Annotated in this window: 204 protein-coding genes, 1 other RNA gene and 2 pseudogenes (2 of these 207 cut by a window edge); 114 read left to right on the plus strand and 93 right to left on the minus strand. The window is 69.3% G+C overall.

Features of this window, described 5'->3' with window-relative positions; all coding sequences use genetic code 11:
• Nucleotides 1–542 carry the 5' portion of a formate dehydrogenase accessory sulfurtransferase FdhD gene (fdhD, locus tag KLK06_RS01645; protein ID WP_214633449.1) on the minus strand. Its footprint begins 310 nt before the window's first position, so the window shows 542 of its 852 coding nt (coding positions 1–542); it begins with the start codon at nucleotides 540–542; the stop codon falls past the left edge of the window.
• The gene (locus KLK06_RS01650; RefSeq protein WP_214633450.1) at nucleotides 539–2743 is read right to left on the minus strand and encodes an FdhF/YdeP family oxidoreductase; all 2205 of its coding nucleotides are present in this window, start codon (nucleotides 2741–2743) and stop codon (nucleotides 539–541) included. Before KLK06_RS01650 ends, fdhD begins: the two co-directional genes overlap by 4 nt.
• Nucleotides 2744–2803: 60 nt before the next feature.
• Between KLK06_RS01650 and KLK06_RS01655 the strand changes: the two genes are divergently transcribed.
• From KLK06_RS01655 to KLK06_RS01695, 9 genes are all read left to right on the plus strand, one after another.
• Nucleotides 2804–3625 carry a biotin--[acetyl-CoA-carboxylase] ligase gene (locus KLK06_RS01655; protein ID WP_214633451.1) on the plus strand — a complete coding sequence of 274 codons (822 nt, stop codon included), beginning with the start codon at nucleotides 2804–2806 and terminating at the stop codon, nucleotides 3623–3625.
• Between the two features lie 32 nt (nucleotides 3626–3657).
• Nucleotides 3658–4170, plus strand: coding sequence for a PH domain-containing protein (locus KLK06_RS01660; RefSeq protein WP_214633452.1), 513 nt, complete (start codon nucleotides 3658–3660; stop codon nucleotides 4168–4170).
• Nucleotides 4167–5132, plus strand: coding sequence for an adenylate/guanylate cyclase domain-containing protein (locus KLK06_RS01665; protein ID WP_308168054.1), 966 nt, complete (start codon nucleotides 4167–4169; stop codon nucleotides 5130–5132). Before KLK06_RS01660 ends, KLK06_RS01665 begins: the two co-directional genes overlap by 4 nt.
• Nucleotides 5133–5147: 15 nt before the next feature.
• The gene (locus KLK06_RS01670) at nucleotides 5148–6233 is read left to right on the plus strand and encodes an S-(hydroxymethyl)mycothiol dehydrogenase (protein WP_214633453.1); all 1086 of its coding nucleotides are present in this window, start codon (nucleotides 5148–5150) and stop codon (nucleotides 6231–6233) included.
• Complete coding sequence (locus tag KLK06_RS01675; RefSeq protein WP_214633454.1) at nucleotides 6233–6853, plus strand: MBL fold metallo-hydrolase; 621 nt, start codon at nucleotides 6233–6235, stop codon at nucleotides 6851–6853. Before KLK06_RS01670 ends, KLK06_RS01675 begins: the two co-directional genes overlap by 1 nt.
• A gap of 96 nt (nucleotides 6854–6949) precedes the next feature.
• Entirely contained in the window at nucleotides 6950–7126 is a 177-nt protein-coding gene (locus KLK06_RS01680) for a bacterioferritin-associated ferredoxin (RefSeq protein ID WP_214633455.1), read from the plus strand.
• 16 nt (nucleotides 7127–7142) lie between these two features.
• Nucleotides 7143–7625: a bacterioferritin gene (gene bfr / locus KLK06_RS01685; RefSeq protein ID WP_214633456.1), complete on the plus strand. Its 483-nt coding sequence runs from the start codon at nucleotides 7143–7145 to the stop codon at nucleotides 7623–7625.
• A gap of 247 nt (nucleotides 7626–7872) precedes the next feature.
• Nucleotides 7873–8541, plus strand: a complete 669-nt coding sequence (locus KLK06_RS01690; protein WP_043620820.1) for a response regulator transcription factor — start codon at nucleotides 7873–7875, stop codon at nucleotides 8539–8541.
• Nucleotides 8542–8543: 2 nt separating this feature from the next.
• Nucleotides 8544–9821, plus strand: coding sequence for an ATP-binding protein (locus KLK06_RS01695; RefSeq protein WP_214633457.1), 1278 nt, complete (start codon nucleotides 8544–8546; stop codon nucleotides 9819–9821).
• Here KLK06_RS01695 and KLK06_RS01700 read toward each other — a convergent pair.
• On the minus strand, nucleotides 9805–10281 hold the full coding sequence (locus tag KLK06_RS01700) for a GtrA family protein (RefSeq protein WP_214633458.1): 477 nt from the start codon (nucleotides 10279–10281) through the stop codon (nucleotides 9805–9807). The genes KLK06_RS01695 and KLK06_RS01700 overlap by 17 nt on opposite strands.
• A gap of 249 nt (nucleotides 10282–10530) precedes the next feature.
• Between KLK06_RS01700 and KLK06_RS01705 the strand changes: the two genes are divergently transcribed.
• The 3 genes from KLK06_RS01705 to purE are packed head-to-tail and all read left to right on the plus strand — an operon-like array spanning nucleotide 10531 to nucleotide 13105.
• The gene (locus tag KLK06_RS01705) at nucleotides 10531–11385 is read left to right on the plus strand and encodes a hypothetical protein (RefSeq protein ID WP_214633459.1); all 855 of its coding nucleotides are present in this window, start codon (nucleotides 10531–10533) and stop codon (nucleotides 11383–11385) included.
• A gap of 24 nt (nucleotides 11386–11409) precedes the next feature.
• Nucleotides 11410–12567, plus strand: coding sequence for a 5-(carboxyamino)imidazole ribonucleotide synthase (locus KLK06_RS01710; protein WP_214633460.1), 1158 nt, complete (start codon nucleotides 11410–11412; stop codon nucleotides 12565–12567).
• A gap of 55 nt (nucleotides 12568–12622) precedes the next feature.
• The gene (gene purE, locus KLK06_RS01715; RefSeq protein ID WP_214633913.1) at nucleotides 12623–13105 is read left to right on the plus strand and encodes a 5-(carboxyamino)imidazole ribonucleotide mutase; all 483 of its coding nucleotides are present in this window, start codon (nucleotides 12623–12625) and stop codon (nucleotides 13103–13105) included.
• Nucleotides 13106–13110: 5 nt separating this feature from the next.
• On the opposite strand, the gene KLK06_RS01720 is transcribed toward purE, so the two are convergent.
• Nucleotides 13111–13632, minus strand: a complete 522-nt coding sequence (locus KLK06_RS01720) for an HAD domain-containing protein (RefSeq protein WP_308168055.1) — start codon at nucleotides 13630–13632, stop codon at nucleotides 13111–13113.
• Nucleotides 13633–13671: 39 nt separating this feature from the next.
• Complete coding sequence (locus KLK06_RS01725) at nucleotides 13672–14985, minus strand: UDP-glucose/GDP-mannose dehydrogenase family protein (RefSeq protein WP_214633462.1); 1314 nt, start codon at nucleotides 14983–14985, stop codon at nucleotides 13672–13674.
• Nucleotides 14986–15109: 124 nt separating this feature from the next.
• On the opposite strand from KLK06_RS01725, the gene KLK06_RS01730 reads away from it, so the two are divergent.
• Complete coding sequence (locus tag KLK06_RS01730; protein ID WP_214633463.1) at nucleotides 15110–16273, plus strand: acyl-CoA dehydrogenase family protein; 1164 nt, start codon at nucleotides 15110–15112, stop codon at nucleotides 16271–16273.
• A 161-nt stretch (nucleotides 16274–16434) separates the two neighbouring features.
• Here KLK06_RS01730 and KLK06_RS01735 read toward each other — a convergent pair whose 3' ends face one another.
• Both KLK06_RS01735 and KLK06_RS01740 read right to left on the minus strand, forming a co-directional pair.
• Nucleotides 16435–17319, minus strand: a complete 885-nt coding sequence (locus KLK06_RS01735) for a hypothetical protein (protein WP_214633464.1) — start codon at nucleotides 17317–17319, stop codon at nucleotides 16435–16437.
• A 129-nt stretch (nucleotides 17320–17448) separates the two neighbouring features.
• Nucleotides 17449–18597 (minus strand): NAD(P)/FAD-dependent oxidoreductase, encoded by a 1149-nt coding sequence (locus tag KLK06_RS01740; RefSeq protein WP_214633465.1) that lies wholly within the window; start codon nucleotides 18595–18597, stop codon nucleotides 17449–17451.
• A gap of 248 nt (nucleotides 18598–18845) precedes the next feature.
• On the opposite strand from KLK06_RS01740, the gene KLK06_RS01745 reads away from it, so the two are divergent.
• Nucleotides 18846–20324: an ATP-binding protein gene (locus tag KLK06_RS01745; RefSeq protein ID WP_214633466.1), complete on the plus strand. Its 1479-nt coding sequence runs from the start codon at nucleotides 18846–18848 to the stop codon at nucleotides 20322–20324.
• A gap of 18 nt (nucleotides 20325–20342) precedes the next feature.
• Here KLK06_RS01745 and KLK06_RS01750 read toward each other — a convergent pair whose 3' ends face one another.
• Complete coding sequence (locus KLK06_RS01750) at nucleotides 20343–21092, minus strand: hypothetical protein (RefSeq protein WP_214633467.1); 750 nt, start codon at nucleotides 21090–21092, stop codon at nucleotides 20343–20345.
• 129 nt (nucleotides 21093–21221) lie between these two features.
• Here KLK06_RS01750 and KLK06_RS01755 point away from each other — a divergent pair, with 129 nt between their 5' ends.
• A complete protein-coding gene (locus KLK06_RS01755; protein WP_214633468.1) occupies nucleotides 21222–22082 on the plus strand; it encodes a hypothetical protein in 861 nt (286 codons plus the stop codon).
• 11 nt (nucleotides 22083–22093) lie between these two features.
• Here KLK06_RS01755 and KLK06_RS01760 read toward each other — a convergent pair whose 3' ends face one another.
• The 4 genes from KLK06_RS01760 to KLK06_RS01775 all read right to left on the minus strand — a co-directional run bounded on the left by KLK06_RS01760 (nucleotide 22094) and on the right by KLK06_RS01775 (nucleotide 25730).
• The gene (locus KLK06_RS01760) at nucleotides 22094–22933 is read right to left on the minus strand and encodes an LLM class flavin-dependent oxidoreductase (protein ID WP_250904739.1); all 840 of its coding nucleotides are present in this window, start codon (nucleotides 22931–22933) and stop codon (nucleotides 22094–22096) included.
• Between the two features lie 19 nt (nucleotides 22934–22952).
• Nucleotides 22953–23783, minus strand: a complete 831-nt coding sequence (locus KLK06_RS01765) for a GNAT family N-acetyltransferase (RefSeq protein WP_214633469.1) — start codon at nucleotides 23781–23783, stop codon at nucleotides 22953–22955.
• A gap of 122 nt (nucleotides 23784–23905) precedes the next feature.
• Entirely contained in the window at nucleotides 23906–24253 is a 348-nt protein-coding gene (locus tag KLK06_RS01770; protein WP_214633915.1) for an STAS domain-containing protein, read from the minus strand.
• A gap of 34 nt (nucleotides 24254–24287) precedes the next feature.
• Entirely contained in the window at nucleotides 24288–25730 is a 1443-nt protein-coding gene (locus tag KLK06_RS01775) for an LCP family protein (RefSeq protein ID WP_214633470.1), read from the minus strand.
• A 69-nt stretch (nucleotides 25731–25799) separates the two neighbouring features.
• On the opposite strand from KLK06_RS01775, the gene KLK06_RS01780 reads away from it, so the two are divergent.
• Nucleotides 25800–26816 carry a glycosyltransferase family 2 protein gene (locus KLK06_RS01780; RefSeq protein WP_214633471.1) on the plus strand — a complete coding sequence of 339 codons (1017 nt, stop codon included), beginning with the start codon at nucleotides 25800–25802 and terminating at the stop codon, nucleotides 26814–26816.
• 21 nt (nucleotides 26817–26837) lie between these two features.
• Here KLK06_RS01780 and KLK06_RS01785 read toward each other — a convergent pair whose 3' ends face one another.
• A complete protein-coding gene (locus tag KLK06_RS01785) occupies nucleotides 26838–28160 on the minus strand; it encodes a bifunctional cytidylyltransferase/SDR family oxidoreductase (protein ID WP_214633472.1) in 1323 nt (440 codons plus the stop codon).
• 95 nt (nucleotides 28161–28255) lie between these two features.
• Between KLK06_RS01785 and KLK06_RS01790 the strand changes: the two genes are divergently transcribed.
• From KLK06_RS01790 to KLK06_RS01820, 7 genes are all read left to right on the plus strand, one after another.
• Entirely contained in the window at nucleotides 28256–29731 is a 1476-nt protein-coding gene (locus KLK06_RS01790; protein WP_308168056.1) for a CDP-alcohol phosphatidyltransferase family protein, read from the plus strand.
• Entirely contained in the window at nucleotides 29728–30351 is a 624-nt protein-coding gene (locus tag KLK06_RS01795) for a DUF5941 domain-containing protein (RefSeq protein WP_214633473.1), read from the plus strand. The genes KLK06_RS01790 and KLK06_RS01795 overlap by 4 nt, the downstream gene beginning before the upstream one ends.
• A 90-nt stretch (nucleotides 30352–30441) precedes the next feature.
• On the plus strand, nucleotides 30442–31173 hold the full coding sequence (locus KLK06_RS01800) for a sugar phosphate nucleotidyltransferase (protein ID WP_214633474.1): 732 nt from the start codon (nucleotides 30442–30444) through the stop codon (nucleotides 31171–31173).
• 28 nt (nucleotides 31174–31201) lie between these two features.
• Nucleotides 31202–32242, plus strand: coding sequence for an iron-containing alcohol dehydrogenase family protein (locus tag KLK06_RS01805; protein ID WP_214633917.1), 1041 nt, complete (start codon nucleotides 31202–31204; stop codon nucleotides 32240–32242).
• Nucleotides 32220–32987, plus strand: a complete 768-nt coding sequence (locus KLK06_RS01810) for a CDP-alcohol phosphatidyltransferase family protein (RefSeq protein ID WP_214633475.1) — start codon at nucleotides 32220–32222, stop codon at nucleotides 32985–32987. Before KLK06_RS01805 ends, KLK06_RS01810 begins: the two co-directional genes overlap by 23 nt.
• Nucleotides 32988–33174: 187 nt before the next feature.
• Nucleotides 33175–34059: a glycosyltransferase family 2 protein gene (locus KLK06_RS01815; protein WP_214633918.1), complete on the plus strand. Its 885-nt coding sequence runs from the start codon at nucleotides 33175–33177 to the stop codon at nucleotides 34057–34059.
• 42 nt (nucleotides 34060–34101) lie between these two features.
• Entirely contained in the window at nucleotides 34102–34893 is a 792-nt protein-coding gene (locus tag KLK06_RS01820) for an ABC transporter ATP-binding protein (RefSeq protein WP_214633476.1), read from the plus strand.
• On the opposite strand, the gene KLK06_RS01825 is transcribed toward KLK06_RS01820, so the two are convergent.
• Complete coding sequence (locus tag KLK06_RS01825) at nucleotides 34890–35603, minus strand: acetoacetate decarboxylase family protein (RefSeq protein ID WP_214633477.1); 714 nt, start codon at nucleotides 35601–35603, stop codon at nucleotides 34890–34892. The two genes, KLK06_RS01820 and KLK06_RS01825, sit on opposite strands and share 4 nt — an antisense overlap.
• A gap of 104 nt (nucleotides 35604–35707) precedes the next feature.
• Between KLK06_RS01825 and KLK06_RS01830 the strand changes: the two genes are divergently transcribed.
• Together KLK06_RS01830 and KLK06_RS01835 are read left to right on the plus strand one after the other, a co-directional pair.
• Nucleotides 35708–36154: an RNA polymerase sigma factor gene (locus tag KLK06_RS01830; RefSeq protein ID WP_284734873.1), complete on the plus strand. Its 447-nt coding sequence runs from the start codon at nucleotides 35708–35710 to the stop codon at nucleotides 36152–36154.
• Entirely contained in the window at nucleotides 36147–37094 is a 948-nt protein-coding gene (locus KLK06_RS01835; RefSeq protein ID WP_214633479.1) for a hypothetical protein, read from the plus strand. Before KLK06_RS01830 ends, KLK06_RS01835 begins: the two co-directional genes overlap by 8 nt.
• Here the strand turns inward: KLK06_RS01835 and KLK06_RS01840 are convergent.
• From KLK06_RS01840 to KLK06_RS01855, 4 genes are all read right to left on the minus strand, one after another.
• Nucleotides 37091–38056 (minus strand): glycosyltransferase, encoded by a 966-nt coding sequence (locus KLK06_RS01840; protein ID WP_214633480.1) that lies wholly within the window; start codon nucleotides 38054–38056, stop codon nucleotides 37091–37093. The two genes, KLK06_RS01835 and KLK06_RS01840, sit on opposite strands and share 4 nt — an antisense overlap.
• 57 nt (nucleotides 38057–38113) lie before the next feature.
• A complete protein-coding gene (locus tag KLK06_RS01845; protein ID WP_214633481.1) occupies nucleotides 38114–39331 on the minus strand; it encodes an acyltransferase family protein in 1218 nt (405 codons plus the stop codon).
• Nucleotides 39332–39506: 175 nt separating this feature from the next.
• The gene (locus KLK06_RS01850) at nucleotides 39507–41144 is read right to left on the minus strand and encodes an LCP family protein (protein WP_214633482.1); all 1638 of its coding nucleotides are present in this window, start codon (nucleotides 41142–41144) and stop codon (nucleotides 39507–39509) included.
• Nucleotides 41145–41316: 172 nt separating this feature from the next.
• Entirely contained in the window at nucleotides 41317–42771 is a 1455-nt protein-coding gene (locus tag KLK06_RS01855; RefSeq protein WP_308168057.1) for a hypothetical protein, read from the minus strand.
• A 234-nt stretch (nucleotides 42772–43005) separates the two neighbouring features.
• On the opposite strand from KLK06_RS01855, the gene KLK06_RS01860 reads away from it, so the two are divergent.
• The 3 genes from KLK06_RS01860 to KLK06_RS01870 all read left to right on the plus strand — a co-directional run bounded on the left by KLK06_RS01860 (nucleotide 43006) and on the right by KLK06_RS01870 (nucleotide 47091).
• The gene (locus KLK06_RS01860) at nucleotides 43006–45039 is read left to right on the plus strand and encodes a glycosyltransferase family 39 protein (RefSeq protein ID WP_214633483.1); all 2034 of its coding nucleotides are present in this window, start codon (nucleotides 43006–43008) and stop codon (nucleotides 45037–45039) included.
• Between the two features lie 95 nt (nucleotides 45040–45134).
• Nucleotides 45135–46028 carry a glycosyltransferase family 2 protein gene (locus KLK06_RS01865; protein WP_308168058.1) on the plus strand — a complete coding sequence of 298 codons (894 nt, stop codon included), beginning with the start codon at nucleotides 45135–45137 and terminating at the stop codon, nucleotides 46026–46028.
• A gap of 1 nt (nucleotide 46029) precedes the next feature.
• Nucleotides 46030–47091 carry a glycosyltransferase family 4 protein gene (locus KLK06_RS01870; protein WP_214633485.1) on the plus strand — a complete coding sequence of 354 codons (1062 nt, stop codon included), beginning with the start codon at nucleotides 46030–46032 and terminating at the stop codon, nucleotides 47089–47091.
• Here the strand turns inward: KLK06_RS01870 and KLK06_RS01875 are convergent.
• Genes KLK06_RS01875 through KLK06_RS01885 form a run of 3 tightly spaced genes read right to left on the minus strand, consistent with a single transcriptional unit; the run spans nucleotide 46992 to nucleotide 50144 of the window.
• Nucleotides 46992–47951, minus strand: a complete 960-nt coding sequence (locus KLK06_RS01875) for a lysylphosphatidylglycerol synthase transmembrane domain-containing protein (RefSeq protein ID WP_214633486.1) — start codon at nucleotides 47949–47951, stop codon at nucleotides 46992–46994. The two genes, KLK06_RS01870 and KLK06_RS01875, sit on opposite strands and share 100 nt — an antisense overlap.
• Before the next feature lie 9 nt (nucleotides 47952–47960).
• Nucleotides 47961–49031 carry a hypothetical protein gene (locus KLK06_RS01880; RefSeq protein WP_214633487.1) on the minus strand — a complete coding sequence of 357 codons (1071 nt, stop codon included), beginning with the start codon at nucleotides 49029–49031 and terminating at the stop codon, nucleotides 47961–47963.
• A 36-nt stretch (nucleotides 49032–49067) separates the two neighbouring features.
• Nucleotides 49068–50144: an SPFH domain-containing protein gene (locus KLK06_RS01885; protein WP_214633488.1), complete on the minus strand. Its 1077-nt coding sequence runs from the start codon at nucleotides 50142–50144 to the stop codon at nucleotides 49068–49070.
• 95 nt (nucleotides 50145–50239) lie between these two features.
• Here KLK06_RS01885 and KLK06_RS01890 point away from each other — a divergent pair, with 95 nt between their 5' ends.
• From KLK06_RS01890 to KLK06_RS01920, 7 genes are all read left to right on the plus strand, one after another.
• Nucleotides 50240–51067: a class I SAM-dependent methyltransferase gene (locus tag KLK06_RS01890; protein ID WP_214633489.1), complete on the plus strand. Its 828-nt coding sequence runs from the start codon at nucleotides 50240–50242 to the stop codon at nucleotides 51065–51067.
• Entirely contained in the window at nucleotides 51064–51963 is a 900-nt protein-coding gene (locus KLK06_RS01895) for a lysylphosphatidylglycerol synthase transmembrane domain-containing protein (RefSeq protein ID WP_308168059.1), read from the plus strand. The genes KLK06_RS01890 and KLK06_RS01895 overlap by 4 nt, the downstream gene beginning before the upstream one ends.
• 144 nt (nucleotides 51964–52107) lie before the next feature.
• Nucleotides 52108–53175 carry a glycosyltransferase family 1 protein gene (locus KLK06_RS01900; RefSeq protein WP_250904740.1) on the plus strand — a complete coding sequence of 356 codons (1068 nt, stop codon included), beginning with the start codon at nucleotides 52108–52110 and terminating at the stop codon, nucleotides 53173–53175.
• A 20-nt stretch (nucleotides 53176–53195) separates the two neighbouring features.
• A complete protein-coding gene (locus KLK06_RS01905; RefSeq protein WP_214633922.1) occupies nucleotides 53196–54287 on the plus strand; it encodes an NDP-sugar synthase in 1092 nt (363 codons plus the stop codon).
• Nucleotides 54288–54585: 298 nt separating this feature from the next.
• Nucleotides 54586–55518, plus strand: coding sequence for a DNA-3-methyladenine glycosylase (locus KLK06_RS01910; protein ID WP_214633923.1), 933 nt, complete (start codon nucleotides 54586–54588; stop codon nucleotides 55516–55518).
• Nucleotides 55519–55528: 10 nt separating this feature from the next.
• A complete protein-coding gene (locus KLK06_RS01915) occupies nucleotides 55529–58234 on the plus strand; it encodes a bifunctional FO biosynthesis protein CofGH (RefSeq protein WP_214633490.1) in 2706 nt (901 codons plus the stop codon).
• 80 nt (nucleotides 58235–58314) lie between these two features.
• A complete protein-coding gene (locus KLK06_RS01920; RefSeq protein ID WP_308168060.1) occupies nucleotides 58315–60060 on the plus strand; it encodes a substrate-binding and VWA domain-containing protein in 1746 nt (581 codons plus the stop codon).
• 55 nt (nucleotides 60061–60115) lie between these two features.
• On the opposite strand, the gene KLK06_RS01925 is transcribed toward KLK06_RS01920, so the two are convergent.
• The 3 genes from KLK06_RS01925 to cofD form a co-directional block, all read right to left on the minus strand.
• A complete protein-coding gene (locus KLK06_RS01925; RefSeq protein WP_214633491.1) occupies nucleotides 60116–60847 on the minus strand; it encodes a lytic polysaccharide monooxygenase in 732 nt (243 codons plus the stop codon).
• Between the two features lie 78 nt (nucleotides 60848–60925).
• The gene (locus tag KLK06_RS01930; RefSeq protein WP_214633492.1) at nucleotides 60926–62299 is read right to left on the minus strand and encodes a coenzyme F420-0:L-glutamate ligase; all 1374 of its coding nucleotides are present in this window, start codon (nucleotides 62297–62299) and stop codon (nucleotides 60926–60928) included.
• Nucleotides 62296–63234, minus strand: coding sequence for a 2-phospho-L-lactate transferase (cofD, locus tag KLK06_RS01935; protein WP_214633493.1), 939 nt, complete (start codon nucleotides 63232–63234; stop codon nucleotides 62296–62298). Before cofD ends, KLK06_RS01930 begins: the two co-directional genes overlap by 4 nt.
• 193 nt (nucleotides 63235–63427) lie before the next feature.
• Here cofD and KLK06_RS01940 point away from each other — a divergent pair, with 193 nt between their 5' ends.
• The 4 genes and pseudogenes from KLK06_RS01940 to KLK06_RS62925 all read left to right on the plus strand — a co-directional run bounded on the left by KLK06_RS01940 (nucleotide 63428) and on the right by KLK06_RS62925 (nucleotide 67828).
• A complete protein-coding gene (locus KLK06_RS01940; protein WP_214633494.1) occupies nucleotides 63428–65485 on the plus strand; it encodes a hypothetical protein in 2058 nt (685 codons plus the stop codon).
• 322 nt (nucleotides 65486–65807) lie between these two features.
• Nucleotides 65808–66068, plus strand: coding sequence for a WhiB family transcriptional regulator (locus KLK06_RS01945; RefSeq protein WP_214633495.1), 261 nt, complete (start codon nucleotides 65808–65810; stop codon nucleotides 66066–66068).
• Nucleotides 66069–66162: 94 nt separating this feature from the next.
• Nucleotides 66163–66822 (plus strand): annotated as a pseudogene (locus tag KLK06_RS62920) (glycosyltransferase family 2 protein); the annotation flags it as partial.
• 433 nt (nucleotides 66823–67255) lie between these two features.
• Nucleotides 67256–67828 (plus strand): DUF5719 family protein, encoded by a 573-nt coding sequence (locus tag KLK06_RS62925; RefSeq protein WP_374197095.1) that lies wholly within the window; start codon nucleotides 67256–67258, stop codon nucleotides 67826–67828.
• Here the strand turns inward: KLK06_RS62925 and KLK06_RS01955 are convergent.
• The 3 genes from KLK06_RS01955 to KLK06_RS01965 form a co-directional block, all read right to left on the minus strand.
• Nucleotides 67788–68963, minus strand: a complete 1176-nt coding sequence (locus KLK06_RS01955) for a methyltransferase domain-containing protein (RefSeq protein WP_308168061.1) — start codon at nucleotides 68961–68963, stop codon at nucleotides 67788–67790. The two genes, KLK06_RS62925 and KLK06_RS01955, sit on opposite strands and share 41 nt — an antisense overlap.
• Entirely contained in the window at nucleotides 68963–69112 is a 150-nt protein-coding gene (locus tag KLK06_RS01960) for a hypothetical protein (protein WP_214633497.1), read from the minus strand. The genes KLK06_RS01955 and KLK06_RS01960 overlap by 1 nt, the downstream gene beginning before the upstream one ends.
• Nucleotides 69113–69219: 107 nt before the next feature.
• The gene (locus tag KLK06_RS01965) at nucleotides 69220–69612 is read right to left on the minus strand and encodes a metallopeptidase family protein (RefSeq protein WP_214633498.1); all 393 of its coding nucleotides are present in this window, start codon (nucleotides 69610–69612) and stop codon (nucleotides 69220–69222) included.
• 183 nt (nucleotides 69613–69795) lie between these two features.
• Here KLK06_RS01965 and KLK06_RS01970 point away from each other — a divergent pair, with 183 nt between their 5' ends.
• Genes KLK06_RS01970 through KLK06_RS01990 form a run of 5 tightly spaced genes read left to right on the plus strand, consistent with a single transcriptional unit; the run spans nucleotide 69796 to nucleotide 73812 of the window.
• Nucleotides 69796–70164, plus strand: a complete 369-nt coding sequence (locus tag KLK06_RS01970; protein WP_214633499.1) for a DUF3499 domain-containing protein — start codon at nucleotides 69796–69798, stop codon at nucleotides 70162–70164.
• Nucleotides 70165–70217: 53 nt separating this feature from the next.
• On the plus strand, nucleotides 70218–71567 hold the full coding sequence (locus tag KLK06_RS01975) for a phosphomannomutase/phosphoglucomutase (protein ID WP_214633500.1): 1350 nt from the start codon (nucleotides 70218–70220) through the stop codon (nucleotides 71565–71567).
• The gene (locus tag KLK06_RS01980; protein WP_214633501.1) at nucleotides 71564–71731 is read left to right on the plus strand and encodes a Trm112 family protein; all 168 of its coding nucleotides are present in this window, start codon (nucleotides 71564–71566) and stop codon (nucleotides 71729–71731) included. The genes KLK06_RS01975 and KLK06_RS01980 overlap by 4 nt, the downstream gene beginning before the upstream one ends.
• The gene (locus KLK06_RS01985) at nucleotides 71728–72834 is read left to right on the plus strand and encodes an SIS domain-containing protein (protein WP_214633502.1); all 1107 of its coding nucleotides are present in this window, start codon (nucleotides 71728–71730) and stop codon (nucleotides 72832–72834) included. Before KLK06_RS01980 ends, KLK06_RS01985 begins: the two co-directional genes overlap by 4 nt.
• Nucleotides 72835–72885: 51 nt before the next feature.
• Complete coding sequence (locus KLK06_RS01990; protein ID WP_214633503.1) at nucleotides 72886–73812, plus strand: cation diffusion facilitator family transporter; 927 nt, start codon at nucleotides 72886–72888, stop codon at nucleotides 73810–73812.
• A 47-nt stretch (nucleotides 73813–73859) separates the two neighbouring features.
• Here KLK06_RS01990 and KLK06_RS01995 read toward each other — a convergent pair whose 3' ends face one another.
• Entirely contained in the window at nucleotides 73860–75584 is a 1725-nt protein-coding gene (locus KLK06_RS01995; RefSeq protein WP_214633504.1) for a phosphatidylglycerol lysyltransferase domain-containing protein, read from the minus strand.
• 125 nt (nucleotides 75585–75709) lie between these two features.
• On the opposite strand from KLK06_RS01995, the gene KLK06_RS02000 reads away from it, so the two are divergent.
• On the plus strand, nucleotides 75710–76795 hold the full coding sequence (locus KLK06_RS02000) for an esterase family protein (protein WP_214633505.1): 1086 nt from the start codon (nucleotides 75710–75712) through the stop codon (nucleotides 76793–76795).
• Between the two features lie 12 nt (nucleotides 76796–76807).
• On the opposite strand, the gene KLK06_RS02005 is transcribed toward KLK06_RS02000, so the two are convergent.
• The 3 genes from KLK06_RS02005 to KLK06_RS02015 all read right to left on the minus strand — a co-directional run bounded on the left by KLK06_RS02005 (nucleotide 76808) and on the right by KLK06_RS02015 (nucleotide 78511).
• On the minus strand, nucleotides 76808–77605 hold the full coding sequence (locus KLK06_RS02005) for an SAM-dependent methyltransferase (protein WP_308168062.1): 798 nt from the start codon (nucleotides 77603–77605) through the stop codon (nucleotides 76808–76810).
• 79 nt (nucleotides 77606–77684) lie between these two features.
• Nucleotides 77685–78140, minus strand: coding sequence for a GerMN domain-containing protein (locus KLK06_RS02010; RefSeq protein WP_214633507.1), 456 nt, complete (start codon nucleotides 78138–78140; stop codon nucleotides 77685–77687).
• An 11-nt stretch (nucleotides 78141–78151) separates the two neighbouring features.
• Nucleotides 78152–78511 carry a MerR family DNA-binding transcriptional regulator gene (locus tag KLK06_RS02015; protein WP_214633508.1) on the minus strand — a complete coding sequence of 120 codons (360 nt, stop codon included), beginning with the start codon at nucleotides 78509–78511 and terminating at the stop codon, nucleotides 78152–78154.
• Between the two features lie 102 nt (nucleotides 78512–78613).
• On the opposite strand from KLK06_RS02015, the gene ahcY reads away from it, so the two are divergent.
• A complete protein-coding gene (ahcY, locus tag KLK06_RS02020) occupies nucleotides 78614–80041 on the plus strand; it encodes an adenosylhomocysteinase (RefSeq protein WP_214633509.1) in 1428 nt (475 codons plus the stop codon).
• Between the two features lie 162 nt (nucleotides 80042–80203).
• Nucleotides 80204–81439 carry an adenosylhomocysteinase gene (locus tag KLK06_RS02025; protein ID WP_214633510.1) on the plus strand — a complete coding sequence of 412 codons (1236 nt, stop codon included), beginning with the start codon at nucleotides 80204–80206 and terminating at the stop codon, nucleotides 81437–81439.
• On the opposite strand, the gene KLK06_RS02030 is transcribed toward KLK06_RS02025, so the two are convergent.
• Nucleotides 81436–82068 carry a DUF305 domain-containing protein gene (locus tag KLK06_RS02030; RefSeq protein WP_214633511.1) on the minus strand — a complete coding sequence of 211 codons (633 nt, stop codon included), beginning with the start codon at nucleotides 82066–82068 and terminating at the stop codon, nucleotides 81436–81438. The genes KLK06_RS02025 and KLK06_RS02030 overlap by 4 nt on opposite strands.
• A 174-nt stretch (nucleotides 82069–82242) precedes the next feature.
• Between KLK06_RS02030 and KLK06_RS02035 the strand changes: the two genes are divergently transcribed.
• Nucleotides 82243–83634 (plus strand): LVIVD repeat-containing protein, encoded by a 1392-nt coding sequence (locus tag KLK06_RS02035; RefSeq protein ID WP_214633512.1) that lies wholly within the window; start codon nucleotides 82243–82245, stop codon nucleotides 83632–83634.
• A 60-nt stretch (nucleotides 83635–83694) separates the two neighbouring features.
• On the opposite strand, the gene KLK06_RS02040 is transcribed toward KLK06_RS02035, so the two are convergent.
• Nucleotides 83695–84828, minus strand: coding sequence for an aminotransferase class V-fold PLP-dependent enzyme (locus tag KLK06_RS02040; protein WP_214633513.1), 1134 nt, complete (start codon nucleotides 84826–84828; stop codon nucleotides 83695–83697).
• A 73-nt stretch (nucleotides 84829–84901) separates the two neighbouring features.
• Here KLK06_RS02040 and KLK06_RS02045 point away from each other — a divergent pair, with 73 nt between their 5' ends.
• Nucleotides 84902–85438, plus strand: a complete 537-nt coding sequence (locus KLK06_RS02045) for a helix-turn-helix domain-containing protein (RefSeq protein WP_214633514.1) — start codon at nucleotides 84902–84904, stop codon at nucleotides 85436–85438.
• 53 nt (nucleotides 85439–85491) lie between these two features.
• Nucleotides 85492–86862, plus strand: a complete 1371-nt coding sequence (locus KLK06_RS02050; RefSeq protein WP_308168063.1) for a hypothetical protein — start codon at nucleotides 85492–85494, stop codon at nucleotides 86860–86862.
• On the opposite strand, the gene KLK06_RS02055 is transcribed toward KLK06_RS02050, so the two are convergent.
• The gene (locus KLK06_RS02055; protein ID WP_214633516.1) at nucleotides 86856–87779 is read right to left on the minus strand and encodes an RDD family protein; all 924 of its coding nucleotides are present in this window, start codon (nucleotides 87777–87779) and stop codon (nucleotides 86856–86858) included. The genes KLK06_RS02050 and KLK06_RS02055 overlap by 7 nt on opposite strands.
• Before the next feature lie 51 nt (nucleotides 87780–87830).
• On the opposite strand from KLK06_RS02055, the gene KLK06_RS02060 reads away from it, so the two are divergent.
• Nucleotides 87831–88823 carry a stage II sporulation protein M gene (locus tag KLK06_RS02060; protein WP_214633517.1) on the plus strand — a complete coding sequence of 331 codons (993 nt, stop codon included), beginning with the start codon at nucleotides 87831–87833 and terminating at the stop codon, nucleotides 88821–88823.
• Nucleotides 88824–88842: 19 nt separating this feature from the next.
• Here the strand turns inward: KLK06_RS02060 and KLK06_RS02065 are convergent, their stop codons facing one another.
• From KLK06_RS02065 to KLK06_RS02085, 5 genes are read right to left on the minus strand one after another with little or no spacing between them, the layout of a single operon-like run.
• Entirely contained in the window at nucleotides 88843–90216 is a 1374-nt protein-coding gene (locus KLK06_RS02065) for a DUF58 domain-containing protein (protein WP_214633518.1), read from the minus strand.
• Nucleotides 90216–91193 carry a MoxR family ATPase gene (locus KLK06_RS02070; protein WP_214633519.1) on the minus strand — a complete coding sequence of 326 codons (978 nt, stop codon included), beginning with the start codon at nucleotides 91191–91193 and terminating at the stop codon, nucleotides 90216–90218. The genes KLK06_RS02065 and KLK06_RS02070 overlap by 1 nt, the downstream gene beginning before the upstream one ends.
• Entirely contained in the window at nucleotides 91183–92370 is a 1188-nt protein-coding gene (locus KLK06_RS02075) for a DUF4350 domain-containing protein (protein WP_214633520.1), read from the minus strand. Before KLK06_RS02075 ends, KLK06_RS02070 begins: the two co-directional genes overlap by 11 nt.
• Nucleotides 92367–93017, minus strand: coding sequence for a DUF4129 domain-containing protein (locus KLK06_RS02080; RefSeq protein WP_308168064.1), 651 nt, complete (start codon nucleotides 93015–93017; stop codon nucleotides 92367–92369). The genes KLK06_RS02075 and KLK06_RS02080 overlap by 4 nt, the downstream gene beginning before the upstream one ends.
• Nucleotides 93014–94054, minus strand: a complete 1041-nt coding sequence (locus KLK06_RS02085; protein ID WP_250904744.1) for a glycerophosphoryl diester phosphodiesterase membrane domain-containing protein — start codon at nucleotides 94052–94054, stop codon at nucleotides 93014–93016. Before KLK06_RS02085 ends, KLK06_RS02080 begins: the two co-directional genes overlap by 4 nt.
• A 449-nt stretch (nucleotides 94055–94503) precedes the next feature.
• Here KLK06_RS02085 and mtrA point away from each other — a divergent pair, with 449 nt between their 5' ends.
• From mtrA to KLK06_RS02115, 6 genes are all read left to right on the plus strand, one after another.
• A complete protein-coding gene (mtrA, locus tag KLK06_RS02090; RefSeq protein ID WP_043620615.1) occupies nucleotides 94504–95181 on the plus strand; it encodes an MtrAB system response regulator MtrA in 678 nt (225 codons plus the stop codon).
• A gap of 18 nt (nucleotides 95182–95199) precedes the next feature.
• Nucleotides 95200–96948, plus strand: a complete 1749-nt coding sequence (mtrB, locus tag KLK06_RS02095) for an MtrAB system histidine kinase MtrB (protein WP_214633522.1) — start codon at nucleotides 95200–95202, stop codon at nucleotides 96946–96948.
• Nucleotides 96935–98731 (plus strand): LpqB family beta-propeller domain-containing protein, encoded by a 1797-nt coding sequence (locus KLK06_RS02100; RefSeq protein ID WP_214633523.1) that lies wholly within the window; start codon nucleotides 96935–96937, stop codon nucleotides 98729–98731. Before mtrB ends, KLK06_RS02100 begins: the two co-directional genes overlap by 14 nt.
• Before the next feature lie 91 nt (nucleotides 98732–98822).
• Complete coding sequence (locus KLK06_RS02105; RefSeq protein ID WP_250904745.1) at nucleotides 98823–99497, plus strand: ComF family protein; 675 nt, start codon at nucleotides 98823–98825, stop codon at nucleotides 99495–99497.
• Nucleotides 99498–100126: 629 nt separating this feature from the next.
• On the plus strand, nucleotides 100127–100786 hold the full coding sequence (hpf, locus tag KLK06_RS02110; RefSeq protein WP_214633524.1) for a ribosome hibernation-promoting factor, HPF/YfiA family: 660 nt from the start codon (nucleotides 100127–100129) through the stop codon (nucleotides 100784–100786).
• A gap of 170 nt (nucleotides 100787–100956) precedes the next feature.
• Nucleotides 100957–101655: a response regulator transcription factor gene (locus KLK06_RS02115; protein WP_214633525.1), complete on the plus strand. Its 699-nt coding sequence runs from the start codon at nucleotides 100957–100959 to the stop codon at nucleotides 101653–101655.
• A 363-nt stretch (nucleotides 101656–102018) separates the two neighbouring features.
• Here KLK06_RS02115 and KLK06_RS02120 read toward each other — a convergent pair whose 3' ends face one another.
• The gene (locus KLK06_RS02120; protein WP_214633526.1) at nucleotides 102019–103200 is read right to left on the minus strand and encodes a winged helix-turn-helix domain-containing protein; all 1182 of its coding nucleotides are present in this window, start codon (nucleotides 103198–103200) and stop codon (nucleotides 102019–102021) included.
• A gap of 194 nt (nucleotides 103201–103394) precedes the next feature.
• The gene (locus KLK06_RS02125) at nucleotides 103395–103655 is read right to left on the minus strand and encodes an HGxxPAAW family protein (RefSeq protein WP_214633527.1); all 261 of its coding nucleotides are present in this window, start codon (nucleotides 103653–103655) and stop codon (nucleotides 103395–103397) included.
• A gap of 223 nt (nucleotides 103656–103878) precedes the next feature.
• Here KLK06_RS02125 and secA point away from each other — a divergent pair, with 223 nt between their 5' ends.
• A complete protein-coding gene (secA, locus tag KLK06_RS02130) occupies nucleotides 103879–106671 on the plus strand; it encodes a preprotein translocase subunit SecA (RefSeq protein ID WP_214633528.1) in 2793 nt (930 codons plus the stop codon).
• A 100-nt stretch (nucleotides 106672–106771) separates the two neighbouring features.
• Here secA and KLK06_RS02135 read toward each other — a convergent pair whose 3' ends face one another.
• The 3 genes from KLK06_RS02135 to KLK06_RS02145 form a co-directional block, all read right to left on the minus strand.
• Complete coding sequence (locus KLK06_RS02135; RefSeq protein WP_308168065.1) at nucleotides 106772–107134, minus strand: Rv3235 family protein; 363 nt, start codon at nucleotides 107132–107134, stop codon at nucleotides 106772–106774.
• 381 nt (nucleotides 107135–107515) lie between these two features.
• Nucleotides 107516–108826: a PTS transporter subunit EIIC gene (locus KLK06_RS02140; RefSeq protein ID WP_308168066.1), complete on the minus strand. Its 1311-nt coding sequence runs from the start codon at nucleotides 108824–108826 to the stop codon at nucleotides 107516–107518.
• A 24-nt stretch (nucleotides 108827–108850) separates the two neighbouring features.
• Complete coding sequence (locus KLK06_RS02145) at nucleotides 108851–109591, minus strand: GntR family transcriptional regulator (protein ID WP_214633529.1); 741 nt, start codon at nucleotides 109589–109591, stop codon at nucleotides 108851–108853.
• 116 nt (nucleotides 109592–109707) lie between these two features.
• Here KLK06_RS02145 and KLK06_RS02150 point away from each other — a divergent pair, with 116 nt between their 5' ends.
• The 6 genes and pseudogenes from KLK06_RS02150 to nagZ all read left to right on the plus strand — a co-directional run bounded on the left by KLK06_RS02150 (nucleotide 109708) and on the right by nagZ (nucleotide 114875).
• Nucleotides 109708–110742 (plus strand): SIS domain-containing protein, encoded by a 1035-nt coding sequence (locus KLK06_RS02150; protein ID WP_374197096.1) that lies wholly within the window; start codon nucleotides 109708–109710, stop codon nucleotides 110740–110742.
• 31 nt (nucleotides 110743–110773) lie between these two features.
• Nucleotides 110774–111013 (plus strand): annotated as a pseudogene (locus KLK06_RS02155) (glucose PTS transporter subunit EIIB); the annotation flags it as partial.
• A gap of 11 nt (nucleotides 111014–111024) precedes the next feature.
• The gene (locus tag KLK06_RS02160) at nucleotides 111025–111471 is read left to right on the plus strand and encodes a PTS glucose transporter subunit IIA (RefSeq protein WP_214633532.1); all 447 of its coding nucleotides are present in this window, start codon (nucleotides 111025–111027) and stop codon (nucleotides 111469–111471) included.
• A gap of 55 nt (nucleotides 111472–111526) precedes the next feature.
• Nucleotides 111527–111787, plus strand: a complete 261-nt coding sequence (locus tag KLK06_RS02165) for an HPr family phosphocarrier protein (RefSeq protein WP_214633533.1) — start codon at nucleotides 111527–111529, stop codon at nucleotides 111785–111787.
• Entirely contained in the window at nucleotides 111784–113496 is a 1713-nt protein-coding gene (gene ptsP / locus KLK06_RS02170; RefSeq protein ID WP_214633534.1) for a phosphoenolpyruvate--protein phosphotransferase, read from the plus strand. The genes KLK06_RS02165 and ptsP overlap by 4 nt, the downstream gene beginning before the upstream one ends.
• A gap of 71 nt (nucleotides 113497–113567) precedes the next feature.
• Nucleotides 113568–114875, plus strand: a complete 1308-nt coding sequence (gene nagZ, locus KLK06_RS02175) for a beta-N-acetylhexosaminidase (protein WP_214633535.1) — start codon at nucleotides 113568–113570, stop codon at nucleotides 114873–114875.
• Here nagZ and atpB read toward each other — a convergent pair.
• Nucleotides 114872–115663, minus strand: a complete 792-nt coding sequence (gene atpB, locus KLK06_RS02180; protein ID WP_214633536.1) for a F0F1 ATP synthase subunit A — start codon at nucleotides 115661–115663, stop codon at nucleotides 114872–114874. The genes nagZ and atpB overlap by 4 nt on opposite strands.
• Before the next feature lie 139 nt (nucleotides 115664–115802).
• Between atpB and KLK06_RS02185 the strand changes: the two genes are divergently transcribed.
• The 5 genes from KLK06_RS02185 to KLK06_RS02205 all read left to right on the plus strand — a co-directional run bounded on the left by KLK06_RS02185 (nucleotide 115803) and on the right by KLK06_RS02205 (nucleotide 119069).
• Nucleotides 115803–116447 (plus strand): HAD family phosphatase, encoded by a 645-nt coding sequence (locus KLK06_RS02185; RefSeq protein WP_250904747.1) that lies wholly within the window; start codon nucleotides 115803–115805, stop codon nucleotides 116445–116447.
• Nucleotides 116448–116480: 33 nt separating this feature from the next.
• Nucleotides 116481–116987, plus strand: coding sequence for a hypothetical protein (locus KLK06_RS02190; protein WP_214633538.1), 507 nt, complete (start codon nucleotides 116481–116483; stop codon nucleotides 116985–116987).
• A gap of 105 nt (nucleotides 116988–117092) precedes the next feature.
• Entirely contained in the window at nucleotides 117093–117545 is a 453-nt protein-coding gene (locus KLK06_RS02195) for a DUF2690 domain-containing protein (RefSeq protein WP_214633539.1), read from the plus strand.
• A 102-nt stretch (nucleotides 117546–117647) separates the two neighbouring features.
• Complete coding sequence (locus KLK06_RS02200; protein ID WP_214633540.1) at nucleotides 117648–118274, plus strand: HAD family hydrolase; 627 nt, start codon at nucleotides 117648–117650, stop codon at nucleotides 118272–118274.
• A 30-nt stretch (nucleotides 118275–118304) separates the two neighbouring features.
• A complete protein-coding gene (locus KLK06_RS02205) occupies nucleotides 118305–119069 on the plus strand; it encodes an HAD hydrolase-like protein (protein WP_214633541.1) in 765 nt (254 codons plus the stop codon).
• Nucleotides 119070–119111: 42 nt separating this feature from the next.
• Here the strand turns inward: KLK06_RS02205 and KLK06_RS02210 are convergent, their stop codons facing one another.
• Nucleotides 119112–120671 (minus strand): penicillin-binding transpeptidase domain-containing protein, encoded by a 1560-nt coding sequence (locus KLK06_RS02210; RefSeq protein WP_214633542.1) that lies wholly within the window; start codon nucleotides 120669–120671, stop codon nucleotides 119112–119114.
• 114 nt (nucleotides 120672–120785) lie between these two features.
• On the opposite strand from KLK06_RS02210, the gene KLK06_RS02215 reads away from it, so the two are divergent.
• Genes KLK06_RS02215 through KLK06_RS02225 form a run of 3 tightly spaced genes read left to right on the plus strand, consistent with a single transcriptional unit; the run spans nucleotide 120786 to nucleotide 124577 of the window.
• Entirely contained in the window at nucleotides 120786–121703 is a 918-nt protein-coding gene (locus tag KLK06_RS02215; RefSeq protein WP_214633543.1) for a LysR family transcriptional regulator, read from the plus strand.
• Nucleotides 121700–122557: a serine hydrolase gene (locus KLK06_RS02220; RefSeq protein ID WP_214633544.1), complete on the plus strand. Its 858-nt coding sequence runs from the start codon at nucleotides 121700–121702 to the stop codon at nucleotides 122555–122557. Before KLK06_RS02215 ends, KLK06_RS02220 begins: the two co-directional genes overlap by 4 nt.
• 58 nt (nucleotides 122558–122615) lie before the next feature.
• The gene (locus KLK06_RS02225) at nucleotides 122616–124577 is read left to right on the plus strand and encodes an acetoacetate--CoA ligase (RefSeq protein ID WP_214633545.1); all 1962 of its coding nucleotides are present in this window, start codon (nucleotides 122616–122618) and stop codon (nucleotides 124575–124577) included.
• Between the two features lie 14 nt (nucleotides 124578–124591).
• Here KLK06_RS02225 and KLK06_RS02230 read toward each other — a convergent pair whose 3' ends face one another.
• Both KLK06_RS02230 and KLK06_RS02235 read right to left on the minus strand, forming a co-directional pair.
• Nucleotides 124592–125155: an NADPH-dependent FMN reductase gene (locus KLK06_RS02230; RefSeq protein WP_214633546.1), complete on the minus strand. Its 564-nt coding sequence runs from the start codon at nucleotides 125153–125155 to the stop codon at nucleotides 124592–124594.
• The gene (locus KLK06_RS02235) at nucleotides 125155–126066 is read right to left on the minus strand and encodes an NADP-dependent oxidoreductase (protein ID WP_214633547.1); all 912 of its coding nucleotides are present in this window, start codon (nucleotides 126064–126066) and stop codon (nucleotides 125155–125157) included. The genes KLK06_RS02230 and KLK06_RS02235 overlap by 1 nt, the downstream gene beginning before the upstream one ends.
• 90 nt (nucleotides 126067–126156) lie before the next feature.
• Between KLK06_RS02235 and KLK06_RS02240 the strand changes: the two genes are divergently transcribed.
• A complete protein-coding gene (locus KLK06_RS02240) occupies nucleotides 126157–127116 on the plus strand; it encodes an AraC family transcriptional regulator (RefSeq protein ID WP_214633548.1) in 960 nt (319 codons plus the stop codon).
• On the opposite strand, the gene KLK06_RS02245 is transcribed toward KLK06_RS02240, so the two are convergent.
• The 6 genes from KLK06_RS02245 to KLK06_RS02270 form a co-directional block, all read right to left on the minus strand.
• Entirely contained in the window at nucleotides 127113–127742 is a 630-nt protein-coding gene (locus tag KLK06_RS02245) for a GNAT family N-acetyltransferase (protein WP_214633549.1), read from the minus strand. The two genes, KLK06_RS02240 and KLK06_RS02245, sit on opposite strands and share 4 nt — an antisense overlap.
• 42 nt (nucleotides 127743–127784) lie before the next feature.
• Complete coding sequence (locus KLK06_RS02250) at nucleotides 127785–129221, minus strand: FAD-binding oxidoreductase (protein WP_214633550.1); 1437 nt, start codon at nucleotides 129219–129221, stop codon at nucleotides 127785–127787.
• Between the two features lie 130 nt (nucleotides 129222–129351).
• Complete coding sequence (locus KLK06_RS02255) at nucleotides 129352–130851, minus strand: ferredoxin (RefSeq protein WP_308168069.1); 1500 nt, start codon at nucleotides 130849–130851, stop codon at nucleotides 129352–129354.
• Between the two features lie 31 nt (nucleotides 130852–130882).
• On the minus strand, nucleotides 130883–131662 hold the full coding sequence (locus KLK06_RS02260) for a hypothetical protein (RefSeq protein ID WP_214633551.1): 780 nt from the start codon (nucleotides 131660–131662) through the stop codon (nucleotides 130883–130885).
• A 54-nt stretch (nucleotides 131663–131716) separates the two neighbouring features.
• The gene (locus KLK06_RS02265) at nucleotides 131717–133141 is read right to left on the minus strand and encodes a DUF1996 domain-containing protein (RefSeq protein WP_214633552.1); all 1425 of its coding nucleotides are present in this window, start codon (nucleotides 133139–133141) and stop codon (nucleotides 131717–131719) included.
• A complete protein-coding gene (locus KLK06_RS02270) occupies nucleotides 133141–133782 on the minus strand; it encodes a DUF4142 domain-containing protein (protein WP_214633553.1) in 642 nt (213 codons plus the stop codon). The genes KLK06_RS02265 and KLK06_RS02270 overlap by 1 nt, the downstream gene beginning before the upstream one ends.
• A 109-nt stretch (nucleotides 133783–133891) precedes the next feature.
• On the opposite strand from KLK06_RS02270, the gene KLK06_RS02275 reads away from it, so the two are divergent.
• The 4 genes from KLK06_RS02275 (at nucleotide 133892) to KLK06_RS02290 (ending at nucleotide 140442) form a co-directional block, all read left to right on the plus strand.
• Nucleotides 133892–134446 (plus strand): sigma-70 family RNA polymerase sigma factor, encoded by a 555-nt coding sequence (locus KLK06_RS02275; RefSeq protein ID WP_250904748.1) that lies wholly within the window; start codon nucleotides 133892–133894, stop codon nucleotides 134444–134446.
• 11 nt (nucleotides 134447–134457) lie between these two features.
• On the plus strand, nucleotides 134458–134643 hold the full coding sequence (locus KLK06_RS02280) for a zf-HC2 domain-containing protein (protein ID WP_308168070.1): 186 nt from the start codon (nucleotides 134458–134460) through the stop codon (nucleotides 134641–134643).
• Between the two features lie 85 nt (nucleotides 134644–134728).
• A complete protein-coding gene (locus KLK06_RS62155) occupies nucleotides 134729–135532 on the plus strand; it encodes a tryptophan 2,3-dioxygenase (protein ID WP_214633555.1) in 804 nt (267 codons plus the stop codon).
• 38 nt (nucleotides 135533–135570) lie between these two features.
• Entirely contained in the window at nucleotides 135571–140442 is a 4872-nt protein-coding gene (locus tag KLK06_RS02290) for an NAD-glutamate dehydrogenase (protein WP_214633556.1), read from the plus strand.
• Nucleotides 140443–140766: 324 nt separating this feature from the next.
• Here the strand turns inward: KLK06_RS02290 and KLK06_RS02295 are convergent, their stop codons facing one another.
• The gene (locus KLK06_RS02295) at nucleotides 140767–141591 is read right to left on the minus strand and encodes an SDR family oxidoreductase (RefSeq protein WP_214633557.1); all 825 of its coding nucleotides are present in this window, start codon (nucleotides 141589–141591) and stop codon (nucleotides 140767–140769) included.
• Between the two features lie 98 nt (nucleotides 141592–141689).
• Here KLK06_RS02295 and KLK06_RS02300 point away from each other — a divergent pair, with 98 nt between their 5' ends.
• Nucleotides 141690–142493, plus strand: a complete 804-nt coding sequence (locus tag KLK06_RS02300) for a helix-turn-helix transcriptional regulator (RefSeq protein WP_214633558.1) — start codon at nucleotides 141690–141692, stop codon at nucleotides 142491–142493.
• Nucleotides 142494–142905: 412 nt separating this feature from the next.
• On the opposite strand, the gene KLK06_RS02305 is transcribed toward KLK06_RS02300, so the two are convergent.
• Nucleotides 142906–143922 carry a hypothetical protein gene (locus KLK06_RS02305; RefSeq protein WP_214633559.1) on the minus strand — a complete coding sequence of 339 codons (1017 nt, stop codon included), beginning with the start codon at nucleotides 143920–143922 and terminating at the stop codon, nucleotides 142906–142908.
• A gap of 47 nt (nucleotides 143923–143969) precedes the next feature.
• Between KLK06_RS02305 and prfB the strand changes: the two genes are divergently transcribed.
• Nucleotides 143970–145085 (plus strand): peptide chain release factor 2, encoded by a 1116-nt coding sequence (gene prfB, locus KLK06_RS02310; RefSeq protein ID WP_214633560.1) that lies wholly within the window; start codon nucleotides 143970–143972, stop codon nucleotides 145083–145085.
• Here the strand turns inward: prfB and KLK06_RS02315 are convergent.
• Nucleotides 145071–145262: a hypothetical protein gene (locus tag KLK06_RS02315; RefSeq protein WP_214633561.1), complete on the minus strand. Its 192-nt coding sequence runs from the start codon at nucleotides 145260–145262 to the stop codon at nucleotides 145071–145073. The genes prfB and KLK06_RS02315 overlap by 15 nt on opposite strands.
• 203 nt (nucleotides 145263–145465) lie before the next feature.
• Between KLK06_RS02315 and ftsE the strand changes: the two genes are divergently transcribed.
• The 5 genes from ftsE (at nucleotide 145466) to ssrA (ending at nucleotide 150090) form a co-directional block, all read left to right on the plus strand.
• Nucleotides 145466–146155, plus strand: a complete 690-nt coding sequence (ftsE, locus tag KLK06_RS02320; RefSeq protein WP_049564761.1) for a cell division ATP-binding protein FtsE — start codon at nucleotides 145466–145468, stop codon at nucleotides 146153–146155.
• A gap of 19 nt (nucleotides 146156–146174) precedes the next feature.
• Nucleotides 146175–147080, plus strand: coding sequence for a permease-like cell division protein FtsX (ftsX, locus tag KLK06_RS02325; protein WP_214633562.1), 906 nt, complete (start codon nucleotides 146175–146177; stop codon nucleotides 147078–147080).
• Nucleotides 147081–147103: 23 nt separating this feature from the next.
• On the plus strand, nucleotides 147104–147571 hold the full coding sequence (smpB, locus tag KLK06_RS02330; RefSeq protein ID WP_214633563.1) for an SsrA-binding protein SmpB: 468 nt from the start codon (nucleotides 147104–147106) through the stop codon (nucleotides 147569–147571).
• The gene (locus KLK06_RS02335) at nucleotides 147568–149427 is read left to right on the plus strand and encodes a penicillin-binding transpeptidase domain-containing protein (protein ID WP_214633564.1); all 1860 of its coding nucleotides are present in this window, start codon (nucleotides 147568–147570) and stop codon (nucleotides 149425–149427) included. Before smpB ends, KLK06_RS02335 begins: the two co-directional genes overlap by 4 nt.
• Before the next feature lie 279 nt (nucleotides 149428–149706).
• Nucleotides 149707–150090, plus strand: a transfer-messenger RNA (tmRNA) gene (ssrA, locus tag KLK06_RS02340).
• Between the two features lie 477 nt (nucleotides 150091–150567).
• On the opposite strand, the gene KLK06_RS02345 is transcribed toward ssrA, so the two are convergent.
• The 14 genes from KLK06_RS02345 to KLK06_RS02415 all read right to left on the minus strand — a co-directional run bounded on the left by KLK06_RS02345 (nucleotide 150568) and on the right by KLK06_RS02415 (nucleotide 165413).
• Nucleotides 150568–152559, minus strand: coding sequence for an FHA domain-containing protein (locus KLK06_RS02345; RefSeq protein WP_214633565.1), 1992 nt, complete (start codon nucleotides 152557–152559; stop codon nucleotides 150568–150570).
• Nucleotides 152560–153372: 813 nt separating this feature from the next.
• Nucleotides 153373–153567 carry a hypothetical protein gene (locus tag KLK06_RS02355; RefSeq protein ID WP_214633567.1) on the minus strand — a complete coding sequence of 65 codons (195 nt, stop codon included), beginning with the start codon at nucleotides 153565–153567 and terminating at the stop codon, nucleotides 153373–153375.
• A 518-nt stretch (nucleotides 153568–154085) separates the two neighbouring features.
• Nucleotides 154086–154661, minus strand: coding sequence for a TOPRIM nucleotidyl transferase/hydrolase domain-containing protein (locus tag KLK06_RS02360; protein ID WP_214633568.1), 576 nt, complete (start codon nucleotides 154659–154661; stop codon nucleotides 154086–154088).
• Nucleotides 154662–154830: 169 nt separating this feature from the next.
• Nucleotides 154831–155208, minus strand: coding sequence for a PIN domain nuclease (locus tag KLK06_RS02365; protein WP_250904749.1), 378 nt, complete (start codon nucleotides 155206–155208; stop codon nucleotides 154831–154833).
• A gap of 32 nt (nucleotides 155209–155240) precedes the next feature.
• Entirely contained in the window at nucleotides 155241–155459 is a 219-nt protein-coding gene (locus KLK06_RS02370) for a type II toxin-antitoxin system VapB family antitoxin (RefSeq protein WP_250904750.1), read from the minus strand.
• Between the two features lie 249 nt (nucleotides 155460–155708).
• Nucleotides 155709–157280, minus strand: a complete 1572-nt coding sequence (locus KLK06_RS02375; protein WP_214633570.1) for an aldehyde dehydrogenase family protein — start codon at nucleotides 157278–157280, stop codon at nucleotides 155709–155711.
• On the minus strand, nucleotides 157277–158269 hold the full coding sequence (locus KLK06_RS02380) for an ABC transporter ATP-binding protein (RefSeq protein WP_214633571.1): 993 nt from the start codon (nucleotides 158267–158269) through the stop codon (nucleotides 157277–157279). Before KLK06_RS02380 ends, KLK06_RS02375 begins: the two co-directional genes overlap by 4 nt.
• Nucleotides 158266–159258: an ABC transporter ATP-binding protein gene (locus KLK06_RS02385; RefSeq protein WP_214633572.1), complete on the minus strand. Its 993-nt coding sequence runs from the start codon at nucleotides 159256–159258 to the stop codon at nucleotides 158266–158268. The genes KLK06_RS02380 and KLK06_RS02385 overlap by 4 nt, the downstream gene beginning before the upstream one ends.
• Before the next feature lie 24 nt (nucleotides 159259–159282).
• On the minus strand, nucleotides 159283–159978 hold the full coding sequence (locus KLK06_RS59470) for a GntR family transcriptional regulator (RefSeq protein WP_214633573.1): 696 nt from the start codon (nucleotides 159976–159978) through the stop codon (nucleotides 159283–159285).
• A 37-nt stretch (nucleotides 159979–160015) separates the two neighbouring features.
• A complete protein-coding gene (locus KLK06_RS02395; protein ID WP_214633574.1) occupies nucleotides 160016–160909 on the minus strand; it encodes an ABC transporter permease in 894 nt (297 codons plus the stop codon).
• Nucleotides 160896–161831, minus strand: a complete 936-nt coding sequence (locus KLK06_RS02400; protein WP_214633575.1) for an ABC transporter permease — start codon at nucleotides 161829–161831, stop codon at nucleotides 160896–160898. The genes KLK06_RS02395 and KLK06_RS02400 overlap by 14 nt, the downstream gene beginning before the upstream one ends.
• Before the next feature lie 51 nt (nucleotides 161832–161882).
• A complete protein-coding gene (locus KLK06_RS02405) occupies nucleotides 161883–163160 on the minus strand; it encodes an FAD-binding oxidoreductase (RefSeq protein WP_214633576.1) in 1278 nt (425 codons plus the stop codon).
• A 20-nt stretch (nucleotides 163161–163180) separates the two neighbouring features.
• Nucleotides 163181–163855 (minus strand): haloacid dehalogenase type II, encoded by a 675-nt coding sequence (locus KLK06_RS02410; protein ID WP_214633577.1) that lies wholly within the window; start codon nucleotides 163853–163855, stop codon nucleotides 163181–163183.
• A gap of 13 nt (nucleotides 163856–163868) precedes the next feature.
• Entirely contained in the window at nucleotides 163869–165413 is a 1545-nt protein-coding gene (locus KLK06_RS02415; RefSeq protein WP_214633578.1) for an ABC transporter substrate-binding protein, read from the minus strand.
• A gap of 430 nt (nucleotides 165414–165843) precedes the next feature.
• On the opposite strand from KLK06_RS02415, the gene KLK06_RS02420 reads away from it, so the two are divergent.
• The 7 genes from KLK06_RS02420 to KLK06_RS02450 all read left to right on the plus strand — a co-directional run bounded on the left by KLK06_RS02420 (nucleotide 165844) and on the right by KLK06_RS02450 (nucleotide 172539).
• Nucleotides 165844–166983 carry a cation diffusion facilitator family transporter gene (locus KLK06_RS02420; RefSeq protein ID WP_214633579.1) on the plus strand — a complete coding sequence of 380 codons (1140 nt, stop codon included), beginning with the start codon at nucleotides 165844–165846 and terminating at the stop codon, nucleotides 166981–166983.
• 45 nt (nucleotides 166984–167028) lie between these two features.
• Complete coding sequence (locus tag KLK06_RS02425; RefSeq protein WP_214633580.1) at nucleotides 167029–167610, plus strand: GNAT family N-acetyltransferase; 582 nt, start codon at nucleotides 167029–167031, stop codon at nucleotides 167608–167610.
• A complete protein-coding gene (locus KLK06_RS02430) occupies nucleotides 167607–168005 on the plus strand; it encodes a hypothetical protein (protein WP_214633581.1) in 399 nt (132 codons plus the stop codon). The genes KLK06_RS02425 and KLK06_RS02430 overlap by 4 nt, the downstream gene beginning before the upstream one ends.
• A gap of 100 nt (nucleotides 168006–168105) precedes the next feature.
• Nucleotides 168106–169296 (plus strand): aspartate aminotransferase family protein, encoded by a 1191-nt coding sequence (locus KLK06_RS02435; protein WP_214633582.1) that lies wholly within the window; start codon nucleotides 168106–168108, stop codon nucleotides 169294–169296.
• Nucleotides 169293–170459, plus strand: a complete 1167-nt coding sequence (gene solA, locus KLK06_RS02440) for an N-methyl-L-tryptophan oxidase (protein WP_214633583.1) — start codon at nucleotides 169293–169295, stop codon at nucleotides 170457–170459. Before KLK06_RS02435 ends, solA begins: the two co-directional genes overlap by 4 nt.
• Before the next feature lie 52 nt (nucleotides 170460–170511).
• On the plus strand, nucleotides 170512–171231 hold the full coding sequence (locus KLK06_RS02445; RefSeq protein ID WP_214633584.1) for a GntR family transcriptional regulator: 720 nt from the start codon (nucleotides 170512–170514) through the stop codon (nucleotides 171229–171231).
• A 162-nt stretch (nucleotides 171232–171393) separates the two neighbouring features.
• Nucleotides 171394–172539: an epoxide hydrolase family protein gene (locus KLK06_RS02450; protein ID WP_250904752.1), complete on the plus strand. Its 1146-nt coding sequence runs from the start codon at nucleotides 171394–171396 to the stop codon at nucleotides 172537–172539.
• 58 nt (nucleotides 172540–172597) lie between these two features.
• Here the strand turns inward: KLK06_RS02450 and KLK06_RS02455 are convergent, their stop codons facing one another.
• From KLK06_RS02455 to KLK06_RS02475, 5 genes are all read right to left on the minus strand, one after another.
• Nucleotides 172598–173185, minus strand: a complete 588-nt coding sequence (locus KLK06_RS02455; RefSeq protein WP_214633586.1) for a TetR/AcrR family transcriptional regulator — start codon at nucleotides 173183–173185, stop codon at nucleotides 172598–172600.
• Between the two features lie 81 nt (nucleotides 173186–173266).
• Complete coding sequence (locus tag KLK06_RS02460; RefSeq protein ID WP_214633587.1) at nucleotides 173267–174457, minus strand: serine hydrolase domain-containing protein; 1191 nt, start codon at nucleotides 174455–174457, stop codon at nucleotides 173267–173269.
• Between the two features lie 717 nt (nucleotides 174458–175174).
• Nucleotides 175175–175414: an alpha/beta hydrolase gene (locus KLK06_RS02465; protein WP_214633588.1), complete on the minus strand. Its 240-nt coding sequence runs from the start codon at nucleotides 175412–175414 to the stop codon at nucleotides 175175–175177.
• On the minus strand, nucleotides 175411–175671 hold the full coding sequence (locus KLK06_RS02470; RefSeq protein WP_214633589.1) for a hypothetical protein: 261 nt from the start codon (nucleotides 175669–175671) through the stop codon (nucleotides 175411–175413). The genes KLK06_RS02465 and KLK06_RS02470 overlap by 4 nt, the downstream gene beginning before the upstream one ends.
• Nucleotides 175672–175839: 168 nt before the next feature.
• Nucleotides 175840–176643: an FHA domain-containing protein gene (locus tag KLK06_RS02475; RefSeq protein WP_214633590.1), complete on the minus strand. Its 804-nt coding sequence runs from the start codon at nucleotides 176641–176643 to the stop codon at nucleotides 175840–175842.
• A 149-nt stretch (nucleotides 176644–176792) separates the two neighbouring features.
• On the opposite strand from KLK06_RS02475, the gene KLK06_RS02480 reads away from it, so the two are divergent.
• On the plus strand, nucleotides 176793–178733 hold the full coding sequence (locus KLK06_RS02480) for a serine/threonine-protein kinase (RefSeq protein WP_214633591.1): 1941 nt from the start codon (nucleotides 176793–176795) through the stop codon (nucleotides 178731–178733).
• 1 nt (nucleotide 178734) lies between these two features.
• Here the strand turns inward: KLK06_RS02480 and KLK06_RS02485 are convergent, their stop codons facing one another.
• Entirely contained in the window at nucleotides 178735–179838 is a 1104-nt protein-coding gene (locus tag KLK06_RS02485) for an aminotransferase class V-fold PLP-dependent enzyme (protein ID WP_214633592.1), read from the minus strand.
• Nucleotides 179835–180245, minus strand: coding sequence for a RidA family protein (locus tag KLK06_RS02490; protein WP_214633593.1), 411 nt, complete (start codon nucleotides 180243–180245; stop codon nucleotides 179835–179837). The genes KLK06_RS02485 and KLK06_RS02490 overlap by 4 nt, the downstream gene beginning before the upstream one ends.
• 169 nt (nucleotides 180246–180414) lie before the next feature.
• Here KLK06_RS02490 and KLK06_RS02495 point away from each other — a divergent pair, with 169 nt between their 5' ends.
• Nucleotides 180415–181215, plus strand: coding sequence for an IclR family transcriptional regulator (locus tag KLK06_RS02495; protein ID WP_214633594.1), 801 nt, complete (start codon nucleotides 180415–180417; stop codon nucleotides 181213–181215).
• Between the two features lie 45 nt (nucleotides 181216–181260).
• Nucleotides 181261–182298 carry an NADP-dependent oxidoreductase gene (locus KLK06_RS02500; RefSeq protein ID WP_250904754.1) on the plus strand — a complete coding sequence of 346 codons (1038 nt, stop codon included), beginning with the start codon at nucleotides 181261–181263 and terminating at the stop codon, nucleotides 182296–182298.
• Nucleotides 182299–182319: 21 nt separating this feature from the next.
• Here KLK06_RS02500 and KLK06_RS02505 read toward each other — a convergent pair whose 3' ends face one another.
• Nucleotides 182320–182781 carry a carboxymuconolactone decarboxylase family protein gene (locus KLK06_RS02505; protein WP_214633596.1) on the minus strand — a complete coding sequence of 154 codons (462 nt, stop codon included), beginning with the start codon at nucleotides 182779–182781 and terminating at the stop codon, nucleotides 182320–182322.
• Nucleotides 182782–182896: 115 nt separating this feature from the next.
• Between KLK06_RS02505 and KLK06_RS02510 the strand changes: the two genes are divergently transcribed.
• Entirely contained in the window at nucleotides 182897–185764 is a 2868-nt protein-coding gene (locus KLK06_RS02510; RefSeq protein WP_214633597.1) for a tetratricopeptide repeat protein, read from the plus strand.
• A gap of 48 nt (nucleotides 185765–185812) precedes the next feature.
• Entirely contained in the window at nucleotides 185813–186478 is a 666-nt protein-coding gene (locus KLK06_RS02515; protein ID WP_214633598.1) for a hypothetical protein, read from the plus strand.
• 5 nt (nucleotides 186479–186483) lie between these two features.
• On the opposite strand, the gene KLK06_RS02520 is transcribed toward KLK06_RS02515, so the two are convergent.
• Both KLK06_RS02520 and KLK06_RS62160 read right to left on the minus strand, forming a co-directional pair.
• Nucleotides 186484–187374: a transporter substrate-binding domain-containing protein gene (locus tag KLK06_RS02520; protein WP_214633599.1), complete on the minus strand. Its 891-nt coding sequence runs from the start codon at nucleotides 187372–187374 to the stop codon at nucleotides 186484–186486.
• A gap of 20 nt (nucleotides 187375–187394) precedes the next feature.
• A complete protein-coding gene (locus tag KLK06_RS62160; RefSeq protein WP_214633600.1) occupies nucleotides 187395–188741 on the minus strand; it encodes a hypothetical protein in 1347 nt (448 codons plus the stop codon).
• 768 nt (nucleotides 188742–189509) lie between these two features.
• Between KLK06_RS62160 and KLK06_RS02530 the strand changes: the two genes are divergently transcribed.
• On the plus strand, nucleotides 189510–189707 hold the full coding sequence (locus KLK06_RS02530; RefSeq protein WP_214633601.1) for a hypothetical protein: 198 nt from the start codon (nucleotides 189510–189512) through the stop codon (nucleotides 189705–189707).
• Nucleotides 189708–189712: 5 nt separating this feature from the next.
• Here the strand turns inward: KLK06_RS02530 and KLK06_RS02535 are convergent, their stop codons facing one another.
• Both KLK06_RS02535 and KLK06_RS02540 read right to left on the minus strand, forming a co-directional pair.
• Nucleotides 189713–190537 (minus strand): phytanoyl-CoA dioxygenase family protein, encoded by an 825-nt coding sequence (locus KLK06_RS02535; RefSeq protein WP_214633602.1) that lies wholly within the window; start codon nucleotides 190535–190537, stop codon nucleotides 189713–189715.
• A gap of 1 nt (nucleotide 190538) precedes the next feature.
• The gene (locus KLK06_RS02540) at nucleotides 190539–191867 is read right to left on the minus strand and encodes a 3-phosphoshikimate 1-carboxyvinyltransferase (protein ID WP_214633603.1); all 1329 of its coding nucleotides are present in this window, start codon (nucleotides 191865–191867) and stop codon (nucleotides 190539–190541) included.
• A gap of 410 nt (nucleotides 191868–192277) precedes the next feature.
• Between KLK06_RS02540 and KLK06_RS02545 the strand changes: the two genes are divergently transcribed.
• A complete protein-coding gene (locus KLK06_RS02545; protein ID WP_214633604.1) occupies nucleotides 192278–193117 on the plus strand; it encodes a glutamate ABC transporter substrate-binding protein in 840 nt (279 codons plus the stop codon).
• Nucleotides 193118–193123: 6 nt separating this feature from the next.
• Entirely contained in the window at nucleotides 193124–194674 is a 1551-nt protein-coding gene (locus KLK06_RS62165) for an amino acid ABC transporter permease (RefSeq protein ID WP_308168071.1), read from the plus strand.
• A 55-nt stretch (nucleotides 194675–194729) separates the two neighbouring features.
• On the opposite strand, the gene KLK06_RS02560 is transcribed toward KLK06_RS62165, so the two are convergent.
• Nucleotides 194730–195341, minus strand: coding sequence for a DUF6069 family protein (locus tag KLK06_RS02560; protein WP_250904756.1), 612 nt, complete (start codon nucleotides 195339–195341; stop codon nucleotides 194730–194732).
• Nucleotides 195342–195538: 197 nt separating this feature from the next.
• Nucleotides 195539–196714, minus strand: a complete 1176-nt coding sequence (locus tag KLK06_RS02565; protein ID WP_214633606.1) for an SGNH/GDSL hydrolase family protein — start codon at nucleotides 196712–196714, stop codon at nucleotides 195539–195541.
• A gap of 227 nt (nucleotides 196715–196941) precedes the next feature.
• On the opposite strand from KLK06_RS02565, the gene KLK06_RS02570 reads away from it, so the two are divergent.
• From KLK06_RS02570 to KLK06_RS02580, 3 genes are all read left to right on the plus strand, one after another.
• Nucleotides 196942–197664, plus strand: a complete 723-nt coding sequence (locus KLK06_RS02570) for a trypsin-like peptidase domain-containing protein (RefSeq protein ID WP_214633607.1) — start codon at nucleotides 196942–196944, stop codon at nucleotides 197662–197664.
• A 94-nt stretch (nucleotides 197665–197758) separates the two neighbouring features.
• Complete coding sequence (locus KLK06_RS02575; protein ID WP_214633934.1) at nucleotides 197759–198490, plus strand: ABC transporter ATP-binding protein; 732 nt, start codon at nucleotides 197759–197761, stop codon at nucleotides 198488–198490.
• Complete coding sequence (locus KLK06_RS02580) at nucleotides 198484–200916, plus strand: ABC transporter permease (RefSeq protein ID WP_214633608.1); 2433 nt, start codon at nucleotides 198484–198486, stop codon at nucleotides 200914–200916. The genes KLK06_RS02575 and KLK06_RS02580 overlap by 7 nt, the downstream gene beginning before the upstream one ends.
• Here the strand turns inward: KLK06_RS02580 and KLK06_RS02585 are convergent.
• The 3 genes from KLK06_RS02585 to KLK06_RS02595 form a co-directional block, all read right to left on the minus strand.
• On the minus strand, nucleotides 200902–203577 hold the full coding sequence (locus tag KLK06_RS02585; RefSeq protein WP_214633609.1) for a LuxR family transcriptional regulator: 2676 nt from the start codon (nucleotides 203575–203577) through the stop codon (nucleotides 200902–200904). The two genes, KLK06_RS02580 and KLK06_RS02585, sit on opposite strands and share 15 nt — an antisense overlap.
• 26 nt (nucleotides 203578–203603) lie before the next feature.
• Nucleotides 203604–204407, minus strand: a complete 804-nt coding sequence (locus KLK06_RS02590; protein ID WP_214633610.1) for an N-acetylmuramoyl-L-alanine amidase — start codon at nucleotides 204405–204407, stop codon at nucleotides 203604–203606.
• Between the two features lie 87 nt (nucleotides 204408–204494).
• Nucleotides 204495–204872: a VOC family protein gene (locus KLK06_RS02595; protein WP_214633611.1), complete on the minus strand. Its 378-nt coding sequence runs from the start codon at nucleotides 204870–204872 to the stop codon at nucleotides 204495–204497.
• Nucleotides 204873–204969: 97 nt separating this feature from the next.
• On the opposite strand from KLK06_RS02595, the gene KLK06_RS02600 reads away from it, so the two are divergent.
• Nucleotides 204970–206742 (plus strand): MOSC and FAD-binding oxidoreductase domain-containing protein, encoded by a 1773-nt coding sequence (locus tag KLK06_RS02600; protein WP_214633612.1) that lies wholly within the window; start codon nucleotides 204970–204972, stop codon nucleotides 206740–206742.
• Here the strand turns inward: KLK06_RS02600 and KLK06_RS02605 are convergent, their stop codons facing one another.
• Nucleotides 206743–207822, minus strand: a complete 1080-nt coding sequence (locus tag KLK06_RS02605) for an aldo/keto reductase (protein WP_308168072.1) — start codon at nucleotides 207820–207822, stop codon at nucleotides 206743–206745. It abuts the gene before it with no gap.
• A gap of 154 nt (nucleotides 207823–207976) precedes the next feature.
• Between KLK06_RS02605 and KLK06_RS02610 the strand changes: the two genes are divergently transcribed.
• The 4 genes from KLK06_RS02610 (at nucleotide 207977) to KLK06_RS02625 (ending at nucleotide 214264) form a co-directional block, all read left to right on the plus strand.
• Nucleotides 207977–208831: a helix-turn-helix transcriptional regulator gene (locus tag KLK06_RS02610; protein WP_308168073.1), complete on the plus strand. Its 855-nt coding sequence runs from the start codon at nucleotides 207977–207979 to the stop codon at nucleotides 208829–208831.
• A gap of 70 nt (nucleotides 208832–208901) precedes the next feature.
• Entirely contained in the window at nucleotides 208902–211898 is a 2997-nt protein-coding gene (locus KLK06_RS02615; RefSeq protein ID WP_214633614.1) for an AfsR/SARP family transcriptional regulator, read from the plus strand.
• A gap of 87 nt (nucleotides 211899–211985) precedes the next feature.
• On the plus strand, nucleotides 211986–212657 hold the full coding sequence (locus KLK06_RS02620) for a M15 family metallopeptidase (protein WP_214633615.1): 672 nt from the start codon (nucleotides 211986–211988) through the stop codon (nucleotides 212655–212657).
• 107 nt (nucleotides 212658–212764) lie between these two features.
• A complete protein-coding gene (locus tag KLK06_RS02625; RefSeq protein ID WP_214633616.1) occupies nucleotides 212765–214264 on the plus strand; it encodes a CHAP domain-containing protein in 1500 nt (499 codons plus the stop codon).
• 136 nt (nucleotides 214265–214400) lie between these two features.
• On the opposite strand, the gene KLK06_RS02630 is transcribed toward KLK06_RS02625, so the two are convergent.
• Nucleotides 214401–215003: a TetR/AcrR family transcriptional regulator gene (locus tag KLK06_RS02630; RefSeq protein WP_214633617.1), complete on the minus strand. Its 603-nt coding sequence runs from the start codon at nucleotides 215001–215003 to the stop codon at nucleotides 214401–214403.
• Between the two features lie 79 nt (nucleotides 215004–215082).
• Between KLK06_RS02630 and KLK06_RS02635 the strand changes: the two genes are divergently transcribed.
• The gene (locus KLK06_RS02635) at nucleotides 215083–215835 is read left to right on the plus strand and encodes an SDR family oxidoreductase (protein ID WP_214633618.1); all 753 of its coding nucleotides are present in this window, start codon (nucleotides 215083–215085) and stop codon (nucleotides 215833–215835) included.
• Between the two features lie 207 nt (nucleotides 215836–216042).
• Here the strand turns inward: KLK06_RS02635 and KLK06_RS02640 are convergent, their stop codons facing one another.
• The gene (locus KLK06_RS02640; RefSeq protein WP_214633619.1) at nucleotides 216043–217506 is read right to left on the minus strand and encodes an alpha/beta hydrolase; all 1464 of its coding nucleotides are present in this window, start codon (nucleotides 217504–217506) and stop codon (nucleotides 216043–216045) included.
• Between the two features lie 146 nt (nucleotides 217507–217652).
• Between KLK06_RS02640 and KLK06_RS02645 the strand changes: the two genes are divergently transcribed.
• Nucleotides 217653–219713 carry a histidine kinase gene (locus KLK06_RS02645; RefSeq protein WP_214633620.1) on the plus strand — a complete coding sequence of 687 codons (2061 nt, stop codon included), beginning with the start codon at nucleotides 217653–217655 and terminating at the stop codon, nucleotides 219711–219713.
• Here the strand turns inward: KLK06_RS02645 and KLK06_RS02650 are convergent.
• A complete protein-coding gene (locus KLK06_RS02650; RefSeq protein WP_214633621.1) occupies nucleotides 219710–220318 on the minus strand; it encodes a DNA-binding response regulator in 609 nt (202 codons plus the stop codon). The two genes, KLK06_RS02645 and KLK06_RS02650, sit on opposite strands and share 4 nt — an antisense overlap.
• A 98-nt stretch (nucleotides 220319–220416) precedes the next feature.
• On the opposite strand from KLK06_RS02650, the gene KLK06_RS02655 reads away from it, so the two are divergent.
• From KLK06_RS02655 to KLK06_RS02665, 3 genes are read left to right on the plus strand one after another with little or no spacing between them, the layout of a single operon-like run.
• Nucleotides 220417–221151 carry an ABC transporter ATP-binding protein gene (locus tag KLK06_RS02655; protein ID WP_214633622.1) on the plus strand — a complete coding sequence of 245 codons (735 nt, stop codon included), beginning with the start codon at nucleotides 220417–220419 and terminating at the stop codon, nucleotides 221149–221151.
• Nucleotides 221139–223604 (plus strand): FtsX-like permease family protein, encoded by a 2466-nt coding sequence (locus tag KLK06_RS02660; RefSeq protein WP_308168074.1) that lies wholly within the window; start codon nucleotides 221139–221141, stop codon nucleotides 223602–223604. Before KLK06_RS02655 ends, KLK06_RS02660 begins: the two co-directional genes overlap by 13 nt.
• A 22-nt stretch (nucleotides 223605–223626) precedes the next feature.
• Nucleotides 223627–224376: a DUF2071 domain-containing protein gene (locus KLK06_RS02665; RefSeq protein WP_214633623.1), complete on the plus strand. Its 750-nt coding sequence runs from the start codon at nucleotides 223627–223629 to the stop codon at nucleotides 224374–224376.
• 46 nt (nucleotides 224377–224422) lie between these two features.
• Here KLK06_RS02665 and fusA read toward each other — a convergent pair whose 3' ends face one another.
• The gene (gene fusA / locus KLK06_RS02670; protein ID WP_308168075.1) at nucleotides 224423–226456 is read right to left on the minus strand and encodes an elongation factor G; all 2034 of its coding nucleotides are present in this window, start codon (nucleotides 226454–226456) and stop codon (nucleotides 224423–224425) included.
• Between the two features lie 399 nt (nucleotides 226457–226855).
• On the opposite strand from fusA, the gene KLK06_RS02675 reads away from it, so the two are divergent.
• Together KLK06_RS02675 and KLK06_RS02680 are read left to right on the plus strand one after the other, a co-directional pair.
• Nucleotides 226856–227386 (plus strand): CAP family protein, encoded by a 531-nt coding sequence (locus KLK06_RS02675; RefSeq protein ID WP_214633624.1) that lies wholly within the window; start codon nucleotides 226856–226858, stop codon nucleotides 227384–227386.
• A 108-nt stretch (nucleotides 227387–227494) separates the two neighbouring features.
• A protein-coding gene (locus KLK06_RS02680; protein ID WP_214633625.1) for a serine/threonine-protein kinase crosses the window boundary here: on the plus strand, nucleotides 227495–228923 show its 5' portion. Its footprint extends 266 nt past the window's final position; 1429 of the gene's 1695 nt are visible here — the first part of the coding sequence; its start codon is at nucleotides 227495–227497; the stop codon falls past the right edge of the window.

Below are 228923 nucleotides of genomic sequence, written 5' to 3' on the forward strand. Positions count from 1 at the left end.
CGGAACAGCCCGGCCGCGTGCAGGCCGCCGGTCTTGCCGAAGACGCCCTGGCCGGCGCGGAGCGCGTCCGGCAGGCCGTAAAGGATCTCGGGGGTGAGTTCGAGGGTGCCTCGGGGGAGTGGCGCGCAGCGGTCGTGCAGGTCGTCGAGGCTGGCCGAGCCGCAGACGCCGCAGGCGCTGGAGGTGAGGAAGTGGCGGTCCAGCGTGGGCAGGTCGGGGATCGGGCCGCGCAGGCGTACGGTGACGGTGTTGTAGCGGGCCTCGGGCGGGAGGTCCTCGTCGGTGCAGTAGGCGATGGCCGCGATGCCGCCGGGCCGGACCAGTCCCTCGCCGTGCAGGAACCCGGCCGCCAGCTCGAAGTCGTGCCCGGGGGTGCGCATGGTGATGGCGACGGTCTTGCGGGTCCCGTCCAGCGCGGTGAGGCGGATCTCCAGGGGTTCCTCGGTGGCGAGGTCGTCGCGCCGGTCGCGGACCGTGGAGCCGGACAGCTCGCGGACGCGGATGCGGGTGGTGGGACCCACGCGGGTCAGCCGGTCGCTCATAGCCGCCGCACGGTGACGAGTGCGTTGTAGTCGGGGATCCTGGCCTGGGGCGAGCGCCGGGTCTCGTCGAGCAGGACGTTCCCCTCCGGCCAGTGGATCTGCAGGTTGCCCGGCATCAGCGGCGCCCGCAGGACCTTGCCCTGGTACGACCGCCCGCCCGAACTCAGCTCGACCGCGGTGCCGTCGGGCAGGCCGAGGCGGTCGGCGTCGTAGGGGCTCATCAGCACGGCCTCGCGCATCGCGCCGTTGAAGCCGTCGCGCCGCTCGTGGACCATGCTGTTGAACTGCTTGCCGCGCCGGGTGGCCACCATGAACGTGCCGTCGGGGCGCTCCAGCGCGGGCGGCTCGACGGCGGAGAACACGCCGCGCCCGTCGGGGGTGTTGAAGCGGCCGTCGGCGAACAGGTGGCGTCCGCCGTACTGGACGTTGTCCCCGAACCCCTTGAGTCCGGAAATGCCCTTGTAGAACGGCACCGCCTGCTCGATCTCCTCGCGGATCCGCGAGGTCCCGGTGAAGCGAACTTTTGCCGAAATTTCGGGTTTTGTTGCGGCGGCCAGCTCGCCGAAGATCTTCCACTCCGGCCAGGCCTCGCCGATCCGCGGCCCCTCGATCTCGGGCGAGAAGATGATCCGGCGCTCGGTGGACGTCTCGGTCACCCCGCCGGTCATCTCGTAGCGGGTCTGCGCGGGCAGCAGCAGCACGTCGCCCTCGGACGGCACCAGCATCTGCGAGGACAGCACGATGTCGATGTGCACGCGGAGCTTGAGCCGGGCCAGCGCCTCCCGGCAGTAGCCGGGGTCGGGCAGCACCTCCAGGAAGTTGCCGCCCGAGGAGATGAGCGCGTCGAGGTCGCCCGAGTGGGCCGCGTCGATCATGTCGGTCGCGGTCAGGCCGGGCGCCGTCGGCACCTCAAATCCCCAAATATCAGTAAATTTCGCGGCATTCTCTGGCGTGATCGGTAGACCGCCGGGCAGGCCGGTCGCGTACGCGCCCATCTCGGCCCCGCCCTGTACCCCGCTGTGCCCCCGGATCGGCATCAGCCCGCAGTTGTCGCGGCCCAGGAAGCCGCGCGCCAGGGCCAGGTTCACGATCGACCGGACGTTGTCCTCGCCGAAGGCGTGCTGCGTGATGCCCATCGACCAGACCAGCACCGCCGACTTCGCCTCGCCGAGCAGCCTGGCCAGCCGGAGCATCTCGTCGCGGGTCGCCCCCGACAGCGCCTCCAGCTCCTCCCACGTCTGGTCCGCCAGCGCCCGCCGGACCTCCTCGAAGCCGGAGGTCCGCTGGTCGACGAACGCCTTGTCCACCCAGTCGTTCTCGATCAGGTGCTTGAACACGCCGTTGAGGAAGCCGATGTCGCCGCCCACGTTCACGCCGAAGAACTCATCGGTGATCTTCGTCCCGAACACCGCGGACTCGGCGTTCGACGGCACCCAGTAGCGGTCCATGCCGGGCTCGCGGTAGGCGTTGATCATGGCCACGCGGGTGCCGGCCTTCTTGGCGTGGTAGAGGTACTTCATCGCCACGGGCTGGTTGTTGGAGGGGTTCGACCCGATGAAGACGATCAGGTCGGAGCCGATCCAGTCGGTGTAGGAGCAGGTGGTGGCCGCTGCGCCGATCGTCTGCTTGAGCGCGACGGTCGAGGGCGAGTGGCAGATGCGCGCCGCGTTGTCCACGCTGTTCGTGCCCAGCGCCCGCACGGCCTTCTGGGCCGCGTAGTAGTTCTCGTTCGGCATGCCGCGGCTGGTCAGGTAGGCGCCGAAGCGCGCGTCGCGCAGCCCGTCGGCGGCCACCTTCAGCGCCTGGTCCCACGAGACCCGGCTGAAGCCCGGCTCGCCCGCCCGCCGCAGCATCGGGTAGGGCAGCCGCCCCAGCTCCCGCAGCTCGGCGCTCTTCCGGCCGGCCAGCCCGGAGACGTCGCCCAGCAGCGACACGTCGAGTGCCGGCATCGTGTTCAGCGGCAGCAGCCGCAGCCGGATGTTGCACAGGTGGATCTCGTCCATCGTCCAGTCGCGCATGCCCCGCGTGCCCAGCGCGCACCCGTCGCACGTGCCCTGGTTGAGTATCCGCCAGGCGTAACGCCTGTTGCCCTTGACCGATCGAAATGCCTTCAGCAGCTCCAAGTAGTTGTTCGGCTTGCGTAGGCCGATGCCGAACGGCCGCCACGAGGCCCAGTTGCGCGGGTCCAGACGTCTGCTCATCTCCCCATCTTCCCCGCGGGCGGCGTCAGAGGACAGCGGAGGTTCGGCGAAGATGGAGGAATGCCCGACTCTCGCTACTCCGACCTCGACCGTCCGCCCCTGTCCGAGGCGGCGCTCAACCGCGCCCTCGTCCGGCCCGGCAGCCTGTGGACCGGCGTACGCGTGGTCGAGAGCACCGGATCGACCAACGCCGACCTCGCCCAAGCCGCGAAAGAGGGCGCGGAGGAAGGCCGGGTCCTGGTGGCCGAGTCGCAGCTCGCCGGCCGGGGCAGGCTGAGCCGCACCTGGACCGCGCCGCCGCGCTCCGGCCTGACCGTCTCCGTCCTGCTCAGGCCCGAGGTGCCCATCGTCAGGCAGGGGTGGCTGGCGCTGCTGTTCGGCGTGGCGGCGGCATCGGCCGTCCGCAGGCTGGCGGAGGTGGACGTACGGCTCAAATGGCCGAACGACCTGCTGATCGGCGAGCACAAGCTGGCCGGGATCCTGGCCGAGCGGGCCGAGGACGCCGTCGTCATCGGGATGGGCCTGAACGTGTCGCTCAAGCCGGAGGAACTCCCTGTGGAGACGGCGACCTCGCTGGCCATCGAGCAGGCGGCGTGCGTGGACCGGGACCCGCTGCTCAGAGCCGTGCTCAGGGAGGTCGAGAGGCACTACCGCGACTGGTCCGAGGCGGGCGGCGACGCCGACGCGTGCGGGCTGCGCGCCGCCTACCAGGCCTCCAGCGCGACGATCGGGCGGCAGGTCAGGGTCGAGCTGCCCGGCGAGCGCGTGCTGGTCGGCCAGGCGACCGGCATCGATCAGGCCGGACACCTCCAGATGATCGCGGACGGCAAGACGCACGCGCTGAGCGCGGGTGACGTCGTCCATGTCCGCGCGTCCTCGTAGCCGCGAACGCGCGGAGGTGGCACCATTTGCCCATGACCCTCCCTGACCACCACTTGACGCAGGGTGAACGGCGCATCAGGTCGTTCCACCCGCACTGGAAGCGGCTCGTGGTGCCCTTCATCGCGCTCGTGCTGATCGTCGCCGCCTCGGGCGCGGCGCTCTTCTTCATCCCCAGCACGTTCGAGTACGCCAACTACGCCAGGATCGCCGTCGGAGTCGTCGCCGTGCTCCTGCTGACGATCTGGTCGTTCGTGCCCTACCTGCAGTGGAAGAACACCGGCTACGTGCTCACCACCCACCGCTTCACGATCAGCACGGGTGTGCTCAACAAGTCGACGGACGAGATCCCGATGGCCAAGGTCAACACGGTCAGCTCCGACCAGACCTTCTTCGAGCGCATCCTCGGCTGCGGCACGCTCACCGTCGAGTCGGCGGGCGACCGGGGGCAGATCGCCCTGCGCGACATCCCCCACCTCCAGGACGTCAGGACCGACCTGTTCCGCCTGCTGGAGGACGCCTCCGACGGAGATATCGACGGCCATTGAACAGACTCACCGCTGAGGAGATCGACCGGCTGCTCGTCGGCATGCCCGCCCGCCACACCAAGGCGGGGGTGTCGGCGGAGGCGGGCGTCTCGCCGGAGCTGGCGGAGCGCATCTGGCGGGCGCTGGGCTTCGCCTCGCTCGCCGACGACGCGGTCGCCTTCTCCGACGGTGACGTCGACGCGCTGCGGCGGGTGAGCCGGATGCTCGACAGCGGCCTGCTCGACGAGCAGACCGTCATCCGGATGGCCCGCGCGCTCGGCCAGACCACGGCCAAGCTGGCCCAGTGGCAGGCCGAGATCATGATCGGCGCGATGCTGCCGCCGGACGAGCGGCCTTCCGACGACGACCTGGCCCGGGTGCTCGACACGGCCCGGCTGCTGCTGCCCGACTTCGAGCAGGTGCTGATCCACGTCTGGCGGGCCCAGCTGGCCGCCGCGGGCACCCGGCTGCTGTCCGTCGCCGCCCTCGACGAGGAGAACATCCCCGCCCGCGTGTCGATCGCGGTGGGTTTCGCGGACCTCGTCTCGTTCACCCGGCGGGCCCGCGAGCTCGACGAGCGGGAGCTGGCCGCGTTGGTCGAGGGGTTCGAGGCGCGGGCCTCCGACGTGGTGGCCGCGCACGGCGGCCGGCTGGTCAAGACGCTCGGCGACGAGGTGCTGTTCACCGCCCACACCCCGGCGGAGGCGGCGGCGATCGCGCTCGACCTGGTGGAGGCGGCCGACCTGCGCATCGGCCTGGCCTACGGGCCGGTGCTGCCCATCATGGGCGACGTCTACGGCACCACCGTCAACCTGGCCGCCCGGCTCACCGCCATCGCCCGGCCCGGCACGATCCTCGTCGACGCCGAACTGGCCGAGGGACTCAACGGCAGACCGGGGTTCGAGGTACGCCGGATCCGGCGCCGACCGGCCCGGGGACTCGGGATGGTGCAGCCCTACGCCTTGCGGCGATCATCCTCCTGACCCAAGATGGCTGCCATGCCGTACGAAGTGCAGGGTGTCATCGCCCGAGGTAAGGGCCAGGAAGTATCGGTCGAGACGGTGATCGTCCCCGACCCGGGACCGGGTGAGGCGGTGGTGGCGGTCAGGGCCTGCGGGGTCTGCCATACCGACTTGCACTACCGGGAGGGCGGCATCAACGACGACTTCCCGTTCCTGCTCGGGCACGAGGCCGCTGGTGTGGTCGAGGCGGTGGGTGAGGGTGTCACCGGGGTCGAGCCCGGCGACTACGTGATCCTCAACTGGCGGGCCGTGTGCGGCCAGTGCCGTGCCTGCCTGCGCGGGCGCCCGTGGTACTGCTTCAACACCCACAACGCCACGCAGAAGATGACGCTGGCCGACGGCACCGAGCTGTCGCCCGCGCTGGGCATCGGCGCGTTCCTGGGCAAGACGCTGGTCGCCGCGGGGCAGTGCACCAAGGTCTCCGCCGACGCGCCCGCCGAGGTGGCCGGGCTGCTCGGCTGTGGCGTCATGGCCGGGCTCGGCGCCGCGCTCAACACGGGCAACGTCACCAGGGGCGACTCGGTCGCCGTCATCGGCTGCGGCGGCGTCGGTGACGCCGCGATCCTCGGCGCGTCGATCGCCGGCGCCACGAAGATCATCGCGGTCGACGTGGACGACCGCAAGCTCGAATGGGCCCGCGGCTTCGGCGCCACCGACACGGTCAACTCGCGGGCGAACGACCCCGTCGAGGCGATCCGCGACCTCACCGGCGGCTTCGGCGCCGACGTGGTCATCGAGGCCGTCGGCCGCCCCGAGACGTACAAGCAGGCCTTCTATGCTCGTGACCTGGCCGGCACCGTTGTGCTCGTCGGCGTGCCGACGCCCGAGATGCGGCTGGAGCTGCCGCTGCTCGACGTGTTCGGGCGCGGCGGGTCGCTGAAGTCCTCCTGGTACGGCGACTGCCTGCCGTCGCGCGACTTCCCCATGCTGATCGACCTGTTCCGGCAGGGGCGGCTCCCGCTCGAGAAGTTCGTGTCGGAGACCATCGGGCTCGACGGGGTCGAGGAGGCGTTCGCCAAGATGCACCGCGGCGAGGTCCTGCGCTCGGTGGTGGTCCTCTAATGATCGACAGGGTCATCACCTCGGGGACGTTCTCGCTCGACGGCGGCACCTGGGACGTCGACAACAACGTCTGGCTGGTCGGCGACGCCCGCGAGGTGGTCGTCATCGACGCGGCGCACGACGCGCGCGCCATCACCGACCGCGTCGGCGAGCGTACGGTCAAGGCCATCGTCTGCACGCACGCGCACAACGACCACATCAACGCCGCCGGGGAGCTCGCCGAGCTGACCGGGGCGCCGATCCGGCTGCACCCCGCCGACCAGGTCCTCTGGGACCAGGTGTACGGCCAGGCGGTCCCATACCAACCGCTGGCCGACGGCGAGAAGATCGAGGTCGGCGGGATCGTGCTGGAGGTGCTCCACACTCCGGGCCACGCGCCGGGCGCGGTCTGCCTGCACGCGCCCGACCGTGGCGTGCTGTTCAGCGGCGACACGCTGTTCAAGGGCGGCCCCGGCGCGACCGGGCGGTCCTTCTCGTCGTTCGACACGATCATCGACTCGATCACCCGGCGGCTGCTGACGCTGCCCGGCGAGACGGTCGTACACACCGGCCACGGTGACTCGACGTCGATCGGGGCCGAGGCGCCGCACCTGGAGGAGTGGATCGCCCGGGGACAGTGATCTGTGTCCGACCTAACATAGGCAAGCCTTACCGAAGTGAGCTATTTTAGGTGTGCCTAACCTTGGCTCCCTTCGTCGCGAAAGGCTTGTCCCCGCATGTACGTATGTGTGTGTCGTGCTGTGACCGAGAACGAGGTCCACGACTGCATCGCCGCGGGTGCCAGGAGCGCCAAGCAGATCCGCGACACCACGGGTGCCGGGGGAGACTGCGCGACTTGTGTCAGAAAGATATGTGCGATCCTGAAGAGGTCTGAGGAACTCACGACCGCATAGCACGAGGGGCCCGTTCATGCAGGGCGACATCCAGATCATCGAGCTGCTCAACGAACAGCTCACCGCGGAGCTGACCGCGATCAACCAATATTTTCTGCACGCCAAGATGCAGCAGAACTGGGGCTACACCAAACTCGCCGAGCACACCCGCGCCGAATCGATCGACGAGATGCGCCACGCCGAGCGCCTCACCGATCGCATCCTCTTCCTTGAGGGCCTGCCCAACTACCAGCGCCTCGGCACGCTGCACATCGGGCAGACGGTCGAGGAGCAGCTACGGGCCGACCTGGAGGTGGAGGTGTCCGTCGTGGCCCGGCTGCGGCCGGGCATCAAGCTCATGCGGGAGAAGGGCGACGTGACCTCCGCACGGATCTTCGAGGACATCCTCGAGGACGAGGAGCACCACATCGACTACCTGGAGACCGAGCTGGCGCTCATGCGGAGCCTGGGCGAGCAGCTCTATCTCGCCCGCTACGCCGAGCCGCCCTCCGAGGACTGAGCCCCGGATCCGACGCGCCCGCCGCTACTCCCGGCGGGCGCGCGCCTTTCCGCGACACGCCGGACGGCACAGAAGGTTTTGCGATTCCGGAAGATCAGCGATCGCATTTGTCCCCTGCGAATGCGGTACTTTAAGCGGGATCAACCGACATTTATCTGAGTTTGCCCAGGTCAATGGATAGGTCAACGACGAGTCAAACCGCGCGCTGTGACCGGGAAACGATCGCCTAAGGTCCTACGATCGCTTCATGACCTGCGTACTTCTCGCCGAGGATGACACCTCGATTTCCGAGCCACTCGCGCGTGCGTTGCGCCGTGAGGGCTATCAGGTTGAGGTGAGCCCCGACGGCCCGCAGGCCCTGGAAAGGGCCCTGTCGGGTGGCATCGACCTCATCGTTCTTGACCTCGGCCTGCCAGAAATGGACGGGCTGGAGGTTGCGCGCCGGATCCGCGCCGAAGGGCACGGCACTCCGGTCCTGATACTTACCGCTCGGGTCGACGAAGTCGACACGGTCGTCGGCCTCGATGCCGGCGCCGACGACTACGTCACCAAGCCGTTCCGGCTGGCCGAGCTGCTCGCCAGGGTGCGGGCGCTGCTGCGCCGGGGCACCTCAGAGACACCGGTGGTGCAAGGCGTCCGCATCGACGCCGACTCCCGCCGTGCCTGGATGGGAGAGAAAGAGCTGCACCTTACGACCAAGGAGTTCGACCTGCTCCGCGTACTCGTCCGCGACGCGGGCAAGGTCGTCACCCGCGAGCAGATCATGCGCGAGGTGTGGGACACCAACTGGTGGGGTTCCACCAAGACCCTCGACATGCACATTTCCTGGCTGCGCCGCAAGCTGGGCGACGACGCGGCAAAGCCTCGCTACATCACCACCGTCCGAGGAGTCGGCTTCCGCTTCGAACGCGAGTAGGGATGCGCCGCCGCCTGCTCACATCCACCCTGGTCGTCGCGGTCATCGCGGTGCTGCTGCTGGGGGTCCCCCTGGGCATCGTGGTCAGCCGCCTGATCGTCGACGAGGCGGCCCAGGAGCTCAGGGCGGAGGCGACGCGCCTGGTGGGGGAAGTCGAGTATGCCCGCATCCAGGACACGCCTCTCGATCCTCAGCAACTCAAGCAGAAGTACCCCGACCGCTACATCCAGATCTATGAGCGTGCCACCCAGCCCAAGGCGACCATCGTCGGCGTTCCGCCGCCGTCCGGTCACCAGATGACCGAGGACGCCCAGTCCGAGAATGGGATCTACGTCCGGGTGAGCCGCGACAGGGACCAGGTCGAGCAGGACGTGCGAGCACGCCTGCTGCTGATCGTGGCCCTGGCCGTCGCGGCTCTGGCGGTGGCGGTCGGCCTTGCCATCGTGCAGTCGCGCCGTTTGACGCTGCCCCTGCAGGACCTGGCGAAGATCGCCGACCGGCTCGGCTCCGGCGACGCCCGGCCCAGCAAGCATCGCTACGGCATTCCGGAGCTCGACCGGGTGGCTCAGGTGCTCGACCGCAGCGCCACCCGCATCTCCGACCTGCTCACTCGCGAACGCGAGTTCGCCACCGACGCCTCCCACCAGCTACGCACCCCGCTGACCGGCCTCACCATGCGCCTGGAGGAGATCGTCGCGGCCAGCGAACACCCGGAGGTCGTCCGCGAGGAGGGCGAGGCGGCCATCGTGCAGGCCGAGCGGCTCACCGCCGTGATCGACGAGCTGCTGGCCGCGGCCCGCCGTCAGCGCCACGCCCAGGCCAAGCCGGTCGGGATCGACGAGGTCCTGGTCCAGCAGGTCACCGAGTGGGAGCCGGTCTTCCGCGGCGAGGGCCGCTCGCTGCTGCTCGAAGGCTCGCGCGGGCTCAGGGCGCTGGCCACCACCGGTGGCTTCGGCCAGGTCATCGCCTCGCTGCTGGAGAACTCCCTGCGGCACGGCGGCGGCACCGTCACCGTCACCACGACCAGTGGCGACAACTACGTGGTGACCGAGGTGTCCGACGAGGGTCCCGGCATCGCCGACGACATCGCACCCAAGGTCTTCGAACGCAACGTGAGCGGAGCCGGCGGCACCGGCCTGGGGCTGACCCTGGCCCGCGCGCTGGCCGCCGCCGACGGGGGCCGGCTGGAGCTGGTACGCCGGCGTCCGGCGACGTTCGCCATCTTCCTGCGGCACGCTGAGGACAACGACCGGACCCGCGTGGTCAGCGGTCCTGCTTGACCCCGGGCAACTCCGTGGGGATGGGGTCGGTGGCCTCCAGGAACACCCACTTCTTGTACGACCAGTAGCGGAACAGCGTGCCGAGGCCGACGCCCACGATGTTCGCGATGTTGATGCTGAGCAGGTCGTGCAGGTGCAGGGTGTATTTGGTGAAGCCGATGGTCAGGAGCCCGAACAACAGGGCGATGCCGTTGAGCAGGAAGAACAGGAAATATTCGCGGCCCAGGCCGCTCTGCTCGCGGTGCCGGAAGGTCCAGAAGCGGTTGCCCAGGTAGGCGAAGGTCGCAGAGATGACCGTGGCCAGCACCTTGGATGTCAGCGGGCCCATGCCGAAGACACCCAAGAAGAGGTTGAGCATGCCGAAATCGATCACAAAGGCGATGAGGCCGATGATGCCGAACTTGGCCATCTCGTGCACGAGCGCCGAGAATCGCTGGTAGAGCCCCTTGGCGAAGTCCACGTCTGCTACTCGGCCCTTTCGGTCGCGGCGCAAATCAGGTCATGACCACTTCAGCGTACCGGCCGTCAGGCCGATAGTGGGCCACCGCCCGTGACCTCTCACCCCTATCAACAACCCTACAAATATCGTGTTATGCCCGACAATGCGGATAGAGGACGTTACGCTGCGGTGGCAGATCGCCGGTGCGTGCCGGCGATGGGCTCAGACGGACCGCCGTCAGCAGACGGCCACGACCCTCGGGGTTCTCCTGTGCCGCTTCGACTGCTCGTACTCCTCGCCGGCCTGTCCGTCGTGGCGGCCGGTTGCGGCACCGCGGGCGTCGCCACGGTGGCGCCACCCGAGGATCCGACCTCCGCTCCGGCGGCCGCCCACAGCGTCGACACGGCGACGGCCGAACAGGTGTTCAAGCTGCTTGGCGGGCTTGACCAGGCATGGAAGCGGCGGGACTGCGCCGCCGTCGCCGACCTGACCACGTGGGTGGAGAAGACGCTGGGCGGTCGTGCCTGTAAGGCGACCCGGAACGGCCGCCCAGCCCTCTACAGCGATCCCACCTTCTTCCTGCCCGGCGAGGGCGACTGGTTCGCCGCCCTGGCGAGCAAGCCGTCGCCCGCGTACTTCGTGTTCCTGCGCGAGGGCGGGCGCTGGCGGCTCGGCGCGGGGCCCATCCCCGCGCGCGGGGCGGCGCCGGAGACGCCGACCACCATCACCCCCGACGCCGGGCTGGTCGGCCAGGCCCGGGTGGTCGCTCAGCGTCACCTCACCTACCTCACCGACCCGGCCGGCGTGGCGGGCGTGCGCTTCCCGCCAGGGGACCCGGTACGCGGCCTGCGGGACGAGCTCACCGGGCTGCCCGAGCAGGTACGGCCGGACCGGCTCGACGTCGACGTGGAGCTGCCCGAACAGCCCATGATGGCGCTCGTCCTGTCGGCCGACACCATGCTCGCCTTCGACGCCCTGCGCGTCGTCTACCGGCAACGCCCGAAGGCGGGCAAGGCATCTCTGGCGCATCCGCTGAAGAAGGACGCCGAGATCGTCGTGCTGGCCACCGTGATCAGTGCGGCGAAGGGTCTGACCACGGTTGGCGTGCGGCGCGGACCCGCCTGAGCGCGTTGGGTAAGCTCACCTGCCGTGAGTGCAAACAGTCCCATCGGGCCGGTCGTCGGCATGGTCGGCGCGGGCCAGTTGGCCAGGATGACGCAGCAGTCCGCCATCGCGCTCGGCGTCGAGCTGCGGGTGCTGGCCAACACACCTGACGAGAGCGCCGCCAGGGTCATCGTCGACACGCGGCTCGGCGACTACCGGGAGCTGGCCGACCTGCGCGAGTTCGCCAGTGGCTGTCACGCGATCACGTTCGACCACGAGCACGTGCCGACCGAGCACATCAGGGCGCTGGCCGCCGACGGGTTCGCGGTGCATCCGGGGGCCGACGCGCTGGTGCACGCCCAGGACAAGGCCGTCATGCGCGAGCGGCTGACCTCGTTCGGCGCGCCGTGTCCCGCGTGGGCCCGTGTGTCGGACATTTCAGGCGTTGAGGAGGTGTCGGCGTTCGCCGCCGAGCACGGGTGGCCGGTCGTGCTGAAGGCGATCAGGGGCGGCTACGACGGCCGCGGGGTGTGGGTCTGCCGGACCCCCTCGGAGGTCGCGGAGGCGCTGAAGAGCGGCGTGCCGCTGATGGTCGAGGCGTTCGTGCCGTTCGAGCGGGAGCTGGCCGTACTCGTCGCCCGCTCGCCCCACGGCCAGGGCGTCAGCTACCCGGTCGTGGAGACCGTGCAGCAGGACGGGATCTGTGTCGAGGTGCTCGCGCCCGCCCCCGGACTCGACCCGGAGGAGGCCGCCGAGGCCCAGCGCGTCGCGCTGCAGATCGCGCACGAGCTCGGCGTGACCGGGCTGCTCGCCGTGGAGATGTTCCAGACGAGCGGCGGGCTGGTGGTCAACGAGCTGGCCATGCGGCCGCACAACAGCGGCCACTGGACGATCGACGGCTCGCGTACGTCGCAGTTCGAGCAGCACCTGCGGGCCGTGCTCGACCTGCCGCTCGGCTCGCCGTCGATGAGCGCGCCCGTCGTCGTCATGGCCAACCTGCTCGGCGGCGACGACCCTGACCTGTTCAAGCGGTACGAGCACGTCATGGCCCACGATCCCGGCATCAAGCTGCACTTCTACGGCAAAGAGGTCCGGCCCGGCCGCAAGATCGGCCACGTGACCGCCGTCGGCGACGACCTCGACACCGTACGCGCCCGCGCCCGGCACGCCGCCGTCTACCTGACCACTGGGGAGTACACGTGAAGGTCCTGAATTCCGTGCGGCGGGCCGGGGAGTCGGCGTGACGATCGGCATCGTGATGGGCAGCGACTCCGACTGGCCGGTGATGAAGGCCGCGGCGGAGGCGGTGGCGGAGTTCGGCGTCCCGTTCGAGGCCGACGTGGTCTCCGCGCACCGGATGCCGACCGAGATGATCGAGTACGGCCGGAATGCCGCGTCCCGCGGCGTCAAGGTCATCATCGCCGGAGCCGGGGGCGCGGCCCACCTGCCGGGGATGCTGGCCTCGGTGACACCCCTGCCGGTGATCGGGGTGCCGGTGCCTCTGAAGTACCTGGACGGCATGGACTCGCTGTTGTCGATCGTCCAGATGCCGGCCGGGGTGCCCGTGGCCACGGTGGCCGTCGGCGGGGCGCGCAACGCCGGGCTGCTGGCGGTACGCATTCTGGGCGTTTCCGACCCTGAGCTGCGGGGGCGCATGGAGGAGTTCCAGGGCGAGCTGAAGGAACAGGCGTACGCCAAGGGCGAACGCCTGCGCGCCGAAGCGGCCAACCTGCGCGGCTAGAAGATCTACGTACTGAGGAACCACTCGGTCAGCGCGACGTAGTCGGCGTCGCCGAGGCCCCGGCCGGGATGGACGCGATGCAGCAGGGCACGCCCTCGGTGGTGCGCGGATACCCAGGCTCGATCAATGTCAGTGATCTCATCATCGACCCAGGCGAACGCGCGGCCCGCTGCCCAGCCGACGAGAGCGCGGGTCTTCGCGTGCAACCCATCCCGCTCGTCCTGTTCGTCGGGGCCGGATGGCTCCGGCCAGACCACCACGGGCAGTCGCGGCAGACCGATCCACGGCGCGACGCACTCGTTCGCGTCGTCCATCCATGACGTGGCCCAGACCAGCTCGCACGGCAGGGCCGTCAACCGGGGCCCGTGCGCGGGATCGATCCTGGCCAGGAGTGGATTCGAGCCGGCCCCTCGTGGTTCGCGACCCGTCTGATAGGTCGGGTACCCGGCCGGTGGCGCCGCGCCGAAGGGAATGAGCGGTCCATCGACGTCGAGGAAGAGCAGGGGGCGCGGTACGGGATGGGTCACAGCCGCACGATAACGACCCATCCCGACGGACGCGGGTTTTCAGGGGCGGCCCAGCGCGCGGTAGTGCCAGCCTGCGGAGCGCCAGGTTTCGGTGTTCAGGGCGTTGCGGCCGTCGACGATGCGGCGGGCCGCGACCACCTTGCCGAGCTCCTCCGGGTCCAGGTCGACGAACTCCGGCCATTCCGTCAGCAGCAGCACCACATGTGCCCCCGTGACGGCCTCAAGCGCCGACTCGCCGTAGTGCAGCTCGGGGTGCGCCTTTCGGGCGTTACCCAGGGCGATCGGGTCGTACACGGTCACCTGGCCGCCCTGGGCGCCGATGGTGGCCGCCACGTCGAGTGCGGGGGAGTCGCGGATGTCGTCGGAGTTCGGCTTGAAGGCGGCGCCGAGCACGCCGACCGTACAGCCGTGGAACGAACCGCCCGCCAGCTCGCGGGCCAGGTCGACCATGCGGGCCCGGCGGCGCATGTTGATCGCGTCGACCTCGCGCAGGAACGTCAGCGCCTGGTCGGCCCCCAGCTCGCCCGCGCGCGCCATGAACGCGCGGATGTCCTTGGGCAGGCAGCCGCCGCCGAACCCGAGCCCGGCGTTGAGGAACCGGCCGCCGATGCGGTCGTCGTACGACAGCGCCTTCGACAACTGCGTGACGTCGGCGTGAGCGGCCTCGCAGACCTCGGCCATCGCGTTGATGAAGGAGATCTTGGTGGCGAGGAACGCGTTGGCGGCCGTCTTGACCAGCTCGGACGTCGCGAAGTCGGTGACCACCATCGGGATGTCCCCGAGCGGCTGGTACACCTCGCGCAGCACCTTCTCCGCCCGCTCCGAACGCACGCCGATCACGATGCGGTCCGGCTTGAGCGTGTCCTCTACGGCGTAGCCTTCGCGCAGGAACTCGGGGTTCCAGGCGAGCTCGACCTCGACGCCGGCCGGGGCGAGCCGGGCCAGCAGGTCGGCGAGCCGCTCCGCGGTGCCCACCGGCACCGTCGACTTGCCGACCACCAGGCACTCGCGGTCGAGGTGCGGAGCCAGCGACTCGATGGCGCTGTCCATGTAGGAGACGTCGGCGGCGTACTCGCCGCGCTTCTGCGGCGTGCCCACGCAGACGAAGTGCACGTCGCCGAAGGCCGCCGCCTCCTCGTACGACGTGGTGAAGCGAAGGCGGCCCGAGTCGAGTCCGCGGCGTAGCACCGGTTCGAGCCCCGGTTCGTGGATCGGGAGCTCACCGCTGTTGAGCCGGCGAACTTTGTCGGCGTCTATATCGAGGCCCAGGACGTCGAATCCGAGATCCGCCATGCAGGACGCATGCGTGATGCCCAGGTATCCGGTCCCGATCACCGTGAGGCGATATGGCACGAGAGAGCTCCTTTCGAGTGCCAGGCATGCTACCGGCCTTCGCTACCTCGTTCTGTGCCACCTGGGCATTACCGCAAACTGTACCGACTGGTAACAAGATGGTCGGACGTCCTAGTATTCGCCCATGGACTTCCCTCTCTACGCGCCCGCCGAAGAGCACGACATGCTCCGGGAGACGATTCGGGCCCTCGCCGACGAGAAGATCGCCCCGCGCGCCGCGGAGACGGACGAGACCGAGGAGTTTCCTTGGGACGTCTACAAGGCGCTTGTGGCCGCTGACCTGCACGCCGTTCATGTGCCGGAGGAGTACGGGGGCGCCGGGGCCGACGCGCTGGCCACCGTGATCGTGATCGAGGAGGTGGCCCGCGCCTGCGCGTCGTCCTCGCTCATCCCGGCGGTGAACAAGCTCGGCACGGTGCCCCTGCTGCTGTCGGCGTCGGCCGACCTCAAGGCTCGCTATCTGGCGCCGGTGGCCCGTGGGGACGCGATGTTCTCGTACGCGCTCTCGGAGGGTGAGGCCGGCTCGGACGCCGCGGCCATGCGGACCCGGGCCGTGCTGGACGGTGACGATTACGTGCTCAACGGCACGAAAATGTGGATCACCAACGCGGGTGTGTCGGAGTACTACACGCTGATGGCGGTAACGGACCCCTCGGCCGGCCCTCGCGGCATCTCCGCTTTTGTCGTGGAAAAGTCCGACGAAGGCGTCTCTTTCGGGCCGAAGGAGCGGAAGCTCGGGATCAAGGGCTCGCCCACCCGCCAGGTGATCCTGGAGAACGTCCGCATCCCTGCCTCCCGCATGATCGGCGACCCGGGCACCGGCTTCAAGACCGCCCTGGCGACGCTCGACCACACCCGCATCACCATCGCCGCCCAGGCCCTCGGCATCGCTCAGGGAGCGCTGGACTACGCCATCGGGTACGTCAAGGAGCGGAAGCAGTTCGGACGGCCGATCGCGGACTTCCAGGGGCTGCAGTTCATGGTCGCGGACATGGCGATGAAGCTGGAGGCCGCTCGGCAACTGACGTACCACGCGGCGGCCAAGTCGGAACTGGCCATGCACGGGCAGCCGCAGAAGGACCTCACGTTCCTGTCCAGCGCCGCCAAGTGCGCCGCGTCGGACGCGGCGATGGAGATCACCACGGATGCGGTGCAGTTGCTGGGCGGGTACGGGTACACGCGGGACTTCCCGGTGGAGCGGATGATGCGCGACGCCAAGATCACCCAGATCTACGAGGGCACCAACCAGATCCAGCGCATGGTGATGGCCCGGCAACTCCTCAAGTAGCTGGTTGACGTGCGGAAACCTGGAACGTGAGGGCGCGCTGCCGGGTTTCGCGCGATGCCCGAGCCCCGTGGAACGGGCCGCGTTCCGTCGGTGTTCCGTGATCTGTGCGGACGACTCAGAGGCATGATCGCGTCTCATAGCCGTGGCTGGAACATGCCACATCAGCTCCAGCGGGCGGCCGGCTGATCTTTCTCCTCGGGGGCGAGGGCTCGGTGCACCCGTACCGCCAGCACGATCAGGACGACGGGAAGGAGCGTGTACAGCGCCCACGTGAGCGTGATCGGATTGGTCGCCTCTTCCGAGGACTCCGCGCACCCGAGTGCGGGCATCCAGTTCATCATCATGTCCCTGACCACCAGGGGCACCACTGTCAGCCAGCCCACCACCCGGCCCAGCGGCCGGTGGCCCGTGCGGGCCAGCAGTGCCCACAGCCCGAAGCCCACCGCGACCACGATCGGCTGCGGGATCAGGATCAGAACGGCCGTCGCCGGGCCGTACAGGATCTCCCCCATTCCGCCGACACAGTCGCCGTCCATGATCATGATCGAGTACTCGATCGACCCGTCGGCGAGGGCCGTCAGGAACATCGTCTGGGGAATGCTCACCAGCACCAGGGCGATGCCCCACATGACCAGCGGCCACCGCCAGCGCAGCGGAAGAAGCTCACGCGGCTCCTCCCGGTGGACGGTCCGGTCGAGCGCCAGCAGTAGCGCCGCTGCGGCAAGGCAGGCGATGGCGAGCAGCAGCAGGTCGTTGTCGTCCCAGGGCAGGAACTGCGGCGCCCCGGCGTTGATGTCGGCCGGTCCGCCACTGGCGTTCTGGATCGCGAGATAACGCTGGATCTCCTCCTCGCTCGGCTTACCGAGCCCGGTGATTGGCGGCATGGCGGCGGCCACGGCGAGCAGGGCAAGTAGCGCGGCACCCAGCCGCGAAGCCCACCGCCGGTGGCGCAGCAGTACGACGGGCACGATCAGGAGCGCGGCGACGATCGTACCGATGACGACGTTCGCGGCTTTGGGCACGATAACGGCGGGAGCCAGCGGCATCAGGATCGCCAGAGTGCATAAGGCAGGCGCGGAGGATTTCGAGGACACCAGCGACGCGTCTATCGCTCGTTACGCGATCATGTCAAGCCAGGCCCTCAGATATTCGTCGGAGGCGAGTCGGCGGCCGACTCAGCGCTCCACGGGTGCGCCGGCGCCGGAGAAGAAGTCGACCACGGCGCGTGGCGAGTCCGGGGCGAAGCACATGTCCAGCCCTTGGGCGGACATTTCAGCCGCGGCTGCGGCGCGCGGGAACATGGCCGTCTCGTACTGGGCCAGCGCGGCCTCCACGTCGTCCCCGTGCGCGACGATGGCCAGCGCCAGCTCGGTTCCGTCGAGCAGGGCGAGGTTGGCTCCCTCGCCGGCGAACGGCGACATCACATGCGCGGCGTCGCCGACCAGGGTCACGCCGGGGATGCGGGGCCAGGAGTGGCCGGTCGGCAGGGTGTAGATGAGTCGCGGGGTGATCGTGTCATCGCATTTGCGGATGAGGTCGGTCAGCTCGGGGCTCCAGTCGGCGAACTCCTTGAGCAGGGCCTCACGGGCGGCGGCCGTGTCGGTCCAGTCGACGCCGCGGGTGGTCGCCCAGTCCTGCGGCACCCGTAGCGAGGCGCCCAGGTGGATGTCGGTGCCGCCGTGGCCCATCAGGGCCTTGTTGTCGGACAGGGCGAACATGCTGCCGGGACCCACGAGGGCGGCCAGGTCAGGGTGGCGTGCCTCGACGTCGGACAGATGCAGCTCCAGGTAGGAGATTCCGCCGTATTGCGGGGTGGCCGCCGAGACCAGGGGACGCACCTTGGACCAGGTGCCGTCCGCGCCGACCAGCAGGTCCACGGTGGTGCTGCCGCCGTCGGCGAAGGTCAGCTCATGTCGGCCGTCGTCGAGGGTGCGTGCCGTGGTGACCTTGTGGTTCCAGACGATGCGGCCGGGGTCGAGGGACTTGATGAGCAGGTTGCGCAGTGCGGTCCGGTCGATCTCGGGGCGGCCGCCGTAGCCGCCCTCGGGCTCGTGATGAATGAAGACCGTGCCCGCCTTGTCCAGGACGCGCATGGTCTCGCCCTGTGGCTGGGTGAGCCGGTGAAACTGCTCGTAGAGGCCGGCCTCGCGCAGCGCGTACTGCCCGGACTCCTCGTGCATGTCGAGGACGCCGCCCTGCCTGCGGGCATCGGGGGAAGCCTCGCCTTCGTACACGGTGGACTCGATGCCGTGCATCTGCAGTACGCGCGCCAGGACCAGGCCGCTGAGGCCGGCGCCGACGATGGCGATGGAACGTGAGGACATGGTGGGCTCCTATGCGCTACGCGCCCGGCGCGGAGAAGTTGGCTGCCACCTCGACCGCCGAGACGCTGTGCGGTGGCCAGGGAGTCTGAACGCGATCGTTCGAGTTCATGGCCATCAAGCTATCACGAACATGTTCGTTACGAGGGCGTTCGTGGCGAGGATGTTCGTTCCTGCGCGTCGGCGGCGTTCGGGCGATATGCAGAAGTACACTTCCGGGAAGTGCACTTCTGTAAGTTTGGGGAGACTCGGTGATCGGAAAGCCAGAGCGGGTCTTCGGCCGGGAGAGAGAGTGGCAAGGTCTCGTCCGGTTCGTGTCCGGCGGAGATAAGGCCACGCCGTTGGCCGGTGCTGCCCTCGGCGTGGTCAGCGGGCGTCGGCGGCAGGGGAAAAGCTTCCTGCTGCAAGCCTTGGCCGAGGCGACGGGAGGGATGTATTTCGCCGCAACCGAGGCGACCGAAGCCGAATCCCTCCGGTTGTTCGCCGATGCGCTGGTGCGCCACACCTGCGAGATCCCCGATACGCCCTTCCGGGATTGGAATGACGCGATCGCTCACCTGTTCCAGAGCTTCCGTGGCCGGCCGGTGCCGGTGGTCATCGATGAGTTCCCGTTCCTGTCCAGGACCTCACCGGCGCTGCCGTCGATCATTCAGCGGGAACTCGGTCCGGGAGGCAGCGGGCGGGACAGTGCGGCGCGATTGGTGCTCTGCGGGTCGGCGATGTCCGTGATGGGCGGCTTGCTGGCGGGGCAGGCGCCGTTGCGTGGAAGAGCGGGGCTCGAACTCGTCATTCATCCCTTTCGCTATCGGGACGCGGCGGAGTTCTGGGGAATCTCGGACCCGCGGTTGGCCGTGCTCGTACACGCGATTCTGGGCGGGACGCCGGCTTACCGGTACGAGTTCACTCAGGGAGACGTGCCGGCGGACCTGGTGGATTTCGATGACTGGGTCCTCCGGACGATTCTCAATCCGCAGACGCCGCTCTTCCGCGAAGCGAGATACCTGCTGGCGGAGGAACCGGATATCCGCGACCCCGCTCTGTATCACTCGGTACTGGCCGCCATCGCCGGCGGCAACACCACGAACGGAGGGATCGCCAATTACGTCGGACGCAGGGCCGATCAGATCACTCACCCTCTGAACGTCCTGCAGGACTGTGCGTTGGTCGCGCGCGAGCCCGACCTGTTCAGGTCTGGGCGGTCCCGCTATCGCATCGTGGAGCCGCTGATCACGTTCTATGAGGCCATCATGCGGCGGCGCTGGTCGGAGCTGGAGATACACCGGGCGGAGAATGTGTGGGGATCCGTGCGGCAGACATTCCTCGCCCAGGTCGTGGGTCCCCACTTCGAATCCCTGTGCCGGGACTTCGCGCTGGACACGGGGGAAACGCTGTATGGCGGTTTTCCGGCTGAGGTCGGGTCGGGAGTGGTGGGCGATCCCGCGAAACGGACCCAGATCGAGGTCGACGTGGCGGTTCTCGCCGCGCAAGAGCCTGGGCGGCCCCGGCGAATCCTGTCGCTCGGTGAGGTCAAATGGGGTGAGGTAATGAGCCATCATCACCTGGAACGCCTGGCCAGGGCTCGTACGCTGCTGGATCAGAAGGGTTATGACACTTGTGACACGGTTCTGGCCTGTTACGGGGGATGTGGTTTCACGGAGGACTTGACGGCGTACGCCGATGGCGACTCCCGGACCATGCTCGTCGGGCTGGAGCGCCTGTACCAGGCCTGATCCCCTGCGTCGCACTGCCTACCTGGCGATGATTCGTACGTCCCCGGTGTTGCTCTTCGCCACGATGGTCCGGTCGCTCTTCGTGCTCTTGATCTCCGACCGTTCGGCTCCGTCCCTGCTCCGCACCGTGACCTGGTAAGCGCCGGCGGGTACGGTCGCCGTCACCCGGCCGTCCTTGGACAGGAGATCCAGGCTGGACGGGGGTGCGGCGAAGGACAGGTTGATGGCTCCGGTGTTGGAGCGGACGCGGACCGTGGGGGATTTGAGGCGTTCGCCGGTGATGGTGGCGTCGTCGCTCAGGAGGCGCAGCTTGCCGGAGGTGTCGTACGCCTTGATGGAGCCGCCGTTCGCGACGTCCACGTCCTGGGTGAGGCTCTGGAGGATGATGCCGTCGTCCTCGCCGTCTACCGCGAGGTGGATCCCCGGTGGGACCTTGATGTGGTAGCGGGCGCCGCAGTCGCCGAAGACCACGGTGCAGTTGGCGCTCAGGCGGAGGGTGCCGTCCCTCAGGGACCAGGATGCGTTGCCGTCTTGGGCCGCCTTGCCGCGGAGCCAGCGTTCTACCTGCACGGTTGTGCCGGTGCCGGGCATGATGCGGAGGCCGCCCAGGGAGGATTTGATGGTGAGCCGGGGGCCGGTGTACGGGAAGGACTGGGCCGCGTGTACCTCTTTGGCGTCCAGTTCCACCGCGCATCCGGTGAGTCCGGTCAGCCCCGCCAGCGCTAAGGCGGTCAGGGGTGCCGTGGTTGTTGCCGTGATTCGCCTCATGTGGCGATCGTGGCCCGGCGCCGGGGTGTCGCCATCGGCCGTTCGACTGATTGGGCATCCGCCGTTCGGCTGCCTTCAAGGGCTACACGCGTTGACTATGCTTCGTTAAACGGTGTATCGTCCGTCGCCATGATCAGGAGATCCACTCTGGCTTTCGTGGGGTTCATCCTCGTCGCGGGCTGCGCCTCCTCCCCGGCGGGGGCCCCGGTCGTCGTGAGCGGCACCAAGGCGGACAACCCCCGGCGCATCCAGACCCTCGTGGCGGACTGCATGAAGCAGCGCGGCTTCAAGTACGTGGCCTGGGTTCCGAAGGTGGCAAGCCCCGACGATGCTGAGCAGGCATATCTGGGCGACTACGAGGCGATGAAGAAGGAGCGCTCGCAGGAGGGGTTCGGGGTCTTCGTCAACTTCGTCCACCCCGAGCAAAGAGAGAAGCGTGCCATCTGGCGCGAGACGGACAGCCCCAACTTCACCATCAAGAACCAGCTGTCGCCCACCCAGCGGACCGCCTACGGCAAGGCGCTGACCGCGTGCAGATCGCAGGCGCTCAAGCAGGTCACCGGCAAGGTCGTCACGTCCGACGAGGACTGGGCCAAGCAGGAGAACGAGATGATCGCCCAGAGGCTCGACCGCGACCTCAACGCCGACCCGAAGCTCGTCGAGCTGGCCACGGCCATGGGTGACTGCCTCAAGGGCAAGGGACACCAGGTGACCTCCGCCAGGCCGGTGGACATGAGCCGGCGCGGCGGGCAGGAGTTCGAGGCCCAGAAGAAGCAGATCGCTCTGAACGATGACATTCCCGATACAGAGCTGCCCGACGGGCAGTACTACGAGCCGCGTATCCCGGTGGACACCGCCAAGCAGTACCTGAACAGGGAGATCAAGGCGGCGGTCGACGACCTGGAGTGTGGCAAGGACTTCTACGCCGCCTATCTGCCCAGGAGCGAGGAGATCGTGCGCCAGGTGGAGGGGGAGTTCGGCAAGAGCTGACGGCGAAAGCCTTACAAGGCCGCCAAGAGCTTCGTCACATGTGGCAGCGGTTCCGCGCCGACAGGTCGTACCGCCACCGTCTGCGCGCCCGCCGCCCACAGCTCCCGTACCCGCTCGGCGGCCTCCTCGGCCGAGCCCGTCGCCATGACGACCTCCTCGGGCCGCACCTTGAGGAACTTGGCGTGTTCCACGGCGATGTCCCAGGTCGCCTCGCGGGCGTCGGCGCCGATGTACAGGTGGATGAACGCCACCACTTCATGGTCGGCCGGCGTTCCGATGTGGCCCAGGAGCGCGGGGAAACGCGCGGCGCCGAAGCCTTCCGGAAGGATCGTGCCCTGGGCCACCCGGCCCGACAGGGCGAGGGAACGGGGGTTGAGGACGCCCGCCAGCACGGGAGGCGGCTCGGCGGGCGGGTGGACCAGGGAGACACCGTCCAGGTGTACGTAGCGTCCGTGCAGGGTCACCGTCTCGCCGCGGAGCAGGCCGCGGACAGAGGTGATCGTCTCTTCCAGGAGCGCCAGCGGCGACGGGACCGCGGCCCCTATCTGGCGCATCCAGTCCTGGACGCCGTGGCCGATGCCGGCCGCGAGGCGGCCCGGGTGGAGGCGGGCCAGGTTGGCCAGCTCCATGGCCAGGAGCATCGGGTTGCGCAGGGGAGCGGGGGTGATGCCGAGGCCCACCCGCAGGCGGGAGGTGACCGCCAGGGCCGTGGCGGCCGAGGAGATGGCGCCCGTCCAGCCCAGGTCCTCCACCACCCACAGGTCGTCCACCGCCGTGCCGTCGAGCTCCCTGGCGAAGGGGACCAGCTGCTCGGGCTGCAGGTCGCGGTCGAACATGACGCCAAGCCTCATGATGCCCTCCAAAAAAGCCTCAAACGGCCCTCCAGTAATAGCGGAAAAGCCGCCCGACCTCCGAGTAGCCCGCCCGCAGGAACGCGTTCGCCGTGGGCGCGTTGCCCACGTCCGTGGCCGCCACGATCCGTTCGAGCCCCGTCTCGGCCAGCGTCGCGGTGCCCCTGGCCAGCAGGTCGTTGACGTAGCCGTGGCCCCGGTGCTCGGGCACCACGCCGATGTACGCGATGGAATGATCATCCGGCGCCACCAGCCCCACGGGCGAATCGCCCAGGTAGCCGACGACGAACCAGTCAGGCTTCCCCTTGCGGTTGATCAGGTCGTCGTACATCCACCGCGCCTCGTGCTCGGCACCGGCCGTGGCCACCTCCACCTGCGTGTCGTAGTCGAGCGACCCCTCTGAGATGCGTACCAGCACATCGAGTACGGAGTCGGCGTCGAGGCCGCGGGCGGGGCGGTAGGTCAGCCGGCCTGGATCGACCGGGACGTCGCTTCCGGCCCGCCATTCGAGCATGAGCCGCTCGACCTCCATCGCGAACCCGGCGCCGAGCAGGGCCTGGTGTTCGACGGCTCGGTCGATGACCGGGGTGAGGCCGGGTTTGAGGGAGATGTCGTGGATTATCTTGTCCAGGCCCATCTCTGCCAGGCCTCGGCGCAGCAGGCCGGCGGCGAGGGCGGGGTCGGGGCCGGGCTCGAACTGCCAGGTGATCACCGGATCCGCGCCCCGGAAGGGCGCCCAGAACGCGAGCCGGGCCTGGCCTTCGGTGAAACACCACTCCGGCCGCGTCCTGCCTTCTTCGAAGGCGCCGGCGAGCTGGGATCGAGCAGGTTCGGGGAACTGATCGAACAACGTGAAATGCCTCCGCGGACGAACGAGCGGGCTCTCCCTACGAGACTGCCGTAAGACGTGCCACGAATGTTTTGGGCAATGCCATGGACATCGTTTAGCACAACTCCGGCGATTACTCGATCTCAGGCCGCCGCCCCGAGCGCCGTCCGCGCGTCCAGCAGTGACGAACTCGTCTCGAAGTGCCGGTCGAGGTTCGTGATCGTCAGCAGATGGCTGATCATGCCGGGCGCGAGGACCAGGATGAACCTGCCGTGCGCGTGCTGCACGTGGTTGAGGGTGGACACCAGCACACCCAGCCCCACGGAGTCGCAGAAGGGCACGTCGGTGAGGTCCAGCACGAGTTTCGGCGGATCAACGGAGGCCAGCACCTGATCGAGTGCGGCTTGGAGGCGTGGAGCACCTGCTACGTCAAGGTCTCCGACGGCGTGCAATACGGTAAGGGGTTCCTCTCGCCACGACCTGACCACCATGGCTGTCACGTGCCCGAAGGGCAGAGAGATATGCCTATTTCTTACATATGTTCTGGGTCGCGGTTTTAGTTGTGGGGGACACGGTGGGCTGAGCGCTTGGCGTGGTCGCGGTCTTCACTTTACTGATCTTCGGCTGGTCGCTGCCGACGATGACCTCGATGCCGTCGGCGTCGGTCTGGCGGAGCTCGGCCCCGGGAATGGCGGCGGCGACCGTGCGCGCCGAGTCTTCGCGGCCGGGACCGTAACGGACGACCGTCTTCTTGAAGTCCTTCTGCTTGGTGTTGCCCGGCGTGCCGGGCACGTGGAACCCGGCGGCGACCAGCGCCGTCTTGGTGCGGGCGCCGAGACCCGTGATGAGCGTGCCGTTGGTCACCTTGAGCGAGATCCGCTCCGGCGGGATGGTCGGCTTGGCGGAGGCCGAAGTGGACGAGCTGGGCTTGGGGCTCGGCTTGGCCAGGTCCTCGTCGGCCTTGATCTTGGCGAACATGTCGCGGGCCGCCTGCTTGTCCCAGAGCACCGCGGACTCGCCGGTCGGCGCCTTGAAGTCGACGTTGGACAGCGGCACGTCGGCGAACTTCACGTTGTCCAGCGAGACGTCCCTGAGCTGGGTGGCCAGGCCGATCAGGTCGTCGTCGGGATCGACCTTGATCGTGCTGAGCGTGGAGTTGACGAACGAGGTGAGCCGGGCCGGGTTCGCCAGCGTGTCGGCGCTGAGCGCGCGGTTCAGCAGCGCCGAGATGACCTGCTGCTGCCGGCCGATCCGGTCGAGGTCGGAGCGGGCGGTGGCCCGGGTGCGGGCGTAGCCGAGCGCCTGGGCGCCCCTCAGCTCGTGGGTGCCGGCGGTGAGGTTGAGCCCGGACTTGGGGTCGTTGATCGGCACGGGCGTGCAGACGGTGACGCCGCCGAGGGAGTCGACGACGTTGATGAAGCCGAGGACGTTGACCTCGATGTAGCGGTTGATCTGCAGCCCGGTGGCCTGCTCGACGGTCTGGCGGGCGAGCTTGGGGCCGCCGAACTGGTACGCTGAGTTGATCTTGTGATCGCCCTTGCCGGGGATGGTCAGCCAGGTGTCACGGGGCAGGCTCACGACCGTGACCTTGGTGTGGTCCTCCGACAGGTGGATCACCATCATGGTGTCGGTGCGCTGGCCGGCCTCGCGGCCCAGCTTGAGCTCGTTCTGCTGCTTGCGGGTGAGGTCGTCGCGCTTGTCGACGCCGACGAGCAGGATGTTCATGGCGCCGCGGGGGGCCGTTTCGGTGACGCCCGCGTCGATCGTGCCGATCCGCTGCGGCGCCGCCCACACCACGCCGGTGCCGGCCAGGACGCCCACGGACAGCACTCCCGAGAGGATCAGGTGCCGGCGCCGGCGCTTGGCGCTCTTGAGCGGCCTGCGCGTGCGCCCGTCCACGAGCCTGACGCCGCCGTACGCGTCCCCGCCCACGTGCACCCCAGCGTCCTCCCCGCCCGGGTCGCGCATGCCCTGCTCCCCTCGTGCCACCGCGGGATTGCCGTCTTCCCCTGCTCGTACAGTAGCGTGAGCCCCGCCATGAAGCAGTTCCCCGACTCGCCGCACGCGCCAGCGGAGACGCACGGCTGGCCGCCCATCTCCGTCGTCATGCCGGTCCTCAACGAGGAGCGGCATCTACGCGAGGCCGTAGACATGGTCCTCGCCCAGAGCTACCCAGGTGAGATCGAAGTCGTTCTCGCCGTGGGGCCCTCACATGACCGTACCCAAGAGGTCGCCGACGCCATAGCGGCGGCCGACCGACGCGTGACCGTGGTGCCCAACCCCACGGGCCGCACGCCCAACGCGCTCAACGCCGCCATCGCCGCCTCCCGCAACGGCATCATCGCCAGGGTCGACGGGCACGCCATGCTGCCCTCCGACTACCTGCGCGTCGCCGTGGAGACGCTGAGGGAGACGGGCGCCGACAACGTCGGCGGCGTCATGGCGGCCGAGGGCATCACGCCGTTCGAGAAGGCCGTCGCATGCGCGATGACCTCCAAGATCGGCGTGGGCGCGGCCGCCTTCCACGTGGGCGGCACGGCGGGTCCCGCCGACACCGTCTACCTGGGGGTGTTCAGGCGCGCGGCGCTCGAGCGGGTCGGCGGTTATGACGAGCACTTCCAGCGGGCCCAGGACTGGGAGATGAACCACCGGATCCGCCAGACCGGCGGACTGGTCTGGTTCCAGCCGCGCATGCGGGTCTCCTATCGCCCGCGTCCCAACGTGAAGGCGCTGGCCAGACAGTACTTCCACTACGGGCGCTGGCGCCGGGTGGTCTCGCGCACCCACGAGGGCACGATCAACCTGCGCTACCTGGCGCCGCCCGCCGCGGTGCTGGCGATCCTGCTGGGCCTGGTCGTCTCACCGTTCTTCCCGCTCACGCTGATCGTGCCCGGCGGCTACGCCCTCGCGATCGTGGCCGGGTCGGCGCTGACGGGCAGCGGACTGCCGGCATCGGCCAAGACCAGGCTGCCGATCGTGTACGCCGCCATGCACATGTCCTGGGGCTGGGGGTTCCTCACGAGCCCCCGCAGACTCGCTCGACCGGCGCGCTGAGCCTGACCATCGCGCGGCGGGTCAAGCCCCGTCCGCGCGTACGTCTATCACCTGCCCGGTCAGGTCGGAGACGAGGACGTCGAGTGCGGTCCGAGCGATCGCACTCGGCGAGAGCGGGCCGAGCTTGACGCAGTTGACCCGGATGCCGTCGTCGGCCCACTCGTCGGCCAGCGCCCGCGTGAGGTCGACGACGGCGGCCTCCGTCGAGGAGCCGAGGCTGTGGCCGGCCCGGCCCCCGGTGCAGAGCAGCAGGCGGCCCGCGCTCTCGCGCAGGTGCGGGTAGGCGGCGCGGGCCACGTTGACCGGGCCCAGGTAGTCGAGGCCCACGGTCTCGGCGATGGTCTCGTGGGTGACCTCGGCGAGCCTGCCCGTGTGCGGCGCGCCCGGGGTGTTGACCACGAAGTCGATCCGGCCCACCTGCGCCAGCGCCTTGACCACCGAGTCGTAGTCCTCCACCCGCACCCCGTTCTGGGCGCGCGAGAAGGAGTGCACGCGGGCGCCGTGGCCGGCGGCGAGCTCGACGACGTCGGCGCCGATGCCCTGGCCGCCGTCGAAGACCACCAGGGTCCGGCCGTCGAGTGCCTCGCGGTAGTCCCGCGCGTCCGGGCGGGGCGCGCCGGCGCCGGCGAGCTGGAGGAGCTTGTCGGCGATGTACACGTCGACCGGGTGCGTGATCTTCATGTTCTGCTCGCTGCCCGGCACGATGTAGATCGGGACGTCGGGCAGGTAGCGCAGCAGCACGCCACAGTCGTCGGTGGCCGGCCGCTGATCGAAGTCGGGGTCGGCGAAGGCCAGCTCGTACGCCTCGCGGATCAGCGACAGGCGGAAGCACTGCGGTGTCTGGGCCCGCCGCAGCCATGATCTGTCGGGAATGTCGTGGATGATGTCGCCACCTGGTCCGGGAGCGGCCACCAGGATGGTGTCAGAGCTCGGGATCGCCACCTCCACGGCCGAATACGTCCGCAGAGCCCTGACACACTCCGTGATGATCCGGGGCTCCAGGAGGGGCCGTACAGCGTCGTGCAGGAGCACGTTGCACTCCTGCGGGCCCAGCGCCTTGAGCGCGCGCCACGTGCTCTCCGTACGGCTCGCGCCGCCCTCGACGATCTGGCTGACCTTGTCGAAACCGCCCTTCTCCACGATCTCCCCGACCGTGTCGGCGAAGCCCGGGGCCATCAGCACCACGATCTCGTCGATCTCGGGTGAGCCGTTGAACAGGGCGAGCGTGTGCTCCAAAATCGTCCTGCCGGCGATCTTGATGAGCTGCTTCGGCGTGTCGAGCCCGATACGCCGGCCCACACCGCCTGCCAGGACGACTCCTACGGAGCGCAGCCGAGATTCCATACGGCGAGGGTAACGGTCCGGTTCCGTGATATCGCGTTGCCCTGTCGCTACGCTGTGTCCACGCTCTCCCTCGCGAACGGGAGGAGTCCTGTGCTGTGACCGACTCAGTGAAGCCTGTTTCATTCACCCGCGAGAGCACGACCTCGGTGGTGCTGCTCGCCACGACACCGGCCTGCAGGCTCTCCTGCGCCGACGGCACGCTGCTCGACCGGCTCAACGGCCAGCTCGCCGAGCTTTCCGTCCTCGATGTCCAGGTGGTGTCCCCGAGTGACGGGCTCGGCGGGCTCAGCGCCGACCTGCGCGGCATCGCCAAGATCGCGCGCGTCGCGCCGGGCGCGGTGGTCGTGCTGCCCGCCGACCTCGTCGCCCACACCGACGCGCTCGCGCTGCTCCTGGAGCATCCCGCGCGCGACACGAGCGCCCTGGTCTCCTACGACGCCACCGCCACGCCGATGCGCCCGCCCGTGCGGGTCGAGAGCGGCAAGGTCGTCGCGGCCGGCAGCTCATTCCACCTCGTCCCCGAGGCCAACGCCACCTTCCGCGGCGTGCTCCAGGCGCGTGAGGCCGACCTGACCGCGCTGGCCGACGTCGCCGAGGAGCTGGCCGAGCTCGCCGAGATGGGCAAGCTGGGCCCCGTCACCACCGTCGAGGCGGTCGATCTGCTGCTGGTGGGCCTGGTCAGGTCGGGCGTGGCGGTACGCGCCGCCTCGATCGGGCCGCTCCACTGCGACCGGGTGACCGGCCAGGTCTCGGCCGACAACGCGCTGGGCAGGCTCGCCGACGTCGACGAGTCCCGGGTACGCCTGGACACCGCGGTCAAGTCGAGCGACGGCTTCTTCAGCACCTACTTCGTCTCGTCCTGGACGCGCTATCTCATACGGCCCGCGGCCGCGCTGAAGCTCACGCCCAACGCCGTCACCGGCATCTCGATCGGCCTGGCCGTGCTGTCGTCGATCTGGTTCGCGGCGGGCAACCGCCCGGCGCAGCTCGCCGGGGCCGTGCTGCTCTACCTGTCGTTCTGCCTCGACTGTCTCGACGGCCAACTGGCCCGCTACACCCGCATGTTCTCGCCGCTCGGCGCCTGGATCGACTCCATGGCCGACCGGCTGAAGGAGTACGTCGTCTACGTGGGACTGGCCTTCGGCTACGCCGCGGGGCTGCCCTTGAGCGAGGGCGGGCCCGACGGCATCTGGTATCTAGCCGTCGCCGCGATGATCCTCCAGGTGGTACGACATTCGATCAACTACGCCTTCGGGGCCGCGGCGAAGGACGCGGGCCGTGTCGGCGTCCCGGGAGGCAAACCGGTGATTCCGCTCCACGAGTCGGCCGACGGCGGGCGCTACGGCGTACCCCCGCAGGGGGTGCTCCGCCTGGCGCGGCGCATGGAGCGCGAAAAGGTCCTGTGGTGGCTGAAGAAGATGATCGTGTTGCCGATTGGGGAGCGAATGGCGCTGATCGCGATCACCGCCGGCGTCTACAACGCCCGGGTCACGTTCATCGCGTTGCTCGGCTGGGGCGGGGTGGCGGCCCTCTACCTGCTCGTCGGCCGGATCGCGAGGTCGGCGCGATGAACTCTGTCCACATGACGCCCGTGCCGAGCAGCACCGTCGTGGCCTATCGCGACGACGGGCCGCTGTCGCGCGGCATGGGAGCGCTCGTGTCGGGGCAGCTCCCGCCGCTGCCCCCGCTGATCGCCGGGGCGTTCGTGATCGGCGTGCTGCTGCTGATCGGCGTGGCCGGGTCCGAGGGGCTGGCGGTCTTCGCGCCCGCCGTGACGCTGCTGCTGGCCGGGCCGGGCAGCTCCCATCCGCATGACGGCCGGTTCGACTGGCTGGTGCCGCCGGTGCTGCGGTTGATCGAGTACACCTTCATCGCAGCCTGCGGGTTCGCCCACGACGTGCCGCCGGTGCTGATCTTCGCACTGCTCGGCGCGCTGGCCTTCCACCACTACGACCTGATCTACCGGCTGCGTCAGCGCGTCTATCCGCCGCCGTGGCTGAGCACGTTCGGGCTGGGCTGGGACGGGCGGATGATCGTGGTCTCGCTGGCGGCGCTCGTGGGCTTCGTCACCGGCGGATTCGTGCTGCTCGCCCTGTATCTGTGGGTCCTGTTCGGGTGGGAGAGCCTCACCTGCTGGCTCGCCACGGCTCCCTCCAGGGTGGCCGCGGCCGAGACGGAAACGCGAGACTAACGGCCGATTACCCGGGGAGGGCCCAAAGGCAACTAACCTTTGGGTCCTAAGTAGTCATGCCCGACTGAATGCCCGACTGAGGAGTGGACGTTGCTGGGAATGGTGCTGGCCGCTGGAGCCGGACGACGCCTGCGACCGTACACCGACACGCTGCCGAAGGCACTGGTGCCGGTCGACGGTGAGACCACGATCATGGACATCTCCCTGCGCAACCTCGCCGAGGTGGACCTGCGCGAGGTCGTGGTCGTCGTCGGTTACGCGGCGCAGGCCGTACATGAGCGAAAGGACGCGCTGGAGAAGCGGCACGGCGTCAAGCTCACTCTCGTGCACAACGACAAGGCCGAGGAGTGGAACAACGCCTACTCCCTGTGGTGCGCGCGCGACTACTTCGCGCAGGGCGCGCTGCTCGTCAACGGCGACACCGTGCACCCCGTCTCGATCGAGAAGACGCTGCTGTCGGCCCCCGAGACCAGCGACATCCTGCTCGCGGTCGACAACGTGAAGCGGCTGGCCGACGAGGAGATGAAGGTCACCCTCGACGGCGACGACCTGAAGCGGATCACCAAGCTGATGGACCCGGCCACCGCCTACGGCGAGTACATCGGCGCCACGCTCATCCGCCCCGGCGCCGCCGAGCGCCTGGCCGACGCGCTGCGGGCCACCTTTGAGCGCGATCCGCAGCTCTACTACGAGGATGGCTACCAGGAGATGGTCGAGCGCGGCGAGCGCATCCACGTCGCGCCTATCGGGGAGGTCGACTGGGTCGAGGTGGACAACCACGACGACCTGGCCAAGGCTCGCACCATAGCCGTTCGTTACTGAGGAGGCGGGTATGCCGCTTCTAGCGCGGATGCTGCCCGCGCCGCTGGCCATCATGGTCAGGCGCGGCGCGGTCGCGGAGCTCGGCGCGCTGCTGGCCGACACCCGGGTGGCGACCTCCGGCCGGGTGGCCGTGGCCGTGGGCCCAGGGCAGGGCGACCACATCGAGGGCCTGATCGCGCCCACGCTCGATGAGGCCGAGGTGTTCAGGGTGTCCGACGGCTCGGTCGACGCGGCCGTCTCGCTCGGCGCCGACCTGCGTAAGGGCGCCTATGAGGTGGTCGTCGGCGTCGGCGGCGGCCGGACCATCGACGCGACCAAGTACGCCGCCTCGCTGGCGGGCATTCCGATGGTCGCCGTGGCCACGAACCTCTCCCACGACGGCATCTGCTCGCCCACGGCCTCGCTGGTGTACGACGGCGGCAAGGGCACGTTCGGCGTGCCGATGCCGCTGGCGGTCCTGGTCGACCTCGACTTCGTGCACAGCGCACCGGAGTCGCTGGTCCGGTCGGGAGTCGGCGACGTGGTCAGCAACCTGTCGGCCATCGAGGACTGGCAGCTCGGCAACATGGAGCGCGGCGAGCCCATCGACGGGCTGGCCTGCTCGATGGCCCGCATCGCGGCCGAGGCGCTGATCGGCCGGGTCGACTCGATCGAGTCGGATGCCTTCCTCACCATTCTGGCGGAAGCGCTGATCATGTCCGGCATGTCGATGGTGATTGCCGGCTCGTCTCGGCCCGCGAGCGGTGGAGACCATGAGATCCTTCATGCCGTGGATCAGCTCTTCCCCGGCACCTCCAATCACGGCGAGCTCGCCGGGATCGGTGCCGCCTTCTGCTTCTTCCTCAGGGAGGACGCCGCCCGGCTCAAGCAGGTCACCGACTGCCTGCGACAGCACCAGTTGCCCGTCGTCCCGGCCGACATCGGCTTGACCAGCGAGCAGTTCTCCGAGGCCGTCACGCTGGCGCCGGCCACCCGTCCCGGCCGTTACACGATCCTGGAGCACCTGCGCATGCCGGAGTCCGAGGTCCGCGATCGGGTGGGGGACTATGTCCGGGCCTTCGGTAGCTGAGCTCCGGCGGGTCGCCCAGCCCGCCGGACACCTGGAGCGCAGGAACGGCGAGCACTGGGCGGGCGTGCTCTACATGCGCAGGCTGTCCATCTACGTCACCTGGTTGATGACCAAGACGTCCGTCACGCCCAACCAGCTCACCTGGGTCATGACGGTGGCGGGGATCCTGGCCGGAGTCGTGCTGGCCCTGCCGGGGCTGTGGGCCGCGGTGGCCGCCGCCCTGCTCGTCCAGGTCTACCTGCTGCTGGACTGCTCCGACGGCGAGCTGGCCCGCTGGACCGGGCAGACGTCGCTGGTCGGCGTCTACCTGGACCGCGTCGGCGCCTACTTCACCGAGGCCGCGGTGCTCGTCGGGCTGGGCTGGCGCGCATCGGCCGTCCTGCCTGACTGGTACACCGTGCTGGGCGTCGCCGCCGCGCTCGGCGCGATCCTCATCAAGGCCGAGACCGACCTCGTGGATGTGGCCAGGGCCAAGGGGGGCCTGCCCAATGCCACCGAGGCGTCCGTGGGGCAGTTCCGATCCGGGCTGCTGGGGCTGGCCAGGCGGGTGGTGGGGGCGACGCAATTCCACCGGATCATGCAGCCGATCGAGCTGTCGCTGCTCACGGTCGTGACCGCCGTCATCGACGCCGTCACCGGCGATCTGATGGCCACGCGCGTGCTCCTGGTCGTCTGCTTCGCGTCCGCCGCGCTGCAGACCGTCCTTCATCTGGTCAGCATCCTGGCATCGAGGCGGCTTGCGTGAACGCACATCGGAACCGGCGGAGCCTCCCGATCGTCGTATTGATCGGACGTCCGCCGTTCGGTGGGGGTTCACGTACGGTTCCGATACTCTTAGCTCCACCAATATCAGGAAATATGCATACCAGCAGACTCGGTGATCATGAAAGAATGCTCCGCCCGTGTTCTCGACGCGTCAGGACGATGACCCGTTGAAGATCTCGTGCGTCATCCTCACCATGGGCAACCGGGTCGCGGAGCTGACCCGGGCGGTCGAGTCCGCGCTCAACCAGATCGACGGCGACGTCGAAGTGGTGATCGTCGGCAACGGTGCCGACGTGCCCGAGGTGTCGGCGACGCCACCCGTGGGCTCGTCCGCGACCGTGAAGACGGTCCGGCTCGAACGCAACACCGGCATCCCGGCCGGCCGCAATCGCGGCGTCGAGGAATGCTCCGGTGATGTCGTGCTGTTCCTCGACGACGACGGCTGGTACGCCAACCAGAAGGTCGTGTCCCACGTACGCGACCGCTTCGCCACCGAGCCCGACCTCGCGGTCATCTCCTTCCGGGTGATGGACCCCGACGGCGGCATCGGCCAGCGGCGCCACGTGCCCCGCCTGCGCGCGGGCGACCCGGAACGCTCCTCACCCGTCACCACCTTTCTCGGCGGCGCCTCGGCGATCCGCCGCTCGGCCTTCCTCCAGGTGGGCGGCCTGCCGGAGCGGTTCTTCTACGCTCACGAGGAGACCGACCTGGCCTGGCGGCTGCTGGGCGAGGGCTACCGGATCGAGTACGACGCCGAGACGGTCATGTACCACCCGCAGGTCCCGCCGACGCGGCACGCCGAGTTCTACCGGCTGAACGCCCGCAACCGGGTGTGGCTGGCGCGGCGCAACCTGCCGTGGCCGCTGGCGGCCCTCTATCTGCTCGACTGGGTGGTGCTGACGCTCATCCGGGAGCGCCGGTCCGGGGTGGCGATCAAGGCGTGGTTCACCGGCTTCTTCGAAGGACTGCGGACACCGGCCGGCGAGCGCCGCCCGATGGCCTGGCGCACCGCCTGGCGCATGGTGAAACTGGGCCGTCCGCCCATCGTGTGAGCCAGTCCTCAGACATCTGATGAATCTTGATAGCCTGCCCCGATGGATCCTGTTACCGGTGGGGCTGTGCTCCGTGCTGTCGAGGTCGATGTCGTACGTGACGGGACTTCCCTGCTGCGGTCGATCTCTCTGACCGTCGGGCCGGGGGAGCACTGGGCGCTGCTGGGTCCCAACGGGGCCGGGAAGAGCACGCTGCTGGACCTCCTCGGGGCTGTGAAGCACCCCACGCGCGGGATCGTCGAGGTTCTGGGCCATCGGCTCGGCCGGGTGGATATGCGAGAGCTCCGCTCGTTTCTGGGCCACGTCAATCCGCGGCACTCCTTGGAGTCCGGCCTCCGGGTCCGGGAACTGGTGCTGACCGGGGCCACCAACACCATCGAGCTCGTCCCTCGCTGGGTGCCCACCGCGGAGCAGGAGGAGCAGGCCCTGCGGCTGATCGGGGTGATGGGGATGGCCCGCAAGGCCGAGGCGCGGTGGCCCCACCTGTCCCAGGGAGAGCGGGGACGGGCGCTGATCGCGCGGGCCCTCATGCCGCGGCCCCGGCTGCTGTTGCTCGACGAGCCCGCCACCGGGCTGGACCTGGCCGCCCGGGAGCAGTTGCTCGGCAGCCTGGACGTGCTGCGCGGGGAGCATCCCGCGCTGGCCACCGTACTGGTGACCCATCATCTGGAAGAGCTGCCCGCCAGCACCACTCACGCGCTGCTGTTGCGGGAGGGCGAGTGCATGGCGTCGGGTCCGGTGGATGAGGTGCTGACCACCGACCTGGTGAGCAAGTGCTTCGACCACCCGGTGCGGATCAGCCGCGTCGACGGACGGTGGAGCGCTCGGGCCTAGATGGCCGCCGCGTCGCCGAAGGTCATGGCGGCGCGGGCGACCGTGGTGGTGAGTATGGGGCGCTTCGGCAGGCCCAGTTCGCTCAGTTCCTTGGCTATCGGGTGGTTGCCCAGGCGGATCAGCGCGCCGCCGGGCCGTACGCGGACGCCATGGGTCTCCACCGACCACGGGACGCGGCGCGTCACGCCCTCCCGGTGGGTGAAGGCGTCCAGCGGGACCAGCGCGCCAGCGCCCGGCGCGGGCATGCCCGGTTTGAGCAGCAGGTCGAGCACCAGCCGCCCGTCCTTGCGCAGGACACAGCGCTTGTACGGCGAGTCGAGCCGCAGGTCGATGTCGGCCAGCTCCTTCGGAAAGCCCCAGATGCGGCGGCCCGCCTCCAAGGTGAACCCCTGATTGACCGGCAGCCAGTGGATGAACACTCCGGCCCGCCGCAGATCGCCCAGCCCGACCGACTGCGTCACACCCGGCGGGCGCACCAGGAACGCCACACCGAACTCGTGGTAGGCGTCCAGATCACCTTCGCGGTAGTCGACGAACACCAGCACGCAGATCGCCTTGCCGGGGAACACCTCGGCCGCGTCCAGTCCCGAGTAGGCGATCACCGCCCTGGCGGCGTCGGCCCGGACGGGATACATGACGCTGCAGACCGTGGCGTCTCTCACCTGGACGGGCATGCTCACCGTGCGGCCCTGGATCAGATGCGAAGACATGAGACCAGTACATCAACCGGGAAGCCGTGTGACCATTCCTGCCCGGATCCCGTCTGGTCTGTTGTGACATTCGTAAGAACGCGGAGGGCATCATCATCGAGGAGCTGTACCGCGAGCACTGGGCGCTCGTGTGCGGGTTCCTGTTACGCCGCACCCGCGACCCCCATCTCGCCGAGGACCTGGCCCAGGAGACGTTCGTCAAGGCCACCAGGGCGCTGCTCGGCTGGCGCGGCGAGAACGCGGCCGCGTGGCTGCTCTCCATCGCCCGCAACGTTCTGGTCGACCACGTCCGGCGCCACCGCCGTGAGCTGGCCCTGCCCGACCCCGACGAGCTCGGCGTGCCCGCGATGCACGTCGAGTCGCTGGCCGTGCGCGACGCCCTGGACCGGCTGCCCGAGCAGCACCGCAGGCTGCTCGCCCTGGTCTACTTCGAGGGTTTCTCACTGGTCGAGGTGGCCGCGATGACCGGCAAGAAGCACGCCACGATCAAGACCGCTGTGTGGCGGGCCAGAGCCGCCTTCGCCGACATCTATGGAGTCCTCCATGACTGAAGACGACCTGCTGCCCATGCCGGACTTCGACCCCAAAGCGACCCGCCGGGCCGTCCGGCGGGGTCTCACCCGCACCGTGATCATCGTGCTGGCGGTGCTGGTCGTCCTCGTCCTGGTGGCGACGGTCGGCTCCAGCCTGATCCAGCAGCGCGGTGATCGGGAACGGCGCATGACGGACGTGCTCGGCACCGCCTTCAAGATCTACAACCCCGCCTACGACATCGGCGTCATGGACTCGGGTATCACCACGCCGCTGTCGATGTCGTTCACCGTGAACGTCAGCCCGATGCGGGCCACCGGGGGCTACGTCGGTGGTTACGGTGGCGTGGAACATGTCATCACCCAGGACTTCTTCGGTCACGTGGGCAGGTTGCCGCTGGGTAGCGGCGCCAACACCACGCTGAGCACGGCGCTCGCCAACGTGAGCACCGGCAACCAGCCCAAGCAGGACAGCCGCAAGGTCCTGGCCAGGCTGCCCGTGAGACTCAACGCGCTTTCCGTGATCGAGTTCGTCAAGCCGCTCACCGCCGAGGAGCTCGCCGCCTTCACCGCCCGATACAAGACCCACGCCGACAAGGTGGTGTACGAGCGGCGCCCCAGGTCGATCCCCATCACGTGGGGTCGGATGACGACGTGGGACCCTAGGCCCGAAACGGACGACACCACTAAGATCATCACCGCGATCGGGCCCGATGAGGCGATCAAGCTGGACCTCGCGGACTTCCGCCGCTGGGTGGGCATCCTCAAGGACTACGACGACGACAACCTGCATGACTTCGACCTGAGCCTGGCCCGCCTGCGCAAGGCCGCGAACGACGGTCTGGCCTACGCCTACGTGGACTCGGGGACCAAGATCGGCGAGTTGCGGAAGATCATCGAAGACCCGCTGGTCCAGACGGTCCGCGTGGCGGACGTCACCTACGACCTCGAACGGCCCTAGACGGCCAGGGAATGGGCGGGCACCCGGACCCCCGCCCACCTCTCCATCCTGGCCACGAACTCCGCCGCGTGGTCGGGCCAGTGGTGACGCAGCCGGGCCTCCGCGTGGCCGCGCGCCCCCAGGGCGACCCGCCGCGCGGGGTCCTCCTTGAGATCGAGTACGGCGTTCACCAGCGCGTCCACGTCGAGCGGCACCACGACCCCGCACCCGACCCGCTCCGCCACCGAGCCGTGCGGTGTGGTGATCACCGGGAGCCCCCGGCCCATGTAGTCGAGGATCTTGGTCGGCGTCCTCGGGCCGGTCTCCGCCGACAGGGCCAGGCCGGCCAGGGCGCCCTCGGCCATGCGGAGGGCGTGGCGGTTCGGGACGTACCCGAACCAGTCGAGCAGCCCGACCCGCTGCGCGTCCCGCAGCAGCGGCCGGACCTCACGGTCGGCGGCGCCGAGCAGGTCCATCCGGATGCCGTGCGGGACGAGCCGCTCGGCCAGCCCGATGAGCTCGGAGACGCCGCGCTCGAGGGAGAGCCGCCCGATGTGCACCACCCTGGTGTCGCCGGGCGGGGGCGGCGTCGCCGACACCAGGGTGGCTTCCGGCACCACGGCGGAGGTGACCACGTGGTGACGCCGCTCGGCCCGGGACAACTGCCTGGCGGTGACCTGCTCCCGTACGTCCCAGACGATCGGCGGGTGGTGGAAGGGCAGGGTGTGCAGCAGGCGGTGGTCGTGCAGCACCAGCAGGTCGGCGCCCTTCAGGCCGCGCTTGAGCGCGGCCCGCGCCCGGCCGTAGCCGGCGTTGCGTGGCACGTCGATCGCGGCGACGCCCATCGCGGGCGTGACGTTGTAGTAGGTGAAGGGCGCGACGTAGGTCACCTCGTGGCCCGCGTCGAGCAGCGCCCGGATCTGCCGATGCATGATCCGGGCGTCCTCGGGATGGTGGACGGTGGTGGCTACGCATACACGCATGCGGTCGATGCTGCGCCGCTACCCGGTCAATGGCGTAAATGCTGGGGGAATTGCCGCTTAACTTCCTGACGGGCGACGGTAGAGCCAAGTCAGCCGAGGTTCGAGCACCCACTTGAACACCGTGCGCGTCTCGGGCAGGCACAGCACGATCGCCAGGGCGAAACAGCTCGCACTGATCGCCAGCACCCCGAGCGGGCCGTGCAGCCAGGGCAGCTCCAGCCACCCCTGGTCCTTGGCGATGAGGACGGGGATGCCGTGGAGCAGGTAGCAGTAGAGGGTGCGGGTGCCGAGATCCGTGAACCAGGTCTCGCGCCTGGGCACCAGCGCCAGGACGGCGTACGACATGGCCAGCCCGCAGATCAGCAGCCCGGCGCGTACGCCGAGGCCCATCCACCAGGACAGATCTAAGTCCTGGAAGCTGTGCTTGTAGTAGAAGGGCTTCAGCGGCGCCTTGGGCGCGATGAAGATCGACACCGCGGCGGCGCCGAGCACCACGACCACCGAGACGATCTTGATCCACCGGCGGTCGAGCAGCTCGAAGTGCTCAGGCTGCATCACGAGCCCGATGACGAAGAACGGCATCAGACCGAAGAAGCGGTCCATGCTGAAGTCACCGGAGATCTGCGAGAACCCGGCGAACAGGTAGATCGCGATCGCCACCGGGATCGGGTGTTTCATCCGCTTCCACACGGGTGTGGACAGCCGCCAGAACAGCAGCGCCAGGAGGTACCAGTTGATCCACGCGGGATCGATGATCGTGAGGCTCCACTTTTGGCCCAGGCCGAGCCGGACGAGCGCGTAGCCGACCTCCACGATCACGTACGGCACGACGAACGTGTCGACCAGCTTGTTCGTCTTGGCGTTGGAGTTCCAGAAGTTTCTGGACAGATAGCCGCTGACGAGCACGAACAGCGGCATGTGGAAGGTGTAGATGAAGATGTAGAGCGACCTGGCCGAGTCGGTGGACAGCGTCGGCACCAGCGAGTGGCCGACGATCACGAACGCGATCAGGACGAACTTGACGTTGTCCAGATACGGGTCGCGCTTGCGCTTGGGGGCCTCGGGCTGGGGCTCGGGGGCCGGCTCCGGCTGCTCCTGATCCGACTCCTGGTCCGTCTTGGACGGGCCGACGCCGTGCGGATCCGTCTTCTCACTCCAGAAAGCCTCCTCCGGCAGCGGCCATTGAGCTCCTGTGCTCGCGGGGCCGGTGGCCTCGTCGGCGTCACCCGGGTCGGGGGGCGTCGTGACCGGTGGGGAGTGCTTGGTGTCAGACACTACGGAGTCGCTCAGCTTCACTCGGGGTCGGGGGAACGCGACAGGCAGCACGCATGCACACGTCCTTGACGAGTGAGACGAGCCGCGTCGCCGACCCGCTACACATTAGCCCGGCCACGAGGCTCCTGTCTCACGTGCAGTGCGAGAACCCCCGGTTACACAGGGAACTCGGAGGTCAGGTGCAGACGTTCTTCTGCTTGTCCGCCGAGATCGTGCTGTTGGTGACGCTGTCGGGCAGCTTGGTGACCTTGACCGACTTGAAGTCCTCGCCGATGATCAGCTGGATCACGGGCGGCTTCGCCGTCGCCGGGGTCGTCGAGGGCACCGGCACCGGGGAGGTGTAGGGCTGGGTGGTCGTCGGCTTGAGCTTGCCCGCCGTCGGAGCCGGCTTGGGCTGCATCGCCTTGATCAGCACGTCGCTGTACGCGGCGCCGTCGGCGGCGTTCTTGGCGTAGCGGACCTGGGTGGCCGCCTGGCTCTTGCCGTCGGCGGCCAGATAGTTGCCCACGCCCGTGACCTTGAAGCCCTCCTTGCTCAGCAGGTCGGCGACCTCCTTGGCCTTGCCCGTCGTCGTCGTGCCGTTGAGCACCTGGACCTGGACCTGCTCCGGCTTTACGTTGATCTTGGGCGTCGAGGCGGCGGTCGACGCCGACGCCGCGGGCTCGGGCAGGTCGACGTCGCTCTTGATCGCGTTGAACAGCTCGTTGGCGTCGGGCTGCCGCCAGATCACCCGGTTCTTGTCATCCGGGTCGGGCTGCCACGGGATCGTGGTGAACTTGACCCCGCCCGCCGTCATCTTCTGCGCGCTCGTGGCGATCTCGATGAGCTGGCTGGTGTCGTTGGCCAGGTCCGGGTCCATCGTCACCGACTTGGCGGTGGCCTTGATGAAGTCCCTGAGCTTCCCGACGTCGGTGAGCAGCTGGCTGCTGGTGGCCTTCTGCACGACCTTGCTCAGGAAGATCTGCTGGCGCTTGATCCGCTGGATGTCGCTGCCGTCACCGTAGTGGCGCAGCCGGACGTAGCCCAGCGCCTGCTCGCCGTTCAGCACGCTCTTGCCCGCGGGCAGCTTCAGGTGGGAGTTCTTGTCGTCCACGCCGTTGGCGAGGCAGATCTCGATGCCGTCGAGCGCGTCGACGATGTTCTTGAAACCGCTGAAGTCGACCTCGACGAAGTGGTCGACGCGGATGCCGGTGAGGGTCTCCAGCGTGGACATCGTGCAGGCGACGCCGCCCGAGCTGTACGCCGAGTTGATCATGTCGCGGCGCGGCGGCATCTCCTGCTTGGTGGTCTCGTTCTTGCACTTGGGGATCTGCACCATCGAGTCGCGCGGGAAGCTGATGAGCCGCGCCTGGTCCCGGTTGGGCGAGATGTGCATCAGGATGATCGTGTCGGTGCGCTTGCCGCCCGCGTCGGCCTTCCTGGCGTCCGCCTGGCCGTACTTCGCGTTGCCCTTGCCCGCGCGGGTGTCGGAGCCGACCAGCAGCACGTTGAGCGCGCCGGTCTCAGGCGGCCGGGGGTTGATGATGTCCTTGTCGACGGGTCTCTGGTTGATGTTGCTGAAGGCGTCGCGGTAGAGCGTGTAGCCGGTCAGCGCGCCGGCGACCATGAGCGAGGTGGTCGCGATGCTGATCCAGGCCAGCACGCGCATCTTGTTGCCACCACCGCCACCGCCGCCGCGATGGCCGCGGGGCGGCAGGTCTTCGGGGGGCGGGGGAGGAGGAGAGGATGCCGCCGCCCGGCGCGACATCCGGCTGCCGGGCTGTGTCGAGGCGACCCTGCGGTCCTGCACGGACACGCTCCACTGGTCACTCATGCGCCCCCTCGCCTAGTCCGGTTGGCTCGGTCATTCTGCGCCACGAGACTAGGTCACGGACGGCGTACCCGCAGCCATGACGAAGAGAATCGACCGTGACCCGGACGTGATGTTACCGCGCAAAAGCATACTCAGAACTGGACATTTAGCGGAATATTCATCGTCAAAGTCTTTACGCAGTGCGGGGGTCGGAACGGGTGGCCAGAGCCGCCGCCAGGCAGGCCAGGGGTACGGCCGGCAGGACGTACCGGTAGTCGAACTCGGCCACGGCCGGCGGTATGACCAGCAGGAGCACCGCCGTTGACCAGGGCAGCAACCACGGGGGCGGCTCGTTGGTCAGGCTCGCGAGCCGTCGCCCGCCGGACCGCCACCGCCTGATCGCCAGGGCGGGCGGGACGAGCAGGACGGCCAGCAGCACGGTGCCCGGCAGACGCCCGACACTCTGGTAGGCGCGCATCCAGCCGGCGTACGGCTCGACGACCTCGGTGCCGATCGGTCCCCGCTCGTAGCGCTTGCCCAGGTCGACGCCGAGCTGCGCGGCCCACCGGCCCGGAGGCCGCGGCGAGACGGCGGGGAACTCGTAGTAGTCGTAGATCTCGTGGTCGGGGTAGACCGGACGGCCCCAGACGAACGAACGCCCCAGCTCAGACAGCACGGAGGCCGCGTAGTCGAGCGGCTGCTCACGAATGGCCAGCGAGGCGAACCGGCCCGCCAGATCGTCGGTCTCCTCGGTGAACGTGATGTCGGGCAGCGCGACGAGCGGTGAGTCCTTGGCCCAGATGTACTCCTGCGAGGGCGGACGCCGATCGGGCGGCCGGGGGTCGCAGAGCACCTTGAGATCCGGTGGGGGCTCCATCTTCGCGCAGTCGGCGAACGACATCGTGCGGGCGTAGAGGAACACGCCGTTCGCCCCGACGATCCCGACGCGGTGATAGGTGGCGTAGAACCAGCCCCCGTACGCGATGACCGGCGCCAGCGCGGCCACCACCACGATCCCGGCGAGCCCCACCCGCCTGCGCAGCAGGAACCAGGCCGCCACGACCACGATCAGCGGCTGGCCGACGGTCCTGGTGAGCGTGGCGGCGGCCAGCAGCAGCCCGACGGCGATCACCACGGGCCGGTCGGCCAGGGTGAGCGCGATCGCGGCGACGACCAGGAACATGAAGAGCGCGTCGGAGACGAGCAGGTGCTCCAGCTCGATCTGGTAGGCGTCCAGCAGCACCGGCACCGTGGCCAGCGTCGCCACCCACCGGGGCGCCCGGCGCGCGCACCGGTAGACCAGCACGCCGGTGGCCAGGCCGAGCAGGTGCTGCGCGGCGGTGATCGCGCCGAAGGAGTGGAACGGTTCGAGCGCCTTCATGAAGGCCGAGTAGCCGGCCGGGCGCACCAGGTCGGGGCGGGGGTGGAAGACGGTGACGACGTAGGTGAAGGAGTCGGGGAACCACAGGGCCGGGCGGTAGCCGAGCATCGTGACGACCCGCAGCGCCGCGCCCAGGGTCAGGACCGCCAGGAACCAGCCGTGCCGCCGCGCCAGTGAGGCCGCCGCCCGGGCGGGCCCGGGCCTGGGCTCGGGCTCGCCGACGAGCGTCGTCTCCTCCACCCGGACGTCCTCCCGCTTCCCCCGCACGTCGCGTACGCTACCCGCGTTTCGCGCGATCCCGCGTAACCGCCCATCCGGGGCGCGCTGAGGCCTTTGGGGTCTTCGCGTTGTGCGGGCTGGGGCCCTCGTGTGTGGGGGCTGGGGCCCGTGGGATCACTGCGCTGCCCGCGCGGAGGGCACTTGGGATCGTCTCGTCGTCCGGCCCGAGGGCGTTGTGGGATCGTCGCGGCGTCCGTCGGTTGGATACGCTCGCGATCACCGATGGGAATCGCGTGGCTGGACGGGACGCGCAGGCCGTCGGCGGGCCGGGTGCTCGCCGTGGTCTCGGTGCTGCCTGCCCTGGTCGTGGCGGGCTGGCTGCTCGCCGCGCTGCCCCTGCTGCTGGCCGGCTGGTACCGACCGGTGCCCGCGCTGGTGCTCGGGGCGGTGGTCATCGGGGCGCTCTGCTGGTTCGCCCTCCGTCGGCCGCTCAAGGCCGTGGAAGGGACAGGTCAGGCGACCGCGCGGCAGGTCGGCGCGGTCGTCGCCGTCGCGGTCGGGTCCGGTGTGTTCAACGCGATCATGCACAGCGAGCAGCTGATCGTCAGGCGGGACCCCGCCACGTACGCGCAGTACGCCATCTGGCTGGCCGGACACGGCTCGCTGCCGATCCCCGCGCAGGCGGAGGCGTTCGGCGGGGCTGACCCGGCGCTCATGTTCGAGAGCGTCGGGTTCTACGACGTCGACGGGTCGGTGGTGCCGCAGTTCATGCCGGGACCGCCGCTGCTGTTCGCCGCGGGTGACTGGCTCGGCGGGCTGCTGCTGACACCCGCTGTGCTGGGGGCGCTGGCCGTGCTCACACTGGCGGGGGTGGTGGGCCGGCTCGTCGGCGGGCGCTGGGCGCCGGTGGCGGCGCTGGCCTTCGCGGTGAGCCTGCCGATCCTCTACACCTCACGGACCACCTTCAGCGAGATTCCCTCTCTGATCCTGCTGTTCGGCGGCCTGGCTCTGGTCCACGACGCCCTCTCCCGCGGGAGCATCCAGCGAAGAGGGGGGGCGCTGGCCGGGCTGGTGTTCGGGCTGGCCGTGCTGGTCAGGATCGATGGGCTGCGTGATGTGCTGCCGGTCCTGGCGTTCGCCGGGACGCTGATCGCCTGGCGGCGCCTCGGCAGGCCCCAGGGGGCGCTCGGGCCGCCGCTCCTGCTCGGGCTCGCGGTCGGTGCCGGGTTGGGGCTGCTGGCGGCGTACGTGCTTGCGCGGCCGTATCTGTCCTATCTGTCCAGGTCGGTCAATCCGCTGCTGCTCATCTGCGCCGCCGTTCTCGTCCTCACCATGGCCGGTACGCTCGCCGCGCCCCGGCTGGCCCGGATCCGGTTGCCCAGGTGGCTTCCGGACGTGGGGGCGGTGCTGGTCGTGCTGGTCATGGTCGGCCTGGCCGTGCGGCCGTGGCTGCAGACCGTGCGACGGGTGGCCACGACGGAGGAAGACAAGCTCACCGCCGCGTTCATCGAACAGTCGCAGAAGATCGACCGCCTGCCCGTCGACGGCACCCGGCTCTACTCGGAGCTGTCCCTGCACTGGGTGAGCTGGTACGTCGGCGTCCCCGTGATCGTCCTCGCCACGATCGCGGCGGCGGTGCTGGTGCGCGGGCTGCTCAGGAACGGTTCCCCGGCCGAGTGGCTGCTGCCGCTGGCCGTCATCGGCTGGACCACGGTCACCACGCTGCTGCGCCCGGAGATCACCCCCGACCAGCCGTGGGCGGCCCGCCGCCTGGTCCCGGTGGTGATCCCGGGGCTGATCCTGCTGGCGGTGTGGGGGCTGGAGTGGGTGCGCGGCCGGGCCATCCTGCGCGGGTACGGCCGATGGATCGCCGCCGCGGGCACCGTGCTCATCCTGGTGCCACCGGTCATCACGTCGATCGGGACCGCGTTCACCCAGGTGGAGCGGGGCGAGCGGGCGGCGGTCGAGGCGATGTGCGCGAAGATCCCGCCGAACGCCTCGGTGCTGATCGTCGAGCGGGTGACGGGTAACCGGTTCACCCAGCTCGTCCGCGGCATGTGCGGCCGACCGGCGGCGCAGGTCCGCGCGGTGACGGGGGATACGGCCGATGAAGCCGACGTGCGCCGGATGATCGCTCGCGTCCGCGCCACCGGCCGCGTCCCGGTCGTGCTGGCGGCCGAGGCGGCCCAGGTGGCCGCTTACGGCCCGAAGACGCAGGTCATGGCCCTGGTGACCCCGCAGGACGAGCGGGCTCTCGTCGACGCGCCGAACGGCACCTGGACGCTCCGGATCGACGTGTGGATGGCCGTGGGCTGACCTCGTCGCCGGTGTCAGGTGGACTCGGCTCCCGGCTGGGCAGAGTACCCTCGACGCACGTGAGCACGCCTGAGACCCCCCAGAGTGGAAACGCCGTGGAAGAAGCGCCATACGTCACGATCGTCTTGCCCTGCTACAACGAGCAGGACCACGTCATCGACGAGGTCGAGCGCATCACCAAGGCGATGGACTCCAGCGGCTATACCTATGAGCTGGTGGCGGTCGACGACTGTTCCACCGACGAGACGCTGGCCAGGCTGCAGGAGGCCGCGCCGCGGTTCGAGCAGCTGCGGATCCGCGCGTTCCACCGCAACGGCGGGGCGGGCACCGTGCGCCGCATCGGCACGCAGGAGGCCAAGGGCGAGATCGTCGTCTGGACCGACGCCGACATGACCTACCCCAACGAGCGCATCCCCGAGCTGGTCCAGCTCCTGGAGAAGGACACGACGGTCGACATGGTCGTCGGCGCCCGTACGTCCGAGGAGGGCTCGCACAAGCTGCTGCGCGTCCCGGCCAAGTGGGTGATCCGCAAGGTGGCCGAGCAGCTCGCCGGGCAGAAGATCCCCGACCTCAACTCCGGGCTGCGCGCCTTCCGCAAGACGGTGGCCAAGCCCTACCTGCGGCTGCTGCCGCCCGGGTTCTCCTGCGTCACGACGATCACGCTGTCGTTCCTGTCGAACCAGCACGACGTCCACTACCTGCCGATCGACTACGCCAAGCGGGCGGGCAAGTCGAAGTTCAGCTTCGTCTCCGACGCCTACCGCTACATCCTGCAGGTGCTGCGGATGATCATGTACTTCAACCCGCTCAAGGTGCTCATGCCGCCCGCGCTGTGGCTGGTGGCGATCGGGTTCGTCAAGGGGATCTGGGACATGATCCAGCACCCGTTCTACTTCCCGGCCAACACCGTCATGATCTTCCTGTCGGGGCTGCTCATCGGGTCCGTGGCACTGCTGGCCGACCTGATCGTGCGCTCGCGGGGCGAATAGCGTGCGCATCGCCATCGTCGGCCCCACCTACCCGTACAAAGGGGGCGGGGCGCAGCACACCACCGAGCTGGCGCACCGGCTGACGGCGCTCGGCCACGACGTGGTGATCGAGTCGTGGCGGGCCCAATACCCGGCGTTCCTCTACCCGGGCCAGCAGACGATCTCCGCACCCGAGGGCACCCCCTACCCCAAGACGCTGCGCAGGCTCGACTGGCGCAGCCCCGGCGGCTGGGTGGCCTGCGGACGCCGGCTGCGCTCGGCCGACCTGGTGATCCTGGCCGTCCTGAGCCCGGTGCAGGTCCCGGCCTATCTCGGCATCCTGTACGGCCTGGGCAGGAAGGCCAAGGCCGTCGCCCTGTGCCACAACGTGCTGCCGCATGAGCGCAAGCCGTACGACAGGCCGCTGATGAAGGCGCTGCTCAACCGGGTCGACGCGGTGCTGACCCACTCCGACGAGCAGGCGGCGCTGGCGGCCTCCCTGAGTGACCGGCCGGTGAGTGTGGCCGGGCTGCCGCCGCACCTGCCGTCCACGACCGGGGAGCGATCCGCCGAGGTGCACGAGCGGCTGCTGTTCTTCGGCATGGTCCGGCCGTACAAGGGGCTCGACCTGCTGCTGCGCGCCCTGCCGGAGGGGGTCGGGCTGACCGTGGCGGGTGAGTTCTGGGGCGGGCTCGACGGCACCCGCGCGTTGATCGGCGAGCTGGGCATCGCGGACCGGGTGGAGCTGCGGCCCGGATACGTGGCCGCCGAGGACGTGCCGAAGCTGTTCGCCGCCGCCGACGCGCTCGTCCTGCCGTACCGTACCGCGACCGCCAGTCAGAACGTCTGGCTGGCGCACGAGCACGGCGTGCCGGTGATCGCGACCCGCGTCGGCGCGCTCGCCGACCACGTGACCGACGGCGTCGACGGGCTGCTGATCGAGCCGGACGACGTCGAGGCGCTCAACCGGGCCATCACCCGGTTCTACGCGCCGGGCGAGCCCGAACGGTTGCGGTCGGGCGTCAAGGCGGTCGATCCGGAGCCGTTCTGGTCGGCGTACTCAGCGGTGCTCCTCGACGCCTGACGGCCCAGCAGGAACGCGATGCCCGCGGCGACGGCGTCACCCAGGGTGAACGCCAGCCGCGACACCACCGCGACCGCGTAGGACGGGCCGGTGCCGATCAGCGGCGAGAGCACGAGGATCATGGCGCCCTCACGCACCCCGACCCCGGCGGGCACGACGAACGTCAGCAGCCCGGTGGCCCAGGCGAACGCGTAGGCCCCGGTCGCGACCACGTAGAGGTCCCATCTGCCGGACAGCAGCCAGGTGTGCAGGCCGTAGATGAACCAGCCGAGCGCGGTCCAGCCCACCGCGACCAGCACGGTACGGCCGGGCAGCACGCTTTCGAGCGGCTCCTTGCGCGCCAGGCGCAGGGCCAGGTTGAGGCCCCAGGTGAGCACCTTGGGATGCAGGCACACGATGATCACGGGGACGAGCAGCAGCAGGTACCACGCCTGGCGCACGGCCTGCTGCGTCGCCAGCGTCGCGGCGGCGATCGAGAGCGCGACCCCCAGGTTGATCACCAGCGACAGCGAGATGCAGGCGAACGTCCGGCGCGGCGGGCTGCCGTGGTCACGGCCGAGCTCCATCATCGCCGCGTACGCCCAGACCGAGCCGGGGATGTACTTGCCGAGCTGACCCACGAACATGATCCGCCCGGTCACCCGCAGCGGCAGCGGCGACCCGAGCCCGGCCAGCACCTTCCGCCAGGCGAGCAGCATGCAGAACTGCCCGGCCAGCACCGCGGCGAACGCCCCGAGCACCGCCCACGGCGACAGCGCGGTCACGGCCGCGGTGGTCTCGTCCCAGTTTCTGGCCAGTCCGTACCCGAGAAAACCGAGCGCGACCAGCGCGAGGACGACGCGCAGCAGGCGACGGAGCATTGGCCAAGGTTAACCGTGGTTGACCGCGTATATCCAGACGACAGCGGTGACCACCGCGAGAACGGCCAGCACCGCGAGCACGATCTTGACGGTGCTGTAGGGCCGGTCGCCCTGCACCTCGCCGTTGATCCCGTTGATGAGCACCTGGTACGTCTTGCCGCCGAACAGGTAGCAGCCGATCCACACCGGCAGCAGCATCAGCTTGAACGTGACGTCGGAGTAGGACGTGTTGACCGAGTGCACGCGCTGCTCGTCGCCGCCGATGTCGTCGCGGCAGTCGCCCTCGATGATCTTCGCCATGCGGCTCTTGGCCTGCTCCAGGCCGCTCTGCGGCTCGGTGTCGTAGCGCAGGCTGTGGTGCCCGGCGACATAGCCCGGCTGGTACGGGACGGCGCTCTTCAGCGGCCACGGTTCGAGCTCGTCGAGCCGCTCCTTGCCGACCTGGCCGGTGGCGCTGACCAGCACGTCGTCGAAGGCGCGCGACACCCTGCCGCCGGCGGGGTACCAGCGGGTCCTGCGGACCTGGCGGGTCTTGGTCTGGCCGTTCTCGGTGTAGGTCTCGGTCACCCAGTAGTGCTCGCCGCGCTGGCCGGTGTAGTCGGAGACCGTTCCGGCGTCGAACGTCCAGTGGGGGAGGTAGGTGCTCTTCATCGACTCCGCCTCGGAGACCTTCTTGAGGCGGTTCGGGGCGAACCAGCGGGTCTTCACCCAGCCGCGGAGGTGATGCCGGGCGCCCTGGCGGTCGAGGGCGAACGGGAGCACCGCCTCCGGGGCGATCTGCGAGTCGGCCGTGGTGTCGGCGATCAGGGCGGTGCCGCAGAACTGGCAGAGCTTGGAGATCGCGTCGCTCTCGGTGCGGGCGTGGCAGCCCGGGCAGGCGAACTGGTTCGGGGCCGTCGACCGTACGCGCGGCTTGGCCAGGAAGGCGTCGTAGGAGTGCTCGCGGACGGCGCGGGCGGGGGCGGCGATGGGCTGCTCGTGGCCGCAGTACGGGCAGCGCAGGACGGTGGTGCCCGGCGCGAAGGCCACGCTCGCGCCGCAGCCCGCGCACGGCTGCGTGGTCTGGGTGGGGGTGCTCAAGGGATGCTTTCCTCTAGGACGGGGGGCGGGCGCTGCTCAGGACGGGGGCAGCGGGGGCGGGGTGCTGCTCAGGAGGGACGCCAGCTCGGGAACGTCACCGGCGGGGGCCCACTGGGCCATCCCGGCCTTCCAGACCAGCGAGGCGGGCGTGAGCCCGGCTCCGGCGAGTGCCGCCGGGTCGAACGGGCCGCGCCGCTCGCCGTCCACACCCAGGAACCACTGCTGCTGGGGCAGGGGCGGCGGCCCCTGCTGCGCGGGCCGCTGGGCCTGCTCCGGCTTGAGTGCGGCGGCCATCTGCTGACCCGCGGCGATGCCCATGCCGAGGCCCATCCCCTCGCTGACCCCGCCCGAGTTCTCCAGCGCGTTGGCCGCCTGGAACTTCGCGTACTGCCCCAGATCGCCCAGGATCCCCATCTGCGAGCGCTTGTCCAGCGCCTCCTCCACCTCGGGAGGCAGCGAGATGTTCTCGAAGGTGAAGTTCGGCACCGAGATGCCCACTCCGGCCAGATCCGCCGTGAGCACCTCGGCCAGTTGCCGGCCCATCGCGTGCTGGTTGGCCGCCATGTCCAGCACCGGCATGTTCGCGGTGCCCAGGGCGTGGGCCAGCCTGCCGACGATCATCTGGCGGAGGTAGCCCTCCACCTCCTCGGTGCGGAACTGTGCGTCGGTCCCGGCCAGCTCCACCAGCAGCTTGCGCCCGTCGATCACCCGGGCCGAGTAGGACCCGAACGCGCGCAGCCGCACCGGACCGAACTCGGGGTCGCGCACCATGACGGGGTTCTGCGTGCCCCACTTGAAGTCGGTGAACTGCCGGGTGCTGACGAAGTACACCTCGGCCTTGAACGGCGAGTGGAAGCCGTACTTCCAGCCCTTCAGCGTCGACAGGATCGGCAGGTTGCGCGTCTCCAACGTGTACGTGCCGGGCGGGAACGCGTCGGCGATCTGGCCCTCGTTGACGAACACCGCCACCTGCGACTCGCGCACCACGAGCCGGGCGCCCATCTTGATCTCGTTCTCGTGCCGCGGGAAGCGCCAGACGATCGTGTCCCGGCTGTCGTCCAGCCATTCGACGATGTCAATGAACTCGCCCCGGATCTTATCGAAGAGCGCCATTTCTTCCCCGTCTTCCGCTATCTCACAGGCGGGCCACCGTACCAAAGTCGTTTCGACCGGTCAGCGCCTCCCACACGCGGGTACTGTTGGGCGGCGTGGGTAAGGAACGGGTCGCACAGCTGGAGTACTCCGAGTTCCAGTCGGCGATGCTCGACGAGAAGAAGCGCCGGCGCAAGGCCGCGAAGATCATCGCGGTGGTGGAGCACTTCCACGGCCCGCTCGGCGGGCTGACCGTCGGCGATGTCGGCTGCTCGGCCGGGTTCATCGCCGACGAGCTGGCCGGCGCGGGGGCCAAGCACACGCTGGGCATCGACATCGACGTCCCGGGGCTGCGCAAGGCGGCCGACCGGTTCGGCGAGCGGGTGGCGTTCGTCTGTGGTGACGGCACCGCGTTGCCGTTCCCCGACGGCTCGGTCGACGTGCTGGTGTTCAACCACATCTACGAGCATGTGGTCGACCCCGACGCCGTGGTGGCCGAGATGCACCGTGTGCTGTCCGATGACGGGGTGCTCTACCTGGGGCTGGGCAATCGGCTCGGCATCATCGAGCCGCACTACAAGCTGCCGTTCCTGTCGTACCTGCCGCCCGCGCTCGCCGACCGCTACGTGCGCGCCTCCGGGCGCGCCGACCACTACTACGAGCGCTTCCGCACCCGGCGCGGGCTGCGCAGGATGCTGCGGGCCTTCCACGTGTGGGACTACACCTTCCCGGTGCTGGCGACGCCGACCCGGTTCGCCGGGTCCGAGCTGTTCCCGGGCGCGCTCGGGCGCCTGGTGCAGGCCGTGCTGGCGCGCACACCGCGCGCGGTGCTGCGGCTGCTCCTGCCGATCGTGCCCACGTACCTGTGGGTGGCGACGAAGACGCCCCGGCGCCCGGCCGGCGCCGGCCTTCCGCAGCCGCCCGAGCGGGTTCGCCCCCTGTGAGCACCATCAAACCCGGTACGTCAGGCAAGGCGCCCGGCGTGCGGAAGGTCGTGCGGTTCGGGTTCCTGCTGGTCGCCCTCGGGTTCGGTGTGTGGGCCGTGGCGTCGCAGTGGGACGCCGTGGTCGCCGGGTTTGCCCGGCTGAGCTGGCCGCTGCTGGCCGCCTCTCTGGTCGGCGTCGTGGGCGCGCTGCTGGGCGCCATGATGACCTGGCGCACCCTGCTGGCCGACCTGGGCTCGCCGCTGCCCCTCCGCCCCGCCGCCAAGGTGTTCTTCGTCGGCCAGCTCGGCAAGTACATCCCCGGCGCGGTCTGGCCGGTGCTCGCCCAGATGGAGATGGGCCGCGACCTCGGCGTGCCACGCCCGCGCAGCGCGGCGGCGTTCTTCCTGACGATGCCCATCCAACTGGCCACCGGCCTGCTCGTCACACTGGTCACGCTCGGCTGGGACCGGTTCGGCTGGCTGCTGCTCCTCGTCCCCGTGCTGCTGGTGCTGCTGGAGCCCAAGGTGATCAACGGGCTGATCGGGTTCGGTCTGCGCCGGCTCAAGCGCGAGCCGCTCGAACACCCGCTCACCCGGCGCGGCATGCTCACCGCGCTCGGCTGGGCCCTGGCCGGCTGGATCTGCTACGGCCTGCACCTGTACTTCATCGTGCCGCAGGCCGGCCTGCTCTTCGCCATCGGCGCCTTCGCGCTGTCGTGGTGCCTGGGCATCATGTCGGTCATCGTGCCCGCCGGGGCCGGTGTTCGGGAAGTGGTCATCGTGGGCGTGCTGTCCCCGGTGATGCCCTCGGGTCAGGCCATCGCCGTGGCTCTTTCATCGCGAATCGTCATCGTCATCGGTGATCTGATCTGCGCGGGTATCGCGGGAATCGCGGCTCGGCGCGACTCGGTGTGATTTAGACCACGATTTGGGGGACGCTGGTCATAAGCTGAACCTAGAGGGGGACGACAGATCCCACGTTGATCTTGAGGGGAGAAGATCTTCGTAATGCCTCGAGTGCTCGTCGATGCCGCGGCGGTCCCCGCAGACCGTGGTGCGTTGATCAGATATGTGGACGGGCTCGTCGCCGGGCTCGACCGGGCCGGCGCCGACATCGCCGTGGTCTGCCAGCGGGCCGATGCCGACCGTTATGGGCGGCTTGCGCCCTCGGCGCGGATCATGCCGGGTCCTGTCGCCATCACCAACCGGGCCGCGAGGCTCGCCTGGGAGCAGACCGGAGTGCCGCTGCTCGCCCGCCAGGCGGGGGCGCAGGTCATCCACGCCCCCTACTACTCGATGCCGATCCGCTCCGGCCTGCCCACAGTGGTGACCGTGCACGACGTCACCTGGTTCACCGAGCCCGACCAGCACAGCGCGGTCCGGGCGTCGTTCTTCCGGTCCGCCACCCGCACCTCCGTGCGTCACGCCACCCGCGTGATCGTGCCGTCCAAGGCGACCAGGGACGAGCTGATCCGGGTGCTCGCCGCCGATCCGACCCGCATCGACGTCGCCTACCACGGCGTCGACCAGCAGCTCTTCCACCCGCCGGACGAGATCGAGATGCTCCGCGCGGCCACCAGGTGCGGCCTGCACGGCCAGTCGTACGTGGCCTTCCTGGGCGCGCTCGACCCGCGCAAGAACGTTCCCAACCTCATCCGCGGCTTCGCCATGGCCGTCAAGAGCCTGGACAAGCCGCCCGCGCTGGTGCTCGGTGGCGGGATCCACGAGGATGACGTCGACGCCGCCTGCCGGGAGGTCGAGGCCACGGTCAAGGTGGTGCGGCCGGGTTACCTGCGCGTTCCGGACCTGCCGGGGTTCCTCGGCGGGGCGGCCGTGGTGGCGTTCCCGTCGCGCGGCGAGGGGTTCGGGCTGCCCGTGCTGGAGGCGATGGCCTGCGGCGCGCCGGTGCTCACCACTCACCGCACCTCGCTGCCCGAGGTGGGCGGCGACGCCGTCGCCTACACCGAGCCCGACGTCGACAGCATCGCCCGCGAGCTGGGCCGGCTGCTCGCCTCTCCCGAACGGCGGCGGCAGCTCCGCGAGGCCGGTCTGGCCCGGGCCCGCGAATTCACTTGGGAGGCGTCCGTGGAGGCGCATCTCAGTTCCTATCAACGCGCAATTGAATAGTCAGATAACCTCACCGAGTGATGGAGAGCTCTTTGCCGGACCTCGAGGCGATCCTCCTGGTCGGGGGGCAGGGCACGCGCCTGCGTCCGCTGACACTGGGCACGCCCAAGCCGCTGTTGCCCACCGCCGGAGTGCCGTTCCTGGCACACCAGCTGGCCCGGGCCCGATCGTTCGGGGTTCGCCGGATCGTCTTCGCGACCTCGTACAAAGCATCGATGTTCGAGCCGGTCTTCGGCGACGGGTCGTCGTTCGGGCTCTCGATCGAGTACATGACGGAGGAGACGCCACTCGGCACCGGCGGGGCGATCCGCAATGCCGCCGAGGCGCTCAGCTCGGGTCCCGACGCCCCCGTGCTCATCCTCAACGGCGACATCCTGTCCGGTCACGACATAGGTGACCAGATACGCACTCACCTGCGGCGATCTGCCGCTGTAACGCTCCATTTGACAGAGGTCGACGACCCGACCCGGTTCGGCTGCGTGCCCACCGACGACGACGGGCGGGTGACGGCCTTCCTGGAGAAGACGCCCAACCCGGTGACCAACCGCATCAACGCGGGCTGCTACGTGTTCACCCGCTCGGTCATCGACCAGATTCCCCGGGGCGAGGTGGTGTCGGTCGAGCGGCAGACCTTCCCGGGGCTCATCGAGTCGGGCGAGCTCGTGCTGGGCTACGCCGACCGCACCTACTGGCTCGACGTCGGCACGCCCGCCGCCTTCGTCCGCGGCTCGCGCGACCTGGTGCTCGGCCTGCTCGCCTCGCCGGCCCTGCCCGGCCCGACGGGCGAATACCTGGTGCTCGACGGCGCGGTGGTCTCACCGGAGGCCAAGGTGCAGGGCGGCTCCACGGTGGGCGCGCGGGCCGTGGTCGAGGCGGGGGCCTCGGTGGTGGGCAGCGTGCTGAGCGACGACTGCGTGATCCACTCGGGCGCGACCGTCACGGACTCGGTGGTGGGCCGGGGGGCGCGGGTGTGCGCGGGCGCGGTGGTGTGCGACGCCGTGATCGGTGACGGCGCGGTGGTGGGCGAGGGCAACGAGCTCCAGGCGGGGGTGCGGATCTGGCCGGGCATCGAGCTTCCTGAGCGCGCGGTCCGCTATTCGAGCGACGTCTGATTTCTGGCGGAAAATCCCTTTTTTCCTGTACGGCAAGCGGTGGACACCCGCCGCCCGCCGTACAGGGCTGGGGCCTCCAGGAATACGGCCGCTGAGCCCGCACATGGCCGGGCGCCGATACGCGCGCCCGTGACAGGGGGGCCACCGGCGCCCCGAGGCGTATCGGGACGGCACCTCATGACGGCCCCCCGGCACCCGGAGGTGGCGGCCCCCGGCGCCCCGAGGCAGAGCCGGGCGGTACCTCACGACGGGGGCCCCGGCACCCCGAGGTGGATTCGGGCGGCAGACTGGTCGGGTGATGGAGCGTTGGTGGGTGCCCGAGCAGGCGCTGGATGTGGGCCTCGTGCTGGGGCCCCATCGGCGTGGCACTGGTGATCCCACTTGGCGTGCCGCGCACGACGGCGCCGTCTGGCGTACCTCCCGTACCCCCGATGGGCCCGGCACGCTGCGGGTGGGCGTGCGGGCGGGCAGTGTGCACGGACAGGCTTGGGGGCCGGGTGCCGAGTGGCTCCTTGAGGGGCTGCCCGCTCTGCTCGGGGCCGAGGACGACGCGTCGGGGTTCAGCGTCCGGCACGCCGTGCTGGAGGACGTGGCCAGGAAGCACGCGGGGCTGCGCATCGGCAGGACCGGCCGGGTCATGGAGGCGCTGGTGCCTGCCGTGCTCGAACAGAAGGTCGTCGGGCGGGAGGCCTGGCGGGCCTGGCGGTGGCTGCTGAACCGCTATGGGGAGCCTGCTCCGGGACCCGCGCCCGAGGGGATGCGGGTCGTGCCCGAGGCGAGTGTGTGGCGGGAGGTGCCGTCCTGGCACTGGCATCGGGCCGGCGCCGAGGCCGTACGCGCCAGGACCATCGCCACCGCCGCCTGGCACGCCGACAAGCTGGAGGCCGCCGCCACCAGTGAGGAGCTCGACCGGCTGCTGCGGGCCCTGCCGGGGGTCGGGGTGTGGACGTCGGCGGAGGTGCGGCAGCGGGCCTTCGGCGATCCCGACGCCGTGAGCGTGGGCGACTTCCACCTGGCCAAGCTGGTGGGCTACGCGCTGACCGGCGAGAAGACCGACGATCCGGGCATGATGCGGCTACTGGAGCCGTACAAAGGGCACCGCCACCGGGCGACGGTCCTGATCTGGCTCACCGGGCTGCGCCCGCCCGCGCGCGGTCCGCGAATGCCGGTCCGCGACTACCGGGGCCTTCTGACCTGCCCTAGGTGCGGGCCGCGAACTCAGCCCACGTAGTGTGCCCGTTATGAGTCTCGTCAGTGATTCCGCACTTCGCCGTGCTCTCGCCCGGGCCCGCGACGGCAAGACCCTCGACGTCACCGAGGCGGCCGTGCTGCTCCACGCCCGCGATGAACACCTTGACACGCTGCTCGAACACGCCTCGCGGGTCCGGGATGCCGGATTGACGGCGATCGGCCGGGAGGGCGTCATCACCTACAGCAGGAAGGTGTTCATCCCGCTGACCAGGCTCTGCCGGGACCGTTGTGGTTACTGCACGTTCGCGACCGCGCCGAACAAGCTGCCCGCGCCGTTCCTGAGCCCCGACGAGGTGCTGGAGATCGCCGCGCAGGGGGCGGCGCTGGGGTGCAAGGAGGCGCTGTTCACGCTGGGGGACCGGCCCGAGGACCGCTGGCACCAGGCCCGCGAGTGGCTTGACGCGCACGGCTACGACGACACGCTGTCGTACGTGCGCGCGATGTCGATCAGGGTGCTGGAGGAGACCGGGCTGCTCCCGCACCTGAACCCCGGCGTGCTGAGCTGGCGCGACCTGCAGCGGCTCAAGCCGGTCGCGCCGTCGATGGGCATGATGCTGGAGACGACCTCGCGGCGGCTGTTCGAGGAGAAGGGGGAGGCCCACTACGGCTCCCCAGACAAGGACCCGGCCGTACGCCTGCGCGTGCTGGAGGACGCGGGCCGCTCGAACGTGCCGTTCACCACCGGGATCCTGATCGGCATCGGCGAGACCATCGAGGACCGGGCCGAGTCGATCTTCGCGATCCGGCGGGTGGCGCGCGAGTACGGCGGTGTCCAGGAGGTCATCGTGCAGAACTTCCGCGCCAAGCCCGACACCGCCATGCGCGGCCTGCCCGACGCCGACCTGCAGGAACTGGCCGCCACGATCGCGGTCGCCCGGCTCGTACTGGGGCCCCGGGTGCGGCTGCAGGCTCCGCCGAACCTGGTCGACGCCGAGTACGAGCTGATGATCCGGGCCGGGATCGACGACTGGGGCGGGGTGTCGCCGCTGACGCCCGACCACGTCAACCCGGAACGGCCATGGCCGCAGATCGACGACCTGGCGGCGCGGACCCGGGAGGCGGGGTTCGTGCTGCGGGAGCGGCTGACGATTTATCCGGAATATGTGTTGGCGGGGGAGCCTTGGCTGGATCCTCGGCTGTTCGGGCACGTGGCGGCATTGGCGGATCCGGTCACCGGGCTGGCTCGGGAGGATGCTGTTCTCCAGGGGCGGCCGTGGCAGGAGCCGGATGGGGGATTCACCTCGGCTGGGCGGACCGATCTGCACGTCGCCGTGGACAGGGAGGGGCGCACCAACGATCGGCGGGACGACTTCGACAACGTCTACGGCGACTGGGACGCACTGCGCGAACGCCTGGACCCCGCCGCACGCATGGCGCCGCCCTCCGCCGACCACCTCCTCGCCGCACCGGCGCCGGGAGAGCGGGCCGTAACGGAGCAGGGAGACTCGGGCGTACCCGATCCCGGGCAGGGAGAGCACGCCGTACCCGGTCGGGGGGCGGGGGCCGTGCGGACGGCTGGGGGACACACGCCCTCTGAAGTGCGGGCGGCGTTGCGGCGGGCGGAGGCGGATCCGGCGGGGTTGAGTGAGGCCGAGGCCGTGGCGTTGCTGTCGGCCGACGGCGGGGCGCTCGACGAGCTGGCCCGCATCGCCGACGACCTGCGCGGGCAGGCGGTCGGCGACGAGGTGACGTACGTCGTCAACAGGAACATCAACTTCACCAACGTCTGCTACACCGGCTGCCGCTTCTGCGCGTTCGCCCAGCGCAGGACCGATGCCGACGCCTACACGCTGAGCCTCGACCAGGTGGCCGACCGCGCCGAGGAGGCGTGGCGGGCCGGGGCGACCGAGGTGTGCATGCAGGGCGGCATCCACCCCGACCTTCCGGGCACCGCGTACTTCGACCTCGCCAAGGCGGTCAAGGCCAGGACGCCGGGGATGCATGTGCACGCGTTCTCCCCGATGGAGGTCATCAACGGCGCCAGCCGGACGAACCTTTCCATCGAGGACTGGCTGCACGCGGCCAAGGAGGCGGGGGTCGACTCGCTGCCGGGCACGGCGGCGGAGATCCTCGACGACGACGTCCGCTGGGTGCTCACCAAGGGCAAGCTGCCCACCAGGGAGTGGATCGACGTCGTCACCACCGCGCACCGGGTGGGCATCCCGACCACGTCCACGATGATGTACGGCCACGTGGACACCCACGTGCACTGGGTCAGGCACATCAAGCTGATCAGGCGGCTGCAGGAGGAGAGCGGCGGGTTCTCGGAGTTCGTGCTGCTGCCGTTCGTGCACACCAGCTCGCCGATCTACCTGGCGGGCGTCGCCCGGCCGGGGCCGACCGCGCAGGAGAACCGGGCCGTGCACGCGCTGGCCAGGATCCTGCTGCACGGCGCCATCGCGAACATCCAGTGCTCCTGGGTCAAGCTCCAGGACGACCTGTGCCACCAGGTGCTCCAGGGCGGGGTGAACGACCTCGGCGGCACGCTGATGGAGGAGACCATCAGCCGCATGGCCGGGTCGGAGAACGGCTCGTACAAGACGATCAGCGAGCTGCGCGCGATGGTCGAGATCACCGGCCGGCCGGTCAGGCAGCGGACGACGGATTACGGCCGCCCGGACGGCGAGCGGCTGGCCGCGTCGGCGGCCAGCGACGGTGTCTGCCAGAGCGTCAGACGGGTGCTGCCGATGGCTTAGATATAACAAGTTCTACTGACTCTTGCGCCGGCCGTGGGAGGCGCTGGGAGAATCGGCAGTCCCCTGGAGAGAGGTGCACCGTGCGGCTGGGTCGACACCGCGCAGCGCTGCCCGCCGAGCAGCGTCGCAGGAAGGCACTGCAACGCGGCCTGCTGGCGGGGGCGGCGGCGCTGGCCATCGTCACCGCCACCGTGGTCGTCCTCTTCGGCGGAGGTGGCGCGCTGTGTACGACACGAGAGCCTGTTCTGGTCAGCGTGGCCGCCGCGGTGGACGTGGCTCCGGCGGCCATGGAGGCGGCCGGACGGTTCAACGACGAGAAAAACACGGTCGGCGGCCGGTGCGTGCTCGTCCAGGTCACCGAGCAGCCCCCGGCCACCGTGCTGCGCACGCTGATCGGCGATCGGGCGGGGGTGCTGCGCGAGCGGCCCGACGGCTGGATCGCCGACTCCTCCGCCTGGATCCGGCTGGCCCGCAAGCAGGGCGCGAGCGCGTTACCGGCGGGTGAGAGCGTGGTGGCGACGTCGCCGCTGGTGTTCGCCACGCGGTCCTCGCTGGCGCAGCGCTTCTCCGTCGGCAAGACCGAGATGAACTGGCGGATGGTGTTCCCCTCGACCGTGCGGGGACGGCTCACGCCCAACGCGAACGAGCCCGACATCGTGCGGGTCCCCGACCCGTCGCTGGCCGGCGCGGGCATCGCCACGGTCGCCGCCGCCAGGGACGTCGTGGGCAACGGGCCCGAGGCCGACAAGGCGCTGACCGCGTTCGTCCGCTGGGCGCAGGCGGGCTCGGCGCCCGACTACCGCTCGATGCTGGCCGCCGTGGACGACCACACGTTCTGGAAGCGGCCGGTGGTCATCGTGCCCGAGCAGTCGGTGTGGACGCACAACCTGCAGCCGTCGGCCGACCCGGTCGTCGCGCTGCGTCCGCGTGAGGGCACGATCAACCTCGACTACCCGTACGTCGTCACCGCCACCGACCCCACGGTGGCCGAGGCCTCGACGCTCTTCGCCGACTGGCTGCGCGGCTCCGAGGCCCAGGATCTCGTACGGCGGGCCGGGTTCCACTCGGGCGACGGCGCGCTGGGCCCGGTCTCGCCGGGGCCGGAGATCCCGACGGGCGCCCCGAAGACCAGGCCCTCGGTGTCGCCCGAGGACATCGACGAGGCCCTGCAGGCGTGGAGCAGGCTGGCGCCGCCGACGAACATCCTGGTGCTGGCCGACACCTCCAAGCACATGGCTGAGAAGCTGAAGGGCACCACCCGGCTGGGCGTCGCGCTGGCCGCGGCCAAGATCGGGCTGCGCCTCTTCCCCGACTCCACGCACATGGGGCTGTGGGAGTTCGCCGACGGGCTCGGGCAGGCCAAGGGCTACCAGCCGCGCGTCGGGCTCGGGCCGATCAACCGCCCCGAGACCGGCCAACTGGTCCGGAGGAGCGTACTCGACGAGCTCACCACCACGATCACCGCGCACCCCGACCGCGACAGCTCGCTCTATGACGCGATACTCGGCGGCTTCCACGAGGTCGCCGGCCATTATCGCGAGGAGATGAACAACACGCTCCTGGTGATCACCGCGGGCAAAGACGACGGCCGCGGCACCCGGCTGCCGCAGCTCCTCGACAAGCTCCACGCGGAGTGGAACCCCAACAAGCCCATTCAGATCGTCATCATCGCCTTCGGCAGCGTGGACCGGGTCAGCCTGTCCGGCATCACGGCCGCCACGAACGGCTCCCTGCACGTCGCCCAGCAGCCCGACGAGATCATCGACGTCTTCCTCGCCGCGCTGGCCCGCCGCCTGTGCCACCCCACCTGCAAGCCGAGCACGTGATGAGGGGGCGCCGGGATCTCCCGGCGCCCCCTCGCTCGCACGTGCCCTCAACGGGCTAGACGCGCTGCCAGAGCGCGGGCACGTTCGGCGGCTCCCAGCCGGGGAGCGAGGTGTGCGCCTGGATGCACTTGTACGACAGCCCGGCGTAGGTGACCTGCGCGCCTATCGCGTACGCGACATACGGCGCCCAGGTGCCGGCGGGCACGGTCGGGGTCGGGGTCGGTGTGGGCGTCGGGGTGGGCGTCGGCGTCGGCGTGGGGGTCGGGGTCCCGCTTCCGCCGCCGAAGCTCAGGTCGACGCAGGCGTAGAAGGCGTTGGGCGTGTCGGCGACGTTCCAGATCGCCAGGACCTTCTGCCGACCGGTGTAGCCGGAGAAGTTCACGGTGTGGGAGAGCGTCGCCGGTGGCTGGGCGCCTCCCTGGCTGAACGAGGCGACCCGGGTGTTGCCGATGTAGTACTCCCAGGTGGTGGTGGCGTGCCTGGCGGTGAGCGTCCAGTTGAAGGTCACCGTGTTGCCGACCGACGTGACGGGCCAGGGCTTGCTCTCGTCGCTGAGCTGGGCGAACCGGGCGACGTTGCCGTGGCAGTTACGCAGCCCCTTCGGCCCTTCCACGCTCTGCGGCTCGTAGATGATCTCGCCGCAGTCGGGCACCTTGCCCTGCGCGCAGAACGCCTGGCGGCTGGGCGGCGAGTTGATGTAGCCGTGCGCCAGGGCCGGCTCGGCGACGTAGACCGTGGCGGCGATCGAGATCACCGCCACGGTGAGTAACGTGAGCATCCTTCGCATGGATTGGCTCCTTTACATGGGGGGATGCTTCGAATGTAAAGGAAACTTTATTAACGGTAAATGGTCATTGACTGCCTGTCAGCGCGTGAGGATGAAGTCCTGCGGATCGCGGGGCGGGCGGTCACGGGGCGGGGCCGCGGCGTGGCCCACCGCGACGCAGCCCATCGGGTCCCACGACTCCGGCAGGTCGAGCACCTCGCGCACCACCGGGCGGCAGAACATCGTGGACGACACCCACGCCGAGCCGAGTCCCTCCACGGCCAACTGGATGAGGAAGTTCTCGACGCCCGCGCCCGTCGCCACGATGAACATCTCGCGCTCGGAGGCGTTGCGCCGGTCGTCACGGTAGGTGTGGGAGCCCTCCATCACCAGGCACGGCACGACCAGATAGGGGGCGTTGCGCAGCACGTCGCCGCGCCTGACCCGCTTGGTGATCGACTGCTCGGTGAACCCGTCGGCCCGCAGGTCGGCGATCCAGGCGTCGCGCATGGCGTCGAGCAGCTTCACCTTCGTCTCCGCCGACTCGACGAGCACGAATCGCCAGGGGGTCGTGTGGTGCGGCGCCGGGGCGGCGATGCCCGCCGCCACCGCCCGCCGTACCGCGTCGGAGTCCACGGGGTCGGCGGAGAACTCCCTGATCGTACGGCGGGCGAACACCACGTCCCGCGAGCCGAAGCGGAACAGGTCCTCGTCGGCCGGGCGGACCAGCGCCCGTACCCCCGGCCCGTCCTCCTCGGTCACCAGGTGGGACAGGCCGCGTACGACGGCCACGGGCACGCCCGCGAGCTTGCCCTTGACCAGCTCGGCGGCGGCGGCGATCTCGTCGATCAGCGCGGTCACGGTGGCGTTGAGCGGGTTGCCGTGGGTGTCGGTGCCGCCGCGCAGGTCTTCGAGCGGGGTCACGCCGGCGGCGCCGATGGCCACGTCGGTCAGGCCGTGGCGCCACGGGCGGCCGAACGTGTCGGAGACGATCACACCCACCCGCGCGCGGGCCGCCAGAGCCGCCCTGATGCGGCGGGCGGAGGCGTCGGAGTCCTCGGGGAGCAGCAGGACCGTGCCCGGGGCGGTGTTGGAGGCGTCGACCCCGGCGGCGGCCATGACGAAGCCGTGGCGGGTCTGCGAGATGACGGTGTCGCCGCGCCTGGCCACGACGCGCTCGGTCTCGTCGGCGATGGCGGCCGCGCGGTCGGGGGCCTGCCGGACGCGGCCCTCGGCCTTGCTCACGATCTTGGAGGTGATGACGAGGATGTCGCCGTCGCGCAGGTCGGCACCGCCGAGAAGGGCCGCGATGTCGTCACCGGGCCGCACCTCACCGATCCCCGGGACCCCGAACACCTCGACCCGCCCGGGCAACTGGCTCGCCGCGTCCGCCGGGTCGACCGGGTCCGCCGGGTCCGCCGGGTCCGCCGGGTCCGCCGGGTCTGTGGGGTCGGTCGGGCCGGTAAGGGTCATCGGGCGAGCTCCAGGGCCAGGTCGAGGGCGGCGCGGGCGATGTCGGCCGCCGCGTCGGCGTCATGCATGATCAGCGGCCGGGCCGTCACCCTGACTCCGTCGAGGGCGACGCCGGAGTCCTCCTCAGCGACCAGCCAGCCGTCGATCAGCTCCGTGCCGTACAGGTCGAGCACCGCCTGGGCGCTCGTCTCGACGCCGATCGCGGTGAGGCAGGCGTCGGCCATGCCGCGCACCGGCGCCCCGCCGATGATGGGAGAGACGCCCACCACGGTCTTGGCCAGCAGCGCGTCGCGGATGCCCGGCACCTGCAGGATCGTGCCGATGCTCACCACCGGGTTGGACGGCGGCAGGATCACCACGTCGGCCTCCGCTATGGCCTCCAGCACGCCGGGGGCGGGCTTGGCGGTCTCGACCCCGACCAGCCCGATCGACTCGGCGGGGATGGAGGCGCGCAGTCGTACCCACCACTCCTGGAAGTGGATCGCCCGCCGCCCGCGCTCGTCGGAGATGACCACGTGCGTCTCGCAGCGGTCGTCGCTCATCGGCAGCAGTCGCACGCCCGGCTGCCAGCGCGCGCACAGCGCCTCGGTGATCTGGGAGAGCGGGTAGCCGGCCTCCAGCATCTGGGACCGGACGATGTGCGTGGCGAAGTCGCGGTCGCCCAGCCCGAACCACTGCGGCTCGACCCCGTAGGCCGCCAGCTCCTCCTTGACGGCGTGGGACTCCTTGGCGCGGCCCCAACCCTGCTCCTCGTCGATGCCGCCGCCCAGGGTGTACATGACGGTGTCGAGGTCGGGGCAGACGCGCAGGCCGAACAGGGTGATGTCGTCACCCGTGTTGCCGATGACGGTGATCTGGGCGTCGGGGGCCGTCGCCCGCAGGCCACGCAGGAAGCGGGCGCCGCCGATGCCGCCGGCGAGGGTCACGATGTGCATGCGGACCAGTCTTGCACCGGCCTCCGACACGCCTGTCTCGGGAGCCAGCTTTACAACGCTTCGGTCTCCGAAAAACCCTGCAAATAGGGCCTAACTGGGACGTCTAGCACGTAAATGGTTGCTCGGACCCCCGCCGTCAAAGGCGGCGATGTGGCACACTCCCTTCGGGCTAAAGGGTCCGATGGGGGTACTTGTGAGCAAACTTGACGTCACCCGGCTGAGGGAGCCGGCCGCCTGGCTCATGCTCGCCGGTGGCGGGCTGAACATCCTCGTGGCCATCGGCAAGGTGCTCGTCAGCTCCTCGGGCTCGCTGTCCGCCGACCTCGCCCTCTCCTTCGCCGACCGCGCCTTCAGCAACTTCGGGAACTTCACCAGCCCCGTCACGACGGCGCTGCTCCTCGGCTCGGTGCTGCTGCTCGCCAAGGTCGGCCCACCGTCGCCCCAGGCCAAGCCGGTCGCGTTCGGCGCGGCGGCCATGCTCGGCATCGCCACCCTGTTCGGCGCGATCACGTTGGTGCTCGGGCTCTTCGCGGGCAACGGTGCGCGGTTGACGGCGGAGTTCGTGCTCAGGGGGGTGCCGGTGCTCGCCCTGACGGGCATCGCGCTGGTCTACCTGCTCCCCCTGGTCCTCCCCGACCGTCCCGCCGTCCAGCCGCCCCAGCAGGGGTACGGCCAGCAGTTCCCCAACGCCCCCTACGGCCAGCAACCCCCCATCCAGCAGCCGTACGGCGAGCAGCCGCCTTTCACTGGCGGCCCGGCGGAGCAGCAGGGCTACGGCCAGCAGCCGCCGAGTTACGGCGGCCAGCCTGAGCAGCCCGGTTATGCCCAGCAGCCGCCGAGCTACGGCGGTCCGGCGGAGCAGGTCGGGTACGGCCAGCAGCCGCCCAGCGTCGGCGGTCAGCCGGACGGCCAGGGTGGTCCGGCCGGGCAGCCGGGTTACGGTCAGCAGCCGCCGAGCTATGGCGGCCAGCCTGAGCAGGTCGGTTACGGCCAGCAGCCGCCGAGCTTCGGTGGTCAGCCGGATGGCCAGGGTGGTCCGGCCGGGCAGCCGGGCTATGGTCAGCAGCCGCCGAGTTATGGTGGCGCGCCCGAGCAGCCCGGCTATGTTCAGCAGCCGCCGAGCTATGGCGGCCAGCCTGAGCAGCCCCCCTATGTCCAGCAGCCGGCCTCGACGCCCCAGCCGGCCGCCGCCGCGTTCCCCGCCGCGGCCGACCAGAATCACGGCCAGCCAGACCAGGGCTTCCCCCAGCCCCAGCCCGGCTTCGGCCAGACGGATCCGAGCTTCCCCCAGCCGAAGCCCGAGTACCAGCCCGCCCCCTACGTCCCCGCGGACAGCCAGCCGAACGCATTCGGGCAGCCGTACAACACACCGGACAACCAGGCGGTCCCGTACATCACGGCGGACAGCCAGTCCAACGCGTACGCCCCGGCCGAAAGTCAGGCGAACACGTACCAGTCCATCGACAGCCAGCCCAACGCGTACGCCCCGGCAGCGAACCCACCGAACACCTACACCCCCGCGGACAGCCTGCCCAACACGTACGCCCCGGCCGACAGCCAGGCGAACGCGTACCAGACCGTCGACAGCCAGCCCAACCCCTTCGCACCCATCGACAAGCCGAACCCGTGGGCGCCCGCCGACCAGCCCCCGCCCCTGCCCGCGTCGCAGCCGCAGCCCCAGTTCGGCCAGCAGCCCTACGTTCCCAACGCCTTCGACCAGCAGAGCCAGCCGCAGGGCCAGCCCTTCACCGGCTTCTCGGGCCAGGAGTACGCCACCCCGGCCGCCTACCAGGAGCCAGACCCCCCGGTGGACCCGCGTTCCCAGCAACTCCTGGACGCTTACCAGCAGGCCGAGACGTACCAGCACTCGAACGGCGGCGCGCCCGACCTCCGCGTCCCCGACTATGCGAGCCAGCAGCAGGCCAGGCCGTACGACGACCCCTTCGGGCACCCGCAGCTCCAGCAGCCGGGCTACCCGCCGCAACCCCCCGCCCACCAGGCCCCGCCGCCCGCCCACCAGGCCCAGTACGAGCCCCAGCCGGTTCAGTACGAGCCGCAGCCGGCTCAGTACGAGCCGCAGCCCTACCAGCCGCACCACCAGGCGCCGGGATGGAACGAGCCCCCGACGGAGTCGACGGTCCGGCTTGACCAGTCGATGTTCCGGGGCGACGCGCTGGGCGATGCGCCCGGGCAGGGAGACGACCCGATCGACCCCACGGCCATATACGCCCCTAACGAGCCACGCAGGTAAGAGTCCGTTAAAGCACGGCTAGAGAGAAGGTGGGCCACGGGCGGGTGTCTTTCCTGCCCTGGTACGGTTCGGACCGCTGACAGACATTCCAACACACCAGGCCAGAGCCACGGATCGAGGGCGTAGGCCAGGGTGCGAACATCACATGCCATGCACACCGGGGCGAGATCTGGTCTTTCCCCGGATACCGGCATGCCGCTTGACGCCACGTACGGCACACGCGTGTAATTACAACCATGTTGTTACGCCTTCCTGTGGGTGGGTAGTAAGGAAGGCGTTCCATGGGGGGCTCCATTGCGGGCGGGCGGCAGGGAGGTGTGCAGTGACCGATCTGGTCATCGCACAAGATGAGCTTGACGCTGAAGAACTCGGCTGGCAGGAGCGTGCGTTGTGCGCTCAGACGGATCCGGAGGCGTTCTTCCCGGAGAAAGGCGGCTCCACCCGAGAGGCCAAGAAGGTCTGCCGATCGTGCGAAGTACGTGCGGAGTGCCTTGAGTACGCACTCGAACACGATGAGCGGTTCGGCATCTGGGGTGGGCTGTCCGAGCGGGAGCGCAGAAGGATCAAGCGAGAGGCCGTTTAGGGATATAAAGAGAAGGGGTCACGCGGTCTGCCGTGTGACCCTTTTTCGCATGTATGGTGGGCGCGCCTGATCCACTCCTCAGGAGTCACGCCCGATGCGCCGTCACTTCGTCACCGCGATCGTCGTCGCCCACGACGGCGGGCGCTGGCTCGGGGAGACCCTGCAGGCGGTGCTGGGCCAGAGCCGCAGACCGGACCGTCTGGTCGGCGCCGACAACGGCAGCAGGGACGGCTCGGCCGACGTGCTGGTCAAGGCGCTCGGCTCCGGCAACGTGCTGAAACTGCCCCGCTCCACCGGGTTCGGCGAGGCGGTCGCCGAGGTGCTCGGCAAGTTACCCGACGGCGGCCAGGACGAGTGGATCTGGCTGCTCCACGACGACTGCGCCCCCGATCGCCGCGCGCTCGAAATGCTGCTGCACGAGGCCCAGCACAGCCCCAAAGCGGCGGTACTCGGCCCGAAGCTCCGCGACTGGCTGGACCGCAGACGGCTGCTCGAGGTCGGCGTGACCGTCGACCGCACCGGGCGCAGGGACACCGGCCTGGAGCCCCGGGAGTTCGACCAGGGACAGCACGACGGCACCCGCGAGGCGCTGTCGGTCTCCACGGCGGGCATGCTGATCCGCCGCGAGGTGTGGGACGAGGTCGGCGGCCTGGACCCGTTCTTCCCCCTCTTCCGCGACGACCTCGACCTCTGCTGGCGGGTGCGTAACGCCGGGCACCGGGTGCTGGTCGTCACCACGGCGGTCGCCTGGCACGCCGAGGCGGCGACCCGCAGGCGGCGGCCCATCACGGTCAGCGGCGACCATCCGCGCAGGCTCGACCGGCGTAACGCGATCTTCGTCGTCATGGCGAACCTGCCGTTCCGCGCGCTGCTGGGGGCGCTGATCCGGAACGTCTTCGGCTCGTTCCTCCGCACGCTGCTCTATGCCGTCGGCAAGCAGCCCGCCAACGCGCTGGACGAGATGGTCGCGTTCGGCTCGATCCTGATCCACCCGATCCGGCTGCTCAAGGCCCGCCGCGTCCGCCGCCATGGTCGCAAAAAGGGATATATCAGGATTAAGCGGTTGCTGACGCCGCGAGGCGCGGCCTACCGGCGGCTGGTCGACATGGTCCAGAGCTTCCTCGCCGGAGAGGGACCCGTCGGCTCGGAAGCTGCTGGTCGCCGCCCCGGGCGACGCCGACGCGACCGTGGCCATCCAGGCGGTGACCGAGGACGCCGCGTACGCGATGAAGGGCCGCGAGTCCATCGACGTCCCCGCCGGCAGCGTGGGCGCGCTCGACGTGACCACCGGCATCGGCGGGGAGGCGGCGGCGCTCGTGCTGACGTCGCCGACGCCCGTCGTGGCCGGCGTCGTCGTCACGGGCACGGGCGACAAACCGGATGTGGCGTTCACAGCCGGGACCCCGCCGCTCGACCTGGGCAGTGCGGTGGCGGCCAACGGCGCGGGGTCCCGGCTGGTGCTCACGGCGCCGGGGGCGGCGGGCCGGGTCAGCGTGCAGATCGTGCCGGACCGCGGCCCTGCCGGGCAGCCGTTCGTGGTGGACGTGCCCGCCGGGCGGACCAGGAACGTGCCGCTCAAGGGCAAGGGGGAGTTCGGGGTGGTGGTCACTCCGGTATCGGGGGAGGTGTACGGGGGGCGGGTGACGGAGGAGCGGCTGAAGAGCGGACTGCTGATCACCGAGCAACCGTTGGCACCCGCCCGGACCTGGACTCTGCTCCCTAAGCTGACGGACACATCGACCGTTGTGGTTCCCCGATAGGAGTGCCGTCCAGGCATATCTGCTGGCCTTCAGGAGTGACCTTCATGCCGAACCGGTCGCGGTCGGGCTCGCCCCAGCTCACCCAGCGGAAATAGGCGTCGGTGACCTCGTCCCACAGGGGCCGGTCGCCGACCTGGTAGACCTCGTACTCCTCGGTGTTCGGCCGCCACTCGGCCACGGCCCAGGAGTACGCGCTTGAGGGGTCGGACACCCACATCCGGTACATCTCCCCGTCCTCGTCCGGTTCCGCGCTGCCGTTCGAGGTCAGGCCGGTCAGCGTCGAGATGGCGAGGTCCGCCCCGGGCGGAGCGTAGGCGATCGTGCGGGGGTCGATGCGCGTGGTGAAGTGGTGCTTGTCCTCCGGGCCGCGCGCCGGGCGGTCCAGGACGGGACGCTGGGAGCGCATCATCATGTACGAGGCGAAGCCGGGGAAGAAGCCGTATGCGGTGCCGTCCGGCGCGACGACGAGCCGCAGGGCGTGGTTGTGGCCGAACCCGGGGCAGTAGGGCAGCACGATCTCCCCACCAGGGCGGCACTGCTCCACCCAGGCGTATGGCACCGTGCGGATGCCACAGGTGACGTGAACCCGATCGAACGGTGCCCGCTCCGGGCAGCCGACCGCGCCGTCGCCGACGATCAGGTGCGGGTGCACGCCGGCCTCACTCAGGTTCTTGGCGGCCTGCTCCGCCACCACAGGATCGATGTCGATCGAGGTCACGTTCTCCTCGCCGACGAGATGGGACAGCAGAGCGGCGGTCCAGCCGGTGCCCGTGCCGATCTCCAGCACCCGGCGGCCTGGCACTGTGTCCAGGAGGTGGAGCAGGTAGGCGACGGTGCTCGGCGCTGAGGCCGAGGAGGAGTAGCCGCCTTCTATGGCTCTGAGGTCGGTGGCTCCATCGTCAAGCTGGGTGACGATGGAGTGAGGCGAGTAGACCGCCTCCCACCAGGCGTCCGGGTCGGCGTCGCGGTCGATGATGTACGCGCTGCCGGGGGTAGTCGGTACAGGGAGCCCGACCGTAGGGATGAACAGGTGACGGGGCACCGCGCGGATCGCCTCTTTGGCGCGTGGTCCGATGTCGTCGAACTCGTCGAGGTGCTCGATCAGGCGCTCGATCCCCTGCGCCGTGTCGTCCACTACTTCTTGCCGCCCTTCTTCGGGTCGGCGCTGTGCGAGCCTTTGGGGGTGTGGTTGTGGTCCTCATTGGATCCGGATCCCCGGGCCGCGGCGGATTTCGGATCGAGGTCCTCGTCCTTCGGGCTGTCGGGCTTCTCGTGCCTGCCCATGGATGCTCTCCTTCGCATCGAATGAACACTCACGGTAACTGTATGGCTACTCTCTGCAACCAGGCAAGCGAGTGCCAAACTTTCGCCCGACAGGCCGATCTTCATGGTCAGCGGCGGTCGTCGTAGCCCGGATCGACGGTCTCCGGTGACAGCCCGAGGAGCGTGGCCACCTGCTCGACCACCGTGTCGTGCACCAGCGCCCCCAGCGTGTCGCGGTCGCGGGCGCGGGCCTCGAGCGGTCGCCGGTAGACGACGACCGCGGCCGGGTCCTGGCCGCGCGCGACGTCGGCGCGTCCGAACGGGATCGGCTCGGAGCCGGTGCTGGGCCCGTCGCCGAGCTCACTCAGCGGCGGCACCTCCTCGACCGCGAACTCCACCGCCGCCAGTTGCTTGCCCCACTGCGGCCGGAGCCGGTCGACCGCGTCGAGCACCAGGTCGTCGAATCGTTCGCTGCGCGATCTGGCGATCGGCACGTGGGAAGGGGCGAGGGGGCCGCGCATGCCGCGACCGTGCCGGTCACGCCGTCTGGGGCCACGCCGTTGGTTCACACGGCAAGTGTACGGGGAGGAGGCTTCAGGGCATGTGGGGAGAAAGCCTGCGACAGGTGTCCGAATTGTGGCGACACGCTCGTTAAGAGCGCTCAGATAGTGGCGCCTCGCACTCTTACCAGATACGGTCCCTCCGTGAGCCCCGTCCGCCGCTGTTCCCGCACCGCTTGCAGCCAGCCTGCAGTCTTCACGCTCACGTACGTATACGCCGACTCGACCGCAGTTCTGGGCCCTCTGGCGACGTACGCCGAGCCACACTGTTACGACCTGTGCGCCGAACACGCCGAGCGGCTGACCGCTCCCCGCGGCTGGGAGGTGGTGCGGTTGCCCACGGACGGCACGTCACCCAGCTCAGACGACCTCGAGGCGCTCGCCAACGCCGTCAGGGAGGCCGCCAGGCCCGCGCCGTCCGGCGGGGGCGAACCGGTCGGCCAAGGGGTCGAAGTCGGGCGCAGGGGGCACCTGCGCGTTCTGCGGTCCGCCCAGCAACATCGCGACCGGTAGGCTCGTTCGTACACGTGACGACCTACGTGACGACCTAAGGGCGGAGCTGGAGAGTGGGCGACCTCGCCAAGATCTTCAAGGCGTACGACGTTCGCGGCGTAGTGCCTGACGAGCTGGACGAGCAGACCGCCGAGGCCGTGGGGGCGGCCTTCGTCGAGGTGACCGGGGCCCGGTCGGCCGTGGTCGCGCATGACATGCGGGAGTCCTCCGTGCCGCTGTCCGCCGCGTTCGTGCGCGGCGCGCGCTCGCGCGGCGCCGACGTGGTGCACGCCGGGCTGGGCTCCACCGATCTGCTCTACTACGCCAGCGGCAGCCTCGGGCTGCCCGGCGTGATGTTCACCGCCAGCCACAACCCGGCCCGCTACAACGGCATGAAGATGTGCCGCGCGGGCGCGGTGCCGATCGGCGGCGACAGCGGTCTCGCCGAGATCCGTGACCGCGCGGCCGAGCTGGTCGGCAGCACGGCCCCGCCGACCGGGTCGCTGATCGAGAAGGACCTGCTGCAGGGCTACGCCGACCACCTGCGCGCGCTGGTCGACCTGTCGGGCATCCGGCCGTTGAAGGTCGTCGCCGACGCGGGCAACGGCATGGGCGGTCACACCGTCCCCCCTGTCTTCGCCGGCCTCCCGATCGAGCTGGTCCCGCTCTACTTCGAGCTCGACGGCTCCTTCCCCAACCACGAGGCCAACCCGCTGGAGCCCGCCAACCTGCGCGATCTGCAGCGCGTCGTCCGCGAGACGGGCGCCGACATCGGGCTGGCCTTCGACGGCGACGCCGACCGGTGCTGGGTGATCGACGAGCGCGGCGAGTCCGTCTCGCCGTCGGCCGTCACCGCGCTGGTGGCCGTACGCGAGCTGGGGAAATATCCGGGCGCGACGATCATCCACAACCTGATCACGTCGGCCGGAGTGCCGGAGATCGTCCGCGAGCACGGCGGCGAGCCGGTGCGCACCCGCGTCGGCCACTCGTTCATCAAGGCCGAGATGGCCCGCACCGGCGCGGTGTTCGGCGGCGAGCACTCGGCCCACTACTACTTCCGCGATTTCTGGTTCGCCGACTCCGGCATGCTCGCCGCGATGCACGTGCTGGCCGCCCTCGGCGAGCAGGACGGCCCGCTGTCGGAGCTGATCGGCGCCTACGCGCGCTACCACGCCTCGGGCGAGATCAACAGCACGGTCGATGACCAGGACGCGGCCCTGCGCCGCGTACACCAGGAGTTCGGCTCCAGGGGCACCGTCGACGAGCTCGACGGCCTCACCGTGACCGGCCCCGACTGGTGGTTCAACCTGCGCGCCTCCAACACCGAGCCGTTGCTGCGGCTCAACGCCGAGGCGGCTGACGAGAGCAAGATGACGGCGATACGGGACGAGGTCCTCGCCATGGTTAGAGGGGTGTCAGTGTGAAGATCGACGACTGGCTGCTGGAGATCCTGGCCTGCCCGGCGTGCAAGTCACCGCTGCGCGCGGAGAGCGAGACCGAGGAGCTGGTCTGTACGGGTTGTGGCCTGATCTACCCGGTCAGGGATGACATTCCCGTCCTGCTCGTCGACGAGGCCAGGAAGCCGTGACCTGGGAGCCCGAGCGGCTCGATGACCAGGAGCATCTCACTGTGGGTGATCCGGGCGGCATGCTGGTCGCGGTGGCGGCCTCGGCCGCCCAGGTACGCATCGCGCACCGGGCCGCGGTCGAGGCGGGCGTCGACCGGCTGACCTCTCGGATCCGGCCGCGCGCGATCGTGGTCGTGGGCATGGGGGCCTCCGCCATCGCGGGCGACGTTCTCGCCGCGGTCTGCGGCAACGGCGCCCCGCTGCCCATCGTGACCCTGCGCTCCCACCAACTGCCCGGCTGGGTGGGCGCCACCGATCTGGTCATCGCGGTGTCGTGCTCGGGCCATACCGAGGAGACGCTGTCGGCGGCCCTGGAGGCCGTACGCCGCGGCTGCTCGCTGATCGCGGTCGGCAGTGCCGGCTCGCCCCTGGAGTCGATCGCCAGGCAGGCCTCCGCCGTCTACGTGACGGTGCCCGTGACCGGGCAGTCCCGCGCCAACGTCTGGCTGCTGACGATCCCGCTGATCGTGTCCGCCGCGGCGCTCGGCCTGATCAAGGCCGACGAGGAGCTGTACGAGCGGGTGGCCGCGACGCTGGAGGACATCGCGCACCGGTGCCGGCCCTCCAGTGAGTCGTTCGTCAACCCGGGCAAGACACTGGCCATGGAGCTGGCCGAGAGCCTGCCGATGATCTGGGGCTCGTCCTCCGTCACCGCGGCCGCCGGCTACCGGCTGGCCTGCCAGCTCAACGCGAACGCCAAATACCCGGCGATCTTCGGCGAGCTGCCCGAGGTCGGCCACAACCAGGTGGCCGCCTTCGACGGGCCGCTGGCCAAGCGCGACATCTTCGCCGACGACGCCGGCCCCACTCTCAGGCTGGTGATGCTGCGCGACGTCGAAGAGGACCCGCGGGTGTCACGTCGCCGCGAGGCGTCCGTACGGCTGGCGCACGACCGCGACGTACCCGTCACCGAGCTGTCCGCCGAGGGCTCGCACCCGCTGGAGCGAGTCGCCTCGCTGATCGGTCTGGGCGACTATGCGACTACCTATCTGGCCCTCGGGTATGGCGTCGATCCGACCCCTGTGTCGGCGATCACGGAGCTTAAGGCCAGAATTTCGCAATAGGATCCCTTTTCGGGCCTTTGACTGCATGATCATGATGAGTGGAGTTTTCCGGTGAGCGCGAGTGGCGGTAACAAGGCGATCATTGCGGCGTTGACCGCCAATCTGGCGATCGCCGTGTCGAAGTTCGTGGCCGCCTTCTTCACCGGGTCGTCCTCGATGCTCGCCGAAGGCATCCACTCCGTCGCCGACTCGGGCAACCAGTTGCTGCTGCTGATCGGCGGCAAGCGGGCGCAGCGGGAGAGGGACAAGGCGCATCCGTTCGGCTACGGGCGCGAGCGCTATTTCTACGCGTTCGTGGTGGCCGTGGTGCTGTTCACGATCGGCGCGGCGTTCTCGCTGTACGAGGGCGTCACCAAGATCGTGACTCCGCACGACGTCGAGTCGCCGATCTGGGCGTTCGCGGTGCTGATCTTCGCGATCATCGCGGAGGGGTTCTCGTTCCGCACGGCGATTCTGGAGTCGAACCCGCTACGCGGCAAACAGTCGTGGGTCACGTTCATCCGCCGGTCCAAGTCGCCCGAACTTCCGGTCATCCTGCTGGAAGACCTCGGCGCGCTGCTCGGCCTGATCTTCGCGCTGTTCGGCGTGACGATGGCGGTCATCACGGGCGACGGCGTGTGGGACGGCATCGGCACGCTGATGATCGGCCTGCTGCTGGCCGTGATCGCGGTCGTGCTGGCCATCGAGACCAAGTCGCTGCTGGTGGGTGAGGGTGCCTCGCCCGAGATGGAGCAGCAGATCCGGAAGGCGCTGGAGAGCACGCCGGAGGTCGACCGGGTGATCCACATGCGTACGATGCACCTCGGGCCGGAGGAGCTGCTGGTGGCGGCCAAGATCGCGGTCTCGCACGACGACTCGGCCTCCGAGGTCGCCAAGGGCATCGACGAGGCCGAGCGGCGGATCCGCGAGGCTGTACCGATCGCGCGGGTCATCTACCTGGAGCCGGACCTGGACCGCTCGCACACGCCGACCGCCTGAGGGCCCTCTCCCGCAGGACGATCACCGGGCGCGCTCCTACGAAACTCTTACGAGACGAGGTGGGCCGCGTCGCGCCGGATGAGGCGGAAGGCGCGGCGACCGGGGGTGGACAGACCGAGCTTGATGAACGCCTCGGCCTGCAACGCCGACACCCCGATCCGCGGCAGATCACGGGCATTGGGGTAGACCACGAACCGCGGCTCCCAGATCGGCCGGAACTTGGCGTTGAACCGGTACAGCGACTCGATCTGGAACCAGTGCGACAGGAACACCAGCAGCCCGCGCCACGCCCGCAGCACCGGCCCGGCGCCGAGCCGCTCGCCCCTGGCCAGCACCGCCCGGAACATCGCGAAGTTCAGTGAGACCTGCTCGACCCCCATCGCGGGCGCGGCCTGGAGGGTCTTGACGATCAGCAGCTCGTTCAGCCCCGGCTCGGCGTCGCGGTCCCTGCGCATCAGGTCGAGTGAGATGCCGTGCGGCCCCCACGGCACGAAGTGCAGCACGGCCCTGATCTCGCCCTCCTTGTGCGCGGTGGCCACCACGCACTCGGCGTCGGCGGGGTCGCCGAAGCGGCCGAGCGCCATGGAGAAGCCGCGTTCGGTCTCGGTGCCACGCCAGGAGACGGCGGCCTGCTTGATCAGTTCCTTCTCGGTCTCGGTCAGGTCGGCGACCCGCCGTACCCGGCAGGTGTAGCCAGCGCGCTCGACCCTGTTGGCCATCTGGCGGACGTTGCGCATGGCCCGGCCCTCCAGCGTGAAGCCGGCGACCTCGACCACCGCCTCGTCGCCGAGCTCCAGCGCCGACATCCCGGTCCTGCGGGTCCACACCTCGCCGCCGGTCTCGCCGCAGCCGATGACGGCGGGCACCCAGGCGTGCAGCCTGGCCTCGGTCATGAACCCGTCGATGGCCGCCGGCCATGCTTCGGGGTCGCCGATCGGGTCGCCGCTCGCCAGCATGACGCCCGAGACGACCCGGTAGGCGATCGCGGCCTTGCCCGAGGGGGAGAAGAGCACGCTCTTGTCGCGGCGGAGCGCGAAGTAGCCGAGTGAGTCGCGCTGTCCGTGCCGGTCGAGCAGCTCGCGCAGCCGCCGCTCGTCTTCGGCGGTGAGCTCGGAGATCGGGCGTTCCGGGCGCAGCAGGAGGTACAGGGTGGTGACCACGGTCAGTGTGCCGAGCGCGAGCAGCGAGAAGTAGACCAGGTCCGAGATGCGCTCGACGGAGTACGAGACCGGCCCCTCGACGCCGACGAGGCCGAGCACCACGTGCTCCAGCCGGTCGAGCACGCTCGGGTGGCCGATGGTGGTCATCGGGTGGGTGCTGACCAGCAGGAAGCCGAGGACGAGGTCGAGGGTGCCGAGGCCGAGCAGGTTCCACAGCGCCCGCCAGCGGGTGCGGGGGTCGGACAGGGCGGTGAACTCGCGCTTGTTCAGCAGCAGCGCCACGCACACGGTCAGACTCAGCCCCGCCGTGAACAGGTGACGCAGATGGATGACCTCCACGGCGGCGCTCACCGGCAGCAGCACCACCATCGCCCGCCAGGCCCGCGCCTTCCTGCGGCGCAGGCCGTGCGCCAGCATCACCAGCAGGATGCCGACGACCAGCGACGACGCCCGCGCGACCGTGGTGACGATGCCAGGCAGCAGGTCGGACCACTGGCCCATCCTCGTGTGACCGAACCCCGGCGCCACCACCTTGATGATGTCGAGCAGGCCGATCATCAGTGACGCGTAGCCTGTGACGGCCGGCACCCACGGGCGCGCGATCCTCTTCACAGTCAAATATTAAACGCCGCCCTCTATAACGCCCGCGTTAGGTCGCGGGGGTCCGTGTGGGGTCCGCGCGGCGTGCGTTAACCCGCTTCTTACGCCTCGCGGAGTATCCCTATCGTGGAGGCGAGATGGAACTGACCTCGGTAAAACTGCAACTCCTGGTGGCCGGGCTCGCGGTGGCGGCGCTGGTCGCGACCGTCTGGCTGTGGCCGCGGCTGAGCGGCCGCCGCTGGCCGGCCGTCCTGGGCAGGGTGGGCGTGCTCGTGGGCGACCAGGTGCTCATGCTGGCGGCGCTCGGCCTGATCGGTAACTCGTACTTCGGCTTCTACAGCTCGTGGCCCGACCTGCTCGGCACCGACACGGCCACGGCGCCCATCACGGTCGCGGGCGTCGGCGCGGGCATCCGGGTGCTGACCACGCACGCCGTACGAGGCGGCCGGATCGAGCAGGTGATCATGCCGGGGCGGACCACGCACCTCAGCGAGGAGGCGTACATCTTCCTGCCTTCGGCCTACTTCACGGACAAACACCAGCGCTTCCCCGCGATCCTGTCGCTGACCGGCTATCCGGGCGACCCGCGCAACCTCATGACCCGGCTCGACCTGCCGGGCCGGATGGCCAAAGCGATCGCCGAACACCAGGTCGAGCCGACGATCCTGGTGATGATGCGGCCCAGCGTGGTGCTGCCGCGCGACACCGAGTGCGTCGACGTGCCGCGCGGGCCGCAGTCGCAGGCGTACTTCGCCACTGACGTGCGGCAGGACATGATCGACTCGTACCGGGTGGGGAGCGGCCGGGAGTACTGGGGATTGCTGGGCGGCTCGACCGGTGGCTACTGCGCGCTGAAGATCGCCATGAGTCATCCGGACAGGTTCTCGGCCGCCGTGTCGCTCTCGGGCTACTACAAGACGATCATCGACGGCACCACCGGAGACCTGTTCGCCGGGGACAAGACGGTCGAGCAGCGCAACGACCTCATGTGGCGGCTGGCGGGCCTGCCCGCGCCGCAGGTCAACGTGCTGGTCACCAGCAGTAGGAAGGGAGAGGGCAACTACCAGTCGACGCAGCGGTTCCTGGCCGCGGTGAAGCCGCCGATGCAGGCGTCGTCGCTGATCCTGCCCAGCGGTGGGCACAACTTCAACACCTGGAACAGGGAGCTGCCACAGGCCCTGCCCTGGCTCGCCCAGCAGCTTCACGCGCCCGCCGCCGTGTAGCGTCCGGGGAGTTCAGAGCTTCCGGCCGACGACGCCGTAGCCGCCCGCGAAGACCTTCTTCGGCACGCCGCCCTCGGGACGCCACTGGTGGCCGACGACCAGCCCCGGCTCGACGAACGCGTAGCCGTCGAAGAAGCGCGCGATCTCGGGCCCGCTGCGGTGGGTCATCCCGGTCGGGGTGTCGCGGTAGATCTCGGCCATGGCCGCCATCGCCTCGGGCTCGAAGTCCGCGGTCGTGTGGGAGAGCGCCAGGTAGCTGCCGGGGCAGACGGCGGCGGAGTAGGCCTTGACCGCGCTCCACGGGTCGAGCTCGTTCCGGATGTGCATGAGCGTGCCGATGATGATCACGGCTATCGGCTTGCTGAAGTCGAGTGTGTCGAGCACGCTCCGATCGCCGAGGACCGTCTCGGGCTCCAGCAGGTCTGCCTCGATGTAGGTGGTGCGCCCCTCCTCGGAGCCACGTAACAAGGCTCGGGCGTGATTCATGACGATCGGGTCGTTGTCCACATAGACGATGCGGGCGGCGGGGTTCACCGACTGCGCCACCTCGTGCGTGTTGCCCTGCGTGGGGATGCCGGTGCCGATGTCGAGGAACTGGCTGATGCCCGCTTCGGCCAGGTGGCGCACTACCCGGCCGAGGAAGGCGCGGTTCTCCCTGACCGCCTCGATCATCCCCGGCTCGGTCTTCAGGACCATCTCGGCCACCGCCCGGTCGGCCTCGAAGTTGTCCTTGCCACCCAGCCAGTAGTCGTAGACCCGGGCTGGGTGGGCCACGGACGTGTCGATGCGGTGCTCGATCTCTTTGGTCACCCGAACCTCCACAGAAGCCGCTTTTGCCGGTGATCGTAGCCCGCAGTCGATCATCTGTCCGCTGGAGCGGGTGGCCGGTTCACTCGTGGCCCGTCAGGCAGGACGTGCCCGCGTCCGTCTCGTCGAACAGGCAGCGGCCGTCCTTGTTGAGCGAGATCACCTTCTTGACGGACCTGAACTGCTTCAACGTGGCGGAGATCGTGCGCAGGGCCCGCGCGTCGCTGCCGACCCCGCCGCCCCACACCGTCCGGCAGAAGCGCAGCGTGGCGGTGCCGTCCTTGATCTTCAGCTTGAAGTCGGCGCCGCAGTCGGACGGGCCGCGGAGCCGTCCGGTCAGCTCGGAGTGCAGGCCCTTCCTGCGCTCCGCCTTGGTCGGGCCCGCGATCAGTTGCCCGATCGCGAACCTGGCGACACCCCGATCGGGAGCCTTCCTGGTAACCGCGACCACCTTGCCGGGAATGCCGTCTCCCTTGGAGAAGTACACCTTCACCTCGCCGCCCATCTGCACCGGGGACAGGGCGAGTACGGTGGCCATCAGCAGCTCCATCATGACCATTTAGACGTATGGCCAGGGGCAGAGGTTCGAAGCAGCCGCAGCGCTTTCTCCTTCTCGAAGTCCAGGGCCCGGCGCGGCGCCTGGATGCGGCCGATCCGGACGCCGAGATCGCGTACGGCGACCGCCACGGCGGGGTCGCTGAGCACGCGCAACGCGAACGCCAGCTCGGCGGGCGAGATGTCGAACCGCTTCTCCAGCTCGATCCCCTGAGCCACGGCCGCGAGCTCGTCCGCGCCGAACCGCCGGTGCGCGCCCTGCTCCCGGACGGGCGGCAGGAGGCCCAGAGCCTCCCGGTATCGGAGCATTCGAGGGGACATGCCGAGCCGCCTGGCCGCTTCAGTGATGCGCATTCTTACATTCTTACGTCAGTTTTCGGGTGGTCGAGATGCGACCTTGCTCCAACGGCGCCTAAACTCGTGCGCGACAACTCCGTGACGCGAGGGGAAAACCCGATGGACTTCAAGGTCGCCGACCTTTCACTTGCCGACTTCGGCCGCAAGGAGATCCGGCTCGCCGAGCATGAGATGCCCGGCCTCATGGCGATCCGCCGTGAATACGCAAGTGCGCGACCCCTGTCCGGTGCCCGGATCATGGGCTCCCTGCACATGACGATCCAGACCGCCGTCCTCATCGAGACGCTGGTCGCGCTCGGCGCCGAGGTCCGCTGGGTCAGCTGCAACATCTTCTCCACCCAGGACCACGCCGCCGCCGCGGTCGTCGTCGGCCCCCAGGGCACCGTCGACGACCCCAAGGGCGTCCCGGTCTTCGCCTGGAAGGGCGAGACGCTGGAGGAGTACTGGTGGTGCACCGAGCAGGCGCTCACCTGGCCCGGCGGCGTGACCCCCAACATGATCCTCGACGACGGCGGCGACGCCACGATGCTCGTCCACAAGGGCGCCGAGTACGAGAAGGCCGGGGCCGTCCCGTCCGCCACGGATGACGACCCGGAGGAGTGGCACGTCGTCATCGACCTGCTCCGCCGTACGGTCGGCGACGACAAGCGGTGGACCGCGATCGCCGACAGCATCAAGGGCGTGACCGAGGAGACCACGACCGGCGTGCACCGCCTGTACGAGATGCACAAGACCGGTTCGCTGCGGTTCCCGGCGATCAACGTCAACGACTCGGTGACCAAGTCGAAGTTCGACAACAAGTACGGCTGCCGCCACTCGGTGATCGACGGCCTCAACCGCGCCACCGACGTGCTGATCGGCGGCAAGGTGGCCGTGGTCTGCGGCTACGGCGACGTCGGCAAGGGTTGTGCGGACGCGCTGCGCGGCCAGGGCGCCCGCGTCATCGTGACCGAGATCGACCCGATCTGCGCGCTCCAGGCGGCCATGGACGGCTTCCAGGTCACGACGCTGGACGAGGTCGTCGGCCAGGCCGACATCTTCGTCACCGCGACGGGCAACTTCGACATCATCACCGCCGCGCACATGGCGAAGATGAAGCACCAGGCGATCGTCTCCAACATCGGGCACTTCGACAACGAGATCGACATGGCCGGCCTGGCCAAGCTGCCCGGCGTCGAGAAGCGCAACATCAAGCCGCAGGTGGACGAGTGGGTGTTCGCCGACGGCCACTCGATCATCGTCCTGGCCGAGGGCCGGCTGATGAACCTGGGCTGCGCCACCGGCCACCCGAGCTTCGTGATGTCCAACTCGTTCACGAACCAGGTGATCGCGCAGATCGAGCTGTACGCGAAGACGGACGAATACCCGATCGGCGTCTACGTGCTGCCCAAGCACCTGGACGAGAAGGTCGCCCGCCTGCACCTCGACGCGCTGGGCGTGAAGCTCACCGAGCTGACCAAGGTCCAGGCCGAGTACATCGGCGTCCCCGTCGAGGGCCCGTTCAAGTCCGACCACTATCGGTACTGATTTCTAGAAATACTGATTTTTCTTTACGGCAGAGCACGGTGGACGCCAACCCCGCACCGGGGTTGGCGTCTGTCCAGGGGAACGCTCCTCCGGTGATGCGGGGCTGGGCGCCGTTACGTGCGTCTTCTTGGCCGTCTTCTTCGGGGAAATGTGGGGTGGGGCGTGGATCTTTCCGAGAGTGGAGAGCGGCATATCAGTTGGGCCGCTCGGTCCATGCCTGTTCTGACTGCTATTGGGGAGCGGTTCGCTGTATCCCGGCCGCTTGATGGGCTGAAGATCGCTGCTTGTCTGCATGTCACCGCTGAGACCGCTGTGCTCATGGGGGCGTTGAAGGCTGGTGGAGCCGAGATCGCTCTTGCCGCTTCCAATCCCTTGTCCACCCAGGATGACGTCGCCCAGGCGTTGCGTGACTACGGGATCGCCGTCCATGCGCGGGCCGGGGTGGATCGGGCGACCTATTACCGGCACATTCATCAGGCGCTTGATCTGGGGCCTGATCTGGTGCTGGATGACGGGTGCGATCTGGTCAACATCCTGCACACCGAGCGGACCGATCTTCTGGACGGGGTCTCCGGGGGTTGTGAGGAGACCACTACCGGGATCATCCGGTTGCGGCAGATGGCCGCCGAGAGCGCGTTGCGGTTTCCGGTCGTGGCCGTGAACGACACCCGGACCAAGCGGATGTTCGACAACCGCTATGGGACCGGGCAGTCCACGCTCGACGGCATCATGCGGGCCACCAACACCATGCTGGCCGGGCGGACGGTCGTGGTGGCCGGGTTCGGCTACTGCGGCCGGGGGGTCGCCGAGCGGGCCAAGGGGCTGGGGGCGCGGGTGGTCGTCACCGAGATCGACGCCGTCAAGGCGCTCGACGCCACGCTTCAGGGCTATGAGGTGCGGCCCATGGCGGAGGCCGTCATCACCGGAGATCTGTTCATCACCGTCACCGGGAATCGGGACGTCATCCGGGCTGAGCATCTGGCCGCCATGAAGGACGGCGCCATTCTCGCCAACGCCGGGCACTTCGATATCGAGATCGATGTGCGGGCGCTCGACGAGCTGGCCGAGGAGATCCATCACGGCGTGCGGCCCAATACCGATGAGTACGTGCTGGCGGACGGGCGGCGGCTGCTGCTGCTCGCCGAAGGGCGGCTGGTCAATCTGACCGCCGCCGAGGGGCATCCGGCCGCGGTGATGGACATGTCGTTCTCGGCCCAGGCGCTGGCCGTCGCCTGGCTGGCCGAGGAGCGGGCGCGGCTGGTGCCGGGCGTCTACGACGTGCCCGAGGAGATCGATCAGGAGGTGGCCAGGCTCAAGCTGGCCGCCGCCGGGATCGGGATCGACACGCTCACCGGCGAGCAGGAGGACTACCTGCACTCCTGGCGCGTCGGCTCCTAGAGCAGCTGCCCCATGCGGCGGATCTCCGCCGCCTGGCTCACCGAGATGTCCTCGGCGATCTCCTGGACGCGCAGGTGCGAGCCCTGAGTGATGACCTCGGTCGACATGGTGATCGCGCCCTGGTGATGGGCGGTCATCAGCTCGATGAACAGGCGGTCGAACGCCGCCCCCTTGGCCGCTTGCAGGCTCGCCAGCTGCTCCGGCGTGGCCATGCCCGGCATGCCCTCGTGGCCGGCGTGGTGGTCGGGCACCTGCTGGCCCTGGGCTTTCAGCCAGTCCGTCATCATGGCGATCTCCGGGCCCTGCACCTGGTTGATCCTCGACGCCAGGCGCTTGACGCCGTCGTTCGACGCCCGTGAGCCCGCCAGCAGGCTCATGTCGAGGGCCTGACGGTGGTGGACGATCATGTTCTGCATGTAGCGGATGTCGGCCGCGTTGGCCTTCTGGGGCGGCACGGCGGTGGCGGCCTCGCTCGGGTTCAGCGTCCTGGCCTCCTCGCCGGGCCGTCCGGGAGCGATGACGGGCGCCGTACCGTCGGCGGTCGGGGCCGGTGGCGCCGCCGAGGTGCCCCCCGAGCAGCCGGTGACGAGCAGGAACGCGCAGGTGCCGACGGTTAGTGCGTTGCGCACCTGTCCTCCTTGACCGCGGGGAGTCGCGACGTCGCACTATAGACGCCCCATCAACCCCCGGGAAATAGGGCAAGTCAGCAAATTTCTTGACACAGTGCTCGCTAGGCAGGGCTGACAGTCCGGGTCAGAATTTTGTCATTTATGTGTGCCTTATGACCCGGAAGGAGCCCGAGGGTGCTGACCCTTCGCAAGACCCTGTTCGCGGCCGGAGCCGCTGTGGCGTTAGGACTGACGACGATGCCGGCCTTGGCCGCCGACATTCCGCCGCCCGACACCGTGGTGACCAGCCCGAACGTGACCCATGTACTGAACATCCCCAAGCCGGCGCCCATAGCCGCCACCATCAACACCGACATCGCCTTCCAGGGCGACTACGCCTACGTGGGCAACTATGGCGGCTTCTCGATCTACGACATCCGGAACCCGAAGAAGGCCACGCCGGTCAGTTCGGTCGTCTGTCCCGGAAGCCAGATGGATGTCACCGTCTACGGCAACCTGCTCTTCACCGCCGTCGACTCCTCGCGCAGCGACGACTCCTGCAACAGCACGGCCCTGTCGGCGGACCACAAGGAGGCCTGGGAAGGCATCCGGATCTTCGACATCAGTGACAAGGCCGCGCCCAAGTACATCAAGTCCGTCGAGACCAACTGCGGCTCGCACACCTTGACGCTGGTGCCGGGCAAGGGCTGGGACAAGAAGAAGAACGTCTACATCTACGTCCAGTCGTACAACCCGAACGCGACCTTCCCCGACTGCCTGCCGCCGCACGACAAGATCTCGATCGTCAAGGTCCCGCTCAAGGACCCGACCGCCGCGGCCGTCGCGGCCACCCCGGTCGTCTTCCCCGACGGGGGCAACGAGACCCAGCCCGGTCTGCTCATCCCGACCAGCGGCTGCCACGACATCACCGTGTACGCGGAGAAGGACATCGCGGCCGGCGCCTGCATGGGTGACGGCGTGCTGTTCGACATCTCCGACCGGCTGAACCCGAAGATCACGGCCAGGACCACCGACCCGAACTTCGCGTTCTGGCACTCGGCGACGTTCAGCAACGACGCCAGGAAGGTCATCTTCACCGACGAGCTCGGCGGCGGCGGCGCGGCCACCTGCAACGAGGCCACCGGGCCGAACCGCGGCGCGGACGCGATCTACGACATCTCGCACGGCCAGCTCGTGTTCAAGAGCTACTTCAAGATCCCGCGCTACCAGGCCGACAGCGAGAACTGCGTGGCGCACAACGGCTCGCTGATCCCGGTCAAGGGCAAGGACATCATGGTCCAGGCCTGGTACATGGGCGGAGTCTCGATCTGGGACTTCACCAACTCGGCCGCGCCCAGGGAGATCGGCTACTTCGAGCGCGGCCCCCGCGCCGACAACAGCGGCGGCGGTGTGTGGTCCGCGTACTACTACAACGGCTACATCTACGCCTCCGACTTCCACCAGGGCCTGGAGGTCATCAAGATCAACGACCGGCTCACCAACGGCGCCGACCGCGTACACGCCGACCAGTTGAACGTCCAGACCCAGCAGTCCTACCGCGAGTGGGGCTGGGGCCACGACGACTGACCCGTCCATCCGGTACGGCGGCGCCCACCCGGCTCCGCCGTACCGGCGAGAGCAGGAGTCTCAGGACTTTCTGCAGAGGCTGATGGCGTCCGCGACCGCCGCCACGTCGGAGCGGTCGTTGTAGTAGTGGAAGGACATGCGCAGCAGGCGGCCGCGCGGCGCGGTCACGATGCGCCGCGCGGCCAGCCGTGCCGCCAGCGCGTCGGGGTCGTCGTCCACGATCGCCACCTGCGGCCCGCGCGCCCCGGCCGGGCTCGCCACCCGCTCGCCCGCCGCCGCCAGCCGTTCGGCCAGCTCCTCGACCAGCTCCGACACATGATCCTGTACGGCCTGCGGGTCCACCCGCTCGATGAGGTCGAACCCGGCGTTGGCCGCGTAGGCCGACGGCACGGGCGGCGTGCCGGTCTCGAAGCGCCGCGCGTCGCCGGGGAAGTCCAGCAGCCGGGTGTCGAACGCGAACGGGTCCACCCGGCCGAACCAGCCGGTGAGCTCCGGGTCGCGCTGATGCTCCAGACCGTCGCGTACGTACAGGAACGCGATGCCCGGCAGGCCGAGCAGGTACTTCAGCGAGCCGGAGGTCAGGTAGTCGCAGCCGAGCTCGCGCACGTCGACCGGGATGACCCCGGTGCCCTGATAGGCGTCCACGAACACCCGCGCGCCGTGCTCGTGCGCCAGCCGTACGACGTCCAGGACGGGCAGGCGGGCGCCGTTGCGGTAGGTGATCAGCGGCACCGACACCAGGTTGACGCGCTCGTCCACGACCCGCTCGTACGCTCCGGCCTCGACGTTCTCGCCCGTGTCCGCGGCCACCCGCACCTGGGCGCCGCGTCCGGCCTGGGCCAGCCAGACGTGCGCGATCGACGGGAACTCCAGGTCGTTGGTCACGATGCCGGGCCGGCGTGACCAGTCCAGCGACGAGGCGACCTGGAAGGCGGCCTCAGACGCGCACGAGAGCACCGCGACCTCGCCGGGGGCGGCCTTGATGAGCCGGGCGAACCGCTCGCGCGCCCACTCGACCTCGGCCATCCACACGTCCCAGGGCGCGCCCTTGTCCCGGAGCGAATAGCCGATCTCTTGCAGCGAGTACGCCAGCCGGGCGGACAGGGCACCCTGGCTGCAGCTCGCCAGGTGCACGGTGTCGGCCAGCGAGGGGAACTCCGCCCGGAATTGGGCGGCGTTCAACATGCGTAACATTTCGGGCCGCCTATCAGCCGCTTTCATTGAATTCAATAAACCTTCAATCACGTTACATCGATAGGATCGCCGGATGATTGGCACCAGAATTCGCGAGCTCCGGTCCGAACGTGGTCTGACCGTGGCACAGCTCGCGACGGCCGCGGGGGTGGCGTCGGGGTTGATCAGCCAGGTCGAGCGCGATCTGGCCGATCCCAGCCTGGAGGCGCTACGGAAGATCGCCAAGGCGTTGGATCTGCCGCTGTTCAGCCTGTTCCAGGAGCCGGATCCGGCGCTCGTGGCGGTGATCCGCGCCGACAACCGGGTGCGGGTCAAGTCGCCGTCCGACGGGATCACCTACGCGCGCGTGTCGCCGGGACGCGGGCGGCTGGAGGTCCTGGAGGGCCACCTGCTGCCCGGTGGCTCGTCGGCCGCCGAGCCGTGGTCGCATCCGTCGGAGGAGTGCGTACTGGTGCTGCGGGGGCGGCTCGTCGTCGAGGTCTCGGGCTTCGACCACGAACTGGAGGAGGGCGACAGCTGCTACTTCGACTCTTCGCTGCCGCACCGCTACCTGAATCCGGGCGAGGAACCCACCGATTTCATCATTGCCGCTACGCCTCCTAGTTACTGATTTTTCCTGTCATAGTGAGGCGCCTCATGCCCATTCAACTCAGGAGGTCCTTCGTGGTGTCCAGATTCGGCCGCGCCCTGATCCTGGCGGGAGCGGCGGCGCTGGTGCTGCCGGTGCTCCCGGTGCTCCCGGCCAACGCGTCGGGCGACGTCAAGACCAGCGCCAACGTCAAGCTCGTCGGCGGCGTCCCGAAGCAGGGGCCGTTCAAGTCCGGCGACGCCTACGACACCGACCTGGCCTTCCAGGGTGACTACGCCTACCAGGGCAACTACCACGGCTTCACGATCTACGACATCAAGAACCCGGCCAAGCCGGCGGTCGTCAGCCGGGTCACCTGCCCCGCCGCCCAGAACGACGTCTCGGTGCAGGGCAACCTGCTCTTCCTGTCGGTGGACGAGTCGCTCACCAGCGACTCCTGCAAGGCCGAAGCCGAGACGCCCAGCGTGAAGTCGGCGTGGGAGGGCATCCGGATCTTCGACATCAGCGACAAGAAGCGGCCCAAGTACATCAAGTCCATCGCGACCGCCTGTGGCTCGCACACGCACACGCTCGTACCGGCGAAGAAGCGGGCGGGCAAGAAGAGCAAGGCCGTCTACCTGTACGTCTCGTCGTACGGGCCCAGCAAGTCGTACCCCGACTGCAAGCCGCCGCACGACCGGATCTCGATCATCAAGGTGCCGCTCGGCAAGCCCACCTCGGCCAAGGTCGTCTCGCGCCCGGTGCTGTTCTCCGACGGCGGCAACGAGAAGCAGGAGAACCTGCTCGCTCCCACCACGGGCTGCCACGACATCACCGTGTTCCCGGACAAGGACCTGGCCGCGGGCGCCTGCATGGGCGACGGCGTGCTGATGGACATCTCCGACAGGGAGCACCCGAAGGTCACGACCAGGGTCACCGACGAGAACTTCGCGTTCTGGCACTCGGCGACGTTCAACAACACCGGCACCAAGGTCGTCTTCACCGACGAGCTGGGCGGGGGCGTCATGGCCGCCTGTAACGCGGCGACCGGTCCCCAGCGGGGCGCGGACGCGGTCTACGACATCGCGGACGGTCAGCTCACGTTCAAGAGCTACTACAAGATCCCGCGCAACCAGGGCCCGGACGAGAACTGCGTGGCGCACAACGGCTCGCTGATCCCGGTCAAGGGCCGCGACATCATGGTCCAGGCGTGGTACCAGGGCGGAGTGTCCATCTGGGACTTCACCGACTCCTCGGCGCCCGCGGAGATCGGCTACTTCGACCGCGGCCCGCTCACGCCGCAGAACCTCGGCGGCTCCTGGTCGGCCTACTACTACAACGGCCACATCTACAGCAGCGACATCCAGCGGGGCCTGGACGTGCTGACCATCACCGACCAGCGGACCGACCCGGCCGCCACGAAGCGGCTGAAGGTCCTCAACACCCAGACCCAGTACGCCTACTGAGGCGGCGCGAACCCACCCGGAGTCGCCTGCGGCGGCGACTCCGGCACGCTCGGCGCCGGCGGCTGGTAAGACGGCTGCCCACCCGGCTGGTACGGCATCGGCGGCGGCGGGTACGGGGCCTGCTGCTGGAACGGCGGCCCGGGCTGGGCGTAGGCCGGTGGCGTCATGCCGTTGCGCTGGGCCAGCCGTACCTGGTCGCGCCTGCGGCGCTCGGCCAGGACGGCGCTCAGGTAGGCGTGCGCCGGCACCCCGGACGGCGCGGCGGGCGAGACGAACGCCGCCACCTGCGCCGCGATGCGCATCCCCATCTCATGCTGGATCTGCGGAGACAGGTCGCGCCAGCGGGAGAGGTACTGTCTGGCGGCCATCGCCACCTCCTCGGGCAGTTGCGAGAGCTCCAGCGTCGCCGCCCAGGCGGCCAGTTGCGGCGGCATCACGATCAGGTGCCCCGCGGACCGCGGCACGCGCTCGGCGATCACGATCGTGCCCGCGAAGATGTCGCCCAGCCGCTTGCCCCGCTGCGAGACCAGCGAGGAGATCAGCGCCGGCGCCCCCGAGAACATCCAGAACTCCACCAGCCCGGCCAGCCCGCGGAACAGCGCCTGCCGGAACCGTTCCGGGCTCCCGTCGTCACTGACCACCCGCAACCCGAGCGCCAGCTTGCCCAGGCTCCGCCCCCTGCTCAAGGTCTCGAAGATCACCGGATAGCCCACGATCACCAGCACGACCAGCACGATCGACACGGCGGCGAACAACGCCACGTCGGTGACCAGGAAGAACGCTTCCAATGCCACGTACGCGGCGATCAGGACGATCATCTGGATCGCCATGTCGATGATGAGCGCCACGGCACGGGACGGCATCTGAGCCACCCGTACCTCGACGACGACGGCGTCACCGGTCACAACCTCTGACATACGTGGAGCCTAACGGCAATGGCCCGATGGATGACCGGCCACAATGGTCCGGTGGACATCGATGCGTTCGTCACCGCACACCGCCCGGTTTGGGACAGACTGGAGCACCTGGTCAAACACCGCTCGTCGCTGACCGGGCCCGAGGTCGACGAGCTGGTCGACCTCTACCAGCGGGTGTCCACGCATCTGTCGATCGTCCGCTCGTCCTCCGCCGACGCGATGCTGACCGGCCGGCTGTCCGCGCTGGTGGCCAGGGCGCGCTCGGCGGTGACGGGGGCGCACACGCCCGCCTGGCGGGAGCTGGTCAGGTTCGTCACCGTGTCGTTCCCGGTGGTCGCCTACCGGGCCCGGTGGTGGTGGCTGGCAACGTCGCTGGCGTTCATCGCCGTCTCGTGGGTGCTCGGCGTGTGGGTGGCGAGCAACCCGCAGGTGCAGACCTCGATCGCCTCGCCCGACCAGATCACCCAGCTCGTCGAGCACGACTTCGCCGACTACTACTCCGAGAACCCGGCCGCCTCCTTCGCCAGCCAGGTGTGGATCAACAACGCGTGGGTCTCGGCGCAGGTCATCATCTACGCGATCTTCCTGGGGCTGCCGATCCCCCTGGTGCTCTGGTCGAACGCGGCCAACCTCGGCGTCTCCGCCGGGCTGATGGCCTCGCGTGACAAGCTCGACATCTTCTTCGGGCTGATCATGCCGCACGGCCTGCTGGAGCTGACCGCCGTCTTCCTGGCGGCGTCCGTCGGCATGCGGCTGGGGTGGACGGTCATCGACCCCGGGCCGCGCAAGCGCGTCGAGGCGCTGGCGGAACAGGGCAGGGCGGTGGTCAGCGTGGCGCTGGGGCTGGTCGGGGTGCTGTTCGTGTCGGGGCTCATCGAGGCGTTCGTCACGCCGTCCGGGCTGCCGACCCCGGTGCGGGTGGGCATCGGGGTGCTCGCCGAAGGGGCCTTCCTCGCGTACGTGATCGTCTTCGGCAGACGGGCACTGAGCCAGAACGAGACGGGCGACCTCGAACGCGCCCCGGACGTGGCCCCGAGCGCCTGAACCCGCCGAGCGCCCGAAGCTACAGGCGGCCAGCGGCCTTCAGCGCCAGGTACGCGTCGGCCAGGGCCGGGGCGATGTCCTCCGGTGACGCGTCCACCACTTCGACGCCGTGGCGGCGCAGCCGGGCGGTGATGCGCCTGCGCCCCAGCTCCGTGTGCTCGGCCGCCGCCGCGTCGTACACCTGCTCGGCCGTGCCCTTCTGGGCCGCCATGGCCGCCACGCGCGGATCGGAGACCGCCGCGACCAGCACCAGGTGGCGCGAGGAGAGCTGCGGCAGCACCGGCATCAGCCCCTCGTCGAGCGCGGCCGAGTTGAGGTCGGTGAGCAGCACGACCAGGCAGCGCCGCTTGGCCCGGGACAGGACCGCCGCGACCATGCCCTGCGAGTCGGCCTCGATCAGCTCCGCCTCGATCGGCGCCATGGCGTTGACCAGCGACGACAGCAGCTCGGTACGCGAGGCCCCGGCCACCCAGGCGCGTACGGCCCGGTCGTAGGCGAGGAAGTCCACCTGGTCGCCCGCCCTGGCGGCGAGCGCGGCGAGCAGCAGGGCGGCGTCCATCGACCAGTCGAGCCGCGGCCAGCCGGGCACCGGGCGGGGATCAGGGCGGACCAGCAGCCCGCCGCCGCCCGCCGCGGCGCCGGCCATCGGCATCGGGGCGTCGCCCACCCGGCCCGCGGAGGTGCGGCCGGTGTCGAGCACGATCAGCACCCGCCGGTCCCGCTCGGGACGCCAGGTGCGGACGACCACGTCGTGGCGCCGCGCGGTGGCCCGCCAGTCGATCGAGCGCACGTCGTCGCCCACCACGTACTCGCGCAACGAGTCGAACTCGGTGCCCTGCCCGCGTACCAGGGCCGGATGCTGGCCGTCGAGCTCACGCAGCCTGGCCAGCCGGGAGGGCAGGTGCTTGCGCGACAGGAACGGCGGCAGCACGCGCACCGACCACGGCGCCAGGTGGGTGCCCTGGCGGGCGGCCAGGCCGAGCGGCCCGAGCGAGCGGACGGTGAGCGCCACGGACTCGCGGTCGCCGCGCCTGGTCGGGGTGAGCGTCACGACGAGCTTGCGGCGCTCGCCCGCGGGCACGTTGAGCGGCTGGGAACGCGGTGACGCGCCCGCGGAGGGCGGCCAGGCGTCCCGCAGCAGGCCGCGTATCCGCCGGCTCCCCGGGTTCTCCACCACCAGCTCGACCGTGGCCTGGCCGCCGAGGCGGACCAGCCGGTCGCCCGAGCGGTGGAAGCGGAGCGGGCGGACCGCGCCCGCGAACACCAGGTCCACGATGATCGCGGCGGCCAGCAGCAGGCAGACGCCCGCCACCGCGGGCCCCGGATCGGGCGCCAGCAGCACGACCACGACGCCGAGCGCCGCCACCAGCCCGGCGCGTCCCGTCAGAGCCATCAGCGCGGGACCGGGACCGAGGCCAGGATGCCGTCGAGCAGGCCGTCGGAGGTAGCGCCCTCCAGCTCGGCCTCGGGCCTGAGCTGGATCCGGTGCCGCAGCGCGGGCCTGGCCAGCGCCTTGACGTCGTCGGGCGTGACGTAGGCGCGGCCCGACAGCCACGCCCAGGCTCGCGCGGCGGCCAGCAGCGCGGTCGCGCCACGCGGCGAGACGCCGAGCTGGAGCGACGGGGAGTTCCTGGTGGCCCGCGCCACGTCCACGATGTAGCCGAGCACCTCGGATCCCACGTGCACCTTCGACACCGCCTCGCGGCCCGCCTCCAGGTCCTGGGCGGTGGCGACGGGCTTGATCTCGGACAGGTCGCGCGGGTCGAAGCCGTGCGCGTGCCGTTCGAGGACCATGATCTCCTGGTCGCGTGGCGGCAGCGGCACGGTCAGCTTGAGCTGGAACCGGTCGAGCTGCGCCTCCGGCAGTTGGTAGGTGCCCTCGTACTCGATCGGGTTCTGCGTCGCGCACACCACGAACGGGTCAGGCAGCTTACGCGCGTCGCCCTCGACGCTGACCTGCCGCTCCTCCATCGCCTCCAGCAGCGCGGCCTGCGTCTTCGGCGGGGTCCGGTTGATCTCGTCGGCGAGCAGCAGGTTGGTGAAGACCGGCCCCTCCCGAAACTCGAACCGCGCCGTCTTCGCGTCATAGATCAGTGAGCCCGTCACGTCGCCCGGCATCAGGTCGGGCGTGAACTGCACCCGCTTGAAGTCCAGCGAGAGCGCGGCGGACAGCGTGCGGACCATGAGCGTCTTGGCCACGCCCGGCACGCCTTCGAGCAGCACGTGCCCCCTGCACAGCAGCGCGATGACCAGTCCGGTCACCACGGCGTCCTGGCCCACCACGGCCTTGGACACCTCGGCGCGCAGCGCGCTGAGCGCGTTCCTGGCCGAGTCACCGCCGGGCACCTGGGCGGTCGCCTCAATGTTCACTTACGGTCCTCTCGATGAAGTCCAAGTAGCCTGCCAGGGCGACGAGCCCGGCGTCGTCGGCGGGGGCTGGGCCGTACAACGCGGCGCCGACCTCCTGCGCGTCCTGACCGGTCCGTACGGCGACGGCGGCCACCAGCTCGTGCCGCCCCGAGCCGGAGCCGAGGCCGAGCCGGGGCGTGAGCCGGTCGATCGTGCCGGCCCTGAGCGAGTCGGCCGCCCTGCCCCTGGCCCGCCTGGCCCGGTAGAGCCGCCCGCGCCCCTCGACCGTCTCCGCGGCCCGCACCACGACGGGCAGCCGCTCGATCACGACCGGCCCCAGCCTCCTGCCCCGCCAGAAGGCCACCAGCAGCACCGTGATGACCGTCATCAGCACGGCCCAGGGGATGCTCGCGGGCATGAGGTCGTACATCGACTGGCCGGCCTCGCCCGGCAGCTCGCCCACGGGCGGTGTCTCCGGCGCCACCAGCCAGGTCACGGCCTTGGCCGAACCCAGCAGGTTCAGGGCGAGCGCGGCGTTGCCGTCCTCGCTCAGGCGCTGGTTGGTCATGAACTCGGCGCTGCCCAGGACCGTGGTGGTGCCGCCCGCGTTGGGGTAGCTGACCAGCGTCCATCCGTCGCTCCACGGGTAGCAGCCGGTGGAGCCGGCCGGTCCGGTGAACGCGGAGTCGCCGATGAACGCGCTGCCCGCGGCCTTGGCGGCGGGCAGTGAGCAGTCGGGCTCACGCGAGCGCTCGCGCGCGGCCCCCCGCACCGGCCGCACTGCGGGGGCCAGCTCGTCGAGGGTGAAGAGGTTGTCGGCGATCACCCGGTCGCCCTGGATCCCGGCCAGGGCGCGCGGGTCGACGTAGGAGGCGTCGGTGATCAGCAGCAGCCGGTCTCCCGGCGCGGCACCGGTGGCCTTCGCCACGGCCGCCTCCGCCGAGTCGACCCGGTCTACGGTGACACCGCGGTCGCGCAGCAGCTCGGCCAGCGCCATCGAGCCCGCCAGCGAGGCGTCGGCGGGATCCAGGTGGCGTGGCGGACGGGTGTCCGGTTTGAGCAGCACGCTGAACACCGCGGCGAGCACGATGAGCGCGCCGAGCAGGACGATCAGCCGGCTCGCCCGCCAGGTGGAGCGCACGGTGGGGGAGGTGGAGCGGGACTCGCCGGTCTCCCGTGGCCGCATGTCGAGGCTCATGAGGCCCTCCCGAGTGGGGGCCCGGCCAGCGGGACCGGTCTGGCCTGGCGGAGCCGATCGTCGAGACCGCTCATGGCGTCGTACGCCTCCCGGGTGCCGGGCACGGCGCCGTAGGTGACGTCGTCGAACGAGCGGGCGGCGGCGGTCAGCTCGTCGGCGAAGCCGGGCAGCGCCTGGCCCGCCTCGGCGGCCAGCTCGTCGGCCGTACGCCCCGGCATCCCGTCGACCAGGGCCCGCTCCTCCAGGTCGCGGGCGATGGCGCGCAGCCGCTCCTGGATCGCCTCGGTCCAGTCGCCCCCGGCGGCCAGCCGCTCGGCCGCCTGGCGGTGCTCGGCGGCGGTCAGCGTCCGCTCGCCGAACAGGCCGTCCGGCGCCGCCGCGTTCCTGCGCGAGGTCTTGCGGAGCCGCCACACGACCAGCGCGATCACCCCGCTGATGATCAGTACGATCACGATGGCGGAGATGATGCCACCGGTCGTGCCGCTGCCCGTGGCCGCGTCCATGAGGTCGCCGACGAACTGCCTGAAGCGCCGGACCGCCTGGTCCAGCAGCGCTTCCTTCTCGTAGCCCGGCTTGAGGAGCTCGTCCGCGGCTCTGCGCGCGGCCTCCTCCCTGTCGATCGGGGTCACGGCGTCGATCGGGGTCACGGCCTGGCGGAGTTGGACGGATGCCAGAGCTCGTCGGCCGAGGCGTGCACCCAGCCCTGACGCTGCTGCTCGATCGCCGCCGTCTGCAGCGCCAGGTCGAACGCCTCACTGCGCATCCGCCGGTCGGCGTAGAGGAGCCCCGCGACACCCGCCTCGAACGGGTAGGTGATCAACGCGCCGAGCGTGCCGCCGACGGCGAGCAGCACGGCCGCCAGCACGGCGGTGCCGGGCGATTGGCCGAGCAGGCCGACGAGGGACCCGGCGATGGTGAACGGGATCTCCAGAATGCTCGCGACGAGCCCCACCAGCAGTGAGGTGAGCAGCAGGATGCCGAGCACCCGCCAGAAGTCGCCGGTCACCAGATTCCAGGAGCGCCGCAGCGCCTGGATGGGACCCTTGCCCTCCAGCACCACGGCCGGCGCCGCGAGCGCGAAGCGGGTCCTGAAGTACAGCACATAGCCGATGTACAGGAGGAGCAGCAGCATGGAGATCACGAACACGCCGCCCGCCGCGGCGGGTGAGCCGTCGCCCGTGCCGGTCGCGATGACCGCGACGATGAGCAGGGCGATGACGGCCAGCGGGACCAGCATGATGACGGCCATCAGCCCCACCACGCCGAACAGCGCCGGGACGCGGCCCTTGGTCAGCTGCCACGCCTCTCCGGCGGAGATCTTGCCGCCGAACACGGCGCGGCCGAGTATCCGCATCAGCACGCCGGTCAGCACGGTCACCACGACGAAGCTGACCGCGATGGAGACGAGCGCGCCGCCGTACTGGGCGATGAACCCGCCGTACATCCCGGTCAGGTCGGCCGACTCGGCGGCGGCCGGATCGTTGAGCAGGTCGCGCATGGAGTCGAAGGCGAACACCTGCCCGATCGCGATCGGGAGGGCGCCGAGGAGGGCGGCGACCGCCGAGAGGCCCAGCACCGCCTTGGGGTTCGACCGGACCAGTTTGATCGTTCCGTCGAGGATGTCGCCCAGCCCCAGCGGCCGTAGCGGTATGATCCCGGGGCGCAGTGCGGGTGGATGCGGCATGTAGCCGTATCCAGGCGGCGGTTGCTGATAGGGCGCCTGCGGGCCGGGGCCCTGTGGAGGCTGTTGCTGTTCGAAGCCGGGGGCGGTCCACGGCGAGGTCTGCGGGGCACCGTAGGGAGGGGGCTGATCTGAAGCCCAGCCTGGTGGCGTCTCGGGCGAGGGACCGTGACCGTCTGACATATCCCAATCCTGGCATGGTGGGCGGGGCAATGGTGTCGTGCGTACGACTCGCCGAGTCATCTTGCGCGCATTTGGCAGCGTTCCGCCTCAAGGATCTCATCGAAGGATGGCCGAAAGCCGGTCCGTTACCGCAGACTGAGATTGCGATCCCTACTGCAAGTCTAAAACTCGTCTTTTGTACGTCTCGTGTCCCATGCATGGGCCAACGAAGGGTAACCTTCAGCGATCGTGCGGGTATGTCCCAGAATGCGTAGAACGAATGAGGGGCCATGAAAGGTCGCGTGCTGGTCGTCGATGACGACGCCGCTCTCGCCGAGATGCTGGGTATCGTGTTGCGCGGCGAAGGCTTCGAGCCATCCTTTGTCTCAGACGGTGACAAAGCCCTTGACGCTTTCCGGGACACGCGCCCGGACCTGGTGTTGCTCGACCTGATGCTGCCGGGGGCGGACGGCATCGACGTGGCGCGCAGGATCAGGGCCGAATCGGGTGTGCCCATCGTCATGCTCACCGCCAAGAGCGACACGATCGACGTCGTGCTCGGTCTGGAGTCGGGCGCCGACGACTACATCGTCAAGCCGTTCAAGCCGAAGGAACTCGTGGCCAGGGTGCGCGCGCGGCTGCGCCGTACCGACGAGCCCACCCCGGAGATCCTGCAGATCGGCGACATCACCATCGACGTGGCCGGCCACTCGGTCAAGCGTGGTGAGGAGACCATCAACCTGACGCCGCTCGAGTTCGACCTGCTCGTCGCCCTGGCCCGCAAGCCGCGCCAGGTCTTCACCCGGGAGGTCCTGCTGGAGCAGGTCTGGGGCTACCGGCACGCGGCCGACACGCGGCTGGTCAACGTGCACGTCCAGCGGCTCCGGGCGAAGATCGAGAAGGACCCGGAGCATCCCGAGATCGTCGTCACGGTCCGCGGCGTGGGTTACAAAGCCGGGCCGGCCTGACCTCCGACCGACCTGGCCATGCCCTCGACTAGTAGCAGGACCCGACTCCGTCGCCGTACTCTCCGCCAGATTCTCGGCGGGGTCCGGCGGCGGACGCGGCGTGCGGCGGGCCGGGTACGCAGCGTCTGGAGGCGCTCACTCCAGCTCCAGGTGGTCACCAGCACGCTGGTGATCTCCGTGACCGTGGTGGTCGTGCTCGGCGTCTTCCTGTCCGACCAGATCAACAGGTCGGTCATCGAGAGCCGCCAGCAGTCGTCGGCCACCGAGGCGCTCGCCGACCGCGTGCGGATCGCCGACGCCCTCAGCCAGAAGCCCGACGACCAGGTCAAGTCGACCGCCGACACGGGCGGCAACACGCCCGTCGACCCGCTCGACGAGGTGATGGACACGATCACCGGCTCGGGCGAGAACGGCTCCAAGAAGCGCTACGAGGTGCTGGTGCTCAACACCTCCCGCCCCGGCAAGTCGCGCGCCTCGGGCAATGTCGCGCCCGAGGACGTGCCGCAGGCGCTGCAGCAGAAGCTGCGCGGCCAGGAGCAGAAGTACATCTTCGACAAGCCGCTGCGCTTCACCGCGCCCATCACGTTCACCGGTGACAGCCAGGCCACGCCCACGCTGGTCATCGGCGGCGTGGTCGACATCAACGGCGAGAACTACGAGGTCTACCACTTCTTCCCGATCAACGAGGAAGAGCAGATGCTGTCCAACGTCAGGCTCGCCCTCGCCGTGGTGGGTCTGGGACTCGTGCTGCTGCTCGCCGCCATCGCCTACCTGGTGGCCCGCCAGGTCGTCAGCCCGGTGCGGCTGGCCCGTCAGGCGGCCGAGCGCCTGGCCGCGGGCAAACTCGACGAGCGGCTCAAGGTACGCGGCGAGGACGACCTGGCCCGCCTGGCCACCTCGTTCAACGAGATGGCCGTCAACCTGGCGCTGAAGATCCACCAGTTGGAGGAGCTGTCCCAGGTCCAGCGGCAGTTCGTGTCCGACGTCTCCCACGAGCTGCGCACCCCGCTGACCACCGTGCGGATGGCCGCCGACCTGCTCTACGACGCCCGCGAGGACTTCGACCCGATGGCCTCCCGCTCGGCCGAGCTCATGCAGGCCCAGCTTGAGCGGTTCGAGTCGATGCTGGCCGACCTGCTGGAGATCAGCCGCTACGACGCCGGCGCCGCCACGCTCGACCTCGACCCCGTCGACGTGCGTGACGTGGTGCTGCGCGCGATCGGCGACTCCGAGGCGCTGGCCGAGCGCCACTCCACCCGCTTCGAGCTGCGGCTGCCCAACGAGCCGTGCATGGTGGAGATCGACAACCGGCGGGTCGAGCGCATCCTGCGCAACCTGCTGTTCAACGCCATCGAGCACGGCGAGGGCAGGGACGTCGTGGTGACGGTGGGCGCCGACCGGGACGCCGTGGCCGTCGCCGTACGAGATCACGGGATCGGCCTGAAGGCGGGCGAGGACACCATGGTGTTCGACCGGTTCTGGCGCGCCGACCCCTCGCGGGCGCGGACCATCGGCGGCACCGGGCTGGGCCTGGCCATCTCGCGGGAGGACGCCTCGCTGCACGGCGGCTGGCTGCAGGCGTGGGGACAGCAGGGGGAGGGCTCGCAGTTCCGGCTGACACTGCCCCGGGTGGCCGGGACCGATCTGAAGGGGTCGCCGCTGTCGCTGGTGCCGCCCGAGATCGAGATGCGGCGCACGTGGCGCGGGCAGATGACACCGGTGCTGCTGCCCGCGTCGGCGGACGGGGCCGGTTATGACGAGGACTAGTAAGCCGCTCCGCGCACGGCTCAGGCGGCTCGGCGCCGTCGGCGTCGTCGTCGCGACTCTCGCCTGGAGCTCGGCCTGCGCGGTGATCCCCGTGGGCGGCCCGTTCCCGGTCGGCGAGGCCAATGACAACGACCCGATGAGCAAGCCGTTCCAGCGCATGGTCGCCATCGAGCCGCAGCACGGCTGGACGCCGCAGCAGGTGGTGGAGGGCTTGCAGGCGGCCATGGCCGCTTACGCCGACGACCCGGAGATCCTCGGCAAGTACCTGACGGACGAGGCGCGGCAGGCGTGGAAGCCCGGCGGTCCGGTGACGGTGCTCGACAACGGGGCGAAATACGATGAATCCGGGAAGACCAGTGACAAGGAGGTCACCGTCGTCCTCTCGGGCACCCAGGTGGCCCGTATCGAGGACGACGACACCTACGTGCCCGTGTCCGTGGGCGTGGACAGGAAGTTCACCCTGGTCAAGGACAAGACCGGCGAATATCGGGTCAATTCGCTGGTCGGGGGCCTCGTGCTCACTGAGGCGGACGTCGCCCGCGCGTACCGGCCGACGAACCTCTACTACCTGAACGGCGCGCCCGGCAGCGGCGGGGCCAACGCGGACATGCTGGTCGTCGACCGGGTACGGCTGCGGCTCAAGCCCACCGAGAGCTTCGCCAAGACCATCATCGAACGCCTGCTCAAGGGCCCGAGCAAAGCGCTGCAGGGCGCCGTGGAGAACGTCTTCCCGCACGGCACGCGGGTCGAGTCCGTACGCGCGGGCGACGACCGCGTGGTGATCAACCTCAGCGGTCCCATCGACTCGGACAACATCTTCAGCAGGGGACTCCAGGCCCAGCTCAGATGGAGCCTCACCAGCAACAACGTGGCCAACGGCCGCTCCATCGAGGTGCAGCTCGACGGCGAGCCGTTCTTCTCCTCGGACACGCTGACCATCGAGCCCAACATGTCCGGCGACTGGCTGGGCGCCGCCTCCAACGTCGTCTACTACACCAACAGCAAAGGCGCCGTCTATTCGGTGGGCCACGACGGACCCGGCAGGGTCGTGGCCGGGCCCGCCGGTCAGCCGAACAACCAGTACTCCCACTTCGCCGTGATCGCCGGCGGCTACGCCACCGGCCAGGGCGCCGACCTCATCGCGGCCAAGTCGAGCGCGGGCGGCATCTGGGTCACCAGGGCCGCCGCGGACGGCCGCTGGCAGCAGTGGATCCAGGGGGCGAGCGCGGACCTCACGGCGCCCTCCTGGCACAGGGACGGCACCCTGTGGACGTACGACCGCCGCAGCAAGGCCGTGCTCCGCTGCAACCCGAGCGCGGGGCGCGGGCCCGAGCGCATCGCCGCGCCGAGCCTCGACGGGTTCGACGTCACGCGGCTGCGGATCGCCAGGGACGGCGTGCGGGTGGCGGTGACGATCGGCAAGCACGAGATCCGCGTCGGCGCCATCACTGGAGAGGGCGCCTCCACCATGCTCGGAAACTTCCAGACCCTGAGCACGGTGGACGACGAGAACATCATGGACCTGGCCTGGCGTGACGGCGAGCATCTGGTGGTGCTCTCGCAGAGCAACGCCGGGTCGGTGGTCAAGGAGATCAACGTGGGCGACGGCACGGTCACCAAGCTGCCGTCGGACAAGCGGCTGCGCACGCTGGCCGCGCAGGGTGAGCGGATCCTGGCGGGGACCTTGCAGAAGAACGAGATCCTGGAATCCAACCTGGACAAGCAGAGCTGGACCGCCAAGATCGCCGCCGACGCCGACACCCCGATCTTCCCCCTGGGCTGACCGCCCGCGGCCCGTCACACGTGCGGTCCGGTCACGTACGGACCGCCTCACCTGCGATCTTGCGTCACTGAAAGTGTCGGGGGCGCCGGGCATGCTGGTCCCCGTGTTCGCCGCTCTCGCCGATCTGATCCTGCCGCAGCACTGCCTGGGCTGTGCCGCCAGAGGCCCGCGCCTGTGCGAGAGCTGTCTGGCCCCCGTCCCGGCCCGCCGCATGCCGAGACCGGTCCCGGCCGGGCTCCCCGAGTGCTGGTCGGCCGCCGACTACGCGGGGGCCGTGCGTGAGGCGATCGTCGCCTACAAGGAGCGCGGCCAGACCACGTTGGCCCGTCCGCTGGCGGCGGCCCTGGCCTTCACCGCCTGCCACGCCCTGGCGTCCCGGCCCGCCGCGCCGGTGGCCGTCGTGCCCATCCCCAGCGCCGCCCGCGCCCGCCGGTCGAGAGGACACGACCCGGTCGGCAGGCTGGCCGCGCTGGCCGTACGTCAGTTGGCGGCGTTCGGCCGCCGGGCGGAGGTGTGGCCCGTGCTCGGGCAGGCGCGTCAGGTGGGCGACCAGGCGGGCCTGAGCGCCACGCAGCGGGCCGCCAACCTCGCCGCCTCCCTGCTGGTCACCTCCGCCGGGAAGGCCCGCCCAGCGGCCTCTGTGCTGCTCGTGGACGACATCGTCACGACGGGCTCCACCCTGGCCGAAGCGACCCGGACACTCCGGGCGAATGGCGTCGAAGTCCTGCTGGCGGTCACCGTCGCCGCGACACGCCGAAGATCTTGAGATCCATTACGGTCACCCTGGGTAAAGAAAGATCTATCCATCGGCCCTGACTTGGAGGCCACATGTCACTACCCACCGAGCGGCGGCGGGGCTGCTCAGCACTCCACGGTGGCACGGATTTATGAGCAGCCGTCCGCAGAAAAGGGCATGCGTCACGCCCGTAACACTGGTGAAAAATCACAGAAAGTGATCGTTTGACCGATCCCTAGGCTGACATTCGGTCGCGATCCGGATAGCGTTCTGACATGGCACCCGTTCGGGTCCGTGGTTGCGCAGGGTCGGGGCTCCCGGCTCTGCTAGCCGATGCCAGCCGCAGGCAAAACGGTCCACGTAAGGCGACTCTTTGTCGACCGATCACGGTGCGGCTTAGGGGTAAGTCCTGCCTTCCCGGGGGTCCAGATGTCCCCCGCCAGAAGAGAAGGGCAGTAGTGGCATCAGAGCCGCGAAATCCTCAGCAGGCGAATGTGGGGTCGAAGACCAGGTCGGCCGGGCGGGTGCCACCCGAGATCCCGGTGACGGAACGTCGGAAGAGGGTAACGGTGACAGCAGAGAGGCAGACGGAAGACCCCGCCCGGCAAGAACGTCGTCGGGCGCTCTTTCTCAGTCGTTAGACGAAGGGGGGCTGTTGCATGGACATCATCGTCAAGGGCCGGCACACAGGAGTGAGTGATCGGTTCCGAGACCAGGTGGCGACCAAGCTGGCCAGGATCGAGCGTCTGGACAACAAGCTCATTCGAGTCGATGTGGAGGTGTCGAAGGAGCGCAACCCGCGCATCGCCAACCAGCGAGAGCGTGTCGAGCTGACCATTCACTCTCGAGGACCCGCCATCCGTGCGGAGGCTTCCGCCGACGATCGATTCGCCGCCCTAGACATGGCGCTGGACAAACTGGAAGGTCGCCTCAGGCGGCTCTCCGACCGGCGCAAAGTGCACCACGGCAACCACTGCCCGCCCTCCGTCGCGGAGCTCACCGCGACGCTTCCCGATGTCGCCGACCTGGCACCCCGCGAGGTCGAGGCCGAGGTCGTCCCCGAGTTCGAAGAAGATCAGCTACCCGATGACAGGCAGTACGACGACATCGTCCCGATCGAGATGGAGGGCGACGGGCCGCTCATCGTACGGGAGAAGCACCACAAAGCGGAACCTATGACCATCGACCAGGCTCTCCTTGAGATGGAGCTGGTCGGCCACGATTTCTACCTGTTCCGTGATAAGGAGAGCGGCCAGCCGTGTGTCGTTTACAACCGGCGCGGCTATAACTACGGCGTACTGCGGCTCGTAGAGCCGTGACAGCGCGCTAAAAGATCTTCTCGACCACCCTAGGACCGCGTTAGACGTGCCATCATTGGCGGTCCAACGGCTCTGGCCCCCCGACGAGGAGGAGACGTGAGCGAGCTCAGTCAGGTGATGAGCGAGCGAAGCGCGGAGAAGGCAGTCGCGAGGCTGATCGAGGAGGCCTGGTGACGGAGTCTGGCGAGGCCCGCGCGTCAGGAGGCGAGCCGATCCGCGTCCTGATCGTGGACGATCACGAGTTGATCAGGCGGAGCCTGGCTCTGGCGCTGGCCGCCGAGCCGGACATCGAGGTGGTCGGTGAGGCGAGCGACGGGCACGAGGCGGTCGAAATGGCCGACCGCCTCATGCCCGACGTGGTGCTCATGGACGTACGCATGCCGCGACAGGACGGCATCGAGGCGGCGAAGGGCATCAAGGCCTCGGTGCCGAGCACGCGCATCATCATGCTGACGGTCAGCGACGAAGAAGAAGACCTCTTCGAAGCCATCAAGGCGGGCGCGACCGGCTATCTGCTCAAGGACGTGCAGATCAACGACGTCCCCGCCGCCGTGCGCGGAGTACACGAAGGCCAATCGCTCATCAATCCCGCCATGGCCGCCAAACTCATCAACGAGTTCGCGAACATGAGCAAGAAGGAGAGCGAACGCCCACCCCAGCTCCCGGTGCCCCGGCTGACCGAACGCGAGATGGAGGTGCTGCGCCTGGTGGCCAAGGGGATGAACAACCGCGAGATCGCCAAGCAGCTCTTCATCTCCGAGAACACAGTGAAGAACCACGTCCGCAACATCCTCGACAAGCTGCAACTCCACTCACGCATGGAGGCCGTGGTCTACGCGGTGCGCGAACGCATGCTGGAAATCACCTGACGTCGCCCCCGAGACGGCCGCGACGAACGGCGACCGACCCGCCCCCAGACCGGGCGCGACGGATGGCGTTCATCCGCCCCAGACGGGGCGCGACGGATGGTGACCACCCGCCCCCAGACCGGGTGCGACGGATGGCGATCATCTGACGCGCGCCCCGGGCATCCGACGCGCCGCTCCGGAGTGCGTCTGTGCGGGTCGGCGGGCGCAACCGAGCCGCCCTGGTCGGCGCGCAGGCCGCTGCCCGGGCTTCGCGTGGCCTGGGGCGCCCGGGGCGGACAGCGATCACCCGGTGCCCATCCCGAACGGGTGCGGAGGATGGCGTTCTGACGGCACTCGCCGCCAGGCTGGCGACGAGGGCCATGATCAGGCGGGCGCTTCCAAGTGGGCGATGAGGGCGGGGTCGGCGCGTTCGACTCGTACGGCGTCGCAGCCCACCCAGTCGGCGGCCGACCACAGGGCGTCGCGTAGGGCGTCGGCCCACTTGGCGCCGGTGAGGCCGGGCTCCAGGCTGAGCTGCCTGGCCACCAGGGTGGTGCCGTCGCGGGCCGGGTCCACGCGGCCGATCAGCCGGCCGCCGGCCAGCACCGGCATCGTGAAGTAGCCGTGCACCCGCTTGTGCTTGGGCACGTAGAGCTCGAGCTGGTAGTTGAAGCCGAAGACCCGCTCGGTCCGGCCGCGATGCCAGATGAGCGAGTCGAACGGCGACACCAGCGTCGTGCGGTGCCGTCCGCGCGGCGCCGACTCCAGGCCCGCCGGATCGGCCCACGCGTTGGTCTGCCCCCTGGTCGAGGGCCAGCCGGTCACGTGCACGGGCACCAGCCCGGTGGCCCCGCTGAGCAGCGCTTCGTCGAGGATCGCGGCGAACCTCCCCTTGAGCCGCAGGAAGTCGATCAGGTCACCCCTGGTCGCCACGCCCAGCGAGGCGCCGGCGATGGCCGCCAGCCGGACGATGCACTCCTCGTCGGAGAGGTCCTCGGCCAGGAGTTCGGCGGGGACCACGCGCTCGGACAGGTCGTAGACCCTGCGCCAGCCGACGCGGCGGCTGCAGACGATCTCGCCGATGTCGAGCAGCCACTCCAGGCCGATCTTCGAGTCGGACCAGTCCCACCAGGGGCCGCCGTTCTTGGCGCCGCCGACGTCCGAGGTGGTGAGGGGGCCCGAGTCGCGTACCTGATCCCGCAGCTTGTCGACGTGGTCGGGCACCTCGTGCCAGCGGTAGCGGCGGTCGCGGTAGGCGCGTCGTCTGAAGGCGTAGAGGGGCCAGTGCTCGATCGGCAGGATGCAGGCGGCGTGGCACCAGTATTCGAAGCTCAGGGCGGGATTGTGCCAGTAGGCGCGTTCGACCTTGGGCCTGCCCACCGCGCCCAGACGCGCGTAGGCGACGAGCTCGTGGGAGCGGGCCAGGACGGAGATCGTGTCGAGCTGGATCGCGCCGAGCCTGCGGAGCATGCCGTGCACCCCGCCCCGGCGCGCGTCCGCGCCGCCGAGCAGGCCCTGGGCCCGCAGGATGATCCGCCGCGCCTCGTCGGCCGTCAGATCCGTCATATCAGCACATTGGTACGGCTAGGCATGCCGCGAATGCTAGCGGCGGGCACCGACAGAACGGCGACCCGCCGCGAGACGCACGCATCAGCGGCGGGGCCGCTCCCGTCTTCGTCCCGGGGTTGCGCGGTGACCCTCCGCGTCTGTCCACGAATACAGCGGTTTGGGGGTGACCTCCCGCAACCGTCAGCGGAGGGTCAGCGGTGGTCTTCCGCGCGCAGCCCGGCCCGGGGGGCGTCGATCACGACGTCGGTGACGATGTCGAAGACGAGGGCGAGGATTGCGCCCACGACGAACACGCCGCCCCCGATCCAGACGAGCGTCCAGTTGGCGGCGGTCAATCCATAGCCGGCGACGGCGGTGCCGAGCACCATCACGGTCACCGCGAGCCATGAGGACGCACGGCCGCCATGGCTGCCGAGATTCTCCGCATGCTCTGACTTGCGCCCCTCAACCATCACAAATCCTTCCCTTTACCGGATATACCGCTAATGGTGCGAACCGGCGGCTTACCGGCATACGCTCTGCCTAACCCCATTCTCCCAGACGGGTCCGACGCTCTCGTCGTCGCGGTGGCTGTGTCTGGTTGCGGAACCGCCTACGATGGCAACGGGGAAGTTTGTCTCAGCCTCTCCTCCTGGCGGCGCCGCCGGGGTAGACCTGCGAGGAGCTTTACATAAAGTGGCAGCCATTCTCGACAAGATCCTACGCGCCGGCGAAGGCAAGACGCTGCGCAAGCTCAAGCGGATCGCCGATCAGGTCAACTCCATCGAGGACGACTTCACGAGCCTGTCCGACGCGGAGTTGCGCGCGCTGACGGACGAATTCAAGCAGCGGCTCGATGCGGGCGAAACCCTCGACGATCTGCTTCCCGAAGCGTTCGCGACCGTGCGCGAGGCGGCCCGCCGCGTGCTCGGCCAGCGTCACTTCGACGTGCAGATCATGGGCGGCGCGAGCCTTCACATGGGCAACATCTCGGAGATGAAGACCGGCGAGGGCAAGACCCTCACCTGTACTCTCCCCGCCTACCTCAACGCGCTCGCCGGCAACGGCGTGCACGTCATCACGGTCAACGACTACCTGGTCAAGGTCGGCGCCGAGCACATGGGGCGCGTCTACCGCTTCCTCGGCCTCGAAGTCGGCATGATCCTGTCCGGGCAGGCCCCCGACGAGCGGCGCAAGCAGTACGAGGCGGACATCACCTACGGCACCAACAACGAGTTCGGCTTCGACTACCTGCGCGACAACATGGCGTGGTCGCTGGACGAGTGCGTGCAGCGCGGCCACCACTTCGCGATCGTCGACGAGGTCGACTCCATCCTCATCGACGAGGCCCGCACCCCGCTGATCATCTCCGGCCCCGGGGAGCAGTCGGGCAAGTGGTACAACGAGTTCGCCAAGATCGTGCCCCGCCTGCGCAGGGGCGTCGAGGCCAAGTCGCCCGACGAGGAGAGCACCGGCGACTACATCGTCGACGAGAAGAAGCGCACGGTCGGCGTCCTGGAGTCCGGTGTCGCCAAGGTCGAGGACTGGCTCGGCATCGACAACCTCTACAAGGCCGAGCACACCCACCTGGTCGGCTTCCTGAACAACGCCCTGAAGGCCAAGGACCTGTTCAAGAAGGACAAGGACTACATCGTCGCCGACGGCGAGGTGCTGATCGTCGACGAGTTCACCGGTCGCATCCTGCACGGCCGCCGTTACAACGAGGGCATGCACCAGGCCATCGAGGCCAAAGAGGGTGTGAAGATCAAGGACGAGAACCAGACTCTCGCCACGGTCACCCTGCAGAACTACTTCCGCCTCTACAAGAAGCTGTCCGGCATGACCGGCACGGCCGTCACCGAGGCGAACGAGTTCCACCAGACGTACAAGCTCGGCGTGGTCCCGATCCCGACGAACCGCCCGATGATCCGCAAGGACCAGGCCGACGTCGTCTACAAGACCGAGGACGCCAAGTTCGCCGCGGTCGTCGAGGACATCAAGGAGCGCTACGACGCCGGCCAGCCGGTGCTCGTCGGCACCACCTCGGTCGAGAAGTCCGAGCGGCTGTCGAAGGCGCTCAAGCGCCGCGGTGTTCCGCACGAGGTGCTCAACGCGAAGAACCACGCGCGCGAGGCCGCGATCGTCGCGGAGGCGGGCCGCAAGGGCGCCGTCACCGTGGCCACCAACATGGCTGGTCGAGGCACCGACATCATGCTCGGCGGCAACTCCGAGTTCCGCGCCGACCTGGAGCTGCGCCAGCGCGGCCTCGACCCGCTCGAAACGCCCGAAGAGTACGAGAAGGCGTGGCCCGAGGCGCTGGAGAAGGCCAAGGCGGCCGTCAAGGCCGAGCACGACGAGGTCACCCAGATCGGCGGCCTCTACGTTCTCGGCACCGAGCGCCACGAGTCGCGCCGCATCGACAACCAGCTCCGCGGCCGCTCCGGCCGTCAGGGTGACCCTGGCGAGTCGCGTTTCTACCTCTCGCTGGGCGACGACCTCATGCGCCTGTTCAACTCGGCCCGGGTCGAGATGATCATGACGAGGCTCAACATCCCCGACGACCAGCCGATCGAGTCCGGCATCGTCTCCAAGGCCATCGCCTCCGCCCAGCACCAGGTCGAGCAGCAGAACTTTGAGATCCGCAAGGAAGTTCTCAAGTACGACGAGGTCATGAACCGGCAGCGCAAGGTGATCTACGCCGAGCGCCACCGCGTGCTGGAGGGCGCCGACCTGCACGAGCAGGTGCGCGGCTTCGTCGGCGAGGTGATCGACGGCTACGTCGCGGGCGCCACGGCCGAGGGCTTCGCCGAAGAGTGGGACCTCGACAAGCTGTGGAAGGCGTTCGGCGAGCTCTATCCCGTCACGCTCACCATCGACAGCGTCGTCGAAGAGGCCGGCAGCCGCGAGGAGCTCACCGCCGAGCTCATCTCCGAGAAGGTGAAGAAGGACGCGCTGGAGGCCTACGCCAGGCGCGAGGAGGAGCTCGGCGGCGACGCCACCCGCGAGTTCGAGCGGCGCGTCATCCTGTCGGTCCTCGACCGCAAGTGGCGCGAGCACCTCTACGAGATGGACTACCTGCGCGAGGGCATCGGCATGCGGGCCTACGCGCAGAAGGACCCGCAGATCGAGTACCAGCGCGAGGGCTTCGAGATGTTCGCCGCGATGCTCGAGGGCATCAAGGAGGACTCGGTCGGCTTCCTCTTCAACATCGAGGTCGAGGTTCAGGAGAACCCGATCGTCGAGGAAGAGGACTCGATGATGGCGGAGACCCGCTCGATCATCGCGCGCGGCCTGCGTGGGCCCGAGCGGCCCGCCGAGCTCGAATACACCGCGCCGGGTGAGGCGGGCGAGGTCGAGCACACCCGGGTCCGCAGCACGTCCGCCGAGCGCGCCGCCTACGGCAACGTAGAGCGCAACGCGCCCTGCCCCTGTGGCTCGGGCAAGAAGTACAAGCGCTGCCACGGTGACCCCAAGCACACGGACGCGTAACACGCCCAGTGCTGTGAAAGAGGCCCTCGCCGCGCGGCGGGGGCCTCTTCGCGTGTCAGGCCGTCTCGAAACGCTGCGTCAGGCTGTCTCGAATGCCGCGTCAGGCGGTCTCGAAGTCCGTGCACAGCCATTGCACGCCGCGCCGCTCCAGCCGGACGGCCAGCACGTGGCTGCGTTCGCCGCAGTGGACGAGCAGGCACATCTCGACCGCGCCGTCCTTGGGCTCCTTCACGTGCGGGCTGCCCACGAACGGCGGCCGTTTCGCTTCGATCATCCGCCCCGCCCGGACGAGCTCACGGTAGGCCCGCTCGGTGAGCCGGTCGGCGACACTCTCGGCCGGCCGCCGCCCCGCGAGCACCTCGGCCAGCGCCTGGCCGAGCGACCTCAGCTTGCGCTCGTCGGGGATGGCCCCCGGCGGCCCCCACACGAGCGGGTCGGAAACGGCATGCGGAAGAGATGACACGGGGCCTCCAATGTCATAGGGGGAGAGGGATCGATACATAGAGTTTCCGGCCCCGCCCCCAAATACGTCGGCCGCCAACTTTCCCGCCAGGGCCGCAGTTTCGCGGTGATTCGCGAACAAGATCACCACAAGTTGGAGCGGTGCAAACCAACGCTCATCACGATTTCGGTCCCGCCAACCCCGCCACCGACCCGCCCAGAACAAATCCGGCCTGCCCAGACGCTCCGCTGCCGCCGCCCGTAACCGCCTGGGCGGTAGGCCCCGGCCAAGAAGACGCACGTCACGGCGGCCAGCCACCTCCACCGGAGGAGCGTGCCCCCGGACAGAACTCAGCCACGTATGGCGGGTGGGGCCCACCGGGCTTGCCGTAAAAAATGGAAGTTATTCGCCCGAGTCGACGTCAGGTTCGGGCTCGCGACCGGGAGTCATGATGTTGAGTTTGCGGATGAGAAAAGTGAAGACCACGTAATAGACCACGCTATAGATCACCCCGAGCAGCAGGATCCCCGGCAAATTGCGGGTGTTCGACTTGCTGGCGTTGAGGAGCATGTCGAGCAGTCCCGCGGAGAAGCCGAAGCCCAACTGCCCGCCGATGAGTGTGGTGAGCGCCATCGCCAGACCGGTCAGCACCGCGTGTACGGCCAGCAGCACCGGCGCCACGAAGATGAACGCGAACTCGATCGGCTCGGTGATGCCGGTGACGAACGAGGCCAGCCCGGCCGACAGCATGATGCCGCCCACGGCCGCCCGCCGGTGCGGAGGCGCGGCCCGCCACATGGCCAGCGCGGCGGCCGGCAGTGCGAACATCATGATCGGGAAGAACCCGGCCATGAACTGGCCGGAGTGCGGGGCGCCGCCGAAGTAGCAGTTCCAGTCGCCGCCGAGGACCTGGCCGCCGACCTCGCACTGCGGGACCACGTACCAGACGATGGAGTTCACGAAGTGGTGCAGGCCGAGCGGGATCAGCAGCCGGTTGATCAGGCCGTAGATGCCGGTGCCCAGCGGTCCGAGCGTGGTCAGGGCCTCGCCCGCGTGGCCGATCCACTCGCCGAGTATCGGCCACACCCAGCCGATGAGCACGCCGAGCAGCAGCGCCGCGATCGAGGTGATGATCGGGACGAACCGGCGCCCGCCGAAGAAGGCCAGCCAGGACGGCAGCTTGATCCGGTGGAAGCGCTGCCAGAGCATGGCGGTGACCAGCCCGATCATGATGCCGCCGAGCACCTGGGTGGGGTTCTGCATGCCGTAGTTGATGATCTCCTTGACGCCCTGAGGCTGCTCGGCCCTGATCAGGACCGTGTTCCTGATGGCCGAGCCGAAGAACATCACCTTGGTCACGCGGTCGAACACCAGGTAGCCGACCACCGCGGCGAGCGCGGTCGAGCCGTCGGACTTGCGGGCGAACCCGATCGCCACCCCCACCGCGAACAGCAGCGGCAGGTTCTCGAACAGCGCCGCACCGGCGGCGGCCAGCACCTCGGCGACCTGGTTCATCCAGCCGAAGCCGGCCACGTCGGCCAGGCCGCCGGGATCGGCGCCGTTGGAGCCGAGCATGTCGGGCTGGCCGAAGCGGAGCAGCAGCGCGGCGGCGGGCAGGGCGGCGATGGGCAGCATGAGTGAGCGGCCCAGCCGCTGGAGCACGTTCATGACGCGTGAGAACGGCGAAGGCTTGGCGGCGGTGGTCTCGTTCACCGGGGGTTCCTCCGGATCGGGCCCTCAGCCCCGTCTGGTGGGCGTTTCCAGAATGGTGCGCAGCTGGTAGCGGTCCGCGCGATAGGTGGACACGCCCAGCTCCGCGCAGACGCCGCCGGAGAAGGATCTGCGCTGCAACAGTAGTACGGCCCCGCCCCGGGCGAGCTTGAGCAGGTCGGCGTCGCTCGGATCGGCGATGCCCCCGTCGATGGTCAGCTCGCCGGCGTCCATGACCAGCCCGTAGCGGCTCTCCAGCAGCTCGTAGAGGGACCTGCCCGACAGGTCGTGCTCGGCCAGGTCGGGGGCGAGCTTGACCGGGATGTGCGCCCGCTCGATGGACAGCGGCTCGCCGTCGGCGGTCCGCAGCCGCTCGATGAAGTGCACTTCCTCGCCGGGCTGGATGCCCAGCTCCTTGGCAAGGTGGGCGCTGGCGCGTACGACCCTTCTGTCCAGGTCGCGCGAGCCCGGCTCCATGCCGCGCGCCCGCATGTCGTCGGTGAACGACGTGAGTTGCAGCGCCAGTTCGATCTTGGGTCGGGCCACGAACGTGCCCTTGCCGGGCACCCGGTGCAGGCGGCCCTCGGACACCAGGTGGTCGACCGCCTGCCGGACGGTCATCCTGGACAGGCCGAAGCGCTGGCAGAGCTCCCGTTCGGACGGGATCGCCGCGCCGATGCTCAGCTCGTCGCTGTCGATGAGATCCAGCAGGATCTCGCGGAGCTGGAAGTACTTGGGCACCGGGCTGTCCGGATCGATGTGCGCCACGGATCCTCCCCTCGATCTGACCTGGGCAATGAGCTATGGTTCGTACTGGTCTAGTCCGGACTAGACCACATGTCGTAAAACAGGGTCAAGTCTGCACGGTAACGATTTGAGGGATGATGACCACCAAGATGCGCAGCGAGATCGCCGAGCAGCCCCAGGCGCTGCGGGCCACGCTCGACTCCCTGCTCCCCAGGGTCGGCGAGGTGAGAGCACTGGGCGAGCAGACCCGGCAACTGCTGTTCATCGCGCGTGGCACCTCCGACAATGCCGCAGTCTACGGCCGCTACCTGGTCGAAGCCCGCACGGGTCGCCTCGCCGCCCTGGCCGCCCCGTCCGTCGCGACGACGTACAAGCGCAAGCTGGACCTCGACGGCGTGCTGGCCGTCGCCATCTCGCAGTCGGGGCGGACCGAGGAGATCGTCGAGACGCTGATCTGGGCCAAGGACTGCGGGGCCAGGACGGTCGGCGTGACCAACGGCGGTCCGGACAGCCCGCTGGCCCAGGCCGCCGACCTGGCGCTGTGCACGCTGGCGGGTGAGGAGAAGGCGGTCCCCGCCACGAAGACCTACACCACCCAGCTCGCCGCGCTGGCCGTGCTCGCGCTCGGTCTCGGCGCCGACGTGGACGCGGCCGACCTGCAGCGGGTCCCGGAAGCGGTCGAGAAGCTGATCGCCGAGCCGGGTGACCTCGACGCGGTCGTCGAGGGCCTGGCCGACAAGCACGGGGCCGTGGTCTCCGCCCGCGGCCTGGCCTTCTCCACCGCGCTGGAGACCGCGCTCAAGCTCAAGGAGGCGTGCTACCTGCACGCGATGGGCCTGTCGTACGCCGACCTGCTGCACGGGCCGATCGCCGTGGTCGACGCCGAGACCCCCGCCCTGCTGGTCGCCGCCGAGAACAGCCCGACGCTGTCCGGGACCGTGGCGCTCGCCGAGCGCGTCGTCGCCGCGGGCGCCGCGGCCTTCACCATCGGCGGCGGTCCGGCGCTGGCCCAGGCGGGTACGGCGGCGCTCAACGGCCCCGACCTGCCCGAGTGGGTCGCGCCCATGGGCCTCATCGTGCCGGGGCAGTTGCTCACCGAGGCGCTGGCCAGGAGGCTGGGCATCGACCCCGACGCGCCGCGCGGGCTCAACAAGGTGACCCAGACCGACTGACGTTTAGCCTGGTCGTAACGTACGAGGAGGACGGATGGCGGCTGATGCCAGCGCGATCATCGCGGGGCTCGGCGGTGCCGACAACATCATCGACATCGAACCCTGCATCACCCGGCTACGGACGGAGGTGCGCGACGTCTCCAAGGTCGACCAGGCCGCGCTCAAGGCGGCGGGCGCGCACGGCGTCATGGCCGCGGGCAACGTGGTGCAGGTCGTCGTCGGGCCCGAGGCGGACACGATCGCCAGCGACATCGAGGACATCATCGGCTAGAGGGCGAGACCATGACGACTGTTCTCGCCCCGGTCGAGGGGGTGGCCGTGGGGCTGTCGGCCGTGCCCGATCCGGTGTTCTCCGCGGGCATGGTCGGGCCGGGAACGGCGATAGATCCAGCGCGGGGACCGGGCACGGCCGTAGCCCCGATAACAGGAAAAATCATGAAATTGCATCCGCATGCCTACGTCATCGTGGGGGACGACGGCAAGGGCGTGCTGGTGCATCTGGGCATCGATACGGTTCAGCTGAAGGGGAAGGGATTCGAGCTTCTCGCGGCCGAGGGTGACCGGGTGTGCGCGGGCCAGCCCGTGGTGGCCTGGGACCCGGCCGCGATCGAGGCCGGTGGCCGCTCGCCGGTCTGCCCGGTGGTGGCGCTCGACGCGCCCGCCGGTTCGGTGACGGCCATGGCCGGCGGGTCCGTACACGCCGGAGACGAGCTTTTTCTCTGGGATTAGGGCCAGAGCACGATCTGGGTCCGGGTGGTCCGGACCGGTGGACAAGGAGGAGTACATGGCCGAGCGCAAGGTCACCGTGGCGGCGGAAGTAGGCTTGCACGCCCGCCCGGCGGCGACGTTCGTGCAGACCGCAGTCAAGGCCCCGATGGACATCACCGTGACCAAGGGCGTAGGAGGCACGCCGGTCAACGGCAAGAGCATCCTGCAGATCCTGGGGCTGGACGTCCGGCAGGGCGAGGACATCGTGATCAGGGCCGAGGGTGAGGGCGCCGACGAGGTGCTCGACCAGTTGGCGGCGATCGCCGGGACGCCATGAACCTGCGGGGGGCCGGGGTCAGCCCGGGGATCGGGATGGGTGCCGCGTACGTGCTGACCGGCGCCGTACCCGAACCTGTCGCCGGCTCCACGTACGAGGGCCCGCCCGAGCCGGAGCGGGAGCGGGCGGTGGCCGCGCTCAGGCAGGTGGCGGGAGAGCTGGAGGCCTGCGGCAACCGGGCCGGCGGCGAGGCCAAGGAGATCCTCAAGGCCCAAGCGCTGATCGCCGAGGACCCCGGCCTGGTGGTGGGGGTCAAGGCGCTGATCGACGAGGGGATCGCGGCTCCCCGGGCGGTCTACCAAGCTTTCGCGAAATATCGGGACATGCTGGCTAGTGCGGGCGGGTACCTCGGCGAACGCGTCGCCGACCTGGACGACATCAGGGACCGCGTGATCGCCCGCCTCACGGGCCACCCCCTGCCGGCCCCGCCCCCCGACCTCGGCACAGGCGAGCCGTACGTGCTGATCGCCATCGATCTGGCGCCCGCCGACACCGCGTTGCTGTCGAAGGACGTGGTGGCCGCGTTCGTGACCGAGGGCGGCGGGCCGACCAGCCACACCGCGATCCTGTCCAGGGCGATGGGCGTGCCCGCCGTCGTGGCCTGTCCGGGCGCGACCGAGATCCCGCCCGGCACCCGGGTGCTGGTCGACGGCAACACCGGAGAGGTACGCCTGGAGCCCACCGAGTCCGACGTGGCCCGGCACGTCAGTGCGAACGACGCCAGGCGGCAACGGATGACGACCGGCGGCCCCGGCCGGACCCGCGACGGCTACCTGGTGCAACTACTGGCCAACATCGGCGGCCCGGGCGACCTCGACGGGGCGCTGGCGGCCGGGGCGGAGGGGGTCGGGCTCTATCGCACCGAGTTCCTCTTCCTCGGGCGACCCGAGGCGCCATCGGTGGCGGAGCAGGAGCAGGCCTATCGGGCGGCGCTGGCGGCGTTCCCGGGCGGAAAAGTGGTGGTGCGGACGCTGGATGCCGGAGCCGACAAGCCGCTGGCGTTCCTGCCGCCGGCCGCGCCCGAGCCGAACCCGGCCCTCGGCGAGCGCGGCCTGCGGCTGTTCGAGAAGTTCCCGAAGGTGATGGACGCCCAGTTGGAGGCGCTGTCCGTGGCGGCGGCGGTGGATCGGGCCGGCGCGGTCCGGGCGGGCACGGCGGCGGCCGAGCTCCAGGTGATGGCTCCGATGGTCGCCACGGCCCAGGAGGCCAAGTGGTTCGCCGACGCCTGCCACACCAGGGGGCTCCCGCAGGCGGGTGTGATGATCGAGATTCCGGCGGCGGCGCTGCGGGCGGAGAGCCTGGTCACGGTGGTCGACTTCGTGTCGATCGGGACCAATGACCTGTCGCAGTACACCTTCGCCGCCGACCGCCAGTCCGGCGCGCTGGGCTCGTTGCAGGATCCGTGGCAGCCCGCGCTGCTCGACCTCGTCGCCATGACCGCCACGGCCGCCGCCGACAACGGCAAACCGTGCGGCGTCTGCGGGGAGTCGGCCGCCGACCCGGCCATGGCCTGCGTGCTCGTGGGGCTCGGGGTGACCACGCTGTCCATGGGCGCCGCCGCGCTGCCGGCCGTACGGACGGGGCTGGGTGCGCACACACTGGACCAGTGCCAGCTAGCCGCGCAGGCGGCACGGGGGGCCAGTACGGCGGCGCACGCCCGCGCGGCGGCCCGCTCGCACCTGCCCGGCCTCGTCCCGCTGGGCGTCTAGGAGCGCTGAGCGGACGCCGGAAGGACGGCTTGTGGTCCGGGCGTCTCGCGGGCATGGATACCGTTGGGAGCATGCTTCGACGGACAGGTACGACCGGGCTCCTGGTGATGGCTCTCGCGGCATGCGCCGGTGGTGGTGGCGCTCCGGCGGGCGCCGCTCCGGCGACCAGGCCCGAGGTGGCGACCCCGGCCACGACCCAGCCGACCCAGCCGACTCAGCCGAGCTCCTCGCAGAGCAGCGAGAGCGACGACCTGCGGCTGGTCGTGTCGAAGATGAGCGTGGAGGAGAAGGTCGGCCAGCTTTTCATGCCGGTCCTGTACGGCACGGCGCCCGGCACCGTGTCGGGCGAGAACCAGGCGAGGTACGGCGCCCAGACCCCGGCCAAGGTGGTCGCCAGATACCACCTCGGCGGCGTGATCCTTTTCCCGGCCAACATCAAGAGCGTCGACCAGGTCGTCAACCTGACCAACGGGCTGCAGCAGGCGTCCAAGAGAGTCCCGCTGCTGATCGGCACCGACCAGGAGAACGGCCTGGTGTCCCGGATGGGCGCGCTGATGACCGACTTCCCCGGCGCCTCCGAGGTGGGCTCGACCAAGGACACCGCGCTCGCGCGGGCCGTGGCCAAGGCCACCGGCGAGGAGCTGCGCGCGGTCGGCGTGAACCTGGACTTCGCCCCGGTCGCCGACGTGAACGTCGACCCGCGGAACCCGGTCATCGGCAAGCGCGCCTTCGGCGACCAGCCGGGCGAGGTGGCCAAGATGGTGGCCGCGTCGGTCAAGGGCTTCAGGGACGCCAAGGTCGCCGCCACCGCCAAGCACTTCCCCGGCCACGGCGACACCAACATCGACAGCCACACCGGGCTGCCGGTGATCAAGCACACGAAGGAGCAGTGGGAGCGGATCGACGCGCCGCCGTTCAAGGCCGCGATCGCCGCCGGCGTCGACGCCGTGATGAGCGCGCACATCGTCTTCCCCAAGCTCGACCCGTCACGCGACCCCGCGACGCTGTCCAAGCCCATCCTGACCGGGCTGCTCAGGAACAAGCTCGGCTTCCAGGGCGTGATCTCCACCGACGCGCTCAACATGGAAGGGGTGCGCAAGAAGTACAACGATGCCGAGATCCCCGTGCGCGCCATCCAGGCGGGGGCCGACCTGCTGCTCATGCCGTACGACCTGCCCAAGGCGTACAACGGGGTGCTGGCGGCGGTGAAGTCGGGCAAGATCTCGCAGCAGCGTCTCGACGAGTCGGTGACCCGGCTGCTCAAGCTCAAGCAGGCCCGTGGCCTGCTGCCCAAGGCGCCCGTGGCGTCGGCCGCGCAGGCGGCCAAGGTGCTCCGCAGCGCGGAGCACCGGAAGGTGGCCGCCCGCGTCGCGCGTTAGTGCGAGCCCTTGAGCCCGCTGGCGATGAACATCGAGGCGAGCAGGGCGAACAGGAACGCCTGCAGGAACATGATGAACATCTCGAACGCGGTCATCAGTATCGTCATCACCACGCCGAGGACGCCGATGCCCACGCCGAGCACGGTGAGCCGCTCGAACAGGAACCAGAAGCCGACCGAGCTGAAGAACGCCAGGAGGAGATGGCCGGCGAACATGTTCGCGAACAACCGGATGAAGTGCGTGAACAGTGAGTTGATGAAGGTCTCGGCGAGGATCAGCGGGGCATAGATCCCGTAGGCCCAGCCGGGCAGGCCGTCCAGGTACACGACGCCTTTGAGGTAGCCGCGTACGCCGTGGTGCTTGACGCCCAGGTAGACCTTGAGGACGTACACGCTGACCGCCAGCACGAAGGGGAAGGCGATGTGCGCGGCGACGGGGAACTGGATGAACGGGATGACGCCCATCAGATTCCAGACCAGTACGGTCAGGAAGACGGTGAGGAGCAGGCCCATCCACTTGTCGGCGTCCTTGCCGAGGTTGGGCTTGGCGACCTGTTCGCGGACGAACATGTAGGCGTACTCGCCGAGGTTCTGCCAGCCTCTGGGGACCAGTTTCGGCTTGGCGAAGGCGGCCCAGCACAAGGCGATGATCAGGGTCGAGGAGAGCAGGGCGAGCAGGACGGGTTTGGTCAGCCACTCCGGGCCGCCGGGGATTATCGGGTCGAAGTCGAACAGCTCCGTACCCGGAGCTTTGAACTCATCCGAGGTGATCAGGATCGTCGTCCGCACGGCGGTCCCTTCCGGGGGTCAGCTCAATGGAACCTCACCATAGCCAGGCAATTTGCTCGTCCTATACCTGGGGTTTATGTCGGTCTCCGTGGGATGTGCGACGCTCTACTACCCTAGAACGGGATTCCAAGGAGGGGCCTTGATCACAGGGGTGCTGATCGACTGGGGTGGGGTGCTCACGACCAGTCTCTCCGTCTCCATCGGCAAGTGGATCGAGGCGGATCGCATCGACGACGCCCACTACCGATCCGTCATGCGCGAGCTGATCGACCAGGCCTACGGCGGTGACCAGGAGAGCGTCGTGCACGCGCTGGAGCGCGGGGAGATGGACGGGGCCGCGTTCGAGCGCGACCTGGCCGCCCGGCTGCGGACCGTCGACGGGGTGTCGCCCGAGGCCGAGGGGCTGCTGGAGCGGATGTTCGCCGGCTTCGAGCGGGTCGACGCGATGTACGACATGCTGCACGACGTCAAGCGCAACGGCTTCAAGACCTGCCTGCTGTCCAACTCCTGGTCCAACGTCTACCCCCGGGACGGCTGGGACGAGCTCTTCGACGCGATCGTGATCTCCGGCGAGGTCGGCATGCGCAAGCCGGAGCCGCGCATCTTCCAGCACGCGCTCGGCCAGGTCGGGCTGCCCGGCGAGGCGTGCGTGTTCATCGACGACATCGAGGCCAACATCGTGGCCGCGCGGGGGCTCGGCATGGCGGGCATCCACCACCGCGACGCCGATTCGACCATCGCGGAACTCGAGTCTCTGCTCCAACTTCCGTTGCGACGGGCATGATAGAGCCCCCTTGCATGCAGTGAAAGGTTCGTGATGCGCGTCTATCTGCCGTGCACGCTCCCCGCCCTGACCCGAGCGGTCGAGGTGGGAGAGCTAGGCCCGGCCCCGCTGACCGGTTACGCGGTGACCCCCGCGCTGACCGAGTGGTACGCCTCGGGAGACACCGAGGAGCTCGAATACGTGGCACTCACCGAGGCGGCCCGCGCCTCGCTGCGCATGCTGGCCGCCGATCACGCCGACGGCGTCGAGGCGGGCTCCCGCCGCCTGGTCGTCGTCGCCGAGGTGCCGGACGGCGCCCTGTCCATCGGCGCCGACCTGGAAGAACGGGCCAGAGTACGGGTGGCGGAGCCGGTGCCGATGGCCAAGGTGGCCGCGGTCCACGTCGACGACCTCTACGCGGTCCCCGACATCCAGGCCGCGATAGCCGCCCTTCCCGCCGCCGACGGAGGCGACGACGACGCCCGCTTCACCGTGGACGGCGCCGAGGCGCATGAGCTCATGTGGTTCGCCACCCAGGAGATTGCCGATCTCATACAGTAACGTTAGGAACACGTTAAATAGATCACAGAGCCTTGACCGTTTCCCGAAGCTTCTCGCTAAGGTCCCCCACGGATACCCATCCCGAACTCAAGGAGTCGGTTCCGAGTGAAGTTTCGAGTGACGGCTATCGCGGTTGGCGCGGTGGCAGCGGCCCTCCTCACGATCTCTCCCGCCAGCGCGCAGGCGGCCCCCAAGCACTACTACGACCACAAGGACCCCTACAAGACCGGTTGCGGCAACTCCGCCAAGGTGGTGCGGACCGCCTCGCTGAGCAACCGCATCGATGGCAAGGTCGGCACGATCCAGCTCTGGTGGTCGGGCAAGTGCAAGACCAACTGGACCGAGATCAGGACGGCCTCGTCCGCGCACGGCACGATCAGCGTCTACACCGACGAGGGGTACGACCGGTTCTCGTTCAAGGCGGGCAACGGCGGCCGTCACTGGGGCAACATGCTCTATGGCAACGACATGTGCGCCTGGGGCGGTGCCAGCGTCGTGTTCGGCTCCGGCCGGGGCGGCCAGAACGGCGCCGGCACCACCACCAAGGCCTGCGGGTAGCCATGCGGGTCTGACCCGCCGTCACGGGTGAAGCCGCGGCCGACAGGCTGCGGCTTCACCGTTCATCGGGATGTCACACCTGCCGGTTAAACTGATCGTGACATGACAAAGCACATCATCTGGGACTGGAACGGCACGCTGTTCCACGACATCGACGCCGTTGTCGGAGCGACCAACGAGGTCTTCAGGCCGTACGAGCTGCCCCCGTTGACCGCGGACGAGTTTCGCACGATCTACACCCGGCCCATCTGGGTCGCCTATGAGCGGCTGCTCGGCCGTCCGCTCAACGAGGGCGAGTGGGAGCTGCTCGACGAAGGCTTCCACGAGCACTACTTCCGCCTCAGCGTGGCCTGCCGGCTGGCCGCCGACGCCGAGCTGTCGCTCACGAGCTGGACGGGCACGCAGTCGCTCTGCTCGATGGCCCCGCACACCCATCTGGTGCCGCTGATCGAGTCCTTCGGCATCACCCGGCACTTCACCAGGGTCGACGGCCTGGTGGGCCTGACGGGTGGCGAGAAGGCCGCGCACCTGACCGCCCACATCGAGGCCATCGACGTCGAGGCCCGCGAGATCCTGGTGATCGGCGACAGCGTCGACGACGGGCTCGCCGCGAAGCACGTGGGCGCCAGGGCCGTCCTCTACACCGGCGGCATGACCACGCGCGCCGAGCTGGAGGCCACCGGGCTGCCGGTCGTCGACACCCTCGCGCAAGCGCTCACTTATGCCTGAATCGCTCAGCCGGGGGTCCTGGCCGGGCGGATGGCCGTACCCTGGCTGGGTCCCCTTCAGGAGGTCGCCATCAAACGCCTTGTGCTCTGGAACATCGACCTCACCCTGGTCGACGTCGCGATAGTGACCAGGGACGCCTACGCCGAGGCGTTCCGCGCCGTGACCGGGCGCCCGATGCTCAAACTGGCGCCGGCGCGCGGCCGCGCCGACTCCGAGATCGTCTTCGAGACCCTCGCGGTCAACGGCATCGTCACCGAGGACGACACCCTGCCGCGATTCCTGTCCGCGCTGGCGATGGCGTTCGCCGACCGGCGCAAGCGCCTGGCCACCGAGGGCCGCGCGATGGCGGGCGCCAAGGAGGCGCTCAAGGCCGTCGCCGGACTCGACGGCGTGGTCCAGACGGTGCTCACCGGCACGATCAAGAGCAACGCCGTGCACAAGCTCAGGGCGTTCGGGCTCGAGAAGCACATCGACTTCGAGCTCGGCGGCTACGGCGAGGAGGTCTACCCCAAGGCGTCGCTGCTCCAGGTCGCCCAGGGGCGGGCCAAGGCGCGCTTCGGGGTGCCGTTCACCTCGGCCAACACCGTGGTCATCGGGGACTCGACGCGTGACGTGCAGGCCGCCAAGATCGGCGGGGCGGCGATGATCGGGGTGGCCTCCGGCCGGTCGATGGCCGGCGAGCTGCGCGAGGCCGGGGCCGACCTCGTGCTGCCCGATCTGTCCAACGCTTCGGAGGTGGTGGCCGCGGTCGCCAGCCTCACCGCACCGGTCGACCGCAAGCCGGTCAGCCCCTGAGCCGGGCCGATCCGAGCAGGGTGTCGGTGAACCGGAGGCGGGTCAGCTCAGCGCGTTGAGGAAGCGGGCCGCGATCGGGGCCGCCACCGCGGAGCCGGCGCCGCCGCCCTCCACGATCACCGCGAACGCCAGGTCCCCCCGGTAGCCGATGAACCAGGAGTGCGCGGGCGGTTCCTTGCCGGAGCCGTACTCCGCCGTTCCGGTCTTGCCCGCCGTACCGGAGGGGAACTTCACCGCGTGCGCGGTGCCGTCGGTGACGACGGCGGGCATGAGCTCGCGCAGGGCCCGCACCACGCCGTCCTCCAGCGGGCGCGGCCGGAGCGTGCGGTCCGGCATCAGCTCCTGGGCGACCAGGCGGGGCGGGCGCCAGGCGCCGTCGGCGATGGCGGCGGCGACCGAGGCCATGTTGAGCGGGCTGGCCAGCACCCTGCCCTGCCCGATCGAGGCGGAGGCGAGGTCGGTGTCGTCCTTGGGCGCGGGGAACTCGGCCTTCACCGCCGGCACACCCGGCGTGATCGCGGAGCCGAAGCCGAAGCCGGCGGCCACCTCGGCGAGCCGGCCGTCCCCGAGCTCCGCCACCCCCATCGCGCCGAACGTGGTGTTGCACGAGTGGGCGAAGGCGTCGCGGAAGGAGAGTTTCCCGTAGTCGTGGAAGCCCGCGTTGTGGAAGGGGAAGCCGCCGATGTTCTGCTCGGCCGGGCACTCGACCTGCTCGTCCGGCTTCGCCCCGTCCGCGACCAGCGCGGAGGCGGTCACGACCTTGAACGTCGAGCCGGGCGGGTACTTGCCGAGCAGCGCCCGGTTGAACCCGCCCGGCTTGTTGACCACCGAAAGGATCTCGCCGGTCGACGGCCGGATGGCGACCAGCGAGGCCGGTTTGCTGATGTCCTCCAGCGCGGCGGCGCCCGCCCGGTGCACCTTGAGGTCGATCGTGGTGCGCAGCGGCTTCTTCTCCTCCGGCTTGACCACGGTCTGGAGGAACTCCTCGCCCTGGTACAGGTCGATCCGGCGGGACTGCCCGTCGGCGAGCCGGTCCGGGTAGGTCTGCTTGAGCCCGTCGACGAGCTGCAGCACCGAGCCGGGCGTGTCCGGGGTGTCCATGCGGCTGCCGTCGGCCGCCAGGACCGGCGGCGTCGCGGCCTTCTCCGTGACCAGCCGCAGGGATCTGCCCTGCTCGAGCGAGGGGTTGATGGCGGCCGGGGTCCAGGCGACCTGCCACGAGCCGCCGCGCTCTACGAGCTTGAGCTTGCCGTCGTACTTCCAGTCCTTCGGGCCGGTGAGGGTGGCGTGGAAGGTGACCGTACCGCCCGTGGAGGTCGCGTCGCGCTCGAAGGTCGCCCCGGTGAGCTGGAGGTCGGCGCGGAAGCGCTGGTGCCGGCGCTCGAAGTCGGCGGGCGGGTCGGCGACGAGCTCCCGCATCCGCGCGTAGTCCTGGACGGACCAGGCGGACAGGTACGAGTCGGCCGTCTCCTCGGGCGTGCCCTTCGTCCGCAGCACCCAGAGCGTGCCGGCCGCCGCGAGGACGAGCACCAGCACCGCGGCGGTGATCCACGGCCACCACCTGCGCCTTCGCCTGGGCGGCGTCTCAGGCTGAAGGTTCATGAAATTTGTCCCCATTTGCGGCCCCATGCCGCCGAGCACACCAGAGCCCGCCGCGTGCTGTCCAATACCGATATGGACGATGCAAAGATATAAAGTTGGATATAGTTGCTGGTCATGGACCTTGTCCGGCATCTGCGCTACTTCACCGTGGTGGCGGAGGAACTCCACTTCGGCAATGCCGCGATCCGGCTCGGCATGGCCCAGCCGCCGCTCAGCCAGCGGATCAAGCGCCTGGAGGAGGAGCTCGGCGTGCGTCTCTTCGATCGTTCCGCCCGTCAGGTCCGGCTGACCGAGGCGGGCCACCTGCTGGTCGGCGAGGCCCGCGAGATCGTCGCCAGGGCCGATCGGCTGCGCGAGCTGGTCCGCCATGGCGCGGGCACGGTGCTCAAGCTCGGCGTCCCGCCCGACCTGGCCGCCGCGGTGATCGCCGCCCTGGTGGCCGGCTTCCGCGCCAGCAATCCGGACGTACGGCTCGCACCTGCGGAGATCTGGACGGCCGACCAGGTGGCCGCGCTGACCGAGGGCGCCATCGACGTCGGCATCGTGCGCCATCCGATCAGCGCGCCGGGACTGCGCTTCGGGCAGGTGCTGGTGCAGCCGCACGGCGTCCTGCTGGCCGAGGGGGACCCGCTGGCCCAGTCAGGGGAGCTGCACCTGGCCGACCTGGCGGGCCGTGAGCTGCTGCTGCCGCCCAAGGAGGGGGAGCCGGGGCTGCACGCCGCGACGCTGGCGGAGTGCCGCCACCACGGCTACGTGCCCGCGCAGGTGCATCAGGGCGTCGGGCTCGGACTGGTGCTGGCCGGGGTGGCGGTGGCGTTCGGGGCCAGGGTGGACCTGCCTGGGCTCGCCTGGCGCCCGCTGCTAGGCTCGCCGATCAGTTCCCGGGTCTCGACGGCCTGGCGAGTTGAGACGGACGCGGTCACCGGTTTCTCGGCAGTGGCCGTACGAACGCTGAAAGAGAGCGCCGGGATGACGGACGAGGCGGCGGCGCCCGTGCGGCACATCAGCCGCAGGCCGGGGATGCTGGCATGAACGAGCCGGACCTGACCGCCCTGTTCGGCTCGGCGGGGGTGACCGGGTGGCTGCACGCGGCCGACCTGCGTTCGGGCCGGGAGGTCGGGCTCGGCTCCGACGAGCCGCTGCCGATCGCCTCGATCTTCAAGGTGCCGCTGATGGTGGAGTTCTGCCGCCAGGCCGACGCCGGGCTGGTCGATCCGGCGAGCCGGGTGACCGTGGGGGCCGCCGACCGGGTGGCCGGGCCCACGGGCCTGTCCGCGATGCTGGACGACGTCACGATCTCCCTGCGCGACCTGGCCTACCTGATGATCGCGGTGAGCGACAACACCGCCGCCGACGCGCTCCTGGCCAGGGTCGGGCGCGACGCGGTCAACACGATGCTCGCCGGGTTCGGGCTGCCCGGCACGCGGGTGCGGCAGAGCTGCCGGGAGATCACCGAGAGCATGGCCGAGGACAGCGGCCACGGCTGGCCGTACCTCGATCCGGCGGACATCACCCGCTTGCGGGTGCTCGACCCGGCACGCACCAACAGCAGCACGCCGCGCGAGATGGCCGCGCTGTTCGGGCTGATCTGGCGGGATGAGGCGGCCTCGGCCGAGTCGTGCGCCTGGATGCGCGGCGTCCTGAACCTCCAGGTCTGGCCGCACCGGCTGGCCTCCGGCTTCCCGTACGACGACGTGGGGGTCGGCGGCAAGACCGGGACGCTCCCGACGCTCCGCAACGAGGCGGGCGTGGTCGAGTACCCCGACGGCGGCCAGTACGCGGTGGCGGTCTTCACCCGTTCGGTCAGCACCGCGCTCAACCAGCCGCGGGCCGACGCGGTGATCGGCACGGCCGCGCGTATGGCGGTGGACCACCTACGTCGGTAGCAAGTTATGTGGCGGCCTGGGTATGACTTTCCGTCTACCGGCCGACAGGATGGGGCACATGGTTGCTGAAGGCACGCTTCTCTGGGAACCGACCGAGGACATCGTCGCGCGCGCCAAGCTGACTCGCTACCTCGAGTGGCTGGGCCGGGCCGGGTCGGGGTACGAGGAGGTGTGGCGCTGGTCGGTCGACAGTCCAGCGGAGTTCTGGACGTCGATCTGGGACTATTTCCAGGTCATCGGCGAACGTGGTGACGGGCCCGTCATGACTGGGACGATGCCCGGCGCCGAATGGTTCACCGGAAGTTCCGTCAATTACGCGGAGAACGCGCTACGCGAACGTGACGGCATCGCGGCCGTCTTCGTCTCGGAGGACGGCGCCCGCCAGGAGCTGACCCACGCCGAGCTGCGCGACGAGGTCGCCCGTGTCCGGGCCGGCCTGGTACGCCTCGGCGTCCGGCGCGGCGACCGGGTGGCTGGCTACCTGCCGAACATCCCGCAGGCCCTGATCGCCTTCCTGGCCACCGCGTCCCTCGGCGCCATCTGGTCGGCCGGCTCCCCGGACTTCGGCGTGCCGAGCGTGGTCGACCGGTTCAAGCAGATCGAGCCCAAGGTGCTGATCGCGGTCGACGGCTACCACTACAACGGCAAGAGCTACGACCGGTCGGCGGCCGTCAACGAGATCGCCGCCGAGCTGCCCTCGCTCCGCGCGACCGTCTGGATCCCGTACCTCACGGCGGCGGAGGAGGGGCAGCCGCCGCAGCAGGCCGAGCCCGGCGCCGCGCACACCGACTCCGTGCCGCACGGCGAGGTGATCGGCTGGGAGGGGCTGCGCGCGGAGGAGGCGCTGCTGGAGTTCGAGCGGGTGCCCTTCGATCACCCGCTGTGGATCCTCTACTCCAGCGGCACGACAGGGCTGCCCAAGCCCATCGTGCACGGGCACGGGGGAGTGATACTCGAACACCTCAAGTCGCTCTCCTTCCACCAGGATCTCGGCGAGGGGGATGTGTTCTTCTGGTACACCACCACGGGCTGGATGATGTGGAACTACCTCATCGGCGCCCTGCTGGTGGGCGCCACCCCGGTGCTGTACGACGGCTCGGCCACCCATCCCTCGGCCGCCGTGCTCTGGCGGATCGCCGCCTCGGAAGGGGTGACCTACTTCGGGGTCGGCGCGCCGTACATCATGGCCTCGCTGAAGGCCGGGATCGTGCCCGAGGGGCTGGAGGCGCTGCGCGGCATCGGCTCGACCGGGTCGCCGCTGCCGCCGGAGGGGTTCGCCTGGGTGGCCGAGCAGTTGCCGGGGATGCCGCTCGGGTCGTTCTCCGGCGGCACCGACGTGTGCACGGGGTTCGTCGGCGCGACCATGCTGCATCCGATCAGGGCGGGCATCATCCCCTGCCGGTCGCTGGGGGCGCGGGTGGAGTCGTTCAACCCCCTGGGCGAGCCGGTCGTGGGGGAGGTGGGCGAGCTCGTGCTCACGCAGCCGATGCCGTCGATGCCGGTCATGTTCTGGAACGACCCCGACGGTGAGCGCTACCGCGAGAGCTACTTCGACGTCTACCCGGGCGTGTGGCGGCACGGCGACTGGATCAAGCTGAACGAGGACGGGAGCTGCGTGATCTACGGCCGCTCCGACTCGACCCTGAACCGGGGCGGCGTCCGGATGGGCACCAGCGAGTTCTACCGGGTCGTCGAGCGGTTCGAGGAGATCGCCGACAGCCTGGTGATCGACACCGGCCAGCTCGGGCAGGAGGGGCGGCTGCTGCTCTACCTCACGCTGGCGGAGGGGGCCACACTGTCGGACGCGCTGGTCGATGCCCTGCGTACGGCCCTGCGGCAGGAGCTGTCACCCCGGCACGTGCCCAACGAGATCCACGCGGTGCCCGGCATCCCGCGCACCCTGTCGGGCAAGAAGCTCGAGGTGCCGGTCCGCAAGATCCTCCTCGGCACCCCGGTCGAGGAGGCGGCCAACCCCGACGCCATGGCCAACCCCGAGGTGCTGCGCCACTTCAAGCCCTGACCCCCCTCGCCGCGTCAGGCAGCCGCCCTGAGCGGGCGCAGCGCCGTGCCCCAGGAGACGATCTGGTCCAGCATCGTGGTGACCGCCTCCTCCCGGTGCGCCGCCGGCTTGAAGTCGGTGAACCCCTCGAAGTCCGTGTAGAGCGAGAGCGCGACCTGGGCCGACACGTCGGCGACCTTGACCCGGCCGAGCATCTGCCGCAGGTGCTCGGCCGCGCGGGCGCCGCCGTCGACGCCGTAGCTGACGAAGCCGGCCGCCTTGTCCGCCCACTCGGCGTAGAGGAAGTCGATCGCGTTCTTCAGCACGCCCGTGGTGGAGCTGTTGTACTCCGGGGTCACGAACACGAACCCGTCGAGTGAGGCGATGCGCTCCGACCAGGCGCGGGTGTGGGGGTGTTCGTACTGGCCAAAGGCCGCCGGGAGCGTCTCGTCCAGATGCGGCAGGGGGAAGTCCCGCAGGTCCACCAGCTCGAACTCGGCGTCTCCCCGTTTGACGGCCAGATCGCGCACCCACTCGGCGACGGTCTCCGCCTTGCGGCCCGGCCGGGTGCTGCCGACGATGATGCCAATCTTGATCATTACTTAACCTCTTCATCCAGATTTATGATGATTTTTCCGTGTGTCTGGCCGGCCTCGGCCCGGCGATGCACACCGTCGAGGCCGGTCAGCGGGTGAGACTCCGTGATCTCGACCACGAGCTCGCCCTTGTCGATCAGCGCCACCAGCCGGGCCAGCTGCGCCGGGTCGTTGCGGGCCACGAAGTGGCTGGCCCGGGGCGACTCGATCGGGGTGGCGATGGTGACGATCACCTCGCCCAAGGTGGCCAGCGCCGCCGCCTGCTCCGGGCTGATGGCCGCCAGGTTGAGCACCACGTCCATCCCGCCGGGCAGCGGGGTCGTGGTGTAGTCGACGACCTCGTCGGCGCCATAGCGCCGCACCGCCGCCGCGCTGCGCGGACTGGCCGTGGCTGTCACGGTCGCGCCCGCCAGCTTGGCCAGTTGCACGGCGAACAGCCCCACCCCGCCACCCGCCCCGTTGATCAGCACCCGTTGCCCCGGCCCGATGCGCGCGTGCTCGTGGACCGCCTGCCAGGCGGTGAGCCCGGCGACCGGGATGGCGGCCGCATCCGCCAGGGGGAGCCGCTCCGGCGCCCCGGTCAGCGCGCTGGCCGCCGCTACCGTGTACTCGGCCGCCGCCCCCTCCACGAGGCCGATGACCCGGTCGCCGACGGCCGGCCCACGTACGCCCGCCCCCACTTCGACGACCGTGCCGGAGAGATCCAGACCCAGCGTGTACGGAAGGGTGACGGGGAGCAGGTCGCGCAGGAACCCGGCCCGCAACCCCACCTCGGACGGGTTGAACGAGGTGGCGGCGACCCGGACCAGCACCTCCCCGGGCCCCGGCGACGGCCGGGGGATCCGGTCGTAGCGGATCACGGAGGCGTCGCCGTACTCGTGGATCCGGGCGGCGGACATCAGCGCTGTGCTCATGTGAAACAACCGTAGAAGCCGGTGGCGAGATGGCCAATGCTCCTGTGTCTGCATTTTCTACGCGATCGTCTCATGGGGTAGACTTCGACCATGGACGTGCTCAGTGATGTGATCGCGATCGTACGCACCGGACGGCCGCGCTCAGCGCTCATCGAGTGGCACGCCCCATGGGGGCAGCGGTTCCCGTCGGCTCCGGGCTCGGCCGGCTTCCAGGTGGTCGTCCAGGGCTCCCCGTGGCTCATCCCGCCGGACGGCGACCCGATCCCGCTGAGCGTCGGCGACGTGGTCTTCTTCCCGCACGGCCACGGCTACGCGATGGCCGACAGCCCGGCCACCCCGGTGGTCGAGCCCGACTGCGACCCCCAGCTGGAGGCGGGACTGTTCGCCTCGGCGTCCAGCGAGGGGCCCGGCGCGGCCACGATCCTGCTCTGCGGCGGCTACCGGCTCGACCCCAACCGGGCCCACCCGCTCCTGCGCGACCTGCCCGACATGGTGCACCTGCCCGCCCGGCTGGGCCACCACCCCGAGCTCCGCGCGGCCGTCGACCTGCTCGGCAGCGAGATCTGCAATCCGCGCCTGGGCGCCGACACCGTCGTCTCCTCACTGCTCGACACGCTGCTGCTGTTCATCCTGCGCGCCTGGCTCGACACCGAGCCCGAGCACTGCCAGACCGGCGGCTGGGCCGTCGCCCTCGCAGACCCCGCGATCAGCGCGGCGCTCAACGCCATCCACCGCGATCCCGCACATCCCTGGACGGTCCAGGAGCTCGGCGGCAAAGCCGGGCTCTCCCGCGCGGCCTTCTCCCGCCGCTTCACCACCCTGATCGGCCAGCCGCCGCTCACCTACCTCACGTGGTGGCGCCTGGCCAGGGCGGCCCGCCTGCTCCGCGAGTCGGAGGACTCGCTGAGCGAGATCTCCTCGCGCGTCGGCTACACCTCCGAGTTCGCCTTCGCCAACGCCTTCAAGCGCGAATACGGCACACCGCCCGGCAGATACCGCCGCCAGGTTTGCCCGCAGCCCCAGCATGCCGGCGTGGCGGAAGCGCCTTAGAACCCGAAGAGCGGCAGGCAGGGCTCCAGGTTGTGGATCTCGATGCCGTCCATGGGCTTCCAGTCGTCCCGCGGCAGGCGGAAGCGGCGGCTCGTCGCCACCTCACCCTTCCGGTTGTGCAGGGTGATGCCGTCCTCGTGATAGCCGAGCCGGCGCGTCACCGCGAGCGAGGCGTGGTTGTCATGGAACGCCTCCGTCGTCGCGTACTCCGCGCCCAGGCCCTCGAAGGCCAGTTGGAGCACGGCCGCGCGCATCTCCCTGCCGATGCCCCTGCCCTGGAAGCGTTTGCCGAGCCACGAGCCCGAGCCGGCCTCCCGCGTGACCAGGAAGTCGGCGGCCGTCAGCGCCTGCACGCCGACCACCTGTCCGTCGGAGACCACCGCGAACTCCAGCGTCCACTTGTCCCGGCTGAACTCGGCCCAGGTGCGGAAGTGATAGCGGATGGTGGCCGTGGCCCGATCCCGCGGCTCGGCGTCGGACCACGGGAACAGGAACGGCATGTATCCCGGCTCGTGCACGCCCTCGGCCGCCCGGTCACCGAGCTCGTCGAGGTCCGCGAGCGACGGCATGCGGAGTTCGAGACGCGGGGTGGTGATGGAGAGCTCGAGAAGCGGCCAGTTGCGCATGTTGTCGATCTTCCCAGGTCAACCACCGGCCAGGCGACCGATTTAGACACCCTGGGGCAGGTGAAAGATCCGGCCGGGATCGTAGGCGGCCTTCACGGCGGCCAGGCGCGGCGCGTTGGCGCCGTAGTAGGCGGTGCGCCAGTCGGTCAGGTCCGGGTCGATGTAGTTCACGTACGCGTGATCGCCCAGGTGCGTCCGCATGTCGGCGTGGATGCCGCGCAGCCAGGCCCGGCCGGTGCCCTTGGAGTAGTACTGGACGCCGAACAGCGCCGCCCGGTGCGGGAAGGCGGTGGCGTCCGGGCGGACTCGGGCGACCGCGCCGCCCAGGGCGTCCAACTGCACGGTGTGCCGGCCCGCCCGGGCCACCCCGGCCACCAGCGCCTTGATCCCGTCCGCCGACAGCTTCCGGTAGGCCAGGTGCGACTTGGCCGCGAAGGTGTCCCTGCTGAGCCGGCCGGCGGCGGTCTGACCTGGTAAATGGCACTGCGCGACCGAGAGCGACGAGCACCCGGCCATGATCATCATGGCGTGCTGGTAGGACGTCGCGGTGGCGTAGCGGGACGAGGGAGCGCCGATCCCGGCGACGAGCGGCGCCAGGAGGCGGTCGAGCTCCGCCTTCCCGCCCAGGTAGGTGCCGCCGATCTGCACGTCCAGCCCGTTGTCGTTCGACAGGTGCAGGGTGGACCACAGTTCGTCCGGCGCGGTGGGCGCCCAGGACTGCCAGGCCTTGACCGCCGCACCGGCCTTGCTCCACGGCCAGTGCAGGAAGAAGACCGTGATGCCGCGGGTCTGGTGGGTGCGGAAGGTGAAGGACACCGCCACGCCGAAGTTCCCGCCGCCGCCGCCCCGGCACGCCCAGTAGAGGTCCGGGTGCCGGTCGGCGTCGCAGGTCAGGAGGCGGCCGTCGGCCGTGACGATCTGTACGGATTCGAGGGTGTCGCAGGTCAGGCCGTACTTCCTGGAGACCACGCCGATCCCGCCGCCCAGCGCCAGGCCGCTCACCCCGACCGTGGGGCACGAACCGGCCGGGATGCTCACGCCGTGGCGGCCCAGCTTGTCGTAGACGTCGACCAGCTTGGCCCCGGCGCCGACCGTGGCGCGGCCGCCTTTGTAGCCGACGGAGTTCATCCGTGAGACGTCGATCACCAGGCCGGTGCCGGTGGACCAGCCCGCGTAGGAGTGGCCGCCCGAGCGGGCGGTGACGGGGAGGCGGTTCGTGCGGACGAAGGACAGGCACGCGGAGACATCGGCCGGGCTCGCGCAGTAGGCGACGCCGCCCGGCCTGATGCCGTCGAAGGCGGGGTTGAACAGGCGCTTGGCCGCGTCGTAGCCCGCGTCGGCCGGCCGCACCAGCGTGCCGGTGAGGTGGCGGCGCAGTCCGGCCCAGTCGGGGGCGGAGGAGGCGAGCGCGGGCGGCGTGGAGACCAGCCAGAGCATGGGCGCCAGCGTGGCGGCGCGGAGGAAGTCGCGGCGGTCCATGGTCGTCTCCCGGTGATCGTGGTGAACCGATCGGTGAGACGGTCCCGGAGGCCGTCAGGTTGGTCACAAATGCATTACTAAACTGCCCGGTCCGCCCGCCTGAGCGCGCTCAGGCGGGCGGACCGGGGGATCAACCCGCTCGTACCGCTACGGACTCATTGAGGCGCAGGGCCAGCGCGGGACACATGTCCACGGCTCGGCGAGCCTCTTTCGCCATCCAGCCCGGCACGGTCTTGAAGGAGGGGAAGCCGTATTCGTCCAGTTCCACGAATTCCGGCAGGAGGTGCGCGCACAGGCCGTGGCCCTGGCAACGCGTCCAGTCCACCTCCACGCGGTATTCGGGCTGCTCCTCGTGCTCCGGGAGGGGGAGCACGCCGCGGGTCGGCCGGCCGCACGAGCCGTACTCGAGGTGGAGCGCGATGTCGCTCTCGAAGGCGTCCAGGGAGGACAGGACGAACCTGGCCGTGCCGTCGGGGTGGAAGCAGGCGCCTCTCCGCTCGACGGCCCGTACGGTGCGGCGTACCGCGTCCGTGGACCCGGTGCCCTCGGCCAGAGCGAGCAGCGCCCGAGCCACGTCGGGCAGCCCGAGGCGGCACGGGCCGCACTGGCCCGACGACTGGGCGGCGAGGTAGGCCGCCACCCGGGTCGTCTCGCCGAGCGGGCAGGTCGAGTCGCCGAGCGGCACCACGATCCCGGCGCCCAGCTCGCCGCCCTTCGCCTTCATGCCTTCGCGCGAGATGACGGCCGTGAGGGCGTTCTCGTAGCTCATCCAGGCGCCGTGGTAGCCGCCCATGAGCACGCCGTCGCCGATCTCCGCCTCGCACATGTCGAGGACGTCGATCAGCGGGGTGCCCGTGGGCGCCTCCACGACGGCGGGGTTGGTGGCGCCGCCGCTCACGCTGAGCAGCACGGTGCCGGGCTCCTTGGCGGTGCCGTACTCGGCGTAGCCTTCGGGGCCGTACTCGGCGAGCAGGGCGAGCTGCGCGAACGTCTCGGTGTTCGACAGCAGCGTGGGCAGGCCGTCCACGCCGCTCTCGGCGGCGCGCTTCTTACGGCCGTTGGGGATCGCCTCCCCGCCGTTCACGCCGCGCACAAGGGCGCCGCCTTCGCCCGAGATGAACCTCTCCTCAAGGGCGACCACCCGGATCCGCACATGGCTCTCCGTGCCGCCCGCCACGTTGGCGGCGCGCCGCTCGGCCACCGCGGCGGAGACCGACGCCTCGGCCACTTCGCCGCCGGACCCGATCGCCACGACGACCTCGCGCGCGTGCAGGGCCTCAGCGGCGAGGACCGCGCCGTCGAGCACGAGGTGGGGGTTGCGGATGAGCATCATGGTGTCCTTGAAGCTGGCCGGCTCGCCCTCCGAGCCGTTCACCAGCACGACACTCTCGCGGGCCCCGGCGGCGTCGGCGACCGCGCGCATCTTGCGGCCGACCGGAAACGCCGCTCCGCCCCTTCCGCGCATGTCGACCTCGTTCACCTGGGCGATCAAGGTCTCGATATCGCGCAACGCCGGCTCGCCGTGGAGCGTCCGGTGTGCGGGCAGATCGATCCGCCTTGTGTGCTCCAGCCCGGCGGTCAGCCGGGCCGGGCCCACGCGTAAAACGCGTGGGACTCTCTGCGGGATCACTCTGGCGCCTCCTGGGCATTCCTGTGCGGTCTCATCCCGCCTCCCGGTACTTCCTACGCGCCGCGTCGAGGCTCACCGGCGCGTTGACGTCCACCGGTCGTGCGACCGGCGACCTGTCGACCTCCGGTGTCTTCACCCATTCCGGCTGGACGGCCGGCCTGAGGATGGTGGCCACCACTCGAACGAGCAGTGCCCCGCCGACGGCGGCCAGGCAGGCGATGTACGACCACGCCACCCAGTCCGCCGGCGTACGGCCCGCGGTCAGACCATGCATGATGGCCACGGGCCAGGACAGGTACGCGGTGGCGTGGAGCGTCCGCCATATCCACGGCCTGGACGTCACCGCGAACCGTCCTCGCATCATCCCCGACACAACGATGATCACCATCATGTCGAAGGCTACAGCGCCGAATCCCACATAGATACCGGCAATTGGGACCACTGTCGCGGCCAGCGGGGCATGGCCCAGACTGACCATGAGGGTGATGTGCGTGACCAGGTAGGCCATCCCGATCGCCGCTGTGGCCCGGTGTGCCAGCTGTGCCCTGACCCTGTTGGACGGGGACAGGAAGACGCGTTCGGTGGTGAGCAGGCCGAGCCCGACCGTCGCGCTCAGCAGCACCAGGGCGAACACGCCCGCGTAGAACTCGAGGAAAGCCACCCCTTGCCCGAGCATTGAGATCCCGGTGTTGGTCCTGGTCAGGAGGAACCCTGACAGGACCAACGCGGCGATCGCAGCGCTCACTCCGAACCGGACGTTCCTGGAGTCCAGCTTGCTCGGAGCGTGCCGGGGCAGTCTTTTGTGGAGCATCGATTCCCTCCATGGTCGTCGATTGAGGGTGCGACTCGGGAGGGCCGATCTACGTCAGCAACGGCGGCCGCGGTTGATGCAGTTGACCACGAACGCCATGAGCTGATCCGACATCACGTTCGCGAAGTCGGCGTGATCGGTCACCGGGTTGTGCTTCTGCTCAGGGAACGAGTCCACGGCGAAGGACGGCCCCTGTGGAACCGAGTACGTCAAGGTCATGCGCAGCTGTGGGATGGCCTTGGTTCCCTGTGCACAGGCGCCACCCTGTCCCGGGAACACCACGTGTGTGCGGTGGTTGGCGCTGTCGGTGTTCTGGCCGTCCCAGCAGCTTGGGAAGTCTAGGATACGGACGACTTGGCTGCCGCGTGGGCAGAGCGGATATTTGTTATTTGTGATGCGGTTCTGGAAGCCGGTACACGTCCACGCCGCGCGTGCGTTGGCGCCGCCGTTCGTGGCCGCCTTGGCGTCACCCATGATGAGCTTGAGGAACCTCGGCATCGCGGTCACCTTGGCCGTCGCGTTGCCGCGGAACTGAAGGGTGACCTGGCGGGCCCGCAGGACCTGGCCGACGTTGCCGTCCGCGTCGGCACTGTTGGCGTCCGACTTCCGGTCGCGGAGCACCGGCCAGAAGTAGGCCGACTTGTCGCCGAACCGGCAGGTGGTGCCACCCGCTGAGAGGCTCTGGTCCGTCGAGAACCCGTTCGTCGTCAGGTTGCCCACGTAGTCGTGCAGGTGGTGCGCGCCGTTGCTCACGCCCGGTGCGACGATGAAGTTGTCCGGGTTGTTGTGCTTATTGCCGTTCGTCCCACAGGCTGAGACGAACGTGCCCCTGGAGCCGTTCCTGCCGATCTGGAAGTTGTCGAGCTGACCGCGGCCGACCTGGCGGATGTCGACGAAGTCCTCGGGGAACGGGCCGAGGTCGGCGCATTCCTCTTCCTGACCCGTCCCGGTGGCCGAGGGGGAGGGGGAGGGGGAGGGGGACGCGGACTGGGTGGGGTTCTGGTTGTTGTTGTTATTGCCGTTGCCCCTGCGCCGGAGCTGCTGCGGCTGGTCAGTGGCGGCAGCGGTGTCCTGCGCGTCGGGGGCGGTGGTGTCCTGCGCGTCAGGCGCGGCGGTGTCCTGCTGCCCGTCGGGCGCCGGGGTCGGCGCGGCCAAGAGGGCCCCGCCGCCTTGCTGCTGCTGATCCTGCTGCTGGCCCTGGTCCTGCTGCTGACCCTGCTGGTCCTGCTGCTGGCCCTGGTCCTGCTGTTGCTGATCCTGACCGTCTGGAGCCTGCTGGTCCTGGTTGTCCGGGGCCTGCTGCTGCCGCTGTTGTTGCGTCGGCGATTGAGACTGCTGCGCCTGCTGGTTGGTCTCGTTGGCCGGATCGCAATGGTCCGCAATCGCTGGACCGACGCCGATCACGGCCGCGGACACCAGGCCGCCGGCCATCACGGCCAGAGCGGACACGGCCGCGGCCGCGCGTCTGGATCTCCTCATTATTGTCTCCTCGTTTCGACCGCCGTTGCGACGGGTGGAACAGGTGAGGGCGTCGGGGGCTCGGGGAGCTCACCGAAGTCCACCAAGCCGGTGCCTTCGAGCAGCGTCATGTGCTTCAGCACCACGGTGTTCGCCGTGTTGGCGAACTTCCTGATCTCCTCGTTGCGGGTCCCCGCCCGCACGTCAGCCACGACGGCGAAGACCTTGCCGTGCGCGGCTCGCAACAGGTTGGCGAAGTCCTTGTCGAAGGCGGGACCCTTCTCCGTGGACAGCTGGGCCATCCAGCTCTGCTGATCGGCGTTCGCCGTGTCGGGTATGGGCACGCCGAGTTTCGCGGCGAGCGCGCGAGTCGCCACGTCCAGCTTCGTGTGATCTTCGACCAGGTGCTTCCCGGTCTCCTTCACGGCTGCGGACTCGGCGCGTGTCTGGGCCCATTGGCCAACTGGAATCTCCCAGAGGCCTGCCTGGCGTACCCTGACAAGCAGGTCACGGTCCGACGGCCCGAGAGGACCGGCGGCCGATTGCGTGTACTGGGTGGCTCCCGCTGAGGTCCCTGTCGGCAGGACCAGCAGGATCGTGACCGTGGCAGCCACTGCGAAGCCGCCGAACATGAGCAGTTCGCCGCGCAAAAGCCTGTGCATGATCGGAGGTACGCGGGCCTTCGGGGACCGGTTCACTCCAGAGTACGGAATAGTCAGAAATGACTGGAGTTATCGGAGTGGCTACCGGAGGCATAACGAAGGTGTAAAGATGTGCCCCGTGCTAGGTCATCTCGCCGGCAGGTTAGAGAGTACGGATGCCGAAGCGGAACACCGCATTGCGGTGCTCTACCAGGAGTTCGGCGGTCCTCTGCTGCGCCATGTACGCAAGTCGACCGGGAACGATCTTCAATGGGCCGAAGACGTCGTTCAAGAGACGATCGTAAGAGCCTGGCGACACTCGGCAAGACTGCAATGGGAGCCCAGCCTCATCTGGGCATGGCTACTGACGGTAGCGCGCCGTATCGTAATCGACGGACGCCGGCGCAAGAGTGTTCGGCCACACGAGGTCGAGCCGCCGGAAGTCGACATGCTGGCGGTGCCAGACGGCTCGGAGCGGGCGCTCTCGGCCATGGTGGTCGCGGACGCGCTTCGGAGCCTGTCCGACGAACACCGGGAAGTGATTGAGCAGACCTACCTTCGGGACCGTACGATAAGTGAAGCGGCGGAGATTCTGGGGATCCCGCCGGGCACGGTGAAGTCCAGGCTCTACTACGGGATCCGGGCTCTCCGTGTGCTTCTGCAGGACAAGGGGGTAGCCGGGTAATGCATGAAGGGGTGGCCGCCTACGTCCTCGGTGTCCTCGACGATGAGGAGATAGAGGAGTTCGAGCGCCACCTCGACACATGCGCACGGTGCCAGGCGGAGCTCCAGGACATGGCCGAGATTCCGGGTCGGCTCGACGAGCTGAAGGACTTGCCCGCCGCCTCCGAAGACGACCCACCTATGTCGATGTCACGTTGACGTTCTTCCCCTTTTCGGGTGATATCGATACGGCGAGGCGCGTACGCCCGGTCGATCAGATCGGGCGGCTTGGGGGAGGTGTTCGGTGGGCATCCACGGCGATGCGACCGTCCCTCCTGACCGGCGATTCGGCGAGGAGGGCGGCCGGCTCTCCTATGGCGCCTATCTCCGCCTGCCCGAGCTGCTCGCTCAGCAGCAGCCTCAGTCCGAGGCGCCTGACGAGCTGCTGTTCATCACCATCCACCAGGTCTACGAGCTGTGGTTCAAGTTGCTGCTGCACGAGCTGGAGGTCGGCAGAGAGGCCATGTTCCATGGCGAGCTCTGGCAGGCCAGGCACGTGTTCAAGCGGGTCCACGCGGTGGAGCGGGTGCTGATCGAACAGGTCGAGGTCCTGGAGACGATGACGCCCCAGGACTTCTTGGAGTTCCGGGCCAAGCTGGCCCCGGCGAGCGGCTTCCAGTCCGTGCAGTTCCGCGAGCTGGAGTTCCTGTCGGGGCTGAAGGACGCCCGCTACCTCGGCCGGCTGAGGCACGCCAGCGAAGCCGAACTCATCAGGCTGCGCCGTCGGCTCGACGAGCCGTCGCTGTGGGATGCTTATCTCACCGCCCTTTCCCTGCGTGGCCTGCCGGTCTCCGACGACGAGATCATGGGCACGCTGCTGGCCGTGGCGAGGGACCGCGGGTCGTACGACGACCTGTGGCAACTGGCCGAAGACCTGATGACCCACGACGAGACCGCCGCTCAGTGGCGGACCCGTCACGTCCAGATGGTCGAACGTCAGATCGGCACCAAGTCCGGCACCGGCGGATCGACGGGTGCCCCCTACCTGCGCGGTAGAACCCGCCTGCACTACTTCCCGCTGTTGTGGGAACTAAGGGCCTGGCTGTGACAAGCCATGGCGAACCCTCACAAAGGAGTGAGAGCGAAATGCCGCTCGACGAGGCCAAGGATGAGCTGCTCCAGCGAGCCGCGCAACGATGCGCGGTGAGCAGCGACCATGTGAGCCCCGAGGACGCGCTGTCCTTCTTGCGGATCTACTACCGGCACGTCGCGCCGGAGGACCTGCTCGACCGTAGTCCCGTTGACGTGTACGGCCCGGCGATGTCGCAGAAGCAGCTGGCCGAGGTACGCCCTCAGGGCCGGGCCATGGTCCGCGCCTACACGCCGACCCTCGAGGAGAACGGGTGGGACCCGGGGCACTCGGTGGTCGAGGTGGTCACCGACGACATGTCGTTCCTGGTCGACTCGGTGACGATGGAGCTGGCCAGGCATGACATCAACACCTATCTGGTGGTCCACCCGCAGATGCGGGTACGCCGTGACATGACCGGCAAGATGCTCGGCAGGGGCCATGAGGACGTCACCGGCCAGATGCTGGTCGAGTCCTGGATGCACGTCGAGATCGACCGGCAGTCCGACCCCGAGGCGCTCCGGCAGTTGGAGGCCGACCTTCAGCGGGTCCTGTCGGACGTGCGGCAGGCGGTCGAGGACTTCAGGAAGATGCGTGGGGTCGCCGTCCAGATGGCGGAGGATCTGACGCTCAACCCGCCGCCGCTGGAGCCCGCCGAGGTCGAGGACAGCCTCGACCTGCTGCGCTGGCTCGCGGACGGGCACTTCACCTTCCTCGGCTACCGCGAATACCGCCTGGAGAAGACCGAGGAGGGCGACGCGCTGCGCGCGCTGCCCGGCGCGGCGCTGGGCATCCTGCGCGACGACAAGATCGGCTCGGAGAGCTTCTCCGTGCTGCCCGCCGAGGTGCGGGCCAAGGCCCGTGAGAAGCAGCTGCTGATCATCACCAAGGCCAACTCCCGGGCGACCGTGCACCGCGCGGCCTACCTCGACTACATCGGGGTGAAGCTGTTCTCGCCGGAGGGCGAGGTGATCGGTGAGCGCCGGTTCCTCGGCCTGTTCACGCACGTGGCCTACAGCGAGTCGATCTCCAGGATCCCGGTGCTCAGGCGCAAGCTCGCCGACGTGCTGGACCAGGCCGGGCTGGCCCCCGACAGCCACGACGGCAAGGACCTGATCGAGATCCTCGAGACGTTCCCGCGCGACGAGCTCTTCCAGACCTCGCTCGACCAGCTCCTGCCGATCGCGCTCGGGGTGCTGCGGCTGCGCGAGCGCAAGCAGGTCAAGCTGTTCCTGCGCCGCGACGACTACGGCCGCTACATCTCCTGCCTGATCTACCTGCCGCGCGACCGCTACACCACTCAGGTGCGCCAACGGATGCAGGAACTCCTGCTCAAGGCGCTGGGCGGCAAGACACTCGACTACAGCGCGATGATCGGCGAGTCCGCCCTGGCGCGGCTGCACGTGGTCATCCGCGGCGAGCGCGGCAAGCAGTTGCCGCCGCCGGGCGTCGACGTGGAGGAGCTGGAGGCGCGGCTGGCCGCGATCACCCGCTCGTGGGAGGACGACCTGGCCGCGGCGCTGTCGGAGCTGACCTCCGAGGAGGAGGCGCCCAGCCTGACCAGGCGCTACCAGTCGGCCTTCCCCGAGGGCTACAAGGCCGACTTCCCGCCGGAGATGGCCGTGGTGGACCTGCGCCGTCTGGAGCAGCTCGCCGGCTCCGACGAGAGCGAGATCGGCCTCAACCTCTACGAGCCCTACGACGCCACCGAGGGCGAACGCCGGCTGAAGATCTACAAGCTGGGCACGCCCATCTCGCTGTCGCGGGCGCTCCCGCTGATCCAGCGGCTGGGCGTCGAGGTCGTGGACGAGCGGCCGTACGAGATCGACAGGGACAACGACCCCGCCACCAAGAACGCCTGGATCTACGACTTCGGACTGCGCTACACCCCGAACGAGGAGGTCGACAGGAAGGACTTCAAGCGGCTCTTCCAGGACGGCCTCACCGCGCTGTGGAAGGGCGAGGTGCAGGCCGACAACTTCAACTCCCTCATCCTGCGCGCCGGGCTGACCTGGGAGCAGGTCGAGATCCTGCGCGTCTACGCCAAGTACCTGCGCCAGGCGGGCTCCGCCTTCTCCCAGCGCTACATGGAGCGCGTGCTGACGGGCAACGTGCGGCTGGCCCGGCTGCTGGTGCGTCTCTTCGAGGCGCGGCTCGACCCCCGGCGTGGCGACGACGTGCGGACCGATCTGGCCGACGCGCTCCACGAGGAGATCCTGGGCGCGCTCGACGAGGTCGCCTCGCTGGACGAGGACCGGATCCTGCGGGCGTACCTGGAGATGATCCAGGCGACGCTGCGGACGAACTACTTCCAGACCGTGGACGGGCGGCGGAAGCCGTACATCTCGCTGAAGTTCGACCCGCAGGCGATCAGTGTGCTGCCGCTGCCGCGGCCGAAGTACGAGATCTTCGTGTACTCGGCCCGGGTCGAGGGCGTGCACCTGCGCTTCGGCAAGGTGGCCAGGGGCGGCCTGCGGTGGTCGGACCGGATGGAGGACTTCCGGACTGAGGTCCTCGGCCTGGTCAAAGCCCAGATGGTGAAAAATACCGTTATCGTGCCGACTGGCTCCAAGGGCGGATTTGTCGTAAAACGTCCGCCTGTGGGCGGAGGGCGCGAAGAGCTGCTCACCGAGGGCGTGGCGTGCTACCGGATGTTCATCTCCGGGCTGCTCGACATCACCGACAACCTGGTCGACGGCAAGGTCGTGCCGCCGCTGGACACGGTCAGGCACGACGGCGACGACACCTACCTGGTGGTCGCCGCCGACAAGGGCACCGCGACGTTCTCCGACATCGCCAACGGCGTGGCCAAGGAGTACGGCTTCTGGCTCGGCGACGCCTTCGCCTCCGGCGGCTCGATCGGCTACGACCACAAGGCGATGGGCATCACCGCGCGCGGCGCCTGGGAGTCGGTCAAGTACCACTTCCGCACGATCGGGACCGACGTGCAGACCACCGACTTCACCGTGGCCGGCGTCGGCGACATGTCGGGCGACGTGTTCGGCAACGGCATGCTGCTGTCGCAGCACATCCGGCTGGTGGCCGCCTTCGACCACCGGCACATCTTCATCGACCCCAGCCCCGACGCCGCCCGCGGCTTCGCCGAGCGGCAGCGGCTCTTCGCGCTGCCGCGCAGCTCCTGGGCGGACTACGACACCAAGCTGATCTCGGCGGGCGGCGGTGTCTACGCGCGCACGGCCAAGTCCATCCCGATCACGCCGCAGATCCGCGAGGCGCTCTCCATCCCCGCGGCGCTCACCTCGATGACGCCGAACGATCTGATCAGCGCCATCCTGCGGGCCCCCGTGGACCTGCTGTGGAACGGCGGCATCGGCACCTACGTCAAGGCGAGCACCGAGTCGAACGCCGACGTGGGCGACAAGGCCAACGACTCGCTCCGGATCGACGCCGCCGAGCTGCGCTGCAAGGTCATCGGCGAGGGCGGCAACCTAGGCTTCACCCAGCTCGCCCGCATCGAGTTCGCGCGCGGCGGCGGGCTGGTCAACACCGACTTCATCGACAACTCGGCCGGGGTCGACACCTCCGACCACGAGGTGAACATCAAGATCCTGCTCGACCAGGTCGTCCGCGACGGCGAGCTGACCGACAAGCAGCGCAACCAGGTCTTCACCTCGATGACCGACGAGGTCGCCGACCTGGTGCTCCGCGACAACTACGCCCAGAACGTGGTGCTGGCCGCGACCCGCGCCCAGGCCGTCGAGATGCTCCACATCCACTCCCGCTACCTGCGGCGCCTGGAGCGTGACGGGCTGGTCAACCGGGAGCTGGAGTTCCTGCCCTCGGACAAGACACTGGCCGAACGCCGCCAGGCCAGGCTGGGCCTGACGGCGCCGGAGTTCTCGGTGCTGCTGGCCTACACCAAGCTGGTGGCCGACGCCGAGCTGCTCGGCTCCGACCTGCCCGACGACCCGTACCTGGCCTCGTGGCTGGTGTCGTACTTCCCGTCGGCGCTGCGCGAACGCTTCCGCCCGTACATGGACGCCCACCCGCTGCGCCGCGAGATCATCACCACCTGCGTGGTGAACGAGCTGGTCAACTCGATGGGCACGACGTTCATGTTCCGCTTCAGCGAGGAGACCGGCGCCTCGACGCCCGACATCGTGCGCGCCTACCTCGTCGCCCGCGAGGTGTTCGACCTGTCCAGCTTCTACCGCGCGGTGGAGGCGCTCGACAACAAGGCCGACACGTCGATACAGATCGCGATGCTGCTGGAGGCCAGGAAGCTGGCCGAACGCGGCACGCGCTGGCTGCTCGGCAACCGCCGCCCGCCGCTCGACCTGGCCGGGTCGGTGAGCTTCTTCGTCAAGGGCGTGAACGGCCTGCTCTCCCACATCCCGAAGCTGCTCGCCGGGCCCGATCTGGCGGCCTTCGAGGAGCGCCGCGACTCCTTCGCGGCCCGCGGGGTGCCGACGGAGCTGGCGGAGCGGGTGGCGGCCATGGTGCCCGCCTATTCGACGTTCGACCTGGTGGAGATCTCCTCGCTCACGGGACGCCCGGTCAACGAGGTGGCGGAGGTGTACTTCGACCTCGCCGACCGCCTCCAGCTTGCCCGCCTCAGGGAGCGGGTGATCGCGCTGCCGCGCGACAACCGCTGGAACGCGATGGCACGGGCGGCGCTCAGGGACGACCTGTACGCGGCCCACGCCTCGCTGACCCGCGACGTGCTGGCCCACAGCACACCGGGGCTGTCTCCGGAGGAGCGGCTGGCCCGCTGGACTGAGGCGAACTCGGCGGCGGTCCACCGATCCCGCCAGACGCTGTCGGAAATCTGGGAAAGCGACAACTTCGACCTCGCCACGTTGTCTGTCGCCCTCCGCGCGATCCGCACACTGGTCGCCTCAAGCAGCCTTCCCCACAGCGAGGGGTGATTTGTCGTTTTGCGGCCGATCTGGGCTGGTCTTAGGTCTTTTTTGATCTTTTTACGGCCAGCCCGGTGGGCCCCAGCCGCCGCCCGTGGCTGGGGCCTGTCCAGGGGCACGCTCCTCCGGTGGAGGTGGCTGGGCGCCGTGACGTGCGTCTTCTTGGCCCCGGCCGTGGTCTGCCGAGCCCGTGACGCGCAGATGTCCCACATGCGCCGATAGAGGCGGTTGGGCGGGCACCCTTGACCCCGGGTCGGGACGCGCAGGCGCCGGTGGCGGTGGCTGAGCGTGACATGTGCGTTCCTGACCCCGGCCGTGGTCAGTCCCTGTGGGTTAGTTCATGCCTGTGAAGGCTTCCTTGTGGTCTTCTGCCCATTGGGCGAATGATCTGGGGTGTTTGCCGGTTAGTTCGGTGAAGGTGTTTGCTGTCGGGACTGGGGTGTTTGTGGTGGCTAGGGAGTGTTTAAGGAGTGAGTCCACTACTTCGGGGGAGCCCCAGCGGGATAGAGCTTGGCGGTGGGCTTCTAGGTCCTGTAGGTGCCATTCGATTGGCTTGGCGATTGTTTGTGCGATCGTGTTCATTTGGTCGCGTTGGGTGAGGGACTCGGGGCCGGTCAATTCGTAGATGGCGTTCTCGTGGCCGTCTTCTGTCAGGGCCTTTAGTGCGATTTCCGCTATGTCGGTTTCGTGGATGGGGGCCGAGTGGGTGTCGGGGAACGGGTTGGTGACCCTGCCCTCGGCACGGATCTCTGTTGCCCATTGGAGGGCGTTCGTGGCGAATGCGCCTGGGCGTAGGGCGGTCCAGGGGAGTCCTGAGGCGGTCAATGACTTTTCTGCCACGCCGTGCAGGCGGGCGATCGCGTCCGTGGCCGTGGGGTCCGCCAGGGCGGCTGACAGGAGGACGACGTGGCGTACTCCGGCCTCGCGGGCCTGTGCCAGGAAGGCGTCCAGCCCTTGAGGGTCGGCGTAGAGGAACACCCGGTCGACGCCGTCCAGCGCGAGTGCCGGGCGGTTCGCCGCGACCACGTCCACACCTGTGGGCAAATGGGCGGCGGCGGGGTCCTTGCTGGCGGCGCGGACCTGCTCGCCGGCCGCCAGGAGCTGCCGTATGAGGCTCCGGGCCACGTGTCCGCGGGCCCCGGTTACCAGAATCGTCATGCGGACATGCTGGTCCGGGGACGTTCCGGGCGGGTAGGCACGGCCAGGGCTGGGACTCGCGGTACCAGGCCAGAGGGGGCTGGGTCATCATGGTGGGGATGAACAGGGAGGAACTGGGCGGCTTTCTGCGTAGCCGGCGGGGCCGGATCCAGCCCGCCGAGGTGGGGCTGGCGCCCGGCCCGCGCCGGCAGACCCCCGGGCTGCGCCGCGAGGAGGTCGCGCTGCTGGCCGGCATATCGGTCGACTACTACATCAGGCTGGAACAGGGCCGCGGCCCGCACCCGTCGGACCAGGTCCTCACCGCGCTCGGCCGGGCCTTGCGGTTGACGGGCGACGAGCACGACTACCTGCTCCGGCTGGCCGACCAGTCCCCGGCCCGCGCCGAGCCCGCACGCGAGGTGCCCGCCAACGTCCTGCGCCTGCTGGACCGGCTCACCGACGTCCCGGCCATGGTGATCAACGCCGGTTACGACGTCCTCGCCTGGAACCGCATGCTGGTCGCCCTGATCGGCGACCTGTCAGAGGTGCCGCCCTGGCAACGCAACACCTTGCGCTGGCTCTTCGGCAACCCGACCCCGACCCCCGACAAGCTCCAGCTCGCCCGCCAGTGCGTGGCCGACCTCCGAGCCACCGGCCGCTACCCGACGGACGCGAACATCAGAGCCCTGGTCGACGACCTGAGAGAGACCAGCCCCCTGTTCGCCGACTTGTGGGCCGCCCGCGACATCGAAATCCAGCGAACACTGACGAAGCACATGACCCACCCCGTCGCCGGCCCGATGGAACTCGACTGCGACTTCCTCCCGATAGCCGGCGCAGACCAACGCCTGGTCCTCTACACAGCCGCCCCCGGCACGCCCTCCCACAAGGCCCTCCAGCGCCTACGAGCCATCGGCGCATAGGCGGGGCTCGGTAGACCGCTGCGGGGGCGAGGGGCGGCCGCCTAGCCACCCCTGCCGACGCCTCCATATCACGGGCTTGGTAGATAGGCGGGGGAGAAGGATGGCCGCCTGGCAACCTCTACTGGCGCCTCCATGTCACGGGCTTGGTAGCTCACGGTGGGGGCGAAGGATGGCAGCCCGGGGCCCTGCGCGTCACGGGTTCGGTAGACCACCGCGGGGGCGACGGGTGGCCGCCCAGCACCGGCGGCGGGACACCTGGGCGCCACGGGCTCGGTAGACCACGGCCGGGGTCAAGAAGACGCACGTCACGGCGGCCAGCCACCTCCACCGGAGGAGCGTGTCCCTGGACAGAGCTCAGCCACGTATGGCGGGTGGGGCCCACCGGGCTGGCCGTAAAGGAAAAAAGGGGGTTTTACGGATCTCCACCAACAGCTTTGGTGAGGGACCCCGTGTGGGCGATGATCGCGGCGGGAGTCGGGGTGCCGGACGGGGGCACCAGGGTCGCGTACTGGTTGATCTCTGTGGTTTTCAGGAACCGCCGCGCCCGGTCGTTGTGATAGAGCCAGCGGGCCTCCTCAGGCACCGGGACGAAGTCGGCCTTGTCCGTCTCCACCGTGGTCGTCGTCGTGCGCGTCATGGCGTACTGGATCAGCGCCCCGCCGCCCACCATGCGCAGCGCGAAGACCGGATAGTCGCCCGCGCTGAAGATCGAGTCGTAGCTGAACCCGCCGATCTTGGCCCGCTCCCGGTCGGTGGTGATCTGCTCCGCCACGTCCGTGGTGTAGGTGCCGCGGGCGAGCAGGCCGGCCGCCACGCCCGTCTCGCCCGCCTCCGCCACCGTGGCGTGCAACGGGCCCATGAACTGCGGGCTGATCGTGATGCTCTTGTCATCGGGCGCGAGCGCCGTCGCGTAGCCTTCCGCGTCGAGCCGGATGTCCGGCGGGTCCTGCCCCGGCAGCAGTTGCGTCGCCGAGCTGAGCCGCCAGTCGTCGGCTTTGGCGAACGTCAGCAGCGTCGGATGGCCGTTGCGCGTGGTCAGCACCGTGAACCAGGGCGCCGCCTCATCCTGCCTGAACCGCGGCACGAACAGCGTCGGCGTGCCCCACGTGTAGCGGGGCGGCCGGTTGCCCGTCGACAGGAACGCGGCCGAGGTGAGCTGCGCCTCCGCGTCGCGGGTCAGCTCCATTGCCAGCCGCAGGTCGCCGCCGGCCCGCAGCAGGTCGTCGGTGGCGGTGAAGGTGGTGAACACCTTGGCCGCGTCGACCGGCGTGATCAGCGGAGTGGTCGCCGAGGGCGACGGGGTCACGGGCACGGTCGTGGTCGCCGCCACCTGACTGGGCGCGGGTGGGGGCGCGGCCGAGCAGCCGACCGCGGTGGCCAGCAGGCCGGCGGCGAGCGCCAGCACCCTCCGCCGACCATAACTACGCACGTGGCCATGTTATTCGGGCCCGCGAGGGTCGCGTACCCTAGGGAGGCGTGGCAGGTATCGATCCAGCAGAAGAGATCAACGAGCTCGCGGGCACCCTGCGAAGCATCCAGGACGTGCTCGACCTCGGCGCCATGCGCAAGCAGATCGCGGAGCTGGAGGACCAGGTCGCCGCGCCCGACCTGTGGGACGACCCCGAGCAGGCGCAGAAGGTCACCAGCAAGCTCTCGCATCTGCAGGGCGAGCTCAACCGCGTCGAAGGGCTGGTCCGCCGCCTCGACGACCTGAGCGTCCTCTACGAGCTGGCCGCCGAGGAGAGCGACGAGGACACCAGGACCGAGGCCGACAAGGAGCTGGCCTCACTCCGGTCCGACATCGGCGCGCTGGAGGTCCGTACGCTCCTGTCCGGCCCCTACGACGCGCGTGAGGCGCTGCTCACCATCAACTCGCAGGCCGGTGGCGTCGACGCCGCCGACTGGGCGGAGATGCTGCTGCGCATGTACCTACGCTGGGCCGAGCGCAAGGGCTATCCGACCGAGGTCTACGACACCTCCTACGCGGAGGAGGCCGGCATCAAGTCGGCCACGTTCTCGATCAAGGCTCCCTACGCCTACGGCACGCTCCGCGGCGAGCACGGCACCCATCGTCTGGTCCGCATCAGCCCGTTCGACAACCAGGGCCGCCGCCAGACCTCGTTCGCCGGGGTCGACATCGTGCCGGTCGTCGAGCAGACCGACCACATCGACATCAACGAGGACGAGCTCCGCATCGACGTCTATCGCTCGTCGGGGCCCGGCGGCCAGGGCGTCAACACGACCGACTCGGCGGTCCGCATCACCCACCTGCCGACCAACATCGTGGTCTCCTGCCAGAACGAGCGCTCACAGCTCCAAAACCGCGCCTCGGCGATGAACGTGCTGCAGGCCAAGCTGCTGGAGCGCAAGCGGCAGGAGGAGGCGGAGCGCATGTCCGAGCTGCGGGGCGCCTCGACGACGTCGTGGGGCACCCAGATCCGTAACTACGTACTGCACCCCTACCAGATCGTGAAGGACCTGCGCACGGGCACGGAGGCGGGCAACCCGACCGCCGTTCTCGACGGCGACATCGATGAGTTCATCGAGTCCGAGATCCGCTGGATGCGCAGGCAGGAATCAGAGCCCGCTTAGGTGCTTGAGCACCAGGGCCACGAAGAGCAGCACGACCAGCAGAAAGACGATCAGGGCAGGTGACAGCCCGGCGAAGCCGTGGTTGTGCATCCGCTCGCGGTTGGCACGGCACAGGGGGCAGCGGCCCTCGATGACGGGGTGGGCGCACTGCGCGCATACGAGATGTTGGCAACTCATGTCAGCCCCAAGTCTAGCCGCACAATCGTTTTGTTTCCGTTATGGACGTTCCATGCCAGTCTTCCCCCTAGACTGTCCTCTGGCCAATCGGAACGTCGATCATCAGTAAAGAAAGTCGTCCCCGATAGGCGTGTGGCGGGAAGTGGGCATGTGCCACCCTCGCTTCCGTCCTGACCCCTAGACTGGCATGCCGTGATGCTCTCGTGATCCATTTCGATAATGTCACCAAGGTCTACACGAACCAGAACCGGCCCGCTCTCGACCATGTCTCCGTTGACGTGGACAAGGGCGAGTTCGTGTTCCTCGTCGGTCCTTCGGGATCAGGCAAGTCCACCTTCCTGCGCCTGGTCTTGAAGGAGGAGCGGCCCAACTCCGGTGCGATCCACGTCGCCGGCAAGGATCTGGCCCGCCTCTCCAACTTCAAGGTGCCGCACCTGCGCCGCCGCATCGGCTGCGTGTTCCAGGACTTCAGGCTGCTCCCGAACAAGAACGTCTACGAGAACGTGGCGTTCGCGCTCGAGGTCATCGGTAAGCCACGGCGGTTCATCCGCAAGGTGGTGCCCGAGGTCATCGAGCTGGTCGGCCTGGAAGGAAAGGCCCACCGGATGCCCGACGAGCTGTCAGGCGGCGAGCAGCAGCGCGTCGCCATGGCCCGCGCCTTCGTCAACCGGCCCATGATCCTGCTGGCCGACGAGCCGACGGGCAACATCGACCCCGCGACGAGCATCGGCATCATGAAGGTGCTCGACCGGATCAACAGGACTGGCACTACGGTCGTCATGGCCACGCACGATGCGGCCATCGTCGACTCCATGCGCAAGCGCGTCGTGGAGCTGGAGGACGGCAAGATCGTCCGCGACCAGTCGCGTGGCGTTTACGGCCAGGCGTACTGACAGGAGCGGTAGACAGAACATGCGGGCGAATTTCATCTTCTCCGAGGTCTGGATCGGCCTCCGTCGCAACCTGACCATGACGATCGCGGTGGTCATCACCGTGGCCGTCGGCATGGCGATGCTGGGCATTGGCCTGATGATCAACTCCCAGGTCAAGATGATGCAGGACTTCTGGTACGACAAGGTCGAAGTATCAGTCTTCCTCTGCGGCAAGAACCCCACGATGCCCAACTGCAAGGGCAAGCCGATCGGCGTTCAGCAGAGCAAGGATCTGATGGAGGAGATCAAGGGCTTGTCCGGGGTCGAACAGGTCCTCTATGAGAGCCCGGACCAGGCGTACGCCAACTTCCAGAAGTCCTACGCCGCCAACAAGGCGCTCATCGACGCGACCAAGGTGGAGGACATGCCCGCGTCCTTCCGCGTCAAGCTGAAGGACCCCAACAACTACCAGCCGGTGGTCCAGGCGCTCCAGGGCAAGACCGGCGTGGCGCAGGTGACGAACCAGAGAGACCTGGTCAACCAGTTCTTCGGCCTGCTCGACAAGCTGAGATCCGGCGCGATCATCGTGGCGGTCGTCCTGGTCCTGGCGGCCGCGTTGCTGATCGGCAACACCGTGCGGCTGTCGGCCTTCAACCGCCGCCGGGAAACCGGCATCATGCGGTTGGTCGGGGCGTCCAACCTCTATATCCAGCTGCCCTTCGTCATGGAGGGCGTGATCTCCGGGCTGATGGGCGGAGTGCTCGCCGCCGTCCTTCTGATCCTTTCCAAGGTCTTCCTGTTCGAGGAGATCGCGAAGTATTTCGCGTTCGGCAGCCAGCTCAGCTGGAATGACGTGGCCTGGGTGATCACGCTGACCATGGGCATCGGCGTGGTGATCTGTGTGCTGGCATCGTTCATCACACTCCGCCGTTACCTCAGGGTCTGACGGATCGCCGGTAAGGTCGGAGCATGCCACGTGAGACCGGGCGGAAGGTCGTCGCCCAGAACAAACGTGCCCGGCACGATTACCACGTCGAGGACACCTTCGAGGCGGGGCTCGTGCTGCAGGGCACCGAGGTGAAGTCGTTGCGCGAGGGACGTGCGTCGCTCGCCGACGGTTACGCCTCCATCGACAGTGGCGAAGCGTGGTTGTTCAACGTCCACATCCCCGAATACACCCAGGGGACGTGGACGAACCACGCCGCCCGCCGCAAGCGCAAGCTGCTGCTCCACCGCAAGGAGATCGACAAGCTCGCCGCCAAGACCAAGGAGGGCGGGCTGACGATCGTGCCGCTGTCTCTCTACTTCAAGGACGGCAGGGCCAAGATCGAGATCGGCATCGCCCGCGGCAAGAAGGACTGGGACAAACGGCAGACCCTGTCGGAGCAGCAGGCCAAGAGGGAGATGGCCCGGGCAGTGCGGCACCGCAACCGATGAGTCGCGTACGCCGCGGCCTGGCCGCGACCGTCACTCTGGCCGTCGCGAGCATGTCGCTGACCGCCTGTTTCGAGGAGTCGTCCCCGCACGACGCCGTGCGGGACTTCCTGGTGGGCTGGCAGTCGGAAGACTACGACCTGGCCGCCGGCCGTACCGACGGTGATCGCGCGACCGTGCGCAAGGCGCTCGCCGACGCGAAGGTGGAGCTCGACGCGGCCTCGTTCCGGTTCAAGATCAAAAGCATCAGCCTGAACGGCGACCAGTCGCAGGCCGACTTCCGCGCCGAGGTCGACCTGGGGGAGAACAACCCGCTCTGGGTGTACGACAGCATGCTGCCGCTGCGGCTGGTCGACGGCCGGTGGAAGGTGCACTGGTCGCCTTCCGTGCTGCACCCGCAGCTGAAGGACGGCCAGCGGTTCGCCGTTTCCACCGACCCGAAGGACCGCCAGCCGGTCGAGGACAGGAAGGGCACGCCGCTCCAGCTTCCCCAGTTCCTCTATGTGGTCGGCGTCATCCCATCGCAGCTCGGTGACCAGGCGGATGAGATCGTCGAACAGCTCTCGGGATATACCGGGTTCGCCCAGGACCGGCTGCTGAGCCGCATCAGGTCGTCGCCGCCGAAGCAGTTCGTCCCGCTCGCCAACTTCGGCGCCGTGCGCTACCGGGATCTGGAAGCCCAGCTCAAGAAGATCCCGCAGCTCATCATCCGCCAGCAGAAGCAGCCTGTCGCGCCCGACGCCCCCAAGGACATCGTGGGCAAGGTGAGCGCGCTCACTCCGGAGACCGAGCAGAAGCTCGGCGGCCCGCAGCGGGCAGGCGACTCGTTCGGGCAGAGCGGGCTCCAGCGGGCCTACCAGGACAACCTCACCGGATCCACCCGGACCCGGGTGATCACCCTCGACCTCAAGACCGACAACGAGGTCGCGCAGCTCAAGGAGTGGCCCGGCCGGACGAACGTCCCGGTGCGGACCACGATCGACAGCGCCAAGCAACGCGCCGCCGAAGCCGCCGTGGCGCAGACGGATACCAGCGCGCTGGTGGCGGTCGACCGGTCGACGGGCGAGATCCTGGCGGTCGGCACCAAGGGCCTGAACCAGGAGAAGGACGCGCTCGCCGGCAAGTTCCCGGCCGGCACGGCCTTCTCGATCGTGGCCGCCGACGCGCTGATCAAGACCGGGAATTTGGATATCAAGCAGAAGCTCGCCTGCCCGGCCGAGCGAACGGTGGGCGGCGCGCGGTTCGTGACGGCGAGCCAGGCCACCGGCGCCTCGCCGACGGTCAAGGACAACTTCGCCAAGGGCTGCGTCACCGCCCTGGCCTCGCTCGCCCGGCGCGTCGACGCCGCGGCCCTGAAGAAGAGCGCCACGGCGTTCGGCATCGAGAAGGACTGGCGGCTGCCGCTCAAGTCGTTCAGCGGCTCGCTGCCCCCGCTGACCAGCGACGCCGACAAGGCCAGGGCCATCGCGGGCCAGAACGTCGAGGTCAGCCCGCTCAGCATGGCCCTCATCGCGGGGGCGATCGCCTCGGGTAGCTGGCACGCACCCGTGCTGGTGACCGAGCCGAAGTCGCCCAACCCGTCGGCGGAGGTGGTGTCCCTCTCCGCGCCGCAACCGGTCGCCGTCGACCCCAAGGTCCGCAGCGCGCTGACGGCCATGATGCTCGCCGGCGCCAAGAGCTCGCGCGCCCTGGCCGGCCACACCGGGGTGCACGGCGTGACGGCCGCGGGCGATACGGAGAAGCACATGGGCTGGTTCGTGGGCTGGCAGGGCGAGGTGGCGATAGCCGTCCTCACCAAGAACTACGACCCCGCGGCGGTCGCGGGCGAGTTCTTCACCGCCGTTCGCGACTCCCCGTGATTTTCTGATCACCTTAGGCAACCGTTCGGGTGGCCGGCTGCGTCTTACCCAGTGACTGCCCTGCTCGGGGGGTTGCGGGTGCAGTCGCCGCGATGAGATCAGGACTTCATCTCGGGGGAAGTCCTGCCGTCCGGACCGGCTCGACCCTGCCGGTCGGCCCCCGGAAACGCCTATGCGTTTCCGGGGGTTTCGCCGTACGGGAATCAAGTTGACGTCGCACGTGTTGCAGGATGTAAGGTCGTCTTGCTCGGTCCTTCGGGGCCGTGTTGACAACTGCATGGGGGTGACTGGCTTCGACTTCGATCTTGCAAGTCAGGTGAAGCGGGCCGAGGACTGCGGACATAACCTCGTTAACACTGTGACCGCAAACAACAAGTGCCAATTCTAAGCGCACTGTGGTAGGCCAGGGTTCCCTGGCTCTCGCTGCCTAAGTAGCGAAACCACTGTCAGCCCGGGACTGCCTTCGGCCCGGGACCTGGCATCGTTAGAAGGCTCAACCGCTCGACCCGGCCACGGGGGAGAGCGGGAAATCAAACAGTGGCTGAGCCCGTCGGTGACACGCCTGCGTGATTACCGGGGCTGAGAAAAGCACAGCAGGCTGCGCCCGGAGAAGCCCTGCCTTGGGGTTGAAGGACGCGGGTTCGATTCCCGCCACCTCCACAAGATCACACCGCCTCTGACCTGCCAAAACATCGGCAGGCAGGGGCGGTTTTCTGTGCGTGGACGCACCATGGACGCACGGGCCATCGGACGGGGACGTAAGCCCAGGTCGGTGCCTACGTTCGCGGAACCGCTCCCGACGAAGGGACACAAGGTTCCGCGCAAAGAAGGCCGAAGGCATCGAGCTCAAGGTGCTTGTTCAGCTCGGCCTGGGTGATGCCGAGCTGGTGGGTGAGCGAGGCCACCGGCACGTGTGGGGCTCAGTAATAGGATTTGGTGTCTGACCTGCCGATTCTCGGTGGTTTCAGCCGGCGATCTGGCACTCGTTGATGAGGCCGCAGAGGATGGCGGTGCGGTGGACTCTTGATGACGCGCAGGTCGGCGTTGGCGAAGACCGCGTCGAAGGCATCGGTGAACTGGCCGCCGCGGTCGCGGATCAGGCTGACCCCGGTCCACCTCCTCGGTGTGCCGGGCCGGGATCTACCGGGGGGTCTGTGCCGTTGGCTGTGGCGATCGGCTTGTCGGTCTGGAGATCATCCTGGTGTGCTGTTCGCGCTCGCTGGCGAGTCGTGGAGCCCACACAGGTTCTCCATCCGGAGCGGACGCGGGCTCCTCGCGGTAGAAGATGTCGATGTCGACCTCTTCACCGCCCATGACCACTGTGTCCCACGCGTCGCTGATGACCAGGATGCGCAAGGTCTCAGCCGACAGTCGGCCGAAGTGGGCACGCAGCGCGGTGTCGTCGGGCAAGCCGGAGACGCGCTGTGACAGACGGCCCCGGATGATCCCGAGCCGGTTCATCAGTGTGTCGGTGTCCGCCGCGACCTGCGCGTCGGAACTCGGAGGGCCCTGCGCGTCGGCGCAGCCCTTGGTGATGTTGTCCTTGATGGCACGGGTGACGCCGTCCTCGTCGGTCGTGACCATCGCCTGCCAGGCACGGCTCTTGTGCCGGTACTGGAGCATCGCCATGGCTGCCTCGTGGCGGATGAAGTCCGCGTCGCGGAAGGCCCGCCCGCGCCAGGCCTGGTTGAGCGACCGGGCCAGAGAGATGGCCGAGGCCAGCCCGCTGTTGAGCCCGCGACCCGGCCAGAAGTGGATGGCGTTGGCGGCGTCGCCGAGCAGGAAGCCGTAGGTGCCCGGGGTGGCGGACGTCGGGGCGTGCAGGCGCGCGGTGAAGCGCGGCCGCTGCACCATGTCGAGCCGGAAGGCGGTGACGGCGCTGAGGTTGTGCCCTGCCACGCCGAACATCGCCAGCCCTTCCTGCACCCGCCGCCACAGGGCAGACCCTTTGATCAGGGCGGGCAGGAACAAGGTGCCGTGCGTGGAGCAGTGGAAGTCGCCGTCGTCGGTACGGCCCATCATGCACGGGTTGGCGGCGACACACTCCTCGAACACGCGACGGACGGGATCGATGCCGATGACCTCCTCGGCCTCCTCGTCGGTGAGTCGCATGTTGAGGAAACCCTCGCCGCCCAGGGCGTTGAGCAGGTAGCGGTTCTGGGCCACGGTCAGCAGGACCGACATGGCGTCAGGCAGGTCGGACTTGACGCGTAAGCCCAGCACGACATCCTGCAGGTGCTTGCCGTCAAGGGAGTAGATCGAGCTGTCGGCGGTGCCGAACTTGCCGGTGAAATGCTCCCGCGTGCGCGAACGGCCACCCTCGCAGATGGCGAGCACATGATCCTGCTTTGCGCTGTCGCCATGCTCGTCGGGATCGAATCGGGTGGGGACGAGCCGGATGCGGTCGAACTTCTCGCCGGCCATCTCCAGGAGCGTGTCCTCGATGTAGGAGATGCGAAGGTTGCGCGGGGCGTGTCCTCGGATGGAGTCGGGGCCGGGTGGCCACATCTCGGAGTACGCCCCGGGCTTGAACAGCCGAGCCTGCACCGGGCCGGGGAGGTTCATGTACTGGCGGCTCTGAACCGTGACGACCTGCTGGCGCCGTACATTGCCCTGATCTTGCCCCTTCCACGTGACCCGAGAACCGTCCTGGGTCCAGCGGCCGTCGTAGACGGTGACGACGACCCGTGAGCCCATGAGGTGCTCCAGGAGGAGCGCGAAGCTCAGCCCGACGGGCCCACCGCCGGAAACGGTCACCCGGAGTATCGGCCCCGGATCGACAGGCGGGGCGGGTCCGCTCGCTTGCGGCAGCGAGGATGCGCCGTGGATCGTCGCGACGTCGTCGGAGGGCAGGAAGCGGAACTGCTCTTCGCCGATCGTGATCAGGTCACCCGGTTGGAGCACCTGTGAGGTGACGCGCCTGCCGTTGACCAGCGTTCCGTTGCGGCTTCCCAGGTCGTGCAGGATGTAACTCCCTGCCGCGTAGCGTATCTCGGCGTGGCGGCGCGAAGCTCGTTCGCTGGAGAGCACCACGCTGCAGTCTTGCCTGCGGCCGAAGGTGGTCGGCGTGTCACCGAGCGGGAAGCGGCGGTCGGTGAGGGGGCCGTCGTGTCCGACGATGGCAGGGGGCATGATGCCTTCCTTATCGTGACAAGAGATCTAGTCATCGATGAGTCCAAGTCCATCATGTGCGACCAAAAGCAGCCGCGTAAGTGAGAAGTACGCATATCGGCTCGGTCGGTGATGTGTGTCCCGGCCTTGCGGATCACCTCGATTTGGGGAACCTGGCGTTGAGTTGTCGCGCTCTGGGGCGTTCGGGTGAGGCGGTGCCTCTGCTTGAGCAAGCGTCGGCGATTACCGAGTCGGCGCGGGGATCCGACCACCCCGACGCAGACAAGCTGCGGTGGCATGTCGATTGATCTGTGCAGGACATGTGACAAGCACCTCCACCCATGTGGCGTTACTCGAAACACTGCTCTTCCAGAGCGGTGGCGAGTAGCGCTGAGGTGTGATCAACGGCGGTGTCCTTGTGGACACCGCCGTTTTTGCGTTGTACGTGCAGGAGGGGTGAGGGCCACGGTGATTCGGAGCTGGTACGTGGTCATGGTGGTCTCCAGTTGTTGGACGGTAGGAGGACCATTGAGGTAGGGCGGTGTCGCGCTTATGTCGCACCACGCGCGTGATCATGCGGAGGCGATGGAGGGGCTCCAGACGAAGGCCGCCGAGCACATCCACGCCTGGCCGCCGTCTAGACGTGCCCAGTCTGACCACGAAAAAGCCCCCCGAGCGACCGCACAGGGGGCTTTATGCATGACGGCGTCAGCAGAGGTCAACCCTCTGGTACGAAGCACCGGGGGAGGAGATGTTCTTCATGGTCTCGCCCGGAGACAGCTCCTTGCAGGGACTGTCGGGCCCGTTGTTCCAGATGATCTTGACGTCATAGGTTCAGGCGCAACCGTTCTTGACCCGGACCCAGGGGTAGATGAGCCGATATTTGCCGCTGTCGATCTTCTTCACGCAGGAGATCGCGGTCTCCGCCTCCACGGGGTCGTCCGCGCTCGCGGCACCTGATCCAGCGATCAGCAGAAGCGCGGCGCCGGAGGCCACGGTCAACGCCCTGAATCCAGCTCTGATATTCATTGAACCTCTTGGATGGGGAGATCGTTTACGTCACTGGCGAACGTACCAAACATCCGCCACAAGATCGGCAAATCGGACGTTTCGTGGGTGCCCCATGGGTGCACGGGCCTGCTCCGGGCGGGCCGAGCCGGGTAGTGCCGATTGCGATGACGGCAGCAGAAGGGGCGGCAGCCGTGCGGCTGCCGTCCCTTCCAGTTGTCCGGTGCCTGGAGCCATCCATCCGGCTCGGTGGCTCGCGGATGGGAGAGCTTCCGCTCGCCGCATGATCTCCAAGGGCGGAAGCGCGGCCGCTCCATCTACTCATCCGACTCGCCCTTGGGGGCCTCCCGCTGGCGCGGGCGCTGACCGACTACTTCGCGCAGGCCCGGACGTCCCTGGCCGTGGCCGACGACGCGGATGGGCCTGTCGCCGTACCTGAGTTGAACGTGGGCGACACCGTCACAGAGGTAAGACGCCTGGTCAACCTGGTGACGACGCCACCAAGCCCGCGCCCGCTTCACTCGGCGACGACAGAATCATCATCTCCGACTGCCTGATAGGTGGGCCAGCAGCATGTCCAGCGGCCGCGGCACGTGATCGAGGTCGAGTGCCGCGACGAGCGGGGCAGCGTAGCGGATCTTGCGGCCACTGCCTGATCCCATGAAACGGCGCAGTTGGGCGTGAGTGGTGCTCCCGCGCCATGCGAGTTGCTTCTGGAGCGTGCGAAAGGAGCTGAGCTCGCCCTCGGCATCGACAACGCGCTCAACCGTGGCGGTGCCGAGGGCGCGGATCAGCTCGTCTTCCAGGTCAGCGACGCACACGAAGAATCCGAGCGCCTCCAGATCGCTTCGGCTGAGATGGGATCCAAGGCCGGCGCGCTCGAGACTCCGCTGGAAGTCGCCTTCCTCCCCGGCGTCGCACAGGCCGGCCAGCCGGAGATTGCGGCCGGGAGGGCCAAACCTGCCGAGATACGTCCCGATGTTCGTGGCACCGCCCATCGCCACAAGGGAGACGCCTTCGGCCTCTAGGTTCCGGCCATGGCGCTCGGCCAACGCTTCGATGGCCGACTTGTCACTCGCTCCCTCGACCAGGACCACGGTATGCGTGTCGCTCACGAGCCCAGCCTCGCACCGAACTTGGCGAGGTTCATCCCCTTTTACGCGTTGGCAGACCTGCCGATTCATCGACAGGCAGGGGCGGGTTTTTGTTCGGGGTCGCACTTTTTGCGCAGAAGATCGGGATGGGGGTGGGTGGCTCACCTGCAGCTGTCGACTTTCCAGAGCATCAGATATCGGTGACCAGCTTGATGGACTGCCTTGTCAGGACGGCTATGGTCATGAAGTCGCGGTCGTCGCACAGCACCGTGAGGTTTTCCCGCTCTGCGGTGGCGGCAATGAGCAGGTCGGCCGGTCCGGCTGACCTATGCTGTCCAGCCTCGGTGAGTAGCTGCTGAACCTCAGCCGCGCGCTGCCAGGCGTGTTCACTCATCGGCACCCAGCCGAACAGGTCATGGAGCAGACGCACTTTCTCCAGGCGATCCGCAAGCGATCTCGCGGAAAAGAGAAACTCCAATTCGACGATCGGGCAGGTCGCGATGACACCTGCAGCAAGCTGATCAGACCACGCCTGCCGCAGCTTGGGTTCCTGCAAGATCCGGAACATGCCGGAAGTGTCGATAAGGTACAGGGCGGGTGTCACCGGCGGTAAGTCGCCTTGTTGCCGACGAACTCATCGAAGTCTCCGCGGTCGGCCATCTCGCCAAGGGCGGCCAGGGCTCGCAGTCGCACCAGTCGCTGCCCCACCTCGCGGAGGGCAGCGTTGACCGTGTCCTTCTTCGTCTTAGTGCCGAGAACTTCGGCGGCTGTCGCCAGGGCCTCCTGGTCGATCTCGATCGGGGTCTTCACCATGGTCATGGGATCACCGTCCTTAACGCTTGAAGGATACCACGGATATCCGCAGTGGATGTCTGAGATATCTCACGCTTGGATCAGTGGTCCGGGCGCTCGACTGACCCGCCACTCGCTGAGCCGCTCGCCGAAGTAGAGCCGATCAAGCGCCGCCGGTTCGTTCCGAGGGCTGAGGCACAGGCCGCCTTCGCCACCGCCCCGGTCATTGACCGGGACGCAGTACGGGCTGATCTGGATACGACGATCGATGACGAGCTACGCGATCCCTTCGACGGGACCGGCCTGTGATCCGGAGTGAGCGAGGCGGTCTTCCCTTACCTCACGATCACTCCCTCCAGTTCTTGAGTCACGTGGTTGACGTTCGCTGAGACGAGCCCCGCCTCTGTTGATCGCGACGATCTTCGGTTCGGTCAGCTGGTCGATGACGGACTCGATGCCTTCGCGCCCGATGCCGGATCGCTTGAAGCCGCCGAAGGGCATGGCGTCGATCCGGAAGTCCGAGCTGGAGTTGATCAGCACCGCGCCGGCGGTGAGCGCGTCCGCGATGGCCAAGGCCCGGTCCACGTCGTGGGTGAACACCCCGGCCTGCAGACCGGTGTCGACGGCGTTCGCCGAGACGACGGCCTCGTGCAGGTCGGAGAACGGATCGATCAGCACCGCTGGTCCGAAGACCTCGTCGACGCGGATCCGTGCGTCGCCCGGCACGTCGGTGAGCACCGCGGGTGTCACGAAGCTCCCCTTGCGGGCGCCGCCGGTGTGGAGGGTCGCTCCGGCGGCGACGGCCTCATCGATCCATGCCGCGACGCGCTGGGCTTCGGCCTCGGTGACCAGCGGGCCGACGTCGGTGGCCGGGTCATGTTTGGTGCCGACGACGAGGGCGGCGGTGGCGCGTACGACCCTCTCCAGCACTTCGGGGTAGAGGTCCTCTTCGACGAAGACCCGCTGCACCGAAAGGCAGTTCTGGCCCGCGACCCCGAACGCGCCGTCGACGACGGCGGCGGCGACGGCGGCCGGGTCGGCGTCCGCGCAGGCGATCAGGGCATTGTTGCCGCCGAGTTCCATGATGAGTTTGCGGGCGGGTCCGCCTTGCGCGATGCGGTCGGCGGTACGCGGCCCGCCGGTGAAGGACACCACGTCCACCAGCGGGTCGGCCACCAGCGCCTGCCCGGCGTTGACGCCGGGCACGGCGGCCAGGTATTCGCCGGGTACCCCGTTGTCCAGGAACAGCTCGACGAGTGCGAGCGCGGTCAGCGGGGTCGCCGGGGCGGGCTTGAGCACCACGGCGTTGCCGGCGAGCAGCGCCGGTCCGAGCTTGTGCGCGACCAGGTTGAGCGGGTCGTTGAACGGGGTGATGGTGGCGACGACGCCGACCGGTTCACGGGTGTACCAGCCGGTCCATCCCAGGCCGCGTGGGGTGTTGTCGAACGGGACGGTGCGACCGGTGAGCGCCGCCGCGGCCTGGCTGGTGAGCCGGAGTGTCTCGATCGCGCGCCCGACTTCGGCGCGGGCCTCGGTGATGGTCTTGCAGCCCTCGGTGGCGATGATCGTGGCGAACCGGTCCGCCGACGCGGCGAGGGCGGCCGCCGTACCCTCGATGGCGGCACGTCGTTCCCATAGCGGCCAGGCCAGACGGCGATGTCCCCGGGACACATAGGCGACGGCGCGCCGGACCTCGGTATCCGTAGCGTCCATCACGGTCCCCACGTACGCCCCGTCTTCCGGGTCGTGCACGGACATCCGCTGATCACCGTCGCGCCAGGCGCCTTCCCAGAAGCCGCCGGCCGGTGGCTGCCAAACCTGTCTGCTGTGCGAAACCTGCGGGCTCATCGGTTGGGGGACTCCTCGCTCGCCAGTGTCGGTCGCGCTGTTTCCCAGTGGTGGCACCGCACCTGGTGTCCCGGGGCGATCTCCCGCAGTTCCGGTGCCGCCGACCGGCATTCGGGTGTCGCCAGTGGGCATCGAGGGTGGAAGCGGCATCCGCTGGGCGGGTGGATGGGTGAGGGCGGCTCGCCGGTGACGGTGGCCGGGGGCTGTTTACCGGTGGTCGTCGCGGCTCCGGCGGCGAGCAGCGCGAGGGTATAGGGGTGGCAGGAGCGCTCGTAGATCTCGTCGCGATCGGCGATCTCCACGATCTGCCCGAGGTACATCACCGCGACACGGTCGCCGAGGTACCGCACCACCCGTAGGTCATGCGAGATCACGATCATGGCGAGCCCGTGTTCGCCCTGGAGCCTGCGCAGCAGGTTGAGAATCCGCGCCTGTACGGAGGCGTCGAGCGCGGAGGTCGGTTCGTCGCAGATCAGCAATTTCGGTCTGAGCAGCAGCGCGCGGGCGATGACCACCCGTTGGAGCTGTCCGCCGGAGCATTCGCCCGGATAGCGGTGCAGGTAGCTGTCGTCGAGCCCCACCTCCGCGAGCGCATGGGAGACCGCTTGCGCGCGTTCCTCCTTGCCGCCGATGCGATGCTGCGCGAGTACGGCCGTCAGGCTGGCACCCAGTGTCATGCGGGGGTCCATCGCGGCATGCGGATCCTGGAAGATCAGTTGGGCGGTACGGGCGAGCTGCTTGCGTGGCGGTCGCGGGCCGAGGCCGTCGATCGACACCTGCCCGGAGGTCGTGGGGGTCAGACCGAGGATGACCCTGGCCAGGGTGCTCTTGCCGGAGCCCGACTCGCCCACCAGCCCGAACACCTCGCCGGCGTTGATACGGAGGTTGATCCCGTCGAGGGAGTGCACGTGCTCGCGGCGGCGCAGGCCCTGGCGGGGGAGGGGGAAATGTTTGACCGCGTCGTCGACGACCAGCAGCTGGCTGCTCATGCGGGCTCCTTGACCTGGGTGGGCATGCCGATCCAGCACCTCGTGGCATGACTCTGCGTCGCCAGGGCCGGCTCGGCGGCGGCGCACTGGTGCTCGATGTGGGCGTCGTGGGTGGCGGTGCAGCGGGGACGGAACCGGCAGCCGGAGGTGATCCGCAGGGCCGAGTCGGCATGGCCGGGGATGGAGCACAGCTCACCCGAGGGGCCGGGCCGCAGCAGGGAACACTCGATCAGCGCGCGGGTGTAGGGGTGCTGCGGTGCGGTGAGGACCTCGCCGGCCGGTCCCTGCTCGACGATCCGGCCGGCGTACATGACCGCGATCCGGTCGGCGATCGAGGAGACGACCCCGAGGTCGTGCGAGATGAACAGGATCGACATGCCGAGCTCGGCCTTCTTGGCGGCGAGCAGCCGCAGGATCTGTGCCTCCACGGTGACGTCCAGCGCGGTGGTCGGCTCGTCGGCGATGAGCAGGCGGGGCTGCCCGGCCAACGCGGCGGCGATCATCACCCGCTGCGCGAGGCCACCGGAGAGCTGGTGGGCGTAGGAGCGGGCGCGCCGCTCCGGCTCGGGGACGCCGACGTCCCGCAGCAGTTCGATGGTCGCCTGGCGGGCCGCGGCCCGGTTCATGCCCCGGAATCGGCGCAGCGGCTCGGCGACCTGGGCGCCCACCGTGGAGGTCGGGTCGAGCATGTGCTTGGGCTGCTGGAACAGCATTCCGATGCGTCCGCCGCGGATCTGGTCCATGCTCCGATCGGTCGCGCGCAGGAGGTCGACGTCGTCGAGGGTCAGCACGTCGGCGCCGGCGGTGAGCGGCCGGGGCAGCAGGCGCACCAGTGACATCGCGGTCAGGCTCTTGCCGGAGCCCGATTCGCCGACGAGGGCGAGGACCTCGCTTTCGCCCATGGTCAGCGATACGCCGTCGACGATCTTCTCCGCCGGACGGGGGCCGGTGTGGACGGCGAGGTTCTCGACGGTGAGCAGTTCCGCCACGAGGTTCTCCTTCGCGTGGTGGGGTCAGACCCGGGGAGCCGGGCTGTTGTCGCGATGGTCCCGCAGCGTGATCATCGCGTCGCCGAAATGCCGGTTGAGCGCGTCGAACAAGGCGGCGTGGTCGCCGGAGGTGAGCAGCTTGAGCAACTGCTCGTGCTCCTCGACGAGATCCGTACGGCCCTTGTAGGTGGTCACGAGCAGGTTCAGCCCGAGCCGGGTCTGGTCGGCCAGTGAGGCGTACATCGCCGACAGCCGCTCACTCCGGGCGGCGTCCACGATGGCCTGGTGGAAGCCGAGGTCGGCGGCGGAGACCCGCTGCCAGTCCTGGCGCGCCACGGCCAGCGCCATGAGCCGCACCGCCTGTTCGAGGGTGGCGATCAGCGCCGCCGGCGTGCCCCGGGCGGTCAGCCGCTCCATCGCCGCGCGTTCGATGGCCGCCCGCGCGAAATAGAGATCCTCCAGGTCGTCGTCGGTCAGGACCCGGACCGTGATGCCCTTGTGCGGCGAGGCGACCAGCAACCCCTCCTGCGCCAGTCGTTGCAGCGCCTCGCGGACCGGGCCACGGCTGGTGGCGAACCCCGCGGCGATCTCCACCTCGTTCATCTGACTGCCGGGAGGGTACCCGCCGCTGATGATCCGTTCCCTGATCTGGGACGTCACCACGGCGGAGAGGGTGCGCTTGGGAACGTGCGGTTCGGCCCTGCGTCTGGGTTCGCTCACGAATTGCTCCTTCGCGATCTTTGGTGTACCGGCCTGTTCACCCACGCTGGTTCCTCCTGGCGTTGAGGCCTTGGCCGATGAGTGTGACGCTCAACGCCGTCACGAAGATGGCCAGGCCAGGGTAGATGATCAAGCCTGGCGTCTTCGTCAGGTACGGCTGCGCGGTCGCGAGCATGGACCCCCAGTCCGCGTCCGGTGGCTGGATGCCGAGACCGAGGTAGGACAGGGCGCCCACGGTGATCAGTTTGTGCCCGAACCGGACCGCGGTGTGCGCCAGCAGCGGGCTCAGCGCGTTCGGCAGGATGTGCCGGAACATGATGAACGACGAGGAGCAGCCCAGCGCCCGCGCGGCTTCGATGTAGTCGTGGGAGCCGATCTCGAGGGCGACGCTGCGGGCCAGCCGGGCGAACGGGGTCCAGCCGCCGATGACCAGGGCCAGGATCAGGGTGCCGTAGTTCGTGCCCAGGACGGCCACGAGGAACAACGCGACGATGATCTCGGGAAAGGCCAGCAGCACATCGGTGAGCCGCATGACGAACTCGTCGAACTTACCGCCCCGCCGCGCGCAGACGATGCCGACCAGAGTGCCGCTCACCGCGCAGATCAGCAGAGTGATGGCGGCGATCGACACCGAGAACCGGCCACCGTCCATCAGTCGGCTCAGCACGTCCCTTCCGAGGTGGTCGCTGCCGAGCGGATGTGTGGCGCCGCTCGGCGCCAGCCGGTCGGCCAGGTTCTGGGCCGCGGGGTCGTGCGGCATGATCCACGGGGTCAGGATGAGCGTGATCAGGATGAGCCCGAAGAGCGTGGCTCCGACAAGGAGACTGGGCGGCCAGGTCCGCAGCCCGGCCCGGCCGCGCCCGCGCTCCGCACCGGTCGCCGGGGCGTCGTTCGGCGCCTTGCTGGTGAGATGATCGTCAAGCAGAGACATGCGCGGCCCTCACCGTGGGATTGATGAGTGTGTACCCCATATCGGTCAGCGTCGTGATGAGGACGGCCAACCCGACCAGGCTGATGACTCCGGCCTGGATGGTGGGAATGTCGTTGTTGATGACCGACTCGTACAGCAGGCGGCCCATGCCGGGGATCGAGAAGATCACCTCGACCACCACCGAGCCGCCGAGCAGGCCCGCCAGCCACACCGAGAACAAGGTGATCACCGGCAGCAGCGCGTTGCGTAGGCCATGCCGGATCATCGTCGCGCCGAACGTCAGTCCGCGCGCTCGGGCGGCGGTGATGTGGGGCGATTCCAGCACGTCGATCATCGATGCCCTGGTCACCTGGGTGAAGTAGCTCATCGGGCGCAGCGCGAGAGTGAGGCAGGGCAGGACCAGCGACTCCGGACCCCGCCACCCCGCCGACGGCAGCGCGCCGAGCTGGAGCGCGAAGACCAGGATCAGCACCGGCGCCAGCCAGTACTCCGGGATCGCGACGAACCCCTGGGTGATCGAGGTGATGGCGGTGTCGGTGGGTCTGCCGCGCTTGACCGCGGCCAGCGAGCCGAACAACAGCGCGGCCACCAGTGCGATCAGCAGTGAGGTGATGGCGAGAACGGTCGTCACCCCCAGCGCGCTGCCGATCATCTCGGTGACCGGGGAACGTCTGGTGTAGGACAGGCCGAGATCTCCGCGCAGCGCCTTGACGAGCCAATCCCAGAACTGCGTCAGCAGCGGCCGGTCGAGGCCGTACGAGCGACGTAGGTTCTCCAGCGTGACCGGGTCGACGTTGAGGTCGCTCACCCGGCCGCGCAGGATCTTCCGCACGGGATCGCCCGGCGTGAGGTAGGGGATCAGGAAGACCACGAATGACGCGATCACCAGCGTGCCGACGAGTACGGCCAGCCGTCTGATCAAGAAGAACATCGTATGTCTGCCCTTTCCATAGCCGTCCCCGATGGAGGTTGGTCAGCGGACGAGGTCGAGGAACTTGAAGTAGGCGCCTACCGGCGGCAGGAACCACGGCGGGCCGAAGTGTCCGGGAACGGCGCGGAACGGGAGGTCGTGCCACGGGTTGGCGGCCGGTTCCCCGCCCAGCACCTGGGCCAGCACTTTGCCCATGTGCGTGGCCATCTGCACGCCGTGGCCGCTGTAGCCGACGGAGTAGAACAGGCCGTCACGTTCCCCGGCGTGCACCATCTGGTCCATCGACATGTCCACCAGGCCGCCCCAGCAGTAGTCGACGCGAGCGCCGGCCAGTTGCGGGAAGACCGTCGCCATCGCGCGGCGCAGGATTCGGCCGCTCTTGATGTCGGAAGCGGGCGCCGACAGCGCGAACCGGGCGCGTCCGCCGAAGAGCAGCCGGTTGTCAGGAGTGATCCGGAAGTAGTAGATCAGGTTCTTGCTGTCGGAGGCGACGCGGCGGTGCGGCAGCAGTTCGTCCACGACGCTGTCGTCGAGCGGTTCGGTGACGATGATGAAGCTGCCGATCGGCACGATCCGTCGACGTAGCCACGGGGTCAGGCCGCCGGTGTAGCCGCTGGTGGCGATCACCACTTGGTCGCCGCGTACGGTGCCGAGTTCGGTGTGCACGTCGTGCTGGTAGCCGGAGCGCCGGGTCAGCCCGGTGACCCGGCACTCCTCGTGGATGGACACGCCGTTCGTCGACACGGCCGCCGCCAGTCCGGCCGTCAGCTGGCCCACGTGGACGCCCGCGCCGAGGGGATCGACCATCGCGCCGTGGTAGTGGTCACTGCCGATCTCCTCACGGATGCGCGCGGGCGGTACGAGCCGCACATCCTGCCCGGCCAGCTCGCGCATCAGCGCGGCCGAGGCCTGGAAGCCCTGGTAGTGCGCGGGTTTGCTGGCCAGCGTCAGCCGCCCGGTCCGGCTGAAGGAGCAGTCGATCCCCTCACTTGTCACGACGTCTTCGAGTGTGTCGATCGCGTCGTTGTAGCTGCGGAACATCGCGGTGGCGCGCGCCGTTCCGTAGCGTTTCACCCCGGCGCCGAAGGAGATCGCCAGTCCCGGTGTGGCCATTCCGCCGTTGCGGCCGGAGGCGCCCCAGCCGACGGTGTGCTCCTCCAGCAGCGCGACCTGCGCGCCCTGACGGGACAGATGCAAGGCGGTCGACAGGCCGGTGAGACCTGCGCCCACGACGACGACGTCCGCGTGTGCCGGTGGTTCGGTGCGGCGGAAGTCGCCGGCCGGCTTGGCGGTGTCGAGCCAGTAGGAAACGAGCTTCACGTGTCCTCCCAGTCGTGGGGCTATATGCCGAGCAGCGGCGGGACGCCGGTGAGATCGGAGGTCTCGGCGTATTCGTAGAAGGGGACGGACGGGTCGTAGCCGCGATTGACGTAGACCTTGTGCTTGATCCGCAGTTCGTGCGCCGGGATGAGGTCGTACCAGATGTGCGAGGACACGTGCAGGATCTCCTGCGGCTCCACGTCCAGTTGGTCGAGCATGTACTCGAAAGCCGCGTATCGCGGTTTGTACGCGCGGGCCTGCTCGGCGGTGAACACCCGGTGGAACGGCGCGCCGAGCTGCCTGACGTTGTTCTCCAGCATGCCGTCGGTGGCGTTGGACAGGATGACCAGCGGGTAGGCCGACGCGAGCTTGCCGAGCGCTTCCGGCACATCGGGGTGCGGCCCCCACGAGCCGACCGCGGCGATGATCGTGTCCACGTCGGACTGCCGGAACTGGATGCGCCACCGGTTGCAGGCCCGCTGCCAGGAATCCCGCAGGACCTCGGGGTAGAGCTTGAACGGCCCGAGCACCTCGTCCATCCGATAGGCGCGGAAGTCCTTCAGGAAGGTGGGGACATCCTCAGGTGCGACGCGGTCCTCGATCAGCGGGAGCACGGTCGGCGTCATCTGGAAGCTGGTGAGCGTTCCGTAGCAGTCGAAAGTTATGTATTTCGGGGTGAAGCCCAGCAAGTCCATGTAATTCCCTCCGTTACTGCTTGGCGACGGTCACGGCGGTGGTGATCGCGTATCGAGCGAGCGGGTCGTCGGTGAAACCCTTCACACCGGCGCGGTACGCGGCCAATGTCTGCTCGTGCACTCCGAAGACGGTGACCGCGTTCTCTTCGAGGTAGCGCGCGACCTCGGCGTAGACGGCGTTGCGCTCGGTGGCGTCGGCCAGGGCGTTCGCCGAGGCGATCTTCTTGTCGATGGCCGGGTCGCAGAAGTGGCTGATGTTGAAGCCGCCGTCACAGGTGTAGTCCGAGGACAGGAAGCCGTTGGGGTCGGCGATGTCGACCAGGTGGTTGCGTGACAGCAGCGTGAGGTCGTAGTCGCCGGACAGGAGCTGGGGTTCGATCCCGGCGTAGTCGCTGCTCTTCACCTTGACCTCGATGCCGATCGCCTTGAGGTTGGCCTGGATCACGGTGGCGAGGTCGGCGAACTCGGGCCGTTCGGTGTAGGCCAGCAGCGTCAGCTTGAGCTTGCCAGGGGCGTACCCGGCCTCGGCGAGCAGCGCCTTGGCCTGGTCGAGGTTCTGCGCCACGGGCCGCATGCCCTTGGGCGCCCACGGCTCGGTGGGCGAGAACGGGCCGATCGCGGGTTCGGCGCCGTTGTTGTAGACGCTCTTGGCGATGGCGTTGAGGTCGAGGGCGGCCTGCACGGCCTTGCGCAGCGCGGCCTTGTTGAACGGGGCACGTGAGTTGTTGAAGTACAGGCCGGTCGTGCGCGGCGTGAACGTCTCGCTGACCACGAGATCCTTGTCGCTCTTCAGCGCGGCCACGCTGGTGGCCGGGATGCCCAGCGCGATCTGGGATTCTCCGGTCTGGACCTGGGTCGCCCGGGTCGCGCCTTCGGCGATGAACCTGGCCTCGACCTTGGCCAGCGGGACCTGCCCACCCCAGTAGGTCGTGTTGCGCTCCATCGAGATCGACTGACCGGTGGCCTCGGAAACCGGCTTGTAGGGCCCTGTGCAGTGCCCGATCGGCTTGATGCCCGAGGAGGTGTAGGCGGCCGGCGCCAGAATGCCGGTGTTGGCGCTGGCCAGCCGGAACGGCAGCAGGGCGCTCGGTTTGGGGGTGGTGATCCGGACGGTCGAGCCGTCGAGTGCGGTGATCGACGAGACGACCGTCTTGTTGAACGCCCGCGGCGGCGCCTCGACCGCGAGCACGTGCTTCAGCCCCTGAACGACGGCGTCGGCCGTCAGGCCGGTGCCGTCCTGGAACTTGACGTTCTCGCGCAGCGTGAAATCCCACGTGGTGGGGTTGCTCTGCGTCCACTTCGTGGCCAGGAGCGGCTTGAGCGCGCCGGCCTTGTTGTCATAGGTGAGCAGGGTTTCCAGGCAACCGATCTGGCTGAGCAGCAGGGCGTCGTCGGTTTCAAGGGCGTAGTTGGAGCGTGGGGAGAACTGGAGGCTGATCACCACGTTCTGGTCCGCGCCGGCCGTGGAGTCGTTGTTTTCGAAGGTGCCGCACGCGGTCAGCGTGAGCAGGGCCGAGCAGATCAGAGCAGAGGGGCGAAGGGGGAGTGATCGTTTCATGGCATCCGCCTGGAGAAAGGTAAGGGCGGGTAACGAGTTCGAAGCCGCAATGCTCCGGGGTGGCTGGTAGGAGAGCCGCGTCGTTGCTGACCATCTGGGGGTCTCAGTCGCGAAACGGGGCGCCCCGTTCCCTGAACGATGCCGCATATCATCTGCCAGCCTCTAGGCGTTGTCAACAACCCTCTCTTTCGCATTGATTGTTGACAACGTACTTGGCAGGTGATCTGGTTCTTGCAATGAATCCCCAGGTCCCGGCTGGGAGAAGCTCGATGTGCGACACCGGGAGACACGTCCCGACACATTCGCGAGCCATCGTTAACAACATGTTTACGTGCCATCCCCAGCCCTCAGCAAACCATTGACGAGAGGAGAGGTGCATCGTAATGTTTCACGTGAAATATCACGAAGACGACGGGAAAGCTTGATCACGATGAGCAACGAACATCCGGCCCCGGAAAACGATCACGAGCACGGCCATGGACACGGACACGGGCATGGCCACGGACATGGACACGGAGACGATGACGGGCACCGTGGCGGCGGCCTGCTGGCCAAGCTGAAGCACTTCGTGGTGCCTCATTCTCACGACGCCAATGAAGCCATCCAGTCGGCCGAAGAGACGAGCGGTGAGGGCATTCGCACCGCGTGGATCGGCCTGGCCGGGATGATGGCCACCGCGATCCTGCAGATGGCCATCGTGGCGATCTCCGGCTCGATCGCTCTACTGGCTGACACGCTGCACAACCTCGGGCATGCGGTCACCACGATTCCCCTGGTCATCGCCTTCCGGATCGGGCGCCGCGTCGCGAGCAACCGCTACAGCTACGGCTACCGGCGCGCCGAGGACCTGGCCGGAGTGCTGATCTCCCTGGTGATCGCCGCCTCGGTGGGGTTGATCATCTGGGAGTCGGTCGACGCGCTGATCAACCCGCATCCCTTGACCAACCTGGGCTGGGTGTTCGCCGCCGGGATCGTCGGCGCGGCCGGCAACGAGATCGTGGCCGTCTATCGAATCCGTACCGGTCGCAAGATCGGGTCCGCCGCCTTGATCGCCGAGGGGCAGCATGCCCGGGCGGACGGGCTCACCTCGATCGCCGTGGTGGTCGGCGTGGTCGGCGTGTGGTTCGGTCTCGAGCGGGCGGACGCGATCGTCGGACTGATCATCGGAGTGGTGATCATGGGGATTCTGATCAGTTCCATGCGGACGGTGTTCCGCCGGCTGATGGACGGCATCGAACCCGGTGTCATCGAGGCGATGACCATGACCGCCGCCTCGGTCGAGGGCGTCGTGGCGGTGGACCGGATCAGGGCCCGCTGGAGCGGGCACCGCATGGAAGCCGACGCCGACATCGCCGTCGCGGTCACCCTCACCGTCGTGGAAGGACACCGCGTCGCCGACCAGGTCGAGCACGCGCTGCTGCACGCCCATCCACACCTGGAATCGGTCGTGGTGCACCTGCACCCGGTCGTCGACGGCAAGAGACCGGAGGACCTGCACGAACTCTCCGGTCACCACGCCAGCGCCGAAGCGCGCGCGGCCTACCGGGCGAAGCAGGCCGCGAGTCTGTAGTGCTTCGCCGGCTCACTCTCCCACCGCCAGAACTGGAGCTCCGCCATGGCCACCGATGCCGGATTCCACGTCCGTGAGCTGACCGCAGAGGACATCCCGAGCGCGCGCACCCTCATGCTGCGCATCGTCGCCGAGGACTTCGGCGACCCCTACGACCCCATCGTCCATGCCGACATCGATGACATGACGGCGTGGTATCTCGCACCGGACGGGCCGTTCATGCTGGTCGCGCAGGATGCGGAGACCGGTGTCCTGCTCGGGACCGCCGGCATCCGCGGGGGCGCGCTCAAGGAAGGTCTCAGCCCGCCGCATCTCGTCGAAAGGTACCGAGACGGCCACACCGGCCAGCTCGTCCGCGTCTACGTCCCGCGGGAACACCGCCGCCGCGGCGTCGCACGCGTGCTGATCGATCAGGTGCTCGACCGGGCACGGTGCGAAGGGCATTACCGGACCATCGCGCTGCACACCTTCCCGCACTCGCCCGGCGCGCTGCCGTTCTGGCTGTCCATGGGCGCGGTGGTGGTCGAGGACGACACGGCCGGTGTGTCCCGAGCACTGTTCATGGAGATTCCCGTGACCACCCACGACATCGAACTCACACGTACTGAGAGGAACACGCGATCATGACCAAGCGACGCGACGTCTTCATCTTCGTTTCGGAGCCGGGCAAGACCGAGCAGGCACAGGACTACCTCGGCGAGTTTCTGCGCTCCCTGGACGGCCACCCCGGTTATCTGGGCGGGTCGGTGCTCAAGGAGTGCGCCGGAGAGCTGCTGCCGGGCACGTTGGTGCTGCTGCTCGACTTCGAATCCACCGAGGCCGCCCGCGCCCTGTGGCCCAAGATCGAGAACACCGTCAACCCGCTGTACCCCGATGACAAGAGCGACAAGTCACCGGATCAGGGAGCGGCCTTCTTCGCGAACGGCGGCGCTTCGCCGCTGACGTTCTCTCGCGGCAACGGCCTGCTCGCCCGGATGCTGCACGTCCACGCGGCCGCCGTGGACGAGTTCGCCACCGTCTGATTCCCGTGAGGAACGAAGGGATAAGAGCGAAGGGATGAGTATGCCTAGCCCGCTGTGGCATCCGCAGACATACATGCCCACTGCTTGCCAGGAACGTCTGGTGATCGCCTCCGGCGACGGCGCCTGGGTGACCACCGAGGACGGACAGCGGCTGCTCGACCTGCCGGCCGGGCTCTGGCACGCCAACATCGGACACGGGCGCGCCCGGATCGCCGATGCGGCCGCGGCGCAGATCCGCACCCTGGAGACCTACCATCTGTTCGGCGCGCACGCCAACCGTCCAGCCCTGGACCTGGCAGAACGGCTGGCGGGCCTGCTGCCCATCGCGGATCCGAGGATCTTTCTGACCTCCGGGGGCTCGGACTCCATCGACGCCGCCTGCAAACTGGCCCGGCGATACTGGCAGGTGGTCGGGAGGCCGGACAAGAAGGTGATCCTCAGCCGTGACGGGGCCTATCACGGACTGCACGGATTCGGGACCTCGATCGCCGGACTGGATTTCAACCGCGACGGCTACGGCACCGAGTCGCTCATCCCGGAGACCGCCCGCGTACCACGGAGCGATCTGGCGGAGACGGCCGCCGTGATCGAGCGGATCGGCGCCGACGCCATCGCCGCGATCGTCGCCGAGCCGGTCATCGGCACCGGCGGGGTGCATGCGCCGCCGGAGGGTTACCTGTCCGGACTGCGCGAACTGGCCCGCCAGAACGACATCCTCTTCATCGCCGACGAAGTGATCACCGGTTTCGGCCGTACCGGCGAGTGGTTCGCGTGCCGGCGCTGGGACATCGAACCCGACATGATCGTCCTGGCCAAGGGAATCACCTCCGGCTACCTCCCGCTCGGCGCCGTCGGAATCGCGCCGCACGTGGCCGAACCGTTCTTCACCGGCGCCGAGGCCCCGATCTTCCGGCACGGACTCACCTACTCGGGCCACGCCACCGCCTGTGCCGTTGCCCTCGAAAACCTGGACATTCTTCACGAGGAGCAGCTCGTGGCCAGGGCTGCCGAGCTGGCACCCGTGCTGGCTCAAGCCCTGGCGCCGCTCGTGGACTCGCCCTCGGTCCAAGAGGTGCGCACGGTCGGGCTGATGGCCGGTGTCGAGCTGAAGCCCGAGGTGGACGCCGCCAAGGTCGTGCTCGGCGCCCGGGAGAACGGAGTGCTGACCCGTCTGCTCGCCGGCAACACCCTGCACATCTGCCCGCCATTCGTGATCACCGCCGAGGAGATCGAGTACGCGGCCGGCGTGCTCGCCGGGCAACTCCACGATTCCGCGACGGTGAGCGCGTGAGCGGCTATGACGCCGACGTGGCGGTCGTCGGCCTGGGCGCCATCGGGGCGATGGCCGCCTGGCGGCTGGCCGAGCGCGGACACTCGGTCACCGGCTACGAACGGTTCGGCATCGGCCACGACCGCGGGGCCTCCTCAGGGCAGACGCGGCGGTTCTCGGTGCAGAGCCAGCGCGAACCGCGCATGACCCCGCTCGCGCTGGAAGCACTCGGCCTGTGGCGCGCCCTGGAGCGGGCGACAGGCCGTCACCTCCTGCACACCGTCGGCGGTGTCATCCTCGGCCCGTCGGACACACCCGCACTTGTGGCCGCGCACAAGTCGGCGCTGTCGGCCGGGCTCGACCACGAATGGCTGGACAGCGCGGAACTCAGAACCCGCTACCCGCAGCACCGCGTGTGCCCGGCCGACGCCGGCGTCACCGACCCGCACGCGGGATTCCTCCGGCCGGAGCTGTCGGTGGTCACGGCGGCACGACACGCCGGAACACTCGGCGCGACCCTGTTCGACCACACCCGCGTCCTGGCCATCGAACCGGACGACGACGGTGTCGTCCTGCGTACGGTGCATGGGACGCGGCGCTACGGGCACGTCGTCCTCGCCCCGGGGGCACGAGCCCGCGACCTGGTCCCCTTGGCGGGAGCGACCGTGCTTCCGCGGCGGGTGGCGCAGGCCTGGTACGTGCCCGAGAACATCGACCAGTATCGGCCGGACGTCTGCGGCGTCTTCGAACGCGTCGGAGACGTCAACGCCTACGGATTTCCCACCGTCGACGGCGCCACCGTGAAGATCGGCGTCTACACCGCCGGCCACCCCATCGTGTACGACACCGAGAACCCATCTCTGACCGTCGGCCCCGCGCTGCTACGCCGCCTCCGAGACACGGTCGCCGAGTTCTTCCCCGGCCTGCATCCCGACCCGGTGGCCACCACAGTCGGCCTCGAGGGCTACACCACGGACGGCCAGCCCCTGCTCGGACCGGCACCCGACTCGTCCAGGATCATCCTGGCCTGCGGATTTTCCGGCTCCGGCTTCAAGTTCGCCCCCGTGTTCGGAGACATCATCGCGGACCTGGTCATCGAGGGGCGAACCACCCGTGATGTCGGCTTCCTCGCACCGAGCCGCTCACTGGCGCCATGGCCGCCGGACGCTCTGACCCCGGCATGATCGATGCCGGTTAGTGATGTATCACTAGACGTATCATCGTCATGTGGCAGGCATGACAACGGCTAAGGCTCGCAGCGCGACCGACAACGCGTACGAGCATGTCAAACACCTCATCCTCACCGGCCAGCTCGCGCCCGGCGCCGAACTGCACGAGGCCGCCCTCACCGAGAGCACCGGTTTCGGCCGCTCGCCGGTGCGCGAGGCGCTGCGCCGGCTCGTACAGCAAGGATTCGTCGAGGTACTTCCACGACAGGGCTACCGCGTCACCGTCGTGACACTGGCCAGCGTCCAGGATCTGTTCGAGATGCGGCTGCTGCTGGAACCGGCCGCGGTCGAACTGGCCGCCATGCGCGCCCCGCAGGCGGAGCTCGAAGCCCTGCACGAACTCGCCCACGAGACCTACACACACGACGACACCCGTAGCTACCAGCAGTTCCTTCAGGACAACCGGGAATTCCACGTACGCATCGCCCGCGCCAGCGGCAACGAACGGCTCGCCAACACCCTGCAGGTGTTGCTGGAGGAAATGCAGCGCCTGTTCTTCATCAGCCTCGGCGACCGCGACCACGCCTCGGAAATGATGCACGAGCACCACGACCTGCACGACGCCCTCCTCGCTCGTGACGCGGCGCGAGCCCGCCAGATCGTGGTCGATCAGATCGAGGCGAGCCGCAAGCGTGTGCTGGAAGGCCTCATCACCGCCGGCGGCCGGTCGACCCGGGCGGCGAGCGGCGTCGTCCTGGCCGATGTCTCCTCGCGCATATCTCGCTGACATCCTCCTGCCCGGTGGTGGTACGTTGTGTTCGGTCTTTCCCGATATGAGGAGGTGTGCCCGATGACCACGTATCAGCCCGTCCGGGCACTCCTGGCCGTCGCCTTCGTCTGACTGCGCCCCAGGAGTGTCCGTCACTCGACCACTCCTGAGCGAAGGAACATGACAGTCAAGCCTTTTCGGATCTCCGTGTCCGATGACGTTCTGCACGACCTGCGAGCCAGGCTCGCCCGTACCCTCTTCACCACGCCGTCCGACAGTGTCTACTGGGCCGCGGGAACCGATCCCGATTACCTGCGTGAGCTGGTCGCCTACTGGGCGGACGGATTCGACTGGCGCCGCGCCGAGGCGGCGCTCAACACCCATCCGCAGTTCGTCGCCGAGGTCGGCGGACGCCCGGTGCACTTCGTCCACGTGCGGGGGCGGCGCGCGGAGGGCGCGCCCGCGCCTCTGCCGCTGATCCTCACTCACGGCTGGCCGAGCAGCTTCGTGGAGATGCTGCCGCTCGTCGGGCGGCTGACCGACCCGGCACGGTACGGCGGTGACCCGGCCGACGCCTTCGACGTGGTCATCCCCTCCCTGCCCGGTTTCCTGTACTCGGCGTTGCCCGAGGGCGGGTTCACCCGCAGGCGCGTGGCGGAGATCTGGCACGCCCTCATGACCGAAACGCTCGGGTACGCGCGCTTCGGTGCCTTCGGCGGCGACATCGGCGGCGGGGTGACGCAGTGGCTCGGCGCCCTGTATCCCGGCGAGGTCGCCGGAGTGCACATCACCTCAGCCGTGGTGACCACCGACTTCGGAGAGCAGCCGGCGACGGCCGAGGAGCAGGCGTTCCTCGACGCCCTCGACGCCTACGACCTGAAGGACCAGGGCTACAGCGAGATCATGTGGACGCGGCCGGACACGATCGCCGCCGCCCTCATCGACTCGCCGGCGGGGCTGCTGGCCTGGATCATCGACAAGTATCGTGACTGGAGCGACTGCGACGGCGATCTGGAGACCCGCTGGGACAAGGACACTCTCCTGACCGTCGCCACGCTCTACTGGGCGACCCGCACCATCGGATCGTCCTTCCGGCAGTATTACGACTACCCGATGAACAAGCCCGTCCCACCCATCATGGTGCCCGCGGCCGTCACTCTGAGCAACGAGCCCGCGCTCGTGAACCTGCCCAGGAGCATGGTCGAGCGGGTGTGCCGTGACCTGCGTCATTGGCACACGCCGGAACGTGGCGGCCACTTCATGGCCCATGAGGAGCCCCAACAGGTGGCGGAGGACCTGCGCTCCTTCTTCGCCCCTCTCAGATAAACGAACACCATGAAACCGTCCCTTGCCCGCGGAAACCTCGCAGGCAAGGGACGCTCGTCTAAGGCACCTGCGGTCTCACGGACGCGGCGATCGGTTCGAGGTCGAGAATCGCGCTCGCGCCGCGAAGAAGTTCGGCACGCAGATCGTCCACCGGTACGTCCGCGAGGTGGCTGATGGGGTCGGTGGCCGCGGCGAACGCCTGGGCCGCGCGTACGCGCTGTCGCCAGTCGGGATCGGGGCCGGTGAGCAGCTCGATGGCCCGGTTCACCACAGCCACCATCCTCGACATGACCTCGGTCGTCTCGTCGCCGTAGACCGAGGCGTCGCGCAGGAGCAGCGTCATCGTTTCGCGATGGGCGAGTATGACGTCCAGGCAGCCGCCGAGTACGTGCTGCCTGATCTCCGCCTGAGACGAGCGGGAAGCCGCGTCGGCGATCGTCGCCTCGAGCTGGTCGATCGGCGGGCTCACCAGGCTCGCCAGGATCTCGCTCTTGCTGCGGAAATGGTGATAGAGCGAGGGCTTGGTGATGCCGACCCGTTCCGCGATGTCGCGCATGGAGGCCGCGCGGTAGGTCTGCGTGGTGAACAGCTCCCGAGCCGTCTCGATGATGCGACTTCGGGTGTCGCCCGACTCGATACGAGGCAACTGTGGTCCTCCGGGTTCGGTGATTCGATCCGTGACAACCTATCAGCCTACCTATCGGTCGGTTGACAAATCCACGCGGCGCTACGGAAGGGCTTCGTACAGCGCCTCGATCAGGCCGCGGACCCGGAAATCGCCCCCTTCCAGCAGTTCGGAGCCGCGGTTGGGGACGTAGGCGAAGGCCAGGCCGCGCTCGGGGTCGGCGAAGGCGAACGAGCCGCTGGCGCCGCTGTGCCCGAACAGCCCGGCGATCTTCTCCGGCACGGGCCACATCGGGCCGCCGGGCAGCGCGAACCCGAGCCCCCACGACGTCCGCACCCGCAGGATCTCGTCGATGCCGTCGCCGTAGGAGTGCCGGACCTGGTCCACGAGCTGAGGGCTGAGGAGCCGAACGCCGTCCACCTCGCCGATCAACGCGGCGTAGTAGCGCGCCAGCGATGGGGCGGAGGCGACACCGTCCATGGACGGGCTCTCCACCTGGTAGGTGCTCGGGTCGTTCGTGGCGTCCCACCCGATGGCGATGCTGCCGAACATCGAGCGGTACGTCAGCGTGGTGGGATCGTTCAGAGCGTGGACCATGTCGGCCAGCTCAGGCAGCTCCATGCCCAGCATGACCTGTTCGGTGTCGGGGACCACCATGGTGGCCATCCGCGGTAGCTCGCTGTCGGGCACGCGGATGTAGCAGTCGAGGCCGCCGAGCGGTGCGCCGATCTCGCGGGCGAAGAACTCGCTCAACCTCATCCCGGACACCCGCCGGACGATTTCACCGGCCAGGTGGCCGAAGGTCACGCCGTGATAGCCGTGCGCGGTGCCGGGTGGCCATTCGGGTGCGGCGGCGGCCAGGGTGTCCGTGATCGGCGTCCAGTCCCGAAGGTCTTCCCAGGTGATCGGTCTGGCCTCCATCGAGGTCAGTCCCGCGCGGTGGCTGAGCAGCACCCGAACGGTGATCTGGCCCTTGCCGTTCTGGGCGAACTCCGGCCAGTACGCTGCCACCGGAGCGTCCAGGTCCACCTGACCCCGCTCGACCAGGAGCAGCAGGGCTCCCGCCGCGAAGGTCTTGGTGGTCGAGGCCAGGGCCGCGATCGTGTCGCGCTCCCATGGCCGCCGGGTGCCGAGGTCGGCTAAGCCGCCCCACAGGTCCACGACCTGCGCTCCGTGTTGGTAGATGGTCAGCCCGGCGCCCACCTCGGCGTCCTGGGCGAAATTGCGCTGAAGGGCGGCCATCACCGGCTCGAAGCCGTTGGCGACTGTCCCGTGAACCTCGGTGACGTCCATGCTGCTCCTGTTCACCCCACTCGACCGACCGGTAGGTCGGCTCACGGGACGGCAGCCTATCTACCGGTCGGTCGGGTAGCAACCTGGTCAAGGAAAAGAAACGTCGCGTAGCCGGTACGCCCGGCTCCCCGTCGGTCGTGCTGCCGGCGAAGTCTTCGACAAGGCGGCCCACCGACAGAGCGGGCGTTTCACCTAGAACTGGTGTCGCTCCGTTAGCGAGAAGATCCGTGTGCTCGCGGAGCCTCCGGATCACACCGAACGTCAGCAGCAGATTGAGCACCGTGAGTTCGGTGACGAGGACAATACTCGCGACGAGTCCTGACATAGGTCCACTCCTTTCGCCATGGCCGGGCACCGCAACCCTAAGAACCACGGCGATAGGCGACGCATACGTACTCGTGTATCGGTCCGATCGGCAGCGTCATGCTCGGCTGGATAGTGCCAAGGGCCGAGGCGGCGGCGTACGCTCCGCCCCCGGAATGGATCGGGTGCTGCGACTTTCAGATCTGCCGCTTCCGGAGCGGGAGCGGCGTGATCGCGTGCGCCCAATGCCTGGACCCGCGCTGTCGATGACCAGGTGGCCGGACCACAGATGCCCCCGCGCCCATGGTGGGCGCGGGGGAGTCGCGCTTCTCAGCCGCGGGTCAGACCCGGAACGGCAGGTTGGTTCGCTCGCGCGGTGGACTCGCGCAATGGGACGAGCGCGATCCGCGCGGGTCAGTGGGTGGACGGCGACGGGGCGAAGGGCTGGATGTCCCCGCGGCAGCGCGTGATCTTCGGCGCCGGGGCCAGCGGATGGATCAGGTAGTCGTACACCGCGTTGTCGACGCACGCGGACGTCAGCAGAGCCGTGTGGCCCCAGCCGTCGCTGGAGACCAGGCGGCTGCTCGGCAGCAGTCGCGCCACGCTCACCGCGCTGTCGTGGCTGGTGACCGGATCCCACTTGTTGCCGATCACCAGGACGGGCGCGGCGGTGTCGCGCCGTGCGGATCGTCGTAGTCCAGGGGGAGCTCCGCGGTGGCGCATTGGGCGGTCTTCCGGCACGTCGTCCAGCGCAGGACGGGTGTGGGCACCTGGTCCACCCGGCGGGCCTCGGCGGGACTCGTACGGTCGGCACCGGTCGCGGTGGGGGTCGAAGCGGCGGCCGCGTCTCCTGACCGGCCGGGTGTGCAGGCGAGGCCGGTCAGGGCCACGGACAGGAGGATCGGCGTCACGATGAGGCGGGGACCGCGTCGGGTCCGGGTCTGCTCTGGCGCGCCTGTGCGGGGTGAAGCTGTTGTCATGCCGACCATCGTTCGGCAGCGGCGCCGCCTGGTCACCGGCGTGTGCCAGAGAGTTGGGGGTGGGGTCTGCCCCACCCCCTCCGGGTGGTCAGCGGGTGATCAGGGGTCGCCGTCGCCCCAGCGTGGTTCGTCGAGGAGCCGGAGGTCTGATGGGCCGATCGTGGCGGTGGCCAGCAGCGCGGTGATCAGGTTGTGGTTGAGCGTGTTGCCCAGCGGCGCCGGGATCTCCTCCTCCAAGAGTCCGGGCACCTCGGCGCTGAGCCGCTTGCGCGTCTGGGAGACGATGTGGGCGGCCCGTTTCCCGGTCCACCCCTCTCCGGGCCTGAGGCGACCGAGCTCGTCGGCGATCTGTGCCCAGGTCAGCGGCTGCGGCCAGGGCTCGGGCCGCAGGTATCGCTGGCCCAGGCAGACCAGGACCAGGCGTTCGACGGGGCTCAGGCGCCACTTGGGCGGGTCGCGGGTGTCGGCCTCATGGCGGTTCGCCGTGGCCGGGCTCGGTGGTGTCATGACGATCCGTACTTCGAGCAGGTGTTCTTGCTCAGGGGCGACGATGAACAGCGGCGTGTGCCCCACCGGCAACGCCGCCCGGTGTCCGGTGAGCACCAGCCGCGAGCCTGGAAGGCGGATGGGGAGGGTGCCGAGGTTGTACAGGATCCACTGCCCGTGCTGGTAGGTGATGTATCCGTGCTGTCGGCTGACGTACGGGTCGTTGGGGCCGACGCAGACATGGACATCCGGCTCGCAACGCCCGAACACCACATCGAACCCGGCGTCCGGCGCGACGCGTATCCCGCCGTTGGTTCCTCGGACGTACAGCGTGCCGGGCACGGCAGGAGGAAGGCCGTCGGCGAGGGTTCCGGACTCCTTCGGCAGGATGTCCACTTTGCTCAGGGGTCTGCGCATCGTCTCCGCCATCTCCACACGCCTCCGGGAGTCACGGTAGCCGCCGACTCTCGGGAGGGGTCCCGGCGGCCTTGACAGAAGGATGTTCGGGAAGAGTTACTGATTAGTAAGCTTGTGGTAGATCCATTCTGTAGCATCACAATTACCGCATGCCAAACTTCACGCCGCTCATGCCCGGGGATCCCCAGAAGCTGGGTGGCCTGGAGCTCCTCGGCAAGTTGGGCGAAGGCGGGCAGGGCGTCGTCTACCTTGCCGGGACCCCTATGGGTGCGCGCATGGCGATCAAGTGGCTGCGGCATGAGCAGTCTGACGACGAGGACAGCGTCAAGCGGTTCCTGCGCGAGGCGGAGGTCGCCCGGCGGGTGGCGCCGTTCTGCACCGCCACTGTCCTCAGCACGGGCGTCGAGCAGGGCCGGCCGTACATCATGAGCGAGTACGTCGAGGGCCGCTCCCTGGAGCGGATCGTCAGGGACGACGGCCCGCTCACCGGCGGAAACCTGGAGCGGCTCGCCATCGGCACCGCCACCGCGCTTGCCGCGATCCACGAGGCGAACGTGGTGCACCGGGACTTCAAACCCGGCAACGTCATCATGGGCGCCGGTGGGCCGCGCGTGATCGACTTCGGCATCGCGCGCACGCTGAGCCCAGCCACGATGACGAGCAGCACGCAGATCGGGACGCCTGCCTACATGTCGCCCGAGCAGATCATGGGGCAGGGGCTCGGACCCGCGACCGACATGTTCTCCTGGGCCGCCACGATGGTCTTCGCGTCGTGCGGGCGAGCGCCGTTCGGCAGCGACGGGACGCACGCCGTGATGAGCAGGGTGCTCAGGAACCCGCCCGATCTGGGCTCGCTCGGTGGACGGCTACGTGAGCTGGTGCAGCAGTGCCTCGCCAAGGACCCGGCGCAGCGGCCGACGGCCAAGCAGGTGATCCTGCGCCTGCTGCGGAACGCGGAGCCCGACTCCGACCCCCTCGTGGAGGGAACCAAACAGGCCGCTCCGCATGCGGACCGCACCAGGCCGTCGCGCAGGCCGATCCTCATCGGCGCGGGGGCGCTGATCGTGGCGGTCGTCGTGGTGGCCGGGGTGGTCGTGCCCGGGTGGCTGCGGAAGCCCACGCCCCCGCCGGAACTCGTGGCCACATCGTCGAAGGGGGCGACTCCGGCCCCGGCCACCCCCGTCAAGACCACGCTGCCCGGCGGCTCGATCACGCTCTACGAGCTCCCGTCCGACCCGGTCACGCTGACGGCGTACGAGGTCGATGACCAGAAAAATGATGACGACATCGACTATGCCCGGCAATCGCTGCGGGGCACGTTCGACAAGTATCCGGGCAACGTGGAGTCGCTGGTTTCGCCCAACGGCCGGTATCTCGCGGGAAGGCCGTACGGATATACCTCGGACGGCTACGACTCGATCCTTCTCTCCGACAGGCCGGCCGGCTCCAGCTTCCGGGTCAAGACCGTACGCAAGCCGCTGGACACCGCTCTCCGTTCCTGGTCGAAGGACAGCTCGAAGGTCCTCCTCAACGTCAACAAGAAGATCAAGAACAAGGAAGGCAAGGACGCCTGGATCACCGTGGGTTTCGCGATCATCAACGTGGCCGAGAGCAAGGTCAGTGTGATCAATGTGGCCGACGACTCGATCCGGGACAGCGACTTCGGCTGGGACGGCAGAGAAGAAGGCGTGGTCATCGTCTACGGCAAGGACGAGGGGCTGCGCTTCTTCGACGCCGCCGGCAAGCCCACGCGGGACATATCGGGTGTCGGGCCGCTGGCGTCCGGGACCCGCGACATCTTCTCGCCCTCAGGAAAGACGTTCGTGACCGACTGCCCGGGCGGCGGCGACGGCGATCACTGCCTCTGGGACGCCGGCACCGGCCATCAGGTCCGCAAGTTCTCCTCCGACTGCGACAAGGTGCTCGGCTGGTACGACGAGTCGCGGCTCTACTGCTGGGAGTTGGACAACGCGACCAACGACGAGGTCCGCGTCATGGGGTTCGACGGCAAGCTGACGCGCAGGCTGTTGGAGGCGCCGGACAAGCTGGACGTCTCCCCGTACTTCACGGCCACTCCCGCCCGTTCTTGAATCACCGCCCTCCGCCCAGGACGCGCATGGTCGCGACGACGTCCGGCTCTTGGTTGAAGTAGTGGAAGCCGAAGCGGATCCGGTCGCTCAGGGCGGTGGCCCGCACGCCGTGCTCACGCAGCCGCAGGGCGACGTGGTCGGCCCGGTCGGTATGGAGCACGACGATGTGGGATCCCGGTCCGTCCGTCACCCTCCGCAGGCCGATCGCCCGCGCCTGGTCGGTCAGCCGCCCCGCGAGCCCGAGGCAGTGCCGTTCGACCTGATCGGCGTCGAGCGAGGTGAGCAGTTCGAGTGCGGCCTTGGCGCCGATCCAGGAGAACCAGGCCGGTGAGGCGTCGGCTCTCCTGGCATCCTGCGCGAGGTTCGCGGGACCCCCGAAGTACTGGTACGGCGGGTTTGTCGACTTCCATCCCGGCACGAGGGGCTTCAGTTCGCTGAGGCGGTCGGGCCTGGTGACGAGCCAGGCGGCGCCTCGCGGGCACAGCAGCCATTTGTAGCCGTGCACGGCGAAGTAGTCGGGACGGATCCCGGCCGCGTCGAAACGCAGCACACCCAGTGACTGGGTCAGGTTGACGAACAGCCGCGCGCCCACCCGGTCGGTCGCGGCTCGCAAGGCCGCGAGGTCCAACCGCTGCCCCTCCCGGCTGGTCACCTCGCTCACCGCGAGGAGAGAGACGCGCTCGTCCAGCGCCTTGATCAGGTCCTCCACCCGCGTCGTGCCGCCCCGAGCCGGTACGGTGACCACCTCGTGCCGCGCGGACCAGGGGAACAGGTTGCTCTGGAACTCTTCGGCAGGTACCACGATCCGGCCCGGCGGCAGCGACGCCGCCACCGTGGCCGCGGCTTCACCGAGCGAGCCCAGCGTCGACACCGTCGCGGGAGCCACACCGGTCAGTCGCGCGAACAGGACGCGAGCCTGCTCAGCGGCCCCGTCCCAGTCGAGCCAGTCGAACTCGCCAGACGACCAGGCCGCCAGCGTTTCCCGCATCGCCTCCACCACCGGCCGCGCGCCGGGTGGGGCGCCGGGCGTGTCGAGCCAGACCGTCGAACGGAGTGCGGGGAAGAGCTCCCGGAACCGGGCCGAGGTGATCGGGCGGGAGATCACCGGCGCGGCACCGCGGCCATGCCCTCGATCTCGACCGTCAGCTCAGGAGCGGCCAGCGCGGCCACCACCGCGAGTGAGTGTGCGGGCCAGTCACCCTCTGGGTACCACCTGGCGAACACGGCCTCTCTGGCGGCACGGTACCCCTCGAGATGCTCGGCGCCCGAGACCAGTGTCAGCAGCTTCACCAGCTGCTCAGGCCCCGCGTCCATGGACTCCAGCAGCCGCTCGATGTTGGCCAAGGCCTGCCGCGTCTGCGACTCCGCGTCCGGGCCGGACAGAGCGCCGTCCTCCAGCGTACCGACCTGGCCGGAGATGAACACCAGCTCGTGATCAGCCGGTACGGCGGCCAGGTGGCTGTACTGGCCGATCGGCGGCGCGAGATTGACCGGGTTCCAGCGGCGGATCATCGGTTACTCCTTCGTACGGATCGCAGGCACACGTTAGGAGAGCGCGGTCGAGATTTTCAGCCGTCCGTTGGCGGGATTTCAGATAATCGAAAAATCACTTCATTCTTGTGCACAAGGCCGAGCTCAAGCCGCACAGTAGCGGTCGCCGGAAGCCGGAAGAAGGTGGCTGATGCCCGATTCGAACACGCAGACCGTACTGCACACGTTGGAGCGCGGTTTGACGCTGCTCGAAGCCGTGGCCACGGCCGACGGCACGGCGACGGCGAAGGTCCTGAGCCGCAAGCTCGACATCAAGATCGGCACGTGCTACCACCTGCTCCGCACACTGCTGGCCACCGGACATGTGGTCCGGTTGCCCGGCGGACGCTATGACGTGGGCCCGCGTGCGGCCTCGTTGAGCCGGCACCTCCAGCAGCGGTCAGGGCCGTCGCCCGAGCTGGCCGCGATCCTCACCAGACTGCACAACAAGACCCAGGAGACGTCCTACCTGTCCGGCTGGTATCACGGCACGCTCACCCTGCAGCACTACCTGTCCGGCCTGCATGCGGTGAGCGTGGGCAATCTCGACGTCGGCTACACCGGCCACATGCACGCGCGCGCCTCCTGCAAAGCCGTGCTCGCCTTCCTGCCCCACGAGCAGGTGGCCGCGATGTTCGACGGGGTGGAACTCGCGCCGGTCACCTCGCACACGATCACCGACTACGACAGGTTCGTCGCCGAGCTGGCGCGCGTGCGCAAGCAGGGGTACGCGCTGGACCTGGAGGAGTTCTGTGAGGGTGTGTCCTGCGTGGCCGCACCGTTCTACGACGCTTCCGGCTCGCCGTTCGGCGCGTTCACGGTGTCCGTGCCCGCGGACCGTTTCCGTGAGAGGCGGCTGTGGTTGACCACGGAAGTACGCGAAGCCGCTTCGATAGCGACCGGTTTGCTGCGCACCGGCCGACTGACAGTGCCACAGGCCGCGCGCGCCTGACTTTCGCCGATGCGGTGACCCGCTCGGTCCATGAAGGAGGTTGTCATGGCTGACACGTCCGTAGCCGTCCATCTGGTGGCCCGCCCCCTGGGCACGCCGACGGGTGACGAGTTCGTGTTCGTGGCGGAACCCGTTCCGGAGCCGTCCCCCGGCACGGCCCTCGTGGAGAACGTCTACCTGTCCGTCGATCCCTACATGCGTGAGCTGATGGACGAGGGCTGGGAGCTCCACAGCCCGCTGGAAGGACGCGCCATCGGGCGGGTCATCGCGTCGCGGGACTCCCGGCTGCTGGTCGGGGACCTGGTCTTCCACCGGAAGGCCTGGCGCACGCATGCCGTGGTCAGTCCCGCGGAGGCACGTGTCCTGCCGGTGACGGAAGGCGTTCCCATCAGCGCCTATCTCGGCATTCTGGGTGGCACCGGACTGACCGCCTATGTCGCGCTCAGCCAGATCGCGCGGCTGCGGGCGGGGGAGTCGGTGTTCATTTCCGGCGCCGCGGGCGGTGTCGGGACCGCGGCAGGGCAGATCGCCCGCATCATGGGCGCCAAGCGGATCGTCGGCAGCACCGGCTCGGCGGCCAAGGCGAAGCACCTCACCGAGGAGCTCGGATTCGACGCCGCCTTCGACTACCACCAGCGGCCGGTCGCCGAACTGCTCGCTCAGGCGGCTCCCGACGGGGTCGACGTCTGCGTCGAGAACGTCGGCGGCGAACACCTCGAGGCGGCGATCGGCGCCGTGCGCGATCACGGCCGCATCGTCTGGGTCGGCGCGATCTCCCAGTACAACTCCGCCCAGCGGCCACCGGCCGCCCCGCGCAATCTCTACGAGGTGGTGGGCAAGAGCATCCGCCTCGAGGGCTTCCTGGTCCGCGAGTACGGTCACCTGCAGGGAGAGCTGGAGGCGCTGCTCATTCCGCACATCCAGTCGGGACGCCTCGTCGCGGACCAGACGGTGGTCACCGGTTTCAACCAGGTAGTCGAGGCATTTCTCGGCATGCTGCACGGACGGAACATCGGCAAGATGATCGTCCAGGTCGCGGATCAGAAGGACGTGGTCAGCCCCTTATCTACGGACATGCCGTAAATAGGGGGCTGGACCGTTGGGTCAGGCCCAGGACGCGCCGGCGGGCTCCTTGATCGTGGCGTTGATGCGGTTGAAGAAGTTGGTGATGGAGATCGTCAGGATGATCGCGGAGAGCTGATTCTCGTCGAAGTGATCGGCGACCTTGTCCCAGAGGTCGTCCGCCACGGCGTCCGCGGACCGGTCGGCGATCCGGGTGACGGCCTCGGTGAGCTCCAGCGCGGCTTGTTCGATGTCGCTGTAGAACGGCGCCTCGCGCCAGGCGGCTACATTGCCCACGCGCTCATCGGACTCGCCGGACTTCTTGAGGTTCTGGATGTGCGCGTGGACGCAGGCGCTGCAGCCGTTGATCTGGCTGGCGCGCAGGGCGACGAGCTCCAGGAGCTCCTGGGGCGCACCGCCCTGGTAGATGCCCTTGTAGATGGCCTGGATCCCCTTCATGGTCTCGGGGAGGACGAACGCCGGGTTCTTCATGCGGGCTTCCATGATCGAGATTTCCTTTCTCGGCTTGCTGTGCGGTGAACTCATCATCGGGAGCCGGGTTGATACATTCGCGATGCGTCCGCTATGGGCGTTTAATGCGCGCCTGAGGGAGGCGAGGGTGGGCGTACGGTTCGCTGTCTTGGGCCCCGTACAGGTCATGGCCGACGGCCGGGAGCTGACCGGTTTGGCGCCACGTCACCGTGCGGTACTGGCGTACCTGCTGCTGCACGCCCGCACCGTCCTCAGCGCCGATCAGCTGAGCGACGCGGTGTGGGGTGTGACGCCGCCGGACACCGCCCGCGCGCAGATCCAGGCCGCCGTGACCGCCATCCGCCGGGTGCTCCGCGAAGCGAAGGCGGCGCAGTCGCTCGTGACCCGGTCGGGTGGATACACGATCGACCCTGAATGGCTTGACCTGGATGAGTTCACCGGCCAGTTGGCGGCTGCCCAAAGGGAGACCGATCCGGGTGCCGTCACCCGTCAAGTACGCGAGGCACTGACACTGTGGCGGGGTCAGCCGCTGGCGGACGTGCACGCCGACTACGTCGAGAGTGCCCGGAGCCGGCTCGAACAGCGGCGGTTGGCCGCGATCGAGCGCCTGGCCGAGGCCGAGCTGTCGCTGGGCCGGCACGAGGACCTGATCGACGAGCTGTCCGCGCACGTGGCGGCGCACCCTCTGCGGGAACGCCTGTCGGGTCAGCTGATGCTCGCCCTGCATCGCGCGGGACGGCAGGCCGACGCGTTGTCGGTGGCCAGGAGATTCCGGGAGTCGCTGGTGGAGCGGCAGGGGCTGGATCCCGGCCGGGCGTTCGTGGCGATCGAGCAGGCCATCCTCCGTGACGATCCGGACCTCCAGGTCCAGCCGTCGGAAGCCGCGGTACGCGAACCCGAGCGGCGGGCGAACTTCGTGCCGTACGACATCCCGGACTTCGCCGGGCGGGCCATCGAGCTTGACCAGATCGCCGGACTCGGATCCGGGTTGACGATCTTGACCATCGACGGGATGGCGGGCATCGGGAAGACCGCGCTGGCGATCCACGCCGCGCATCGGCTCGCCGACCGGTACCCCGATGGACAACTGTTCGTCGACCTGCAGGCGCACACCGCGGGGCACGAACCGATCGAGGCCGGTGCCGCGCTGGAAACCCTGACGCGCCAGCTCGGGGTGCCGGCCGAACGCATCCCGGCCTCGGTCACCGCACGCGCTGCCCTGTGGCGGGCCGAGCTCGCCGCGCGCCGGGTCGTGATCGTGCTGGACAACGCCGCCGACACCGACCACGTGAAACCCCTGCTGCCCGGCGCCTCCGACAGCCTCATCCTGATCACCAGCCGCCACCGGCTGGTCGACCTCGACGGCGCCCGCGCGTTGTCCATGGACGTACTGCCGGCCAGGGACGGGGTGCGGCTGTTCGCCTCGATCGTGGGAGAGCGGACGAAGGCCGAACCGGGTGCGGTCCTCGACGTGCTGCAACTGTGCGGGTTTCTGCCCCTGGCCGTACGGATCGCCGCCGCGAGGCTGCATCATCGCCCGCGTTGGACCGTCGAGTATCTGGCCGGCCGGCTGCGTGACGAGCGTCGCCGGCTGGCCGAACTGTCCACGTCGGACAGGGGCGTCGGGGCCGCGTTCACGCTGTCGTATCAGCAGTTGGATGCCGAGCGGCAACGCATGTTCCGGTTGCTGGGCATGCACCCCGGGCGCGATACCGAGGCCCATGCCGCCGCCGCGCTGGCCGGCGTCCCCGCCGCCGACGCCGAGACGCTGCTGGAGGATCTGCTGGACGCCCATGTCCTGGCGCAGCATGAGCCTGGTCGGTATACCTTCCATGACCTGCTTCGCGAACACGCGCGCGCCACCGCGTCCGCCGAAGAGACCGCCGACGCCCGGCATGACGCCCTGACCCGCCTGTTCGACCATTACCGGGGCACGACGGTCGCGGCGATCCAGCTTCTCTATCCGTTCGGCAAGCTCCGCAGGTCCGCCATCCCCGGTACGGAGCCGGAGACCGTGCCGTTCCGGGATGCCGTTGAAGCGGCCGCCTGGCTGGAGGCCGAGCGCGCCAACCTCGTCGCCGCGGGCAGTCATGCGGCCGACGGCGACTGGCCGGTCCACGCCGGCCAACTGGCCACCATCTTGCATCCCTACCTTGACGGTCACGCTCGTCATGCCGACGCGATCACTCTGCACACGAAGGCGCTGGAGGCCGCCCGCCGCCGGGGTGACAAGGCCGCCGAAGCGTCGGCGCTGCTCGATCTGGCCTGGGTTCACTGGCGACAAGGGCGTTATGAGGCGTCGTACGAGATCTGCGGGCCGGCCTTGGACCTGTGCCGTGAGGTCGGCGACCGGCTCGGCGAGTCGCGGGCACACAACACCCTCGGCAACGTGTGTCTGCGGCAGCACGCGTACGAGCGGGCGGACCATCATCTGGAGCACTCGCTCGGTCTGAGCCGTGAGATCGGCAACCGCGTCGGGGAGGCGTACGCGCTGAGCAGTCTCGGCATCAGCCACGAACGGCAGGGACGATACGCGGAAGCCCTCGATCATCATCGCCGGGCCCTGGAGCTGCACCGTCAACTGGGCAGCCGGAACGGTGAGGCCCGCGCGCTGGACCTGCTCGGCCAGGTCCACCAACGGCAGGGGCAGCACGAGCAAGCCCGTGACCATCACCGGCGCGCGCTGGAGCTCTATCGCGAACTGGGCAGCCGGAGCGACGAAGCCGCGCCGCTCAACGGACTGGGGGAAACCGGCCGATCTCTCGGTGATCCCGGCCAAGCTCTGACGCATCACCGCGACGCCCTCGCCATCGCGTGCGAGCTGGGCAATCGGCCCGAGGAGGCGCGCGCCCACGAGGGACTGGCGCACGTCCATCGCGATCGTGGCCGCGTCGACGCGGCTCGCGATCACGCCAAACAGGCGCGGGACTTGTACGCCGACCTGGGGGTGCCCGACGCCGGAGCAGTCGAGGCGTTCCTGGCGGAGCTGGATTGAGCCCACCGGCCACCCCGACCAGCCACCCCGACTGTTAAGGTGCCCGACGTGATCTTCAAGCGTTGGACTCTGGCCGCCGGTCTGTTGGGCGGCGCGCTCCTTGTTTCCCCTCCTGCCCTGGCCGAAAGCCATGTCGGAGCGCCGTCGCCGGACCAGCTCAAGGCCGCCCTGCTCGTGCCGGAGGATCTCGGCACCGACTTCGTGCTCAACAAGATCCGGAACAGGGACCCGCTGGACCCCCATGCCACCCACACGAAGGCGTGCGCCAAGGCGATCAAGGGATTGGTCCCGCTCTACCGGAGCAAGACCGCGACCTGGCTGATGCGGGACGGTGTGACGGAGGGGGTCAGCCAGTTCGTCGTCAGCGGGTCCGCCGCCCGGGTCTCCGGGCTGGAGCGGGCGGCCAAGGTCATGGTCCGTGACTGCGGCCACGTCAAGGCCCGTAGCAAGGGAGTCACGGACACGATTGGCAAGCTGTCGGTCGGCAAGCTCGGTTCTGGGACATACGGGATCAAGTTCCGCTCAATGAACCCGTCCGCGAGCGTCGGGCCGACGATGGCGGTCGACATCGTGATCATCAGGGACGAGAACACCATGGTCCTCCTGGAGCACAGCGGCTTCTACGGCCGGTTCGAGTCCGGGCTCACCAGGACCGCCGCCGCGAAGGCCGCGGCCAAGCTCCAGGAGGCTTTGAACGGGTCAGCGGACAGTTAGCCGATTCAGCCGGTGGGAGGGTTGCGGAGAAAGGTCTGCGCCAGGTCGCAGGGGCGGTCGGGTGGAGTGTTCTTGGGGCAGAAGTTGGCGACGATCGACTTGGCCCAGGTGCCGTCTTTGATCATGTCCCTGATCGCGTTGTTGATCTCCGTGGCGTCAGCGGGAGTCTTGGCGATCATGCCGATGCCGTATTGCTCGGGCCGGTTCCAGACCTTGGTGTTCACCAGGTAAAGGCCGGAATTGGCGGCCTCGTGGCCGTAGAGGATCGCGTTGTCGGTGACGACGGCGTCGGTGTCGCCGGCGAGCAGCCTGTCGACGCACAGGGCGATGCTGGCCTGGGGGTCGAGGATCATCTTGGGGCTGAACTTCTTGTTGAGCGCATCAAGATGCTGGTACGGCGTGCTGGCCGGAGACGTGGTGCAGACGTCGCGAGCGCGCAGATCCTCGACGGACTTGATCTTGTTCTTGTCGCTCTCCCGGATGAGGATGTCCTGGAAGCTGAGCAGGTACGGGATCGAGAAGGTGATCCCCTTGCCGATCCGGCCGTCGGTGATGGAGTAGCTGGCGATGATCAGATTGTCGATGCCCTTGAGCAGGTGGTCGTCCCGGTCCGCCGTCTGCACGGGGTGGAGGTGATTGTTGTCGCGGGTGAACGTGATGCGCAGCTTGCCCATCACGTAGTAGGCGACGTCGACGTCGAGGCCCGACCAGGTGTTGGTCTTGAAGTCGTACAGGCCGATGCCCGGCTGGTCGCCGTGGGAGCCGATGCGCAGGTTGGAGTCCTGGTAGAAGCGGCTGTGCGCGGGCGGCTTGGAGCCTGCGGAGGGCGCCTGCCCGCAGGAGATCAAGACAATCGCTAATGTGCCGGAAACGACGATCCACCACCATGAGCGCACGATGGGTCTCCTTGCTGGGCTCAGCGCACCCGGTGCGCCGTGGTGTCCGATGGGTCGAGAGTGAACTTGCAGCTTTTGCCGAACTCTCCTGCCGCTACGACGATGTGGAGTTGCAGGTCGGATATCGCGCCGAGGTCGCCGACGGGGATGGGCGGAGTGGTGATCTTCGATTGCCCGGCGGACAGCGGGCCGTAGGCGAGCTGGTTGCCGTCGCCGATCAGCGTGTAGGTGAGCCGGGAGTCGTGGACGCAGGCGTCCGCCAGGGACTCCGAGGCCAGGCTGAGGTGCAGGGTGATCGTCCATTCGCCCGCGTCTGCGGTGGCCGGGGACGTCGCGGGAGAGGCCAGGCCGAGGGGGATCCGCACGCCTTCGCGGCCGGGGGTGAGCTCATACGGATCCTTGAACCGCAGGACCACGTCCGGGGTGTGCGCCCCGCCGGCGGGGGCCGCCTGGAAGACAAGGGCGGTGGCGAGATAGGTGATCAGCGCTGTGATGACGACGGCGAGCGGCAGGATGACGGTCTTGAACCGCGCGGTGGCGGCCCGGTGGAGTTCGCCTTCCCGCGTCGGCTCCGCCCCGGCCGGGGTTCCGGCGCCGTCCGCGCGTCTGGTGGCGAGGTCCTGCTCGGCCAGCGTCCGGGCGAGGTCGGACTTGGTCTGGGCGAGTTCGGCCCTGGCCCGGGCGAGTTCGTCTCCGTGCTCCTGCGCGAGCCCGAGCCGCACGTCGGCGTTCCCGAGCGGCTCAGCGGCCCCGGTCGCGGCCCCGGCCCCGGCCCCAGCTCCGGTTCCGGCAACGGGCACTGGCAGGGGGTGGGGCGCGGTCACTTGGTCCGCCGGCGCGGGGTCCGTCCGGGCGGGTGCCGAGGCCGTGAGCTGCTGCCGGGCCATGTCCACGTAGCCGCTCACCGTCCTGGCCCGTCGGCCGAGGCTCGGCATGTTCCCCTGGTCGGCGTCGCGCCATAGCTCCAGCCACATGTCCAGGGTGCCGTAGCGGCCCGCGGTGTAGCCGGAGGGATCCTTCTCCTCCAAGACCTCCAGGAACACGTCCACGCATACTTCGACGCGCGGCTTGGGAGGCATCGCGCCTCGCGGGGACTTCCCGGAGAGCAATTCACCGATGCGCTGCCCTCCCGCTCTGTCCCGGCGGGCGTCGAGGCGGGCCAGCCTGCTCTCCTCCACGGCCCTCTTGCGCGCCACCTGTTGCCGCAGGCTCTCGGCCACCCCGGCGGGCGGCTGCTCGTGCAGTGCCCTCTCGGCGTCGCGACCTGCGGTGATGCGCTGGCAGAGCAGTCGCTCCACCTGCGCGTGGGACACCCCGTGGGACTCGACCGCCATCCCGAGTGCCCGGAGCAGGACGATGAACTCCACGGTGGAAGGTCTTGGCTCCCGGTGCGCCCGCGCCACTGCCTGCTGCACCTCCCGCCGTCTCCCGGGCTCCCGGGATCGGGGAGACATCGGGAAGAGCTCTTTATAAGAAGGAGGATAACTGGAATTAGTCGGGAAGCGCGGGCGAAGCGTGGAGTCACGGGGAAGCCAGAGAATGTCGCCACGGAGCAAGATGCTCCGAACTCCGCGGGAAGGCTCCGAGAATGGGCGAAACTTCCGGATTGTCGATGAAAGCTCCGTACGGACGTCCCGCAATACGTGGATGAAGGCGTCCAGAAACGGAGGAATCCGTGAGTATCCAGCCGCTGTGCAGGGGTGACGCAGGGGAGACCTCGCACCATACTCGAGAAGACAAGGTCACATAGCGTCGATGATGATGTTGGCGGTCAGGAGCGAAATCAACCCCGTGAGCTCGTGACCGGGACCCCCGCCCCTCCATGCCGACCTGTGGAAATAGCTGCATACCAGCAGATCGGTCCGATGAGAAAGGAAATTACATGTTACACCCCTGAGCGGGGAGCGCCCAATGGCTGATGTCGTGCCGCCTGTGTCCCCAGGCTGCCAGCCGAATCGGGCACCCCTCCGCTCAGTGGCCAACCTCCGTCAGATCAAAGCTTCTGGAGGTCGATTCCAATGAAGCACAATGTCAGCGGACAGACCACGGCCAATCCACATCCCGCTCATTCGCTCAAATTCCGAAAGATCCTCTGGAGGGCGTACGCCCTTCTCGCGTCTGCCCGGCGTGTGGTGATGTTCCTCCTGCCGGGTACGCTCACCGCTCTCCTGACGGCCGCGCCCGTCGTCGCCCTGATGGCCGTCGGCTATCAGCTCGGCGGGGTGCCGCTCATGTGGGGCACGTTCATCGGCACCGTCTTCCCCCTTCTTCGCGGGATCGCAGACTGGCGCCGGGATCGGCGTGACCGGGATAGGGGCGACGGATCAGCGTGATGAGGTCAGCGTGACGAGGTCCGGCCGGCCGTTCCCGATCGGGGAGCGAGCCGGCCGAACTGTTCGTCGACGAAGGCCAGGACAGTGGGGTCCATCTCACCGCCGGGCACCGGATCGGGGGAGAACATGCCCCATTCGCTCCCCCGCACCAGCAGCCCGTGGGTACGACGGGCATGATGACGCACCTTGGCGGGATTGAGATAAGTGATCGAGTAGCCCATCCGCCGCCCAGCCGAGTGATTGGCCGCCGACCCGTGCACGATCGCCATGTGGTGCAGCGAGAACCGGCCGGCGGCCAGCGTCAGCTCGACCGCCTCGGCCTCGTCCACCTCCCCGGAGATCTCCTCGTACGAGAAGAGCATGTTGGCGCTGCCTGACGGCGAGGCGGCGTGCCGGCGAGGGGGCAGCAGGTGGCTGCCGGGGATCACCCGCATGGCGCCGTTGAGGGACGTGCTCGGGATCAGCGCCACCCAGGCGGTGCAGACGGCGTCGCCCTCGATGTCCCAGTAGTACGAATCCTGATGCCAGGCCACCTGCTCAGGCCCGCCCGGCTCCTTGATGAACAGCGAGGACCCCCAGCACAGGACGTCCGGCCCGAGCACCGCCTCGACGGCGTCCACGATGCGCGGGTCCGTGACGACCGGCGCCAACGCCGGCAGCTTCAGATGCGCCTTGTTGCGCAGCACCGACTGCTCCTGGACGCCGTGTCGCCGGCCGAACGCCGCGATCCGCGCGCCCAGCTCCGCGCATTCCCCCGCGGTCAGGCCGGGCAGGTCGGTGAGGTAGCCGAGACTCCGGTACCGGGCGATGTCGGATGGGGAAAGGGCCATGTCAGCGCTCCTCGGCGAAGACTTCGGCGTCGAGGTCGAGCAGGTTCATGAACGCCGGGAAGGAGTCGGCGGTGTCGGCCGCGTCGCTGATCCGGCACGGCCGCCGGCCGGCCAGGCCGAGCAGGACCGTCGCCATCAGGATGCGGTGGTCTCCGTGGTCGGAGAAGTCGGCGTCGCCCTCGTGGGACACGCGGCCGCGGATGTCGAGCCCGTCGACCGCCCCGTCCCGGTCCGTCACCAGCGCTACGGGTATGCCGACCCTGTTCAGTTCGGTGGCCATCGCAGCGATGCGGGGGGATTTGTGGTGCTGGGTGAGCCTGCCCCCCGTGATCCGGATCCGGCCGGGCACGGTCGCCGCGACGGCCGCCACGGTGGGCAGGATGTTGGGGCAGTCGCGCAGGTCGAAGGCCGCGTCGGCGGCCCCGGTCAGATCGCCGCAGTCGATCGTGACGCTCCCGTCCCCGTCGAGCCGGTGGACCCGGGCGCCGAGCTCGGTGAGGATGCCGACGATCATGCGTTCGCCCTGCGCGCTGTGCGGGTCCAGGTTGGTGACGGTGACGCGGCCGCGCGTCACGGCGGCGGCACCCATGAGGTAGGAGGCCGAGGTGTAGTCGCCGGTCAGCCGTACGGTCCGCGCCTGGTATCGCTTGCCGCCGGGGACGGTGAGCTCCCGCATGCCGGGTGCCTCCTGGACCGGCACGCCGAAGCGGCTCATCATGTCGACGGTCTGCCTGATGTAGGACATCGAGTACAGCGGGCCGCGCAGCCGCAGCCGTAGCGGGTCCGCGGCCAGCGGGGCGGCGATCAGCAGGGCCGTGGCGAACTGCGAGGAGACGGTGGTGGCCAGGTCGTACCGGCCGCCGGGCAGACGGTCCGACAGCGTCGCGAACGGCGGGCGGCCAGGTGCCCTCGGGAACAGAAAGCCGACGTCCTTGCCGGCCAGGACCTCGAAGAGCGGCCCGAACGGGCGCTCGCGCAGCGAGCAGGTGCCGTCGACGATCAGCCGGCCGGGCAGGGCCGATCCGATCACGGCGCACACCCGCGCGATGAGCGCCGAGCCGCCCGCCCAGACATAGCCGGTGCCGTTCGCGGCGCGCCACGGGTCCGCGCCCACGATGTCGATCCGGTCGCCGGTACGGGTGATCTCGGCGCCGAGGGCCCGGCACGCGTCGGCCATGAGCTCGGTCTCCCTGGACACGAGCGGGGAATGGATGGAGGTCCGGCCGCCGGCCAGTGTGCCCATGATGAGGGCGCGCTGAGTTTCGGGTTTGGAGCCGGGCGCGCGGAATACTCCCTGTAGCGGCGGTCGCTGGGCAATCGATCGCGGCATTCAAGACCCTCCGGCCACCAAAAAGATGATGGATTTCCGAATTGATCGGGGATGGGGGAGCTTGCGACCCTAAGTGTGCGTTCTGTGGTGGTCTCTGTCCATACGCGGGGTTATGTGAAGCCGCGATGCGGGGCACTGCACGCTGCGATCATGAATGCCGCGCGCTCGCGCTTCACGGTGTGATCTTTGTGTTGTGCCGCGTCATGATCGGAATGAAGGCTCCCGTTTTTTCCCGAAGCCCGGGCGGCCCCCCGAAGATACCGGCATTTTCCCAATCGAGAAACACTTCACCGATTAGCCGGCACGCTGACGTATGGTTTCCGGATGGTCGGCCTTTGGCGCGCGTGGACGTGTCCGCCGAACCGATTTCGACCGTACCTTCCTCGCTCGCTGAAACTCAGGGAGACGTCATGCGCGCAAGTCCCACCTGTCTCGTGCTCACCATCGCGCTGCTCGCGGCCTCGCTCACCGCCTGTGGCGGCAATGACGATTCCATCATCGGCAAAAAGACACTCGTTATCGGGATAAAGACGGATTTGCCGGGCTTGGGGCTTCAAACGGCGAACGGATTTACCGGGCTGGACGTCGACATCGCCAAGTACGTCGCCCGGCACCTCGGCGTCGCCGACGGGGACATCACCTTGAAGAAGACCACCTCCGACGTACGCGAGCAGTTCATCGAGCAGGGGCAGGTCGACCTGGTGGTGGCGACATACTCCATCAGCGACGACCGGAAGCGGAAGGTGTCCTTCGCCGGCCCCTACCTGGTCACCGGCCAGGACATTCTGGTGCTCGCCGGCAACGCCGGCATCACCGGCGTGGACAGCCTGCGGGACAAGGTGGTCTGCGGTGCGTCCGGCTCCAACTCGCCCAAGCGGCTCGCCGAACGGTTCGGCGGCGTCGCGGACGTCGCCAACGCCTGGGGGCGCGGTCATCTGAAGATCCTCAACGGCTACGGGGCCTGCCTGCCGTTGCTGCAGAATTCCACGGTCGACGCGATCTCCACCGACGCGACCGTGCTCGCGGGCTTCGCCGCTCAGACGCCTGGCAGGTTCCGCTTGGTGGGCAAGCCGTTCTCGACCGAGAAGTACGGCATCGGCCTGCGGCGGGACGACAAGCGGGGGCGCGACGCCGTCAACGACGCGCTCGCCCAGATGTTCAAGGACGGCAGTTGGAAGCGGTTCATCGACGCCGACCTCGGCGAGTTCGGCGCGTACTTCACCACCCCGCCGGCTCTTGAGCGTTACTGATCTCGCATGCGGGTCCTGCTGGACGAACACGGAAGGATCATCGCCGCGTTCCTGCTCACGCTGAAGCTGACCGGGGCGTCCGCGGTCGTCGCGCTCATGCTCGGCATCGTGCTGGCCGCCGCGCGGATCAGCCCGCTGCCGGTGCTGCGCCGGGCCGGGGCGGTGTACGTCGGTGCGGTGCGCAACGTCCCGCTCACCCTGGTCGTGCTGTTCTGCGGACTCGGTCTGGGCAGCGTGCTGAACCTGCGGTTCTCGGCCGACGAGTCGGTGCAGAGCTACTGGCTCACCGTGATCGGGCTGGGCGGTTACACCGCGGCCTTCGTGTGCGAAGTGCTGCGCGCCGGGATGGCCACGGTGCCGGTCGGGCAGGCCGAGGCGGCGCGCGCGCTCGGGCTGACGTTCCCGCAGACCGTGCGCCTGGTGATTCTGCCGCAGGCCTTCCGCAACGTCGTGGGGCCGCTCGGCGGCCTGCTCATCGCGCTCACCAAGAACACCACCGTGGCCGCCGCGATCGGCGTGCTGGAATCCGCCACGATCATGAAGGAGCTGTTCAACGACCACGGCGACGCGGTGATCCCGATCTTCCTCGCCTTCGCCGCCGCGTTCCTCGCCGTGACCCTGCCCACCGGCCTGCTGTTCAGCCGACTGGCCGGTCAGCTCACCGTGCGGCAACTCGGCGCGCCGGGGGCACCGATCGCCATGTACGACGTACCCGGGCCGCGCGCGCGGCTGCGCGGCAACGCGCTGAGCGTGGCCTTCACCGCCGTCCTGCTCGGCGCCGGCTGGCTGCTGTGGCGGAGGCTGGCGGACACGGGTCAGCTCGACGCCCGGCTGTGGGCGCCGTTCGGGGCGGGCCGGGTGTGGGTCAACCTCATCCTGCCTGGATTGGGCAACACGCTGGTGGCCACGGTGACGGCCGTCGCGCTCGCGTTGCCGTTCGGGGTGCTGTTCGGCGCGGCGCGGCTGTCGGCGTACCGGCTGATCCGGGTGCCCGCGGCGGCGGTCGTCGAGTTCTTCCGCGCGGTGCCGCTGCTGATACTGATCTTCTTCAGCCAGTTCGCCGGCTACCAGCTCGGCTTTACGGTGTCCGCGTTCGCCGCGCTGACCACCGGGCTCATCCTCTACAACGGCTCCGTGCTCGCCGAGATCTTCCGCGCCGGCGTCAGGGCGGTGCCGATCGGCCAGGCCGAGGCCGGGTACGCTCTCGGGCTGTCCACATCCGGGGTGATGCGGCTGATCCTGCTGCCGCAGGCCGTAACGGCGATGATGCCCGCCATCGTCGGCCAGCTCGTGGTGCTGCTCAAGGACACCGCGCTCGGCTTCATCATCTCCTACAACGACCTGCTCTATCAGGGCTTGGACGTGGTGGCCGCGAACTACCAGAACTTCATCCCCGCGGCCATCGTCGTGGCGCTGCTCTACATCGCCGTCAACCTGGCCCTCGGCCAGGTGGTGACCTGGCTGGAACGCCGTGGCCGCACCCAGCGCGCCGCCCCGCTCGGCGACAGGACGACCATTGGTGTCGATCAACGGGCTTGGGATGCGTCCAGCGCGTGAGCCGGGTGTCCCGCCCAGCCGTTCCCGGGTAACGTCGTTGGCGTTCTGGGCGTGATCAGCTGTACGGGTCGTGGTCCCGGCGTTCGTATCCGCGCTGCTCGTATCCGCGCTGCTCGTATCCGCGCTGCTCGTACTCGCGCGGGCGTTCGTACCTGGGCTGCTCGTATCCGCGCTGCTCGTACGGGTACGGCTCAGGATCCGGCGCCTCCTCCATGGCCGTGCGACCGATCGAGGTCAGCAACGAGGCGATGGCGATGCCGATGACGAGGTTGATGATGGCGGTGGCGATCTGCTTGAGGACGTCGGCGGAGTACATGAACGGCAAGATCGTGATGATGACCGCGAAAAGCCCGGCGATCCAGGCGAAGAACTTGGTCGGCTCCGGCGTCGACAGCATGAGGAGGTAGAGCAGCAATGTGGCGACAAGCGCGGCAGCGGCGGCCGAGATCGCGTATCCCGTGGTCGCCGCGCTGCCGTAGGCGGAGGTTCCGGCGGGAGTGAGTACGCGGATGCCCAGGAGCCGGCCGCTGATCATGACGCCGACCACCACGATCAGTGCGGCCACCACGGCGGCGGCCACGCCACCTCCCCACACTCGCGCCGGATTGACTCTCGGCCGGGCCGACCCGGAGTGGCGATCATGGCGGTCATGGGAGGGATATGACATGCGAATCACCTTTGTCGCGAATGCTGATCAAGCACTTACGGAACCCTACATGCGCTGTCAAGAGAGATGGATGGCCTGATGCGCCTGCTGTTCGTCGCGGCACGTGTGGTGAACCCCCTGATCTTGCGCGGGCTGCCGGCTGAACCGTCGACCCCGCTGCCGTGAAACCTGCGGGGCCGCTCGCCGGAGAGCCTCGGCTACCAGCGCAGGGGAAGGGTGGCGATGAAATCGGAGAGCCGTCCGGCGATGATCTGGTGGTCGTGGACGGATGGGTGCCAGTCGCAGCCGAGGTAGTCCAGGCCTGAATTGTCGTAGTACCAGTAGCGGACCCGATCGTCGCCGCCGCTGTTGCGCTCCTGGACGACCTGTTGGGCGGTCTCGGCGAACACGGTCGTGTTGTACACGTAGGTGGCGCTGACCACGATGATCGTGCGGGGGCCGTACCGAGCTCGGAGCTTGTCGAGGAAAGCCTGGTAGGCGGTGCGGTAGGCGGCCACCAGGGTGTCCGGCGTCCACTGCTCGCCGGCGTTGACGGGGGTTGAGAAGTCGTTGATGCCCAAGCCGACCACGACCAGTTGTGGCCGCCAAGTACCCGGGTTCCGCCAGACATCGCCGTCGACGTTCAGCAGGGCCCTGTCGTAGTAGGTGCGGTAGTCGACCTCGGGGTTGCGGCCGTTGTAGTTGCGCACCATGCCGAGACCGGAGAAGGCGTTGATCTGGTAGTCGGCGTTCAGGCGCCGTGCGGTGAGGGCGCCGAAGCTGAGGTTGGCGTCGGTGGTTCGGGCGAGCTTGTCGCCGGGGCAGTCGCGCGTATCGGAGCGGTTGCCGTAGCCGACGGTGTAGGAGTCGCCGATGAACTCGATCTGCCGGTGGCGCGCGGCAGGTTTGCCGAGGACCGCGCCACCCGGGGCGGCGACGAAGCCGCTGAAGGCGCTCGTGGCCCACGGGCTCTCCGTACGTTTGACGAGCCGTACCTCGTGTAGGCCACCGGTGAGGCCCTTGACCCAGTAGGTGGTCCGGCCCGGGGTCACCAGGGTGGCGACGGTCGCACCGTCGACCTCGACGTCGTAGTCATTGTCGGAGTCGTTGAGGACGATCCCGACGCCGGTGCCGCGGAAGCGGCCCTCGAAGTAGACGCCGGGCCAGCTGTACTGAACGGAGCCGCCTCCATCGACCTTGACTCGACCGGCGGTGTGAGCTTTGGCCAGGACGCCGGAGGCCGGCTTCTGCCTACTATCGCCGTCGCACGCTTCGAAGATCTTGGTGGCGCTCCAGTCGCGCGGGCAACCTTCCACCGACGAAGGGGCCGGGGTCGCGCCGGCGGTGCCGGGCATCGCCATGGTGCCCAGTAACGCGGCTAATACTGCGGTCACACGTACGGGTCGCACAGTTTCTCCAGGTGTGGAGGCATCACGACTATCGATGGAGCTGGGTGATTGTAGGCAGCGCGTGCACGGGTGACGCAACATCGGATTCAGCTCGTACGCCGACATAGGGCTCTACCACGGCCGACCGCACTCGCCCGGTGAAACTAGCCTGAAACCAGTGCTAGAGATCTTGTACGTTGCCCTTCTGCTGGTTCCCCGAAGAGAGGGCAGGAATGATGCGCTGGCTCTGGTTACCGATCCTGCTCGTGCTGACCGGGTGCTCGATCATGGTGCCCTGGTCGCTGCCCATCCGCCACCCGGCGCCCACCGGTGAGGCCGTGAGCCCGGCGAAGTTCGCCAGCGAGAAGCGGAGCGTGGTGCGCCTCTCGGGAATGGCGACGTCGTGCGACAAGCAGATCGAGGGTACGGGTTTCGTCTTCACCCTCCACCGGGTGGTGACGCCGGCGCACGTGGTGGCCGGCGTCACCGAGTCGCTCACCGTGACCGCCGACGACGGCAAGGCATATGAGGCCCGTGTCGTCGCCTTCGATCCGGATGTCGATGTCGCGGTCCTGTACGCACCAGATCTGCCCGCGCATCCGCTGCTCATCGACGCGGCGCCGCTCGGCGAGGCCCACCTGATCGGCTATCCGAAAGGCGCGAAACAGCCGGTGTGGCTGCCGGCCGCGATGGAACAGACCCTCGAGGCAGAGGGCCCGAACATATACCGCAAACACGATGTAACTCGGACAGTCATCGCCATATCCGCCGACATGAGCCCCGGATTGAGCGGTGCGCCACTGATCGTTCCGGGGGGCACGGTCGCCGGGATGGCCTTCGCCGCGGCGACCAGCCAGCCGAACCGCGGGTACGTGCTGCCCGCCGAGGAGCTCCTGCCCATCACCAACGCCGCGAGTGAAACCACGAAGCGGGTCTCGACCCATGAGTGCGACTAGCCCGACGCCCGTCTCCGCCTGACGCGCCGGATCCTAGTCACTTGTCCGGTACCGGCGGCGACCTGGTGTCCCTAGCGTTCTGATCGTGAAACTCATGGAAGCCCTGGACTCCGCGGTCGAGCTGACGGCGGTCACGAAGCACTACGCGCACGGTGTCACCGCGCTCGACGACGTGACCATCGGGTTCGGCCGGGGCACGTTCACCGCCGTGATGGGGCCGTCCGGATCGGGCAAGTCCACGTTGTTGCAGTGCGCGGCCGGCCTGGACAAGCCCACGTCGGGCCGGATCACGGTGGACGGCAGGGACCTGACCCAGTTGACGGAGCGGAAGCTGACCTTGCTGCGCCGCGACCGCATCGGATTCGTGTTCCAGTCGTTCAACCTGCTGCCCTCCCTGACCGCGGCGCAGAACGTGGCGCTGCCGCTGAAGCTGGCGGGCCGCAGGGTGGACCGGGAGCTGGTACGGCAGAGCCTGGACGCGGTCGGCCTGGCGGAGCGGGCCGGCCACCGTCCCGCCGAGCTGTCCGGCGGCCAGCAGCAGCGCGTGGCCATCGCCAGGGCGCTGGCCGCCAGGCCCGCCGTGCTCTTCGCCGACGAGCCGACCGGCGCGCTGGACACCAACACCAGCCGGGATGTGCTGCGGCTGCTGCGTTCGTTGGTGGACCGGCACGCGCAGACGATCGTGATGGTGACCCACGACCCGGCCGCAGCGGCGTACGCCGACCGGGTGCTGTTCCTGGCGGACGGCCGGATCTGCGGTCAGCTGCTCGACCCCACGGCCGAGGCCGTCTCGGCTCGCATGCTGATGCTGGAGGAGTCGTGCTGAGCATCGCGTGGAGCACCCTGCGTACCCGCCTGGTCTCCTTCCTCGGCACCTTCCTCGCGCTCGCGCTCGGCACCGCGCTGATCGCCGCGATGGGCCAGGTGCTGGCCACCACCGTGGACTCTCCCGACCGCGCCCCGCAGCGTTACGCCGCCGCGCCGTACGTGGTCGTGCCCGACGAGCGCCTGCACGTGGACACCTGGCAAGGCGGGCAGAGCCAGCCGCTGGCGGAGCGGCACGGCCTGACCGTCGAGCTGGCCGCCCGCTTCCCCGGCGCGGTCGTCGACCGGATCTTCCCCGCCCAGGTCGCGGGTGGCCAGGACGCGGTGGGCCGGCCCTGGTCGGCGTCCCGTACGGCACCGCAGCGGCTGACCGAGGGCCGGGCGCCGCGGACCTCGCGGGAGATCGCGGTGAGCGCGGGAGCCCTGGCAGGTGAGAAGGTGCGCGCCGGGGCCCTGGCGGGTGAGAAGGTGCGCGCGGGGGCCCGGGTGGGTGACAAGGTGAGCGTGATCACGCGGTCGGGGGCGAAGCCGTACACCGTGGTGGGCGTGACGGACGGGCCGCCCACGGTGTTCTTCACCGACGCGCAGGCCGCCAGGCTGTCTCCGCGCATCGACGCGCTCGCCCTGTGGACGAAACCGAGCGGCGTACCGGTGCTCACCGGGCAGGATCGGGCATTGGTCGACCCCAACCGCGAGAGTGACGAGCGGGCCCGCAACAACGCCAACACGATCGTCGGCATCGCCGCCGGATTCGCCGTGTTCATCGCCGTCTTCGTGGTGTCGTCGACGTTCGCGTTCGCGGTGGCGCAGCGGCGACGCGAGTTCGCGCTGCTGCGGACCGTCGGCGCGACCCGCCGCCAGGTGCGGCGCATGGTGTACGGCGAGGCGGGGTTCGTCGCCCTGGCCGCCGCCGCACTGGGTGCGCTGGCCGGGCCTTACGCCGCGGGGCCGATTCTGGATTGGCTGGTCGGCCTCGGGATGGCACCTGCCTGGCTGGTGCCGAGCACGCAGACCTGGCCGGCGGTCACGGCCTTCGCCACGAGTGTGGTGGTCGCGCTGGCCGGTGTGACCGTCGCGGCCAGGCGGGCCGGCCGGGTGCACCCGGCGGAGGCCATGCGCGAGGCCGCGATCGAGCCTCGGGTGATGACCTGGGGCCGGCTGCTCGTCGGTGTGGGGCTGTTCGGCGCCGCGCTGGTCAGCATGGCGGTGAACGCCCTGACCGATCCGCAGGGCGCCGCCAACAACAAGTCGTTCATGCCGATCTTGATGCTGCTCGTGGCGGGCGTCGGCCTGCTCGCCCCGGTCGTCGTACGACCGGTCGCCAGGCTGTTCGCCATACCGCTGAGCCGCCTTCGCGGTGCGGGCGCCACCTTGGTGCCCGCCGCCGCGGCCACCGCCGTCAGGCAGACCGCGGCGACGGCGGCACCGGTCCTGGTGGCGGTGGGACTGGCCGCCGCGCTGCTCGGCGCGGCCGCGATGACCGACGCGGCGAAGACCGCGATGCAGGCGGCGCCGGTGCGGGCCGACTACCTGGTGCTCCCCGAAGGATCGGGGGGACTGGATCGGCAACTCGTCGAGCGCCTGCGGGCCATCCGCGGCGTGGAGGTCGCGACCACGGCCCCGACCAGCGTGTACACCCTCGAAGGCAAGACCGCGCTGATCAAGCGGCCGACCGAGGCCGTGGACCCGGCCAAGCTCCGGAGCGTGCTCGATGTCCCGGTGCTCAAGGGCTCCCTGGCCGAGCTGAACGACGACACCATCGCGGTCTCGGAGACGTGGGAACTCGAACTCGGCCAGACCGCGAAGCTGTGGCGGGCCGACGGCAGCGAGGTCTCGCTCAAGGTGGTCGCACTGCTCGCCGCGAACTCGCCGTCCGACTCCTACGTCACCACGGCACACGCCTTCTCCGCGCCGGTGACCACGGCCTACGTGAAGCTGCGGCCGGGAACCCCGGCGCCGGACGTGGAGTCCGCGCTGCGCCGGTCCACGCAAGGGCACAACGCGCGGGCGCTCACCAAGGACGCCTGGGTGAGCGAGACGGGCGACCGGCGCGGCTCGGCCAGCCGGCTCGGGCTCCTGGTGGTGCTCGGCATCATCCTCGCCTACACCGCGATCGCGCTGGTCAACATCCTGCTGATGGCGGCCTCCGATCGGACGGCGGAGCGGGCGTCGCTGCGGCTGCTCGGCGCGACGCGCGGCCAGGTGGCGCGGTACGTCGCGGGCGAGGCGCTCCTGGTCGTGGCCATCGGCGTGGTGCTGGCCGCCGCCGTCGCGGCGATCAGCCTGGCCGGGCTCTGGAGCTCGCTGGTGCAGATCGCCGGGCCGATCGCGATCAGCGTGCCCTGGCCGGCGATCGGCGCGGTGACGGCCGGGTGCGTGGTGCTCGCGCTCGCCGCCGCCATAACGCCCGCGCTACGCCGCGCCTAGGTCCAGCCGGGCCAGCTCCACCCGGGAGGAGACGCCGAGCTTGGGAAAGGCCCGGTAGAGGTGGTAGCTGACGGTCTTGGGGCTGACGAAGAGCCTGGCGCCGATCTCCCGGTTCGTCAGGCCCGTCACGGCCAGCCGGACGATCTGCAGCTCCTGCGGCGACAGGTCGGCCAGTTTGTCGGAGGCGGCGGGCGCGGCGATGATCTCTCCGGCGGCGCGGAGCTCGGCGGCGGCCCGCTCGGCCCACGGGGCGGCGCCGAGCCGCTGGAACGTCTCCAGCGCGGCACGCAGCCGGGTGCGCGCCTCGCGCTTGCGCCGCTCGCGGCGGAGCCACTCGCCGTACGCCAGCTCGGTCCTTGCGCGCTCCATCGGCCGGCCGTGCGGCCGCGACGCGGCGGCGAAGAGCTCGTCGCCCGGTTCGATGAGCGCGCGGCAGCGGGCCAGCACCGCGTCGGCCCAGTCGAGCCGCGCGGCCGCCGCCCATTCCGCCAACCGGTCGAGCGGCTCCTTCGCCCGGTCCGGCAGGCCCGCCCGTACGGCCGCCTCGACCTGGTCGGGAGCGAAGTAGACGGCCTGGATCTGGTGGCGCACCGGCCCCGCGAGAGCGGACTCCAGCCGGTCCAGCGCCTGCATGTGGCGGCCGCGGCTCAGATCGAGCAGCGCCTGGCCCCACTCCGACCAGGCCACGCCGTTGGCGATGCCGGTCACGGCGAAATGCTCGGCACAGCGCCCGGCCAGCTCCGCGCACCGGGCGTCGTCGCCCTCGACGGCGGCGATCCAGGCCAGCATGCCCTCCAGGTAGCCGGTCCGGTGCGGCTGGCCGAAGTCCCTGGCGATCCTCAGCCCCTCCGCGGCATCGGCCTTGGCGTCGGCGAACCGGCCGAGATAGACCGCGGAGGCGGCCAGCGTCACGTGCGCGATCGGCAGCCAGCCGGTCATGCCGAGCGCGCCGCACTCCTCGACCAGCGCCGCCGAGATCTCCCGCTGCCACTCGAACTCGCCCACCAGCCCGGCCACGAACGCGCCGTTGACCCGCAGACCGTAGGAGCCGCGCTCGATACCGCGCGCGTCGAGCACCAGCGGGCGCATGCCGGGCAACGCTCTGGCCGGGCCGTGGTTGAGCGAGTCGGCGGCCGCCGCGACCGCGTCCACGGCGGTGTTCAGGCCGTCCTCCTCGCGCAGCGGCAGGCGGCGCAGCCGTACGGCGGCCTCCTCGACCCGCCGCGGGTCGCTGAGCTGCCAGGCGTTGCGCCCCGCGTCGACGAGCATGAGGCCGGCGGCGAGCGGGTCCAGCTCGGCGACCCGGTCCGCCCCGGAGAGCAGGATGTCGTGGGCGGTGTGGACGGAGCCGCGTTCGAAGGCGACCCTGGCGCGGAGTCCGGCGAGCCTGGCGATGGAGCGCGGGTCTTCGACGAGGCGGGCGGCCCTTTCCGCGAGCGCCTGGGCCCGGTCGGGCAGCCCCGCGTCCGCGGCGGCCACGGCCGCCTCCGTCAGCCGTCTGGCCAGCGCCCCCGGGTCGGTGGTGAGTTCGGCGGCGCGTTCGAGTGCGGCCGCCGCCGCCGCGTGGCCGTGCCGGATCCGGGCCCGGTCCGCGGCGCGTTCCAGCGCGACGGCGACCTGCTCGTCGGGTCCCAGCGCGACCGCGGCCAGGTGCCAGGCCCGCCTGTCGTCCTGGTCGTCCAGTACGTCGGCCAGCGCCCGGTGTGCGACCAGCCGCTGGTCGAAGGCGGCCGAGTGGACGGCGGCGGCCCGCATGAGCGGGTGCACGAAGGTGACGCCGCCACCGCTGGGCGAAAGGAAGCCCGCCCGTTCGGCCGTACCGAGTGACTCGGCGCCGAGCCCGAGCCGCTGGGCCGCGCGCAGCACCGTGCCCAGGTCGCCGGTGTCCTCGACGGCGGCGAGCAGGATCATCAGCTGGGCTCCGGCCGGCAGCTCCGCGATGCGGGTCGCGTACGCCTCCTGGATCCGGCGCGGCAGTGGCATCAGGGTGTACGGGTCGGCGGTGCGCGGCAGCTCGATCAGCGCGAGCGGGTTGCCGCGGCTCTCGGCCAGGATCCGGCTTCTGACGCCCTCCGCCAGGTGCGGGTCACGTTCGGTCAGCAGCTCGGCCGCCGACTCGGCGTCGAGCGGGCCGAGCCGGCGCTCCGGCAGTCCTGGCGCGCTGAACCCGTCACGTGCGGCGAAGAGCAGGGCGACGCCCTCGGCGTCGAGCCGCCTGGCCGCGAACAGCAGCGCGTCCGCGGAGGCCCGGTCCAGCCAGTGCGCGTCGTCCACCAGGCAGAGCAGCGGGCCGTCCTCGGCGATCTCGGACAGCAGGGACAGCGTCGCGAGCCCGATGAGGAAACGGTCCTCGCCCGCGGCCTCGCCCAGGCCGAGCGCGCCTTTCAGCGCGAGCGCCTGCCGCTCGGGCAGCGCCTCTGCGCGCGCCAGCTCCGGCCGCAGCAACTGGTGCAGCGCCGCGAACGGGAGCTCGGCCTCGGTCTCCACCCCGACGCTGCGGAGCACCCGCAGATCGGCGGCCCGCTCGGCGGTGCTGCGTAGCAGGGCGCTCTTGCCGATGCCCGGATCGCCGTAGATCACAAGAGCGCCGCTGCGCCCCGCTCGCGCGCTCTCCAACAGGCCGTCGATGACCTCCTGGTCTCCGCCTCTGCCCTTAATCACCCGGAAAGAGTACGGGGTGAACCGGCTCAGCCGGTGAGGTACTTCGTGAGGCCCGCGGCCAGGGACGTGGCGATGCGTTCGCGGAAGGCGGGGTCCGACATCTTGGCGGCGTCGCCGTGGTTGCGCATGTTGCCGCACTCGACGAACACCGCCGGGCGGGTCGACAGGTTCAGTCCGCCCAGGTCGGTGCGGGTCTCCAACGCGTTCCTGCCCCTGTACGTGGAGTACGCGAGGCCGGTGCCGCTCCGGTAGGAGTTGCGGATGATGACCCCGAGCCGCCGGGACGGCTGGATGATCGCGTCGTTGTGCCCCTTCACCAGGCCGGGCAGGATCACGTGGAACCCGTGCCCGCTCGCGGTCGCGCCGTCGCCGTGGATGGACAGAACCGCGTCCGCCTTCGCCTTGTTCCCGATGGCGGCCCGCTCGGTGACGCACGGCCCGACGCCGGTGTCGTTGGGCCGGGTCAGCACCACCTTCGCCCCCATCTTCTCCAGCAGCCGCCTGAGCTTGCCGGCCACGTCCCAGGTGAACGCGTGCTCGGGGTAACCGGCGTCGGTCTCGGTCCCCGTCGTGTTGCACGGCTTCCGCTCCGTGATGATGTCGACCTGCCGGTTGATCACTTCCGGGTGCGCCGCGTTGCCCCCGTTGTGGCCGGGATCGATCACCACCGTCTTCCCGGCCAGTGCGGGCGTCGGTGTGACCCGCTCGGTCGCCGGGACGACGAGCCCTGGGCTGGTGGGGTGCGGTGCGGACGGAGTCGCGCCGCCGCACGCGGTGGACAGCGTCACGAGTGCGGCGAGGATCACCGATGCCGCTTCATCGGCGCGCATGACTCGTACCGTACCGGCTGCCCGCGCGGCAGCCGGTCGGGAATCGGCCTGCTGACGTCCTTGATTGTGGAGATCAACGCGCTGCGGTCACTCAAAGTCCAGTCGTCGGCGGAGCAGGCAGAACTCGTTGCCCTCGGGGTCGGCCAGCACGTGCCAGGACTCCTCACCCGTCTGCCCGACGTCGGCGAACCTGGCGCCGATGGCCAGCAATCGGTCGAGCTCGGCGGCCTGATCTCGATCAGTGGGGTTCACGTCGATGTGCAGCGGGAGTTGGCCGGCCCTCGGGGTGTCGGTCGGACTCAAGATGATGGTCGGTTGCAGCCCGCCGAACCCCTCCTTCGGACCGATCTCAACGCTGCCCTCTTCACGGTCGAGCACTATGTAGCCAAGCACCTCGCACCAGAACGCGGCGAGACGCTCCGGGTCGCGGCAGTCGAGCACGAGTTCACTGATGCGGCATGCCATGAGGTCGTTCGTACCCAGGCTTTCCGATGCTCATGTCGAGGGCTTGCTACGCTTTGTGGTGGTTTGTCCCTATGGCCTCTCGGAGTTCGTTCTGACGATGAACGGCCGCGCCAAGCTGCTGGCGATCAACGTGGGCCTGCCACAGGACGTCTCCTGGCATGGCAGGACCGTACACACCGGTGTGTGGAAGCGGCCTGTCACCGGGCCCCGGATGGTACGCCGGCTCAACATCGACGGGGACGGCCAGGGAGACCTCGACGGGCACGGCGGTGAGCAGCGCGCGGTGCTCGTCTACCAGATCGACTCCTACCGTTACTGGCAGGAGCAGTTCGGGCGCGACGACTTCACCTTCGGGCAGTTCGGGGAGAACTTCACCGTTGACGGCCTGCCCGACGACGAGGTGTGCGTCGGCGACCGCTACCGGATCGGCGAGGCGGTGTTCGAGGTCACCCAGCCGCGGGTCACCTGTTACCGGGTCGGCCTGCGGATGGGCGAGCCGCGACTGCCCGCCCTGCTGGTCTCCCACCGGCGTCCCGGCTTCTACCTCCGGGTCCTCACCGAGGGCCGGGTGGAGGCGGGGCAGGAGATCGTCAAGATCGCCTCCGGCCCGGAAGGCATGACCGTCGCCGAGATCGACGCCCTGCTGTACCTGCCCGGCCACTCCCGTGAGCGAGTGGCCCGTGCGCTGCGCGTCCCCGCTCTCAGCCCCGGCTGGCAGGCCTCCTTCCGGGCACTGCTCGACCAGCCCGACGGCGAACCGGCCGGCAACGCGGGGCTGACGCCTGCCTCGGCCGGCGGGCCGCCGCCTGCCTGGGAGGGGTTCCGGCCGCTGCGGGTCGCCCGTATCGACGCGGAGAGCAGGAGCGTGTTCTCCCTGACGCTGGCCGCCGTCGACGGTACGCCGCTGCCGTCGGCGCTGCCCGGCCAGTTCCTCACCGTACGGCTGCGCCCGGACGGCGGCGGCCCGCCGCTCATCCGCAGCTATTCGCTGTCCGGCCCCCCGGACGCCGACGCGTATCGCATCAGCGTCAAGCAGGAGCCGCACGGGGCCGCCAGCGCCTATCTCCGCGCTCACCTGCGCGTGGGCGACGTCCTCGACTTCGCGGCGCCGCGTGGCGCCTTCACCCTGGAAGCCGGCGACGCACCGGTCCTGCTGGTGTCCGCCGGCATCGGCGCCACCCCCGTCCTGGCCATGCTGCACGCGCTGGTCGCCGCGCGTTCCGCACGTGAGGTCTGGTGGCTGTACGGTACGCGCGACGGCACCGAGCACCCCTTCGCCCAGGAGAGCCGCGACCTGCTGGCCCGGCTCCCCAACGCGCACCGGCACATCTGCTACAGCCACCCGGCGCCCGGCGATCGCCAGGGCGTCGACTACCAGACCGCGGGCCGGCTCTCCCTCGGCCTGCTCAGCGGCGTCGGCGCCCCGCGAGCCGCCCAGGCCTACCTGTGCGGCCCTCCCGCGTTCATGGACGAGCTTCCCGCCGCCCTGGCCTCGTCCGATCTCGCCCCCGCCGGCGTACACACCGAAATCTTCGGTACGGGACCAGCCCTGAACCCCGGCATGACCAGCGTCCCCGCACGGCCGGTGCACCCGCCGGCGGGTCCGCCCGGCACGGGCCCGCGGATCTCGTTCGCGCGCAGCGGCCTGACCGTGGAGTGGGACCCGGCCTACGCGAGCCTGCTCGAACTCGCGGAGGCCTGCGACGTGCCCACCCGCTGGTCATGCCGTACGGGCGTCTGCCACAGCTGCGAGAGCGGCCTGCTGTCCGGAAGCGTCGACTACTCACCCGAACCGGTCGACGCGCCGGCCCAGGACAACGTCCTGATCTGCTGCTCCCAGCCCCGCGACGAGCTCGTCCTGGACCTGTGATCAACCGTGGTGGTCGATCGCCAGCTTGGCCCCGCCGAAGATGACGTGGCGCGGCATCGGCCGGGTCAGGAACTCGTGGGGGAAGCCGAGTTCGACGGCGCTGGCCTGGTCGAGGGCGGTCAGTTCGTCCTCGGTGAAGCGCACGTCCAGGGCGCCCAGGTTGTCCTCGAGCTGCGCCAGGGTTCTCGCCCCGATGATCGGCGCGGTGACCGCCGAGTTGAGCAGCGTCCAGGCGAGCGCGACCTGCGCGGGTGTCGTCCCCTTCTGTGAGGCGATGTCCTTCACCACGTCGGCGATGGCGAGCGCGCGTTCGGTCAAGGCGCCGTTGGCCGCCGCGACGTTCTTGCGCGTCCCCTCGGGCGCGGCCGAGGCGCCCGCGTGGTCCAGGTCCGCGGCGGTGTACTTGCCGGTCAGTACGCCGCTGGCCAGCGGCGACCAGGGGATCACGCCGAGCCCCATTTCGCGTGCCATCGGGATGAGATCGCGCTCCACGGTCCGTTCGACCAGGCTGTACTCGATCTGCAGCGCGATCAGCGGGGCCCAGCCGCGTAGCTCGGCGATCGCCTGCATCCGCGAGACCTGCCACGCCGGCGTGTCGGAGATGCCGGCGTAGAGCACCTTGCCCGCGCGGACGAGGTCGTCCAGGGCGCGCAGCACCTCCTCGACCGGAGTGGTGCCGTCCCAGGCGTGCAGGTAGAGCAGGTCTATGTAGTCGGTGTTCAACCGGCGCAGGCTCGTCTCCACCGACTGGACCATGCTCTTGCGGTGGTTGCCGCCCGAGTTCGGGTCGCCGGGGCGGGTGGCCAGGGTGTATTTGGTGGCGAGCACCAGGCGCTCGCGGCGCCCGTGTGCGAACTCGCCGAGCAGCTGTTCGGCTGTGCCGTTGGTGTACTGGTTGGCCGTATCAAGGAAGTTGCCGCCTCGATCGACGTACGTGTCGAAGATCCGGCGTGCTTCGTCCTTGTCGGCGCCCCAGCCCCAATCCGACCCGAACGTCATGGTCCCCAACGCCAGCGGGGAGACCCGCAGGCCGGAGCGGCCGAGTAGCCGATAGACGTCGAGAGAGACAGATCCAGCCACGATGGCCTCCTGAGGTGTGATGTCATAGGCGGGCTCGGCCGCCGCCGCGTTCCGAGCCGCTCACTACAGGTTGTCGCGGTCCGAGATGAGCCAACCAGTGAAGGCCCATCCTGGGACTGCCGGTCCCAGGCAACTCGACGGTAAAATCGAGGTGGTGAGCAGCGAAGTGGACGTGACTCATGAGCTGGCGGCGTTCTTGCGGACCCGCCGCGAGCGGCTGACTCCGGAGGAGTTGGCGCTCCCGGCGAGGGGACGTACGCGCCGCACCCCGGGTCTTCGCCGGGAAGAGGTCGCGGAGCTGGCCGGAGTCAGCGTCGACTACGTGGTCCGGCTGGAGCAGGGGCGCGGCCTGCACCCTTCCCCAGAGGTGCTCGAGGCGCTCGCCCGGGCTCTGCGGCTGACCGACGACGAGCGGGCCTATCTGTTCGACCTGGCCCAGCAACGGCCCGTGACCCGGCCCCGTCCGGTCGATCAGGAGCCCGGTCTGCTGGCCCGGCTGGTTCACGACCTGTCACCGCTGCCGTGCATGCTGCTCAACCACCGTTTCGACATCCTGGCCTGGAACCACGAGATGGCCGGGCTGATGCTGGACTTCGACGCTCTGCCGGACGAGCAGCGCAACTCGCTCTGGCTCTGCTTCCTCCACCCGGACTTTCGCGACTTCTTCCGCGACCGCGAGGAAGTGCTGCGCGAAGGCATCGCCGACCTGCGCGCGGCCTGGGCCGCGCACTCCAGCGACGCCGCCCTCGACGGCCTGGTCGCCGAGCTGACGGCGCGCAGCGAGGACTTCGTTCGCATGTGGGGGATGCGCGACGTCAAAGTGAACGGGCGGGGCCGCAAACGTCTGCGGCACCCCCGGGTGGGGCCGCTCACCATCGACTTCGAAGTGCTCAATCCGCTGCAGGACCCGGATCAGCGGCTCGTCATCTACCGCGCCGCTGACACCGCCTCGCAGGCCGCCCTGGATGCCATCGCCCGCGAAAGCGCCAACGTGAGCGTCGGCCTATGACCACCGCTCACGGTCTAGTCTCAGGGGCGACGGCGCAAGATCCACGCTGACCTGACCGGGATGGTGGCGTATGGAGTTCCGGCTCCTCGGCCCGTTAGAGGCATGGTCCGGCAATCGGCAGGTACCTCTTGGTGGGCTCAAACCTCGGGCCCTCCTCGCCGCCCTGTTGATGGACGAGAACCGGGTGGTTCCGGCCGAGCGCCTCATGGAGGCGGTCTGGGGAGATGACCCGCCGAAAACCGCCCGAGCCATCGTGCAGACCTATATCTCCGGACTGCGCCGCACGTTCCAGGAGTTCGAGGGAGACGAGATCATCGTCTCCCATCCGGCGGGTTACCTGATTCGCGTCTCACCCGGGGCGCTCGACCGCGCGGAGTTCGAACGGCTCGCCGCTGAAGGCCGGCAGGTGGCCTCGTCCGGTCGTTACGAGGAAGCGGTGGATGCCTTCCGCGCGGCTTTGGCGTTGTGGCGGGGATCGGCGTTCAGCGGTGTGGGTGACTCCTTCCTCAAGGTCGAGGCGGCCAGACTCGATGAGCTGCGGCTGGTGACCACGGAGCAACTGATCAGCGCGGAGCTCGCGCTCGGCAGGCACGAACAGCTCATCGGCGAGCTGACGGCGCTCGTCAGCCGTCATCCGACGCACGAACGGCTTCGCCGCGACCTCATGATCGCGTTCTACCGGCTGGGCCGGCAGTCGGACGCACTGGCGCTCTATCGTCAAGGACGAGAGGTGCTGGTGGCCGAGCTCGGCGTCGAGCCGGGACCGGAGCTGCGCACGGTCCACGAGGCGATCCTCAGGTCGGACGACACGCTGCTGGGGACTCCGGCCGCACCGGATGGGCGTCCCGCGGTGCCCGCTCAGATGCCCGCGGCGACGCTCGACTTCACCGGGCGCGACGCCGAGCTCGCCTTGCTGACCACGTCGCTGACCAGCGGTTCATCCATGCCGATCTGCGTGGTCTCCGGCCCGGGGGGCAGCGGGAAGTCCACCCTCGCCGTGCACGTGGCGCACCGTGTCGCGGGCGGTTACCCCGACGGCCAGCTCTACGTCGAGCTGCTGGGCACCTCCGAAGCCCCGGTCTCGCCGCGAGAGGTGCTGGGGCGGATCCTGCGCCAGCTCGGGGAGGTGCCGCCGGAGACGACAGAGGAGCGGATCGTCCACTACCGCTCGATGCTGGCCGGACGGAAGGTGCTGGTCATCCTCGACGACGCGGCGGCCGAGCAGCAGGTGCGGCCCCTGCTGCCCGGCAGCGCCGGCTGCGGCGTGCTCGTCACCTCACGCAACCGGCTCGCGGCGTTGTCCGGCGCGTCTCTGACCGAGCTTGATGTCCTCGCCCACGAGGAAGCGGTGGAGTTGCTGCGCCGGATAGCCGGCCATCAGCGGATCATGGCCGAGCCCGAGGCCGCGGCCCGCATCGTGGAGCAGTGCGGGCGGCTGCCACTGGCCATCCGCATCGCCGGTGCCAGGCTCAGCACGCGGCGGCGGTGGTCGGTGGGTTTCCTGTCCGACCGGCTCGCCGACGAACGCCATCGGCTGGATGAGCTGACGGTAGGGGATCAGGAGGTGCGGGCCAGCATCATGCTGAGCTACCGGTTGCTGGATGAACCGGGCAAGAGGACGTTGCGCCTGCTGGGTCTGCTGGGCCTGCCGGACTTTCCGGTCTGGGAGGTGGCGGTGGCGGCGGAGGTCGCCCTCGCCGAGGCGGAGCGGGTGCTTGAGCAGCTCGTGGACGCTCAGCTCGTCGAGACGGAGGGCGTCGACGGGATCGGTCACGTGCGCTACCGCGTGCATGAGCTGGTGCGACTGTTCGCCTGGGAACGCGCGGACGCGGAGGATTCCGCCCAGGCGCGGACCGCCGCCGTGACGCGGGTGCTCGGCCGATGGCTGTGGCTGCTCGCGGAGATCACCGCCGCGGCTCCCTCCGGCCGGATCTCCCTGAGTGCCGCCAATCCGGCCGCGGTGGCCGTGGACCCTCCCGTGGCGCGTGCCGTACTGGCCAGACCGCATGTGTGGTTCGAAGCCGAGCAGGACGCTCTGGTGAAGGGCGTCGAGCTGGCCGCGGCCCTGGACCTGGACGAGATCGCCGTCGCGCTGGCCTCGGCGCTGTGCGCCTCGGTCTTCGTGGCGGACAACCTCTTCGAGGCGTGGAACCGTACCCACGACGCGGCCCTGGCCGTGGCCCGCAGGGTCGGCAACGCCCATGGGGAGGCCACGCTCCTGTCGGAGATGGGGCAGCTCCGGTACGAACAGGATCGCTTCGCGGAAGCACGGGAGTTCCTGAGCCAGGCGTTGTCCATCTTCCGGATCGCGGGCGACGTCCGGGGAGAGGCCGCGTCGCTCGCGGGGCTGGGCGCGGCCTGCCGTGAGCAGGGGTACCTGCCCGAAGCACTGCACTTCCTGAGCGGGGCCGAGGAACTCTGGCACGACCTGGGCGACGACGCGGCGAGCGCGCACGTCAAGCGGCTGGCCGGGACGGTTCACCTGGAACTGGGTGACTACCGGGCCGCGTGGCGCGACCTGGGTGACGCCCTGTGGCTCTATCGGAAGATCGCGAGTCGCCGCGGCGAGGGGGTGACCCTGCGCTCGATGGCGCTCTACTACTGCGCGCGGGGCGAACTCGCCAGCGCCGAGGAGGCCAGTGGCCAGGCACTGAGGATATTCCGCGAGCTCGGCGACGAACTGATGACGGCATACTGCCTGCGTACGTGGGCCAAGACGCAGATTCGGATGGGCCGGCACGCGGAGGTACGGCGGCCGCTGGAGAAGGTGCTGGACACCTGCCGGAACCTGGGTGATCGATGGGGTGAGGCGATCACCCTGCGGACCCTGGGGCAGCTTGACCTCGCCGAGGGACGGCTCAGGGACGCTCGAGATCACCTCGAGTGGTCCCTGCGGAAGTGGCAGGAGCTCGACCTGCCACTGTGGCGAGCGCGGGCGCTGAAAGACCTTGTGCTCGTGCACGAGGCCCTGGGGGAGACGGAGAAGGCCCGCACGCTCCTGGCCGAGGCCATGGAGATCTTCTCTTCCTACGGTTCGCGCGAGTACGGCGAGCTGTCCGCCTCATAGGGCCGCTACAGGGAAGCTGAAGCGATCCTGGAGCGCCTGCCCCAATACTTCGACGATCGGAGTGCATCGCAGGCGGGGTTGGAGTAAATGTCAGAGATCGTCCTGCTGGCGGATCGACGTGTCATCAAGCTGCCCGTGGTGGAGAGCGGTGAGCCGCTGGTCGATCTACGCACAGTGGACGTACTGCGGCTGGACGACCGCCTGGCCGACTCCGAAGGGGCCTACGCCCATGTGCGCCTCAGCGTCGCGGATCGGCTCGTCGCCGCACAGACCTTTCTGCCCCGCGGGTTGCGCCTGCTGGTCGTCGAGGGCTATCGCCCGATGGCCCTGCAGCGCCGCTACTTCACCGAGTACCACGCCCAACTCCGTGCGGATCATCCGGAGTGGAGCGATGAGCGGATCCGGCGACAGGCGAGCCGCTACATCGCTCCACCCGAGGCCGCGCCGCACGTGGCCGGCGCCGCAGTCGATCTGACCCTGGCGACCGGCGGCGGCGTGGAGCTGCCCATGGGGACCGAGGTGAACGCCGATCCTGAGGGGTGCGACAGCGCGTGTTACACCGCGGCCGCTGTCTCACCTCAGGCGGTGGCGAACCGGAAGGTCCTGGTGAGCGCGCTCACCGCGGTCAACCTGGTCAACTACCCCACCGAGTGGTGGCACTGGTCCTACGGCGATCGCTACTGGGCGTTCGTGTCCGGCGCCGCGGCCGCGTGTTACGGGCCGGTCAGCCACGTCGATCAGGCCCGTACGCGCCGATAAAGCCTTCGTACTACAGAGCAATTTGTGAGCCGCTACAGGCAACCTGAAGCGGACTCATCCACCTTTTCCTCGTCGGCAAGAAACCCGAGGAAAAGGAAATTCCCGCCATGAAAGCCTCACCGAAATCGCAGCGCCTCCTCTCCGTCGCGGCTGCGGCCACAGTCCTCGCGAGCGGCTTCGTCGCGACCACGGCACTGCCCGCCGCCGCCGTGTCCCGCGACTCCATCGTCTCGATCGCCCAGGCCGAGTTCGACAACGCCGCGCGTAACAAGGAGAACCCGCTGGGGAGCGGCTGCAACTTCTACACCGGGGTGTTCCGTTCCTGGAAATCCGCAGATGGCTGCCCCACGGGCAGCGGCATCCAGTGGCGGGACAGCGACTGGTGCGCGGACTTCTCCAAGTACGTATGGAAGAACGCCGGCGTGCCCTTCGCCGATGTCGCGGAGGGCAGCGGGGGAGTGCTCACCGGCTGGGCGGCCTCGTTCCGGGACTACGGGATGGCCTACGGAACCTGGCACGCCCGCACCAGCGGCTACACCCCGCAGCCTGGGGACGCCCTGGTCTTCGACTGGGACCAGAGCGGTGACATCGACCACGTCGGGATCGTCAAGTCGGTCGACAGCGGCCACGTGTACACCATCGAAGGCAACAGCGGCGACAAGATCTCGGCCAACTCCTACGCGCTGAGCAACACCGACATCGTCGGATACAGCTCTCCGAAGGACGCGACCACTGGCCCCACGGATCCGCCTGTCCCTCCGCGTGTTCGCCGGGGTGGTGATTTCGATGGTGATGGGAGGGCTGATCGGGCGTTGTGGCGTCCGTCGACGGGTCACTGGTATGTGGAGTTCAGCAGTACCGGTGCGCAGTTCGAGACCGCTGCTTGGGGTGAGAGCGGGGATGTTCCGGTGCCTGGTGACTTCAATGGCGACTACCAGGCTGATCGGGTGTTGTGGCGGCCGTCGACGGGTCATTGGTACATCACCTACAGCACTTCCGGTCAGCAGGTGGAGCTTCCGGGCTGGGGTCAGAGCGGGGATGTTCCGGTGCCGGGTGACTTCGATGGTGATGGGAGGGCTGATCGGGCGTTGTGGCGGCCGTCAACCGGTCACTGGTATGTGGAGTTCAGCAGTACCGGTGCGCAGATCGAGACCGCTGCTTGGGGTCAGAGCGGAGACGTTCCGGTGCCTGGTGACTTCAACGGCGACAACCAGGCCGACCGGGTGTTGTGGCGGCCGTCGACGGGTCACTGGTACATCACCTACAGCACCTCGGGTCAGCAGGTGGAGCTTCCGGGCTGGGGTGAGAGCGGGGATGTTCCGGTGCCGGGGGACTTCGATGGTGATGGGAAGGCTGATCGGGCGTTGTGGCGGCCCTCCACGGGTCACTGGTATGTGGAGTTCAGCAGTACCGGTGCGCAGATCGAGACCGCCGCTTGGGGTCAGAGCGGAGACGTTCCGGTGCCTGGTGACTTCAACGGCGACAACCAGGCCGACCGGGTGTTGTGGCGGCCTTCGACGGGTCACTGGTACATCACCTACAGCACCTCCGGCCAGCAGGTAGAGCTTCCCGGCTGGGGTGAGAGCGGCGACACCCCAGTCTCATAGCGCTGAACTCGGGAAGGGCATGGCGTCCAAGCCATGCCCTTCCCGCTTGCCACAGGAGGGCGAAACAGGCCGACTGCCTGGATGGCGTGCTCGGCGGCGGCAACCTGCGAGGTCGGTTTGTCACGGGCGGGCCGGGTCAGCCGGGCCAGCTCTCGCCTTGTCGTAGGCGGTCCAGGCCGAGCCAGAGGGCGTTCATCGCGGCGGCGACGACCTGGTGGCGGGGGACGTCGCGGTGGTCGTACCACCACAGTGCCAGCCCTTGGATGGCGGCGCGCCATGCCTCCCAGGCGAGCTCCAGCTCGACGCCGTCGGCGTCGTACTCGCGGGCGAACATCGGCAGGATCAGCGCCCGGCTCTCGGCCGCGACCTGGCGGCGGAGGTCTTCGATCTCGTCCTGGCCTGTGGTGTCGCGGAAGAGCATCCGCCAGGCGTACGGGTGCTGCTCGATGTAGCCGAGCCAGTCGTCGATGGTACGTGAGACGCGCTGGTCGGCCGGGCCCTCGCCGGGTAGGTGCCGGTGCCAGATCGCCCGTAGATCGGCGAAATGCCGCTGCAGCAGGTGCCGGTGCAGCTCCAGTTTGCCGGGGAAGTGGTCATACAGGACCGGCACCGAGATGCCCGAGCGTCTGGCGATCTCCTCGACCGAGGCGCCGTGGTAGCCGCGCTCGGCGAACACCTCTGTGGCGGCGCGCTCGATCACTTCGCGCCGGGCCTGGGGTGTCAGCCTCTTCCTGGTCAAGGAGCCTCCCGTTGACAACCTAGTACAGGCTAGGTAACGCTATACCTAGTTTCCACTAGGTAATGGAATGGGGCTGGTCATGGATCTTCGGCTTCGTGGCAGGAGCGCGCTCGTCACCGGCGGCTCGAAGGGGATCGGCGCGGCGGCCGCCGAGGTGCTGGCCGAGGAGGGCTGCCACCTGCACCTGGCCGCGCGTGACAAGGGCGCCTTGGACGAGGTGGCCGAGCGGCTGCGGGCGGCGCACGGTGTCGAGGTCACCGTGCATCCGGTCGACCTGCGCCGGCCCGAGGGGGTCACCTCTCTGGCCGAGTCCGTTCCGGACATCGACCTCCTGATCAACAACGCGGGTGACATCCCGGCCGGTTCGCTGGACGAGGTGGACGAGCGGACCTGGCGGGATGGGTGGGAGCTCAAGGTGTTCGGCTACATCAATCTCACCCGGCTCGTCTACGCCCAGATGAAGGCTCGCGGGCACGGTGTGATCATCAACGACATCGGCGCCGCGGGGGAGCGGGTCGACTCCGCGTACATCGCCGGAAGTGCCGGCAACGCCGCGCTCATGGCGTTCACCCGGGCGCTCGGCGGACGCAGCCTGCGCGACAACATCCGCGTCGTGGGGATCAATCCGGGGCCGGTCGAGACCGAGCGGATCGCCAAGCTCATCGCCACGAGCGACCGCTTCCGGGAAGCGGCGACGCGTTTCCCGCTCGGCCGGCCGGCCAAGCCGCGGGAGATCGCCGACATGATGGCGTTCCTCGCCTCCGACCGCTCCGCCTACACCAGCGGCGTCATCGTCACCATCGATGGCGGGTTGTGCGCGGGCGGGGCCTGATCGAGCAGGCAGATCACGGGCCACGCGGCGAACGGCGCCCGGCAGAGCGTGCTGCTGTCGATCAGGACGGAGATGTCGCGGCCACACGAGGCCGGACTGACCTTTGTCGGCGAGCGGCTTCACCTTCACCTTCGCCTCCGTCGCCAGCGACCTCACCCACCTGGAGGAGGCGGCCCGCGCTTCCCTCCACGCCGCCAGAGCGGAGAGCTAGCAGCGCTTGTCGCGGAGCGGCAGACGCCCGGAGGTCAGGAAGTCGGTCACCGACTGGTCGCCGCAGGCGTTGCCGTTGGCCAGGTAGACGCCGTGGCCGCCGGAGTCGACGCTGACCATGCGGGCCCGCTGCCCGAACGCCTGGCGCATCTTCAGCGCACCGCTGTACGGCGTCGACGGGTCACGCAGGTTCTGGATGAGCAGCACGTTGGCCGGGCCGTGCGAGCTGACCCGTACGGGCCGCTCGGCGGGCTTGACCGGCCAGTACGCGCACGGCCCCATGTTGACCGGCATGCCCGCGGTCAGCGGGTGGGCGATCCGGTCACGCGCCACCTGTCGCTGGTGCGCGGCGACCGAGTCCGGCCACTCGACGTCGTTGCACATGGTGGCGCCGGCGATGGCGGCGGTGTTCTGCAGGGCGGCCGCCGGCGGCGTGTTCGACGGGGGCAGTTCGCCTGTGGTCAGGGCGGCTCGCATGAGCCCGGCCAGCATGGGGAAGTTCGTGTCGGAGTAGAGCGCGTTGAGCATGGTCTCGCGCAGGAGGTTGCCGTTCAGCTCCGCGGGATTGGCCCCCGGCCAGGGCAGGGGCTCGCGGTCCAGGTCGGCCGCGAGCTTGAGGAAGGTCTGGCGGACCGCGGCCGCGTCGGCGCCGAGGCCGTACTCGCCGTCACGGGCCGCGGCCCAGGCGGCGTAGTCGGGGAAGCGGTCCTCCACGCCGACGGCGTAGTTGGCCAGCCACTGCCGCGCCACCCGGTTCGGATCGGGATCGTCGTTGCTGTCCAGGACGACCCGGTCGGTGCGCCCGGGGAACATGGTGGCGTAGACGGCGCCCGCGTAGGTGCCGTAGGAGACGCCCCAGTAGGAGATCTTCCGCTCGCCCAGCGCCCGGCGGATGCCGTCGATGTCCCGGGCCTCGTCGCGGGTGCTGATGTGCCGGATGAGCGGCCCGCCGTTACGGGCGCAGGCCTCGGCGATCCGGCGCGACCAGGCGGCGTTCTCCGCGATGCCGCCGTCGGCGTCGGGGTACGGCTTGAGCTTGGTGAGCGCGAGATCACGGGTCTCGAGCCCGCACGAGACCGGTGAGCTCTGGCCCACGCCACGCGGGTCGAACCCGATGATGTCGTAGCGGTCGAGCACATCCTGCGGCAGCTTCTTGACCATGACGCTGGGCCGGTTCAGGCCCGGACTGCCCGGCCCGCCGGGGATGATCAGCAGCACGCCACGGCGTGACGCGGGCTTGGCGGTCCTGATCCGCGACACGGCCAGCGAGATCGTCGGCCCGCCGGACGCCTGGTAGTCCAGGGGAACCTGAAGGGTGGCGCATTCCTGCCGCGCGTCGACACCGGCCCCGGCGGGGCAGGCACTCCACGAGGTGGCCGCCGCCTGTGCGGGGGCGACAAGTGCCGCGGCAAGGATGGCGGTGGCTGCTCCGGTGGCGGACAGTCTCGCAAGGTTTCGCATCGGGGGTCCTCTTCAGTTCGGCTTGTGTGATCGACTCTGCCGAGCCGCGGATCTTCGAACCAGAGACCGCGTCACCGAAGATCCATGACCTCCTCACGAAACGGACAACCCGTAGGCTTGCCCCCGATCTGACACGGGGGAGTGAGTTGTCGCAGGTTCCGGTACCGCGCCTGGCGCGGGGGATCGTCATCGTGGTGCTCGCCGGGTTCACGTCCGTCTATCTGCTGGCGGGCTCACCGCTCGCGATCGTGGCGTTCGGGCTGCAGCTCGTCTACGTGCTGCGCTCCCTGCGGCGGTTCAGGGGGCCGTGGCTGCTGGTCGTACAGGCGCTGGTCGGCTACGTGGCCACGCTCGGCTTCGGCACCTCCGTCGGGCTGCTCGGCTTCCTGGGCGGGTCGCTGCTGCTGACCCCGGCCTGGCCGCTGGCCCCGCTGGTGGCGATCAGCGCCGCCGTCGCCGGTCCGGCGGACCCGGCGATCAGCATGGTGCTGATCGCCCTGGTGATCTACGGTCTCACCCGGCTCACCGATCGGGTGGACGAGACGCACGCCGCCCGGCTGGCGCTGGCTCTGGCGGCGGCGGCCGAGGAGCGGTTGCGCATCGCCACCGGGCTGAGCGACGGCCTCGGCAGAGGGCTCGCCGCGATCGCGGCAGGCGTCCGGTCGGTTGTGGATCAGCCGGAACGCGCCGCGGAGGTGCTCGGCGAGGTCGTCGGCACCGCCCGCCGCTCCCTGGCCACCGCCAGGAACGCCGCCGCGGACTACCGCGCCACGTCACTGGCGCCCGAGATGACGACCGCCCGCGCGATGCTGACAGCCGCGCTGATCAAGACCGAGACGCGGGTCGGGCACGCCGAGCCGCTCGGCCCCGCGGGCGCGCTGCTCGCGGCGGTGCTGCGGGAGGTGGTGACCGAGGCCGTACGGCAGAACACCGCCAGAACGTGCGTGATCGAGACCATCGCGGCCGACGGCACGGTACGGCTGCGCGTCACTCACGACGGCGCCCGCACGGCCGAGGACGAGAGCCTGACCGACCTGGCCCCGCAGTTGAGCCAGGCGGGCGGCAGCCTGACCACGGGCCTGTCCGCCGAGGGCTGGTTGACCGTCGACGCCGTGCTGCCCGAGAGGCCGGCGGAGGCCGAGGAGGACCCGGGCGCCTACCGGCTGTCCGTCGCGCTGCTCGCCGCCGTGCTGGTCGGATTCTCGATCAAGGCGCTGCTGCTCGTCCCCGCGAGCCTGCTGGTGCCCGCGACGGCCTGTCTCGCCGTGATCGTCGTCATGCAGCTCCGGTATGTCAACGGGCGGCACATGGCCGCGCTCGCAGTGCTGGCGCTGCTGGTCTACCTGCCGATTCCGGTGTTCGGCAGGGCCTGGGTGGGCGTGGCCGGGTTCCTCGCCGGCCCGATCCTGCTCGCGTTCCGGTGGCGGGTGGCCTGGCCCCTGGTCGGGTGCGTGACGGTGAGTGTGGCGGCGAGCGCGGTGCTGCTCGGCCTGCCGGTCCCGGTCACGGTCAACTTCGCCGCGAGCACGGTCGTGACCGGGCTGGTCGTGTACGGGCTGCTCAAACTGGCGCAGTTGGTGCGGGAGCTGCAGGAGGCCAGGCAGGCGCTGGCCCGCTCCGCCGTGGTCGAGGAGCGCCTGCGCGCCGCCCGCGACCTCCATGACCTGCTGGGGCACAGCCTGGCCGCGATCCTGCTCAAGTGCGAGCTGGCCAGACGCCTGGACCCCGTGCGGGCCCGTGCCGAGTTGGTGGACGTGCTGGCGATGGCCGAGAAGGCGGAGGCGGATCTGCGGGTGATCTCCGGTGCACAGCCGGAGATGTCGCTGGCCGCCGAGGCCGCGTCGGCACGGTCGGTGCTGGCCGCCGCGGGCATCCAGGTGGAGCTCGACCTCACGCACGGGGAGCTGCCCGCGGAGGTGGAGAACGTCCTGGGCACGGTGCTGCGGGAAGCGGTGACCAACGTGCTCAGGCACAGCTCGGCCCGGCACTGCGCGATCACGACGGTGGTGGAGGGTGGGGTGGTCCGGCTCCGCGTACGCAACGACGGCGTGCGTTCGGCGGAGGGGCGGCCAGGTTCGGCCGGGATCGGCAACCTGACCACCCGCCTGGCGGCGCTGGACGGACGGCTCGGCACGGCTCGCGAAGACGACTGGTTCGAGCTGACGGCCCAGGCGCCCAGTTCCCTGCCGATCGCTCAGGCCGGTTAGATCCAGCCCGCCTCGGTGGCGATGCGGACGGCGTCGGTGCGGTTGCGGGCGTTGAGCTTGGCGACGATGGCGGTCAGGTAGTTGCGCACCGTCCCCGCGCCCAGAAAGAGCTGGGACGCTATCTCGGCCGCGTCGGCGCCGCCCGCCGCCATGCGCAGCACGTCGGCCTCCCGGGGGGTCAGCGGGTTGTCGGCCAGGTCCCAGGCGGTGACCGCCAGCGAGGGGTCGAGCACCCGCTTGCCGGCCGCGACCTCGCGGATCGCCGAGACCAGGTCCTCCGGCGGCGCGGTCTTCAGCAGGAACCCGTCCACCTGCGCCGAGAGCGCGCGGCGCAGGTGCCCCGGCTTGCCGTGTCCGGTGAGCATGAGCGTGCGGCACGACGGCAGCTTCACGCGGAGTTCGGCCGCGGCGGCCAGGCCGTCGAGCGTGCCGGGCATGTCGATGTCGAGCACCGCGACATCCGGCCGGTGAACCAGGGCCGAGGGAATGGCGGCGTCGCCCGACTCGACCGCGGCCACGATCTCCAGGTCCGGTTCGAGGCCGAGCAGCGCGACCAGGGCGCCCCGGATGACGTGCTGGTCCTCGGCGAGAAGCACACGAATCACAGTGATATGTCTATCAGTGTCCGGATCATGATGACGTCATGGTGGATGCGTGATCGGCTCTCTGGTCCGCGCCGTACCTGGTCAGCAGGGTAGAAGCCATGACAGACGTGCTGCGCTTGGACGCGGTGAGCAAGGTTTACGGGAAGGGACAGGGCGCGGTCGCGGCCCTGCGCGAAGTGTCGGTGGGCATTCCCCGCGGGAGCTTCACCGCGGTCATGGGCCCTTCGGGATCGGGCAAGAGCACGTTCCTGCACTGCGCGGCGGGGCTGGACGTGCCGTCCTCGGGTTCGGTGCGGCTCGGCGGCACCGAACTGGCCGGGATGGACGAGACCGCGCTGACCGTGTTGCGCAGGCAGCGGATCGGCTTCGTGTTCCAGGCGTTCAACCTGGTCTCGGCGCTCACCGTGATCGAGAACATCACACTGCCGCTGCGGTTGGCGGGCGTGCGGACGGACCGCGCATGGCTCGACGAGGTCGTGTCCAAGGTGGGCCTGGAGGGGCGGACGGGCCACCGGCCCGCGCAGCTTTCCGGGGGCCAGCAGCAGCGGGTGGCCATCGCCAGGGCGCTGGTCACCAGGCCCGAGGTCGTGTTCGGAGACGAGCCGACCGGCGCGCTGGACACGATGACCGCCCGCGACGTGCTGACGTTGCTGCGGGAGATCGTGGACGGGACGGGACAGACGGTGGTGATGGTCACCCACGATCCAGTGGCCGCCTCCTATGCGGACGCGGTGCTGTTCCTGGCCGACGGCAGGATCGTCGACTCTCTGGCGGTTCCCACCGCTGAGCGGGTCGCTGAGCGGATGACCAGGCTGGGAGCGTGGGTGCGTTGATCTCCCTGGAGATGATCTCGGTGGCGCTGAAGACGCTTCGGCACCGCAAGGCCGCCTTCGCGGGGGCGTTCGTCGCGCTGTTCTGCGCCGCCGCCCTGGTCTGCGCCTGCGGCATGCTGCTGGACACGGGACTGCGCGGAAGCGTCGCCCCCGAGCGCTACGCGGGCGCCCCGGTGATCGTCACCGGGGACCAGTTCGTCCACCAGACGGTCCGCAAGTCGGAGGAGAAGGCCAAGACCAAGGCCAAGCAACTGTCCGAGCAGGCTTGGGTGCCCGCGTCGCTGGCCGACCGGCTGCGCCGGGTCCCCGGTGTCTCGCGGGTGGTGACCGAGGTGTCCTTCCCTGCCTACGCGGCGGGCCGTCGGTTCCAGGGGCATGGCTGGGAGTCGGCGGCGCTCACGCCGTACACGCTGCGTACGGGACGTGCGCCGAAGGCGGCGGGCGAAGTGGTCGTGGAGGCCGCGTCAGGGCTCTCCGTGGGCGCCCGCGTGCCCGTGCGGACGGCGGCCGGGAGCGGGACCTACCTGGTGACCGGTGTCACCTCCCAGGACCTGCCCAGTCAGGACACGCTGTTCTTCGCCACGGCCGAGGCCCGGCGCATAGCGGGCCGGGCGGGGCAGGTCGGCGCGATCGGCGTCTTCCCCAGGGTGGATGTGTCCGAGGCGCTGAAAGATGCGGCCGCGGAGGGGCGGGCCCTCGCCTACACCGGGGACGAACGCGGCACCGTGGAGTTCCTGGGCGCCGAGAAGGCGCGGGTGAAGCTGATCAGCCTGGGTGGCGCGCTCGGCGGGACGTCGCTGCTGGTGGCGATCCTCGTGGTGGTCGGTACGTTCGCGCTGTCCATCCAGCAGCGCCAGCGGGAGATCGCCCTGCTCAGGGCCGTCGCGGCCACGCCCCGCCAGGTGCGCGGGATGCTCGGCGGCGAGGCGCTGCTGGTCGGCGTGGTGGCCGGGAGCCTCGGCTCGGCGGCCGGCGTCGGCCTGGGATTCTGGTTGCGGTCCAGGTTCGTCGCGCTGGGCGCGATGCCGGAGAACCTGCGGCTGGTGGTCAGCCCGTTCCCCATGCTCGCGGCGCTGGGCGCGGCCGTGCTGGCGGCCTGGGCGGCGGCTTACCTCTCGGCCCGCCGCGCCGTACGGATCCGCCCGGTGGAGGCGCTCGGCGAGGCGGAGCTGCCGACGGCGCGCGTTCCCGCGGGCCGGATGGTCGCCGGTCTGCTCTGCGCCGCGGGCGGCGTCGTGCTGACGCTGGTGCTGTCGACCCTGTCGACCGAGGCGGCCTCCAGCCCGCTCACCCTGCTCACCGCGCTGGTGTGGACGGTCGCCGTGTCACTGCTCGGCCCGGTGATTGCGCGTACGGCGACGGCCCTGCTCGGGGTGCCGCTCCGGGCGGCCAGGACCGCCGGATACCTGGCCGGCGCCGGCCTGCGGGCCACGTCCAAGCGGCTGGCCTCGGTCGTCACGCCGCTCAGCCTGATGGTGGCGCTGACCTGCACGATCCTGTTCGTCCAGACCACCATGGGGCATGCGGCCCAGGAACAGGCGACGGCGGGCACCAGAGCCGAGCACGTCCTCGGCCCGCACGTCCCTTCCGGCACGGCGGCGGCCGTGCGCGGGCTCCCGGGAGTGGAGGCGGTCACCGAAGTGCTGCGTACCTCCGTGCGGGTGGGCCTGGACAAGTACGGCGCGCAGGCCGTGACCGCTGACGGGCTCGGCAGGACCATGGACCTGGGCGTGGTCGCGGGCTCGCTCGACGGCCTCGATGACGGCTCCGTCGCGGTCAGCCGGACGGCGGCCGAGCGGCTCGGCGTCTCGGCGGGCGCGAAGATCCGCCTGACGCTGGGTGACGGCACCCCCGCCGAGCTGCGCGTCGTCGCGATCTACTCGCGCGGGCTGGGGTTCGGCGACCTCACGCTCTCCCGCGCGCTGGTGGCCGGGCACGTGGACGACCCGCTCGGCACCGTGCTGGTCGCGGCTCCCTCAGTGACCCGGGCGGATCTCGAACGGGCCGCGCCGGGGGTCGGCGTGCTGGACCGGGCCCAGGCGGTCGAGGCGGGCGCGGCCAACGCCGAGGTGAACTACGTGGCCATGGGCCTGATCATCGCGTTCACCGCGATCGCCGTGGTCAACACCATCGCCATGTCCACCTCGTCGAGGTCGCGGGAGCTCGCCCTGCTCCGCCTGATCGGCACCACCCGCCGGCAGGTGCTGCGGATGCTGAGCCTGGAGACCCTGGTCGCGGTCGTCATCGCGGTGACCCTCGGGACGGGAATCGCGCTGATCACCCTGGCGGCGTTCAGCACAGGCATGACCGGTTCGGTCGTGCCGCACATCCCGCCGCTCACCTACCTCGCGGTGATCTGCGCCGCGGGCGGCCTCGCCCTTCTCGCCACGGCGCTGCCCGCCCGGCTCGTCCTCAGCCGGCGCCCGGTGGAGATGATCGGCGCGCGTGACTAGCGGCGGTCGTACTGTTCTGGGCATGAGCTTCGTCGGCACCCCCCGGCCGCGCCCGCGCTGGTTTCACGCGCGGACAGAGCTGGATGACTTCGCGATCGTCAGCTACCGGGTGGACGCCGACGTGCTGGCCCGGCACCTGCCCCCGGGCTTCGCGCCGATGAAGATGACCTTCGACGACGGTCCCGGAGCCCTGGTGTCCGCTGTCGCCTTCCGCGATCGGGACTTCCACTTCCGGTTCTTCCCGCCGGTGGGGATCGACTGCGGGCAGATCAACTACCGGGCCTACGTCACCGCGTACGGCAAGCCGGGCGTCTGGTTCTTCGGCACCCATCTGGACCACCCGGTCGTCTCGATCCCGCAGCATCTGTGGGGCATGCCGTGGAGCCGCGAGCGCATCGTGATCGAGGCGGACTGGGACGCCGACCCGGCCCGCTGGCGGCTGGCGGCCGGGGACACCCGCTGCGAAGCGGCCGAGCTCACCCAGGAACCGCTCACCCGGCTGGCCGGCTTCACCGACGAGTCGGACTGGCTGGACCGGCTCACCCATCCCACCCAGGGCTGGTACCGGCGCCGAGACGGGAGGGTTGGGGTTTACAGCATCTGGCACCCACCTATGCGCCTCCGGTATCTCGTCGCCGCCTCCGCGCGTTTTCCGCTCTTCGAACGGCTTGGCCTGATCACGTCGGACACGTCGCCGCACTCGGTGCTGGCCCACCCGAGGCTGAGCTTCGACATCCACACCCCGCCTCGCCGCTTCCGTCCAGATACGTGAGCCGTGGATGGCCCCGTCCGTGTTCGGACGGGGCCATCGTCAGGTTCTACCGGGCTGGGGCGTACCCGGCGGCCCGGGTGGTGAAGGTGCCCCGGCCCTGGGTCCGGCTACGCAGCCGGGTCGCGTACCCGAACACCTCGGCCAGCGGCACGATCGCGGTGATCACCACCGTGCCCGCCCTCGCGGTCGAGCCCGAGATCCGGCCGCGCCGGGCCGCCAGGTCGCCGAGCACCCCGCCGGCGGCGTCGTCCGGCACGGTGGCCGTGACCTCGACCACCGGTTCCAGCAACACCATGAGGCTGGCGCGCAGTGCCTCGCGCAGCGCGAGCCGGCCGGCCGTACGGAAGGCCAGCTCCGAGGAGTCCTTGGGATGGGTGGCTCCGTCGGTCAGGGTGATCCGCAGGCCGGTGACCGGGTGCCCCCCGAGGGGTCCATCGGCCAGGGCGTCACGGCAACCGGCCTCCACCGCCCGGACGTACTCCCGTGGCACCCGGCCGCCGACGACGGCCGAGCGGAACACCGCGCCGTCGGCGGCGTCCAGCGGATCCACGTCGAGGACGACGTGGGCGAACTGGCCCGCCCCTCCGTCCTGCTTGACGTGCCGGTACAGGAACCCGGAGACCCCGCGAGCGACCGTCTCCCGGTGGGCCACCCGCGGCCGGCCGATGCCGACATCCAGCCCGTGGGCGCGCCGGATCTTCTCCGCCGCGACCTCCAGATGCAGCTCGCCCAGCCCGGACAGCACCGTCTGACCGGTCTCGGTGTCGGTGCGGACCACCAGCGAAGGGTCCTCCTCCACCAGCCGGGCCAGCGCCGCCGCCAACCGGTCGATCTCGGTGCTCTTGCGGGCCTCGACCGCCACGGAGACCACCGGATCGGCCACGGTCGGCGGTTCGAGGAGCAGCGGCGCCTCGGGCGCGCACAGGGTGGCGCCGGTGCGGGCCGCCTTCAGCCCGACCACCGCGACGATGTCCCCGGCCGCCGCCCGGTCCACCTCGGTGTGCCGGTCGGCCTGTACCCGCAGGATCCGGCCGATCCGCTCGGTGCGCCGCGCGCCGGTGTCCAGCACCGTGTCTCCCTTCCGCATCGTTCCCGAATACACCCGCAGGTACGTCAGCCGCCCGGTGGCGGTCGACTGCACCTTGAACACCAGCGCGGCGAACGGCCCCGCCGGGTCGGCGGCGCGCTCCCGCACCGCGCCGTCGTGGGTGCCGCGTACCGCGGGCACGTCCAGCGGCGAGGGCAGGTAGGACACGGCGGCGTCCAGGAGCGGCTCGATTCCGCGGTTGCGGTACGCCGATCCGCACAGCACCACGACGCCCTCACCGGTACGGGTCAGGTCGCGCAGCGCGGCGGCAAGGGTCCCCGCGGAGATCGCCGACTCCGCGCAGAACTCCTCCAGCGCGATCGGGTGCAGCTCGGCCACCGCCTCCTCGAGCAGCCGGCGGCGCCGGTGCGCCTCGTCCCGCAGGGCGTCCGGCACCGGGCCCTCCTCGACCGTGTCGTCGGACCAGACCAACGACCGCATGCGCAGCAGATCCACCACCCCGGTGAACCCGTCCTCCTGCCCGATCGGCAGTTGGACCACCAGCGGGACCACCCGCAGCCGCTCGCGGATCGACTCGACCGCCGCGTCGAGGTCGGCGCCCGCGCGGTCCAGCTTGTTGACGAAGGCGATCCGCGGCACCCCGTACCGTTCGGCCTGCCGCCAGACCGACTCGCTCTGCGGTTCGACTCCCGCGACGCCGTCGAACACCGCGATCGCGCCGTCGAGCACCCGCAGCGAGCGCTCCACCTCGTCGGAGAAGTCGACGTGGCCCGGGGTGTCGATCAGGTTGATCCGGTGGCCGTCCCAGGAGCAGCTCACCGCCGCGGCGAAGATGGTGATCCCGCGGTCGCGCTCCTGTGAATCGAAGTCGGTGGTGGTCGTCCCGTCATGTACTTCGCCACGTTTGTAGGTGGCGCCGGTGATGTAGAGAATCCGCTCGGTGATGGTGGTCTTGCCGGCATCGACGTGGGCGAGGATGCCCAGGTTGCGGACGCTGGTCAGGGAAGCGGGGAGATGCAGGTCGGTACGCACGGCCTAAGGCCCTTCAGGACGCTCCAAAGAGGACAGCGCGATTCCCGGACGAAACCAGCTTGGTTTTTGGGCAGGCTGGATGATCAGGCGTTCGTCAGGGACGTCCAGTGCCGGCCGCGCAGCCGACCCCGGGCCGACGAAGACACCAGGATCACCTCGTACCGTGACGGGGGGATGACCGAGGCGGTGCTGTGACGCACGGTCGGCTCCCCTCACTCGTCAATGCGCCCGCAGCGGGCGCTGGTCGTGGCGAGTGTACTGAATCCGGCGTACGTGAGAAATCGGTTTTTCTTCCCGGGCTGCTCGGCACGCCTCGAAAGGCGTGTCGCTCCCTGGAACCGGCGGACGGGACAGCATCATGGATATCGCTGTTATTACCGCCGAAGAAGGAAAGCGTAGATGCGAAATCCGGGCAAAGTCATCGTCGCGTTGATGGGCGCCGCCGCCTTCACCATGTCCGCCTCGGTGCCTGCCGCGAGCTCCGTAGTGGAGCGGAACGATTCCTTCTCCATCGGCATGGCGGCCCAGCACAAGGCCTACCGTGCTCACTACGGCGCCGAGCCTCTCGACCTCGACCCGGAGCTGACGCGTTACGCCACCAGATGGGCGCAGAGAATGGCCGCCGCCGACGGCGCGCTGAGCAGCTCGCGTGGCCCTTATGGGGAGAATCTCTTCATGTCATGGCCGAACCAGCCGACGCCTGCCGAGGTCGTCAAGGCCTGGATGGATGGGGCCGCCGAATATGACTACGACAATCCCGGATTCAGCAATGCCACAGGCAATTTCACGCAGGTGGTCTGGAAGAGCAGCAGGAAACTCGGCGTCGGACTGGCCCGCAGTGCCTCTGATCGCTGGTACGTCGTAGCCGTTTACGACCCGCCGGGAAACTACACCGGCCAGTTTCCCCAGAACGTCGGGCGATACCAGTAGGTCTGTCGGCGATAGCGGGAAATATCGGTATTCTCCGGCGCCGCTGTGAGGACGGACGCTAGCCTGGGCGCGGCCTTTGGGGATCAGCTGATCGTAGCGGGGTGGACGGTGACGATTCCTCGGGTGCTGGAGTTCAGGGAACCGGAGCGTATCGGTGACTACCGGATTTCGGCGGTGCTCGGAGAGGGTGGCCAGGGCAGGGTCTACCTCGGGGAGTCACCCGGGCGGGCGCCGGTGGCGATCAAGGTGCTGCACTCCCGGCTGGCGGCCGATTTCGAGATCCGGCGGCGGTTCCTGCGCGAGGCGGAGGTCGCGGCCAGCGTCGCCGCCTTCTGCACGGCCAGGGTCATCGGCACCGGGATGGTGGACGAGCGGCCGTACATCATCAGCGAGTACGTCCCCGGACCCTCACTCGACGCGCTGGTCAAGACCGACGGGCCGCGTACCGGCAGCGGGCTGGAACGGCTGGCCGTTGCCACGCTGACCGCGCTGGCCTCGATCCACCGGGCCGGGATCGTGCACCGTGACTTCAAGCCGGGCAACGTGATCCTCGGGCCGGAAGGGCCGGTGGTGATCGACTTCGGCATCGCCCGCGCCCTCGACCACATGACGAACAACACCGAGCTGGCCGGCACTCCCGCCTACATGTCGCCGGAGCAGCTCACCGACCAGCCGCTCTCCGCCGCCTCGGACATGTTCTCCTGGGCCGGCACGATGGTCTTCGCCGCGACCGGGCGGATCGCCTTTCCCGGGCAGGCCGTCCCGGCGGTCCTGCACGGCATCCTGTCCGGCCACCCGGACCTCTCAGGCGTACCCGCTCCGCTCCGGCCGATGGTGACCGCCTGTCTGGCCAAGGATCCGGCGGCCCGCCCGGCCGCCGCCAGACTGCTGAGCGATCTCACCGGTGAGGACGCCGGCCCCCCACCCCGAGGGCGGCATTCAGCGGCGCGATCCAACGGGCAGACGGTCGTCGACCTGGCCGCGCAGGCCGGTCCGCTGGACGGAGCGAGGTTCCGGCCGGTCAGCGGGGAGCCGGATCACCGGTCGACCTCGCCGTCCGTACGCCGCAAATCGTCTCGTGGGGCGCTGCTGGCCGTGCTGGCCGTGGTCGCGGCGGTGGCCGTGACGTCCGCGGTGCTGATCGTGCCCTCCTGGCTCGACGGCCGGGACAGCGCGGGCGGCCCGGACGCGCCCTTCAACCTCGCGACGTTCCCGCACGTAGACGTCGCCGACCAGTTCGGCAAGGACACCTCCCGGCAGTACGCCACGTTCCAGCCGCACAGTGGCGAGGCCATGCCGGCGATCAGAGCCGGCGGCGGCCAGTTCACCGGGACCGGATCGGCACCGTTCTTCGGCCTGGTGGCGGGGGAGAGCGGCCTGCCGGAGTCCGGGGCGGCCGTCAGCGTGCTGACCGCGGGCACGTTCGCGGGCACCGACCAGCCGGAGGACAGCGTCTTCGTGGGCTGGGTGAAGAACGGGAACAGCTACGTGACCGCCTGGTACAACAACACCCGCAAGGAGTCGGGCCTCGAAGTCC

Origin of the sequence: Nonomuraea sp. NEAU-A123, assembly GCF_018603905.1 — a bacterium.
In the GTDB taxonomy this organism is placed as follows: domain Bacteria; phylum Actinomycetota; class Actinomycetes; order Streptosporangiales; family Streptosporangiaceae; genus Nonomuraea.

What these genes read in the sequence shown, in the direction of transcription:
- KLK06_RS02345 (WP_214633565.1), bottom strand. Translation starts at nt 152,559, where the DNA reads ATGCCCCCTGCCATCGTCGGACACGACGGCCCCCTCACCGACCGCCGC.
- KLK06_RS02500 (WP_250904754.1), top strand. Translation starts at nt 181,261, where the DNA reads ATGGCTGACACGTCCGTAGCCGTCCATCTGGTGGCCCGCCCCCTGGGC.
- KLK06_RS02355 (WP_214633567.1), bottom strand. Translation starts at nt 153,567, where the DNA reads ATGAATATCAGAGCTGGATTCAGGGCGTTGACCGTGGCCTCCGGCGCC.
- KLK06_RS02575 (WP_214633934.1), top strand. Translation starts at nt 197,759, where the DNA reads ATGGAAGCCCTGGACTCCGCGGTCGAGCTGACGGCGGTCACGAAGCAC.
- KLK06_RS01755 (WP_214633468.1), top strand. Translation starts at nt 21,222, where the DNA reads ATGATCAGGAGATCCACTCTGGCTTTCGTGGGGTTCATCCTCGTCGCG.
- KLK06_RS02065 (WP_214633518.1), bottom strand. Translation starts at nt 90,216, where the DNA reads ATGGCTCTGACGGGACGCGCCGGGCTGGTGGCGGCGCTCGGCGTCGTG.
- KLK06_RS01905 (WP_214633922.1), top strand. Translation starts at nt 53,196, where the DNA reads ATGGAGAGCTCTTTGCCGGACCTCGAGGCGATCCTCCTGGTCGGGGGG.
- KLK06_RS02375 (WP_214633570.1), bottom strand. Translation starts at nt 157,280, where the DNA reads ATGAGCCCGCAGGTTTCGCACAGCAGACAGGTTTGGCAGCCACCGGCC.
- KLK06_RS02200 (WP_214633540.1), top strand. Translation starts at nt 117,648, where the DNA reads ATGACAAAGCACATCATCTGGGACTGGAACGGCACGCTGTTCCACGAC.
- ftsX (WP_214633562.1), top strand. Translation starts at nt 146,175, where the DNA reads ATGCGGGCGAATTTCATCTTCTCCGAGGTCTGGATCGGCCTCCGTCGC.
- KLK06_RS02260 (WP_214633551.1), bottom strand. Translation starts at nt 131,662, where the DNA reads ATGCTCCACAAAAGACTGCCCCGGCACGCTCCGAGCAAGCTGGACTCC.
- nagZ (WP_214633535.1), top strand. Translation starts at nt 113,568, where the DNA reads ATGCTTCGACGGACAGGTACGACCGGGCTCCTGGTGATGGCTCTCGCG.
- KLK06_RS01680 (WP_214633455.1), top strand. Translation starts at nt 6,950, where the DNA reads ATGTACGTATGTGTGTGTCGTGCTGTGACCGAGAACGAGGTCCACGAC.
- KLK06_RS02235 (WP_214633547.1), bottom strand. Translation starts at nt 126,066, where the DNA reads ATGAGCACAGCGCTGATGTCCGCCGCCCGGATCCACGAGTACGGCGAC.
- KLK06_RS02450 (WP_250904752.1), top strand. Translation starts at nt 171,394, where the DNA reads ATGACAGTCAAGCCTTTTCGGATCTCCGTGTCCGATGACGTTCTGCAC.
- KLK06_RS02615 (WP_214633614.1), top strand. Translation starts at nt 208,902, where the DNA reads ATGGAGTTCCGGCTCCTCGGCCCGTTAGAGGCATGGTCCGGCAATCGG.
- KLK06_RS01840 (WP_214633480.1), bottom strand. Translation starts at nt 38,056, where the DNA reads ATGCGTGTATGCGTAGCCACCACCGTCCACCATCCCGAGGACGCCCGG.
- KLK06_RS02010 (WP_214633507.1), bottom strand. Translation starts at nt 78,140, where the DNA reads ATGGCCACCGTACTCGCCCTGTCCCCGGTGCAGATGGGCGGCGAGGTG.
- KLK06_RS01770 (WP_214633915.1), bottom strand. Translation starts at nt 24,253, where the DNA reads ATGGTGGTCAGGTCGTGGCGAGAGGAACCCCTTACCGTATTGCACGCC.
- mtrA (WP_043620615.1), top strand. Translation starts at nt 94,504, where the DNA reads ATGAAAGGTCGCGTGCTGGTCGTCGATGACGACGCCGCTCTCGCCGAG.
- KLK06_RS02225 (WP_214633545.1), top strand. Translation starts at nt 122,616, where the DNA reads ATGGTTGCTGAAGGCACGCTTCTCTGGGAACCGACCGAGGACATCGTC.
- KLK06_RS02240 (WP_214633548.1), top strand. Translation starts at nt 126,157, where the DNA reads ATGGACGTGCTCAGTGATGTGATCGCGATCGTACGCACCGGACGGCCG.
- KLK06_RS01690 (WP_043620820.1), top strand. Translation starts at nt 7,873, where the DNA reads ATGACCTGCGTACTTCTCGCCGAGGATGACACCTCGATTTCCGAGCCA.
- cofD (WP_214633493.1), bottom strand. Translation starts at nt 63,234, where the DNA reads ATGCACATCGTGACCCTCGCCGGCGGCATCGGCGGCGCCCGCTTCCTG.
- KLK06_RS01850 (WP_214633482.1), bottom strand. Translation starts at nt 41,144, where the DNA reads ATGAGTGACCAGTGGAGCGTGTCCGTGCAGGACCGCAGGGTCGCCTCG.
- smpB (WP_214633563.1), top strand. Translation starts at nt 147,104, where the DNA reads ATGCCACGTGAGACCGGGCGGAAGGTCGTCGCCCAGAACAAACGTGCC.
- KLK06_RS02590 (WP_214633610.1), bottom strand. Translation starts at nt 204,407, where the DNA reads ATGCGCGCCGATGAAGCGGCATCGGTGATCCTCGCCGCACTCGTGACG.
- KLK06_RS02265 (WP_214633552.1), bottom strand. Translation starts at nt 133,141, where the DNA reads ATGAGGAGATCCAGACGCGCGGCCGCGGCCGTGTCCGCTCTGGCCGTG.
- KLK06_RS02190 (WP_214633538.1), top strand. Translation starts at nt 116,481, where the DNA reads ATGCGCGTCTATCTGCCGTGCACGCTCCCCGCCCTGACCCGAGCGGTC.
- KLK06_RS02655 (WP_214633622.1), top strand. Translation starts at nt 220,417, where the DNA reads ATGACAGACGTGCTGCGCTTGGACGCGGTGAGCAAGGTTTACGGGAAG.
- KLK06_RS01930 (WP_214633492.1), bottom strand. Translation starts at nt 62,299, where the DNA reads ATGACCCTTACCGGCCCGACCGACCCCACAGACCCGGCGGACCCGGCG.
- KLK06_RS02560 (WP_250904756.1), bottom strand. Translation starts at nt 195,341, where the DNA reads ATGTCATATCCCTCCCATGACCGCCATGATCGCCACTCCGGGTCGGCC.
- KLK06_RS02000 (WP_214633505.1), top strand. Translation starts at nt 75,710, where the DNA reads ATGGAACTGACCTCGGTAAAACTGCAACTCCTGGTGGCCGGGCTCGCG.
- KLK06_RS02640 (WP_214633619.1), bottom strand. Translation starts at nt 217,506, where the DNA reads ATGCGAAACCTTGCGAGACTGTCCGCCACCGGAGCAGCCACCGCCATC.
- KLK06_RS01695 (WP_214633457.1), top strand. Translation starts at nt 8,544, where the DNA reads ATGCGCCGCCGCCTGCTCACATCCACCCTGGTCGTCGCGGTCATCGCG.
- KLK06_RS01965 (WP_214633498.1), bottom strand. Translation starts at nt 69,612, where the DNA reads ATGCGCGGCCCCCTCGCCCCTTCCCACGTGCCGATCGCCAGATCGCGC.
- KLK06_RS01650 (WP_214633450.1), bottom strand. Translation starts at nt 2,743, where the DNA reads ATGAGCAGACGTCTGGACCCGCGCAACTGGGCCTCGTGGCGGCCGTTC.
- KLK06_RS02620 (WP_214633615.1), top strand. Translation starts at nt 211,986, where the DNA reads ATGTCAGAGATCGTCCTGCTGGCGGATCGACGTGTCATCAAGCTGCCC.
- KLK06_RS02210 (WP_214633542.1), bottom strand. Translation starts at nt 120,671, where the DNA reads ATGAACCTTCAGCCTGAGACGCCGCCCAGGCGAAGGCGCAGGTGGTGG.
- KLK06_RS02625 (WP_214633616.1), top strand. Translation starts at nt 212,765, where the DNA reads ATGAAAGCCTCACCGAAATCGCAGCGCCTCCTCTCCGTCGCGGCTGCG.
- KLK06_RS02315 (WP_214633561.1), bottom strand. Translation starts at nt 145,262, where the DNA reads ATGAGTTGCCAACATCTCGTATGCGCGCAGTGCGCCCACCCCGTCATC.
- KLK06_RS02150 (WP_374197096.1), top strand. Translation starts at nt 109,708, where the DNA reads ATGACCACCAAGATGCGCAGCGAGATCGCCGAGCAGCCCCAGGCGCTG.
- KLK06_RS02270 (WP_214633553.1), bottom strand. Translation starts at nt 133,782, where the DNA reads ATGCACAGGCTTTTGCGCGGCGAACTGCTCATGTTCGGCGGCTTCGCA.
- KLK06_RS02040 (WP_214633513.1), bottom strand. Translation starts at nt 84,828, where the DNA reads ATGTTACGCATGTTGAACGCCGCCCAATTCCGGGCGGAGTTCCCCTCG.
- KLK06_RS01885 (WP_214633488.1), bottom strand. Translation starts at nt 50,144, where the DNA reads ATGGCGCTCTTCGATAAGATCCGGGGCGAGTTCATTGACATCGTCGAA.
- KLK06_RS02535 (WP_214633602.1), bottom strand. Translation starts at nt 190,537, where the DNA reads ATGGCCCTTTCCCCATCCGACATCGCCCGGTACCGGAGTCTCGGCTAC.
- KLK06_RS02495 (WP_214633594.1), top strand. Translation starts at nt 180,415, where the DNA reads ATGCCCGATTCGAACACGCAGACCGTACTGCACACGTTGGAGCGCGGT.
- KLK06_RS02120 (WP_214633526.1), bottom strand. Translation starts at nt 103,200, where the DNA reads ATGACGGATCTGACGGCCGACGAGGCGCGGCGGATCATCCTGCGGGCC.
- KLK06_RS02085 (WP_250904744.1), bottom strand. Translation starts at nt 94,054, where the DNA reads ATGCCGCATCCACCCGCACTGCGCCCCGGGATCATACCGCTACGGCCG.
- KLK06_RS01820 (WP_214633476.1), top strand. Translation starts at nt 34,102, where the DNA reads ATGGATCCTGTTACCGGTGGGGCTGTGCTCCGTGCTGTCGAGGTCGAT.
- KLK06_RS01760 (WP_250904739.1), bottom strand. Translation starts at nt 22,933, where the DNA reads ATGAGGCTTGGCGTCATGTTCGACCGCGACCTGCAGCCCGAGCAGCTG.
- KLK06_RS02545 (WP_214633604.1), top strand. Translation starts at nt 192,278, where the DNA reads ATGCGCGCAAGTCCCACCTGTCTCGTGCTCACCATCGCGCTGCTCGCG.
- KLK06_RS01735 (WP_214633464.1), bottom strand. Translation starts at nt 17,319, where the DNA reads ATGCCGCTGGCTCCCGCCGTTATCGTGCCCAAAGCCGCGAACGTCGTC.
- KLK06_RS02365 (WP_250904749.1), bottom strand. Translation starts at nt 155,208, where the DNA reads ATGTTCCGGATCTTGCAGGAACCCAAGCTGCGGCAGGCGTGGTCTGAT.
- KLK06_RS01785 (WP_214633472.1), bottom strand. Translation starts at nt 28,160, where the DNA reads ATGGAATCTCGGCTGCGCTCCGTAGGAGTCGTCCTGGCAGGCGGTGTG.
- ahcY (WP_214633509.1), top strand. Translation starts at nt 78,614, where the DNA reads ATGGACTTCAAGGTCGCCGACCTTTCACTTGCCGACTTCGGCCGCAAG.
- KLK06_RS02635 (WP_214633618.1), top strand. Translation starts at nt 215,083, where the DNA reads ATGGATCTTCGGCTTCGTGGCAGGAGCGCGCTCGTCACCGGCGGCTCG.
- KLK06_RS02055 (WP_214633516.1), bottom strand. Translation starts at nt 87,779, where the DNA reads ATGTCAGAGGTTGTGACCGGTGACGCCGTCGTCGTCGAGGTACGGGTG.
- KLK06_RS02505 (WP_214633596.1), bottom strand. Translation starts at nt 182,781, where the DNA reads ATGGAAGCCCGCATGAAGAACCCGGCGTTCGTCCTCCCCGAGACCATG.
- KLK06_RS01780 (WP_214633471.1), top strand. Translation starts at nt 25,800, where the DNA reads ATGAAGCAGTTCCCCGACTCGCCGCACGCGCCAGCGGAGACGCACGGC.
- KLK06_RS01730 (WP_214633463.1), top strand. Translation starts at nt 15,110, where the DNA reads ATGGACTTCCCTCTCTACGCGCCCGCCGAAGAGCACGACATGCTCCGG.
- KLK06_RS02215 (WP_214633543.1), top strand. Translation starts at nt 120,786, where the DNA reads ATGGACCTTGTCCGGCATCTGCGCTACTTCACCGTGGTGGCGGAGGAA.
- KLK06_RS01805 (WP_214633917.1), top strand. Translation starts at nt 31,202, where the DNA reads ATGCTGCCCGCGCCGCTGGCCATCATGGTCAGGCGCGGCGCGGTCGCG.
- KLK06_RS01675 (WP_214633454.1), top strand. Translation starts at nt 6,233, where the DNA reads ATGATCGACAGGGTCATCACCTCGGGGACGTTCTCGCTCGACGGCGGC.
- KLK06_RS02420 (WP_214633579.1), top strand. Translation starts at nt 165,844, where the DNA reads ATGAGCAACGAACATCCGGCCCCGGAAAACGATCACGAGCACGGCCAT.
- KLK06_RS02100 (WP_214633523.1), top strand. Translation starts at nt 96,935, where the DNA reads ATGACGAGGACTAGTAAGCCGCTCCGCGCACGGCTCAGGCGGCTCGGC.
- KLK06_RS01670 (WP_214633453.1), top strand. Translation starts at nt 5,148, where the DNA reads ATGCCGTACGAAGTGCAGGGTGTCATCGCCCGAGGTAAGGGCCAGGAA.
- KLK06_RS01825 (WP_214633477.1), bottom strand. Translation starts at nt 35,603, where the DNA reads ATGTCTTCGCATCTGATCCAGGGCCGCACGGTGAGCATGCCCGTCCAG.
- KLK06_RS01835 (WP_214633479.1), top strand. Translation starts at nt 36,147, where the DNA reads ATGACTGAAGACGACCTGCTGCCCATGCCGGACTTCGACCCCAAAGCG.
- KLK06_RS02300 (WP_214633558.1), top strand. Translation starts at nt 141,690, where the DNA reads ATGAACAGGGAGGAACTGGGCGGCTTTCTGCGTAGCCGGCGGGGCCGG.
- KLK06_RS02230 (WP_214633546.1), bottom strand. Translation starts at nt 125,155, where the DNA reads ATGATCAAGATTGGCATCATCGTCGGCAGCACCCGGCCGGGCCGCAAG.
- KLK06_RS02395 (WP_214633574.1), bottom strand. Translation starts at nt 160,909, where the DNA reads ATGTCTCTGCTTGACGATCATCTCACCAGCAAGGCGCCGAACGACGCC.
- KLK06_RS01915 (WP_214633490.1), top strand. Translation starts at nt 55,529, where the DNA reads ATGAGTCTCGTCAGTGATTCCGCACTTCGCCGTGCTCTCGCCCGGGCC.
- KLK06_RS01795 (WP_214633473.1), top strand. Translation starts at nt 29,728, where the DNA reads ATGAACTCTGTCCACATGACGCCCGTGCCGAGCAGCACCGTCGTGGCC.
- KLK06_RS02570 (WP_214633607.1), top strand. Translation starts at nt 196,942, where the DNA reads ATGATGCGCTGGCTCTGGTTACCGATCCTGCTCGTGCTGACCGGGTGC.
- KLK06_RS02220 (WP_214633544.1), top strand. Translation starts at nt 121,700, where the DNA reads ATGAACGAGCCGGACCTGACCGCCCTGTTCGGCTCGGCGGGGGTGACC.
- KLK06_RS02490 (WP_214633593.1), bottom strand. Translation starts at nt 180,245, where the DNA reads ATGATCCGCCGCTGGAACCCGGTCAATCTCGCGCCGCCGATCGGCCAG.
- KLK06_RS02380 (WP_214633571.1), bottom strand. Translation starts at nt 158,269, where the DNA reads ATGAGCAGCCAGCTGCTGGTCGTCGACGACGCGGTCAAACATTTCCCC.
- KLK06_RS01655 (WP_214633451.1), top strand. Translation starts at nt 2,804, where the DNA reads ATGCCCGACTCTCGCTACTCCGACCTCGACCGTCCGCCCCTGTCCGAG.
- KLK06_RS01910 (WP_214633923.1), top strand. Translation starts at nt 54,586, where the DNA reads ATGGAGCGTTGGTGGGTGCCCGAGCAGGCGCTGGATGTGGGCCTCGTG.
- KLK06_RS02165 (WP_214633533.1), top strand. Translation starts at nt 111,527, where the DNA reads ATGGCCGAGCGCAAGGTCACCGTGGCGGCGGAAGTAGGCTTGCACGCC.
- KLK06_RS01660 (WP_214633452.1), top strand. Translation starts at nt 3,658, where the DNA reads ATGACCCTCCCTGACCACCACTTGACGCAGGGTGAACGGCGCATCAGG.
- KLK06_RS01775 (WP_214633470.1), bottom strand. Translation starts at nt 25,730, where the DNA reads ATGCGCGACCCGGGCGGGGAGGACGCTGGGGTGCACGTGGGCGGGGAC.
- KLK06_RS02540 (WP_214633603.1), bottom strand. Translation starts at nt 191,867, where the DNA reads ATGCCGCGATCGATTGCCCAGCGACCGCCGCTACAGGGAGTATTCCGC.
- KLK06_RS02665 (WP_214633623.1), top strand. Translation starts at nt 223,627, where the DNA reads ATGAGCTTCGTCGGCACCCCCCGGCCGCGCCCGCGCTGGTTTCACGCG.
- KLK06_RS02015 (WP_214633508.1), bottom strand. Translation starts at nt 78,511, where the DNA reads ATGCGCATCACTGAAGCGGCCAGGCGGCTCGGCATGTCCCCTCGAATG.
- KLK06_RS02075 (WP_214633520.1), bottom strand. Translation starts at nt 92,370, where the DNA reads ATGAGCCTCGACATGCGGCCACGGGAGACCGGCGAGTCCCGCTCCACC.
- KLK06_RS02160 (WP_214633532.1), top strand. Translation starts at nt 111,025, where the DNA reads ATGACGACTGTTCTCGCCCCGGTCGAGGGGGTGGCCGTGGGGCTGTCG.
- KLK06_RS01875 (WP_214633486.1), bottom strand. Translation starts at nt 47,951, where the DNA reads ATGCTCCGTCGCCTGCTGCGCGTCGTCCTCGCGCTGGTCGCGCTCGGT.
- KLK06_RS02275 (WP_250904748.1), top strand. Translation starts at nt 133,892, where the DNA reads ATGTGCCCCGTGCTAGGTCATCTCGCCGGCAGGTTAGAGAGTACGGAT.
- KLK06_RS02445 (WP_214633584.1), top strand. Translation starts at nt 170,512, where the DNA reads ATGACAACGGCTAAGGCTCGCAGCGCGACCGACAACGCGTACGAGCAT.
- KLK06_RS02290 (WP_214633556.1), top strand. Translation starts at nt 135,571, where the DNA reads ATGCCGCTCGACGAGGCCAAGGATGAGCTGCTCCAGCGAGCCGCGCAA.
- KLK06_RS02530 (WP_214633601.1), top strand. Translation starts at nt 189,510, where the DNA reads ATGTTCCTCCTGCCGGGTACGCTCACCGCTCTCCTGACGGCCGCGCCC.
- KLK06_RS01960 (WP_214633497.1), bottom strand. Translation starts at nt 69,112, where the DNA reads ATGGGCAGGCACGAGAAGCCCGACAGCCCGAAGGACGAGGACCTCGAT.
- KLK06_RS62165 (WP_308168071.1), top strand. Translation starts at nt 193,124, where the DNA reads ATGCGGGTCCTGCTGGACGAACACGGAAGGATCATCGCCGCGTTCCTG.
- KLK06_RS01750 (WP_214633467.1), bottom strand. Translation starts at nt 21,092, where the DNA reads ATGAGGCGAATCACGGCAACAACCACGGCACCCCTGACCGCCTTAGCG.
- KLK06_RS02250 (WP_214633550.1), bottom strand. Translation starts at nt 129,221, where the DNA reads ATGGACCGCCGCGACTTCCTCCGCGCCGCCACGCTGGCGCCCATGCTC.
- KLK06_RS02335 (WP_214633564.1), top strand. Translation starts at nt 147,568, where the DNA reads ATGAGTCGCGTACGCCGCGGCCTGGCCGCGACCGTCACTCTGGCCGTC.
- KLK06_RS02295 (WP_214633557.1), bottom strand. Translation starts at nt 141,591, where the DNA reads ATGACGATTCTGGTAACCGGGGCCCGCGGACACGTGGCCCGGAGCCTC.
- KLK06_RS02245 (WP_214633549.1), bottom strand. Translation starts at nt 127,742, where the DNA reads ATGCGCAACTGGCCGCTTCTCGAGCTCTCCATCACCACCCCGCGTCTC.
- mtrB (WP_214633522.1), top strand. Translation starts at nt 95,200, where the DNA reads ATGCCCTCGACTAGTAGCAGGACCCGACTCCGTCGCCGTACTCTCCGC.
- KLK06_RS02125 (WP_214633527.1), bottom strand. Translation starts at nt 103,655, where the DNA reads ATGGTTGAGGGGCGCAAGTCAGAGCATGCGGAGAATCTCGGCAGCCAT.
- KLK06_RS01810 (WP_214633475.1), top strand. Translation starts at nt 32,220, where the DNA reads ATGTCCGGGCCTTCGGTAGCTGAGCTCCGGCGGGTCGCCCAGCCCGCC.
- ptsP (WP_214633534.1), top strand. Translation starts at nt 111,784, where the DNA reads ATGAACCTGCGGGGGGCCGGGGTCAGCCCGGGGATCGGGATGGGTGCC.
- KLK06_RS02595 (WP_214633611.1), bottom strand. Translation starts at nt 204,872, where the DNA reads ATGGCATGCCGCATCAGTGAACTCGTGCTCGACTGCCGCGACCCGGAG.
- KLK06_RS02415 (WP_214633578.1), bottom strand. Translation starts at nt 165,413, where the DNA reads ATGAAACGATCACTCCCCCTTCGCCCCTCTGCTCTGATCTGCTCGGCC.
- KLK06_RS02475 (WP_214633590.1), bottom strand. Translation starts at nt 176,643, where the DNA reads ATGCGCAGACCCCTGAGCAAAGTGGACATCCTGCCGAAGGAGTCCGGA.
- KLK06_RS02105 (WP_250904745.1), top strand. Translation starts at nt 98,823, where the DNA reads ATGCTGGTCCCCGTGTTCGCCGCTCTCGCCGATCTGATCCTGCCGCAG.
- hpf (WP_214633524.1), top strand. Translation starts at nt 100,127, where the DNA reads ATGGACATCATCGTCAAGGGCCGGCACACAGGAGTGAGTGATCGGTTC.
- KLK06_RS01740 (WP_214633465.1), bottom strand. Translation starts at nt 18,597, where the DNA reads ATGTCCTCACGTTCCATCGCCATCGTCGGCGCCGGCCTCAGCGGCCTG.
- KLK06_RS02370 (WP_250904750.1), bottom strand. Translation starts at nt 155,459, where the DNA reads ATGACCATGGTGAAGACCCCGATCGAGATCGACCAGGAGGCCCTGGCG.
- KLK06_RS01860 (WP_214633483.1), top strand. Translation starts at nt 43,006, where the DNA reads ATGGGAATCGCGTGGCTGGACGGGACGCGCAGGCCGTCGGCGGGCCGG.
- KLK06_RS02460 (WP_214633587.1), bottom strand. Translation starts at nt 174,457, where the DNA reads ATGGACGTCACCGAGGTTCACGGGACAGTCGCCAACGGCTTCGAGCCG.
- KLK06_RS02600 (WP_214633612.1), top strand. Translation starts at nt 204,970, where the DNA reads ATGAACGGCCGCGCCAAGCTGCTGGCGATCAACGTGGGCCTGCCACAG.
- bfr (WP_214633456.1), top strand. Translation starts at nt 7,143, where the DNA reads ATGCAGGGCGACATCCAGATCATCGAGCTGCTCAACGAACAGCTCACC.
- KLK06_RS02205 (WP_214633541.1), top strand. Translation starts at nt 118,305, where the DNA reads ATGGCCGTACCCTGGCTGGGTCCCCTTCAGGAGGTCGCCATCAAACGC.
- KLK06_RS02480 (WP_214633591.1), top strand. Translation starts at nt 176,793, where the DNA reads ATGCCAAACTTCACGCCGCTCATGCCCGGGGATCCCCAGAAGCTGGGT.
- KLK06_RS02410 (WP_214633577.1), bottom strand. Translation starts at nt 163,855, where the DNA reads ATGGACTTGCTGGGCTTCACCCCGAAATACATAACTTTCGACTGCTAC.
- KLK06_RS01925 (WP_214633491.1), bottom strand. Translation starts at nt 60,847, where the DNA reads ATGCGAAGGATGCTCACGTTACTCACCGTGGCGGTGATCTCGATCGCC.
- KLK06_RS02675 (WP_214633624.1), top strand. Translation starts at nt 226,856, where the DNA reads ATGCGAAATCCGGGCAAAGTCATCGTCGCGTTGATGGGCGCCGCCGCC.
- KLK06_RS02045 (WP_214633514.1), top strand. Translation starts at nt 84,902, where the DNA reads ATGATTGGCACCAGAATTCGCGAGCTCCGGTCCGAACGTGGTCTGACC.
- KLK06_RS02425 (WP_214633580.1), top strand. Translation starts at nt 167,029, where the DNA reads ATGGCCACCGATGCCGGATTCCACGTCCGTGAGCTGACCGCAGAGGAC.
- purE (WP_214633913.1), top strand. Translation starts at nt 12,623, where the DNA reads ATGGGCAGCGACTCCGACTGGCCGGTGATGAAGGCCGCGGCGGAGGCG.
- KLK06_RS02430 (WP_214633581.1), top strand. Translation starts at nt 167,607, where the DNA reads ATGACCAAGCGACGCGACGTCTTCATCTTCGTTTCGGAGCCGGGCAAG.